This is a genomic window from Atlantibacter sp. MEI4A-1023, assembly GCF_056155425.1.
Genome location: NZ_CM149568.1, coordinates 2590798 through 2817718, shown reverse-complemented (window position 1 = coordinate 2817718; position 226921 = coordinate 2590798). Strand labels below are relative to the sequence as shown.

Sequence of the window (226921 nt, the reverse complement as noted above, 5' to 3'; positions counted from 1 at the left end):
CACGGCCCGTCTTCCGTGTTTGCCGGCTCCTACGGCTGGCGTTCAAGCGGCGTGCTGCACAAAGCGCAGACCCTGCTGCAACGCTATATGAGCATGGCAGGCGGTTATACCGGCCATACCGGCGATTACTCAACCGGCGCGGCGCAGGTGATCATGCCGCACGTGGTAGGTTCCGTAGAAGTGTACGAACAGCAGACCGTCTGGCCGGTAGTGCTGGAGCACAGCCAGGTGGTGGTGCTGTGGGGCCTTAACCCGCTCAACACCCTGAAAATCGCCTGGACCAGTACCGACGAACAGGGCCTGGAGTACTTCAACAAGCTGAAAGCGTCCGGTAAAACCGTTATCGCCATCGACCCGATTCGTTCCGAAACCATCGAGTTCTTCGGTGACAAAGCCCAGTGGATTGCGCCGAATATGGGTACCGACGTGGCGATGATGCTCGGTATCGCGAACGTGCTGGTGGAAAAAGGCCTGCACGACAAAGCCTTCCTGGAAAAATACACCACCGGCTACAGCGAGTTCGAAGCCTATCTGACCGGTAAAAACGACAACACGCCGAAAACCCCGGCCTGGGCCGAGAAGATTTGCGGCGTTCCGGCGAAGCAAATGGAAATCCTGGCGGACATTTTCGCCAAAAACAGAACCATGCTGATGGGCGGCTGGGGCATTCAGCGCCAGCAGTACGGCGAACAGCGCCACTGGATGCTGGTGACGCTGGCGGCGATGCTTGGCCAGATTGGTACCGAAGGCGGCGGTTTCGGCTTCTCTTACCATTACTCCAACGGCGGCAACCCGACCCGCAGCGGCGGCGTGCTGTCAGCGATTTCCGCGAAGATCGCGGGCGGCTCTTCCGCAGGCAACGACTGGGCGACCTCCGATGCCGTTGAGGCTTTCCCGGTAGCGCGTATCGTTGAAGCGCTGGAAAACCCCGGCGGCAAATACCAGCATAACGGTAAAGAGCAAACCTTCCCGGATCTGCGCATGATTTGGTGGGCCGGCGGCGGTAACTTTACTCATCACCAGGACACCAACCGCCTGGTGAAAGCCTGGCAAAAACCGGAAATGATCGTCATTTCCGAGTGCTACTGGACGGCGGCGGCCAAACATGCCGATATCGTTCTGCCGATCACCACTTCGTTCGAACGTAACGACCTGACCATGACCGGCGACTACAGTAACCAGCACCTGGTGCCGATGAAGCAGGTTATCGAACCGCAGTTCGAAGCGCGTAATGACTTTGATGTGTTCGCGGATATGGCGGAGCTGCTGAAGCCTGGCGGTAAAGCGGCCTACACTGAAGGCAAGAGCGAAATGGACTGGCTGCGTGAATTCTACGACGTAGCGCAGAAAGGCGCGCGTCAGCAGCGTGTCAACATGCCGCAGTTCACCGCATTCTGGGAAGCCAACAAGCTGATCGAAATGCGCAAAAACCCGAAAGAAGAAGCTTTTGTACGCTATGCCGATTTCCGTAAAGATCCGGTGATGAACCCGCTGGGCACGCCGAGCGGCAAAATCGAGATCTACTCAAAAACCATCGAAGGCTTTAACTATAAGGATTGCCCGGCGCATCCGACCTGGCTGGAGCCGGACGAGTGGGCAGGCAATGCGAAAGAGGGCGAACTGCAACTGCTGACCGCGCACCCGGCGCACCGTTTGCACAGCCAGCTCAACTACGCCTCGCTGCGTAAAGAGTATGCGGTAGCGAACCGCGAGCCGATCTACATCCATCCAGAAGATGCCAAAAAACGTGGCATTGCGGATGGTGATTTGGTGCGCGTCTGGAACTCTCGCGGTCAGGTGTTGACCGGCGCGAAAGTCACCGATGGCATTAAGCAGGGCGTGGTGTGTATCCATGAAGGCGCATGGCCGGATCTGGATTATGCAGGCACCGGGATTTGTAAAAATGGCGGGGCCAACGTGCTCACCAAAGACATCCCGACCTCGCGTCTGGCGAACGGCTGCGCGGGCAACACCGCGCTGGTCATGGCGGAGAAATACACCGGGCCAGCGCTTGAGCTGACCGCATTTACCCCGCCGCTGGGCGCGTAAGCGCGTAACGAAAAAGGGCGGAAACCGAGGTTTCCGCCCTTTTTTTATCCCGCTTCCGGCAACATTCCGGCGGCGATCAACGCCTGAATAACAATAATCCCGATGCCGCAGGCGAAAATCAGCGCCAGCAGCGGCGTACCGCCCATCACCCGATATCCTGCCTCGCTGTGCTGTTGACGGCTTTTCCACACCAGCAGCGACGGTATAATCAGCGCCAGGATCGCCAGCGCGACCCCGGCATAGCCGAGCGCCATGACAAACCCTTGCGGATAAAACAGCGCGAACACCAGCGGTGGCGCGAAGGTGATCAACCCGCTCTGGACGCGTCCGGAGGCTTTGCGGCTGCGCTGGAACAGGTCGCTCAGATAATCGAACAGCCCTAACGACACGCCCAGAAACGACGTCGCCAGTGCCAGGTCAGCAAACAGATGCACTGCCAACTCTACGTGCGGGCTGGCGACCACTTCACGCACCGCCTGTAACAGACCGTTTAACCCGCTGTGGCTGGCGATAAGCCCGCTGAAGGTAGCGGAGTCAATTGCGCCCAGCGTCGCCAGTTGCCAGAAGATATAGGCAACCAGCGGGATAGCGCTGCCGGTGATAAACACCAGCCGCAGCTTGCGCAAATCGCCATTTAAGTAGCTGACAACGCTCGGCACGCTGCCGTGAAAGCCAAACGAGGTAAAAATCACCGGAATAGCCGACAGCGCCAGGCCTTTCTCCAGCGGCATCGTCAGCAGGTTGGCCTGGTGAATATGCGGCATCATCAGCGCCAGCATCACCACCAGCAGAATGATTTTGGCGCTGAACAGCAGGCGGTTAAACATATCCACCATATGGGTGCCGATACAAACAATACCACCCGCCACCAGGGTAAACATCAGTACGCCGCTGGCGGGGGTAATGGTCGTCGACAGCCACTGCGACAGGCTGGACGCCAGCAGTTCGCCCGCGCCACTAATATAGGCGGCGGTCAGCGCATACATCAAAAACAGCATACTGAAGCCGGTCAACCACTGCCCATATTTGCCAAGATAGCGGCGCGCCAGCGAGCCGAGGCCGGTGTCGGCTGGCACATGTTGATACACTTCCACTAACAACAGCGCGGTGTAGCACATCAGCGCCCACAAACCGACCAGTAAGATAAACGTTACACCAAAACCCACGCCCGCCGCGGCCAGGGGCATCGCCAGCATTCCGGCGCCAATGGTGGTGCCTGCGACGATGAATGTACTGCCAAGAGTGCGATTCTTCACGCTTCCCTCTAAGAGAAATGAATTCCATACTGAATTGTGCGGCGCAGGGTAAGTGAAATAAAGAGTCTCGTCAAATTTGGATTACGGGTGTCGTAACGTTAACTTTACAATATAAAGATGCATTGATAATACCGTTTCTTGCGGCGCAACAAGATCCGCCCAACGACAGATGCGTATCATGCTTTTTTTATCGGAGAGAAAATGATGACATCCATACACGGTCATGAAGTACTGAATATGATGCTGGCGGACGGCCAGTCCTGGACAACGGAGCGCCTGGTCGCGGCGATTGAAGAGAAGTTCGGGCAAGCAGCGCGCTTTTATACCTGTTCTGCGGAAGGCATGACGGCAGCGCAATTAGTGGATTTTCTGGCGGCGCGCGGAAAATTTATTCCGGCAGAGGAAGGGTTCGTGACCCATAAAAGTAAAATCTGCAATCATTAAAAAAGCGGGCGCAAAGGCCCGCTTAATTATTTAAGCCTGCGCATCCAGCGTAGCAAGTTCTTTATCAACGAAATAGAGACCTTCGTTGCTTTTACCCACCAGACGCAATTTATCAATCACCGATTTAAACAGTTTTTCTTCTTCATGCTGTTCGGCGACATACCATTGCAGGAAATTAAAGGTCGGATAATCCTGGCTTGTCATGGCGGTGTGCGCCAGTTCATTAATCTGACGGGTAATTAACTGCTCATGTTCATAAGTGGCGTTAAATAACTCGTCGAGAGAGGCATATTCTGCGAACGGGCTGGCGATCGGCTTGATTTGCGGCAGGCTGCCGGTATCGGTCAGGTAATCGAACAGGCGCTGCATATGGCCCATCTCTTCCTGGGCGTGACGACGTAAAAATGCCGCTGCGCCTTCAAAGCTGTGGTAGCTGCACCAGGCGCTCATTTGTTGATAGAGCAGGGATGAAAATAATTCCAGATTCATTTGCTCATTTAATTTTTCAAACATTTCAGGTTTAAGCATACTTGCTCCGAATCAAAGGGCAGGGCGTCATTTGTGGCTACTATAATTTGTTATTAATTCATTTGCAAAAAGTAACGCAAAAGAAATTAATAAGTAAAAATGCAAATGGTAATTAAAATCATTAAGCGAAATGGCCATGCCAATAAATAAAATCCGAACACTAAGTCAAATTGTCAGGAAATAATAAACCCGTAAGCAAATGAAAAAACAGCCGCGATAGCGACTGTTTTTTAAATATTAATAAATCGGCTGTGAGGCAGGCAACGCCACGCCCTGGCACTGATAATTCAGCGTAACGCTTTCGTTCAAACACTGAGTGCCGCTGATTACGCTACAGGTGTAAATGGGCTCGCCATAGCGTACCGCGCGATCGTAGCCCCAGTTCTGGCACTGTTTGGTGGCGGTAGACAGCGCCAGATAATCATCGACTTTAGCCCGTTGCAGCGCAGGGACGTCAAAACCCAGTTGCACCAGCCCCATCATTTGATTGCCGCCGGTTACCTCAGGATTTTTGGTGATAGTGCAGCCTGCGAGGCTCACAAAAAGTAGTGCCGCTAGCGGTCGAAACATGGCGATTCCCATCAGAGTGACATACCGCCATCATCGCACAGTGGTCATCATTCAATGGGTTAAATAGCGCCCGTTGCCGTGCGTATCTGTGCTTATGGCATAGCCTGAGCAGATGAAAATGTGAACGCAGTATAAATTTATAAAACATTTTTTCATTTATTCTGAAAGTGTGTTTGCCAGATGCTTATGTGCCGCTATCATAAGCAACTTAAGACATGAGCTGGAGAAAACCGATGAAAATTGCACTGATGATGGAAAACAGCCAGGCGGCGAAGAACCCCATCATTCTCAATGAACTGAACGCGGTGGCCGATGAGAAAGGGTATTCGGTCTATAACGTAGGGATGAACGGCGAAAACGATCACCATCTGACGTATATCCACCTGGGCATTATGGCCAGCATCCTGCTGAACGCCAAAGCGGTGGATTTCGTGGTGACCGGTTGCGGCACTGGCCAGGGCGCGCTGATGTCGTTGAACATTCATCCGGGCGTGGTATGCGGCTACTGCATCGATCCGGCGGACGCATTCCTGTTCTCCCAGATCAATAACGGTAACGCGCTGGCGCTGCCGTTCGCGAAAGGTTTCGGCTGGGGCGCAGAACTGAACGTGCGCTTCATTTTCGAAAAAGCCTTTACCGGCCGCAAAGGTGAAGGGTATCCGCCGGAGCGTAAAGAGCCGCAGGTTCGCAACGCCGGCATTCTGAACCAGGTGAAAGCGGCGGTCGTAAAAGAGAATTACCTCGATACGCTGCGCGCGATTGACCCGGAACTGGTGAAAACCGCCGTTTCCGGCGAGCGCTTCCAGCAGTGCCTGTTCGAAAATGGCCAGGATGAAGAAATCGTTGCTTTCGTGCGCGAGATCCTGGGCTAATCGCCATACGGCGTCGTCCTGCGACGCCGTTTATTTACGTCTTCGATGAGACCTGGCTACCGGCCTTCGCCGATAACCGCAGCGTATCCGCCATGCCTGCCAGGCAGATCAGGGCGATAAACACAAACGCCAGCCGAAAGCCGATCCCCGCCGTTGCTGTCATATCCAGCCATTGCGCCAGTTTATCTCCCAGCCGAATGCTGATTGCCCCGAGGGTGATCCCTAATCCCACCGCCAGCTGCGATGCGGTACTGAACAACGTATTGGCATAGCTCATCTCTTTGGGCGGGACATCCGCGAAGGCGAGGGTACTGACGCCGGTGAACTGAATCGAACGGAACACACCGCCGAGATACAAAATCAGCAGGATCAGCCAAACCGGGGTATGCGGCGTGAGGAGCGCGCAGGCCAGTAAAGAGAGCACATTCAGCAGGCCGTTAATCAGCAGCAGCTTCTTAAACCCCAGCCAGCGTATCAGCGGCGTGGTGGCGGGTTTGATGGTGAGATTCCCGACAAAAACTGCCAGGACCAGCAGCCCGGAATGAAACGCGTCCATTCCAAACCCGACCTGGAACATCAGCGGCAGCATAAACGGCACCGCGCTGATTGAGGCGCGAAACAGCGAGCCGCCATACATCGTGACGGCGAAGGTCTTTATCTTAAGCGAATCCAAGCAGATCATCGGCCACGCGCTACGGCGAAAATGATGCAGGGAATAGCCCAGCGCCGCGATGCCGATCGCCATTAACACAAGAGCTAACCCCACGTCCGGCTGCTGCGCGCCGAGCATTTCCATCCCATACACCAGGCTTATCATCGCCACGCCGGTGCTGATAAAACCCACACCGTCAAATGGCCGCCGTTCACTATCCGTAAGCGCTGGAATTAGCCGCCACGCCAGTGCCATGGCCACCAACCCCAGCGGAAGATTGATATAGAAAATCCAGCGCCAGTCGGCATAGCTGGTAATAAATCCGCCAAGCGGCGGCCCAATAATTGGCGCAACTAGCGCGGGCCACGTCAGGGTGGCAATCGCTTTGATTAACTGATTTTTGGGCGTGGTACGCAACACCGCCAGTCTGCCCACTGGCACCATTAGCGCGCCGCCTATCCCCTGAATCACCCGCATCGCCACGAAGGCTTCCAGGCTTTGCACCATCCCGCAGAGGACAGATGATAAGGTAAATATCGCCAGCGCCAGAGTGAAGACCGAACGCGCCCCGAACCGGTCAGCAATCCAACCGCTGGCAGGGATAAACACCGCGAGCGTCAATAAATAGGCGCTGATACCGATATTGAGATCCACCGCCTCAACGCCAAAGGTGCGTGCCATTTCCGGCAAGGCGGTCGCAATCACCGTACCGTCGAGAAACTCCATAAAAAAAGCGCCTGCAACCAGCAGCGCCGTGGGAGAAAGGCCGCGTTGCGACGAGGAGACTTGAGCCATTATTTCCTTACCTGATTAAAAAAATTCTATAAAATTTACTGTTTATTTTGTTATCGTAATGTAATGATTTTTAAAAGGCTAAATGCAAAAAACGTGTTTCGGCGATCGGTTTTTTATGTGATGTTAATCACAAAATAGTTGATTTTTGTGACCGTGGTCATATGATTGAGCCATTACGAGATCACCTGCACATAACAAACGAATAACAATGGAGCACACCATGAAACTGCGCGCTATCCTGAAAAGCATGTTCAAAAACTACTGCAGCACTTTCAAAGACGTCCCGCCGGGCGCAATGTTCTAAGTTCTGCATCAAAACCTGCTTCGGCAGGTTTTTTTTTCGCCCTGCTTCGGGTATTCACGCGAGTGATTGATTAACCATACCCGTAGTGAAACGTCTTTTCACTTTCTTTGTTTATCCCCCGATCTTTCTTCGCTATCCTCTCAGCGTCCTTTCATATCAATCCCGTAGCATGCGCAGGCTCGCGTTTTGATGCGTTTGCCGTTACGCTGCGCTGCTTAACTAAGGAGAAGAACATGTCGCAATCATTAACCCCGGAAGACGAACTGGTCTCTGATATTGTCGCCTGCCAGTTGGTCATCAAACAGATCCTCGACGTGATTGACGTTATCGCGCCGGTCGAAGTGCGTGAAAAAATGGCCAGCCAACTGAAATCGATCAATGTGGGGGCGAGTGCCGCTGCTGACCCTGTGACGGTGCGCGCGGTGCAAAAGGCCATCGCACTGATTGAGCTGAAATTTACGCCGCAGAATGAAACACACTGATCCTTGATGAAATAACAAAAAGCTCGCAGTCCAGTTGCGGGCTTTTTTTATTTGCGCAGAAAACAGGACACCGGGCGTTAATTAGTTACAACATACTTTTCAGCGTACGTGGTAGCCACGCTGCGGCACCGGCGTTTTATCGTTCTGGCAGCCCTGCAAAGCCATTTGTTGCTTCGCTTATCCCGTTTTTTTGTACCAGGCTTATAAACCAAATTATCTGCCAGAGAATGTGGAGCACTATGAAAGAGCAAAATCGTACTATCGGCATCGCGCCTTATGGAGGGTCCGCAGGCGGGTGGGGCGCGTTAAAGGCGGTTGCTGACGCCATACGCGGCCAAATGTCGATGAAGCAGGACGTGATTGCCCTGTTCAAAGTTAACCAGCCGCAGGGGTTTGACTGCCCGGGTTGCGCCTGGCCCGATCCGCAACATGCCTCCTCGTTTGAGTTTTGTGAAAACGGTGCCAAAGCCGTTTCCTGGGAGGCGACCAGTAAACGTACTACGCCGGAATTTTTTGCCGCACATACCGTGAGTGAGCTGTGGGAACGTAACGCGTTTGAGCTGGAAGGGGAAGGGCGGCTGACGCACCCGATGAAATACGATCCGGCAACCGATACTTATCAGCCTATCGAGTGGCAAACCGCTTTTCGCGAAATCGGCGAGCATTTACGCAGCTACGAAGACCCCGACAGCGTGGAGTTTTATACTTCCGGGCGCGCTTCCAATGAAGCGGCTTTCCTGTGGCAACTGTTCGCCCGCGAATACGGCACCAACAACTTCCCGGACTGCTCGAACATGTGTCACGAACCGACCAGCGTCGGCCTGCCGGAATCTATTGGCGTCGGCAAAGGCACCGTTGAGCTGGAAGATTTTAACCACTGCGATTTAGTACTTTGCATCGGCCACAACCCGGGTACTAACCATCCGCGTATGCTCGGCACGCTGCGTGAAGTCTCAAAACGCGGTGCGACGATTGTCGCCATCAACCCGCTGCGCGAGCGTGGCCTCGAGCGCTTCACGTCACCGCAAAGCCCCATTGAGATGCTTTCATTAAGCTCTACCGAGCTGGCTTCGACCTATTATAAAGTGCGCGTAGGCGGCGACGCGGCGATGCTGAAAGGCGTGATGAAGATATTGCTGTCGATGCATGAAGAGCGTCTGAATAACGGCCAGCCGGGCGTGCTGGATGAAGCCTTCATCCGCGAGCACACCGAGGGTTTTGAGGCACTAAAAGCTGACCTCGATGCCACCGAATGGGATCATATTCTTAAGGTTTCCGGCATGGAGCGTAAGGAGATTCAACACGTGGCTCGCCTCTACGCCAGCGCTCAACGCACCATTGTCTGCTACGGCATGGGGATCACCCAGCATCAGTACGGCACCCAGAACGTCCAGCAAATCGCCAATCTGCTGCTGCTGCGCGGCAATATCGGCAAAAAAGGCGCGGGCATCTGTCCGCTGCGCGGGCACTCCAATGTCCAGGGCGACCGCACCGTGGGGATCACGGAAATCCCGTCTCAGGAATTGCTCGACAGCATCGAACGCGTGTTTGGCTTTAAGCCGCCGCAGAAACACGGTCACGGCGCGGTTGCGGCTATTCAGGCGATGCGCGACGGTAAGGCTAAGGCGCTGCTCTGCCTGGGCGGTAACCTGGCGGAAGCGATATCCGACCCGCAGGTGACATTCCCGGCAATGCGCAATCTCGATCTGGTGGTGCATATGGCTACCAAACTCAACCGTTCTCATCTGCTGCTGGGCAAGCATAACTATCTGCTGCCGGTGCTGGGCCGCACAGAGATTGACGAGCAGGCTTCTGGCGCGCAAAGCATTACGGTAGAGGATTCGATGTCGATGGTGCACGCCTCACGCGGCTCCCTGAAACCCGCTTCGCCGCATCTGTTGTCAGAGCCAGCGATGGTAGCGGGCATTGCCAAAGCGACGCTTCCTGACAGCGTGGTCAACTGGGACCGGCTGGTGGGGGATTACAGTTTTATCCGCGAGAAGATCGAGGCGGTATTCCCGGCGTTTGCCGATTATAACGAGCGGGTGAAAAAGCCGGGCGGTTTTCGGCTTTATAACGCCGCTTCTGAGCGCGTCTGGAACACGCCATCCGGTAAAGCACAGTTCAAGGTGATGCAGGGAATTAACGAGGATCCGCGTTCGCTGAAATGTCACGATCTGGTGCTTACCACGCTGCGCAGTCATGATCAGTACAACACCACGTTGTATGGATTGAACGATCGCTATCGCGGCGTGACGGGGCGCCGCGACGTGCTGTTCATCAATCCTGATGAGGCGGAAAAACGGCAGCTAAGGGTGGGCGATCAGGTCAACATTGTGGCCCTCGATCCTGAAGGCAACCCTACGGCGCGACGGATGCATAATCTGACGATCGTGGTGATTGATATGGCACCCGGGTCGGTCGGTGCCTATTACCCGGAAGCTAACGTGCTGGTGCCGCTGGACAGCCACGATACCCAGAGCGGTATCCCGGCGTACAAGAGCATTCCCATTGCGATGGAGCGTGTGGAGGTGCCGGTGGAAACGTCGGGGGCGCGACGGTAGAGGGGCAGAAGTCGAACCCCGGTCGGGGCTTCTCATCCCCCCGGCACGGAGCGGATAAGAAAAAGGCCCGTACTGCGTACGGGCCTTTTTCAGGAATATGGCGGTGAGGGGGGGATTCGAACCCCCGATACGTTGCCGTATACACACTTTCCAGGCGTGCTCCTTCAGCCACTCGGACACCTCACCATATTGTTTTTGCTGCCCCACTGCGTGGTGCAACGGGGCGCTACTATAGGGAGTCAGGCTAAAACGGTCAAGCGGTATTTGTTCTTTATTGCGCGTTCGGTTAAGGGTTGAACATCTTCCTTGTGCCCGAATAAAAATGACTTACCCGCCGCATCAGCCCAATAAAAAAGCGCGTACTCGACGCGCTTATAAGAAGGCTAGATTACATCCGCTCGACGGTCTGAATACCCAGGGTATCAAGACCAATCTTCAGCGTCTTCGCCGTCAGCAGCGCCAGTTTCAGGCGGCTCTGACGTACGCCTTCAGTTTCAGCGGTCAGGACAGGGCAGTGCTCGTAGAAGCCAGAGAACAGACCCGCCACATCGTACAGATAGGCGCACATCACGTGCGGCGTCCCTTCACGCGCCACGGTGTTTAGCGTCTCTTCAAACTGCAACAGACGCGCCGCCAGCGCCGCTTCACGCTCTTCGGTGATGTTCACCGGCGCGGTCAGCATGCTCTCTTCAATACCTGATTTACGGAAAATCGACAGCACGCGGGTATAGGCGTACTGCATATACGGCGCGGTATTGCCTTCAAACGCCAGCATATTGTCCCAGTCGAAAATATAATCAGTGGTGCGGTTTTTCGAGAGATCAGCATATTTCACCGCGCCAATCCCTACGGCGTTCGCCAGGCTTTCCAGCTCATCGGCAGGCATATCCGGGTTCTTCTCTGCCACCAGACGACGCGCGCGCTCCAGCGCTTCATCCAGCAGATCGGACAGCTTAACGGTGCCGCCCGCGCGGGTTTTGAAGGGTTTACCGTCTTTGCCCAACATCATGCCGAACATATGGTGTTCCAGCGGCACGGAATCTGGCACGTAGCCCGCTTTGCGCACAATGGTCCACGCCTGCATCAAATGCTGGTGCTGGCGCGAGTCGATGTAATACAGCACGCGGTCGGCATGCAGCGTTTCATAACGGTATTTAGCGCAGGCAATATCGGTTGTGGTGTACAGGAAGCCGCCATCCTTTTTCTGGATGATCACGCCCATCGGCTCGCCTTCTTTATTCTTGTACTCGTCGAGGAACACCACCGTTGCGCCTTCGCTTTCCACTGCCAGCCCTTTGGCTTTCAGGTCGGCAACGATGCCCGCCAGCATCGGGTTGTACAGGCTTTCACCCATCACGTCGTCACGGGTTAACGTCACGTTCAGGCGCTCATAGGTGATCTGGTTCTGGGTCATGGTGATATCGACCAGCTTGCGCCACATCTCACGGCAGTATTCGTCGCCGCCCTGCAGTTTCACCACATAGTTACGGGCGCGTTCCGCAAAAGCTTCGTCTTCATCGTAGTGTTTTTTGGCTTCGCGGTAGAACCCTTCCAGATCCGCCAGTGCCATTTCACCGGCGTTTTCGTTCTGCTGTTTTTCCAGATAGGCAATCAGCATCCCGAACTGGGTGCCCCAGTCGCCAACGTGGTTAGCGCGAATGACGTTATGGCCGAGGAATTCCAGGGTACGCACCGCCGCATCACCGATGATGGTGGAGCGCAGATGGCCGACGTGCATCTCTTTCGCCACGTTCGGCGCGGAGTAGTCCACCACAATAGTTTGCGCCGCCACTTTCGGCACGCCGATACGCTCACTCAGCACCGCGCTATCCACCAGGCCCGACAGATACGCCGGGTCGAGGAAGATATTGATAAAACCGGGCCCGGCGATTTCAACTTTATGAGCAATCCCGGCGAGATCGAGATGGGTCAGCACAAGCTCTGCTAATTGTCGCGGCGGCATGCCCAGTTTTTTAGCAACGGACATCACGCCATTAGCCTGATAGTCGCCGAACTGTGCTTTGGCCGACTGGCGAACCTGAGGTTCACAATCGGCAGGTGCGCCTGCGGCAATCATTGCCTGACTGACTTTATCGGAAAGAAGAGCCTGAATATTCACCGGAATACCTTACGTTAAACACGCGGTCCGCAGCGGAACCGCGTCATGTCTATGGAAAAATAAGGCGGAAGTATACTGCATTTGGATTGCAGCGTCAGCAATGGCGCGGTGCGGCTGAAAAGCTGGTTAAAACTTGGTAGAGCAGCCGCTTCAGGGTAGATTAATGGCGATGTAGCCAAAACCGGAAATCGAGATGCAAGACTGGCAATCAATTGAAGAATTACAGGATATCGTGGCGGATTTGCCGCGTTTTACCGACGCGTTAACCGGGCTGGCCGCGCGCCTGGGCCTCGACATCGCGCCGCTGGATGCGGACCATATTTCCCTACGCTGCCATCAAAACGCCACCGCCGAGCGCTGGCGTAAAGGTTTTGAGCAGTGCGGCACGCTGCTGTCGGAAAAAATCATTAATGGTCGGCCCATCTGTCTGTTTAAACTCGCCCAGCCTATCAGCGTGGCGCACTGGGCCTTCAGCGTGGTTGAGCTGCCGTGGCCGGGAGAGAAGCGCTACCCGCATGAAGGCTGGGAGCATATTGAAATCGTGCTGCCGGGCGAGCCGGAAACGCTCAACGCCCGCGCCGTGGCGCTGCTGAGCGACGAGGGTCTGAGCCAAAAAGGGATCGCGGTAAAAACCAGCTCCCCGAAAGGCGAACGCGAGCGCTTGCCGAATCCGACGCTCGCGGTGACTGACGGCTCCGTTACCATCAAGTTCCATCCCTGGTCGATTGAAGCCATCGTCGCCAGCGAGCAGGAATAAACTACCCTGCGGCGACGGCGCGCTGAAGCCGCGCTATCGCTTCATCCAGCGTAGCGTCGCTACAGCCGAAGTTAATGCGCACAAATCGATCGTCGCCAAAATCCTTACCGGACGAAAAGGCCAGACCATGACGCAGGAAGTGGTTCCATGGATTGCCCTGGCCCAATGCGCTGGCATCGACCCATGCCAGATAGGTCGCCTCTGGCGGTATCACGCTCAGGCCGGGTAGTGCATTCACTGCCGCGCACAGCCGGTCGCGCTGTTTACGCAAATGTTCAATCAATGCCAGACGCCACGGCTCGCCATCGCGCCATGCCGCAGTCGCAGCGGCGATCGCCAGCACATCCACCGCAGGAACAATCCCCAGGCGCGCTACCTCGAAACGGCGACGCAGTTGCGGGTTGGGAATAATCGCCAGCGATGCGCCCAGACCGGCGATATTCCACGTTTTGGACGGGGAAATAAATGTGACGGAGCGTTGCGCCGCGCGTGCATCAAGGCTGGCAAAGGGAATATGTTCCAGGCCCGGTTCCAGCACCAGCTCGCCGTGGATCTCATCGGAGCAGACAATCAAATCGTGACGCTCCGCGAATTCCAGTTGCGCCAGCAGCTCTTCGCGACGGTACACCGTACCGCCGGGGTTCTGCGGGTTGCACAGCATCAGCAACGTTTCATTGCCTTGTAAGCTGGCCTGCGCCGCCTCCATGTCCATCACCCAGCGGCCGCGCGCCAGCACCAGAGGGATCGGCTGCTGCTGGCGGCCTGCCAACTGCGCCGCCTTATAAAACGGTGGATAAACAGGTGAGGGCGCCAGAGAACGTTGGTGCGATTCAGTGAACGCCCGCACCGCCAGATTCAACCCGCTTACCACGCCGGGCAGCGGTATCAGCCATTCGGGTTTGACGTCCCACTGGTAGCGCGCTTTCAGATGGGCGATCGCCACGCGATAGAGTTCATCGGGTGCCGTTCCATAGCCGAAGATCCCGTGGGCCACCCTGTGCTGGAGCGCCTCAATTACGCAGGGCGCGGTGGGATAGTCCATATCCGCCACCCACATCGGCAACACGTTCTCAGCGTATTTATTCCATTTGACGCTATCGCTGTGACGGCGGTCCGATTGTTGGTTGAAATTGAATGCCATGATACGTTGCCCTGATTTATCGGTTCCTTCAGACTAGCATTCGGCAAGGATGACACAACGGTTTTCACAGTTCTTAGGGGATTCAATGGCTTTACTGGAAATTTGCTGTTACTCGCTGGAATGCGCGGTAACGGCGCAATCCGCTGGTGCGGATCGAATTGAATTATGCAGCGCGCCCGCAGAGGGCGGTTTAACACCTTCAGCGGGCACGTTAAAGGCCGTACGCGCAACGGTATCAATCCCGGTGCATCCGATTGTGCGTCCACGCGGCGGCGACTTCTGCTACAGCGCCAGCGAGTTCGCCATCATGCTGGAGGACATCGCGCTGATCCGCGAGTTAGGTTATCCCGGCCTGGTGACGGGTATCCTCACCGAAGATGGCGAGGTGGATATGCCGAGAATGCGGCAAATCATGGACGCGGCGCAGGGCATGGCGGTCACGTTTCATCGCGCCTTTGATATGTGCGCTAACCCGTTCAATGCAATGGATAAACTGGCGGAGTTGGGCGTGGCGCGGGTGCTGACATCGGGCCAACAGGCCAGTGCAGAAAAAGGTATTTCAAAAATTGCGGAACTAATCGCGCACTCTGATGCTCCAATCATTATGGCCGGTGCAGGCGTCAGGCTTAGCAATCTGGACACGTTTATCGCGCAGGGCGTTAGCGAGCTTCACAGCTCAGCGGGGAAGAAAGTCCCGTCTGCCATGCGCTATCGCAATCCGGGGGTATCGATGTCTGCCGACGCTGACGCCGATGAATATTCCCGCTATTGCGTGGAGGGTGAGGCCGTCGCCGCGATGAAAGCGGCTCTGGCCACCGCCTCGTAATGAAACCGTTTTTTTACCGCGCATCATGTCGCCCAATATGATGTTTGCTCGTACCAGGCCCCGGCATTTTGCTGGGGCTTTTTTTATGCCCGGAAGCGAAACGGCAAACAACAACTCAATGACTTTGCGTTAAATAAATGTGGCGTGAAATGAATGTGTTGAATAACAAATAACGCACCAGACAGGCGTGAATATTATTTCTCATTGAATGCTGGTTCGCGGGTTTATTGCGCTTCGCTTAAGCGCGATATATTTTGTGATAAGATTACATTTTGCGTAAAGTTTACCGCACCGTATGGCGAAAACTTATTTTTACGCTACCGGAAAATATTTCTGAAAGGTAAATAAATAATTCAAATAAAATCCATGTGTGAATGGCCTCAAGGCTGCGGAGAGGGAGCGGCTCGCGTAAGTGAAGGTAATGGGCTGTTAATAATGATGATGTTCATTATGCGCAGGCGCCTTAATTTATGTCAAAAAATTCTGCTATGAAACATTTGTATGAATTAATGATGTTTGACGCTTTTATTTGTTTCGTTTAAGCCTGGCGCGTTAAACAAAAAAATTAATCTTTACGCCATTTATTTTATTGTCAGGATTGGCGTTCTGTTAAAGCATGGGCCAAAATTAAACACCGGGCGGAAATAGCGTTTAATAAACACCTGTGCCCTGCCGGTTATTTTCTTTGTTGTTTTACATTTAATGAGCCTTATCTCAAGGTGCAGGATGGCTATGCCTTTTTATAGCCGATGTCGACCCGATACCCTGAGATAACCCTCCCAACGATTCCTTACGTAAGCGGCTTTTAGCTGTTAAGAGAGGGAGATGGTGCTGTTCAGCAGTTTCTGGCAGGCGGGTTATGAAGGTGCCGATCATGTTAATCGGCTGGGCGTGCCGCTTTCGATGAATGAGGCCACCGGGCATCTGGAGAAGGCGGCGGAGGATTACGGCAGGCTTAAGCGCTTCGATGTTGCCACGGTGCGGGAAAGCGTGGGCTGGCGGTTAGCAGATCGCCAGGGCGGCTACGATTTTTCCTCGGTGGCGAAACGCATGATCGCCGCCCGCGAGCACCGTGTTCAGGTGTGCTGGACCATTTGCCATTACGGCTGGCCGACGGAGTTATCGATCCTGGATGCCGATTTCGTGCCGCGCTTTGCCCAGTTTTGCGGCGCGCTGGCACGGTTTCTCAAGCCCTGGTATCGCGATGCGCCGGTCTATTCGCCAGTGAATGAGATCTCGTTTACCAGTTGGGCGCTGTCGGTGGGATTTATCCCCTCAACGGAACCGACTGGCGAGGAAACCGGCCACGCCTGTAAACGCCAGTTGGTGCGCGCGGCCATTGCCGCCTGCGATGCCATCTGGCAGGCCGACAGCCGGGCGCGAATTTTACACTGCGATCCGATTATTCATCCACTGCCGAACCCGCTGGATGACGAGTCGCAACGGCTTGCCGTCGCAGAGACCCATGCCCAGTACCAGGCGTGGGACATGCTGTGCGGAAGGGAAGCGCCGGAATTAGGCGGCGCAGCGCGCTATCTCGATATCATTGGCGCGAATTATTACCACAACAACCAGTGGCAGGTTGATAACAGGCAACCTCTGCCGTGGCATTTAGGCGATGCGCGGCGAAAGCCGCTTTTTGAAATGCTTGCAGAACTACATCAGCGATACCGACGGCCGTTGCTGTTGGCTGAAACCAGCCACGTTGGCAGTGGGCGCGGGGCCTGGATAAATCACATTGCAACGGAAGTGGCGCATGCGCAGCTAACGGGCGCGGATATTCGCGGCATATGCGTCTATCCAATCCTCGACCGTCCCGACTGGGAGGATGCGCAGGTCTGGCATCGCAGCGGTTTGTGGGAACCGCTGCATGAGGGTGCCGATCCCCTGTTGCGAAAAATTGATTTCCCCTACGCGCGAGCATTTCGCCGCGCGCAACGTTCTCTTGCACATTTTCAAGACCAGCATCGCTTGCGACAGGCTGGTAAGGGGCAAATAGTGAATACAAAGACGCTGGTAGTTTTTAGTCATTTACGTTGGGATTTTGTCTGGCAACGACCACAGCACCTGTTAACGCGCCTCGCGCAATTTTATCCCGTGGTATTTATTGAAGAACCGGTTTTTGAAGAGGGGGCGGCCGGGTTACACCGCTCTACGCCTGCACCGAACGTCACGGTCATTCGCCCCCATAGCCCCGTGCATGCGCCGGGTTTCCATGATGAACAAATCGCGCAATTGCAGCCTTTAATGACGACCCTCAGCAGTGAATTTCCCGAACCGATTATCTGGTTTTATACCCCGATGGCGCTGCCGCTGGCGGAGCCTTTTCACCCTGCGCTGATGATCTACGACTGCATGGATGAACTCTCGGCGTTTAAAAACGCGCCGCGCCAGCTGTTGCAGCGCGAATCGGCGCTGCTCACCCGCGCCGATCTGGTGTTTACCGGCGGGCCGAGCCTGTACGCGGCTAAACAGCATCGCCATGATAATGTCTGGTGCTTCCCGAGCAGCGTTGACGCCGCCCATTTCGAACAGGCGCTGGATCGGCAAAACGCGCATCCGTTGCAGGATGAGGTGCCGCATCCCCGGCTGGGCTATTACGGCGTTATCGACGAGCGTATCGACTGTGAGCTGATTGCCGCCGTGGCGGACGCCAACCCGCAGTGGCAAGTCGTGATGGTGGGGCCAGTGGTGAAAATCGACCCGGCCAGCCTGCCGCAACGCGCCAATATTCACTATTTCGGTCAGCAGCCGTATCAGGCGCTGCCGCAATTTTTAGCCGGGTGGGATGTCTGCCTGATGCCGTTCGCGCTCAACGCGTCTACTCGCTATATCAGCCCGACCAAGGTGCTGGAGTACATGGCGGCGTCGTTGCCCATCGTCAGTACCGCCATCACCGACGTAAAAGTACCCTATGGCGATATTGTGTTTGTGGCCGATGATAATGCGGCCTTCGTCCGTGGCTGCCAGCAGGCGCTGGCGCTCAGCGAAAGCAACCGCCAGGACCAGACGCAGCGGATGAAATCAATCATTAACGCCACCTCCTGGGATTCGACGGTCGAGGCCATGCACAAACTGATGGCAGAGGCATTGCGGGTAACCGAAACCCCTGCCCAGGCGACTATCGAAACCCAACTAGCGCGTTCTACCCCGGCGGTCAGCCGCATTGCTGGCACCACCAAACAGGATGCGCACTTTGCCCGCTGCCTGATCCTCGGCGCGGGGCCGACCGGCCTGAGCGCCGCGCTGCACATTGGTAAAGAGTCGGTCCTGCTGGAGAAAAACCCTGCCGTCGGCGGCTGGTGCCGCTCGGTTGAAGACAAAGGTTTTACCTTCGATTACGCGGGCCACATTATGTTTTCCGCCGATCCGTACGTGCTGGAAATGTATGAATTACTGCTGAAGGACAACCTGCACTGGCAGAACCGCGAGGCCTGGATATACAGCCAGAACACCTATACCCGCTACCCGTTCCAGGGCGCGCTGTATGGCTTGCCCGCGCCGGTGATTAAAGAGTGCATCCTCGGCGCGGTGGAGGCGCAATACAACGCCGCTAACCGCCTGCAACCCGCGAATGCGCCAGCGTTAAAAATGGAGGATTGCTGCGGTGACGGCGCGGTTCCTCAGGACGACTGCACACTAACCGCCAGGGACAAACGCGCCGCCAACTTCGAACAGTTTATTTATCAGACCTGGGGGGCCGGGATCGCCAAATACTTCGCCGTTCCCTACAACCAAAAACTGTGGAAAGTGCCGCTATCTGAAATGGAGACCTCATGGCTTGGCGGGCGAGTTCCGCTGCCGGATATCGGGCAGATTATTGATGGCGCGTTAGCGCCCAGCACCAAACCCGTTGGGCCCAACGCCCGCTTTGGCTACCCGTTGCGCGGCGGCTTCCAGGCGCTGATGTCCGGTTTCCTGCCGTTGCTGAAAGGCAAACTGGAAACCAACGCTAAAATCATCAAGCTGCTGCCGCGCGAGCATATCGCGGTGCTGGCCGATGGGCGGCGCTACCGCTATGAACAGCTGATCAGCACCATGCCGCTGCCGGTTCTGGTTAATATGCTGGGCGGGGAAGTGCCGGAGGACGTGCTTAGCGCCGCCAAAGGGTTGCGCCACACCTCGGTGCGCTGCGTCAACCTGGGCGTCGGGCGTAGCGATCTCACCGAGAAGCACTGGGTTTACTACCCGGAAGAGACCATTTTTCACCGCATCTTCGTGCAGGGTAACGCCAGCCCGCATTGTAATCCGCCGGGCGGTTGCGGCCTGACCTGTGAAATTACCTATTCCCAGGATGTACCGCTGCCGCTGGATGGCCAGGCGCTGATCGACCGCTGCATCGAAGAGTGCATCAACGTGGGAATGATTAACCCGGACGATGAAATTCTCACCGCCAATCTGGTGGATATTCCGTACGCTTATGTGATTTACGACCATGCGCGGGCGGCAAACGTCGAAACGGTGCGCCAGTGGCTGCTGAAATATGACGTTATCCTGGCAGGCAGGTACAGCGAGTGGGAGTACTACAACTCGGATCACGCCTTCCTGGCAGGGAAAAAGGCGGCGGAGAAAGTGGCGTCGCGCCTGAAACGCGTCGGCGCAGGGATGTAAAACCGGGGCCGCCGGGATAACCGGCGGCTTCAGGTTTAGGGCTTGCGCGCTACCAGCACCGCGCGCAGCGGGGCAGGGTAGCCTTCAACAGTTTTGCTGTGGTCGTCCGGCGATAAGAATGCTTCCAGCGAATCGGTGGTCATCCAGTCAGTACGGCGCTGTTCTTCCAGCGAGGTGACGCAACTATCGACAATGCGGACATCCACGAAGCCGCATTTCTCCAGCCAGTTTTTCAGCGCCAGCGCAGACGGAATAAAGTAAACGTTGCGCATCTGCGCGTAGCGATCGCCCGGCACCAGCACGGTATTTTCATCACCTTCCACCACCAGGGTTTCCAGCACCAGTTCGCCTTCAGAGACCAGCTGATCTTTCAATTGCCAAAGATGATCCAGCGGCGAGCGGCGGTGATACAGCACGCCCATCGAGAACACGGTGTCAAAGGCTTTTAGCGCCGGAAGCTGTTCAATGCCCAGCGGCAGCAGATACGCGCGTTGGTCATCGCCCAGCAGTTTGCGCACCGCTTCGAACTGGCACAGGAACAACTGCATCGGGTCAATGCCCACCGCCAGATGCGCGCCCGCGCCGATCATTCGCCACAGGTGGTAGCCGCTGCCGCAGCCGACGTCGAGGATGGTGCGGCCTTCCAGCGGCGACAGATGCGGCAACACGCGGTCCCACTTCCAGTCGGAGCGCCATTCGGTGTCGATATCCACGCCGTACAGCGAAAACGGCCCTTTGCGCCACGGCATCAGATTGCGCAGCAGGGTTTCGATACGCTGGCGGTGCCCGTCGCTTAACGGCTGTTCCGCCTGCGCGGTAACGCTGTGCAGCAGATCGAGGTGATGCGGCGTCAGGGTGGGCAGGTGTTCAACGCTGCTGTGCCAGAGTTTAAACTGGCCGTGCAGGGACTCGCGCTGCCACTGGGCGATTTGCGCCGGCAGCGTTTCAAGCCACGGTGCCAGCGGCGTACAGGCGATACGCTGGTAAAATTTACCGAAATCAATCATGGCTACCCCCGGCCTTCAGTGCCACCAGCGAGCCGAAGTTAAAGCACTGGAACCACAGTTCGCAGTGCTCAAAACCGGCCAGATGCAGGCGCGCTTTGTGGGTTTCCACCGAATCGGTGAGCATCACGTTTTCCAGCATGCTGCGCTTCTGGCTAATTTCCAGCTCGCTGTAGCCGTTGGCGCGTTTAAAGTCGTGGTGCATGTTGAACAGCAGATCGCCCACTTCACTGTCTTCAAAACTGAATTTTTCCGACAGCACCAGCGCGCCGCCGGGGATCAACCCCTGGTAGATTTTGTTCAGCAGCGTCTGGCGATCGACCGGATTCAGGAACTGGAGGGTGAAGTTAAGCACCACCATCGAGGCGTTTTCGATGGTGATATTCTGGATATCGTCCTCGACCACCACCACCGGCGTCTGGGCTTTAAAAGCGTCGATATGGCGGCGGCAGCGCTCGACCATCGCGGCGGAGTTGTCCACGGCGATAATCTGGCAGCCCTCGTGGGAAATATTGCGGCGCACCGACAGCGTCGCCGCGCCCAGCGAGCAGCCCAAATCGTAAACCTGGGTATTCGGCTTCACGAAGCGGCCCGCCAGCATACCGATCATCGAGATAATATTTGAATAGCCAGGGACCGAACGCTGGATCATGTCGGGGAAGACTTCAGCCACGCGTTCATCGAAGGTCCAGTCGCCGAGTTTTGCCACCGGCGCAGAGAAAAGGGTGTCGCGGTCAGACATACAAAAATTCCGGGAATAACGAAAGGCGCGTATTTTGCGCTAATGAATCGAGAAAACCAACTCCCACGGCATATACCAGACGTTGGCCAGCACCATCAGCAACATCGAAACCCAGGTGGCGCTGGCCCCGGACCGCCGCCAGCGAATCAGGCGGTGATGATAGCCGTAGTAGTGCAGCAGGCGTCCGATAATCATCAAAATGCCGCAGACGTGAACCATCCAGGTTTCCGCGCCGTTCATCTCCATAAACAGCAGCAGGAGCAGCGCCACGGGGATATTTTCTACCGCGTTGCCGTGAATGCGAATCACACTTTGCAGTTCACTAAAGCCGCCGTCGCCCCAGGAAACGCGGTATTGCATGCGCATCCGTACTACATCCAAAGAAAACTTAAGCAGTAACAAGGCTCCCAACACGGCATACAGCGCGCTGACCATACAAACTCCCTTTAGAACCAAAAATGGCTTTACGTATCATAGCCTGGAGTCACGGGAACTCTCCACCGCCTAAAGGAGTGAGTTTTGATGGGGGATAGCGGGTTCGCTGCCCAGCCCGCTAAACGCGCGTTGCATTTTCGGCCACAGCGTGTGCACCAGTTCCGGGGCCTGGGCGATATCCGGGGTATGCAAAAACAGGTACGGCGTGGTGGTTTGCTGCCAGTCGGCGAGTTTGCCCAGCCACACCTCAAAAAACTCGGCGTTACGGGCCATATCGTCGCTGCCGATAAACCGCACCATCGGGTGCGCTGCCGTCACCAGCGCATGTACCGGCACCTTTGGTTTTTTACGCTGGGCGTCGATGATTTCCTGGGTGCCAGGGATCGCCGAATGCACCGGGCGGCTGTCCAGCATGACCCGGTTGACGCCGCGCTGATGCAGCCCGCGATTCAGCGTCTGCTCCGCGTCGCCTTTGGCGAAAAACGCCGGATGGCGCACTTCCACGCCGTAGGTGAATTCACCGGGCAGCCCGTCGAGAAACGCCCACAGCGCCGGGAGATCCTGCGGGCCAAACGCCGCCGGAAGCTGTAGCCAGTACTGCCCGATGCGCCCGGCAAGCGGCGCTAAACGGGTGAAAAATTCCTGCTTCAAATCCTCGCACTGGCGCAGCGCGGCCTGGTGGGAAATGGTCGCCGGGAATTTAAAACAGAAGCGGAAATCATCGGTAGTCTGGGCATACCAGCGGTCGACAAGCTCCGCTTTAGGCAGCGCGTACAGCGTAGTATTGCCTTCCACGCAGTTAAAGTGGCGGGCGTAATCCTCCAGCGTACTGATACCAAGCCGCCCCCATTTGGGGTGCGACCACTGCGGCAGGCCGATATACATCATAAGGCGGCGATAATCTCCTCCACCGAACGCACGCGGGCGATGCGGGGGAAAATATGGGTGAAACTGTTCTGATGCTGCCCGGCGCTGGCGGCGCTACAGGCGTCCTCCGCCAGCACCAGCGCGAAGCCGAGCTCCCAGGCGTTGCGCGCGGTGGACTCCACGCCGATGTTGGTGGAAATCCCGCACAGCACGATAGTGTCAATGCCGCGGCGGCGCAGCTGTAATTCCAGATCCGTACCGTAAAACGCGCCCCACTGACGTTTGGTGACTTCAATATCGCTGTCACGTTTACCTAATGCCATCGGATAGTGCCACCACTCCTGCGGCAGCGCCTGGGCGGGCGCGGCGGCATCTACCGGCTGTTTTAGCGCCTCGGCGAAATCCGCCGACCAGCCGACGCGCACCATCACCACCGGCGCGCCTTTGGCGCGAAAGTGCTCTGCCAGCCGTGCGCTGCGGGCGACCACCTCGTCGGCACTGTGCGGGCCGCCTGCGAACGGCAGAATGCCTTCCTGCAAATCGATAATCACTAAAGCGGTGGAGGCGGTGTTTAACGTCAACATAGTCATCTCTTCATTATGGGAAATTTTTGTTACCTTACCTGCACCTGGCAGGCGATCCGGCCTCAATTTTTGTTAATTTTTGTGAGAATCGGCCATTTGGCGCATAGCAATCGCGCGACCATGCGGGTTCGGGCTTATCGAACTGCGGAAATTCCAGTATAATAGCCGCCTTTTTTCATCCAGTGTAAAGCTGCGACAGTGGTGCCTGCGGGGCAGGTGACAAACGGCCTGCGGCAAAATTAAGGGATATCTCATGCGTACAGAATATTGCGGGCAGCTCAATAAGTCCCATGTGGGACAAGAAGTGACGCTGTGTGGTTGGGTTAATCGTCGTCGCGATCTCGGGAGCCTTATTTTTATCGATATGCGTGACCGTGAAGGCATTGTTCAGGTGTTCTTTGATCCCGACCGCGATGCGGCGTTCAAGCTGGCTTCCGAGTTGCGTAATGAGTTCTGCATTCAAATCAAAGGCCTGGTGCGCGCGCGCGATGAACGCAATATTAACCGCGACATGGCGACCGGCGAAGTGGAAGTGTTCGCCACCGAACTGAACATCATTAACCGCGCCGAGCCGCTGCCGCTGGACTCCAACCAGGTGAACACCGAAGAAGCGCGTCTCAAATACCGCTACCTGGATTTGCGTCGTCCGGAAATGGCTCAGCGCCTGAAAACTCGCGCGAAAATTACCAGCTTCGTGCGCCGCTTTATGGACGACCACGGTTTCCTCGATATCGAAACCCCGATGCTCACCAAAGCCACGCCGGAAGGCGCGCGCGACTATCTGGTGCCGTCTCGCGTTCATAAAGGCAAATTCTACGCGCTGCCGCAGTCGCCTCAGCTGTTCAAACAGCTGCTGATGATGTCCGGCTTTGACCGCTACTATCAAATTGTGAAGTGCTTCCGCGACGAAGATTTGCGTGCAGACCGTCAGCCTGAATTTACCCAGATCGATGTGGAAACCTCGTTCATGACCGCACCGCAGGTGCGTGAAGTGATGGAACAACTGGTTCACGATCTGTGGCTCGACGTGAAAGGCGTTGACCTGGGCGCATTCCCGGTCATGACCTTTGCCGAAGCCGAGCGCCGTTACGGTTCCGATAAACCGGATCTGCGTAACCCGATGGAGCTGGTGGACGTCGCCGATCTGGTGAAAGACGTGGAATTCAGCGTATTTGCTGGCCCGGCGAACGATGCCAAAGGCCGCGTGGCGGCCCTGCGCGTACCGGGCGGCGCTGAGCTGACCCGTAAGCAGATCGATGAGTACGGCAAATTCGTCACCATCTACGGCGCGAAAGGCCTGGCGTACATCAAAGTTAACCAGCGCAGCGCCGGTATCGACGGCATTAACAGCCCGATCGCCAAATTCCTCAATGCCGACATCATTAACGTGATCCTTGAACGCACCGGCGCACAGGACGGCGACATGATTTTCTTCGGCGCGGATAACAAAAAAATCGTTGCCGATGCGCTGGGCGCGCTGCGTCTCAAACTCGGCAAAGACCTGAAAATCACCGACGAAAGCGCCTGGGCGCCGCTGTGGGTGATCGACTTCCCGATGTTTGAAGAAGACGGCGAAGGCGGCCTGACCGCGATGCACCACCCGTTCACCTCTCCGAAAGACATGACCGCCGCCGAGCTGAAAGCCGCGCCGGAAAATGCCGTGGCCAACGCCTACGATATGGTGATTAACGGTTACGAAGTGGGCGGTGGTTCCGTCCGTATTTACAGCGGCGAAATGCAGCAGACCGTGTTCGGCATCCTGGGCATTAACGAACAGGAACAGCGCGAGAAATTCGGCTTCCTGCTCGACGCCCTGAAATTCGGTACGCCGCCGCACGCGGGCCTGGCGTTTGGTCTGGATCGTCTGACCATGCTGCTGACCGGCACCGACAACATTCGCGACGTGATTGCCTTCCCGAAAACCACCGCTGCGGCATGCCTGATGACTGAAGCGCCAAGCTTCGCCAACCAGGCGGCGCTGGAAGAGCTGGGTATCGCCGTCGTGAAGAAGGAAGAGAAAAACTAATATGGCCTATAAGCGTCCCGTTTCTGTCCTGGTAGTGATTTTTGCGAGAGATACGAAGCGGGTGCTGATGTTGCAGCGGCGCGATGACCCGGATTTTTGGCAGTCGGTTACCGGCAGCATAGAAGAAGGGGAAACCGCGCCGCAGGCCGCCGCGCGTGAAGTAAAGGAAGAGGTCTCGATTGACGTTGCCGCTGAGCAACTGACCTTGATGGACTGTCAACGCACGGTGGAGTTTGAAATTTTTAGTCATTTACGTCATCGCTACGCGCCGGGAATCATGCGAAATACTGAATCCTGGTTTTGCCTGGCGCTTCCGGGCGAGCGGGAGATTGTGTTCACCGAACACTTAACCTACCGCTGGGTAGATGCGGCGCAAGCCGCCGCGCTTACCAAATCGTGGAGCAACCGGCAAGCGATTGAAGAATTTATTATTAACGCGGCCTGACAAGGCGCGCTCTTTGAGGAAAAATTTATGGCAGGTCACAGTAAATGGGCCAACACCAAACACCGCAAAGCGGCACAGGATGCCAAACGCGGTAAGATTTTCACCAAAATTATTCGTGAGCTGGTCACCGCTGCGCGCTTAGGCGGCGGCGATGCAGGTTCCAACCCACGTCTGCGTGCGGCGATCGATAAAGCGCTGTCGAACAACATGACCCGTGACACCCTGAACCGTGCCATCGCACGTGGCGTGGGCGGCGATGACGACGCGAACATGGAAACCATCATTTATGAAGGTTACGGTCCTGGCGGCACGGCGGTGATGGTGGAATGCCTGTCCGATAACCGCAACCGCACCGTGGCGGAAGTTCGCCACGCCTTCAGCAAATGCGGCGGCAACCTGGGTACCGACGGTTCCGTGGCCTATCTGTTCAGCAAGAAAGGGGTGATCTCTTTCGAAGCGGGCGATGAAGACGCCATCATGGAAGCGGCGCTGGAAGCGGGGGCGGAAGACGTGGTGACTTTCGACGACGGCGCGATTGACGTGTATACCGCGTGGGAAGAGATGGGCGCAGTGCGTGATGCGCTGGAAGCTGCTGGCCTCAAAGCCGACAACGCCGAAGTCTCCATGATCCCGTCAACCAAAGCCGATATGGATGCGGAAACCGCGCCGAAACTGCTGCGTCTGATCGACATGCTGGAAGACTGCGACGATGTGCAGGAGGTTTACCACAATGGTGAGATCTCCGACGAAGTCGCTGCCACTCTGTGATACCCGTCATCTTTCAGTCCGCAGGTGCGTTGGCTCTCCTCGCTCACCCCAGTCGCGTAGTTAATCTAGGCTCGTGGGGATTCGCTGCGTGGCCGCGTGACTCAGCCTTCGGCTTCGCCCCTTCGGGGTCAGCGCAAGCGCTGTTCAAACCCCTACGGGCTTTGTCCTGCGAACTGAAATATTTAGGGTATCAAACGTTTATAACCGGAGGCGCGTGATGGCGATTATTCTCGGGATTGATCCGGGGTCACGCGTTACCGGCTATGGGGTGATCCGCCAGGTCGGCAGGCAGCTAAGCTATTTAGGCAGCGGCTGCATCCGCACCAAAGTGGACGATTTACCCTCGCGTCTGAAACTCATCTACGCGGGGGTATGCGAAATCATCACCCAGTTCCAGCCGGACTATTTCGCTATCGAGCAGGTCTTTATGGCGAAAAACGCCGACTCAGCGCTGAAGCTCGGCCAGGCGCGCGGCGTGGCGATTGTCGCGGCGGTTAACCACGATTTGCCGGTCTTTGAATACGCGGCCCGTCAGGTTAAACAGACGGTAGTCGGCATCGGTAGCGCCGAGAAAAGCCAGGTGCAGCATATGGTGCGCACCCTGCTGAAACTGCCTGCTAACCCGCAGGCGGATGCGGCGGATGCGCTGGCCATCGCCATCACCCATTGCCACATCAGCCAGAACGCGACCCAGATGAGCGAGTCGCGGCTTAATCTGGCAAGAGGGCGGTTAAGATAAATCAGGCTGGATATCTATCCAGCCTTTTTTATATGATAGCCTTATCTTCCTCACGCGCCCCTCGCGTGAATCTCAGGAAACATTGTTAGCCGCTAACCGCAGGAGCGTATTGTGATAGGCAGACTCAGAGGCATCGTTCTGGAAAAACAACCCCCGCTGGTGTTACTGGAGGCGGGCGGTGTCGGTTATGAAGTGCATATGCCGATGACCTGCTTTTATGAGCTCCCGGAAACGGGCCAGGAAGCGGTCGTCTTCACCCATTTTGTGGTGCGTGAAGACGCGCAGCTGCTGTTCGGCTTTAATAATAAGCAGGAGCGCACGCTGTTCCGCGAATTAATCAAGGTGAACGGCGTCGGCCCGAAACTGGCGCTGGCAATCCTCTCCGGCATGTCGGCGCAGCAGTTTGTGAATGCCGTCGAACGCGAAGAGCCCGCCGCGCTGGTGAAACTGCCGGGTATCGGCAAGAAAACCGCCGAGCGTCTGGTGGTGGAAATGAAAGATCGCTTTAAAGGCCTGCATGGCGACCTGTTTACCCCGGCAGCCGATCTGGTGCTCACCTCGCCTGCCAGCCCGGCGAAAGACGACGCCGAAGCCGAAGCCGTTGCCGCGCTGGTGGCGTTGGGTTATAAACCGCAGGAAGCGAGCCGTATGGTAAGCAAACTGGCGCGTCCTGATGCGGACAGCGAAACCCTTATCCGCGAAGCATTACGCGCGGCATTGTGAGGTAACGGATGATAGAAGCAGACCGCCTGGTTTCCGCTGCGAACATAACCCAGGAAGAGATCATAGACCGGGCCATCCGCCCGAAGCTGCTGGAAGAGTATATCGGCCAGCCGCAGGTACGTTCGCAGATGGAGATCTTCATCCAGGCGGCCAGGCTGCGCGGCGATGCGCTGGATCACTTGCTGATTTTTGGCCCGCCGGGGTTAGGTAAAACCACTCTGGCCGGTATCGTCGCCAATGAGCTGGGCGTGAATCTGCGCACCACCTCCGGGCCGGTGCTGGAAAAGGCGGGCGATCTCGCCGCCATGTTGACCAACCTCGAACCGCACGACGTGCTATTTATTGACGAGATCCATCGCCTGTCGCCGGTAGTGGAAGAGGTGCTGTATCCGGCAATGGAAGATTACCAGCTGGATATCATGATTGGCGAAGGTCCCGCGGCGCGCTCAATCAAAATCGATCTGCCGCCCTTTACCCTGATTGGCGCGACCACGCGCGCCGGGTCGTTGACCTCGCCGCTGCGCGACCGTTTTGGCATTGTTCAGCGCCTGGAGTTTTATCAGGTGGCAGATTTGCAGCACATCGTCAATCGCAGCGCCCAGCATATGGGCCTCGATATGAGCCACGAAGGCGCGCTGGAAGTGGCTAAACGCGCGCGCGGTACGCCGCGTATCGCCAACCGTCTGCTGCGCCGGGTGCGGGATTTCGCTGAAGTGCGTCACAACGGGGTCATTTCCCAGGATGTGGCATCCCAGGCGCTGGATATGCTTAACGTTGATGCCGAAGGCTTTGACTATATGGACCGCAAGCTGCTACTGGCGATTATCGATAAGTTTTTCGGCGGGCCGGTGGGGCTGGATAACCTGGCGGCAGCCATCGGCGAAGAGCGTGAAACCATTGAGGACGTGCTGGAGCCGTTCCTGATCCAGCAGGGCTTTTTACAGCGCACGCCGCGAGGCCGTATGGCGACGGTGCGCGCCTGGCAGCATTTCGGGATCACCCCTCCGGCGATGCCGTGAGGTAAGTAAAAAGGGCGGAAATCTCCGCCCTTTTTATTACGCCGCGCTTTTCTTCATCATGGTGAGAATAAACATTAGCGCCGCTGCTAACACCACCGACGGGCCTGCGGGCGTGTCGTAAAACGCCGAGAAGGTCAGCCCGCCAGTTACGGCGATCATGCCGATAACCACAGCAATACCCGCCATCTGCTCCGGGGTACGGGCAAAACGCCGCGCTGTAGCCGCCGGAATAATCAGCAGCGACGTGATAATCAGCGCGCCGACAAACTTCATCGCCACGCCAATTGTTAACGCTGTCACCAGCATGAGCAGCATTTTTACGCGCTGGAGCTTAACGCCATCGACAAAAGCCAGATCCGGGCTGATGGTCATCGCCAGCAGGCTACGCCATTGCCACGCCAGCACCGCAATCACAATCGCCACGCCGATAGCGATAGACAGGATATCCGCCGGAGTCACTGACAGCAGATCGCCAAACAGATAGGCCATCAAATCTACGCGGATATTGGACATCAGGCTGACCACCACCAGACCCAGCGACAGGGCGCTGTGGGCCATAATCCCGAGCAACGTATCGATCGCCAGGTGCGGACGTTTTTCCAGAATCACCAGACCCACCGCCAGCAGCAGCGTTACGGCAATCACGGCGTAAAACGGATTGACGTTCAATAGCAGGCCAAAAGCGACGCCTAACAGCGAGGCGTGGGCGAGGGTATCGCCGAAATAAGACATACGACTCCAGACCACAAACGAGCCGAGCGGGCCAGCGGCGCACGCCAGCAGCATCCCGGCAAACCAGCCGGGCAATAATAATTCAATCATGAGTGACCGTTTCCCCGACGCAGGACAATCCGACCCTGGAGGTCGTGGCGATGATTATGGTGGTGACGATAGATACCCAACTGTTCCGCGCCGCGCGGGCCGAACATCGAAATAAACTCCGGGTGCATCGACACCACTTCCGGCGTGCCGGAGCAGCAGATATGGTGATTCAGGCACAGCACATCGTCGGTTTTCGCCATCACCAGATGTAAATCGTGGGAGACCATCAGCACCGCGCAGTCCAGTTCGCAGCGCAGTTTGTCGATTAAATCGTACAGCGCAACCTGGCCGTTAACGTCCACGCCCTGGGTAGGTTCATCCAGCACCAGCAGTTGCGGCTGATTGAGCAGCGCGCGCGCCAGCAGGACCCGCTGGTTTTCGCCACCGGACAGTTTTTGCATCGGCGCGTCGATCAGGTGCCCGGCCTGTACGCGTTTCAGCGCCGGCAGAATATCCTGCTTGCGCGCGCCAGGGCGCAGCCGCATAAAGCGGCTTACCGTCAGCGGCAGGGTGGCATCAAGATGCAGCTTTTGCGGCACATAGCCGATGCGCAGGTTATGGTCGCGCTTGATGACGCCTTCGTCAGGTGCTACCAGCCCCAGCACCACGCGTACCAGCGTGGATTTTCCTGCACCATTCGGGCCGAGCAGCGTCAGGATGCGGCCCGGTTTCAGGCCGAGCGACACGTCAGACAGCACGCGGCGCTGCCCAAACGAGACGGAGATATTTTCCAGTGTTACTAAATTCGTCATGAGAAATTAAGCGTTGCAGAAGTTATCGAATGTTATAATATCACATTCCCGAGCCGATTAACGACGGATAGTTAAATAATGTTACATAAAAAGACGTTTCTTTGCGCTGCTCTTTCGGCAGCGGTATGGGGTGGAATAGTGGCAAATGCGCAGGCGGCGGTGGTTGCTTCGCTTAAACCCCTCGGATTTATTGCCTCAGCTATCGCCGATGGCGTAACTGATACAGAAGTATTACTTCCTGATGGCGCATCCGAGCATGATTACGCACTGCGCCCGTCTGATGTAAAACGCTTACAAAACGCGGACTTAGTGGTGTGGGTCGGCCCCGAGATGGAAGCCTTCATGCAAAAGCAGGTGAGCCAGTTTCCTGAGCAGAAAAAGGTCGCTCTGGCTGAATTATCTGACGTGAAACCGCTGCTCATGAAGGGGGAAGATCATGACCACGATGAGGAGCACGGGCACGATCACGGTGCTGAAAACAGTGACCACGATCACCATCACGGTGAATACAACATGCATATCTGGCTCTCACCTGAGATCGCGCGGGCTTCAGCGGTTGCAATCCATGGAAAATTAGTGGAACTTATGCCGCAAAGTAAGGCCAAACTAGACGCCAATCTGCAGCACTTTGAGGCACAATTAGCCCAAACCGATAAGCAGGTTCGCGATGAGCTGGCACCGTTGAAAGGGAAGGGGTATTTCGTTTTTCATGACGCCTACGGCTACTATGAAAAACACTACGGTCTTACGCCCCTCGGTCACTTTACCGTTAACCCTGAAATCCAGCCTGGTGCGCAGCGTTTACATGAAATCAGAACACAGTTGGTTGAGCAAAAAGCGACCTGCGTTTTTGCTGAGCCACAATTCAGGCCAGCGGTAATCGAAGCCGTTGCCAGGGGGACGTCTGTTCGTATGGGAACACTCGACCCGCTGGGAACCGATGTGAAATTGGGCAAGGATAGCTATAGCGGCTTCCTGACCCAGTTGGCAAACCAGTATGCGAGCTGCCTGAAAGGAGATTAACGAGGAAGTGAATACGTGCAACAGATAGCCCGCTCTGTCGCCCTGGCATTTAACAACTTGCCACGCCCCCATCGCGTGATGTTGGGGTCACTAACTTTTCTTACACTTGCGGTCGCCGTCTGGCGACCGTACATCTATCACCCCGAAGCCGCCCCGATTGTTAAAACCATTGAGCTTGAAAAAAGCGAAGTGCGTTCATTATTGCCGGAAGCAAGTGAGCCTATCGATCAGGCCGCACCGGAAGAAGACGACGCCATCCCGCAGGATGAGCTGGATGACAAAACCGCAGGCGAAACTGGCGTTCACGAATATGTGGTGTCGACCGGCGATACGCTCAGCAGCGTACTGAACCAGTACGGCATTGAAATGGGTGATATCAGCACCCTGGCGAACGTCGATAAAGACCTGCGTAATTTGAAAATCGGTCAGCAAATTTCCTGGACCTTAACCCCGGAAGGCGAACTGCAACGCCTGACCTGGGAAATGTCGCGCCGTGAAACCCGCACTTACGACCGCGTCGACGGCGGGTTCAAAATGAGCAGCGAAATCGCTGAAGGTGACTGGGTCAACAATGTGCTGAAAGGCACCGTGGGCGGCAGCTTTGTCGCCAGCGCCAAAGACGCCGGTTTAACCAGCAGCGAAATCAGCGCCGTGATCAAAGCCATGCAGTGGCAGATGGACTTCCGCAAGCTGAAAAAAGGCGATGAGTTCTCAGTGCTGATGTCGCGCGAAATGCTCGACGGCAAACGCGAGCAGAGCCAGCTATTGGGCGTGCGTTTGCGCTCCAGCGGTAAAGATTACTACGCGGTGCGCGCAGAAGACGGTAAGTTCTACGACCGCAACGGCTCCGGGCTGGCGAAAGGCTTTATGCGTTTCCCGACGGTGAAACAGTTCCGCGTTTCTTCGAACTTCAACCCGCGCCGCCTCAACCCGGTTACCGGCCGCGTTGCGCCGCATAAAGGCGTCGACTTTGCGATGCCGCAGGGTACGCCAGTACTGGCAGTCGGTGACGGCGAAGTCGTGGTGGCTAAACGCAGCGGCGCGGCAGGTTATTACGTTGCCGTGCGTCATGGTCGTACTTACACCACGCGCTATATGCACCTCAAAAAGCTGCTGGTGAAACCGGGCCAGAAAGTGAAACGCGGCGATCGTATCGCGCTGTCGGGCAATACTGGCCGTTCCACCGGTCCGCATCTGCACTTTGAAATGTGGATCAACCAGCAGGCGGTAAACCCGCTGACGGCTAAACTACCGCGCTCTGAGGGCCTGACCGGTAAAGACCGTTCGGATTACCTCGCGCAGGTCAAAGAAGTGGTGCCTCAGCTGCGTTTTGATTAATCCCGCCGTTTAAGACAAAGCCGACATCCCTTACGGGCGTCGGCTTTTCTTTTGTCTCACGCGCCATCAGACGCTAAAATAACGGATTATTTTGCCCATTCTGTTGGGCGCCAGACGGAAAAGGGCATGGAAAAAAAATCTGTTAACGAATTTATCCCCGAGTTTAAGAACGAATTTTTGCTTCCCCGCTATTGGGGTGCATGGCTGGGTGTCGCCGCGATTTCCGCGATGGCGCTAACGCCGTCGTCGATTCGCGATCCTTTACTGGCGAAGCTGGGCCGTATTGGTGGGCGTTTTGGCAAAAGCGCTCGCCGTCGCGCACGCATCAATCTGCTTTACTGCTTCCCTGAATATTCTGAAGAAAAACGTGAAGCCATCATTAATGGGATGTTTGAAACCGCGCCGCAGGCGATGGTGATGATGGCCGAACTGGCGTTACGCGATCCTAAAAAAGTGCTGTCGCGCGTCAACTGGCACGGTGCGGAAATCCTTGAGACGTTTCGCGAAAACAATGAAAACGTGATTTTCCTGGTGCCGCATGGCTGGGGAGTTGATATCCCGGCCATGCTGCTGGCCTCCCAGGGGCAGAAGATGTCAGCCATGTTCCACAATCAGAAAAACCAACTGATCGATTACTTCTGGAACCGCGCGCGCCGTCGTTTTGACGGTAGCCGTATCCATGCCCGTAATGACGGCATCAAGCCCTTTATTACTTCCATCCGTAAAGGATACTGGGGTTATTATCTGCCCGACCAGGACCACGGCGCGGAGCACAGCGAATTTGTCGATTTCTTCGCGACGTATAAAGCGACGTTGCCCGCCATCGGGCGCATGATGAAAGTGTGCCGCGCGCGCGTGGTGCCGCTGTTCCCGGTCTATAACGCCAAAACCCACTGTCTCGACGTGTATATCCGCCCGCCGATGGATGATTTAAACGATGCGGACGATCGCACCATCGCAAGACGCATGAACGAGGAAGTGGAGATTTTTGTTCGCCCGCATCCCGAGCAGTACACCTGGATTTTGAAGCTGCTGAAAACGCGTAAAGAAGGGGAGATTGAACCTTATAAGCGCAAGGATTTGTGGCCGAAGAAATAGCAGTGTTGAAACCCGATCCCGGCCACGGATACGGCCGGGATATCCTCTGTCACACATGATGGCGGTCTGATAATAACGCGGTAGTTTGTTAAATAGCCAACCCGCTTATTTGCGCTTAACCCGACATTTCAGTATTTTGCTGGTCGATCCTTTTATTCGCCTCGCCGCTTTCATTCAGCGCTTTGCTGGCTGCTTTTTCAGCATGCGCTGCGCTATAGGCTGCCAAATGACCAATCACAATGGCATAAATACTCATCAGTGAAACCCAGAGAATACTGTCTTTCCACCATATCAGTGTGGGTATCGTTAATGCGGCCCATACCAGCGCTAGCGTAAGATGAAATTTTGCCATTTTCCCGGCAGTCAGTTTTACTCTCATATTCTTTTCCTGCTACAACACGTGCCCATATTAATTATTATCTGCAAATCAATCGATTACGATTAAACCTTCAATGTTGGCGTTCCTTATTGGTTATTTATTCTACAGCGTCGTGGCCAGCTATAAGCGTAGTAGAGAATGTTCAAAGCAACAGATTTATTTTTGTTACACGATGTACAGTTACAGGAAGCGTTATTATCAGCTGAAGACCGCAGGCAGGATTAAATAATGAACATGTGAAAAACAGGCGGGCGGGTGATTATTTCATCGCTGAGATGACAGATAAAAGAAGATATATTCTCAGATGTGGGTATCTGAGGAAATTCTGTATTTTATTTTGGACAATTCATTACCAGACGCTCCGGCATAATGACTGTTCATGCCGGAGCGTTGGCTATTACAAAACCTGTTTCAGTAACGCCTCAAGGCTATTCTGATCGGCAGCAAATAACCGGATACCTTCAGCGAGTTTTTCAACCGCCATTGCATCCTGATTATGCTGCCAGAAAAACTCCGCTTCGCTCATTGCTGCCGGTTTCGGCTGAATCTCGCCGTGATAAGCCAGCGGGGCAGGCACAGCCGCGTCGCTTTCCCCTAGCTTCGCCAGCAATGATGGTGACACGGTCAACCGATCGCATCCATTGAGCGCCAGCACTTGCTCCGGGGTACGGAAGCTGGCACCCATCACTACCGTCTGGTAGCCGTGCTGTTTATAAAACTGATAGATATTGCGTACTGACTCTACGCCGGGATCGTTATCCGGGGTAAACACCGTGTCCTGCTGGTTTTTCTTGTACCAGTCGTAGATGCGGCCAACAAACGGCGAAATCAAAAACACCCCGGCATCGGCGCAGGCTCTGGCCTGGGCGAAAGAGAACAACAGCGTCAGGTTACAGTGAATGCCCTCTTTTTCCAGCACCCCGGCGGCGCGGATGCCCTGCCAGGTGGCGGCCAGTTTGATCAACACGCGATCTTTGCCGACGCCTTTCTCTTCATATAACGCGATAAGCTGGCGCGCTTTGTTAATGCTGGCCTCGGTATCATAAGAGAGGCGGGCGTCTACCTCGGTTGAGATGCGCCCGGGGATGCTTTTTAAAATCAGCGCCCCGATGCTGACTGCCAGATAATCGGCAATGGCGGAGGGTTGAACATCGCTGCCGCTGGCGCGTGATTTCACCGTTGCCACCGCATCTTCCACCAGCTTTTGATATTGCGGAAGCTGCGCCGCTTTATAGATCAGCGACGGATTGGTCGTGGCGTCCTGCGGTTGATAACGGGTAATGCTATCGATATCCCCGCTGTCAGCAACAATAACCGTCCGCTGCTTTAATTGCTCAAGCTGATTCATAATGGTTCCTGTTAATCACATTTATAAATAAGGAGGGGCCCGCTCCTTATTTTTAAAACACCAGGTTTATTTCGCCTGAGCCACCCGCGAGGTTAGCCCCGGCATATTAAAGCACTCGGCTTCATTCTGAATCATGTCTTTAATTTTATTGATCACATAACGCTCTGGTTCGATACCGAAGGAGTTAAGGTTGGCAAACATTGTTTGCATCTCTTTTACCACGTCAGGTTTTTCATAATTATAATGGCCGCTGAGTTCGAGGATTTCTTTCAGCAATTCCGGCTCACTAAAGATTTGTTCTTCCGTTTTATTTTTATGTTCGTCGGTCATCCATTTTTCCCATTTGTGGCTGAGCACGCACTCGCGGGTCAAAACGGTTTTTAAATTAGATGCCGATTTAATAAGACCTTTTGCCGCCAGATCTTTTTCCACTTCCGCCAGCTTGAGATAGGCGCGGGTTTCGATGGTGCCGTAAGCCGGGGCGACGTTCATGGCAGTAATGCCCAGGCCCGGGTGCTTCAGCAGAATTTCATCCGGCAGGTAATCGCCGTTATGTTCTTTCAGGCCCACGCCGTGGCGGGTACTGATGGCGGAGAGTTCCGCTGACTGCTTGTCGTTAAAATGACCGACGTTTTGGGTCAGGCGGGTCAGGGTACCCGTCTGGCCGACAATAAACAGCGGCTGCGGCAGGCCTTCAGCAGACAGGCGTTTGTTCAGCTCAACGATAAACCCTTCGTAGGCGCTGACATCGGTCAGGCCGCCGTTGGTTTCTTCCGTACCGACCTCATAGAAGAACTCTTTCAGGTTGTTGGCCTTACGGTACGCTTCGCAGAAGCGGATCAGTTCAACGGTGCGGCTAAGTACCAGTTCGATATCAATCACTTTGCCGACAACGTACGGGTCTTTGGTCGGGTCGATGTGCAACAGGTCGAACCCGGCATCCATATCCACCTGGTAAGAGCGGCGCGCCAGTTCCATCGCCTGCGCTTCCGGAATGTGGTCTTTACGCTCCTTATCGCGCTGCCACGGACCGCCGTGGTCACGGCACAGGAAATAATCGCCGTCGAAGCCGACTTTTTCCGCCATAGCTTTCAGATCGGCGGCAAAACGGAACTGATCCCAGTTATTGACGTAACCCGCACCGAATTCGTCGGCGTCCACCTGGTTGCGGCTGGCAATAAACATCAGCGGCAGGTCTTTTTCTTTGCCTAATTCAAAACAGGCCTGAATAAGCGCAGGCGACATCGGGCCAATGCCTAACATCGTGGATTTACCCCCCTTCACAATATAATCCACGTACTGCTTCATTGTATTTTTCATGATAACTCCTTAGACGTTTTTGATATCTGAAGTGACAGGTTTTTTAACGGCCTCTTTTTTCACGGCCTCGTTAACATTTGGACGCAGCACGTGCAGGCAAATCGCTGTGACAATCACGCCGATAGCCATATCGATGACGTACCACATTGGGGCTTTATTGACGCCCGCCAGCACAATGAGCCCGCCGTGGGGAACCATGCATTCCACGCCGTGCAGCATCGCCAGGCCGGCTCCCACAGCGCTGCCGATGATGATTGAAGGGAGAACGGTTTTAAGGTTCTTAACAGCAAACGGGATCGCGCCTTCGGTTATGCCGATAAAACCCATAAAGGCGGCGGAGGAGCCCATTCTTTTTTCGTCTTCCGCCCATTTCCGGTGTGAAATATAAGTAGAGAGCGCAATACCCAGCGGCGGAATAGCACAGGCGATACGGTATGCGCCGTTCGGGCCATAAATTCCTTCAGCCATTAACGCCAGGGTGAACGCGGTAGCGGTTTTATTCACCGGGCCACCCATATCAAAGGCCGCCATCGCGCCAAGGATCAGCCCCAGCACCAGCCCGCTGCCGCCCTGCATATTGGAGAGCATCGCCACCAGCCATTTCATGGCCACGCCGATTGGGCCAATCAGCACGTACAAATACAGCATGCCAACCAGGCAGGTAGAGACGATAGGGATAATCAGGATCGGCATTACCGGCATCAGCGCTTTGCCGACTTTCCAGGTTTTGATCCATTTGGCGACATAACCGCTCAGGATACCGAGCAGCATGGCGCCGAGAAACCCGGTCACTACGCGATCGTCGCCCAGCGGGGTGCTGGCCATAAACCCGGTAATCAGACCCGGCGTCAGGCCCGGTTTACCGGCAATGGAGTAGGCGATATAGGCGGCGAGCACCGGGATCATCATCGCTAAACCCGCGCTACCGATGGCGCCGAGATTCAGTAAGAACGGATTGGTGACGACAATCCCTTTACCCGGCACGGCTTCACCGCCCACCAGTGACAGCGATAAACAGATCCCGCCAACCACCACCACCGGCATCATATAAGAGACGCCGGTACTGAATGCCTTCACTAATTCGTCTTTTATGGCTTTCATATTATTCGACATGATTTATTCCTCGGTTCCCGGTTATTTTCGCGCAGGCGAGGCCGTACGCAGGCCTCGCACCTGAATGCGAAAATAACGGGTTCACAGAAACCTATTGAACGTTGTGCTGCACGATTTTTTGCAGGAAATAAACGCAGTTTATTCCCGTTAATTATTGTGCAAGCTGTTCTGCTTTATTAATAATCGCCGCCGGATCGCGGATCACTTCAGCCGGATTTAAAGAAATCACCCGACCGGCGTCCTCCATTTCTTCAAAGCGCTCCACGCCTTCGATACCAATCGCAACCGCCAGAATAACCACATCGGCTTCAGCGATTTCGTCCTCGCTTAATTCGTTCTCAATCCCCATACCGCCCTGGGTTTCAACCTTGACTTCATAGCCACGCTTTTTGCATTCCTGCTCGATAGCTTCCTGCGCCATATACGTATGGGCAACACCGGTAATACAGGCTGCAACGCCGACAATTTTCATAATTAACTCCTGAATTTTATTTGGCTGATAATTGTTTTTTAAACATTTAATGTTTGAGTCATCAGGTTGTAGAGTACCGTGACGTTTTCGGCAGTTTTTATTTCATTGCGAAAATCCTCTTTCATTAATTTCCTAGCCAGGGTGGAGAAATATTTCATATGCTCATTGGGATCGGCGGATTTACCCACCGTCAGCATAAATACCGTCTCCACCTGCTGGTCGCCCCAGATAATGGGTTTGGCGAGCGTCGCCATACTGATAGTGGAATAATCAATATGGTCGGATTTGGTATGCGGGATGGCAAAGCCATATCCCACGGCGGTAGAAAATGAATCTTCCCTGGCCCAGATATCGTCACACAGCCGATCGCGATTATCGGTCCGGTGATGCAGCCAGAGATTATCGGTCATCCGCTTAATCACCTCGTTTTTATCGCTGGCGTCGAGACCGTAGAGAATAAACTCCGGGGCCAGAATCGGTTTCTTGCCTGCCAGCTTCACGTCAGGCGTTTGAAGCGCGGCTTTCACCTGAGCTGAGGATTTCAGCGCTACCGTGTCCTGGGCCAGTTGCTGGCATTTGGTAAAGTCCAGTTCCCGCAGCGCATGTTTCACGCCGGGGATAGCGGTGCCGCTCATGCTGAGTTCGTCAAAGCCCATGCCGGTAAACAGCGGCAGAAAGTTTTTGCTGGCACCCAGTTCGCCGCAGATACCGATCCATTTTCCGGCGCGGTGCACCTCATCGGCGGCAAAACGCATCGCGCGTAAAAATGACGGCGCGTAGTTGTCGTACACCGCTGCAACCTGAGAATTCCCCCGGTCGGCGGCAAAGAAGTACTGGGTCAGGTCGTTGCTGCCGACGCTAAAAAAGTCAGCGTATTCGGCGATTTCCGGGACGGCGAAGATCACCGACGGGACTTCCAGCATTACGCCCAGCGCGATAGCGTCGTCAAAGGCGATTTCTTCAGCGCGCATCGCCTGCTTAACGCTTTCCAGCACCCCGCGACACCAGATCACCTCATCCGCGTGAGCAATCATCGGGATCATGATTTTGGCATTTCCGGCGGCGGAGGCGGTCAGAATCGCTTTTAACTGCATGGCAAACAGATCGCGATAGTGCGGATAGGTACGCACCGCGCGAAAGCCCAAAAACGGGTTCTCCTCTTCACCGATACTCAGATAGTCAACCGGCTTGTCGCCGCCAATATCAAAGGTGCGGAAGATAACCGGTTTGCCGTCGGCGCATTCCATGACGCGGGTATACAGCTCCGCCAGCTCCTGATAATCCGGCGGCGTTTCCCGGTCCATAAACGACATCTCGGTGCGGAACAGCCCGATGCCTTCCGCGCCGTTGCGAAACGCCGCTTCGGCTTCCGCCAGGCTGGCAATATTGGCGGCAATCTCAACGCGGTGCCCGTCGCAGGTGGTGGCGGGTTCATTCACATTAGCCAACATTTGCTGGCGCATGTTTTCCTGCACTGCGATTTCATTGCGGTAATAGCGCAGCACCTGCTCATCCGGGGCGGTGATTAAAATCCCCGGATTGCCGTCGATGATCATCTCCTGCTGCGGGTTCAGCGTCAGGCTTAAAAAATCGATATCCGTCAGGGTGGGGATGCCCAGCGAACGAGCGAGGATCGCCGTATGGGAGGTTTTACCGGTGGAGGAGAGCACCATGCCCGCCAGCCACTGTTTATTAATACCGAGGAATTGACTCGGCGTCAGGCTGTCGGCCAGAATTATCGACGGCTCATTCAGGTCGAGGTTATTCTGCGCTAACGCCTCCACACGATAAATTGTGGATAACAGTTGGGTGGTAATATCCAGCACATCAAGTGTGCGCTCTTTCATATATTTACTGGAGGAGCGGTTGAGCACGGCGCAGAAATCCATCGCTGCCAGAATAATAGCCGACCAGGCATTATGCTGTTTTTCAATATATCCGCTAATCGCGCTTTGATACGCCGCATCGGTAATAATAGAAAGATGCGCCTGGATAATATCGTGCTCAACGCCCTGTTTTAATTCCAGCGCCGTCTGCTTTTCACCCTTCAGTGCTTCCAGCCCATCAACAACGGCAATTTTTTCTTGCGCAGCATTCGTGATTTTCCCTGGGTTGCGCGCCAGTAACTCTTCAAATGTCAGGCTGTGGATCGCCACCGGTTTGGCGATGGCTACGCCGCCGCTGATGCGTGTGCCCTGAATAAAACTCAGCGTTGTTTCCCGCAGCGAGCGCGGCAGGTAGTCGGTGGGCGCGCCGGTTTCTGGCTCTGGCGCAGCTTCAAAAGAGGGCAGTTTTTTAAATAATGCCGTGAGCTGAATGACCGCCTCACGCGCATCTTCGCCATCAACGGTAATTTCGCACACATCATTTAATAACGTATCGGTGGCGACAATCGAGAGCGCGCTTTTTGCGCTGCCTTCCAGCCCGGTACGATTATTTTTCCAGCGCACGTTGGCCTGAAAAGAATTACACAGGCGCTCGATATGTCCTGCTGGCCGGGCGTGAATGCCATCCCTGAGTTCACACTGATACGTTATTATCTCTGACATAATCACTCCCAAAATCTTTAATAGAAGGCGAGTTAATTTTATTGAGCAGGCAGGCTGTCCTGCATTTCATGTTTATATCCTTTATCGTTCTTGTGAATGTTTGAATAGAAAAAAAGTGACCTTTGCTTGAAAAAACGCGCCGCGCCATTAATTTGTGATCGCTATCATGTAATTGTTTTGCTATGGCGCTGGATGACGAAATTACTATTAATGCTGCTTTATTGATGTTTATTATCCGGCCACGTCTGGGATACAAAATAAATAACGCTATTTTTGTATCCTGGTGGTGAGCATTATGCAGTTTCACGGATTGCTATTTGATTTAGACGGAACCCTGGTTAACTCGCTGGATTTTGTCGAACAATCCTGGCGCACATGGGCCAATCACCACGGGCTGGATGCGCAGGCGGTTCGTGATTATCTGCACGGTAAACCGGCGGTCAGCACGCTACGCCATTTTATGCCCGACGCCAGCGACGCGGCGGTACACGATGAATTCCTGATGCTGGAAGCCTACGAAGCCCGTCATGCGGTGGGAATGACCCCCGTTGCCGGAGCGGTGGACTTTCTTAACCAGCTCAATGCGCAGGCAGTGCCCTGGGGGATTGTCACCTCGGGCTCGCTGAAAGTGGCTTCTGCCCGCATTCGCCATGCCGGGCTGCCGTTTCCCACCGCGCTGGTCACCAGCGAGGATATCCGGCACGGCAAACCCCATCCCGAACCCTTTTTACTGGGCGCGCAAAAACTGAAATTGCCTGCGTCCGACTGCATCGCTTTTGAAGATTCTTACGCGGGCCTGGTGTCGGCCCGGGAAGCGGGTTGCGCCGTGATCGATGTGCTCACCGCGCAGTCGGTGGCACACAACATCGACACGCGCGCCACGCTCAGCCATTACCGGGGCCTCGCCATCGTGGCCGGGCGCGGGGCTGATTTCTTTCTCAAGATTTAGCAACGGAGTTTTTTATGCCTTCCAGAAAAACCCTGGCGAATGCCATTCGTTTTCTCAGTATCGACGCGGTGCAACGCGCCAAATCCGGTCACCCGGGCGCCCCGATGGGCATGGCTGACATTGCCGAAGTCCTGTGGCGTGATTTCCTGAACCATAACCCGAACAACCCGGCCTGGGCTGACCGCGACCGCTTCGTGCTGTCCAACGGCCACGGCTCAATGCTGATTTACAGCCTGCTGCACCTCACCGGCTATGACCTGCCGATTGACGAGCTGAAAAACTTCCGCCAGTTGCACTCAAAAACCCCGGGCCACCCGGAAGTGGGCTACACCGCCGGTGTGGAAACCACCACCGGTCCGCTGGGCCAGGGCATCGCTAATGCCGTAGGCATGGCTATCGCCGAGAAAACCCTGGCGGCGCAGTTCAACCGTCCGGGCCACGACATTGTCGACCACTTTACTTACGCCTTTATGGGCGACGGCTGCATGATGGAAGGCATCTCCCACGAGGTGTGCTCCCTGGCCGGTACCCTGAAGCTCGGCAAGCTGGTGGCGTTCTATGACGACAACGGCATTTCCATTGACGGCCACGTGGAAGGCTGGTTTACCGACGATACCGCAAAACGCTTTGAAGCCTACGGCTGGCACGTGGTGCGCGGCGTGGATGGTCATGATGCGGACGCGATCAAACGCGCCGTGGAAGAGGCCCGCGCCGTAACCGACAAGCCGTCCCTGCTGATGTGCAAAACCGTTATCGGCTTCGGTTCACCGAACAAAGCCGGTACGCATGACTCCCACGGTGCCCCGCTGGGCGACGCAGAAGTGGCGCTGACCCGCGAAGCGCTTGGCTGGAAACACGCTGCCTTTGAAATCCCGTCTGACATCTATGCCCAGTGGGATGCGAAAGAAGCCGGAGCCGCGAAAGAATCCGCATGGAATGAGAAATTCGCGGCCTACGCGAAAGCCTTCCCGGAGCAGGCGGCGGAGTTTACCCGGCGGGTAAAGGGCGAACTGCCCGAGGATTTCGACAGCAAGGCCCAGGCGTGGATTGAGCGCTTACAGGCCAAACCGGCGAAAATCGCCAGCCGTAAAGCATCCCAGAACGCCATCGAAGCCTTTGGCCCGCTGCTGCCTGAATTCCTCGGCGGCTCTGCTGACCTGGCCCCGTCCAACCTGACGATCTGGTCCGGCTCGAAAGCGATCAACGAAGACACTGCCGGTAACTATATCCACTACGGCGTGCGCGAATTCGGTATGACCGCTATCGCCAACGGTATCGCCCTGCACGGCGGCTTCCTGCCATACACCTCCACCTTCCTGATGTTTGTGGAATACGCCCGTAACGCGGTGCGTATGGCGGCCCTGATGAAACAGCGCCAGGTGATGGTTTATACCCATGACTCCATCGGCCTGGGCGAAGACGGCCCGACCCACCAGCCGGTGGAGCAGATAGCATCGCTGCGCCTGACGCCGAACCTCAGCACCTGGCGGCCCTGCGACCAGGTTGAATCCGCAGTGGCATGGAAATACGCCGTGGCGCGTCAGGACGGCCCGACGGCGCTGATTTTTTCGCGCCAGAATCTGACCCAGCAGGAACGCACCTGGCAGCAAATCCAGGATATCTCACGCGGGGGCTATGTGCTCAGGGACTGCAACGGCCAGCCGCAGCTGATCCTGATCGCCACCGGCTCGGAAGTGGAACTGGCAGTAGAGGCCTGGGAACAGTTGGCAGAACAAGGCGTGAACGTTCGGGTGGTGTCGATGCCGTCTACCGACGCGTTCGACCAGCAGGACGCCGCCTGGCGCGAATCGGTGCTGCCGCAGGCCGTTACCGCGCGGGTGGCGGTTGAGGCGGGTATCACCGACTACTGGTACAAATACGTCGGCCTGAACGGCGCGGTTGTCGGTATGCATAGCTACGGTGAGTCTGCGCCAGCGGAACAACTTTATGAGGCGTTCGGTCTCACCGTGGACGCGGTGATCCAGCAGGCTAACGTGCTGCTGGCCTGACGTTTACGGCCCCTCTCATTTGGGGCCGGTTTAACCCTGGAGGACTTAACATGTACCGCGTTGATCTGCATATGCACACCGTTGCCAGCACCCATGCCTACAGTACGGTTCAGGAATATATTGCCGCCGCTGCCCGCAAAAACCTCCGCCTGATTGCCATCACCGATCACGGCCCGGAAATGGTCGATGCGCCGCATGCGTTTCACTTTACCAATCAGCGCATTCTGCCGCGCGTGGTGGAAGGCGTCGGGATTTTGCGCGGCATTGAGGCCAATATCAAAGCCAACGGCGAAACCGACTGTAGTGACAAAATGCGCGCCGCGCTGGATCTCATCATCGCCGGGTTCCATAAACAGGTGTTTGCGCCCGCCGATATCGTGGCCCATACCGATGCACTGATCGCCGTTATCGCCAGCGGCAAGGTGCATATCATTAGCCATCCGGGCAATCCCGAATACCCGATTGATATACCGGCGGTCGTTGAAGCGGCAAAAACCTATAACGTGGCGCTGGAGGTCAATAACGCCTCGTTTATGCATTCAAGAAAGGGGAGTGAGGCCAACTGCCGGAAAATCGTCGAGGCCGTGCGCGACAGCGGCGGGATGCTCTCGCTGGGCACCGACGCCCACAGCGCCTTTTCGCTGGGTGACTTTAGCGCCTGCTGGCATTTGCTGGAAGAGACGGACTTCCCCGAGGCGCAAATCCTCAATGCCTCGCCGCGACGCGTACTGGAATTTCTTGAACAGCACGGCGGCGCGAGGATCGAGGAAATTTACGCACTTACAGGTCGATAACGGTGCCGCGCGGCAGGTTTAACGACTTGCGAATCGCCGAAATGACCTCCGTGGGTTTCAGCAATAGCGAGTTAATGCACACGTTTAACACCCGGCAACCTTCAAAGCGCGACGGGTTGTCGATAGTGATGTCCGAGGCGATGATCACCAGCTCGGTATGAATAATATCTTTCTCGGTGATGGGATTCTTCAGCCCCAGCACGCCCTGAGTCTCAATCTTGATCGAGAAACGGTAGGCTTTCGCCAGCTTTTCCAACTGCTCGGCGGCCATATAAGTGTGCGCCACACCGGTCGCGCAGGCGGTGACCGCCACGATTTGCAGGTTGCGATCGCTGGAGAAGGGCTGCACGTCTTCTTTTGTTATACGGGCCATTATTGGCTAGCTCCCTTGTTCTTACGCCGGTATTCAAGCGGCGTACAATCATTAATATCCCGGAACACCTTGCAGAAATAGTTGGTATCGGTGAAACCGCATTTCTCTGATATCTCATTGATTTTCAGGTTGGTATTGGTCAGCAGTGTTTTTGAACGCGAAATCCGGACTAACTTCAGGTACTCGTTAAATTTACTCTCTGATTCGCGGGAAAACAGCCGCGACAAATAACCGGGGGAAATATTAAAGGTCTCCGCAACGCTCTCCCGGTTGATCTCCATGTGGTAATGCGTGTCGAGATGGCTTTTGATCTCATCCAGCAGCGAGAAGGTGCCCTTGTGATCGTTCATCCCCTCGGTGATCTGGTACAGCAGATCGTTGAGCAGCGCATAAACAATATGGGCAAACGTTTCGCCGGTTTGATCCTGCGCCCATGCCAGCGATTCCGCCAGTTCCAGCAGCCGGTCACGCACCGTACTGCTGGAGTTTTGCAGGTTAAACTTTTCCACTTCTTTAAAGCGGGTGCCGTCCCAGTTGCTGATGCTGAAACCGACATCCTGTTTCCAGAAAACGATCGACATACAAATCACCGGGCTTTCCCACTGGGGTGAGTTCCAACTGTTGGCGGGGATATAGGTAATTGTTCCCACCGGCCGGGTGCATTTAATCACCCGGTCAGTGCCTTTGGGCAGCAGCATCGTCAGTGCGCCTTTCACCACCAGCTCAATGCGCGGAACGTGGAGGTGATAGGCCATCGCTGGCGGCTGCGCGTTGCCGCTGGCCACCAGCACACTCTCCGTGGTGGAGCACTGGGTGCTGAACTCGCTTAAAATCGACTGGATAAATGCGCCCATTCGCTGACTGCTCCCGTTACTCTTGTGGTTTGATCACGGTTTTCAGCACCTTCACCATTACCGCAGTGGTAACGGTACCGGCGATCACCGAGACGATGTAGCCAAAATGGTTGCCCACCACCGGCAGCACGATAAGCCCGCCCCAGGGCGCGGCATTGGTGGCACCGAACCACAGCGACAGCACCGCCGCCACCGCGCTGCCGGTCATGATCGCCGGGATAACCCGTACCGGGTCAGCGGCGGCAAACGGGATAGCGCCCTCGGTGATACCCATCACGCCCATAATTACCGCCGGTTTCCCGGCTTCACGCTCAACGTCATTAAAAATGCCTTTGAATAAAAAGGTCGCCAGCGCCAGCCCCAGCGGCGGCGTGCAGTCGGCTGCCGCCACGGCCGCCATCAGTTGTGGGTTGGTGGAAATCAGGGCGACGGCAAAAAAGAAGGCGGTTTTGTTGAGTGGGCCGCCCATATCGACGGCGATCATGCAGCCTAAAATGGTGCCGAGAATGATAAACGACGCCCCCTGCATGTTGCCCAGCCACGCGCTCAGCCACTTCATCAGCCCGGCAACCGGGTCGCCGATAATGTAGTAAACCGCCATTCCGGTGATAAAGGTCCCGACCAGCGGAATAATAAAAATCGGCAGCATCATCCTGAGAAAGCCCGGAACGTTTAACCGCGCGATCAGGCTCAGCAGCAGCCAGACAATCAACCCGGCAATGATGCCAGCCAGCATCCCGCCTAAGAACCCGGCACCCATCTGGTACGCCATCAGACCGCCAATTGCGCCGGGGGCAAGGCCGGGTTTATCCACCATCGACCAGGCGATAAACCCGGCGAGGATGGGAATAAACAACGTCAGCCCGGCGAGGCCGATTTGCGACATCGCCTTCAGGAAGCCGCTGTCGGGAATGGCGGCATGGTCGTTAAACATCACTGCCAGCGCCAGCAGCACGCCGCCCGCCACCACAAAGGGGATCATGTATGACACGCCGGTCATAAAATGTCGTTTGGTGTTTTTTAATTGTTTTAACATTTCCGCCTCGTTACCGGTGTCAGCACGCTAGAGCGCCAGCGCGTTAAAAATTAGCTGGTACAGCGCGGCTGGCGTTGCGGCCTTCTGGATCTGCGCAACGAATTCATCATCCATCAGTAGCCGCGCAAGGGTAGAAAAGTACTTCATATGTTCGTTGCGCGCCGCAGACCGGCTGATGGTCAGCATAAATACCGTGTCCACCTGCACACCGCCCCAGGCCACCGGCTGGTTGAGGGTGGCGACGCTGATGGTGGAGGCGTTAATGGCGTCGGTTTGCGCATGAGGAATAGCAAACCCGGAGCCGACGACGGTGGGGAAGGGCACTTCCCTGGCCCAGATATCCTGGCAAAGCGCATCCCGCGAATCGGTACGCTGGAGCAGCCACAAATTGTCCACCATCTTTTTAATCACTTCGTTTTTATCCTGCGCGTCCAGACCCCACTGGATAACGTCCGGCGTAATTAATGCGCGATCGGTGAGCGGCTGGCGCGTTTGCCGTAGCACCTCAGCCTCATGGCGGTAATAGCGCAGGACTTTTTCACTCGCGCTGGCGATCAAAATCCCCGGTTCGCCATCCAGCACCATGTCGCGCGGCGCGGTAAAATCGATCGCTGAAAAATCGATATCCGCCAGCGTCGGGATGCCCATCGAACGCGCCAGGATCGCGGTGTGCGAGGTTTTACCGGTTGATGCCAGCACCAGCCCCGCGAGGTGTTGTTTATCGATGGCGATAAACTGGCTGGGCGTCAGGGTGGTAGCGAACAGGATCGACGGCTGGGTCAGCGCCAGATGTGGCTGCATCAACGATGGCGCACCGTACAGGGCGCTCAGCAGTTGGGTGGCAATATCCAGAATATCCAGCGTTCGCTCCTGGATATAGTGGCTGGCGGAGCGCTCAAACACAGCGCTGAAATCCCGCGCGGCGGAAATAATCGCCGACCACCCGTTCATGCGGTTATCGATATGGTCGACCATCGCGTCCCAAAATGCGCGGTCGGTAATGTACGCCAGGTGGGCTTCCGTCAGGTCGCGCTCAATGCCGTGGGTGGTGTCCAGCGCCGCTTCCAGTTCCCTGCGCAGCGCGTTCAACCCCTCGCTTAGCCGCCGCTTTTCGTTATCTGGCGTATCGAGATCGCCAGGATTGCGCGCCATCAGCTCATCAAACGTCAAGCCCTGCATCACCACGGGCCTGGCGATGGCGATACCGGCGCTGACGCGGGTGCCTTGCAGGTAGTCGGGGTGCAGCTCCTGTAAACAGCGGGGGAGAACACCGGTCATGGGGGCGCTGGCGGGTTCCAGAACGGCGGCGAAAACGGGCAGGTTTTTTAGCAGTTCGAAAAGCTGGGCTGCGGCGGCCGGCGCGTCGGGTCCTTTAAGCGTTATCCGGCAGTTATCGCCCGGTAAGGTATCGGTGGCCACCAGCGACAGTGCGCTTTTGGCACTGCCATCCAGCCCGGAACGGCGGTTATGCCAGCGGATATCGGCCTGAAATGCGTTGCACAAACGCGCGATATGCCCGGCAGGCCTGGCGTGGATGCCCTCGCTGAGTTCGCATTGCCAGGTTATCTCCATATTACTTGACTCCTGAAGCCCGCCGGGGCTGTTGATCATAGGCGTTGCCTCTATCTTTCATGGTTCCGTTCAGAGTTTGTATAGCAAAAAAGAGGCCTTTTCTTAAAAATAGTGACCTGATTGTGAATTTGTGACATTTGTCATATTCATGTCATAACGATGATATTCACAGGCCGTTGTTTTCACGGCATTTTGACAGGCGCCCCGCAGGAATGAGATTTGCGATATGGGTCACAAATTTTAAGTGTAATAAGCAATGAGGCCGACAACCCGCTGAAATAAAAAAAGGCTTCCTTTTCAGGAAGCCCTTACGTTTAGCGAAGGGTTTGATTATTCAACCGTCAGGATTCGTGTGGTATTGGTGCTGCCGATGGTGCCCATCACATCGCCCTGGGTAACGATAACCAGGTCGCCGGAAACCAGATAGCCTTTATCACGCAGCAGAGTGACCGCATCGTGCGCCGCCGCCACGCCTTCGTTTTCACTGTCGAAGTACACCGGGGTTACGCCGCGGTACAGCGCCGTCAGGTTCAGGGTGTGCTCATGGCGAGACATGGCGAAAATTGGCAGACCGGAGCTGATGCGCGAGGTCATCAGCGCGGTACGGCCAGATTCGGTCATGGTCAGGATTGCGGTCACGCCTTTCAGGTGGTTCGCCGCGTACATGGCGGACATGGCGATCGCTTCTTCGACATTATCGAACTGTACATCCAGACGGTGTTTGGAGACGTTGATACTCGGGATTTTTTCTGCGCCGAGGCACACGCGTGCCATCGCCGCCACGGTTTCCGCCGGGTACTGGCCTGCTGCGGTTTCCGCAGACAGCATCACCGCATCGGTGCCATCGAGCACGGCGTTTGCCACGTCCATCACTTCCGCACGGGTCGGCATCGGGTTCGTGATCATCGACTCCATCATCTGGGTGGCGGTGATCACCGCGCGGTTCAGCTTACGGGCGCGGCGGATCAGGGTTTTCTGGATACCCACCAGCTCCGGGTCGCCGATTTCCACGCCCAGGTCGCCACGGGCAACCATCACCACGTCAGAAGCGTTGATGATATCGTCCATCGCGTCCAGATCGCATACCGCTTCCGCACGTTCCACTTTGGCGACGATTTTCGCGTTACAGCCCGCGTCACGTGCTAAGCGGCGCGCATAGTTCAGGTCTTCGCCGCAGCGCGGGAAGGAGACCGCCAGATAATCCACGCCGATCTGCGCGGCAGTGAGGATATCGGCTTTGTCTTTTTCAGTCAGCGCTTCAGCCGACAGGCCGCCGCCGAGTTTGTTGATGCCTTTGTTGTTGGACAGCGGGCCGCCAACGGTGACTTCGGTAAACACTTTCATGCCCTGGACTTCCAGGACTTTTAACTGCACGCGACCGTCGTCGAGCAGCAGGATGTCGCCCGGCACCACGTCAGCGGGCAGGCCTTTGTAGTCAATACCGACTTTTTCTTTATCGCCTTCACCTTTACCCAGGTTGGCGTCGAGCAAGAATTTGTCGCCGATATTGAGGAAAACTTTGCCTTCTTTGAAGGTCGATACACGAATTTTAGGGCCCTGGAGGTCACCCAGGATGGCGACATGACGACCCAGTTTGGCCGCGATTTCGCGGACTTTGTCTGCACGTAATTTGTGGTCTTCAGGAGTGCCGTGGGAGAAATTCATTCGTACAACGTTAGCGCCGGCGGTAATCACCTTTTCCAGGTTATTGTCACGATCCGTTGCCGGGCCTAACGTGGTAACGATTTTGGTTCTGCGAAGCCGTCTGGACATGTAATACTCCGTTGACTGAAACAACTTTGGTGTTGCGTGAACATAAACTCGGCAGGCGGGCACGCCAGCTGGCGCAGCCAAAACCATAGCCGAATGGTTTTATAAGTACAGCTTTCTTATCTCAACAAGGCTATTTGTTGTCAGGAACGTACAGTTCCTTATCAAACCGCGATTCCTTCAACGCTTCCTTGACTCGCTTCAAGTTATCCCTGAATTTCGCCCCGCGCCGCAACGTGAAACCGGTTGCAAGCACGTCAATCAACGTCAACTGGGCCAAACGGGATACCATCGGCATGTAAATATCCGTATCTTCTGGAACATCCAGCAATAATGCAAGTGTCGCTTCCCGGGCAAGGGGCGTTCCGGCGGAGGTAATCGCTAACACCATGGCATCGTTTTCACGCGCCAGCTGCGCCAGTTCCACCAGATTTTTAGTGCGCCCGGTGTGGGAAATCAGCACCACCACATCGTCGGCGCTACAATTCATACAGCTCATGCGTTGTACCACGATGTCATCGGAATAGATCACCGGTACATTGAAGCGGAAAAATTTGTTCATGGCGTCGTGAGCCACCGCCGCTGACGAACCGAGCCCAAAAAAGGCAATGCGTTTTGCCTGGGTGAGTAGGTCTACTGCGCGATTGACCGCGTTCATATCCAGCGATTGGCGCACGTGATCGAGGCTCGCCATGGCAGATTCGAAAATTTTCGCGGTATAGGCTTCAACGCTATCATCTTCATCGACGTTGCGGTTCACATACGGGGTGCCGTTTGCCAGACTTTGCGCCAGATGGAGTTTAAAATCGGGGAAACCTTTGGTGTCAAGGCTACGGCAGAAACGGTTGACCGTCGGCTCGCTTACGCCGGCAATGTTCGCCAGACGGGCGATACTGAGGTGAATGGCCCGCGAGGGAGAGGTGAGGATCACTTCAGCGACTTTGCGTTCAGATTTGCTTAATTGTTCCAGTTGCGACTGGATTTTTTCCAGCATATTCATGATTTATCATTAACTCATGGAAAAAAGCGATTTCTAAAAGTGATGAAACCGGAAAGCGAATTAGCAAGAATATACTCCTGAGCACTCACGGGAAGAGACAAATGACCAAAAATGTCGTTGTTTTTTTTCATACCTTGATCCGTGTCTGATTTTGTTAAGCGGTTTCATTATGTAAAAACAGAGCAGGATGCTGGCACCATACGGAAAAAGCGGCACGCCAAAACCCGGTATAGTGGCGTTAATGCAGAAAGGTTTCAGAAACCCATTAAAAGCAGTAGAGTGCGGTGTAAGAAAATTACAGATAACCTGGCTCAGAACCAGGATCATTCAAACGAGGAGAATGACATGGCGGTAACGCAAACAGCCCAGGCATGTGACCTGGTCATTTTCGGCGCAAAGGGCGACCTCGCGCGTCGAAAACTGCTGCCTTCCCTGTACCAGCTGGAAAAAGCAGGCCAAATCCACCCTGACACTCGCATTCTTGGTGTTGGCCGCGCGGACTGGGATAAAGAGACCTATACCAAAATCGTTCGTGAAGCGTTAGAAACCTTCATGAAAGAGAAGATCAACGAAGGACTCTGGGACAAACTCAGCAGCCGCCTCGACTTCTGCAATCTCGACGTCAATGATACCGCCGCGTTTACCCGTCTCGGCAAACTGCTTGACCAGCAAAACCGCGTCACCATTAACTACTTTGCCATGCCGCCAAGCACCTTCGGCGCAATCTGCAAAGGGCTGGGCGAAGCCAGGCTCAACGCCAAACCGGCGCGTGTAGTAATGGAAAAACCGCTCGGCACCTCGCTGGAAACCTCCCGCGAAATTAATGACCAGGTGGGCGAGTATTTTGAAGAGTGCCAGGTTTACCGTATCGACCACTATCTGGGTAAAGAGACGGTGCTCAACCTGCTGGCGCTGCGCTTCGCCAACTCCCTGTTCGCCAATAACTGGGATAACCGCACCATCGATCACGTGGAAATCACCGTGGCGGAAGAGGTAGGCATTGAAGGACGCTGGGGGTATTTCGACCAGGCGGGCCAGATGCGCGATATGATCCAGAACCACCTGCTGCAAATCCTGTGCATGATCGCCATGTCGCCGCCGTCCGACCTGACTGCGGACCATATCCGCGATGAGAAAGTGAAAGTGCTGCAATCCCTGCGCCGCATCGACCGCAGCAATGTCCGTGAAAAAACCGTGCGCGGGCAGTACACCGCAGGCTTTGCCCAGGGCCAGAAAGTGCCGGGTTACCTGGAAGAAGAGGGCGCCAACAAATCCAGCAGCACCGAGACCTTCGTGGCTATCCGCGTGGACATCGACAACTGGCGTTGGGCGGGCGTGCCGTTCTATCTGCGTACCGGCAAGCGCTTACCGACCAAATGTTCTGAAGTCGTTGTTTACTTCAAAAACCCGGCGCTGAACCTGTTCAAAGACTCCTGGCAGGATCTCCCGCAGAACAAACTGACCATTCGTCTGCAACCGGATGAGGGCGTGGATATTCAGATCCTCAATAAAGTGCCGGGCCTGGATCACAAGCACAACCTGCAAACCACCAAGCTGGACCTGAGCTACTCCGAAACTTTCAACGAGTCGCATCTGGCGGACGCCTACGAGCGCCTGTTGCTGGAAACCATGCGTGGTATCCAGGCGCTGTTCGTGCGCCGCGATGAAGTGGAAGAGGCGTGGAAATGGGTCGACTCCATTACCGAAGCCTGGGCTGCCGATAACGACGCGCCGAAACCGTATCAGGCAGGCACCTGGGGCCCGGTGGCATCGGTGGCGATGATCACCCGCGATGGCCGCTCCTGGAATGAGTTCGAATAACCGGGAACCCTCATCCTTAAGGGTTATTTTACCGGTAACATGATCTGCGGCATCAGGTTTATACTTTTTTGCATTTTAACGCCCCGTGCGGATTCACCCACGGGGCTTTTTTATTTACACTGACTGAAACGATTATGCCCTTGCCGGGCCTGTCCCCCGTTAATCAGCCGTAACGGAAAGGTGAATAAATCAGGCCCCCTATGCAAATAAATGATGAGGACCGTTATGAATCCAGAAATGTTACGGGTAACAAATCGCATTGTCGCGCGCTCGAAAGCCACCCGCGAGGCCTACCTCTCCCGCATCGAGGCAGCGAAGTCCAAAACCGTGCATCGCGCCGAGTTAGCCTGCGGCAACCTGGCCCACGGCTTCGCCGCCTGCCAGCCGGAAGATAAAGCCGCGCTCAAGAGTATGCTGCGTAACAATATCGGCATCATCACGTCCTACAACGATATGCTTTCCGCCCATCAGCCGTACGAGACCTATCCCGACCAAATCCGCAAAGCGCTGCACACGGTTAATGCCGTCGGCCAGGTGGCGGGCGGCGTTCCGGCCATGTGCGATGGGGTCACTCAGGGGCAGGACGGGATGGAGCTTTCCCTGCTGAGCCGCGAAGTGATCGCCATGTCCGCTGCCGTGGGCCTGTCGCACAATATGTTCGACGGCGCACTGTTCCTCGGCGTGTGCGATAAAATCGTCCCGGGGCTGGCGATGGCGGCGCTGTCGTTTGGTCATCTGCCGTCGGTGTTTGTGCCGTCTGGCCCGATGGCGAGCGGGCTGCCTAATAAAGAAAAAGTGCGCATCCGCCAGCTTTACGCTGAAGGAAAAGTCGATCGCATGGCGTTGCTGGAGTCGGAAGCGGCGTCGTATCACGCGCCGGGCACCTGTACGTTTTACGGCACCGCCAACACAAACCAGATGGTGGTGGAATTTATGGGCATGCAATTGCCGGGTTCTTCCTTCGTTCAACCAGATGCGCCGCTGCGTGAAGCGTTGACCGCGGCGGCGGCCCGCCAGGTGACGCGCCTGACCGGTAACGGCAATAGCTGGATGCCGCTTGGTAAAATGATCGACGAAAAAGTGGTGGTTAACGGTATTGTCGCGCTACTGGCGACCGGCGGCTCGACCAACCACACCATGCACCTGGTGGCGATGGCGCGCGCGGCAGGCATTATCATTAACTGGGATGATTTCTCCGATCTCTCCGCCGTGGTGCCGCTGCTGGCGCGTTTATATCCCAACGGTCCGGCGGACATCAACCACTTCCAGGCGGCGGGCGGTGTACCGGTGCTGATGCGCGAACTGCTGAAAGGCGGCTTACTGCACGAAGATGTGGAAACCGTGGTGGGCCACGGCTTAAAACGCTATACCCTCGAACCCTGGCTGAACAATGGCGAACTGCAATGGCGCGACGGCGCAGCGGCGTCGCTGGATAGCGACGTGATTGCCAGCATCGACAAACCGTTCTCCGCCCACGGCGGCACCAAAGTGCTGAGCGGCAACCTGGGCCGCGCGGTGATGAAAACCTCCGCCGTCCCGCAGGAATACCAGATTATCGAAGCGCCAGCGGTGGTGTTTGAGAGCCAGCATGACGTGTTGCCGGCGTTCGAAGCGGGCCTTCTGGATAAAGATTGCGTAGTAGTGGTGCGCCATCAGGGGCCAAAAGCTAACGGGATGCCAGAATTACATAAACTTATGCCTCCGCTTGGTGTATTATTGGACCGCCGTTTCAAAATTGCGTTAGTGACCGATGGCCGCCTCTCCGGCGCGTCCGGCAAAGTGCCTTCTGCCATCCATGTCACGCCAGAAGCTTACGACGGCGGCTTGCTGGCGAAAGTACGCAATGGCGACCCGATCCGCGTAAATGGACAAACGGGCGAGCTGACGCTACTGGTCGATGAAGCGGAACTGGCCCAACGCGCGCCGTTCCAGCCGGACCTTAGCCCGCAACGCGTGGGCACCGGCCGTGAGATGTTCGGCGCATTGCGCGAGAATTTGTCCGGCGCCGAGCAGGGCGCAACCTGTATTCGTTTTTAAAGGCTTCACTGAATTCACTATGGCGAGAGAGATGCTCTGATGAAAAGCTGGAAAACTAGTGCTGAACAGATCCTGAAATCCGGTCCGGTTGTGCCGGTAATTGTGATTAACAAACTGGAACATGCCGTACCGCTGGCAAAAGCGCTGATCGCAGGTGGTGTGCGCGTGCTGGAAGTGACCCTGCGTACCCCGTGCGCTATGGATGCTATCCGCGCCATCGCCAAAGAAGTGCCGGACGCAATCATCGGCGCGGGCACCGTGATCAACGCGGCTCAACTGGCGGACGTGACCGAAGCGGGCGCGCAGTTCGCCATCAGCCCGGGTCTGACCGAGCCGTTGCTGAAAGCCGCAACCGAAGGCTCCATCCCGTTGATCCCGGGTATCAGCACCGTTTCTGAACTGATGCTGGGTATGGATTACGGCCTGAAAGAGTTCAAATTCTTCCCGGCAGAAGCCAACGGCGGCACCAAAGCGCTACAGGCCATTGCTGGCCCGTTCTCCCAGGTGCGTTTCTGCCCGACCGGCGGCATCACCCCGGCTAACTATCGTGATTACCTGGCACTGAAAAGCGTGCTGTGCATCGGCGGCTCCTGGCTGGTACCGGCAGACGCGATGGAAGCGGGCGACTGGGATCGCATCACTAAACTGGCGCGCGAAGCAGTAGAAGGCGCGCAGCAGTAAGCGGTTGACGTGAAGAGAAGGCAGGCGCAAGCCTGCCTTTTTTGTTTTAGCCTTCTACCTGCACCGCCGACGCTGCGGCTGTAGCGCGTTCGATGGCGGTTTCAACATCTTCTGCGCAGGCCAGCGCCACGCCCAGACGGCGCGATCCCTGAATATCCGGCTTGCCAAATAACCGTACCTGCACCCCGGCCCCCACGGCGGCGTCAATATTGCTAAAACGCACGTTATTGCTGGTCAGCTGCGGCAGGATCACCGCCGATGCGGCAGGGCCGTACTGACGAATGCCGCCCACGGGCAAGCCTAAAAACGCGCGCACATGCAGGGCGAACTCTGACAGATCCTGACTGATCAGCGTCACCATGCCGGTATCGTGCGGGCGGGGCGACACTTCGCTAAATACCACCTCATCGCCGCAGACAAACAGCTCGACCCCGAACAGGCCATAGCCGCCTAATGCCAGCACCACTTTTTTCGCCACGTCCTGGGCGCGCTTCAGCGCCAGTTCGCTCATCTGCTGCGGCTGCCAGGATTCGCGATAATCGCCGTCTTGCTGGCGATGGCCCACCGGTGCGCAGAAGTGCACGCCGTCCACGGCGCTCACGGTCAGCAGGGTGATTTCAAAATCAAAATTCACCACACCTTCGACGATCACTTTTCCAGCCCCGGCGCGGCCACCCTGTTGGGCGTACTGCCATGCGTCTGCCAGCTGTTCCCGCTGGCGAATAAAGCTTTGGCCCTTGCCGGAGGAGCTCATCACCGGCTTGACAATGCACGGCAGGCCGATCTCGTCCACCGCCGCCAGGAAATCGCTTTCGCTATCGGCAAAGCGGTAGGCCGACGTCGGCAGACCCAGCTCTTCTGCCGCCAGGCGGCGAATGCCTTCACGGTTCATGGTGAGTTTAGCGGCGCGGGCGCAGGGTACAACGCGCTGGCCCTGCTGCTCTAATTCAATCAGCGTATCGGTGGCGATAGCTTCGATTTCCGGCACGATGAAGTCAGGCTTTTCCTGCTCGACCAGCGCTTTCAACGCCGCGCCATCCAGCATGTTTATTGCGTAACTGCGATGGGCGACATGCATGGCCGGGGCGTTGGGATATCTGTCTACGGCGATCACTTCAAGACCGAGCCTCTGGCATTCAATCGCCACTTCTTTGCCTAATTCCCCTGAGCCGAGCAGCATCACGCGGGTGGCTGCCGGGCGAAGCGCGGTTCCTACTGTCAACATAACGAGATTCCTGGACCAAAAAAGAGGCCGCCAGTATATACGAAAACGATTGCGCAGGCAGGTGCGCGATTTTGATTTTTCTTTCAGGCTCTGATATACTGTATGCATATCCAGTTAAAGAGGCATCATGATGGCTGTTGAAATTCACTACGTTGTGGTCAGGGAAGGGAAAGAGAAAATGTCTTTTGCCAACAAAAAAGAAGCCGACGCATACGACAAAATGCTCGACTTAGCACAGACCCTTGAGTCCTGGCTGCAAAGCGCGCCGGTAAACCTTGAGGAAACCCAGCTTGAGCCGCTGTCACTGTGGCTGGCTGAACACAAAGATACCCTGGCGCAGGTTCTGCGTACCGGGCAAATGCCGCAGGAAGGCGCAACCGACGTAAAGCCGGACGCCGACCCGAAAGTGGAAGCGATCGCCAGCGGGCGTAAATCGAAAGCGGCATAAGCCCGTCGGTTCAGCTGCACTTTTCACCGGGACACGCGCCATCATCCCTTGCGCTTCGGTTGTTTTGTACCAGGCTTTCTGTGGTATTAACAACGGAGGGCATCTGATGAAAAAAGGGCTACTGGCGCTGGTGGCGCTATTTTCCGTGGGGCTGCATGCCGCGCCCCAGGAATCTCGCAATGTGAAGTTTACCGGCTGTGAAGGGTTGGATGCGCAAGGTATTTCAGCCAGCGTGAAACGCGACTATCTCCAGAACCGCATTGCCCGCTGGGCAGACGACCAGGAAAAACTCGGCCAGGCCGATCCGGTCGCCTGGGTCAATCCTGAAGCCGTGAAAGGCGGCGATGATAAATGGACCGTCCCCCTGACGGTACGCGGCATGCGAGCCGACATTCATTACACTGTGCAAGTTGATTGCAAAAAACAGACGGCAGAATACCGTCCTTAATCACGCGCAAGGGCCTGGCCCTTGCCGTTTATTTTCCTTTCCTTAGCCTGTCCCCACACTTCTTGACATCCCCTCGCTTACGCTCACAAGTGAGACTTTTACTGTGGGAGTACATATGGCGAACTGGCTTAAACATCTCCAGTCACTGCTGGGGGAACAGGGTAAAGGGTTATCGCAGGGGCAAGGGTTATCGAAACTGCTTAGCCCTGGCGCGTTGGGTGGCCTGGCAGGGCTGCTGGTAGCAAATAAATCCTCACGCAAGCTGCTGGCGAAATTCGGTGGCGGCGCGCTGCTCGCTGGCGGCGGCGCGGTAGCCGGCACGGTATTATGGAATAAATACCAAGACCGTATCCGGGCAGCCCACCAGGATCAACCCCAGTACGGTCAACAGGCGTCGCCCATTGATAAGCGAACCGAACGGTTAATTCTGGCGCTGGTGTTCGCCGCGAAAAGCGATGGACACATTGACGACGAGGAGCGTCAGGCGATTGACCAACATCTGCGCGATGCCGGTATCGAAGACGAAGGCCGCGCATTCGTTGAACAGGCCCTCGATCAACCCCTCGATCCGGCGCGTCTTGCCGAGGGGATCCAGAACGAAGAAGAGGCGCTGGAGCTCTATTTCCTCAGCTGTGCCGCCATCAACGCCGATCACTTTATGGAGCGCAGCTACCTGAACGCGCTGGGTGATGCGCTGGGCATTCCCGACGATGTTCGCGCCGACGTGGAGCGCGATATCGCGGTCAGCAAACGGGACGTTTCACCAGGATAACGCCTGGTTTGGTGGCGTTACGCTTGCAAGGCGCGGGGTTTTTGCCAACCTTATAAGGGTGTTAACCTAAAAGTTGAGCGTTATGCCACCAAAAGCAAAAGCAGTACCCCACACCATGACCCTGCATGGCGATACGCGTACCGATAATTATTACTGGCTGCGCGATGATGACCGGTCCGATTCTGAAGTGCTTGAGTATCTCCACCAGGAGAACGATTACGGGCGGCGGGTCATGGCCAGCCAGCAGGCACTGGAAGAACAGTTACTCAAAGAGATGATTGCGCGCATTCCGCAGCGCGATGCGTCTGCGCCTTACGTTAAAAATGGCTATCGCTACCGCCAGTTTTACGATGTGGGGTGTGAGTATCCGATTTATCAGCGCCAGTCGGTGATGTCATCAGAACGGGACCCCTGGGACGTGTTGCTGGATGCCAATCAGCGTGCGTCGCACAGCGAGTTTTATACCCTGGGTGCGCTGGCAATTACCCCGGATAACACCACGATGGTGCTGGCGGAAGATTACCTGTCCCGTCGCCAGTACGGCCTGCGCTTTCGCAATCTGGAAACCGGCAACTGGTATCCGGAGCTGATTGAGCATGTCGCGCCTGAAGTCGCCTGGGCCAACGATTCCCGCACCCTTTATTACGTCAAAAAGCACGCCAAAACGTTACTCCCGTATCAGGTGTGGCGGCATACCGTGGGCTCGCCTTCCAGCGAAGATGAGTTGATCTACGAAGAACGTGATGAAACGTTCTATGTCAGCCTGTACAAAACAACTTCACAGCATTTCATCAATATTTTTCTCTCCAGCGCGACCACCAGCGAAGTGTGGCTACTGGACGCGGAGTTGGCAGACGCGGAGCCCAGTTGTTTCCTGAGGCGGCGTAAAGACCACGAGTATTCCGTGGATCACTATCAGCACCGTTTCTACATGCGTTCCAACCGTGACGGTAAAAACTTCGGGCTGTATCGCAGTACGGTCCGCAAGGAGGAAAAATGGGAAACGCTGATCCCCGCGCGCGAGCACATTATGCTGGAGGGCTTTACACTATTCACCGACTGGCTGGTAGTGGAGGAGCGCCAGCGCGGCCTGACCAGCCTGCGGCAAATCAACCGTAAAACCCGCGAAGTAACCGGTATCGCGTTCGACGACCCGGCTTATGTGACCTGGCTTGCTTATAACCCGGAACCGGAAACGGCGAAATTACGCTACGGCTACTCCTCCATGACCACGCCGGATACGTTATTCGAACTGGATATGGATACCGGCGAGCGGCGGGTGCTGAAACAAACGGAAATCGACGGTTTTGATTCAGCCGATTACCGCAGCGAGCATTTATGGATCAAGGCGCGCGATGGGGTAGAAGTCCCGGTATCGCTGGTTTATCACAAAAAACACTTCCAGCGCGGCGCCAATCCGCTGCTGGTGTACGGCTATGGTTCGTACGGCAGCTGCATGGATGCCGATTTCAGCTCCAGCCGCCTGAGCCTGCTCGATCGCGGCTTCGTCTACGCTATCGCCCATATTCGAGGCGGCGGCGAACTGGGACAGCAGTGGTATGAGGCCGGTAAGTTTTTGAATAAGAAAAATACCTTTAACGATTATATCGACGTGTGCGAAGCGCTGCTTGCGCAGGGTTATGGCGATCCGCGCTACTTATTCGGCATGGGCGGCAGCGCTGGCGGCATGTTGATTGGCGCGGCGATAAATATGCGCCCGGACCTGTTCCACGGCGCTATCGCCCAGGTGCCGTTTGTTGATGTGGTCACTACCATGCTGGACGAGTCGATCCCGCTGACCACCGGGGAATTTGAGGAGTGGGGCAATCCGCAGGACGAAACCTACTACCACTATATGAAGAGCTACAGCCCTTACGACCAGGTCACGCATCAGAAGTACCCGCATTTGCTGGTCACTACCGGGCTGCATGATTCCCAGGTTCAGTACTGGGAGCCGGCGAAATGGGTCGCAAAACTGCGGGAATATAAAACCGATGACAGCCTGCTGCTGTTGTGTACCGAGATGGATTCCGGCCACGGCGGGAAATCAGGACGATTCAAATCCTACGAAGGCGTGGCGCTGGAATTTTCATTTTTAATTGGGTTAACGCAGGGGACGCTGGGCGCGAAAGCGGGGCATTAATCCTCCCCGAGGTAGTGTTTCAGCGTCAGGCGCAGTTGCGGGGTCATCTCTTTGATATTCTTGAGCATCCAGCGCAGATAGCCGGGATCGCGCTCAGCAATATCGCTTACTGACTCGCCGCGGTATTTGCCAAACTTAAACGTGGTCATCAGGGTCGGGCGACCGGTAATGGTGACCATTTCCTCTGGCGTCCAGTGAGTTTCCTGCATGATATCCAGCAATAACGCGGCAGTGATGTAGCAATCATACAGCGCGCGGTGATGGTGCAAATCGGGCGGCGTATCAACCTCTAAGCGGCGCGCTTTATACAGCCCCATATTGCTGTATTTAATGCCGGGCCAGTTCCACAGACGGCGCGCCATCTTCATGGTGCAAATCCACTCGCCGCCCATGTCAGGCAGCATCCGGCTATCAAAATCGGCATTGTGGGCAACGTAAAACGCGCTGCCGAGGTAGTTGGGCAACACGAATTCCAGTTCCGGTTTATCCGCGACCATCGCTTCAGTAATACGATGGATTGCCATGGCCTGATGGCTGATAGGACGATCCGGGCGCACCAGGTCGCTCATCGGGTTAACGATTTGGCCGTCAACAATATCCACCGAAGCGATTTCCACCACTCCGCCCTGTAACCCGCAGGTTTCCGTATCGATCACTCGCAGCATGTCAGACTCTCTTAACTAAAGTGCTAGCGTAATGGAATGACCTCGCCGTGCCAACCGTTGTCTTTGCGGCGGGCGACAACCAGCAGTTCTCCCGCTTCAGCGCGGACGACAAGCTGGCCTTGTTCATCCCAGCAGGCGCTGCGGCCCACGGCAGGTTGGTTATCGGGGGCGCCTGCTGGGTTTACCTGCAATACGGCGATATGATTTTCAAAGGCGCAATACTGCATATCCACCACCTCAGCGTTCCACGAGAGTTCGGAAATGAAGTGCCCGCACATATACAAGCTGGCTTCTTTGCGCGTCCACACATCTTCAGGTTGCGAATGGTTTATGGCAAGGGCGATCCGTTGTGAACCGGTGCCGATGATCCTGTCGTGCAGTATCGGTAAACCCTGTATTTCGCGCAGAGGTTGCGTATGGGGTGGCAGGCACAGCTGGCGCGTTCCATCAGGCAGGAAAATCAAACCTGCGGATAACGTCCCCTCCGGCGTGGCCAGAGACAACCCGGCGATAATCGTCATCCTGTGTCGTTGTGCCGCCAGACAAATAGGCTCGAAAAGCGGCAAATCGGCGCGTACCGGTGACGAATCAGGTGAAGGAAACCCGGTCAGGGAAAACTCCGGGAACAGTAAAACGTCGATCCGTTCACTGGCGGCGGTGGTAATAAACTTCAGATGGTGTGAAACATTCGCGGCTACGTTATCAGGATGCGGCGCGTATTGCGCGGCGGCAACATTCCATGTTGGCATAATGGCTCCCTTGTAGATGAATTCGCTATATTTTGCGCAATCACTCGCGGAATGTAGTGACTGGCGCAGAAATATTAGCATTTACATTGTAAGGAAGCGTAACGGACCGTAAGGCTTATTTCGATTTTGGTTCCCAGGGCATCCGGGACAGATTTACGGAGGCCAGACGATGCGCGATCAGACGCTCGCGAAAATAGCCGCGTAACGCTTCAGGCTGCTCGCGCTCGACGGCTTCGGCAATGATCGGCATGTTATAGCGCTCTTTAAACGCCACGCCCGCCGCAGCCAAATCAACGTTCACTTTATCCATTTCTTCCTGGGGAAGTTGAGCAAGATTGTGCTTCATAGACGACTCCTGTTGTAACTGGCGGAAAGGTACTTGCTCATCGCCTGGATGACAAGTGTTTCTGTGTCGTGACGTGCCATGCTGACTCGACTTGAGGGGGCTGCGAGGTTATTCTTTGCGCCACAGACATAACGAAAAGGAATGATTTATATGGCTTTCACCGCATCTCGTCTTCTTTGCGCCCTTACCGTTACTGCGTCACTGGTCGCCGCGCCTGCTGTCTGGGCCCATGCGCATCTTAAGCACCAGTATCCGGCGGCGGATGCCGTCATGGATTCCGCGCCACAGGCGTTGACGCTGAATTTTTCGGAAGGGATCGAACCGGCATTCAGTGGCATTACCCTGACTGGGCCGGAAAAGCAAAAGCTGGAAACCGGCAAAGCCAAACTGGCGGCAGAGGACAATAAACAGCTGATTGTGCCGTTAAGCGCCCAGTTACCTGCGGGGCAATATCAGGTCGACTGGCATGTCGTGTCGGTGGATGGGCATAAAACCAAAGGCAGCTACCATTTTAGCGTGAAATAACATGCTGGTTGCCACCTGGGTTACGCTGCGGTTCATTCATTTTGCGGCGTTAATACTGGCGCTGGGTTGCGCAATCAGCACCTGTTGGCTGGCTCCCGGCGCGTTTAAGCCCGTGCTGGCGCGGCGGGTTTGGCGAGGGTGGCGCGTTGCGCTGGTCGCCAGCCTGGTGAGCGCGACGTTAATGCTCGGCATCCAGGGCGGAATGATGGCGGGGGGCTGGGCGGATGTGGTTTCGCCCGCTATCTGGCAGGCGGTATTAACCACGCAGTTTGGCGGCGTCTGGCTATGGCAAATCATTCTCAGCGTCATCTCGCTGGTGGTGTTACTGCTCAGGCCTTACCGGGTTGGCGCACTGCTGATGGTGCTGCTAATCGGCCAGGTTGTCCTGCTGGCGGGGGTAGGGCACGCGGTGATGGCGGAAGGCGCGCGCGGCGCGCTCCAGCAAATTAACCACGCCATCCACCTGCTTTCCGCCGCCTGGTGGATGGGGGGCTTGCTGCCATTATTAGTGTGCATGCGGCTGGCGCAGAAGCCGCGCTGGCGGGAGGGTGCAATTCTCGCCATGATGCGTTTTTCGCGCTATGGTCACCTTGCCGTCGCGTTAGCGATCCTCACGGGGATCGTCAACACGCTGCTGATTGCCGGTTGGCCCTGGCCTGTAGAGACCCGATATCTGATCATGCTGTGGGTGAAAGCCGCCTTAGTGGCAATGATGGTGGCGATTGCGTTGTATAACCGCTACGCGCTGGTGCCGCGCTTTAGCCAGACAGCGGGCACGGCGCAACGGCGGTTTATCACCCTGACCAAAATAGAATGGATCCTGAGCTTACTAGTGGTGGCCTGCGTCAGCCTGTTCGCAACCTGGGAGCCTGTTTAACCGTGATTTTGTATGCGAGTTTACGATGAGAAAAACAGTACTTTCACTGCTATTACTGGCCTGCGCGGGAACGGCTGCCGCTGCGCCGCAGATTATTACGGTAAGCCGTTTCGAGATGGGCAAAGATAACTGGGCGTTTAACCGCGAAGAGGTGATGCTGACTTGCCGTCCGGGCAACGCGCTGTTCGTGATTAATCCTGCCACGCTGATGCAATACCCGATCAATGACGAAGCGATGGCGCAGGTCAAAGTCGGCAAAACTACGGGGCAGCCAATTAGCGTGATCCAGGTAGACGACCCGGCAAAACCTGGCGAGAAAAAGAGCCTGGCACCGTTTATCGAGAAAGCCAAAACGCTCTGTTAACCGCAACCGGGCATAAAAAAACCGCAGATCCGTGGAACACGGGCTGCGGGTTTTTATTAAGTGATTACGTTACGTGAGGAATTTTTTTGGGCCACTTTTGTCGCGGACTGGAAAACCTGACATCGTAATCTATTCTTAAAGGGCAAGGCGATTTCAGCCTGCATTAATGCCAACTTTTAGCGCACGGCTCTCTCCCAAGAGCCATTTCCCTGGACCGAATACAGGAATCGTATTCGGTCTTTTTTTATCCCTTTGATTCATAAGCCTGTCGCGATGCCGCCTCAGTCCGTGGCAAATTTCGCCGCCTGTGAATGCCATAAACCATACCACAGACAACCCCGGCAGCGTCCAGAGCTTTTTTGTCCTGTTTAAGAATCTGTAAGTTAAATGCTACCAGTAAGTTTCTAAAGAGTGATGGGCTGGCTCCGCCAGCAAATAATCTGGAATCTGGATCAAATAACGAAAATTTGGCTTAGCGGTCAGCTTGATCGGAATTATCTGATGGGCTAGAGTGCGATTTATCCCTTACAGAGCTAACGCCATACTGATGAGCGCCGGAGATAAGCGCCGGAAGGGACATAAAAAAGCCTGCAAAAAGCAGGCTTTTTTATGTTTTGAGAGTGTCCATACGCCAGATGGGTGCTTATAAGTTCCGGTAACCGTCAAAAACGCTTCATAAAATGGATTTTCTGCCGTTCGGCATCGTCGCCCGTTAGCGCTGTAATCTGGTAACCGTGACGAATCAACAGGATTAACATCGCCGGATAACGGTTCATACTTTTCACGCTTATTTCGCTGCCTCCCTGCGCCATAACCCGCTGCTCAAGCTCTTTAAGCAGAAACGCGCCGATGCCCTGACGGCGAAAAGCGGGCTTGACGCCACCCAGCCAGTAATAAAATTGCCGGGGCGTAACCCAGTATCCTAAGGCGTATCCCGCGTCCTGCTGTTCACATTGCGCCGCCAGCGCGAGGACGTTTTTCCCCTGCGTCCTCCTCTTAATTTCCCCGGCGCTTTCCATCGGAAACAGTTCAGGGATCTGCTGGTGGAGCAGAACAATCTCTTCATCGCTGACAGGGCGTATGCGCATCGAACTTCCTTTCAGACTGCTATGTGTACGCACACTATACTTTAGCTGTTCACAGGAGGAGAGATGTATCAACGTATCGAGGCCAGCGAATGGCGGGCCATCTATATCGTGGGCGATTTACACGGTTGCCTGCGACAGTTTGCCCAGGCATTACGCGAGGCACATTTCGACCCGTGGCAGGATTTGGTGATAAGCGTCGGCGATCTCATCGACCGCGGGGACAACAGTCCGGGCTGCCTGGCATTAACCGAGCGGCGCTGGTTCCGCTGCGTGTTAGGTAATCATGAAGCCATGGCACTGGATGCGCTGGAATCGGGCGATTACGCCTTATGGTATCTCAACGGCGGCAACTGGTTCACCACGCTTAATAGCGCGGCGCGTAAGCGCGTCGAGGCGCAACTGCAACGGCTGCGCGATTTCCCGCTAATTATCGAATTGCAATGCGCCAGCCAGCGAATTGTGGTCGCCCACGCGGATTATCCCGCCGACCAGTATGCCTGGCAGCAGCCGGTGAAGCGCACGCCGGTTCTCTGGAGCCGGGAACGGTTATCGCGGTGTATCAAAGGACGTGATGAGTCAATCAGCGGGGCGGATGCGTTTTACTTTGGGCATACACCGTTAAATGACTGTCTTGATTGCGGGAACCTGCACTATATCGACACCGGCGCCGTTTTCGGCAACCGGCTGACCTTACTGCGGGTCCAGTAGCTAAAAATCGCTGTACTCCTGGGCAGGGGTCCAGAAGCCATCAATAAAATCTTCCACCGGGAAACAGCCGCCATGCCGCAGCCGTTGTTCATCCATCGCGCGCATACACTGTTTTTCAGTATTAAAAACGTCAACGACGATATCGTTACAGCCACCGTCCAGATAACAAACAAATAAAACCAGTGCGAACATCGCATCCCCAATATTAGAACGTTTAGGGTAATTGTAGGGGACAGGGCGCGAAGGGCAAACCAAACGGGGAAGAATAACCCGTCTCAGGCGACGGGCTCATGTCGGGATCAGGCAAAACGCATCACCCAGGCATCAGAATTTTCGTCATAGTGTTTACGATAGAGGACAGAGTGTTCGCCGTTAAGTACCGCCGGAATGCTGGTTTCCGCATCCCATGCATCAAGCTGCATGCACAGGTCCGGGTCAGATTTACATGGGATAGTTAAGGTACGTTCACCCGGTTGCTCGCCGCTCAGTTCCGCATCATCGATCTCAAAGGTGCCGATTTTAACGCTGGTCTTAGTCATAGTGCTCTCCATCATCATTACAGGGCAGGTGGTACGACCAGTAAAGTCGCCATTTTTTAGCCTGGACAAGGAACAGCAAAAGCGCAAGTTTATCGCGATTATTTTTTAGGCTAATTAAATCTCGTCGGCGAAGAGCTTGCCATCGCGCACCAGTTCACGCGGATAGCTGTTCTTTAAGCGCGAGCCGATTTTTTTCGCCAGCCCCAGCGGTTGATCCTGATAAGTCACAATGACTTCGTTCGCCTCAGGCGCGGTTTGCGGATACACATCGCGACCGCGATACCACTCCTGCGCTTCCTGGGCGGTTAACGCGAAACCGTGGGTGTGAACATCACCTAACGCGATCACCGCTTCGTGCTGCCAGCGGTACCCTTTATTGAACGTTTCCGCCAGCTTCAGGCCGATGCGCGAGAATCGCACCTGGCCTATCAGCGGCTCGATGTCCGCCGGGAATAACCAGATTTCTTTATCGCGCAGCCATAAGTGTAGATGCTTATCCCATGTAAGCCCTACGCTTGCGGCAGCGCGTATGACCTCCTGCGCCTCTTTCGGTTTCATGGGCGCGAAGGGGAATTTACCGGTTTTATAGCCTGGCGCAGCGAGTGCAGGAACGGCGGCGGTTTTACGCAATCGCGCCACAAAGAAGCCTTCGCAATCGAAAATTTGCGGGAAAACATGCAAGAAACCTTCAGCGGTTAACGCCTGCTGTGCGCCGGAAAACAGGTCGCCTAACGGCTCAACGCAAACCGCGTCAGGATAGCGTTCCAGTAGCCACTGGCACACCTGTTCATTTTCTTCGCGGTTCAGGGTGCAGGTGGAGTAAATAAGCGCGCCCCCTGGGCGCAGGGCGTGAAACGCGCTGTCAATCAGCTCGCGCTGGGTGGCGGCGATTTCCTGATTGCTGGCGACAGACCAGTTGCGCAGGGCATCGGGATCTTTACGCACCACACCTTCGCCGGAGCAGGGGGCGTCCAGCAGGATCGCATCGAAGCATTCCGGTAGCGCCGCGCCAAATACCCGGCCATCAAAGTGGGTCAGCGCCACGTTCTCGATGCCACAGCGGCTGATGTTCGCTGCCAGCACTTTTACCCGGCTGGCGGCATATTCATTGGCGAGGATCGCGCCCTGATGATTCATTCGCGCGGCGATTTGGGTGGTTTTGGAGCCTGGCGCGGCGGCAACGTCCATTACCCGTGTTACCTCGGGATTATCCGCAAACAGCGCCGCCACTGGCAGCATCGAGCTGGCTTCCTGAATATAAAACAGGCCGCTGAGATGCTCTGCGGTGCTGCCCAGCGGCAGGGCTTCTTCATCGCGCTCGATCCAGAAGCCTTCTTCGCACCACGGAATTGGGCTGAGCTGCCAACCGTAAGGCGATACCAGCGCCAGGAAATCGCTGACGCTAATTTTCAGCGTATTGACGCGAATACTGCGGCGCAGCGGGCACTGGCAGGATGCGATAAAGCTTTCCATGGACAGCGCGGCAGGCATCGCATCGCGCATGACGGTAAGGAATTCGTCGGGAAGATAAACAGAACGGATTTGCGCCACAGACTGGCCCCAGGGGTAAAATTAACGGCGCGCAGTGTAGCATAACTGCCCCGGCATCGCACCGGGGCAGAAGAAGGAGATTAGCGCGGCAGGGCAGTGCCCCATTGACGCCATTCTTTCGGTTCGCTGTCCTGAAGCAGGAAGTGTTTCCCTGCCTGGGCTTTCGGCGACAGCGGTGTGCTCGGCGGGGTGGCAAAGGCAATGCCGCCGCGAATGAACTGGTTAAAGGTCCCGGTTTTCACGACGCCGCCGATGATCCCGAAGTCGAGGCTGTAGCCGGAGGCCAGCCAGAACACCGAGTTATTGCGCACCAGATGCTGGTAGCGCTGGCTAATACGCAGGCCAACCATCACGCGATCTGACAGGTTGCCCAGCACCATACCGGTGACAATACCCACTTCCATACCGCGGAACAGCACCGGCGTCCCAATCGCCAGTGAACCGGCATCCGGCACTTCCAGTACGATGCTCAGGCCGTCGAGGTAGCGGGAATCGGTAATCGTCGCTTCCTGCAGTTCAAAGTCACGGCGCGGATTCCCTTTACCCGGTTCGACGTTGATATAGGGCTGGAGAATGGTGTCCAGATGTTCCACCCCGGCGGCGGAGATCTGCGGGGTGATCACCGAGAAGCGGGTGCCGTTACGTGCAAAGGTCTTCACGTATTCCGGGTAGAGCACGGCGGTGGCCTGCACTTCGTTGCGTTCGGTGATCAGCTTCAGTGATTGTATCTGGCCAATATCAATCCCGAGGTAGCGGATCGGCATCCCTTCCGCCAGTTTACCGGCGTCAAACGCGTGCAGCGTCACCTGGCTGCCCACAGCGCGGGCCGCGGTTTCTGACGGGAACAGGGTGCGCTTGTTGCCTTTGTCCGTGTTAGCCGACGCGCCGCTCAGGTTATCGAAGCTGATTGCGCCTTTTAACGCCCGCGACAGCGGCGAGGCCTGCACGGTCAGCCCGCTGCCGTTAAGCTGCACTTTCGCGCCGCCTTCAGCCCAGAACACACTGTTTTTGGTCACCAGGTTTTGATACTGCGGCTTGATATGTACGTCGATGTCAAACGCGTTGGCGCGCGGGCGCACCGAAATCACTTCGCCCACTTCGAACTTGCGATACAGCACCACCGAGCCGGCCTGGATATCCGGCAGGCTATCCGCGCTGAGCGTCATGGTGGTGGTCGGCAGGTCGCTCAGGCTGTTTTCCACCGCTTTTTCCAGGTTGGCAAACAGCGGGTAACTCTCTTTCAGCTCGCCTTTACTGCCCGGCAACACGCGGATGCCGCCGCTGATCCACTCACCGGCGCTGGCACCTAAAAATTCCACGCCGTCCAGCCCGACTTTCACGTCAATACGGCTGTTGACCACAAATTTGCTGTCGCCCTTCACCAGTTCGCGATATTGCGGATCGATAGCCACCGCGAAGTTAATACCTTTGGCGGTTAAGCTGCGTTCAAGCACCTGGCCGATTTTAATGCCGTGGAGGATCACCGGCTGCCCGGCATCGATGCCGTAGCTTTCCGGCGCGGTTAGCGCCACCGTGACAACGCCCGGTTGCTGCAACGGGGTTTTATCCCCCGGCAGGATCACAAAGTGGTTGCGCGGTTTGCCTTCTCCCGGCACCAGTTCAAAGGTGCTGCCGGTCAACAGACTGCTGATGCTGGGGTTATCAAGCGAAATTTTCGGGTTGCGCAGCTCAATGCGCGTGCCCTCACGCAATAAATTCACCACACCCGGGTCGACGGTCATTTCTCCGGTGACGGCGCCGCCGGGGTTGAGATCGAGTTTGGTCAGGGTGCCGACTTCCAGCCCCTGGTACATCAGTTTGGTGGAATCGGCCTTCAGGCCTTCGCCGCTCGGCAGATCCAGCTTCACCAGCACGCCGCGCTGGCTGTGGGCCAGATCTTCGTATAAGCCATATTCGTCCTCCTGATCGGCCTCTTCAGACCCCTGTGGCGAGTCAAAGGCTATCGCCCCGTTGACCAGCGCCGCCAGGCTTTCCAGTTGAACTTGCGCGCCGCTGAGGCTGATGTCGGTTTTCACGCCAGAAACGTTCCAGAACCGGCTGCCTTTTTTCACCAGATGGGTAAAGCGCCGTTCAATCAGCACATCAATCGTTACGCCCTGGGAGTTGTTATTAATGGTGTAGTCATACACCTTGCCCACCGGAATTTTGCGGAAATAGACCAGTGAGCCGGTGTTGAGCGAACCGAGGTCCGGGGCCTTCAGGTGGATCATCAAATCGCCGTTATCCAGCCGATATTTAGGTTGGGTATCCAGCGCGGTAAAGTGATCTTCGGGCTCGCCTTTGCCCGGCATCATGCCGATATAGTTGCCCCCCACCAGCGCATCCAGACCGGAGATCCCGGCCAGCGATGCTTTCGGGGTCACCAGCCAGAACTGCGTATCGGTGCGCAGGGCGTCTTTGAGATCGCTTTTGATGCTGACCGTGACGGCAATTTTGTTCAGGTCCTCGCTCAGGCGAATATCCTGGACCGTGCCAACTTCCACTCCCTGATAGCGCACGGGTGTTCGCCCGGCAACGATGCCGTCGGCGGAAACAAAGTCGATAGTCACGGTAGTGCCTCGTTCCTGGTACGTTGTCCAGATAAGCCATCCGGCGATCATCAGAGCGATAATCGGCAGTAACCAGAACGGGGAAATGCGGCGTTTTGTTTTAATTCGCGCTTCAGTCGTCGAAGCGGGCGTTTCCTGACTCATGTGCGTCCCAAAGTAAGCGGCTGTCCAGCCATTCAACAGCAAGAATAGTCAATATTACCGCTGCGCCGAAATAAAACGCGGCAGGTCCCATAGTAAAAGCCAAAAGCTGATCGCGGTTCACCAGCGACATGGTTAACGCAATCACAAATAAATCCAGCATCGACCAGCGGCCAATCCAGGTCACAAACCGCAGCAGCAGTATCCGGGTGCGCAGCCCCTGTTCGCATTTGAAATGGATGCTGATCAGCAGGGTCAGCATCACCAGTACTTTGACGAACGGCACCGCAATACTGGCGATAAACACAATGGCTGCCACGGCGATATTACTGTTCGCCAGCGAAACGATCCCCGAAAGGATAGTGTCCTCCTGGCGGCTGCCGTTGACATAAATAATAGATATCGGCAGCAAATTCGCCGGAAGGAGAAATACCATCGCTGCAATCAGCGCCGCCCAGGTTTTTTGCAGGCTATGGCGACGGCGCTCGCGCAGCGGAACGTGGCAACGCTGACAGCGGCCGCGTTCATCCGGTTCGCCGGTAAAATGGCAGCCGAGACAGACGCGCAGGCTGGCTTTGGGCGTGCGGGGCGGGCGTGTCGGATAAAATCGATCCCAAAGCTGCTCCACGTTGAGGTGGATCAGCGTCAGTATGCTCAGCACCATCAGCAGGAAAAACGCCACCAGCCCAATGCCAGGTTGCATGTAGGCATAATCGCTGACTTTGATGGACGCCACGCCGATGCCCACCAGGTAAATATCCAGCATTACCCACTCTTTCAGCCTTTCCAGCATCAACAGCACCGGGCGTAAGTTCATGCCGAGGATATTACCGAACCAGAGATAGGCGATAGCCACCACCAGCGTGCCAGGCGCGCCAACGGTACAGAAGAACACCATTGCTGCGGTAACCGGGTCGCCCTGGCTGGCCATCTGCCAGATCCCCTGGAGCAGGCTGGCGTCGATACGGGTGCCGAGCAGGATAATGCGCAACAGCGGTTCGCCATAGGCGAAGGGCATCAGGACGATCATGGTGATCGCCATCGCGCCGAGACGCGTCAATGACCAGTCACGGCCATCGCGCAGTTTTGCATCGCAGCGCGGGCAATACGCGCTTTGCGTTGACTTCACAACCGGCAACAGAAAAAGCGTGTCGCACTGCGGACATCGCTGATAATGTGCCTGCGGCAAAGGCTCTCCCATCGCATGAATCGTGAGCTTTGCGTTGTTTAATGCCGTTCTGGGTTTAAGGGCCATTTAATGGTCAGAGTTATATTTAGATATCTTTATATTAAATCATGAAATGATTCGTCTTGAGCATAAGCGCATTTAATGCTTATTTTAACAAGCAGGTCATTGTATTTATCAGCTAAGTGATTATTAAATGAACAAAACACAATTCTACGCGGACCTTAACCGTGATTTTCAGGCTCTCATGACAGGGGAAACCAGTGCGCTGGCGACGCTTTCCAATACCAGCGCCTTGCTGTTTGAACGATTAGACGGCGTTAACTGGGCGGGATTTTATCTGCTGGAAGGCGACACGCTGGTGCTCGGGCCGTTCCAGGGGAAAATCGCCTGCGTGCGCATCCCGGTCGGTAGAGGCGTATGCGGAACGGCGGTTGCCACTGCCAGTGTGCAACGCGTGGAAGATGTCCATGCCTTTGACGGCCATATCGCCTGCGATTCCGCGAGTAATGCGGAAATCGTATTGCCAATCACCGTTAATCAACAAATCATAGGCGTGCTGGATATCGACAGCACCGTGTTTGGCCGCTTCCAGGCTAAAGACGAGCAGGGTTTACGTGAGCTGGTGGAGCGCCTTGAGACGGTGCTTGCCGGGACGGATTACAGAAAATTATTTGCGACTCGTGCAGGATAAGCAACGGATAACGTGGCAATTGCTGATGGCGTCATTATAATGACGCCTGTTCATGCCTGCGCCACGTTGGCAACGTCCGTTGTAATCAGGAAATTTCATGGAAAATCAACCTAAGTTGAACAGCAGTAAAGAAGTTATTGCCTTTCTGGCCGAGCGTTTTCCCCAGTGCTTTAGCGCTGAAGGCGAAGCGCGTCCGCTGAAAATCGGCATTTTTCAGGATTTGGTCGCGCGCGTAGAAGGGGAGATGAATCTCAGCAAAACCCAACTGCGTTCAGCCCTGCGTCTTTATACCTCAAGCTGGCGTTATCTGTACGGCATCAAGCTTGGCGCGACCCGCGTCGATCTGGATGGCAATCCGTGCGGCGAGCTTGACGAACAGCATGTTGAACATGCGCGTAAACAGCTTGAAGAAGCCAAAGCTCGCGTCCAGGCGCAGCGTGCCGAGCAGCAGGCCAAAAAACGCGAAGCGGCGATTGCCGCTGGCGAGCAGCCTGAAGCCCCGCGCCGTGAGCGCAAACCACGCCCGGCTCCACGTCGCACTGAAAATGCAGAGCGCAAACCGCGTCCGGCAAAACCTGCGGCTAAAGCGCCTCAGGCCGTTCGCGAAGAGCGTCATACCCCGGTATCAGACATTACCGCACTGTCCGTAGGCCAGGCGATTAAAGTCAAAGCGGGGAATAATGCGATGGATGCCACTGTACAAGAAATCACCAAAGATGGCGTCCGTGTACAGTTGACTTCTGGTATGTCGATGCTTGTACGCGCAGAACATTTATTGTTCTGATACGGAGGTCAACCCGGGCATGAACACATTTCTTAAGCTTACCGCTGCGGGCCTGTTATTGTTAGCAGGCCATGCGGTTGCGGTTGAAGACATCACCAAAGCGTCGCAAATTCCGGTATTGAAGGAAGAGACGCAGCACGCGACGGTGAGCGAGCGCGTTACCTCGCGCTTCACCCGTTCTCATTATCGCCAGTTCGATCTGGACGGCACCTTTTCCGCCAAAATCTTCGACCGCTATCTGAATTTGCTGGATTACAGCCATAACGTGCTGCTGGCGAGCGACGTTGAAGAATACGCGAAACAGAAAAATGTACTGGGCGATGAGCTGCGCACCGGCAAGCTCACCGTGTTTTACGATCTGTACAATCTGGCGCAGAAACGCCGCTTCGAGCGCTTTCAGTACGCACTGAAAGTGCTTGAGCGTCCGATGGATTTTACCGGCAACGACACTTACGAGCTCGATCGCAGTAAAGCGCCGTGGCCGAAAACCGAAGCGGAACTCGACAGGTTATGGGACAGCAAAGTCAAGTATGACGAGCTGAGCCTGAAACTGACCGGCAAAACGGATAAAGAGATCCGCGAAACGCTCACCAAGCGTTATAAATTCGCGATTCGCCGCCTGGCGCAAACCAACAGCGAAGACGTGTTCTCGCTGGCGATGACCGCTTTCGCGCACGAAATCGATCCGCATACCAACTACCTTTCACCGCGTAACACCGAGCAGTTCAATACCGAAATGAGCCTGTCTCTGGAAGGGATTGGCGCGGTGCTGCAAATGGATGACGACTACACCGTGATTAACTCCATGGTGGCAGGCGGCCCGGCGGCGAAAAGCAAAGCCATCACGGTGGGCGACCGCATTGTGGGTGTTGGCCAAACGGGCCAGGCGATGCAGGACGTGATCGGCTGGCGTCTTGATGACGTCGTTGCGCTGATCAAAGGCCCGAAAGGCAGCAAGGTACGGCTGGAGATTTTACCTGCGGGTAAAGGCACCAAAACCCGTACCGTGACGCTGACGCGCGAACGTATTCGCCTGGAAGATCGCGCGGTGAAAATGACCGTGAAAACCATCGGCAAGCAGAAAGTCGGCGTGTTGGATATTCCGGGTTTCTACGTGGGCTTAACCGACGATGTCAAAGTCCAGCTCCAGAAACTTGAAAAGCAAAACGTCAGCGCGGTGATTATCGATCTGCGTACCAACGGCGGCGGGGCGCTGACCGAAGCGGTATCGCTTTCTGGTCTGTTTATCCCGAGCGGCCCGGTGGTGCAGGTGCGCGACAACAACGGCAAAGTGCGTGAAGACAGTGATACCGATGGCGTGGTGTATTACAAAGGCCCGCTGGTCGTCATGGTTGACCGCTTTAGCGCCTCCGCGTCGGAAATCTTTGCTGCGGCGATGCAGGATTATGGCCGTGCGCTGATCGTCGGTGAGCCGACATTTGGTAAAGGTACCGTTCAGCAGTTCCGTTCGCTGAACCGCATTTACGATCAGATGCTGCGTCCGGAATGGCCGGCGTTGGGCTCGGTACAGTACACCATTCAAAAATTCTATCGCGTGAATGGCGGCAGTACCCAGCGTAAAGGCGTGACCCCGGATATCATCATGCCGACCGGCAATGAAGAGACCGAAACCGGCGAGAAGTTTGAAGATAATGCGCTGCCCTGGGATAGCGTCGATGCGGCAACCTACGTTAAATCCGGCGACCTTACGCCGTTTGGCCCGGAATTGCTGAAAGCTCACGATGAGCGCATCGCCAAAGATCCTGAGTTCCAGTACATCATCAAGGATATCGCTCGCTATAACGCCCTTAAGGATAAGCGTAACTTCATCTCTTTAAACCTGCTGCAGCGTGAAAAAGAGAACGATGAAGACGATGCGACTCGCCTGGCGCGCATTAACGACCGTTATAAGCGTGAAGGTAAACCGCCAATCAAGAAACTGGACGACCTGCCGAAGGATTATCAGGAGCCCGATCCGTATCTTGATGAAACCGTCCATATCGCGCTGGACCTGGCGAAACTGGATAAAGCGAAACCCGCTGAACAGCCCGCCGCCAGTAAGTAATTCCCCAACAGGCACAAGCAATTGTGCCTGTTTTTTTACCTGTCTCTGTTTCCCGTAAGAAGAATGCGACAAAATGTAAAGTTACGTATTTTTAGTAACTTGCCCTGCTTTCATGCTTGAAAACAGGGCATTTAGCCATACGATGTGAGTAATCGCATAACGCGACTGGTCAATTGAGGTTAAAAGAAAATTATGATGCGTATCGCGCTTTTCCTGTTAACGAACCTGGCGGTCATGGTGGTGTTCGGCCTGGTGCTCAGCCTGACAGGGATCCAGTCCAGCAGCGTTCAGGGCCTGCTGATTATGGCGCTGTTATTTGGTTTTGGTGGATCGTTTGTTTCACTGCTGATGTCGAAGTGGATGGCGTTGCGTTCTGTGGGCGGGGAAGTGATTGAACAACCCCGTAATGCGACCGAGCGTTGGCTGATGGATACCGTGGCGCAGCAGTCACGCCTGGCCGGTATCGCGATGCCGCAGGTAGCGATTTATCACGCTCCGGACATTAACGCCTTTGCGACCGGCGCGCGCCGCGATGCCTCGCTGGTAGCGGTAAGCACCGGTCTGTTGCAGAACATGAGTCGTGATGAAGCCGAAGCGGTTATTGCCCATGAAATTAGCCATATCGCCAACGGCGATATGGTGACGATGACGCTGATCCAGGGTGTGGTGAACACCTTTGTTATCTTTATTTCGCGCATCATCGCGCAAATCGCGTCGGGTTTTTTGTCCGGCAACCGTGATGACGGCGAGCAGAGCAACGGCAACCCGCTGATCTATTTCGCGGTCGCCACCGTGCTTGAACTGGTGTTTGGTATTCTGGCGAGCATTATCACCATGTGGTTCTCCCGTTACCGTGAATTCCACGCGGATGCGGGCTCCGCAAAACTGGTGGGCCGTGAGAAAATGATTGCTGCCCTGCAACGCCTGAAAACCAGCTACGAACCGCAGGAAGCCAGCAGTATGATGGCATTTTGCATCAACGGTAAGTCCAAGTCGCTGAGCGAGCTGTTTATGACTCACCCGCCGCTGGATAAACGTATTGAAGCCCTGCGTAGCGGGCAGTATCTGAATTAATCTTTCTGAGAGTAAAAAAGCGTGCCGAGGCACGCTTTTTTTATGCGGCGGATTTACCCGTCGAGATGCGTAACATACTCACCAGCGCGGCCAGCGTTGCCAGTATCCCGGCCAGCATTAAAGAGGCGTGCTCGCCGCTGCCGCTGAAGTGGGTAAACATTAACGCCACCAGCGCCGCCCCGGTGCTCTGGCCCAGCAAACGCGCGGTACCCAGCATCCCGCTGGCCCCGCCGCTGCGGTTGCGCGGCGCGGCGGAGATAATCGTGTGGTTATTCGGCGACTGGAACAGTCCGAATCCGGCACCGCACAGCACCATGCGCCAGATGATATCCAGATCGCTCGGATTCGCCGGTAAATACGCCAGACCAAACAGACCCACCGCCATCACCGCCAGGCCAATGCCGCCCAGCAGCCCGGCGTGAATACGCTCGACCAGATATCCCGACAGCGGCGCAACCACCATTGTTGCCAGCGGCCAGGGCGTCAACAACAGGCCGGTCTGGACTTCGCTTAGCCCCAGGGTGGTTTGCATAAAGAACGGCAGTGACACCAGTGCCAGCATCTGGGCGGTGAAAGAGCAAATCGAGGTGCCGATAGACAGCGAAAACAGCGGAATGCGCAGTAAATCTACCGGCAACAGCGGCACCGGCAAACGCAGCTGACGGCGAACAAATGCCGCGCCAATGATCAGCAACGCCACCAGTTGCGCCGCAAGCAGCCAGTTGAAATTCCCCTGGGCGTAATTTCCCAGCGCGGTGATCAATAAGCCGAAGGTAAGAGCGTTCATCACGGCGCTGGGCAGATCGAAACGCTGCTGGGATTTATGGGTATTGGCGGGCAGATAACGCAGCGCCAGCACCAGCGCCGCCAGGCCGAGCGGGATATTGATTAAGAACAGCCAGTGCCAGGTGGCCACGGATAAAATCGCGGCGGCAATGGTTGGCCCCGCAGCGGCGGAAGCGGCGACGATCAGCGAGTTGATCCCCATACCGCGGCCCAGGTGGCGCTGCGGGTAAATCATACGGATCAGCGCCGTGTTGACGCTCATCAACGCCGCACCGCCAAAACCTTGCAGAATGCGCATCACCGTAAGCATTTCCAGCGTTCGCGAGAGCGCGCACAGCAGCGAAGCGAGGGTAAACACCACCAGGCCGTACTGGTAAATGCGGCGATAGCCGAACATATCGCCCAGAAAAGAGAGCGTCAGCAGTGAGGCAACAATGGCGATTTGATAAGCGTTAATAATCCAGATACTGCTCGCGGGCGAGGCGTTTAATTCATGGGCGATGGTAGGGAGCGCCACGTTAGCGATAGTGCCGTCAAGCACCGCCATCATGATCCCAATAGCGATAGTAAGAATTGCGCCGTAGCGCTGGGGGATGGGTAAACCATCAGAAACCGTTTTTTCCATTAACTGTGCCGCTCAAAAAGAAAGTCAGGAGCCGTAAACCGATTACTTTAGCCTGAAAACCCGCCTCAGGGATAATTAAGTGTTGCGTCGCAGATTTATAATGCCAGCTCATAGATACATTGCGGCGGCGGGGTCAGCTCCTTATAATAAAAACCGGTTCTAATTTTTATAAAACAAGTGCGATCTGAGGTGATCAATGGCAATCGCAGATTTGGATAAACAGCCTGATTCTGTTTCATCTGTGTTGAAAGTTTTCGGTATTTTGCAGGCGCTGGGTGAAGAACGTGAAATTGGCATCACCGAATTATCCCAACGTGTAATGATGTCAAAAAGCACGGTTTACCGCTTTTTGCAGACCATGAAATCCTTAGGATACGTGGCCCAGGAAGGGGAGTCCGAAAAATATTCCCTCACGCTGAAACTGTTTGAATTAGGCGCAAAAGCGTTGCAGAACGTCGATCTGATTCGCAGCGCGGATATCCAGATGCGCGAACTGTCTAACCTGACAAAAGAGACAATTCACCTCGGCGCGCTGGATGAAGACAGTATCGTCTACATCCACAAAATCGACTCGATGTACAATTTGCGTATGTATTCCCGCGTGGGCCGCCGCAATCCGCTGTACAGCACCGCTATCGGTAAAGTGCTGCTGGCGTGGCGCGATCGTGAAGAAACGAAGCAAATTCTCTCTGAAGTCGAATACAAGCAGAGCACCCCACGCACAGTGACCAGCACCGAGGCGTTATTGCCAGTGCTGGATATGGTTCGCGAGCAGGGTTTCGGCGAAGATAACGAAGAGCAGGAAGAAGGGTTGCGCTGCATTGCAGTGCCCGTGTTTGACCGCTTCGGCTTTGTGATTGCCGGCCTGAGTATTTCCTTCCCAACGCTGCGTTTCTCCGAAGAACGCTTGCATGAATACGTCGCCATGCTGCACGGCGCGGCGCGGAAAATTTCCGAACAACTGGGTTATAACGACTACCCGTTCTGATGATAAACCGCAGCGCTGACTGCGGTTTTTTAATTATCGATAACGGTTTCGCTTTTACGCAGTAGCGGACATTGCGAAATCCCGATAATTCCGCTTTCTGAATGAATAAACTGTGCGGTCACTACCTGTCGGGCCGTCAGGTATTCGCACTGGAGCCCCAAGCCCGCCACGTTGTTATGGCTACCGATTAAAATCCCGTAGCCGCTGAACAACAGGGCCAGCCACAGGATCGCCATGATGGCAATCAACCGGATAATCAAACGCATAGCTCGCTCCTTTTTATCGATCCTCTATGCAGCATGCCAGTTCAGGCGTAATTCTCAATCTGATGAATCTTAATTGCCACAGTTATTAGTAGCGTGATGATTGGTTTAAGATCTGCGTGTTAATCTGACCGGAATATGCGTAAAACTGGAGTCTTCAGTGAAAAAAGTGAAATGGGCACTGCTGGTCATTGCGTTGCTGTTGGGCCTGATTTTATGGGCGCAAATGTTGAATGTGATGTGCGATCAGGATGTTCAATTCTTCAGCGGAATATGCGTGATCAACAAATATATTCCGTGGTAAATGATTTTTAGCAATGCCGATGTGATCGCTGTCGTCTGGTGCTACACTACTGCGCTTTACTGAGGTGGTTTTTATGAATGACATGATCAATTCCGGTGCGCTCAACCTTGCATCGATGGCGTTCTCTTTACTGGTTCTGGTGGTTGGGTTAGTGGTGTGGTTTTTCGTCAATCGCGCCAGCGTTAAGGCGAATGAACAAATTGCTTTACTGGAAGCATTGCTGGAACAGCAGAAGCGCCAGACTGCGTTGCTTCGCCGAATTTGCGAAGCCAATGAACCAGAAGCACAACCCGAAGAAACCCCGGCACAGCCCCAAAAAGACGATGACGATGGCTTTATTCGTCTGGTCGCTGAACGGTAAATTCCCTCCTTTCATTGCCATAGGGTGATGCTGCGTGGTCTGGAAAAATCCCTGGTACGATCCGTCGCAGTCCCATCATCTTGAGGGCGGCTTTCGCAATCTGCATCCTGCGGGTCCTCGCGCCGGAGATTACCAGCGCTGGCAAAAAGAGCGTAAAGCCAACGGCTATCCGCATGCCCCAAAACATGGTTACGCTGGTTTTATCGAGCAGTGGTGGCAACTTGCTGATTTTAATCAGCAAGGGGATGGGGTATGGTGGCTTGGGCATGCCTCGCTACTGTTTTCCCTTCAGGGGCAGCGGGTATTAACGGACCCGGTATTTTTCAAGCGCGCCTCGCCGTTTACTTTTTACGGGCCGCAGCGCAAATCACCGGTGCCGTTTACTCTATCGGCGCTGCCGCCTATTGATACGATCCTGATTTCTCATAATCATTACGATCATCTGGATAGTGCGACGGTGCGTTTTTTACGCCGCCACGCTCCCGACGCGACATGGTTTGTTCCGCTGGGGCTGAAAGCCTGGTTTATACGCCATGGAATAACGCACGTAGTTGAACTCGACTGGTGGCAGGCATACACCCTCGACGGGCTGGTTTATACCGCTATACCGGCGCAGCACTGGAGTATGCGTACTCCGTGGGATCGCAACCGGTCCTTATGGTGCGGCTGGGCTATTGAGAATTCCGGGTTTCGGGCCTGGTTTTGCGGCGATACCGGCTATCACCCGTTCCTTCACGATATTACCCAGCGCCTCGGGCCGATTGATTTCGCCGCCATACCCATTGGTGCGTATGAACCCCGCTGGTTTATGGCCCCGCATCATATGGATCCGAACAGTGCCGTTACTCTGTGGCAACACCTCGACAGACCGCGTGCTGTGCCCATCCACTGGGGTGTTTTCGAACTGGCAGACGAATCGCTGGACAGGCCGCCAGAAGAGTTACTTTCGGCATTAGAGGCAGCCCGTGAGACATCGGGTAAATTCGCGCCGCTAAAAATTGGTCAATATTTGCCCTTTAACGAAGCGTGACATATAAGAAATAATTATTAAGTTATTTCTCGGATGAAAATATATCTTGCGGAAAGTAACAGGAAACTATTTCTACGCTTATCTCATGCATTGTCATTAGCCTGTCATTATTTTGGTGCAATTATTTAACGTATTTTCGTTACGTTTAATTGTAATGTCGATCTGAGTAATGTTGTGATGATTCCCACAGAATGGGCAATAGCCTTTGTGCAGAGCGAGTTAATTGGCTGTCTATCGCAAGATTCTTCTTTTTTATAGTAAATTTTGGCCTGTGACGTGGACGACATACCAGGTTTGAGCTATGTTGAAAAGGTTGTCTGCTCGCTGTGTGGTTGCCGAAGGACCCTGTGCTCAAGGCTTATCATATCAGCGTGTTACGTGTTGCCTCTGGGGCAGCCCGTAGTCACTTATTGATTTGTGCGGCAGATCGATACACGTTTAAAAATGGCTTGCCATTATATACGTTGTGTGTGATAACATTTTTTGGGTCAAACGAGGTATAGTTCTGTTTATGTGTGGCATTATCAGTATAGAAGTCCTGAGTAAACATGTTGTCGTTGAATACTGCTTCTCTGCCGAACCTTTTATTAGTGCCTCATGCAGTAATGTCTCAGTTTTATCTCAATGAAGCCTGCGGGCGAAGAATACAATTTAAGGAATTTGCAAAATGGCAAAGATCAAAGGTCAAGTTAAGTGGTTCAACGAGTCTAAAGGTTTTGGTTTCATTACTCCGGCTGACGGCAGCAAAGATGTGTTCGTACACTTCTCTGCCATCCAAGGTAACGGCTTCAAAACCCTGGCTGAAGGCCAGAACGTAGAGTTCGAAATTCAGGACGGCCAGAAAGGCCCGGCAGCCGTTAACGTTACTGCTATCTGATCGAATTTCTGATGCGGTGCCTTGCGCATCGTTTCTCTAAAAAGCCTCGCTAAGCGGGGCTTTTTTGTTTCTGGCGCTTACCGCTGCGTTGCAAATCAGGCTACACTTGCGCCCTTTAAATTACCCGGAGTTGCTATGTTTACCTGTCCCCTTTGCCACGCCCCGCTGAGCGAAAAGCCTAAAAGTTACCTTTGCCCACAGGGGCACCAGTTCGACAAGGCCAAAGAAGGATATGTAAATTTGCTGCCGGTACAGTTTAAGCATTCAAAACAACCGGGCGATAACGGCGAAATGATGCAGGCACGCCGAGCTTTTCTTGATGCCGGCTACTATCAACCGCTGCGCCAGCGGGTGGCCGAGTTGCTCGAACAACAACTCGCGGCTCAGGCGGATACCGTTCTGGATATTGGCTGTGGGGAAGGGTATTACACTGCGGCGTTTGCTGAGGTTGCCTTAGCGCATGGCGCAAATACCTGTGGGCTGGACGTCTCAAAAGTCGCTATCCGCTACGGTGCGAAACGCTATCCCGACGTGACGTTCTGCGTGGCATCAAGCCATCGTTTGCCGTTCGCAGAGGCTTCCCTGGATGCGGTGATCCGTATTTACGCACCCTGCAAAGCCGAAGAACTGGCGAGAACCGTTAAGCCTGGCGGGAGTGTGATTACCGTCGTTCCCGGACCGCGTCATTTAGTGCAGTTGAAAGGGCTGATCTACGACGAGATTAAATTGCACTCGCCGGAGGGTGAAAGCCTTGAAGGATTTACATTGTCTGAAGAGTTACAGCTTGCTTATGGGATGACGCTGAACGCTGACAACGCCGTGGCGCTATTACAAATGACACCGTTTGCCTGGCGCGCGCGCCCGGAAGTGTGGGCGTCGTTAAATAAAGTAGAATCATTCGAATGCGAAACGGATTTTTGTATTCGCGTCTGGCAGCGCGACAGTTAAGCAAAGTGGCTCCAGAGGATCTGCGCGCCAATCCCCATCAGTACCAGCCCGCCCAGGATCTCAGCGCGCTTGCCCAGTAGCGGGCCAATAAAACGGCCCAGCATAATGCCCAACGTGGACATAATCAGCGTCGCACAGCCAATCGCCAGCGCGGTGTAGATAATATTTGCCTGTAAGAAGGCCAAACCCACGCCGACGGCCATGGCATCGATACTGGTGGCAAACGCAGTGGTAACTAATAACCAGAAGCTGTGGCGGCGCAGCTGCGTCTTTTCTTCTTCCGTTTCGCCGCGAACGCCTTCAACAACCATTCGCACACCCAGGAACATCAGCAGGGCAAAGGCTATCCAGTGATTCCACTCAAGCACAAATTTCGAGGCGAAAAGGCCCAGCGCCCAGCCGATGAGCGGGGTAAGCGTTTCGATTACGCCGAATATCAGGCCGATGCGTAACGCCTGAGAGAATTTAGGTTTATGAAGGGTCGCGCCTTTGCCGATCGATGCGGCGAATGCGTCCATTGACATGCCGAATGCGAGAAGAAGGGTTGCGGAAAGATTCATCAAAGCGTCCTGACCGGGATATCCATATACACAGCCACTGCCCCGGTAATCAGCAGTGAATGTGCCTATGGTCTCGCTTGACTGAGAGGGCTCTCAGTCCGTACGCGCCACGTTGTAACAACGAGTATGTTGACACGTACATTTCCGTAAACAGTGGAAATTAGCTACTCCCCAATGACGGGCGCAACAGTACCATATTCAGGAAATATAAAACAACCCACAAAAGTTGTTATTTTTCAACCTAATTGATAACGATTTTCATTTGACGGAATTAGTAATGAAAAGGTTAATAAATAGTTTTATGTTCTCTGCAAAATAATATAGCCATGGCTATGTTGGTGTTTAAATATCCACCAAAAATATAGACAAGGCTATTGTTTAACCTATTGACTATTAATAAGAAGTTTATAAATTCTTTCGAGATCGTCAATATTCTTTACCCGGATAAGCAGGCGGCGTTGTTCTAATTGCATCACCAGAACCCCGTCTTCCGATAAATTCATTGCCTTAATGCGATTATATTCTATCCATGCGTTGGCGAAGAAAAAGCCAGTAGATTTGAAAATAATCTTTGGCTGTCGCAACCAGAAAAGATAAATAGCCATCAGCGCCAACGCGCCTAATAACCAGGTGGTTAGCGGTGCGCCATGTGAAGCAATATTGTTGTAAATCAGTATGCCGACCAGCCCGACGAAAATCGCGCCGTCGACGCGGCTGCGGCGTAGTAAGGGGATGGTTAACAGTGTTGTGCCTTTGCGTTTTGCCATAATGGCTTCGTCATAGATGGCAAAGGCCAGCAGTACCAGAATAAACAGGATCAGAATCCAGTCCGTCAGTGTCATGCCTACTCCCTAATAAAAAACCGGGAGCAAGCCCCCGGTTATAAACCTCAGGAAAACCGTATCTTACAGCCCAAGCAGCCCGATCGCATAGCCAACGATACCGATCACGAAGAAGCCGACGATAATCCACAGCGGGTTAACTTTTTTACGCAGTAGCCACATACAGGCGAAGGTCAGCAGCAGCGGCACCAGGCCCGGCATCAACTGGTCGAGAATGGTTTGCACCGTGGTAACTTTTTCAGCGCCGGTCTGGTCGGTAATACGCGAGACCACCAGCGGAATATTCACGTGCGTCCACTTGTTGACCAGCGCCCCCATTACAAACAGGCCGAGAATTGACGCCCCCTCGGTCAGTTTTTGCAGGAAGCCGCCACCCATATCCTTAACGATATCGATCCCTTTGCGATAACCGTAAGCCACGCCGTAATAACGGGTTGCAAGGCGCACCGCGTTAAACAGGATAAAGAACAGCAACGGTCCCAGCAGGCTGCCGCTCATGGCGATACCTGCGCCCAGCGCCGCGAATACCGGACGCACCGTACCCCAGAAAATGGGGTCACCGACGCCTGCCAGCGGCCCCATCAGGCCCACTTTGATACCGTTAATCGCGCCATCGTCAATTTCTGCACCGTTGGCGCGCTGCTCTTCCATCGCCAGCGTTACGCCCAGTACCGGCGCTGCAACGTATGGATGGGTGTTGAAGAACTCGAGATGGCGTTTGATCGCCTGACGGCGTGCCTCGTTGTTTTCCGGGTACAGACGTTTGATCGCCGGGATCATTGAGAAACAGAAACCCAGCGCCTGCATACGTTCAAAGTTCCATGAACCCTGAAACAGGTTAGAACGAATGAACACGCCGCGAATGTCGCTTTGAGTCAGTTTCTTCTCACCCGTGGTAGCCGTATTTTTTGTCATATCAACCATGTCGCTCACCTGCTAGTCCAGTTCGTTATCAAGATCGTTAGCGCCAGCGGCCGGTGCAGGCGCGGCGGCGGAACGGTTGTATTTCGGGCTAAGTTGGATGTAGAGGATGGCCATGACGGCGCCAATCACACCCAGGGCGACCAGGTTGAAGTTGGTGAACGCCGCAGTAACGAAGCCGAGATAGAAGAACGGCATCAGGTAGCCGGCACGCATCATGTTGATGACCATTGCATAACCCACGACCACGATCATACCGCCGGCGATGTTCAGACCGCTGGTGACCACTTCAGGGATAGCGTTCAACATATTCTGGACTTCGCTGGTCCCCACGGACACCGCCACGATCACCGCCGGAATAGCGATACGCATGGCCTGAAGGAACAGCGAGGAAACATGGATCCACGACAGGGCAGTGAGATTGCCTTTTTCCGCCGCGCTGTCCGCCGCGTGCTGGAAACCTACGGTGATAGTACGCACGATAATGGTCAGTACCTGGCCTGCCGCTGCCAGCGGAATGGCCAGCGCGATACCGGCACCGATGCTTTGGTGGCCAGCAATAACCAGGATGGTTGAGATAATTGACGCCAGCGCCGCATCAGGGGCAACCGCCGCACCGATGTTCATCCAGCCGAGGGCGATCATTTCCAGGGTACCACCGATAATGATACCGGTCTTCATATCACCCAAAACGGCCCCGACGAGGGTACAGGCGATAAGTGGACGGTGAAACTGAAATTCATCGAGTACCGACTCCATACCCGCGATACACGCAACGATGAACACCAGCACAATCTGAAGAGTGGTAATCTCCATTGTACTTCTCCTATAACATTGACAGACTTAAGTGTGAGAGCTGAAAAACGTCGTTCCTGTTCCGCAGTTACGGTGTCACTTTGCGGAGTAAATCCATCATTTTCAGTTTTTGATCGTTGGAGACTTTGCGGACTTCAAGCTCAATGCCGCGCGCGTTAAGTTTGTTGAAGGCGTCAATGTCTTTGCTATCGACTGACACCGCGTTATTCACCTGCGTTTTACCCTGGCGGAACGCCATGCCGCCAATGTTCACCGACGTGATATTCACGCCGCCTTCCACAACGCGCTCGACGTCGGTCGGGTTGGTGAACAGCAGCATCACGCGTTCCCGGGCGTATTTCGGGTTGTTGTAAACACGGATCATTTTGGCAACGTCAACCACGTGGGCGGTCACGCCGGGAGGGGCAACCTGGGTCAGCAGTGTTTTACGCACTGTGTCCGCCGCCACCTCATCGCTCACTACGATAATGCGCGAAACGTTGGTTTCTTTGGTCCAGCGGGTGGCAACCTGGCCGTGAATCAAACGGTCATCGATACGGGCGAGGCCGATCACCATATAATCGTCCGGCCCCATAGGTTTTGCGGGCGTCGCTGCTTTGGGCGCGACAGGCGCGGCGGCAGGCGTCGCCGTTGGGGCGGCTTTTTCAACCGGTTTTGCCTTCAGCGCCTTAACGCCCTCACGCCCGGTTTCCACGGCCAGCGCGACCAGTTCATCGAATGACGGGTTATCGTCGCGCCCCATTAGGGTTTCGACCAACATCGGAATGTTGACCCCAGCAATCACTTCATGGTGCTCTTTATCGACGACAATGCGGCTGGCAGCATTAAACGGGCTGCCTCCCCATGTATCGACGAGAAACAGCACGCCCTGACGGGTATCGAGTTTCGATAATTGGGCGTTGTATTTTTCGATGAGTGTTTCCGCGTTTTCGCCGGGAACAAAATCAATCCAACCCACATTTTCTTGCTCGCCCAGCAGCATCTCGGCGGTTTTGAGCAGTTGCTCAGCGGCCCAACCGTGAGTGCCTATGACAATAGCAATAGTCACGTGCTACCTCCTTCGTTGTAGTCACACCCTCTTTAACGAGAGCATCGCGAATCATTACTGGCTAACCGAATCGATTCAGATAAGGGGTTTATTGAGACAAATGCCTAATCCGTGATTTATTTTAGATAGTGAAAAAATAATTTATGTGATGAAGATCCGTAATTTAGCTTAAGCCGGCCCGTAAAAAAGGTTGCTAAGAAATATGAACCTTCACTGTGTCAGCAAAATTGCAAATTCTGGTAAATCTTTGCAAAAGGCTGATTCCGTTTGCTAATGTATGCTTCTTATTAATTATCAGGAGTAGCGGGCAGCAGCCCACCGTATGGACCGTCACCGACGTCAATTCACTTCCGCCTGTTCTCAGGCCACTCGTCATTCCGACGCATCACACCTAATGTTAGCTACTGTTTTTGCGCCCGCGAATTGTGCGGTGCCGTTTAGTCATTCCTTCAGCTGGAGCCAGTTATGGAATTATTAATGGACCCCTCGATTTGGGCGGGTTTGCTGACGCTTGTGGTACTGGAAATCGTTCTGGGTATCGACAACCTGGTGTTTATCGCCATCCTCGCAGACAAACTGCCGCCAAAGCAGCGTGACAAAGCCCGTTTAATCGGCTTGTCCCTGGCGCTGATTATGCGTCTGGGGCTGTTGTCGTTGATTTCCTGGATGGTGACGCTGACGCGCCCGCTGTTCAGCGTGATGGATTTCACTTTCTCGGGACGCGACCTGATTATGCTGCTCGGGGGCTTGTTCCTGCTGTTTAAAGCCACGACCGAACTGCACGAGCGGCTGGAGAACAAGCAGCACGATGATGCCCACGGTAAAGGCTATGCCAGCTTCTGGGTGGTCGTGGTACAGATTGTGATCCTTGATGCGGTGTTCTCGCTTGACGCCGTGATCACAGCGGTAGGGATGGTGAACCATCTGCCGGTAATGATGGCAGCGGTAGTGATCGCGATGGCGGTGATGTTACTGGCCTCTAAGCCGTTGACGCGCTTTGTGAACCAGCATCCGACGGTTGTGGTGCTCTGTCTGAGCTTCCTGTTGATGATCGGCCTGAGCCTGGTGGCGGAAGGTTTCGGCTTCCATATTCCGAAAGGCTACCTGTACGCGGCTATCGGTTTCTCGATCCTGATCGAGTTGTTTAACCAGATTGCCCGTCGCAACTTTGTGAAGCATCAGTCGCGTATGCCGCTGCGCGCCAGAACGGCGCAATCGATCCTGAGCCTGATGGGCGGCAATAAAAAAGGTAACGTCCAGCCGGAAACGGAAGGGACCGCGATGGTGCCGATTCCTATGGAATCTTTTGCCCATGAAGAACGCTACATGATTAATGGCGTACTGACCCTGGCATCGCGTTCCCTGCGCAGCATTATGACGCCGCGCGGCGAAATCAGTTGGGTGGATGCCGAGCTGAGCGTGGATGAAATCCGCGAGCAGCTACTGTCATCCCCGCACAGTCTGTTCCCGGTGTGCCGTGGCGAGCTGGATGAAGTCATCGGTATCGTGCGTGCGAAAGAGCTGTTGGTGGCGCTGGAAGAGGGCGTTGACGTGGCGGCGATCGCGGCGCAGTCCCCGGCGATTGTGGTGCCGGAAACCCTGGATCCGATCAACCTGTTGGGCGTGCTGCGCCGCGCCCGCGGCAGCTTTGTTATCGTCACCAACGAGTTTGGCGTGGTGCAAGGCCTGGTAACGCCGTTGGACGTGCTGGAAGCCATCGCGGGTGAATTCCCGGACGCTGACGAAACCCCGGAAATCGTGGCGGATGGCGACGGCTGGCTGGTCAAAGGCGGTACCGACCTGCACGCCTTGCAGCAGCATGTTAACGTTTCTACGCTGGTGAATGACGAAGACGACATTGCCACTGTGGCAGGTCTGGTAATTGCGGTTAACGGCCAAATCCCGCGCGTGGGCGATGTGCTGGAGGTTGCGCCTTTGCGCATCACTATTGTTGAAGCCAACGATTATCGCGTGGACCTGGTTCGGGTCGTGAAAGACGAACCTGAGCACGACGAAGAAGAGTAATCAGCGTAGCGTCAATGCTGACATATGTTGATCGTTGTTGATGGCAGGTGGCGGTAAGTCACCTGCCAGCCAGCGCGGGAAATCAGCGATGGGCATGGGCTTCGCGTATAAATATCCCTGGAGTATCGCCACGCCGTGACGGCGCAAATAGCCTTCCTGCTGTTCGCTTTCCACACCTTCCGCCACCAGATTGATCCGCAGCCGTTTACCCAACGCGATAATAATATCCGTCACCGTGGAGTTCACCGCATCGGTGCCAATGGCGGCGGTAAAGCTTTTATCAATTTTCAGCACATTAGGGTGCAGCCGCTCAAGATAAGCCAGCGAACTTTGCCCGGTGCCGAAATCATCAATCGCTAGTTCCACGCCCATCTGGTGCAGCTCACGCACCACGCGGTAGTCCATATCCGGCAGCGCGTCGCGTTCAGTCAGTTCAAGCATGAGCTGCTGTCTGGGCTGTTTAGCGAACCAGACGCGGCGTAAATCATCAATAATCACCCCGTTATGGAAATGGCTGGCCGCTACGTTAATCCCGACATGAAATTGTTCCGAGGCCGGGAAAAGATGCAGCTGGCGCACGGTTTCCGCCAGCACGTAGCGGGTGAGCGGCGCGATTAAATCCTGCTGCTCGGCGAGAGGAATAAACACGTCCGGGGAGATCCACCCCTGGCGCGGATTGTTCCAGCGCAACAGGATCTCCACGCCGACACAGTGGCGGTCCCGCGCCCGTACCAGCGGCTGGCAAAACACTTCAAACTCCCTGGCGGCGATACCCAGGTTTATTTCCCAGGAAAAACTCATCCGTGTTGCGCTGGCAAGCCAGGTGATATAGCCGATCAGCAGACTGAGCATCAGCGCCAGTGGTAGCTGGGCAGGCAGGCTTTGCAGCGCGACTTTTTCCGGCGACGGGCCGGTGGCGATCACGGCAAACGGGTAACGGCTGGAATGATAGCGATGTTCAACGTGGCCGCGGGTGAGAGGCAGCCGGTTATCGTAGATAGTCTGCCCGACCAGATATTGATTCGCCACGTTGAGCACCGCCTGGGTGATTAACGGTGGGCGCGGCTGGAGCGTCAACCCCGCCAGCAGTTCGATATTCACCACCTGCATCACGCCGCTTTGCCCGTCGAGGCTAGACGGTTCCCACAACAGCAAAATCGGCGAGCCTTTCAGCAGCGACCCGGCGATGGAGAGCGTCATCAGCGGATAAACCGAGGGCAGCTTGGGTTGCAGTTGATTAATCGGGATATCGCGCTGGCCAAAAATACTTGAGCAGTAGAGGGTACCGTCTTTCACCAGGGCGATAGATCGAACCGTTTGCAGTCGCGCCGCCTGTTCGCGCAGCTGATACTGGGTCATATCGCAGGGGATGCCAGGCAATGTCACCAGTGATTTACGCGCCACTTCGATAGGTGCCAGCACCGTCTCCAGAGAAGTAATCGCGCGCTGGCTGTATTCCTGGATTTCCCGTCGGTTGTCGCTGCGCTCGGTGACATAGCGCAGGCCCAGCGTCACGATGAGGGTCAGGATGGCAAGAACTATGCAAAGAATAAATCGTCTGCGCCGATAGTGATAAATAATGCGCTGGGCTGTTTGCATCTCCGTAGCCTCTCAAGACCTCTCCTCAGGGTGGAGAAGTGAACATTGAAAGTGTAGTGGGGATTATTTATGACGAAACCGCGGCAGATAAAAAAAGCGCCGCGAATGCGGCGCTCGGTACTTAGTTACACTGGACTTTAATCGCCAGCCCGCCGCGCGAGGTTTCGCGATATTTGGCGTTCATGTCTTTACCGGTTTCGTACATGGTCTCGATGACTTTATCCAGCGAAACGCGCGGCGCGCTGGTGCGGCGCATCGCCATGCGTGACGCGTTGATCGCCTTAACCGATGCGATGGCGTTACGCTCAATGCACGGCACCTGCACCTGGCCGGCGACCGGGTCGCAGGTCAAACCGAGGTTATGCTCCATGCCGATTTCCGCCGCCACGCAAACCTGTTCCGGGCTGGCGCCGAGAATTTCAGCCAGGCCAGCGGCCGCCATGGAGCAAGCCACACCCACTTCACCCTGGCAACCCACTTCCGCGCCGGAAATTGACGCGTTCATTTTGTACAGCGCGCCAATCGCGCCAGAGGCCAGGAAGTAGCGGATATACACATCCGGCGTTACCGGTTCGATAAAGTGGTCGTAGTAGGCCAGCACCGCCGGAACGATACCGCAGGCACCGTTGGTCGGCGCGGTCACCACGCGGCCACCCGCGGCGTTTTCTTCATTCACCGCCAGCGCGAACATATTGACCCAGTCGATAACCGTCATCGGATCTTTGTTGTTCTTATCGCTGGACACCAGCATTCTGCGCAGCGCGGAAGCGCGACGCGGCACGCGCAGCGGGCCAGGCAGCACGCCTTCGGTATTCATACCGCGATCGATACAGGCCTGCATGGTGCACCAGACGTTGCCGAAATAGTCTTCGATTTCCTGCTTCGTATGCAGCGCCAGCTCGTTTTTCATCACCAGACCGGAGATAGACAAACCGGTGTCATTGCAGTAATCCAGCAGCGACTGGGCGGATTTAAACGGATACGGGACGTTAACGTCGCCGCTGGCGTCTTTGCCGAAATGGGCTTCGTCGACGATAAACCCGCCGCCGATGGAGTAATAAGTATTGCTGTAGATCTCTTTGTCGCCGTGGTACGCAGTGATGCGCATGGCGTTTTCATGCAGCGGCAGGTTATCGCTTTGAAAGCGCATGCCGTTGTCTTTCGGGAAATCCACTTCATGGCGGCCCTGCGCCAGCAGCAGGCGTTCGCGGGTTTCGACATCCCGGATAAACGCCGGAATGCTATCAATATCAACGGTATCAGGTAGATTACCCGCCAGACCCATAATGATCGCGATATCGGTATGGTGGCCTTTGCCGGTAAGAGAAAGCGAGCCGTAAACGTCAACCGCTACGCGGGTCACGTTTTCCAGTAATCCTTTTTCGACCAGATCATCGACGAACTGCTTCCCTGCCTTCATCGGTCCAACGGTATGGGAAGAGGAGGGACCAATGCCCACCTTAAACATGTCGAATATACTAATCACAGTAAAAACTCCTGCCAGGGGCACCCTTTTGGGTGACGATGTTAGAACAACGCTTATTTTAAGAGTTTATTGTTCGGCACAGTTAATTATTCACATGAATAAAACTAATGCCTCAGACAATATTCACTAATAAAGTGTCGCCAGACCCCATAAAAAACAGGGATTATGCTGAAATTATAGTTAAGGTTTCGTACCGATTTGCAGAGCCAGCTCACGAATAATGCCCGCCGTCATGCCCCAGACAAAGTAGTGTTCATACCAGGACAGCCAGACGCGGTGATCGTTACCGCGCCGATGGATATCCAGCGGATGATAACGCCCCAGGCGCAGCGCTTCATCCAGCGGCATTTCAAACACCGCGGAGACTTCCTCTTCGCTGGCGTGATAGGGCAGGTCCGGCGGGATAATCCCCACGACTGGCGTGACCTGGAAGCCGGTGACGCTGTCCACGGTGGGCAGCACGCCGATCACTTCCACCGATTCCGGAGGAATAGCCACCTCTTCCTGGGCTTCGCGCAGCGCGGCGGCAATAAGCGAACTGTCTTCTGGATCGCGCGCGCCGCCGGGGAACGCCACCTGCCCGGCGTGTTTACGCATCCGCGTTGAGCGCTGGGTGAGCAGCAAGCCGGGAACCGGGCGGCGCACAATCGGCACCAGCACGGCGGCCTGGCGTTGATTTATCGAATGGCGGCTAATCTCCGGGCGTAATAACTGAAAACGGGCTAAAAAACTGTCCAGTGTCATCGGCGGATTACTCATGGGACTCCTTTAAAGGTGATTAAGGATACGATTAACTTTATCAAAAGTTTCCTGATATTCCGCCGCTTCCTCACTATCCGCCACAATGCCGCCCCCAGCCGAACAGTACAGCGTGCCGTCCTGCGCGGTGACGGTGCGAATAGTAATGCTGGTGTCCATATTGCCGCACGCGCTGATGTAGCCGATGCTGCCGCACCAGGCGTTACGCCGTTGCGGCTCCAGCTCTTCGATAATTTCCATCGCCCGCACTTTGGGTGCGCCGGTAATCGAGCCGCCGGGGAAACTGGCGCGCAGCAGATCGGTAGCATGAAGATGGGCAGGTAGGGTCGCAGTAATGGTACTCACCAGATGATGCACTGCCGGGAAAGGCTCCACCACGAACAGTTCTGGCACCTTAACGCTGCCCGGCACCGCAACGCGGCCGATATCGTTACGCAGCAGGTCGACAATCATCAGGTTCTCCGCCCGGTCTTTGGGCGACGCGGCCAGTTTTTGCGCCTGCAAGGTATCCTGCCTGGGATCGGCCAGCCGCGGCAGCGTGCCTTTGATGGGGCGCGTCTGGATCTGGTCGCCTTCCAGCAAAATAAAACGCTCCGGGGACAGACTTAAAATCGCCTGCTCCGGCAGACGCAAAAAGGCGCTGAACGGCGCGCGGTTAGCGGCGTTCAACTGCAAAAACGCCTGCCATTCATCCCCCGTGTAGGTAGCCTGAAAGCGTTGCGCCAGATTGACCTGGTAACAGTCGCCGCTGTGCAGATACGCCTGAATCTGGCGGAATTTTGCGCCGTATTCTTCGCGGCTCATACTGGAGGACCAGTCTGACGTGCGCACAAACGGGGCTGATTCCGCGGCCGGCTGCTGCTCAAGCCAGGCAAGACGCGCCTCGGCGTCATCCCAGCTCAACAACGTGAGGGTCTGGCGATGGTGATCGGCGATCAGCGCCCAGTCATAAATACCCACCGCCATATCCGGCGCGCTCACATCCTGCGCGGCTATCACCGGCAGCTTTTCGAAACGTCGTCCGAGATCGTAGCCGAACAGCCCCACCGCGCCACCCTGGAAGGGCAGGTTGGGGTCGTTAACGGGCTGGATATTCAGCGTTTTCAGCGCCGATTTCAGCAGCGCTAACGGGCAATTATCAGAAGTCCTGCTGCTGTCATCGGTGTGGATAACGGTTGACGCTCCCGTCGTTTGCAGCGTGATCTTCGGGTCAGCCACCAGGATATCAAACCGGTTGTGGGCGTGTTCGGCAAAGCCGGAATGCAGCAGCATCGCCCAGGGCTGGTGGTGCAGAGTGGCAAAATGGGTTAACAGCGCATCAGGTTGCCAGGGCAGCGTAACGGTTTTCAGGCCGGAGGAGTGGATTGTTTGCATCGCTAAACTCATCAACACGGGTTGCCTGCGCGCAGTGGTTGGCGCAATCAGAGCAACGTGAAATAATAACCGCCAGCAATGTAACAGGAGTCAACCATGTTTGCAGGATTACCTTCACTCACCCATGAACAGCAGCAACAGGCGGTCGAGCGGATTCAGGAACTGATGGCGCAGGGGTTAAGCAGCGGTGAGGCTATCGCCCAGGTGGCGCAAGAAATCCGCGCGACCCATAAGGGCGACCGTATCGTCGCCCGCTTTGAAGATGAAGACGAGTAAATAAATTCTCTTCAAACTTCAGGTCCTGTAACTAAATGGCGCACATGCGCTGTTTAGTTAATATTTTATCCATTGCACTTTTTGCCAAACACTTCGAGCCGCAAGCGTAGCTTGTGTTAAATGGCCATTGATCACAGTTATGGCAACATGAATAACGTCTTTATCAAGTGGATTAATACTCTCTGTATTAAGAGTGTAACTGTTTATTAGCTCAGCTCTTAAAGTTACTTTAGACTCAATTGAGTACTGTTGAATTCCTGAAGAAAGATTCAACATGTACATGTCATCCTTTGAGTTTTGTGAAAAAAATATTAGGCGACTGAATTTTTTGTAACCCTTGATTAATTGTTGTTCTTTTTAATGTAACATAACAAGTGTTTTTCATTATGTTTTGATTATTGTTTGTATTTATTAATTTTTTATTTAATTATATGATTTATAAGTAATAATCGCTATTTTTATCAAACCAGAGTGGATATGTATAGACTGTACGCAAAGCATATTGTAGGTAGTAATTATTCTATTAAATAATGATTAATTCTCTCATCATAAGTTTAATTTATAAATCGGGTTTTTTTTGGGACTTTATAAAATGGATCGGGATAAGGTAATTTGTAGTGTGTGGTATGCTAATTTATTATATTTATGGCTTTAGGGACGATCATGAACTTTTCCAGACGAAACTTGTTGGCTTTCGGTGGTGCCGGAATGCTGGGGGCAGCAATACCCACAACGCTAAGCCAATTAAAAAAAACAGCGCCAACAGAATGGGTAGTTGGAGAATATGGCGGCGAGTATGGCCCTGGAAAAGATATTGGTACTGCGTTTAATAACACCCTTTTACAAAAAGGGAGCAGGCCGGGACGGGTCATTGTTCCTTATGTTAATGGGGTGATGTACGTCGATAAAAATAGCCTGATAGTTTACGGTGATGTTGAAATAGATTTTTGTAGTAATCATATAAAACTTCAAAATGGTGCCTCGAAGTACCTGTTAAAAAATCAAAAAACGAGTAATGAAATTTCCGGGAAAGTCACGATTAAAAATGCAACCTTTGACGGTAATAAACGAGGCGGACAGACCAGGCGTTATGACCGTGTGGTTAAAGATAAGTTGTATGGCGATATTTATCATTATACAGATAATTATCCTGGCTTTTGCCTGGTTTTCGATAGGCTCGAAACATTAATTATTGATAATGTGAGAATCATCGATCCGGAGGGATGGGGAATTGCGCATTTCCTTTGTGATACGGCACGGTTTTCGAATATTGAAGTCGTGACCCAGAACGGTACGGGCTTAAACGGAGATGGCATAACGGGTGTAGGAACCCGTCATGTGCAGGTCAGCAATCTGCAGGGTTACACTAACGATGATATGATTGGAATTTCAACATCCAGAGCAACGGTCCAGGGTATGATGATTTTTAACCCCCAGGAAGGCAGAGATATAGATAGCGTGGTAATTGAGAATCTGCGCAGCATGCCGAATCAGGACGGGGGGAGTTACGTTGGAGCAGGCTTTTATTTTTCTGATGGGAAATGTATTAAAGATATAAATGTTAACGGCATCGAGGGAAACTTTCAAAAAAATATTGTAAGAATGGGGGATTACTGGTCTGCTTCTGACGCATGTGGTATAGATAACATCACCATTACAAGGGTGCATTCTTCAACCCTCATAGCTCCTGGTTTCGATTTTTATTTATTTTCTGGCGCAGTAAATAAATTCTCATTAATTCAGGCGGAAATTTCCAGGCGTATTGATGCCTCATCATATTATTATAATGGTGAAGAAAATTCCGTTCTCTGTATTGACGGCGGAAAGATAAGTGCTGTGGTTGTTAATGACATAAATTATGTCAGTGAGTTATTAACTGTCGATCCGGAAATCGATAATGGGATCGTGATTTGCCAGAATCAAGGTGAAATCGATCAAATAACGTTCGGCATTCGGATTGTTGCTGACAGAACCAATAATTACTGCCTTTTAAAGAAGCACACTCAATCTGAAGTTATGACAACGCTTAACGTAAATTACCTGATATCAAACGGTGATAAATTAACGTTTCGTCATATTGCAGATCCAAAAAAAATAAAAATTGGCAACGTATTTAATACCAGAGTGAGTGAACCCCTGTCCGGTGAAAGTTCGATCAACAGGATCGGAGGCGATGCCTGGATAGATGGAGCAGTCGACATGTCTCGAGGTTTTGGGCACATTCCGTTATGGTGTGCGCCACAGCGGGCTAAAATAATCAGCTGTTATAATTCTGCCGCCTTGCAAAACAGATACGTCGCGCGTATCAATCCAGACGGCAAGATCGACGTTTTGCAAATACCGCAGACAGTGACATCCGTAAACTTTGACGGCGCGGGCTGGAAATGCTTTTGACCTTCACCAATAAGTCGATTCTCCCTGCGTTTATAGCGAGTACGCGTTGACTCGCTATAAACTTGTCGCGTCACACCGCCGCAATAATCTTAATTTCCACCTTGTATTGCGGCTTCATCAGCTTCGCCTCCACGGTGCAGCGCACCGGTGCATGTCCCGCAGCCACCCAAGCGTCCCAGGCGTCATTCATCTGGGCAAAATCGGCGCGGTCCGCCAGGAAAATGGTCGCGTCGAGAATGCGGGTTTTGTCACTGCCCTGGGCCTGCAACATTTCATCGATTTGCGCCAGAATATCGGCAGTCTGCGCGCGCGCATCGGCATCGGTATTTTCCGGCACGCCGGTGTAGTAGAGGGTTTGATTATAAATCACGGCGTCTGACCAGCGGGCTTCCGGGTTGATGCGAAGGATTGTCATGATTATGTCCTTATGGTTTTCAAAGAGTGCCAGACTGCCATATCGTGAGCGCCGCGTCATCTCTTTGGCTGGCGAAAGGCTCGCGCCCCTGACATAATCACTGGCAATTTATCCAGGGGGTAGTGTGACGGACATCAGTGTGGCTGAAGAAAATGTGACCGACGATTTCGCGACAGAAGGGCAACTGGCGAAAGCGATACCCGGCTTTAAACCGCGTGAACCGCAACGCCTGATGGCCCAGGCCGTGGCGAAAGCGATAGACACGCAAACCCCGCTGGTGGTTGAAGCCGGAACCGGCACCGGAAAAACCTATGCCTATCTTGCGCCCGCCTTGCGCTCTGGAAAGAAAGTCATTATCTCCACGGGGTCAAAGGCCCTTCAGGATCAGCTCTACAGCCGCGATTTGCCCACCGTTGCCCGCGCTCTGGAATACAAAGGCAGGCTGGCGCTGCTTAAAGGGCGTTCAAACTATTTGTGCCTTGAGCGCCTCGAACAACAGGCGCTCGCCGGGGGCGATCTGCCGGTCCAGACCCTGAGCGATGTGATCCTGCTGCGTAGCTGGGCCAACCAAACCTTTGACGGCGACATCAGCACCTGCGCCAGCGTAGCGGAAGACGCCCCGGTCTGGCCGCTGGTTACCAGCACCAACGATAATTGCCTCGGGGCCGACTGCCCGCTGTATAAAGACTGCTTTGTGGTGAAAGCGCGTAAAAACGCCATGGAAGCCGACGTGGTGGTGGTGAACCACCATCTGTTTATGGCGGATATGGTGGTGAAAGAGAGCGGGTTCGCCGAGCTGATCCCGGAAGTGGACGTCACCATTTTCGATGAAGCGCACCAAATCCCGGATATCGCCAGCCAGTATTTTGGCCAGTCCCTTTCCAGCCGCCAGCTTCAGGATCTGGCGAAAGACATTACCATCGCCTATCGCACTGAAGTCAAAGACACCCAGCAGTTACAAAAATGCGCTGACCGGCTGGCCCAGAGCGCCCAGGATTTTCGCCTGCAACTGGGCGAACCGGGCTTTCGCGGTAATCTGCGCGAGCTGCTGGCGGACCCCGCTATCCAGCGGGCGCTGGTGCTGCTCGATGACGCGCTGGAGCTGTGCTACGACGTGGCGAAACTGTCGCTGGGGCGCTCGGCGCTGCTGGATGCGGCGTTTGAACGCGCCACCCTGTATCGCGCCCGTCTGAAGCGGCTGAAAGAGATCAACACGCCGGGCTTCAGCTACTGGTACGAATGTAATTCACGCCATTTCACCCTGGCGCTGACGCCGCTTAACGTGGCGGATAAATTTACCGATGTGATGGCGCAAAAATCCGGCACCTGGGTTTTTACCTCCGCTACGCTGTCGGTGAATGACGATCTGCACCATTTCACCGACCGGTTAGGCATCGGTGAGGCGGAAACCCTGCTGCTGCCCAGCCCGTTTGATTACCAGAAACAGGCGCTGCTTTGCGTACCACGCGGCTTGCCGATGGCGAACCAGCCCGGCGCGGCGCGGCATCTGGCGCGGATGCTTAAACCGATGATCGAAGCCAACAACGGGCGCTGCTTTATGCTCTGCACCTCCCACGCCATGATGCGCGATCTGGCGGAGCAGTTCCGCGCCATGCTGACGCTGCCAGTGTTATTGCAGGGTGAAACCAGCAAGGGCCAGTTATTGCAACAGTTTGTCGAAGCGGGCAACGCCTTACTGGTCGCCACCAGTAGCTTCTGGGAAGGGGTGGACGTGCGTGGCGACACGCTGTCACTGGTGATCATCGATAAACTGCCCTTTACCTCGCCGGACGATCCGCTGCTGAAAGCGCGGATGGAAGACTGCCGCCTGCGCGGCGGCGATCCGTTTGACGAAGTTCAACTGCCGGATGCGGTCATTACCCTGAAGCAGGGCGTCGGGCGCTTGATCCGCGACGTGGACGATCGCGGCGTACTGGTGATTTGCGATAACCGTCTGGTGATGCGCCCGTACGGCGCGGTGTTCCTGGCGAGCCTGCCGCCTGCGCCGCGCACCCGGGATATTACCCGCGCTGCCGCGTTTCTCGCTGCCCCTGTCACAGAGTAATTTGTGCCAGACTATGTTAAGATGCGCGCCATTTTTAAATGACCCCACCTCGCGAGAGTGCGAAAAGATATGCGAATTCTGGCCATAGACACCGCCACCGAAGCCTGTTCCGTAGCGCTACAGGATAACGACACCACCCATGCTCACTTCGAGCTGTGCCAACGTGAGCACACCCAACGAATTTTGCCGCTGGTTCAGTCACTTCTGAACCAGTGCGGCGTTTCTTTGTCTCAGATTGACGCGCTGGCATTTGGTCGCGGGCCGGGTAGTTTTACCGGTGTGCGCATCGGTATTGGTATCGCCCAGGGCCTGGCGCTGGGCGCGGAACTGCCGATGATAGGCGTTTCTACCCTTGCCACTATGGCGCAGGGCGCGTACCGCAAAACCGGCGCGACCCGCGTGCTGGCAGCCATTGACGCGCGCATGGGCGAAGTCTACTGGGCAGAATACCAGCGCGATGAGCAGGGCGTCTGGCACGGCGAAGCGAGCGAAGCGGTATTAAAACCGAAAGCAGTTAACGCCCGGTTGATGGCATTAAGCGGAGAATGGGCGACCGTCGGCACCGGCTGGCAGGCCTGGCCGGAAATGGCTAATGGCAGCAGCGTCACCCTGGTGGACGGCGGCATTCAACTGCCCGCCGCGGAAGATATGCTGCCGCTGGCGGCACAGGCTTTTGAACAACAGAAAACGGTATCGGTCGAACAGGCCGAACCGGTTTATCTGCGCAACGAAGTCGCCTGGAAAAAACTACCAGGCAGAGCGTAATCGCCTGGCGCGGCGCGTCGGGTTAAGGAGTCAAAATGGCGATGCAAAAAACGATGTTTCGCGTATGGCTGGTGGCGGTAGGTGCGCTGGCGCTTTCCGGGTGCGTCACCATTCCTGACGCCATCAAAGGCTCCAGCGAGATGCCCCAGCAGGACCTGGCCGCCGTGATGGACGCGCCGCGCCTGTACGTCGGTCAGGAAGCGCGTTTCGGCGGCAAAGTAGTCAGTATCCAGAACCAGCAGGGCAAAACCCGGCTGGAAATCGCCACCGTGCCGCTCGACAGTGGCGCGAGGCCGGTACTGGGCGAGCCGTCACGCGGGCGCATCTATGCCGATGTGAATGGTTTCCTCGACCCGGTAGACTTCCGGGGGCAACTGGTAACGGTACTGGGGCCGATTACTGGCGCGGTGGACGGCAAAGTTGGCGCAACGCCTTATAAATTTATGACCATGGATGTGACGGGCTATAAGCGCTGGCATATCACCCAGCAAGTAATAATGCCGCCACAGCCTATCGACCCCTGGTTTGGCCCGTACCCGTGGCGCTATGGATATGGTCCCTGGGGCTGGTATAATCCCGGCCCGGCTCAGGTTCAGACCATTGTAACCGAGTAAGCCTTTGTTTTACGGCAATAACAGACAGCGGCAGGTCCGCTGTCTGTTCGTTTTCAGGACATAAGAAAAATAAATAGTGACGCGCTTCGCATCCTTAAATCAGCCTAATTAATAAACTGGTACGCTGAGTTAATATTATGTTAACGACATGTTTTCTTTATTGGGGCTGCGATGACGACGAATACTACTTTCAGAGGTGATGCATTGAAGAAGGTTTGGCTTAACCGTTATCCGGCCGATGTTCCGGCTGAAATTAACCCCGATCGTTATCAATCCCTGGTGGAACTGTTTGAACAGGCCGTAACGCGTTACGCCGATCAGCCCGCATTTATCAATATGGGCGAGGTGATGACCTTCCGTAAGCTGGAAGAGCGCAGCCGCGCTTTCGCCGCCTATCTTCAGGAAGGGCTGGGATTGCAGAAGGGCGATCGCGTCGCGCTGATGATGCCGAACCTGCTGCAATATCCGGTGGCGCTGTTTGGTATTTTGCGTGCCGGCATGATCGTGGTAAACGTTAACCCGCTGTATACCCCGCGCGAACTGGAACACCAGCTAAATGACAGTGGCGCCAGCGCGATTGTGATCGTCTCCAACTTCGCCCACACGCTGGAAAAAGTCGTCGACCGTACCCAGGTCAGGCACGTGATCCTGACCCGCATGGGCGACCAGCTTTCCACCGCAAAGGGCACCCTGGTGAACTTTGTCGTGAAGTACATCAAACGTCTGGTGCCGAAATACCATCTGCCGGATGCGATCTCGTTTCGCAGCGCGTTGCATCATGGCTACCGCATGCAGTATATCAAACCGGAAGTGACAGGCAGCGATCTCGCTTTCCTGCAATACACCGGCGGTACGACCGGCGTCGCCAAGGGTGCGATGCTGACCCACCGCAATATGCTCGCCAACCTTGAGCAGGTGAAAGCCACCTACGGGCCGCTGTTGTTCCAGGGCAAAGAGTTTGTGATCACGCCGCTGCCGCTGTACCACATCTTCGCGCTCACCATGAATTGCCTGCTGTTTATCGAACTCGGCGGCCAGAACCTGCTGATCACCAACCCGCGCGATATTCCGGGGCTGGTAAAAGAGATGGCGAAATATCCGTTCACCGCCATGACTGGCGTAAACACGCTGTTCAACGCGCTGCTGAACAACAAAGAATTCCATCAGCTTGATTTTTCTACGCTCCATCTCTCTGCGGGCGGCGGGATGCCGGTACAACAGGCAGTGGCGGAGCGCTGGGAAAAACTCACCGGGCAATTTTTGCTGGAAGGCTACGGCCTGACCGAGTGTTCGCCGCTGGTGAGCGTTAACCCGCATGATATCGACTACCACAGCGGCAGCATCGGCCTGCCGGTGCCGTCCACCGAAGCGAAGCTTGTCGATGACGAGGGCAATGAAGTGGCCCACGGCGAACCGGGTGAGCTGTGCATTCGCGGGCCGCAGGTGATGTTAGGTTACTGGCAGCGCCCGGACGCCACCGATGAAATCATCAAAGACGGCTGGCTGGCGACTGGTGATATCGCGGTAATGGACGATGAAGGTTTTCTGCGCATCGTGGACCGTAAAAAAGATATGATCCTGGTGTCAGGTTTTAACGTTTATCCTAATGAAATCGAAGACGTGGTCATGCAACATAACGGCGTCAGCGAAGTGGCGGCGGTGGGCGTACCGTCCGGGGCCAGCGGCGAAACCGTGAAAATCTTTGTGGTGAAGAAAGACCCGGCGCTGAACGAAGAGTCGCTGATCACCTTCTGCCGTCGTCATTTGACCGGTTACAAAGTGCCTAAACTGGTAGAATTCCGCGATGAGCTCCCGAAATCCAACGTTGGGAAAATTTTACGACGAGAACTGCGTGACGAAGCACGCAAGCCAGGCAACAATAACGCCTGAGCTCCGAGAAAGTCGCCAAACGCCGGTTAACCGGCGTTTTTTTTGGCGCAAACCAAAGAGAAAGTAATTTGAATTATCAGATGATCACCACCAACGATGCGCTTGCCGCCTGCTGCGAAGCGGCGCGTCGCCACCCGGCGCTGGCGCTGGACACCGAATTCGTTCGCACCCGCACCTATTACCCGCAACTGGGGCTTATCCAGCTGTATGACGGTGAGCAGGTCTCGCTGATTGATCCGCTGACCATCACCGAGTGGTCGCCGTTTAAAGCGCTGTTGCAGGACGTCAACGTCACTAAATTCCTCCATGCCGGCAGCGAAGATCTGGAAGTGTTCCTGAATGCCTTCGGCATGATGCCGGACCCGTTTATTGATACCCAGATTCTGGCGTCATTTTCAGGCCACGCGCTGTCGTGCGGGTTTGCGGCGCTGGTGGAAAGCTTTACCGGTATCGCGCTGGATAAAAGTGAATCCCGGACCGACTGGCTGGCGCGCCCGCTGACGGAGCGCCAGTGCGATTACGCGGCGGCGGACGTGTGGTACTTATTACCTATCGCTAAACAGCTGGTAGAGAAAACCCGCGAATCAGGCTGGCTGGAAGCTGCGCTGGATGAGTGCCGCCTGATGATGGCGCGTCGCAGTGAACAGGCGGATCCGGAAGACGTCTGGCGCGACATCGGTAACGCCTGGCAACTACGCGCCCGTCAGTTGGCGTGTTTAAAACTGCTGGCAGCATGGCGGCTGAAAAAGGCGCGGGAGCGCGATCTGGCGCTGAACTTTGTCGTGCGCGAAGAGCACCTCTGGCAGGTTGCCCGCTATATGCCGACCTCGCTGGGTGAACTCGACAGCCTGGGGTTGTCGGGCAGTGAAATTCGCTTTCATGGCAAAACGTTATTAGCGCTGGTCGCCCAGGCGCAGTCGCTACCGGAATCGGAATTCCCGGAGCCAATCGCTAATCTGGTGGATATGCCCGGTTACCGTAAAGTGTTTAAAGAGATCAAAGCGCTGGTACAGGCAACCAGCGAGGCAAAAGGGGTGAGTGCAGAATTACTTGCTTCGCGCCGCCAAATTAATCAGTTGTTAAACTGGCACTGGCAGCTTAAACCACGAACGACGCCACCAGAATTAATAAGCGGCTGGCGCGGGGAATTATTACGTGAGCAGCTTACTCCCTTATTAAGCAACTATTAACAAAAAACCCTGTGTATATTCACAGGGTTTTTTTTATAACTAATGATCAGTCAAAAAATAAAAGCGACCGCTATTTATAAAGGGAATAGGAGATCTCTCAAACGTTATTTCGATTCTTCCGCTTCCGGTAGCGTCACGTTAAGTTCCAGTACCGAAATATCGTCACCTTTTTGATCCAGTTGCACCGTCACCATTTCTGGATCGATCTGCACATATTTGCAAATCACTTCAAGAATATCGCGCTTGAGCTGCGGCAAATAATGCGGTTCTGAATCACTGCGGCGACGCTCCGCGACAATGATCTGTAAACGTTCTTTCGCGATACTGGCGGTATTCTTTTTACGCGAAAGAAAAAAGTCGAGTAATGCCATAAATCATCCTCCGAACAGGCGTTTGAGGAAACCTTTCTTCTCTTCTTCAATGAAGCGGAAAGGACGTTCTTCTCCAAGCAGACGCTCAATCGTGTCGGCATACGCTTTACCCGCGTCGGATTCCTGATCGAGGATCACCGGCTCGCCCTGGTTGGACGCGCGAAGCACTGACTGATCTTCCGGGATCACGCCTACCAGCGGAATACGCAGAATTTCTAACACATCTTCCATGCTCAGCATGTCGCCACGGCTGACGCGGCCTGGATTGTAACGGGTAAGCAGTAAATGCTCTTTGATCGGCGCTTCGCCGTTTTCGGCACGGCGGGATTTGGACGCCAGAATGCCCAGGATGCGGTCTGAGTCGCGCACCGAGGAGACTTCCGGGTTCGTGGTGATCACCGCTTCGTCGGCGAAATAGAGCGCCATCAGCGCGCCGCTTTCGATGCCGGCCGGGGAGTCACAAACCACAAACTCAAAGTCCATGTTTTTCAGCTCATCGAGGATCTTACCTACGCCGTCGCGGGTCAGCGCGTCTTTATCGCGGGTCTGCGAGGCGGGGAGAATATAGAGATTCTCGGTACGCTTATCTTTAATCAGCGCCTGGTTCAGCGTGGCATCGCCCTGGATGACGTTAACAAAATCGTATACGACACGACGTTCACACCCCATGATCAGGTCAAGGTTACGCAGGCCGATATCGAAATCGATAACAACGGTTTTTCTTCCCTTCTGGGCCAAACCCGTAGCGATGGCCGCGCTGGAGGTGGTCTTCCCAACGCCCCCTTTACCCGAAGTAACAACAATAATGCGTGCCATAAAGGAATTCCTTGTTAAAAGGGCTTAATTTAATGGTTGAATGGTCAAGTCGTTTTCTGCGAGTTGCAGACGTGCCGCCTTGCCAGAAAAAGTGGCTGGGATCTGATCGCTCAGCCAGTAAACCCCCGCAATGGAGACCAGCTCCGCCGCAAGGTTCATGCAAAATATTTGCGCATCCCGATCGCCGCTGGCACCGGCTAACGCGCGTCCGCGCATCATGCCGTAAACGTGGATATTGCCATCAGCGATAAGCTCCGCGCCAGCGCTCACGTGGTTAGTGACTATCAAATCACAATTTGGCGCATAAACTCGCTGCCCGGAACGCACAGGCAGATCGATTAAGCGTGTTTTTGTGATGGGCGTCGCAACAGGTTCGGGAGCGGGGGGCGTAACGGGACGAGCAGGTTTGTCTTTGCCTTCGGTCAGCAGCGCAATGCCGGCCCGGCTGATTTCAGCCTTGAGCGCGTCATCCTTACAGCCGCTAATGCCGACCAGGTGAAGGCCGCTCGCCAGCACGACATCATGTAATGCCTGCCAGTTAACCTTGCCTTCCAGATTAGAAATATTGACCACCACGGGCGCGTTTTTTAAAAAGGCCGGTGCCTGAGCAATTTTATCTTCCAGCGCTTTGCGAATCACCTCAGGGTGCGCATCATGCAAATGAACCACTGATAACGTGAAACTACTGCCTTTAAGCTCAATGGGCGTGTTTGACATCCTGGCCTTACTCAATTCAGTTATAATCCCCACAACGGTGGGATGATATTCCGAAACCCTCAAGGCATGTTATAGTCCCGGCTATATTCAGGCAAGTCACCATCCGGCGAAATCAGAGTAAAAATATGTTTTGTGCTATCTATCGAAGTACCCGACGCGACCAAACTTATCTTTATGTAGAAAAAAAGGACGATTTTTCACGCGTACCGGAAGAATTGCTGCAAGGCTTCGGTCAACCGGCGCTGGCAATGTTATTTCCCCTCGACGGAAGAAAGAAATTAGCCTTCGCCGATCTGGAAAAGGTCAAAAAGGCATTAACCGAACAAGGCTATTATTTGCAAATTCCGCCGCCGCCGGAGGATTTGTTAAAGCAGCACCGTGAATTGCAAAGCAAAAAATAAGTTTCGCAACACGCGCCAATGATTTCCTGGCTACATTAAGCACGATAACCTGTGATCAATGAGCCGGGAAATCCTATGAAATCTGCCGCCAGTGCATTAACACTTTTTAGTTGTCTTTTCGCGGGTTATCTCCACGCCACCCCGCAGTTGCCCGATCCCGCTCCTGCTACCTCGACACCCACCGCCGCCGCCCAACAGGCTCCGGAATCTACCCAGCCCGACGGCTTTAGCGAATTTGTCGAGAAACTTAAACGCGAGGCACGCCAGCAAGGCATTCGTGAATCCACCATTAACCAGGCGTTCGCCACGATGCATTTTGTCGAGCATGTGGTTAAATCCGATCAAAACCAGCCCGAACAAAAGGTGCTGCTGGATGATTACCTTAATCGCGTGATTACCCCTGAAAAAGTTGCTGAAGCGCGAACCCAGATGCGTAACCATCAGCAGATCCTGAGCCGCACCGAGCAGCGCTACGGCATTCAGCCGCAATACCTGGTGGCCCTGTGGGCGCTGGAGAGCCGTTTTGGCAAAGTGCAGGGCGATGAAGACATTTTTTCGGCGCTGGCGAGCCTGGCCTTCGAAGGACGCCGTGAAGCCTTCTTTACTAAGGAATTGATTGCGGCGCTGAAGATGGTGGATGAAGGCCATATCGAAGCCAGTCAGATGAAAGGCTCTTGGGCAGGCGCGATGGGGCAAAACCAGTTTATGCCCAGCTCCTATTTACGCTACGGCGCGGATGGTGACGGCGACGGCAAAATGGATATCTGGAATAACATTGACGATGTGTTTGCCTCCAGCGCCAACTATCTGGCAAGTGAAGGCTGGAAGCGCGGTGGGGAGTGGGGCCGGGAAGTGAAGTTGCCCGCTGATTTCGATACCGCATTAGCCGGGACCAAAACCGCGCAGCGTAAAACGGTTGCCCAGTGGCAAGCTATCGGCGTCCTCTTCCCGCAGAATAGCCGCCAGCCCGATCCGCAGCAAAACGCCTGGATCGTCATCCCTGATGATGGACAAAAGCGCGGTTTCATGGCGTTTCAAAATTTCCGCACGCTGATGACATGGAATCGTTCTTACTATTTTGCTATCAGTATTGGCATGATGGCCGATGCAATCATGCGCAATGACGACAACGCACCGGCCCAAAAATAATCACTACCGCATAACGCAGAGGGAACACCATGTATCAACACCATAACTGGCAAGGGGCGCTGCTGGATTTTCCGGTCAATAAAGTGGTTTGCGTGGGCAGTAACTACAGCAAACATATTCAGGAGATGGGCAGCGCGCCGCCTGACGAACCGGTGCTGTTTATCAAACCAGAAACTGCGCTGTGCGATATTCGCCAGCCGCTGGTGCTGCCCCAGGGGTTGGGATCGGTACACCACGAAGTGGAACTCGCGGTGCTGATTGGCTCAACGCTGCGCCAGGCGACGGAAGATCACGTCAGCAAAGCCATCGCCGGATATGGCGTCGCGCTGGACCTGACGTTGCGCGACGTGCAGTCGAAAATGAAGAAAGGCGGCCACCCGTGGGAGAAAGCCAAAGGTTTTGATAACGCCTGCCCGATTTCTGGATTTATACCGGCAGCGGAATTTGGCTGCGACCCGCAGAATGTGGCACTGGGTCTGAAAGTGAACGGCGAAGTGCGCCAGAACGGCAATACTAAAGACATGATCCATAAAATCATCCCGCTGATTGCCTATATGAGCCGCTACTTTACCCTGCGCGCCGGGGATATCATTCTCACCGGCACACCGGAAGGCGTAGGGCCACTGGCAAGCGGCGACGAAATGGAAATTACCTTTAACGACCGCACCCTGACGACACGCGTCCTGTAACCGTTCTGCCGCCTCGTCCGGGGCGGCAAGACTTGCATCCGGGGCCGATAGTGTTTATAAGGTGCAGCTTACTTTTAGCGGCGGACCCTGGCATGAGCGACACACCTTTCTGGCAACAAAAAACTCTCGATGAAATGAGCGACGCGGAATGGGAATCCCTGTGCGACGGCTGCGGTCAGTGTTGCCTGCATAAGCTGATGGACGAAGACACGGATGAAATTTACTTCACTAACGTCGCCTGCAAGCAGCTCAATATTAAAACCTGCCAGTGCCGCAACTACGAGCGCCGCTTCGAATATGAGCCGGACTGCATCAAACTGACCCGCGACAACTTGCCGACTTTCGAGTGGCTACCGCCGAGCTGCGCCTATCGCCTGCTGGCGGAAGGCAAGGGGCTGCCGGTGTGGCACCCGCTGCGCACCGGATCGAAAGCGGCGATGCACGCCGAGCGAATTTCCGTGCGTCATATCGCGGTGAAAGAGTCGACCGTACGCGACTGGCAGGATCATATCCTCAACAAACCTGACTGGGCGCAGTAATCTTAACGCAAATTCATATTGTGCTAACGAGCCGGACTCTGCTCACAAATTGGTCATTCTCTTTGCCTTGTCTCAGCAAAAAGTCGTAGAGTGAAGGTGTCGCTGCAAAGGCGACACCGTCATCCACTTTACAGAGGAAGGCCTATGTTCCCAGAGTACCGTGATTTAATTCCCCGCCTCAAAGCTGAACATCCGCGTTTCGAATCGCTCGTCGCGAAACATAATGCCCTGGACCAGGAAATAAGCCGCCGTGAAGGCGCGAATGGCAGGGGTTATTGCGAAGAGGTCGCCCGGCTCAAAAAAGAGAAACTGCATCTGAAAGACCAGATCTTTAAGATCCTGCAACAACAGAGCCAGCGGGCGTCAGAACCCTCACACTAAATGTCGGGAACGACATGCAACCGCCTCTTAGCAGGCGGTTTTTTGTTGAATAAAACCGGAAATTTAGTGGTAGAAATGCTGCGGCTACGTTAATCAACTTGATGTTACAGAAAAATCCGCGCATAGTGCGGCCCGTTTATTCAACGGATCGCTTTTCTCTATGACGCTGTATCAAAAAATGTGGGTGTTTTACATCGTGATGGCGAGCCTCGCCGCCGTGGTGACCTTCTTAATTGCCAAAGATCGGGTACGGATTAAGTTGCTGAGCGCGGCGTTAATCGGCGCGACCTGGCCAATGAGTTTCCCCGTTGCGTTGCTGTTTGCACTGTTCTGAACACCAGGCAAAAAAAAGCCCCGAAGCGCTGCTTCAGGGCTGGGTAATAAAACCTTTCTTAGTAGCGACCAAACAGATCGCGTTTGCGCGGTTTAAACGGTTGGGCAATTAATACCAGCAACGCCACGACCAGATAAGCCGCGAAAATTCCCAATAGCCACTGCGGCATCTCCAGCGATAAAAATTCCCATTGACGAACTGAGCAATCGCCACTGGCGACAAACACCTGCGGCAGCCATTTATCCAGTGGTAGCCAGCTCGGGAAACGCGCGGCGAAATCGCAGGTGACGAAGGGGGAAGGGTGCAACTGCATTATCGTATGTTCGTAGGCCAATGCCACACCCTGCCATGCGCTGTAAATCCATACGCCGATCGCCACAAAACGCAGGGGCGTTTTCGGGGCAATCGCGCCAAGAATTCCCGCACCCATAATGCCAAATAATGCACAACGCTCATAAATACATAACACGCACGGCTGCAGTTTCATCACATGCTGAAACCACAGCGCGACCAGTTCCAGCGCGAACGCCGTGATGGCCATCAGAAGCCATGCGCCGCGACCGTGAGAGCACTGGTTTAAATATCGCAACATAATCAAATTCCCTGCTGTATGCGTCGAGAGGGCAGTGTAAACGAATTCGCCTGGCACGCCACTAAGGACAATAAAAATAACAAATTAATCGGACATTCATCATTCAAAAGCGCCTGCCGGAGACGGCGCCTGGTTATTTATTCACTCCGCGCGCCATGATAATCAGGCTGTCGCGATCCAGCCATGCGCGAGCATCCACTCTGTGGCGGGCATCAAGATAAATTCAACGCATGCCAGCCCCGTTAAGGTGAGCACCAGCGTATAAGGCAGTGCCATCCACACCATGCGACCATACGACAGACGAATCAACGGAGCCAGCGCCGAGGTCAGCAGGAACAGAAACGCCGCCTGGCCGTTAGGCGTCGCTACCGACGGTAAATTGGTGCCGGTATTGATCGCTACCGCCAGCAATTCAAACTGTTGGCGATCGATAAGCCCTTGCTGCAGCGCATTTTTGGCCTCGTTAATATATACCGTGCCGACAAAGACGTTATCGGAAATTGCCGACAGCAGCCCGTTAAACAGATAAAACAGCGATAGTTGCGCATGAGGCGCGGCTTCCAGCACAAAAGTGATGATCGGTGAAAACAGCTTCTGGTCAATAATGACTGCGACCACGGCAAAAAATACCGTCAGCAGCGCGGTAAACGGCAGCGCTTCGGTGAAGGCTTTACCGATGGCATGTTCGTCGGTGACGCCGCACAGCGCGGTAGCGAACACAATGACCGACAGGCCGATCAGCCCAACCTCGGCCAAATGCAGGGCCAGAGCCACGATCAGCCAGACGGCGATAATCGCCTGTACCACCAGCTTCATCTTGTCCTGACGGGTGCGATCGCGGGTGCTTTTCTCATCGAATTCCCGTAATACCTGGCGTACCGACTCAGGCAGCGGTTCGCCGTAGCCAAACCAGCGCATTTTCTCGACGATCGCACAGGTCGCCAGGCCGCAAAACAGCACCGGCACGCTCACCGGGGCGACGCGCAGCAAAAAATCGACAAAGTGCCAGTCGGCGGCTTTGGCGATGATCAGATTCTGAGGTTCGCCCACCATCGTCATTACGCCGCCGAGCGCGGTGCCGACGCCGGCATGCATCATCAGGCTGCGTAAAAACGCGCGGAATTTTTCCAGATTGGCGCGGCTTTCGTCTTCGAGCGTCGAGTCATCCTGCAAGTCGCCGTTATCATGGCGGGTACTGGCGTAGCGGTGATAGATGCTGTAAAAGCCCACGGCGACGCTGATCACCACGGCGACCACCGTCAACGCATCCAGGAACGCGGATAAAAACGCGGCGGCGAAACAGAACGCCAGAGACAGCAGCAGTTTAGAGCGAATACCCAGCAGCAGTTTAGTGAAAATCAGCAACAGCAGCTGTTTCATAAAGTAGATGCCTGCCACCATAAACATCAGCAGCAGCAGAACCTCAAGGTTAGCGCTTATCTCTTCACGGATATGGCCCGGCGTGGTCATGCCGATCATTACCGCTTCGATAGCCAGCAACCCGCCCGGCAGCAGCGGATAGCACTTCAGCGCCATCGCCAGGGTGAAAATGAATTCAGCCACCAGAAACCAACCGGCGATAAACGGGCTGACAAAAAAGAGAATTGGATTAAGTACCAGAAATGACAAAAGTGTCACTTTATACCAGTCAGGAGACTGACCGAGAAAATTACGGTAAAGGGCGCGTCCGAAAGACATTTCCATGGTCCAGAGTTTACTCCTGCTGAAAAAGGATGGGGGTGCGACGGAAAATCCTAGCGCTCGCGTCTGTTCCAGGCAAGCTAAAACGGGGTTTTAAACGTGCCGGTAATTAATAAAAAGCAAACCGCGATCCCCTTTTTGCCCTGAGACTTCGCTATGTGTCAGGAAATGCGTCTGGTATGATGAGTGAATTTTGTAAAATGCTGTGTATGGGTATCTCACTATGGTTATAAAGGCGCAAAGCCCGGCGGGTTTCGCTGAAGAGTACATCATTGAAAGTATCTGGAATAATCGATTCCCGCCGGGGACGATCCTTCCGGCGGAACGTGAGCTCTCCGAGTTAATCGGCGTTACTCGCACCACGCTGCGTGAAGTGTTGCAGCGTCTGGCCCGCGACGGCTGGTTGACCATTCAACACGGCAAACCCACCAAAGTGAATAACTTCTGGGAAACGTCGGGGCTTAACATTCTCGAAACGCTGGCGCGCCTCGACCACGAAAGCGTTCCGCAGCTGATTGATAATCTGCTGTCGGTACGTACTAATATCGCCACGATTTTTATCCGTACCGCGTTTCGTCAGCATCCTGATAAAGCGCTGGAAGTCCTGGCTACGGCAACGGAAGTGGAAGATCACGCCGATGCGTTTGCCAGTCTCGACTACAACATCTTTCGCGGTTTAGCGTTCGCGTCGGGCAACCCGATTTATGGCCTGATTCTTAACGGAATGAAAGGGCTGTATACCCGCATTGGGCGTCACTATTTCGCTAACCCGGAAGCGCGAAGCCTGGCGTTAGGTTTCTACCATCGCCTGGCGAAAATCTGCGAAGAGGGGCTGCACGACCAGGTATATGAAAGCGTGCGCCGCTACGGTCACGAGAGCGGTGAAATCTGGCACCGCATGCAGAAAGCCATTCCAGGCGGTCTGACCATGACCGGCCGCTAACGGCACCTCATTAAAACAGATGGCCTCGCTAAGCGAGGCCATTTTTTTAGATCTCCTGCTGACCGCTCGCATCGCCATGGCGGGTCACGTCGACCGGCATCCCGGAGCGCAACTTCATGGCGTGGTTCATCACGTCGCCATTGACCGTCGGTTGAGCGCGGAAGCGCTGCGCACCGTCATTCAGGCTGATCGGCAGCGTCTGCGGATCGTCATTGATATCCTTCGACAACGGCTGGTGGACTTCGACAATCTGGCGGCCATCCGGCTCGCTGGAGATTTTCAGCGGCTCGTTAATGATGTTTACCTTCGTCCCCACATCCACCACGCTGAACAGGTGCTTGATATCGTCATCGCGCAGGCGGATACAGCCGGAGCTGACGCGCATCCCGATGCCGAAATCGGCGTTGGTGCCGTGCAGCAAATAAACGCCGCCGTAAGCGGCCAGGCGGATCGCGTGATGCCCCATCGGGTTATCCGGCCCGGCGGGCACGACGGCGGGTAAGGTGATCCCCTGCTTCAGATACCGGGCGCGGATATTGGCGGTCGGCGTCCAGGTCGGATTAGCGCGCTTTTGCGACACGCTGGTTTTCATGGTCGGCGTCAGGGTATCGCCGTCCAGTTGGCCGATGCCAATCGGGTACACCGTCACGCTGTTGGTGCCCGGCGGGAAGTAGTAAAGGCGCAATTCCGCCAGGTTGATCAAAATGCCTTCACGCGGCGCATCGGGCAGCAGCATCTGGCGCGGAATAGTCAGTACGCTGCCTTCGCGCGGCACATACGGGTCGACGCCAGGGTTGGCCTGCATCAGCGCCAGAAACCCGACGTTATATTTTTTAGCGATAGCTTCCAGCGAGCCGCCGCCGGGCTCAACGACATGGAACTGGTTTTCCCCGATCAGGCGGCTGCCTGCAGGCGGTAGCGGGTAGGAATTGGCACGCGTTGGCAGCGCGACGGCAAGCGTGGCGATGACGCTAAACCAGGTTATCCAGCGAAAAATGCGCAATGAAGAAGTCATATTAATAACCCTATGATTGTTAAGGTTTTGTGTTGGGTAGAAGAGGGAAGTATGACCAGTCCCGTCCAGGGAAATCCTGGAGGATTGAAATATTTTGTAAATTATTAATGAAACGGGAAAAAACCCGACGTTGCGCCGGGCTTTTATCGGTTATGCCACCGCGTTTTCCTGCACCTGGGTCATAAACTGCGTGACCCATTCCATGCGGGTTTTACGCTCGCCAAGATCCTGGAAAAACTTCAGCCGCGTCGGGCCATCGAGGCGGAAATGCTGCGGTGATTTTTGCAGCAGACCAATAAGCCATACCGGATCAACATGGTTCTTCTCGGCGAATTCGATCACGCCGCCTTTATCGTGGGCTTCAATCTTACGGATGCCCATTTTCTGCGCCTGCTGACGCAGACGGGCGATATCCAGCAGATTGCGCGCCGCATCCGGCAACAGGCCGAAGCGGTCAATCAGCTCGACTTTGAGTTCATCCAGTTCACCGGGTTTTTTGGCGCTGGCGATCCGCTTATAGAATGACAGCCGCGTATTCACATCAGGAATAAATTCCTCCGGCAGCAGCGATGGCATCCGCAGTTCCACCTCGGTTTGCTGGTTGGTGAGGTCTTCCAGCGAAGGTTCACGCCCTTCCTTCAGCGCATCCACCGCGTTTTCCAGCAGCTCCATATACAGCGAGAAGCCGATAGTTTCCATTTGCCCGCTCTGGCCTTCGCCGAGCAGTTCGCCCGCGCCGCGAATTTCCAGGTCATGGGTCGCCAGCGCAAATCCCGCGCCCAAATCTTCCAGCGACGCGATAGCCTCAAGCCGTTTTTGCGCGTCCGTGGTCATCGCCTTCGGATGCGGCGTTAGCAACCAGGCGTAGGCCTGGTGGTGCGAGCGCCCCACACGACCGCGTAGCTGGTGGAGCTGCGCCAGGCCAAAATGGTCGGCGCGCTCAATAATGATGGTATTGGCGGTAGGGATGTCGATGCCGGTTTCGATAATGGTTGTGCATACCAGCACGTTAAAGCGCTGGTGGTGGAAATCGTTCATCACCCGTTCCAGTTCGCGCTCGCGCATCTGACCGTGACCGATGGCGATACGCGCTTCCGGCACCAGAGTTGCCAACCGATCGGCCGCTTTCTGAATATTTTCCACATCGTTATACAGGTAGTACACCTGGCCGCCGCGCAGGATCTCACGCAGGATGGCCTCGCGCACCACCAGGCTGTCGTATTCGCGCACGAAGGTTTTCACCGCCAGGCGGCGCGCCGGTGGGGTGGCGATAATCGACAGATCGCGCATGCCGCTCATCGCCATATTCAGGGTTCGCGGAATAGGCGTGGCGGTCAGCGTCAGGATATCCACGTCGGCGCGCATCGCTTTGATACGCTCTTTATGGCGCACCCCGAAGCGGTGTTCTTCATCGACAATCAGCAGCCCCAGATCTTTCCACTGCACATCGCTTTGCAACAGCTTGTGGGTGCCGATCAGGATATCAATTTTGCCGTCGGCGGCCTGTTCCAGCACCTGCGCCTGCTCTTTGGCGCTGCGAAAACGCGACAACATCTCAATGCGCACCGGCCAGTTGGCGAAACGGTCGCGGAAGTTATCAAAGTGCTGCTGGGCCAGCAGGGTCGTCGGCACCAGCACCGCCACTTGTTTGTTGTTCTCTACCGCCAGGAAGGCCGCGCGCATTGCCACTTCGGTTTTGCCAAAGCCAACATCGCCGCACACCAGGCGGTCCATCGCCAGTGGCTGGCACATATCGCTCAGCACCGCGTTAATAGCCTGGGCCTGATCCGGCGTGGTTTCAAACGGGAAGCTGTCACAGAACAGTTGATACTGCTCGCGGTCGTGTTTAAACGCGAAACCGGATTTTGCTGCGCGTTGCGAGTAGATATCCAGCAGTTCTGCCGCCACGTCGCGGACTTTCTCCGCCGCTTTCTGCCGCGCGCGGGACCAGGCGTCGCTGCCGAGCTTATGCAGCGGCGCGTTATCTTCCGCCCCCCCGGCGTAGCGGCTAATCAGATGCAGCGACGACACCGGCACGTACAATTTGGCGTCATTGGCGTAGGTCAAAATCAGATATTCGCCGGTGATACCGCCAGCCTCCAGGGTGGTCATGCCGGCATAGCGGCCCACACCGTGTTCCAGATGTACCACCGGCTGCCCGGTATGCAATTCCGCCAGGTTACGGATCAAGGTATCCGGGTTGATGGTGCGACGGTTGTCCTGGCGACGGCGCGCCACGCGCTCGCCCAGCAGATCGCTTTCGCAAATCAACGCCCGCTGGCGGCGGGTATCGATAAAGCCGCGTTCGGCAGATCCTAAAATCACGTAGCGGCCCTGACCGCTGGCTTCATCAAAGCGGTACAGCTTTTTAGGCGCGACTTTAATACGCGCCAGCAGCTCTGACAGGGCTTCGCGGCGGCCTTCACTTTCTACTGAAAACACCACCGGGCCGTCGAAGGATTCGAGAAACTTGCGCAGATCGTCCAGCGGGGCTTTGTTTTGTGCTTTAACCGATAATTCCGGCAGCGGCTGATAGCCAAGATTGGCATTGGCCGCCTTTTCCGGCAGCGCCTCGGTTTTGAGTTGCACACGCGGCCAGTTTTTTAACTCGCTGAACAATTCGTCGGTGCGCAGCCACAGCTGTTCCGGCGGCAATAGCGGCCGCATCGGATCCACGCCGCGGTTTTCAAAACGCGCCACGGTATCGGCCCAGAAGCGCTGGGCACTGGCTTCCAGATCGCCGGTGTTGACCACCAGCGTATTCGCCGGGAAATAGCTGAACAGCGCAGGCAGCGGCTCGCTGAAAAACAGCGGTTGCCAGTATTCGATACCGGCGGGCAGGGTGCCTTTACTCACCTGCTGGTAGATATGCTCGGCGTCGCGCTTGACTTCGAAGCGATCGCGCCAGTGGGTGCGAAACAGCTCAATAGCCGTTTTATCCGTAGGGAACTCATGCGCCGGCAGCAGATTAATGGCCTCGACTTCCTCCAGCGTGCGCTGGGTATCGACGTCGAACAGCCGCAGGCTGTCGATTTCATCATCGAAAAAGTCGAGACGATAAGGCTGGGCGCTGCCCATCGGATAGAGGTCGAGCAGCGCGCCGCGCGTGGCGTATTCGCCATGCTCCATGACCTGATCCACATGGCGATATCCCGCCTGTTCAAGCTGGCTGCGCAGCGCGTCGCGCGACAGTTGCTGGCCCTTTTTCATCACCAGCGCGTGGCCGTGCAGGAAACTGTGGGGGCAAACGCGCTGCATCAGGGTATTGACCGGCAAGATCAATACGCCGCGCTGCATGGCGGGTAACTGGTACAGCGTCGATAAGCGCGAGGAAATAATGTCCTGGTGAGGCGAGAAACTGTCGTAAGGCAGGGTTTCCCAGTCTGCCAGGTTCATCACCATGCTGTCGGTGAATTGACGGATTTCATCGTGCAGCCGCAGGGCATTTTGCATATCAGGGGCAATCAGCACCACCGGTCCGGCATGGCGTTCAGCCATTTCTGCCACTTCCGTGGCACAGGCCGCGCCGGTAAGTTCGCCCAGGAGACGTTGATCGCCCGGTTTGGCGGGCAAGGAATAACGATATTGTTCAGACATAGCGTGTTTTAGCGTTTCTCGTTGTGACCCGCGACCCGGTAAAGTCTGGCGCAAGAATGGGTTATCGCGATGAATGCGGACTGTTCTTATTATCCGCGATTGGTCTGCATTAGCAAAGCGTAACACAAACTCTGTGGTGACATTTTCGTGACATTGTCACTTTCATCACTGAAAATGGCGATGATTTCAGGATAAATCGCAGGGTGAAATAGCCTAAAAAGCGTAATGCTTATACGCCGTCTCGTTTATCAGATTGATTTACTTCTGTTTTTACTGGATGCGGCGCAACAAAAAGACGTTATATTTCATTTACTTGATTCCGGCAGGCTTATATACTCCCGGGTTACTTTGCCAAAGCAATCAGATGGATTTCATGTACCAACCTGTCGCTTTATTTATCGGCCTGCGCTATATGCGAGGCCGCGCAGCAGACCGCTTCGGTCGCTTTGTCTCCTGGCTCTCCACCATTGGCATTACGCTTGGCGTAATGGCGTTGGTCACGGTGCTGTCGGTGATGAACGGCTTCGAGCGCGAACTGCAAAACAACATTCTTGGGTTAATGCCCCAGGCGTTATTAACATCGCCGAAGGGGTCAATCAATCCGCAACAGCTTCCCGCGCAGGATCTCAGGTTACAGGGCGTTAGTCGTACCGCGCCGTTAACGACCGGCGACGTGGTACTGCAAAGCCCGCGTAGCGTGGCGGTAGGCGTCATGCTGGGTATCGATCCGGCGAAAAACGACCCGCTCACGCCATATCTGGTGAACGTGAAGCAAACCGATTTGGCCGCCGGGCAGTACAACGTGATCCTCGGCGAGCAGTTGGCCGGGCAACTGGGCGTTAAGCGCGGCGACCAACTACGCCTGATGGTGCCGTCTGCCAGCCAGTTCACCCCGATGGGGCGCCTGCCCAGCCAGCGCCTGTTTAAGGTGATTGGCACCTTCGCTGCGAACAGCGAAGTGGATGGTTACCAGATGCTGGTGAATATCCAGGACGCCTCGCGTCTGATGCGCTATCCGGCGGGGAATATCACCGGCTGGCGTCTGTGGCTGAACGAGCCGCTGAAAGTGGACGTGCTCAGCCAGCAAACCCTGCCCCAGGGCACCGAGTGGAAAGACTGGCGCGAGCGCAAAGGCGAGTTGTTCCAGGCGGTGCGCATGGAAAAAAATATGATGGGCCTGCTGCTGAGCCTGATCGTTGCCGTCGCCGCGTTTAATATTATTACTTCTCTCGGCCTGATGGTGATGGAGAAACAAGGCGAAGTGGCGATCCTGCAAACCCAGGGGCTGACGCCGCGCCAGATCATGGCGGTGTTTATGGTCCAGGGGGCCAGCGCGGGCGTGATTGGCGCACTGCTGGGTGCCTTACTCGGCGCACTGCTGGCCAGCCAGCTCAATAATTTAATGCCGATTATCGGCGCATTCCTTGATGGCGCGGCGCTGCCAGTCGCTATCGAACCGTTACAAGTGATCGGCATTGCGTTAATCGCGATGGCTATCGCGCTGTTATCCACGCTGTATCCGTCCTGGCGCGCCGCCGCCACACAACCCGCTGAGGCTTTACGTTATGAGTAATTCTGTCCTGTTGCAGTGCGACAACCTGTGCAAACGCTATCAGGAAGGGAACGTGCAGACCGACGTACTGCATAACGTCAGTTTCACGATCCAGAGCGGCGAGATGATGGCGATTGTCGGCAGCTCCGGCTCCGGGAAAAGTACCTTGCTGCATCTGCTCGGCGGGTTAGATACCCCGACCTCCGGCGACGTGATCTTCGATGGCAAAGCCATGAGCGGCATGTCGTCGGCGGCGAAGGCAGAACTGCGCAATCGCGAGCTGGGTTTTATCTACCAGTTCCACCACCTGTTGCCGGACTTCACCGCGCTGGAAAACGTGGCGATGCCGCTGCTGATCGGCAAGAAAAACACCGATGAAACCCAGGCGCGCGCCCTGGAGATGTTGAATGCGGTTGGGCTGGGGCATCGCAGTAATCACCGTCCTTCCGAGCTTTCCGGTGGCGAGCGCCAGCGCGTGGCGATTGCCCGCGCGCTGGTTAACAAGCCGCGCCTGGTGATGGCCGACGAACCCACCGGCAACCTGGACGCCCGTAATGCCGACAGCATTTTCGCTCTACTGGGCGAGCTAAACCAGCAGCAGGGCACCGCGTTTCTGGTAGTGACTCACGATCTGCAACTGGCCCGCCGGATGACCCGCCAACTGGAAATGCGCGACGGGCATCTCAGCAGTGAGCTGACCCTGATGGGAGCGCAGTAATGGCAAGTCCACTTTCCTTACTGATCGGCCTGCGCTTCAGCCGGGGGCGGCGGCGCAGTGGCATGGTGTCGCTGATTTCCATTATCTCCACGCTCGGCATTGCACTGGGCGTGGCGGTGCTGATCATGGGCCTGAGCGCCATGAACGGCTTCGAGCGCGAGCTGAACAACCGCATTCTGGCCGTCGTGCCGCACGGTGAAATCGAACCGGTGGATCAGCCGTGGAAAGGCTGGCCTGAAGTGCTGGCGCGGGTTGAGAAAGTGCCCGGCATCGAAGCCGCCGCGCCGTATATTAATTTCACCGGCCTGATTGAAAGCGGGGTTAACCTGCGGGCCATTCAGGTGAAGGGCGTTGATCCCGAGCAGGAAACGCACCTCAGCGCCTTGCCGAAGTATGTGCAGAACAACGCCTGGCAAAACTTTAAAGCCGGGCAGCAGCAGATCATTATCGGCAAGGGCGTGGCCGACGCGCTGAAAGTGAAGCAGGGCGACTGGATCTCAATCATGATCCCCAACTCGGACGGCGAAAATAAACTGCTGCAACCGAAGCGGGTGCGCCTGCAAATCGCCGGAATTTTGCAGCTCAGCGGCCAGCTCGATCACAGTCTTGCGATGGTGCCGATGCAGGATGCCCAGCAGTATCTGGACATGGGCGACAGCGTCACGGGCATCGCCATCAAAGTGAACGACGTGTTTAACGCCAATAAACTGGTGCGCGATGCGGGTGAAGTGACCAACGCCTATGTGTATATCAAAAGCTGGATTGGCACCTACGGCTACATGTATCGCGACATTCAGATGATCCGCGCCATTATGTATCTGGCGATGGTGCTGGTGATTGGCGTGGCCTGTTTCAATATCGTTTCCACGCTGGTGATGGCGGTGAAAGATAAGAGCAGCGATATCGCGGTGCTGCGTACGCTGGGCGCGAAAGACGGGCTGATCCGCGCCATTTTCGTGTGGTACGGTTTGCTGGCCGGGCTGGTGGGCAGCGTCAGCGGCGTGGTGGTCGGTGTGCTGGCTTCATGGCAGCTTACCAATATCATCGCGTGGATTGAGAAAATCATTGGCCACCATTTCCTGTCCGGCGATATTTATTTTATCGACTTCCTGCCATCAGAACTTCACATCATGGATGTGGTATATGTGTTGATTACCGCACTGGTGCTGAGCCTGCTGGCGAGCTGGTATCCGGCGCGGCGTGCCAGCCGCATCGACCCGGCGCGGGTGCTGAGCGGGCAATAATCACAGGGGGCAGGGATGTACTACGGTTTTGATATTGGCGGCAGCAAAATCGCGCTGGGCGTCTATGACGCGGCGCGGCAGTTGCAGTTTGAAAAACGCGTCGCCACGCCCCACGACAGCTACCCGGCGTTTCTGGCGGCAGTCGCCGGGCTGGTGAACGAGGCCGACGCGCAGTTCGGCGTGCAGGGCCATGTCGGCATCGGCATCCCCGGCATGCCAGAAACTGACGAGGGGTTGCTGTACGCCGCGAATCTGCCTGCGGCTTCCGGACACCCGGTGCGCGCCGATTTAAGCCGCCTGTTGGGGCGCGATGTGCGCATCGACAACGACGCTAACTGCTTTGCGCTGTCAGAAGCCTGGGATGACGAGTTTCGTCAATATCCGGTGGTCATGGGGCTGATCCTCGGCACCGGCGTCGGCGGCGGACTGATTATCGATGGCAAAGCGGTGACCGGGCGCAATTATATTACCGGCGAATTTGGCCACACCCGGCTGCCCATCGATGCGGTGGCGCTACTGGGCTGGGACATCCCTGTTAAACGCTGTGGCTGCGGTCAACACGGTTGCGCAGAGACCTTTCTTTCCGGGCGCGGCTTTGCATGGCTGTATCATCACTTCTACCATGAATCACTGGAGGCCCCGGAAATTATCGCCCGCTGGCATTCCGGTGATGACAATGCGCGTGCCCATGTCGAACGCTTTGTCGGCCTGCTGGCAATCTGCCTCGGCAACTGGCTGACGGTTGTCGATGCGCATTTAGTGGTGATTGGCGGCGGATTATCGAATTTTTCGTACCTGACCGAGGCGCTGGGCGCACGTTTGCCCCGCTCGCTCCTTCCCGTCGCCCGGACGCCGCGCATCGAAGCGGCAAGGCACGGGGATGCCGGAGGAATGCGCGGCGCTGCGTTCCTCCATCTAACGGACTAACTTTTTCTGAGGTTGCTATGCTATCGCGTCGTCAGCACCGTTTACTGCGGTTTAAAAGAAACAAGCGTCGGCTGCGCGAGCGGTTGCGTCAGCGGTTATTTTTCCAGAATGGAGTACCCGAAGCGATGGATAAACCAAGAGTCGTGGTGTTAACCGGCGCGGGGATCTCGGCGGAATCCGGGATACGTACATTTCGCGCCACGGATGGATTATGGGAAGAGCATCGCGTAGAAGACGTGGCGACGCCGGAAGGCTTCGCCCGCGATCCGCAACTGGTGCAGGCGTTTTACAACGCACGCCGCCGCCAGTTGCAGCAGCCCGATATCAAACCCAACGCCGCCCATCTGGCACTGGCGGAGCTGGAGAAGGTGCTGGGCGACCGGTTTCTGTTGATCACCCAGAATATCGATAATCTCCATGAGCGGGCGGGCAACCACAACATTATCCATATGCACGGCGAACTGCTGAAAGTCCGTTGTTCGCAAAGCGGGCAAATACTGGAGTGGACCCAGGACGTGACCGGCAATGACAAATGCCACTGCTGCCAGTTCCCTGCGCCGCTGCGCCCGCACGTGGTATGGTTTGGCGAAATGCCGCTGGGCATGGATGACATCTACCAGGCGCTGGCGATGGCGGATGTGTTTATCGCCATTGGCACCTCCGGGCACGTTTATCCGGCGGCGGGATTCGTTCACGAGGCGCGTTTACATGGCGCGCATACCGTAGAGCTCAATCTGGAGCCAAGCCAGGTCGGCAGCGAATTCGAAGAGAAGCACTACGGGCTGGCGAGTGAAGTGGTGCCGGAGTTTGTCGAGCGGTTGCTGAAAGGATTATGAACCAGCGGCCATATGGCCGCTCGATTATTTAGCTGAAATAAACGGGACGCTACCGCCGGGGATCATGGTTACAGGAAGTTTCCCGTCCCAGCGTTCGGCGGTGGTCAAATCCACCAGACCCGGATTATCGCGTAGCGCCTGGCCGCGCAATCGAATCGCTTCTGCCTCTGCCGCACCTTTTAAACGAATGGTTTCCGCTTCTGCTTTGGCTGCTGCCAGTTTACTTTGCGCCTGCGCTTCAGCCTGCGTCACTGCGATTTGCGCCTGAATTTTTTCTGTTTCCAGATTCTGCTTACGGGTGGCGATAGCGACTTCTGCTTTCATACGGTCTTCGATTGATTTTTCGTAGGCTTCTGAAAAATCGATATTCTCAATTTGGACGCTGTCTATCACCACCGGCCCAACCACGGCTTTTTTCATGGCGTTTTGCATATCCTGAACCAGTTTTGTACGGTCCTGAACCGCGCTAATTGCAGTATATTGGCCAAAAACGTTTTCTAACTGCGTCGGCAGTTGGCGCACAATCAGGCGATCTTTTAATGCATCGACGGTGTTATAGGTGGTATAGACCTGATCGACATCGGATGGCTGCACGTGGAAGTTAACAGACACAGTCATGCGCGCCGGTTGCTGGTCTCGGCTATATGCCTGCACCCCTTCATAGACAACGGCCTGATTGCGGGTCGAAATTCGCTCGACTCGCTCGATAAACGGTAGTTTAAAGCCCAACCCAGGCTCGGCGATTTTGACAATTTTACCGTAGCGTAATAAGACCCCACGCTCACCTTCGTTAATAGTGTAATAAGAGAGAAATACCAGCAGTAAAATTAACAATACACCTAAAATATAACTTATTTTTATTGTAAGTGTTGGGGGTATCTTTTTTGTCAATATCTTTTCCATCGCGCCCTCGGTAATTTTCTTGATAAAATCATTGCGGCATTATAGTGGCTTTCACGGTCTTCAACTCTAATTGGATTCCTAATCACTTAGACAAGTTGATGCATCTACAATGTTTTCTGGGGGATAATTGATGTTACTACGTAAAATGAATGCCATACATCGAGGTTACAATGAAAAAGCAAATATGTTACGCAATTATGCCATTATTGATTGCTTCCTCAATATCCGTGGCCAATGCTGCCACGGAAGATAACGAAAGATTAGCGATACAACAGCCCATTATTGAAATGGTATATAAAAAACAATGGAATAAACTCGATCAAATATTTAAAGAATATAATACGGGCTTCCCTGCCACCAGTAACGGCACCCAAAAAATTGTTGTCGCCTATGGTGCAATTTATGAAACCTATGGTCAAGGTGGGGAAAACCTTGAAGAAATTGCGCAAGAATGGTTAAAGGCAAACCCCGATTCCACAGCAGCTGTCATTGTTGAGGCGATGAGTTATGACGGCAAAGCAACATTTGTACGTGGAGAGGGTTATTCCAATACCGTGGATGAGGATGCCTGGCCCAAATATCAGAAAATTAATGAAGAAAAAAAAGCCTGGTTATTAAAACATAAAGAAGTGGCTGCTAAAGAAGCTTCGTGGTACCAGGATATGATACTAACGGCGCGAAACTTAAATGATAAAGCATTAATAATGCAGATGCTGGAAGAAGGAAGTAATACTTTCCCGGATTATCAGAATATATATATTCAAGCTGTAGAAGCGTTATTGCCAAAATGGGGCGGTTTGCCGGAAGATATTGAAAAAGTAGCCAGAATAGCTGTCAAAAAAACGTCTGATAAATATGGTAAATCTTATTACGCCTACCTTTGGTATAACGCGTTGCAATTCCAGCCGGAAATGATGGGTTTATTATATGAACATAAATTAATTTCCTGGGATGATATGAAAGCGGGCTGGCACGATCGCTATAAAAAATATCCGGGCGATCATATCGCTAATGAGTATATGACCACCGCATGTTTAGCGTCAGATAAAGCGGCGTATCAGGAAGGTTCCGCGTGGGTTAAAAGTAATTCTGGTCACCATCCCCGGCAGGCCTGGTTAAATAATATGAGTTACGTTAAATGCGACAATTATTTTGAAAGTAAAAAATAATTTACTTTCAAGCAATGCGGCGGGTGCTGAAGATGACCCAGGCGCTGAAGGGGGAAAGGGGCAAATGACCACAGGCGGGAGACAAGGTACCCGTAACTATACAATGCCACTAAGATGCTTTTTATCATCTTTTTAAATACCCTGGTTGTGGTAGCCATTGTGATGAAAGATATCTGGCCGGGGGAAGCGGTGGGAGAACGTTTGTTCACCTGTTACATGGCAGTGCTCGGCGGCTGCGTGCTGGTTTATCTTTTGCTGGTGGGGGCAGAGCTGGGTCTTTGGTAAATGATCAGGCGGAGCAGAGCGCTCCGCCTGGTAAGCGCTTAACGGCCCGCTTTCAGTTTCTGGTAATACTCTTCATAGATCGCGCTGGCGTCGCCGACATCGTTCTGCCATTCGCCTTTATCAATCGTCGCCTGATCCGGGTACAGGGATTTATCACCAGACACCGCTTTACTTAGCAGCTTTCGCGCTTCGAGGTTAGGCGTCGGGTAACCGATGGTTTCCGCAACCTGTTTTGCCACGTCCGGGCGCAGCAGGAAATTAATCAGCTGCATCGCGCCATCAACGTTTTTGGCATTAGACGGAATCGACAGGCTGTCCATCCAGAAAATCCCGCCTTCTTCCGGCCAGACGATCTCCAGCGGTGTACCCGCCTGACGCGCCACCCATGCTGAGCCGTTCCATACCATACCCAGATTCACTTCACCTTCCATATACGGGTTAGCCGGGTTATCGGAGTTGAACGCCGCCACGTTAGGCATCAGTTTCTGCAATTCGTGGTAAGCCTGTTCGATCTCTTTCGGATCGGTGGTGTTGCCAGACAGACCCAGCTTCAGCAGCGCCATCTGGAACACTTCGCGGGCATCGTCGGTTAGCAGCAGGCTGCCTTTATATTCCGGTTTCCATAGATCCGCCCAGCGAGTCACGGTTTTCGGATCGATGCTTTCGCTGTTAACGCCAATCGCCGTCGCGCCCCAGATATACGGGATGGAGTAATCGTTGTTAGGGTCGAACGGCTTATTAAGCATCGCCGGATCGAGGTTGTGGAAGTTGGTCAGTTTGCTTTTGTCGATCTTCTGGATCATGCCTTCTTTGCGCATTTTGTCGACAAAATAGGTGGACGGCACCACCAGATCGTACGCGCCTTCTTTATAGGTTTTCAGCTTGGCGTACATGGTTTCGTTCGACTCGTAAGTCGAATAGATAACTTTGATGCCGGTCTCTTTGGTGAACTGCTCCAGCAGGCCAGGCGGCACATACTCGGTCCAGTTATAGAAATAGACGGTTTTGCTGTCGTCCGCGTGTGCGGCGCTCATTCCCAGGGCTAATGCACCGGCGGCAAGCAGGTGGCGTGACCATTTTTTCACTCTTACGTCTCCTGTTTTATTTAGCCTGACGAACGAGCCAGACTTTTCGTTTTATCACGTGCGATCAGTTGGCTGGTGATCACCAGCACCAGCGACAACACCAGCAGAATGGTGGCCAGCGCATTAACTTCCGGAGAAACGCCGACTTTAACCATGGAGTAGATTTTCAACGGCAAAATTTCATAGCTCGGCCCGGTCACGAACGACGATACCACCACGTCATCCATCGACAGGGTAAAGCTCAGCACCCATCCTGCGGCGACGGCAGGCATCGCCAGCGGCAGAATGATTTTGCGCAGGATGGTGATTTCCCCGGCACCCAGATCCCGGGCGGCTTCCAGCATCCGCACGTCAAACCCTTTCAGGCGCGAATAGACCGTGACCACCACGAAGGGTAAACAAAAGGTGATATGGGAAAACAGCAGCGACCAGAAGCCGAGCTGGATGCCGAGCAGCATAAACAGCACCAGCAATGAAATCGCCATCACGATATCCGGCGACATCATCACCACAAACAGCATCCCGCTGACGAACGGCTTGCCGCTGAACCGATAGCGGTAGAGCGCCACGGCGGTCAGGGAGCCGATCAGCGTGGCGAAGGTCGCAGAGAAGATCGCCATGGTTAGGGAGTGTTTCGCCGCCTGCAACAGGCTGTCGTTATTCATCAGCAGGCTATACCAGTGGGTGGTAAAGCCCTGCCAGTTGATCCCGAAGCGCGCGCTGTTAAACGAGTTGACGATCAGAATGATGATCGGGATATACAGATAAGCGTAGATGGCAGTCATAAAGCCGCCGCGAAGGAGACGACCGATCATTCCAGATCTCCTTTCTTATTCAGTAACCGCGCGGCGCGCCAGTAAACCAGCAGCATCATGCCCATCACTACTGTCAGGGTAACGCTGGTGGCCGAGCCGAACGGCCAATCGCGGATATTCAGGAACTGGCTCTTAATTACGTTGCCGATCAGCAGGTTTTTCGCGCCACCCATCAGGTCGGAGACGTAAAACAGCCCCATCGCCGGCAGCATCACCAGCAAACAGCCAGCGATAATGCCCGGCATGGTCAGCGGCAAAATAATGCGGATAAAGGTCTGAAGCTTGCTGGCACCGAGATCCCGCGCCGCTTCCAGCAGTGGTTTGTCGAGCTTCTCAATGCTGGAGTAGAGCGGCATCACCATGAACGGCAGCAAGATATACACCAGCCCGATGATCACCGCGCCTGGGGTGTACATAATGCGCACCGGTGTATCGATGACCCCCAGCCACAGCAGGAATTCATTGAGGTAACCCTTAGTACTGAGAAAAATCTTTAAGCCGTAGATACGGATTAATGAATTGGTCCAGAAAGGGACTATCAATAAAAACAGCAGCAGCGGGCGCACTTTTTCCGGCAGGCGCGCCAGGAACCAGGCGAACGGATAGCCGAGCGCCAGACAGGCGACCGTGGCGATCAGCGCCATGTTCAGCGAGTGTAGCAGTACCTGGAAGTAAAGCGGGTCGAGCAGACGCGCGTAATTATCCAGCGTAAAGACCAGGCTCACGAAATTAGCATCGTCGCGGGTCAAAAAGCTGGTGCCGATGATCATCAGGTTGGGCAGGAAAACGAACACCAGCAGCCAGCCGACGATAGTGGCGATCACCACATTCTGGAACTTACGCGCGCTCATCATCAGCCAGCACGACCTCCCAGCTCTCAACCCAGTTCACCGCCATTTTCTGGTCCAGCGAGTGGTCAAAGTCCGGGTCATCTTCGTTGAAGAATTCGCTGACCATCACCATTTTGCCGTTTTCCAGCTCGACCACCGACTCCAGCGTCATGCCTTTATAGTTGCGCTCGCGCACAAAACCGATCAGCCCTTCGGCTTCACGGGCGTCGTTAATCTCTTCGACGCGCAAATCTTCCGGGCGCAGCAGTACGTTTAACTGTTGGCCCGCGACCACCGGGAAGTTCACGTAAATAAAGCATTCACGCCCTTCAACCCTGGCGCGCACGCGCTGGTCATCCACCCGTTCAATCACCGTGGCGTCGAAAATATTGATCTCGCCGATAAAGCTGGCGACAAACAGGTTCTTCGGCTCCTCGTAGATTTCGCGCGGCGTACCGTCCTGCTCGATGCGCCCGTCGCGCATCACCACGATGCGATCGGACATGGTCAGCGCCTCTTCCTGATCGTGGGTGACGAACACAAAGGTAATGCCAAGCTTACGCTGTAGCGCTTTGAGTTCGTTCTGCATCTGTTTACGGAGTTTGTAATCCAGCGCAGAGAGCGATTCGTCCAGCAACAGCAGGCGCGGTTTGTTGACCACGGCGCGGGCAATGGCGACGCGCTGCTGCTGGCCGCCGGAGAGTTGGTGCGGTTTACGGGTGGCGAAACTGTCGAGTTGCACCATCTTTAGCGCATCCATGACCCTGGGGGTAATGTCGTCTGAGGGTGTTTTTTGCATTCGCAGGCCAAACGCCACATTTTCAAACACGGTCATGTGCGGGAAAAGGGCATAGCTCTGGAAAACGGTATTGACGTGACGATGCTCAGCAGGAACGTCGGTAATTTCCTGGCCATCAAGAATAATCTGGCCGGAATCCACCGTTTCCAGGCCAGCAATCAGGCGCAGGACGGTGGTTTTACCGCAGCCCGACGGGCCGAGCAGTGTGAGAAATTCACCATTGTTGATGGTCAGGGATAAGTCACTGATGACATTTTTACCATCAAAACCTTTCTGAATTCCCGCCAGTTGAACCAGCGGCGAAAGCGAACGGGATTGTTTATTCAATTTTTTACGCTGTCCCATAACTAACGCATCGGCAAACAGCGCCGGATGCGGGGTTTGTGATTTACCACCTGGGCTGACACATAAATTAATAAGGGCAGGCATTCTACGGCAAAGCATTGAAATCGCCAATGCTTCATGCGTATTCATAGCCCTGCTTACATGGATTTACACTACGCTTTGACAAGGGTTTTGCCATAACGCTGACAAATTGTAACCCAAACCCGCGAGAAGGCTTTTTTTCGCCCCCGAAAGGCTAAAAGTGATGTGGCGCAATATTTGTATTTTCGGGCTTATTGATAATGTTGTCACAAAAATGAGGGTGACTGCATGGATAAATTACTTGAACGTTTTTTGCACTATGTCTCACTGGACACGCAATCTAAAGCGGGCGTCCGCCAGGTACCAAGTACCGAAGGGCAGTGGAAACTGCTGCGTATTCTGAAGACGCAAATGGAAGAATTGGGGCTGGTGAATGTCACTCTCAGCGAGCATGGCACCGTCATGGGTACCCTGCCGTCCAACGTCGATAAAGTCGTGCCGGCAATTGGCTTTATCTCCCATGTTGATACCTCGCCGGATTTCAGCGGCAAGAACGTGAATCCGCAAATCCTCGAAAACTATCGCGGCGGCGATATCGCGCTGGGCATCGGTGATGAAGTTTTGTCGCCGGTGATGTTCCCGGTGCTGCATCAACTGCTGGGCCAGACGCTGATCACCACCGATGGCAAAACGCTGCTTGGTGCAGACGATAAAGCGGGCGTGGCGGAAATCATGACCGCGATGGCGGTGTTGAAAGGTAAAAACATTCCCCATGGCGATATCCGCGTAGCGTTCACCCCCGATGAGGAAGTGGGCAAGGGCGCGAAGTTCTTTGATGTTGAACAGTTTAACGCCCAGTGGGCCTATACCGTGGACGGGGGCGGCGTAGGCGAACTGGAGTTTGAGAACTTTAATGCCGCGTCGGTCACCATCAAAATTGTCGGCAACAACGTGCATCCCGGCACCGCCAAAGGCGTGATGGTCAATGCGCTGTCGCTGGCGGCGCGAATTCACGCCGAAGTGCCTGCTGACGAAAGCCCGGAAATGACCGAGGGCCAGGAAGGCTTTTACCATCTGCACAGCATGAAGGGCAGCGTGGATAAAGCGGAAATGCATTACATCATTCGCGATTTCGACCGCAGCACCTTTGAAGCGCGTAAACGCAAGATGATGGAGATCGCCAAAAAGGTCGGTAAAGGGCTGCACCCGGACTGCTATATCGAACTGGTGATTGAAGACAGCTACTACAATATGCGCGATAAAGTGGCGGAACACCCTCATATCATTGAGATTGCCCAGCAGGCAATGCAGGACTGCGATATCGAACCGCTGATGAAGCCTATTCGCGGCGGTACTGACGGCGCGCAGCTGTCGTTTAAAGGATTGCCGTGCCCGAATCTGTTTACCGGCGGGTATAACTACCACGGTAAACATGAGTTCGTGACGCTTGAAGGCATGGAGAAAGCGGTGGCGGTGATTGTGCGTATCGCTGAACTCACCGCTCAGCGTTAATCTTATTGAGGCTTCCTTATTTCAGGGAAGCCTTTTTACTCTTCTCACTTTTATATTTGAACATTCCCCTTGTTTACTGGAAGCCGCAATTCAGGTGTACCTTTTTGGACATTTTCATATCCGGTCGGGCGGATTATTATTGTTCGCACTTAAGGAGTGAACACAAACGGACGACAACTTACTAACCGACTCATTATTTATAAAGTGAAGACCAATATGAAAAAGCTGATTATTTCCCTTGCTGTAATCTCTGCCATTAACACCGGTGCTGCGTTCGCCAGCGATGGTGTGATTAATTTTACCGGTGAAATTGTTGACACCTCTTGCCAGGTTGATACCTCATCGAAAGATATGACAGTGAATTTGGGCAAAGTAAATAAATCCTCTTTCAACCAGGCCGGTGATGAAGAAAGTGCCACCAAATTTACCATTAAATTAACTGGCTGCCCGACCACCCAGACAGGCACCAATCAGGCATCCATTAAGTTTGAAGGTGAAAGTATTTCCGGCGATGATACGATTCTGGCCCTGAATAATGCCGCAGGCGCTGCCACCGGCGTGGGCGTGGAAATTAAAGACTGGACCGATACTCCGGTTTCAATGAGAACCGCGCCGACGGCATTCCTGCCGATGGATGCCTCTGGCGCTATCTCATTAAATTATACTGCTTATTATCGAGCCACTGCGGATTCTGTCACATCCGGTGCGGCAAATGCGGCAACCAGCTTTACCGTAGTCTATAACTAAAATACTGCTAATTGCAGCGCGAAGGTTAAACCGGGGAATTCCCGGTTTAACTATTGGCTTTTATCAGTCAAAGGTGCGCGAATGAACGTATTGTCATTAATGAAAGTATTGCCCGTTTTATTATTAACGGTCATATCAAACTGCTATGCCGGTATTGTACTTGGCGGCACCCGGCTTATTTTCCATGGAGATAAAAAGGAATCATCGCTCAGCGTTAATAACCCTGATAATGTTCCGTATTTAATTCAGTCATGGATTGAATCTGAAAGCGGTGGCTCTGCCAAAAACGCGTTTTTGGTCACGCCGCCGCTGTTCCGGCTGGACGGCGGCCAGAAAAATCTCCTGCGCATTGAGAACATTTCGCCGCAGTCTCAGGATAAAGAAACGTTGTTTTGGCTGAATGTTAAGGCTATTCCCTCAACCACCAAACAGCAAAATGCGCTAAAGATAGCCATCAAAAACCGCATAAAAATGATTTATCGGCCCGCAGGGTTAACGTCTCAGAGCCCGGAGGAGCAGGCAGAAAAATTACGCTGGCAACGCAGCGGGGGAAAACTCACGGTCAATAATCCCACGCCGTTTTATATGAATTTTATGTATGTCCGCCTCAACGGGCAGCCGGTACAGACGGCGACCTACGTGGCACCGAACTCAACCGCCAGCTTTACACTCCCCGCGAAGGCCAGCGGCAACGAAATGAGTTGGGCATTAATTACCGATTACGGCGCCAGCGGTAAAGAGCACCGAACTTCGTTCTGATTGTTTTGTTTCCATAACAATACACGGAGGCTGGGATGCTGAATCTGCCATACCTGAGGGGCAAGCGCTGGTTTTACGTGGCGGGATTTTTCTGCCTGGCCAGTGGGCTACTTCATGCTGAAGAATACTTCGATCCCGATCTTGTCGAGGTGGCCGCGCCTGAACAAACCGTCAGCGATCTATCCAACTTCAATGCCGGGTCGCAAGCACCCGGTGTTTACCATGTCGATCTCTACGTTAATGGAGAGATGCGCGAATCTCGTGATGTCACTTTTCGTACCGATAAAAAATCAGGGGACAAAGTGGGTTTAGAGCCTTGCCTGAGCCGGGCAGAGCTGGACAGCTACGGCATCGACGTCGCCAGATTTTCCGATCTCAAAGACGATGCCGAGGGCTGCGCCGATCTGCGGGTCATTCCTGAAGCGCAGGCGCGGTTCGCCTTTAACGACCAGCGGCTGACGCTCAGCGTGCCTCAGCAGGCGCTTAGCGAACGGGCGCGGGGATACATCCCCCCTGAGCGCTGGGATGAAGGCATCAATACCCTGATGCTTAATTACAATTATTCCGGCGTGAATTACCTCTCGGCGAATGACAGCGTGGGGAGCCGCAGTGACTATGTGAACCTGCGGCCTGGCGCAAACGTCGGGCCATGGCGGGTGCGTAACTACACCACCTGGTATCGCGACGGCAAAGGCCAGGACACCTGGAATACCGTTTATACCTATGTCCAGCGCGCCATTGTTCCCCTCAAAAGCGTCCTGCTGGTGGGAGATGGCGTCGCCCCCTCGGATGTATTCGATAGCATCCCGTTTCGTGGCATGCAGTTAACCTCTGATGAAGATATGTATCCAGAAAGCGTGCGCGGCTATGCGCCAGTGGTGCGCGGTATCGCCCGTACCAACGCTGACGTAGTGATCAGGCAAAACAGCTATGTGATTTACCGAACCTCCGTGGCACCCGGTGCGTTTGAAATCACCGATCTTTATCCAACCGGCAGTAGCGGCGATCTGAATGTCACCGTCCAGGAAAGCGACGGCAGCGAACAAAATTTTACCGTGCCGTTTGCCTCTTTGCCGGTATTGCAGCGCGAAGGGCGCGCGAAATATAACCTGGCTGGCGGTCAATACCGCACCTATGACAGCGCGGTGGAGAACAGGCAGTTTTATCAGGCAACGCTGATTTACGGTTTACCCTGGCAATTAACGCTGTATGGCGGGGGAGAGTACGCGCCTTCTCGCTATCGTGCGGGAGCACTGGGGCTGGGCATTAACTTTGGCGCAATGGGGGCTTTATCAGGCGACATCACTGCGGCGCAAGCCACGGTGAAAGCGGTCGATGAAAAGAGCGGCAAGGCCGCGCGGTTGCGTTACAACAAATCGGTTACCGCAACCAACACCACCCTTGCGCTGGCGGCGTATCGCTATCTGGATGAGAGCTATTACACCTTGCAGGAAACGCTGGATTCCTGGACCCGGGACGAAGATGTTGATTTACCCGAACGGCGTAAAAATCGTTTTGAAACCACCCTGAGCCAGGGATTATGGGAAAACGCCGGAGCATTGACGTTCAGCTTCGTCACGGAAGATTACTGGGACAGCAGCCAAAAATCGCGCTCGCTCTCCGTGAGCTACAACAATAACTGGCGCGGCATCAATTACGGACTGAGCTACAGCGATAACCAAAATACTTCTTCGTCGGCGCAATCAACGGGAACGGCCACGCAACGGCGCGACCGGCTGCTGTTTTTTAATCTCAGTATTCCTCTCGACCGCTGGCTTAAAAACACCTGGACAAGCTACAGCGGCAGTTTCTCCAATAATGGCGGTGCCACCCACAGCGTCGGGCTCAACGGCTCGCTGCTCAAAGACAACAATTTCAGCTGGAGCGTTCAGGAATCCCGTAACAGCGATGAAGATGCGTTAAGCGGCAGCCTGAGCACCAGCTACAAAGGGACTTACGGCGAAGTCACCGCCGGATACGGGCATGACAGCGATCAGAAACGGCTTAACTACGGCCTAAAGGGCGCGATTGTCGGGCACCGGGATGGCGTCACGCTTTCTCAGGCGTTGGGTGAGACGGCGGTACTGGTGAAAGCGCCGGGTGCCAGCGGCGTCAGTATTCAAAATCAGCCGGGCATCACCACGGATTATCGCGGTTACACCCTGGTGCCTTACGTCACGCCCTATCGCGAAAACACCATCACGCTGGACAACACTACTTTTGGCAACGATGTCGATGTCGATCTGGCTGCGCGAACCGTGGTGCCGACGCGCGGCGCGATCGCCCGCGCGTCTTTTAATACCAGTATCGGTCAGCGGGCATTAATTACCTTGCTGTTGCCCGATGGCAAACCTGTCCCCTTTGGCTCCAGCGTTGCGCAACACGATCAACCGGACGCCAGCGCCGGCATTGTTGGCGAAGACGGCGAGGTGTACCTACGTGGTTTACCTGCTTCAGGGCAATTGCTGGCTAGCTGGGGCAGCGGCGAAGCGGATTCCTGCGTTGCCGATTTTACACTGAGCCAATCCAGGGCGAAGACGGGCCTGATAATGATGACAGCAGCGTGCCGACCGGCAACAGCGCACGCCGCAGGGGGGAATGATGAAAACCAGTAAATCTGGCGAGCTAAGCCTGGTACTCCTGCTGCTATGGGTCTTCTCACCTTCGCTTAGCGCCGCGTATTTCAGTAGCGCAACGGTTCTTGACGCCGCTTACCGATTAAGCAGTTTTACTATCCCCATCACAGCAGGTGCGACGACTGAATGGGCAGATAGCGGTGTGATGCCTTATAACGTAGTGTCAGATGGCGTGGAGGGCAGTTATGTAAGCCTGTCTATGGGTGGGTATGTGTTAGGTGATGGCGTGACCTGGATAACCACCAATAATGGGATCGGCGTGCAATTTAAACTGACGGATGTGAATGGCTGCCTGCCTGAATTACTGACGCCACCCTATAAATACGTTCTGCCAGCCACCACCTCCTGCCTTTCCAGTTCGTTGCGCCTAAGTTATCGGCTGGTGCGGTTAGCGGATTTTGTTCCGGCAGGGGAAATCATGATGCCCAATGTCCAGGTGCTGTTTGATAATCACCCTGACTCACCTGTCGCGAATTTTGCTCCGATGTATTACAGCGGATTAACCGATCAACCGATCGTTACGCCCTGCGATATCGACGTGCCGTCAGTGGTGCGTTTAGACGATCTCCCGAGCGCAAATTTGCAAACTGGCACCATGAATGTAAAGCCCGTGCCCTTAACCTTTACCAACTGCCCTGGAGCCATCAGTAATATTCGCTATCAATTTACCAGCGCTTATGGCCCCCACGATACGGTTTACGGCACGATAAATACTCGCCCCGGCTCGGCGGCGGGTATTTATTTCCAACTGCTGCGCTCTGCCAGCGAACCCTATCAGGTGTCAACTTTTTACGATCTGGAGGGATACAACGGCAGCGGTAATTACACGGTTCCTTTTAACGTTGCCTATTATGCGGATCTCCCCTCACAGGTGACGCTGGGCGATGTGGAAGGACAGGTCACCCTGGTGGTCAATTATCAATAAGTCCCTTTGGGGAACACATATGAAAAGTTCTGTTTTGATAAAGCTGATATTACTGGCGTCCTTAACTGCCCACCCTGCCGCGGCTGAAAAAACGGATTTCAAAATTATCCGGCTTCAGGGGCGGGTGGTCGCATCGCCCTGCGTGGTGGAGCAGCAAAGTATTAATGTTAATCTCGGCGACAATATAAAAATGAGCGATCTGGCTACTGCCGGCTCTTTTACGTCCTGGGTCGCCTTTTCTATACGAATCTATAACTGCCCTCAGCAAACGTCGCTGTCGACCATTACCTTCAACGGCACGGCAGATAATTCAAACCCGGACTTTCGTTACCAGAATAGCGGAACCGCCACCGGGGTCGCGGTTGAATTATTGGCAGAAGATGGGACGCCGCTCGGTAATGGTAAGTCGTTAACCAGCGCCATTACCAATCAGGAATATACCTGGAACCTGCGCACGCGTGCATGGACCGAGTCCGGCAGCGTCCGACCGGGAACCGTTTCCGCCGTAATAAGCGCCACGCTGACATACCAGTAGCGATAAGAGAGCACAGCTATGTATCAATTTATCCGCGCTTTTTTGTTTCTGTTCGGATTTGCTTTGCCGGTGAGCGCCGCAGACGTGACTCTCAATATTGCCGGAAATATCGTCAATACGCCCTGTACGGTAGCGGGCGGCGCGACGACCAATGTCGATTTGGGTCGCTACGAAGAGGTGATTTCACACAGCGATGATTACGCTTATCCGGTAAAATATTTTACGCTCGACCTCATCAATTGCCCGATAGCCTGGGATACCGTGAAGCTGCAACTGGAAGGCGACTGGGACGCGGTCAATGCGGTTTTAAAAAATAGCGGCACGGCGCAAAATGTGGGAATTAAAATTTCAATCCTTAATAGCGATAGCGCGTGGATTTCTGCCGGTGACTGCATCACCAATGATAATTGCCTGTGGCCCATCAATAAAGAAACCGGGGAAGTTCATATCCAGTTTTCAGCGCAGCCTTATAATTTCGATGGTGGTATTACTGCGGGTTCGGTCTCCGGACAGTTGGCTTTTACCATCACCTATCAATAACTAATATTTTTCCGGGAGTTTTTTAGCATTAATTAAAATGCCGCGTTGCGTATCGATATAATCTCCCTCTTTCAAATCCCGGAGGATACGCATGACGTTGCTGCGCGACAGTTTAGTCTGCTTGATGATATAGCTGGCAAGCGGTAACTGCTTGCGGACATTTTCCGGTAACTGCATAAGTTCTAAAATAATATTGCGAATGATGGTGTAGGAATCATGCCCGGTCAATCGGTTATCCCGGGAGATGATATTGGAAAACTGGTAGGAAATAATTTGCATCAAAGATAGCCACATATGATGCTGATTTACCAGTTCAAACGCCAACGGAATCGGAATACAGCCAAAATGGCTTTCGACGTCGGCGCGATAAGAGTAATGATGAAGCGGATGAAAATGGTTAACAATGCCAAAAATAGATTTCTGCGTCGTGTGTGCGAGATACAAATTATCTTCATCGCGAATGAGCGAAATACGCCCCTCACGGAATAAAAATATAAAGCCGATCATCTCCTGATAGGTAATGAGTTGGCCTTTTTCAAGGGTAAATAAATTGGCGCAAGGCTCAAAAATGGTAAACAGCGATTCGACAGCCGCATCGGGGCGAGCATTCGCAGCAGATTCTGACGTAATAAATGAAGGATCGTTCATCGTGTTGCCCTGGACGGCATAACCATGAAAGAAGTGTAGTCGAAGCGGTAAAAAACACCCGTTGAACCAGGCTCTGCGCCAGCTTGCGCAGAGCCTCTGGCTACTTAGTCTGAAAAGTACCAGTAGCCGCTGTTGACCAGCGCAGCCAGCATCGCCAGGAATGACGGATCTTCCAGGGCATCGCCCAGTTTATCGGCATTCACTACAATGTTATTTGCCAGCGCATTTAACGCCGGGCGGTGAGGGCTGTTGATCTTCTCGCCGTTAACAAACACCTCTTCGCCGATGCGCAGTACGCGCAGCCCGCCGAGGCGCACCAGCGAATCACCCTGTTTGAGCGCGTCATACACTTCGTCCGGCTGGTACGGCGGTTCTGCCGGGGCCACGTCCAGCTCATGGCGCGACTGGGTGATGAACTCGCCAAACCACTGGTTAAAATGTTCCGGCTGGTTAATCAGATCCAGCATCATACCGCGCAGCTTATCCAGCTCCTGCGGCTGGATATCCGCCGGATACTGGCGCGCAGGCACATCCGGGTCGGTATAGCGCTGGCTGCCGAGTTCGCGTTGCAGCACATAATCGGCGAAACCGCTGATCAGCTCACGGCCACTCGGGGCGCGGAACCCCACCGAATAATTCATGGAGTTTTCCAGCGAATAGCCTTCATGCGGGAATCCCGGCGGGATATACAGAATGTCGCCCGGTTCCAGTTCTTCATCAATGATCGCCTCGAACGGATCGACCTGTAGCAAATCTGGGTGCGGACAGTGCTGTTTCAGCGGCGTTTTCTCGCCTACGCGCCAGCGGCGACGGCCCACGCCCTGAATAATAAACACATCATACTGGTCGAGATGCGGGCCAACGCCGCCGCCCGGTACTGAGAAGGAGATCATTAAATCATCGGTGCGCCAGTCGGGCAGGGCGCGGAACGGGCGCATCAGCGCCGCGGTGGGTTCATGCCAGTGGTTGACGGCCTGCACCAGCAGCGACCAGTTGCTTTCGCCCAAGTGATCGTAGCTTTCAAAAGGACCGTGGCTGACCTGCCATTTCCCGTCAAGATGGCTGACCAGCCGGCTATCCACTTCGTTTTCCATGGCCAGACCCGCCAGTTCGTCCGGGGAGAGGGGGTCGATAAAGTTTTTAAAGCCGCGTTTCAACACCACCGGACGCTTTTGCCAGTGATGCTGAATGAAATCGGGCCAGTTTAAATCAAGTTGATAGTCCATATTGTTTTCCGTCGGCATAGAACCTTAGCGGATTATAACGGACGGCATCACCTCTGCATGGCCTTTATGACGTTTTTTGCGAGTTACTGCCGCTCTCCGCGCTGTTTATATCCTGACGGGCAAAAATCACCTCCATGCGCGCGCCGCCGAGCAGGCTTTCGCCGGGGATAATCTGGCCGCCGTACTGCTCAACGATCTCTCGCGCCACCGACAACCCTACGCCCTGGCCGGGCCGTAATGTATCCACACGCTGCCCGCGATCGAATATCAGCGAGCGCTTGCTGAGCGGGATGCCCGGACCGTCGTCATCCACATACAGATGCAGCGTGTCATCGGTTTGCCGGGTGGTGATTTCGACAAACTCCAGGCAGTATTTGCAGGCGTTATCCAGCACGTTGCCCATGACTTCCATAAAGTCATTCTGTTCGCCCATAAACATGGTTTCCGGGGAGATATCCAGCGTGATGGTGACGCCTTTACGTTGATACACCTTATTTAACGCCGAGGTGAGATTATCCAGCAGCGGGGCCACAGAGTGCAGCTCGCGGCTCATCAGCACGTTGCCGCCGCGCATGCTGGCGCGGTGCAGGTAATAGCCGATCTGCTGGGAAATCCGGCTGATCTGTTCAAGCATCACCGGCTCCGCCTGGCTAACGGTCATTTTGTCGGTACGCAAAGACCGCAAGGTGCTTTGCAGCACCGCCAGCGGCGTTTTCAGGCTATGGGTGAGATCGGTCAGCGTGGTGCGGTATTTGTCATAACGCTCACGCTCGCTGGTCAGCAGGCGGTTGAGGTTGGTGACCAGGCTGGTCAGTTCGCGGGTAGTCGCCGGGTTGAGATGCTCGCGGTGATGCTCTTCCAGCTCGCGTACCTCACGCGCCAGCGACTGGATGGGCCGCAGGCTCCACCATGCCGCCAGCCACAGCAGCGGGATCACCAGCAGCAGGTTGGCGATCAGTACATAGATAAACCAGCTCCACACCATATACGAACGCTTGAGTTCGATGGGAATGGTGTCGACCACCACTATGGTCAGCGCAGGCATCAGTTCGGTGGCGGGATACTGGTTCACCGCCACCGAGTGGGTCATTTCATAATTAGTCTCGTCGTCACGAAAATCGCGCAGCTGTTTCTGGAGGGTTGAATTGGTGCCCAGCAGCGCGCTACTGGCCGAAAAATCGGTTTCCAGTTCATGAAAGCCGTTCGCGGCGAGCCATTCCGGTTGAATAGCCTTCACTAACAGCGGCACATCGCGCTGCGCCCACAGCAGATGGCCGCGTTCATCATAAATCAGGGCCATCGTTGGGCTTTGCAGATTGAGGTTTTCCGGGATCTCGACGTTAATCTTGCCGTTTTCCCACTTCGCCAGGGTGTAGAACAGATTGCTTTCGCCGCGCAGCAGCCGGAAAGTGGTTTTATCAAAACTGACGCTATAGCCCACCAGCGCCACCATGCCGTAGGCCAGCGACAGCACCAGTACTACGGCGGCGGTCGCCAGCAGAAAGCGTACCCGTAGTGACAGCGGGAAAATGTGCCTCAGCAGTTTATTCATGGACGCAGGTCGAAGCGGTAACCCTGGCCGCGCACTGTGGTGATCACATCCACCGGATGCTCGGCGAGGATTTTCTTACGCAGGCGGCCCATCAGCACATCAATAGTGTGGCTCTCGCGCAGCTCCGCATCGGGGTAAAGTTGCAGCATCAGCGAGTCCTTGCTCACCACTTTACCGTTATTGCGGATCAGGGTTTCCATAATGGTGTATTCAAAGGCCGTGAGTTTCACCGGCGCGTCATTGATAGAAAATTCCCGGCGTGACAGGTCAAGCTGGAAAGGCGGCATGGAGATTACCTGCGAGGCCAGGCCGCTGTTGCGTCGTAACAGCACCTGTATGCGCGCCACCACCTCTTCGATATGAAAAGGCTTGGTCACGTAATCGTCCGCGCCCGCACCCAGCACTTCTACTTTATCCTGCCAGCCTTCACGCGCCGTCAGCACCAGCACCGGGATGGTGACGTCATGCCCGCGCCAGCGGCGGATCATCGACAGCCCGTCTTCATCCGGCAGGCCGAGATCGACAATAGCGATATCCGGCATGTGCTCATTAAGGAAATAATCGGCTTCTTTCGCGTCTTCTGCGGCATCCACCTGATGCCCCAGTTCCGATAGCTGCACCTTAAGATGGTGACGCAGCAGGGCATTATCCTCGACAACCAGTACGCGCATGTTCAATCCTCATCAGGAAACTGTTTCATAGTGTAACGCTAATTATCGGTAGCGGGTGTTAAACCAGGTTTAAACACCCTGATTGCTAACGATTAATTGAACGAGCCATGCGGCTGTAGGTATGGCGAACGCCGCGAATGGCGACGCTATAGGTAAAAATATTCTCCGGCAGCGCCAGTCCGGCATAGCCGGTATCGCCAATATGATGAATATCGGCACCGGCCATCTTACTCATTAGCGCCATTTGACGAATAGTTTCACGATCGGCCCCTTCCTGTGACGTGCCGATGGCGGTCATTGCCAGCGCGCCGCGCTGGTGGGTGAAGTCAATCAGCGCGGCGACGCGCTCCACGGTCATGCCCGGAATGGTGCCCGGCGCGGGGACCAGCACTACGTCAGCGCCGTTATCGACAAACAGCGCGATATCCTGCTCGGTCAGCAGGGCGCTGCCGCTTTCCCGCACAATGCCCGCGCCGTGCATTTTACCGGTGATCAGCACCAGCTTATCGCCGATCGCCTGGCGAATGAGATTGAGCGATTCGGCAATCGCCTGATTGCTGACGCCGTTATTGGGGTTACCGGTCAGTACCACAATCCGTGCGCCCATTTCATACAGATTGCGGGCGTTATCGGCAGTCGCCGCGCGGCCCGGCGTCATCTGCCAGAATTCATCATGCTGACTGGCATGGGCGGGATCGACCGCCTCCAGGTTTACGCCGATCACCCGCCCGGTTAAGCGCTGTAGCTCGCGCAATGTTTCCTGCGGTTCAATGCCGGCTGGCAGGCCGTTAATCACCGGCGCGCTAACATCAAACAGATTGAGCAGCAAAATATCCGCCCCTTGGCTGGCGGCGAGTTCGGCATTGGTGATGTTGTTTAACAGTGGGGGGATCGCGCCGATACATTCGCTGACCAGGATACGGCCTTCACTGGCACGGATGGCGTAAATCAGATCGTCTTTTTCAATGTTCGCCAGTTCCGAGGCGCTGCAATCAAGATAACGTTTCATCATTTTCTCCTGTGGTTTTGTGTACGCTAACCCAGGTACGAATGGCAGGCAAAAAAAACGCCGCCCGAAGGCGGCGTAACTCGCAAATTTTTTGACAAGGCTTACTTCAGCTCATCAACCATATTGACCGCGCGGCCAATATAGTTTGCTGGCGTCATGCCTTTCAGGCGGGTTTTCTCGTCTTCCGGCAGATCCAGGCTGTCGATAAACTGTTTCATGCCTTCGGCGTCCACGCGCTTGCCGCGCGTCAGCTCTTTGAGTTTCTCGTACGGCTTTTCGATGCCATAGCGGCGCATCACGGTCTGGATCGGCTCCGCCAGGACTTCCCAGTTGTGATCCAGTTCGTCCAGCAGGCGATCGGCGTTCACTTCCAGTTTGCTCACGCCTTTCAGGGTGGACTGGTAAGCGATCAGCGCATAGCCAATACCCACGCCCAGGTTGCGCAGCACGGTGGAATCGGTGAGATCGCGCTGCCAGCGGGAAACCGGCAGTTTGCTCGCCAGGTGCTGCAATACCGCGTTGGACAGCCCCAGGTTGCCTTCGGAGTTTTCGAAGTCAATCGGGTTCACTTTATGCGGCATGGTGGACGAGCCGATTTCACCGGCGATGGTTTTCTGTTTGAAGTGGTTCAGGGCAATGTAGCCCCACACATCGCGGTCGAAGTCGATCAGGATGGTGTTGAAACGCGCCACGCAGTCAAACAGTTCCGCGATGTAGTCGTGCGGTTCAATCTGGGTGGTGTACGGATTCCACTGAATGCCCAGCGAGGTGACAAATTCTTCGCTGAACAGATGCCAGTCCACTTCCGGGTAGGCAGCGATGTGGGCGTTGTAGTTGCCGACCGCACCATTGATTTTGCCGAGGATTTCCACCTGCTCAAGCTGGCGGTACTGGCGCTCCATACGGTACGCCACGTTTGCCATCTCTTTACCCATAGTCGAAGGGGTTGCCGGCTGGCCGTGGGTACGGGACAGCAGCGGCAGATCGCGATATTCGTGCGCCAGCGCTTTAACGGCGTCAATCACCTGGCGCCAGTACGGCAGCAGGACGTCCTGGCGCGCGGTTTGCAGCATCAGCGCATGCGACAGGTTGTTAATGTCTTCAGAGGTGCAGGCGAAGTGAATAAACTCGGACACGGCATGCAGCGCCGGGACGTCCGCCACTTTCTCTTTCAGGAAATATTCCACCGCTTTCACATCGTGATTGGTGGTGCGTTCGATAGTTTTGATGCGCGCAGCATCGGCTTCAGTAAACTGCGCCACGATCGCATTAAGGAAATCGTTTGCGTCTGCGTCAAAAGCAGGAACTTCCTTGATCGCTGCGTGCGCGGCCAATTTTTGCAGCCAACGTACTTCGACCTGTACGCGGAATTTCAGCAAACCGAACTCGCTGAAAATAGCGCGCAGAGCGCTGACTTTATCGCCATAACGTCCATCAATCGGAGATACGGCGGTCAGGGAGGATAATTCCATCAGTGACTCCTGGGAGGTTAACAATGAGCAAGAATTTGTTTCGCCTGATGAGTCAGACGATTACGGGAAAACATTAATTGCAGGCGGCCGCCGCCAACCTGATGCCACAATACGGCGGCGCGAATACCGGCCAGCAGCGCGGCGCGAACTTTGGCCTGCACCTGCGGGCTTTGTAACACGGCAGGGGAGCCGGTGACCTGAATACGCGGGCCCAGCGGGCTAACCACGTCGACATAAATGCCCGCCATGGCGCTTAACAGGGTTTCCGATTCGAGATCGAAATGCTCAAGCTGGCGTTGCAGGCTGTCGATACGGTCGCCGAGGGATTGCAGCGCCCCTTTGGCGGAATTGAGTTTGCGCTCCAGCACCATCAGGCTCAGGGTATAACGCGTCAGCTCGGCGTTAAGCCCCTGGCGGTTATTGGCATTCAACACGCCCAGCAGGGTTTCCAGACCCAGCTTCAGATTCGCTTCGCTGCCGCCAAATACGCCCAGCGTGGAATCCGGGTTCAGGTCGATAACGCTGTTCAGCGACACGTGCATGGCGTCGCTGTCGCAGTGCCCCTGGTGTGCCAGTTGCTGCACCAGGCGCGCCGACTGGCAGACGCCTGCCAGCGCCAGGGTGATGTCGTAATAGTTCTTCGCCACGTTAAACCACTCCTTGTATACCCTGTGTCTTCAATATGGCAGCGTTATCGGCTGCACCCGTTTAAACCGGCAACGGCAAGCGTTGCTCAATGATACCGCCGCCGAGGCAGATTTCGCCCTGGTAAAACACCGCCGACTGGCCTGGCGTGACCGCCGCGACCGGCTCGTCGAAACGCACTTCAATACGGTCATCGTCCAGCGGAACGAGAGTGCAGGGGATGTCGGTTTGGCGGTAACGGGTTTTCACCGTACAGCGCACGGTCTCACGAACCGGCTCGCGGTCCACCCAGTGCAGTTGCTGGGCAATCAAACCGATCGACATCAGACGCGGATGGTCGTGCCCCTGGGCCACCACCAGAATATTGTTGGCGACGTCTTTGTCGACCACGTACCACGGGTCTTCGCTGCCTTCTTTGGTGCCGCCGATGCCTAAGCCTTTACGCTGGCCCAGGGTGTGGTACATCAGACCCTGGTGTTCGCCAATCTCATCGCCGTCTACGGTCACGATTTTACCCGGCTGGGCAGGAAGATAGCGGCCCAAAAACTCGCGGAATTTGCGCTCGCCAATAAAACAGATGCCGGTGGAGTCTTTTTTCTTCGCGGTGATCAGATCAAGCTCTTCGGCGATGCGGCGCACTTCCGGTTTTTCCAGTTCACCCACCGGGAACAGGCTCTGGGCGATTTGCTCGTGGCCCAGGGTATACAGGAAGTAGCTCTGGTCTTTATTGCCGTCGACGCCGCGCAGCAAACGGCTTTTGCCGTCGATATCGGCGCGGCGCACGTAATGCCCGGTGGCGATGTAATCCGCACCCAGGTCTTCGGCGGCAAATTCCAGGAAGGCTTTAAATTTGATTTCTTTATTGCACAGGATATCCGGGTTCGGCGTGCGGCCCGCTTTGTATTCGGCAAGGAAGTGTTCGAACACGTTATCCCAGTATTCTGCGGCGAAATTCACGGTATGCAGCACAATGCCGAGCTTATCGCACACGGCCTGGGCATCCGCTAAATCGGCGGCTGCGGTGCAGTACTCCTCGCCGTCGTCCTCTTCCCAGTTCTTCATGAACAGGCCTTCTACGTGATATCCCTGCTTAAGCAGCAGGTAAGCAGAAACTGAGGAATCGACACCGCCGGACATCCCGACGATCACTTTTTTTGGGCTTTCAGACATGGAAGTACTCACGACAAAAATCTAAGGCGGCGTATTCTAGCACGCAGTTGCGGCTTAGGCATCCCTTGTAAACGGCCAGTTAAAATCACCGACCACCTCAAGCGGATAACGTACGCCGGTCTGGTAGCTGCGAATGCTCTCCGCCACCAGCGGCGAGCGCAGATGCGTGGCGTTGAGGATTTCCCCGGCGCTGACCCAGACGCAGCGTTCAATATCGCTGTCATGGGGCGTGGTGGGTAACTGCTCATCGAGGTCGATGGCGAACAGGAAACGCAGGAACGGCGTCTTGTCCGGCGCGATCCACTGATGTAGGCGGATAAACGTTTGCGGCTGCGCGCTGATGCCGGTCTCTTCCCATAGCTCGCGCGCTGCGGCTTCTACCAGGGTTTCATCGGCCTCCAGGTGCCCGGCAGGCTGGTTCCACGTCACTTTGCCGTTAACGGTCTCTTCAACCACTAAAAATTTACCCTGTGCCTGGACGACGCAGGCTACCGTGACATGCGGTTTAAACATCAGGACTCCTTAAGCGGGATGGCGCGCCAATCACCGTTAGCAAGATTATCAAGGGTGTACTCGCCCATAGCATAGCGAATCAGGCGCAGAGTCGGGTGCCCAACGTGCGCAGTCATGCGGCGTACCTGGCGGTTGCGTCCTTCATAAAGGGTAATTTTCAACCAGCAGGTGGGGATCGATTTACGCTCACGGATCGGCGGGTTACGCGGCCACAACCACTCTGGCTCTTCGACCCGCTCGACGCCAGCGGGCAGCGTGGGTCCGTCGTTCAGCGCCACGCCGTGGCGCAGCGCGTCCAGAGACGCCGCGTCCGGTTCGCCTTCTATTTGCACGTAATAAATTTTCCCGGTGCGCTTGCCGGGCTGAGTCAGCTGCGCCTGCAACGCGCCATCATTGGTCAGCACCAGCAAGCCTTCGCTGTCGCGGTCGAGACGACCTGCGGCGTAGACGCCCTTTACCGGAATATAATCCTTCAGCGTGCTGCGGCCGGCTTCATCGGTAAACTGCGGCAGCACATCGTAAGGTTTGTTAAACAGGATCAACTGCTTCGGCCCGGTGGGTTTCGGTTTGCGTGGAGCCTTACGCGGGCTGAATCGGTCAGGCTGGTGATTTCTTAAAGAGGATTTAGAATCGCTATAGTATTTCATGGTAAATTCCAAATAAGGCTATACGCAGAGGGTAGCACAGTGTCGGATTGCATTGGATATTTAAGGTACTCGTCAGAGGTTCAGGGTTCAGGCTCGTCAGTGCAGCGTCAGCGCGGTCTCATCAATGCCTGGGTTAGTGAGCAGCGGGAGAGGCACGGAAAAGATTACACCGTTGTGTGGTATCAGGATTTGGGCATTTCGGGTTGGGATGGTTCGAACCGTGACAAAGGTGCTCTTGGTCGTCTTATTGGTGATATTGAAGCGGGGGTGTTCCCTCCCGATACACCGATGTAAGTATCCCGCATAATCGTACCATTCACATTTAGAGATCCTCCGGCATAATCAATCTGCCAACGAAGGAGATCGCTATGCGTAAAGCCCGTTTTACTGAGCATCAGATCATCGCTGTGATTAAGTCGGTTGAAGCCGGACGAACCGTTAAAGATGTCTGCCGGGAGGCCGGTATCTCTGAGGCCACTTACTACAACTGGAAGTCCAGATACGGCGGCATGGAGGCTTCTGATATTAAAAAGATCAAGGATCTTGAGGACGAGAACCGGCGTCTCAAACAGATGTTTGCCGACCTGAGCCTTGAGAACCGGGCGCTGAAAGACGTTATCGAAAAAAAGTTTTAAAACCAGCCTTTAAGCGTGAGCTGGTCACTCATCTGATAACGACATTTGGACTCAGTATCCGTCAGGCCTGCCGGAGTCTGAACCTGAGCAGAACGGTTTACCATTACCGTCCGGATACCACGCGTGACGAACCCGTTATTGTCGCGTTGCAGGCAGTGGCCGAGCGATACCCACGATACGGTTTTCCGAAACTTTTTCAGGTTCTGATTCAGGTTCTGAGGCGGCAGGGACACCCGTGGAATCACAAAAGGATCCATCGTATTTACTGTCTGCTGAAACTGTATTTTCGCCGTAAGGGCAAACAGCGGTTGCCGGTGCGTAATCCCTCGCCACTGGCCACGCCAAAAGCGCTGAACCAGAGCTGGTCTGTCGACTTTATGCATGATGCACTGGTCTGTGGCCGTCGTTTTCGCACGTTCAATGTCGTTGATGACTTTAACCGTGAGGCGTTGTCGATTGAAATCGATCTGAATCTGCCAGCTCTGCGCGTGGTCCGTGTGCTCGACAGGATCGCGGCAAACCGTGGTTATCCGGTCATGCTACGCATGGATAATGGTCCGGAATTTATCTCACTTTCACTGGCTGAATGGGCAGAGAAACATGCAGTAAAACTGGAGTTTATCCAGCCGGGTAAGCCGACGCAGAACGCTTTTATTGAGCGCTTTAACCGGACATACCGTACAGAAATACTCGATTTTTATCTGTTCAGAACGCTGAACGAAGTGCGGGAAATCACGAAAAGATGGGTGTCAGAATATAACTGTGAACGCCCGCATGAATCACTGAACAATATGACGCCGGAAGAATATCGACAGCACCATTATTTGGCCGGGATCTCAAAAAATGCATGGAACTAAAACGGGTCTATTTACAGTAAGAGGAGCGTAAGCCCCTTTTTCATTCCCGCTAATCGTACAACCATTTTCCAGCCTTTGCAGACTCGATAATCATTGCCACGCTCAACGGTTTTATCTCCGGTTCTGGTGACGGTCGTTTTTGCCAAAAGGGGTATTCATATTCGAAATAGTTTCTGCCATCAAAGTTAGAGTGTTCAATGTCGAAATGTTCGAATAAATCTGATAGAAAATCATGTGCATCTTCTGGCGCAAACTCGAAATCCTCAAGTAAAGTCCATTCCTTTGTAATCTGTTTCAATTCCGGTCTGAACCAGCGTTTTTTAATCGGGTAGCGCTGCATAATATACCCGATAACCTCTGCTTCAATATCCCTGGACATTAGAAGGAAGTCCACTGTATACGGTCAGAAGGTCTTGCAATCAGGTTGTATTTATCGCGTGTATGTTTAGCGACAAGCTGAACCGTAATAATCAATTCAGCGTAACCCACAAAAGGAACCCAGCGGCCTAGAAAGGTTGCAATCTTATTTGTCGGAACCATCTTGAGCTTTGACAGTTTACCCATAGGGGCGCTAGGTCTTAGCCCAAAAGGAAAACGGGCATCTTTAAGAATCTTCCTTGAAACTATTGATGCAATGCTTGTTCCTGGTGTATTGGTGGCTGCTGAGAGCTTACCGGAAACGGGAATGAATGGTTGCCCTATAAGAACCATGCTCACACCTTCCGTTGTCATCCCTAGCGCATCTGCAAGCTGTTCAATAAATATCAGGTCGAACAGTTCACCAGGTGTCACATTAGGGTGTCCGTGGTAGAAGTATGTTCCATTCCTTTCTTCTGTAGTGTCCATTTCTCAACACTCCATTGTTAAGCAGCAGGGCGCTCATTCCATGAATCAGAGAAAATTATATTACCGTCATTATGCTTCCACGTGATTTTCTCATAGCGCATTTCAACAGATTCCAGGTGATTGTTATTGTTATCACCAGGTGAAGCCATTGAAGGCGATACTGAGACAATACGCACACCCTCTAACAGGATGTTGAAATACTCTGCTTCCTGACCAGCGTCATTAATCTTATAGAATTTGAACTCTGCTTTTTGCAGAGACTGACCAGTTGCAACAGCCTTGTAAAGGTACGGGCTGGAATAGTCGAACTCTTTCACGATTAAGAGCGGGGAGTGAATGCGCTTACCTGTGGGCTTTCCGGTGAGGTTGTCCGTAGGTGTCGAAAGGTTGTGATGGAAGCCCTTAAACTCGATGCTGAACTCCCTGTTCTGAACGTCACAGCCACCTTTGATAAGTGCGCCGCCGTCATCGTATAACCACATGTTGCCAGGTATAGCCATTCTCATAATCTCCATATATTTAGTGGTGGATTTAGGGATAGGTTAGCGCAACAAATAAACAGACTCAAATCATACCGTTAACGAAACTAATCGAATGCAAGTGAATTATTCATTTAATAAATATACAAATCAAATTCATGTGTTTTATGAATTATTCCCTGCCGGCCACATGCGAGTGGCTGCACACAGTCTTATTCAGTGTCTGGTGAGATGAATGCATGGATTCGTTGCAGTGCTTACTAGAGCCACCAAACTTATAAAGGTGGTGGCTATAAAAATCTATTCTTTAAAATCAGGGTTGGGTTGTTGCTGAATTCTCCAGAGCGGTAGCGCTTTACCTTTATAATCTCTTGGGATGGTAATTCCAAAAACTTCTGGCTCATGTCTAGTGTCAATAGCGGTCACAGTCTGCTCTCGAATTGTCTGCTCATTAAAAGCTGAATCGCCACGGGTTTAACAGACACCTCGGATTCATTTTGGAGTGCTCCCGAGTCCGTAGACAAATCTGCCCTATATTTCATTTACCGTTCCCTGCTGACGGTCTGCGAACATGTTCACTTGACTGTATGCACCAGTAGCTGCAATGGCGTAATCTTCTGCAAACTTAATTGTAAGCGCATCATCAGAAAGTTCACTGTACGCTTCTTTGGCAATCCTCAGTGCAACCTTTTCATATAGGGCGGGGGATAGTTCTGCTTTGTCAGCAAAGTAGGCGCAACGTAACGCATCATCTAAACCGTGTGGAAATTGTGATTCGAGTTGGTGAGCAGATGCAGAACTTGCCAGCAGTACCTGAGCTATCACGGAAAAGCGTTTCATGTGAACCTCAGAGAATGTTGAAGCCATAAATTACTCGTTGAAGCGTGGCGCATCCATGACTTTTGATAACTTTCCCAAACGTGGAAACGACTGGTTAGTTGCTGAATCGAGGAATGTCAAATTTTGACCAAATCTTACCCTGTTAGTTAACTCTGGCAGGGTTTTTTGTTGGGTAGAATCTGGTATAACTAATTGATGTCAGATTGGTTTCTCGAAAATGAAGAAAATACTATGAATCATCTATAAGAAGTTTTCGGCATAGTGTTTTCAGATGTGGCAGATTCACGCATTATAACGGAATCATAAGGGCATAGCATGGGACAAAACATTCAGGTAGTATTGACCCGCCTATTACAAATCATTAACAAAAATGCGTATCCACCCTAAGCGCTCGAAGGAGAGGTGAATGGAAAGCAAAGTAGTTGTTCCAGCCGAAGGTAAAAAGATCACGGTAGAAAACGGCAAACTGTCTGTGCCTAACAATCCGATTATCCCGTTCATTGAAGGTGATGGCATCGGTGTTGACGTGACTCCGGCTATGCTGAAAGTGGTTGATGCCGCTGTTGAGAAAGCCTACAAAGGCGAGCGAAAAATTTCCTGGATGGAAATCTACACCGGTGAGAAATCCACCCAGCTTTATGGCCAGGACGTCTGGCTGCCGAAAGAAACTCTCGATCTTATCCGCGACTACCGCGTGGCGATCAAAGGCCCTCTGACCACGCCTGTTGGCGGCGGCATCCGTTCTCTGAACGTGGCCCTGCGTCAGGAGCTGGATCTGTATGTGTGTCTGCGCCCGGTGCGTTACTACCAGGGCACTCCGAGCCCGGTGAAACACCCGGAACTGACCGACATGGTGATCTTCCGTGAAAACTCTGAAGACATCTATGCCGGTATTGAGTGGAAAGCCGACAGCGCTGAAGCGGATAAAGTGATCAAATTCCTGCGTGATGAAATGGGCGTGAAGAAAATTCGCTTCCCGGAACATTGCGGTATCGGCATCAAGCCGTGCTCTGAAGAAGGCACCAAACGTCTGGTTCGCGCGGCTATCGAATACGCGATCACCAACGAGCGTGAATCCGTGACGCTGGTTCACAAAGGCAACATCATGAAGTTCACTGAAGGCGCGTTTAAAGACTGGGGCTACCAGCTGGCGCGTGAAGAGTTCGGCGGTGAACTGATCGACGGCGGCCCGTGGGTGAAGATCAAGAACCCGAACACCGGCAGAGACATTATCGTTAAAGACGTGATCGCCGATGCGTTCCTCCAGCAGATCCTGCTGCGTCCGGCTGAGTACGATGTCATTGCCTGTATGAACCTGAACGGCGACTACATTTCCGACGCCCTGGCAGCACAGGTTGGCGGTATCGGTATTGCACCGGGTGCCAACATCGGCGATGAGTGCGCCCTGTTCGAAGCAACCCACGGCACCGCGCCGAAATACGCAGGCCAGGATAAAGTGAACCCAGGTTCTATCATCCTGTCCGCTGAAATGATGCTGCGTCATATGGAATGGTTCGAAGCCGCAGACCTGATCGTTAAAGGCATGGAAGGCGCGATTAACGCCAAGACCGTAACCTACGATTTCGAACGTCTGATGGAAGGCGCTAAGCTGCTGAAATGCTCAGAGTTTGGCGACGCGATCATCGCGAACATGTAATCCGCTAACACTGAGACTAAAACGGGAGCCTGAGTGCTCCCGTTTTTTATTCATCGCCTTCAATCGGGTAACCCGCCCGGCGAATGGCTTCCTTGCAGTCATTTACCCCCGCCGCATAGCCCGCTTCGATTTCGCATACCGGGCTGGCGCTACAAACCGGCAGGCGGATCTGCGCCTTCAGTTGCTGCGCCAGCAGGGCAATCTGTCGCCTGGCCTGCAACAGTGCTTTTGCCATACTGGCGGACTCTTCCTGCGTTCCGCCTTCACCCGCCGCCAGCGCCATTAACCGTTCCTGCGTTATGTTATTCATCTCCGATCACCTTTATTGCTATTTATCATTGAGAGTAAGGATAGCGGCAGAGTAGAGTGGTTGAGATACCACATAAGGGGTTGTTTGCGATGGCGATTTACTTTTTCTACTCGAAAGCGGGCAAGGTCGTTGCAGTTCAGAAGGACGCATCCGCCCACGCGGGCTGGCTGAAGCAGGGTTATCAAAAAGAGTTTGAAGAAGTGGAGGCGGCAACCTCGCAAGCCGCACTAAAACGCTTTCATGATATTCGCGCTGAACAGGATAAAAATATTTGGGCTTTTGCCACTGGCCCGATATTTTTAAGTTTAATTGTGCTAGTGGTGTATATATTTTTTACATAAACGAAATTATTGGTATTTAATAAATTCCTGGATTGATTGCTTCCCAGTAAATATGCATTTAAGATGTATCTTAAAAGCAGTGAGGCAATAAAAGGATCGGCCTGTGAATATCGAAAAGATGAAAAGCCAGCATAACGAGATTATTCAAAAAATAAATCAACTCCGCGAGTATAGCCGTAGGGGGATCACGGATAACGCACAGGAAATTGCGCAAACCGTGGTAAGTATGAGTTCGGTAATCAAAGTGCATTTATCGGCGGAAGATCAGTTTTTATATCCTTACCTGGAAAAGGTTGAAAACCAAAAGCTGAAAAAAATGAGCCTAAAATTCCAGCGTGAAATGGCTGATATTGTCGTGGAATATGAGATGTTTTCCCGCCGCTGGAATACGGCGAGTAAAATAACGGGTCATGATGAGGATTTTCGCCGCGACGCCAATACGGTGCTGCGCAAAGTACATGAACGGATGCAGCGCGAAAATACCCAGTTTTACCCGCTGGTTGAGCAGGTATAGCGGCCTGTTAATCACGCTGCAACACAAACAAAACGGGAACCTCGCGCTCCCGTGTAATGGCGTATTATTACCCTCCCGCCACGCGGCTACAGGGCTATTCGGCCACCAGCCACATATCCGATTCGTCGAACATCTCTTCCAGCATACGGTTTAGCTTTTCGCGATCGTTTTTGCTGGCATCGCTGTTAAGCCCGTTCGCCTGCATAGGTTTAACCTTCACTTCCGCATCGGGAAAAATTCTGTGTACGCGGCGCGTTAACTCCGCGAGGATGATCTCTTGCGCGCCAGGCAAGCCCGCCACATTGCGCTTGTCGTAAACCAGTTCGACGAACATAACTACCTCAAGATTACTGTGTGTTTGTACAGTATGTTAGCCGTTAAAACGGGCGGTGACAACAGGGCTGAACGCAAAATTATGCGAGGAAAACCGCACACTATTCTTTATTTAAGCACCCTGAAATCACGTCTTTCATTTCACAGGGGTTTTGATTTCTTTATGATATTATGTGAAATGGAATTAAAGGATGTGAGAATATATTTTTTTGGTAACTCATTATTAATGCAGCAATATATTCTTTCGCTAAAAATTAAAAAAATTTAATTTAAGTGTATATATTGAGTGGGCTTTCAGGTTAATCCTAATTGTGAATGCTAATGAAAAATTTAACTCAGGATCGGCTAGTGAGTCCGATTAAGCAGTGCTATTCTCGGATAATCACACAAGTCATAAGGGAATAAGAATGAACAGCGATAATGATTTTCCTGTGTTTCCCGTCATCGGCTGGCAGGTTGGGCCTAAATCGGATCAAAACGTCTTAGTCTTTAAAATAGGCTATTGCACCTCTTCCTATAATCTGAACGCAACCACATTTGATTCGCCTTTTTTCTCCATGACGCCTTCAATGGCCAAAAGCCTGATTTATGATTTACAGCGTTATGTCGCACATTGTGAAGACAGTGAATTCCAGAAGATCGCCATTTAACCTGGCGTCATACGGGAAGGCGCTTTGCTTCCCGTTCGTCGATAAATCCCTTCCTTTGTAAAAGCCTCTGCTGCGCTCCCTGAAGAAAGGCGCATTGTGGCTTTCCGCTTTGCGGCTTACTTCATTTCTTTTAAAACGTCTGCCAGGACCCGCGCATGGTTCTGTTCGCTATTTTTCGCGCCATAGAGCAGGGTGACTTTGCCGTTGCGGGCGCGGTCAGAGACTTTTCGTAGTTCATCCTGTTGCGCAGATAACTCTTCACGGTATTGGCGAGTGAATTCGTTGAAATCGATGGCCTCGCTGTGAAACGCTTTGCGTAGCGCGGTGGACGGAGCCAGAGTCTTGTTCCACTCATCATGGCGCAAATCGCTTTTTTTAAGCCCTCTGGGCCATAACCGATCCACCAGAATCCGGTAACCGTCGTCCTTATGGGCCTCGTCATAAACACGTTTACAGATAATCATAAACTCTCCTTTTCCGGGTGATGGCCTGCGCCCACCGTTCCTCACGCTATATTACGGCGCTTTTGACGCCGGGCACAGTTCCGGCAACCGTAATAATCAGGTGTTGTAAAATCAATAAGCTATCTGTAGTGTGAGGATCCTTGTGTGGTTCTCTTCCTCCTTGCACAGGATTTCTTATGGACACTTTCCCTCTTTCTACTCCCCTCAGGATCGCGCTGGTCGGCGATTACAATGCTTCGGTTTTGGCGCATAAAGCGATCCCGCTGGCGATTGACGATGCCGCCGCCGTGCTGAACCTTGATGTTGATTATGACTGGTTGCACACCACAGAAATCAAAAGTAGTGAAGACCTGGTGGGGTACGACGCAATTTGGGTAGTGCCTGCCAGCCCGTACCAAAACGAAGACGGCGCGCTGCTTACCATTCGCTACGCCCGCGAAAACAGTATTCCGTTCCTGGGTACCTGCGGCGGTTTTCAGCATGCCATCGTGGAATATGCGCGGAATGTGATGGGGTGGGAAGATGCCGCCCATGCGGAGACGGCACAGCAGGGCAGAAGGGTGATTGCCCCTTTAACGTGCCCGCTGGTGGAAAAAACCGACGCTATCGAACTGCGCCCGAACACCCTGATTGCCAAAGCCTATGGCAAAACCGAGATCGTCGAAGGTTATCACTGCAATTATGGTGTATCAGACGCGTTTGCTCAGGCGCTGGCCGATCAGCCACTGAAAGTAACCGGATGGGATGATGACGGCGCTATCCGGGCCGTGGAACTGGTTACCCATCCCTTCTTTGTCGCGACGCTGTTTCAACATGAACGTGCAGCGTTGGTCGGTAAACCTGCGCCGCTGGTTCAGGCATTATTGTTCGCCGCCAAACCGTAAATTAATGCGGGGTGATTTCACCTTCACGGCCCGCCAGCGCGCCCGTTATGGCCATGGCAACTGAGATTAGCGCCACGGCCAGTAGCGGCAGACCCCATCCGCCGCTCAGGTCATGCGCTTTACCCATCGCTGGCGGACCACAGGCCGCTAATAAATAGCCTACCGATTGCGCCATCCCGGAAAGCGCTGCCGCCTGGTGCGCTGAAACGGAACGCAGGCCGATAAACGTCAGCCCCAAAATCATGGTGGCGCCAGAACCAAGCCCAAAAATAACCACCCACAGGCTGGCGTATCCGGGGCTCAGCCACAGACCCAGCGCGCTTAATGCGCACATCAGACACACCAGTACCGCAATCCCCCGGTGATCGTTAAGACGATATAACAAGAGTGGAATGAGGAGCCCCGGTGCGGCAGTAGCCAGTTGCAACAGGCCGTGCAATGAACCGGCGTGGGCTTCGCTGTAGCCGTGGCTGATAAGAATCGACGGCAGCCAGCCAATGATCACGTAATAGACCAGCGAGTTAAGCCCTAAAAACAGCGTCACCTGCCATGCGCGCGACGACCGCCACAGGGATTGTTGACGCAAGGCGCCTGAGCCGGTCACGTTGGCTGAGACGCGGCGGCGGCACTGCGTTAACCACACCAGCAGGGCGAGCAGCGGGAAAATCATGACGCTCAACAACGCGCCGCGCCAGCCGAATCCGGCATCAGCCACGAGCACCACCAGCGCGGAGCCCAGCGCCGCCGCGGTCCCCATTGTCAGTGAATACGCCCCGGTAAGGCGCGCTACCTGGCCGGGAAAATCACGCTTAATCAATCCCGGCAACAGTACATTACCCAGCGCGATAGCGCAGCCGATAATGGCTGTGCCGGTAAACAGCCAGACGCTGCCTTCGAGCGAACGTACTGCAATGCCGAAACACATCAGCAGCATCGCGCCTGCCAGGCTGCGCTCCATGCCGTAGCGCCGGGCAATGCCGGCAACCAGCGGCGAAACGACCGCAAACGCCAGTAGCGGCAGGGTGGTTAACAGCCCGGTCTGGGCCGTAGTGAGCGCGTAACTGGCGCGGATCATATCCAGCAGCGGCGCCGCGCCGGTAAAGGTAACGCGCAGGGTGGCGGCAATGATTAGCAGGCCGCTTATCATCAGCAGCGTCTGGCCGCGTGATGGGGTGGAAATCGTCATAGTCATCTCTTTGTGCCTGAGTGGGCGTAAAGGTTAACGGGTATAACAACCGAATGAATCAAGCTAGAATGCCAGATTATCGCTAAATTCGGACAACATCATGGAGCAGCCCTTAAGCCTTGACGGTTATCACCCTGACGAACACGACGATGACGCCGTGGCCTTTCAGGTACGGGTTACCGCGCATGAGCAAGAAATTCCGCTTCATCATCATCGTAAAGGGCAGCTAATCCTGGCGTTGCACGGCGGCATAACCTGCGAGGTGGCCGCGGCAATGTGGATGGTGCCACCGCAATACGCCGTCTGGATCCCGGGCTCCATGCCGCATCATAACCGCGCCACGGCCAATGCCCGGCTGTGTTTTTTGTTTATTGAGCCGGGCGCGCTGGCGATGCCCGAGCAGTGCTGCACGCTAAAAGTCACGCCGTTTATCCGCGAATTGATCTTAAAACTGGCGGAGTCTCAGACCCGTAACCCCCGGCGCGATCGGCTGGTGCAGGTGTTATTTGACGAATTGCCGGGCTTACCCGTCGAGCCGCTGCGGCTGCCGGTTTCTGCGCATCCTAAAATCCGCATGATGGTGGATTTTATGGCCGCGCATCCCCAGCAAAACCGCACGCTTGCCAAGTGGGCATCGCAATTAGCCATGAGCGAACGTAATTTATCGCGCCTGATCGTCAAAGAAACCGGCCTGAATTACCGGCGCTGGCGTCACCAGCTACAGCTTATTCAGGCGCTGCACATGCTGGTGGATGGCAAGAACGTTCAACAGGTGGCGCAGGGGCTGGGTTACGACTCCACAACCGCGTTTATCACCATGTTCAAAAAGGGGTTGGGCCAAACCCCGGGCCGTTATCTCGATGCGCTGTAACCGCGTTATTGTTTACCGATAATCAACGAAACCAGCCCGGCGGCGATAAGCGGCCCTACCGGTACGCCGCGAAACAACGCCACGCCCAGCACGGTGCCAACCAGTAACCCGGCAACCAGCGTCGGCTGGCTGCTCATCAGCGTGACGCCGCGACCGCCGAGCCACGAGACAAACACGCCCACCGCAATCGCCACCAGCGATTTCCAGTTGAGAAACGAATGGAATAAGGTTGAGGGCGGCAGCGTGCCGCTGGCGATGGGAGCCATTACGCCGATGGTTAAAATAATGATCCCGATGGTCAGCCCCTGTTTTTCAATCCACGGAAAGAACTGATTCAGCGGGGTGACGCGCACGATAATCAAGACCAGGATAGAAACCGCCACCGTGGTGTTATGGCTGACAAACCCCAGCGCGGCCAGCGCCAGCAGAATAAGCAACGTCATGTCGAACATCTAAAACTCCTTGCCAGAAAGAAGGGGGATTGCGACGGTTTTTATTTTTATGGGTTTGGACTCGCCGTTATCACGGTCGGTGAAAATCAATCAGCGTCGGGGCGGCGATCCGCAAATAATCCTGGGTATTCATGATAATTGAATGGGTTAGCAGCCCGGCGTTAAAGGCGATTTCATCAAAGCGCTCGAACAGCACCGGATCGGCGACCAGTCTTAGCTCGGAATGGAAACTGAACGGCGGGATAGCGCCAAATTCGCAGCCGGTGAGTTTATCGACTTCCGCCGGGCTGGCCAGTGACGCCCGCAACCCGCCAAGCGCGACGGCGAGTTTGGTTAAATCCGCTTGTTTATCGGCGGCGATAATCGCGAGGACGTGCTGGCGCATCCCGTTACCTTTCACGTGGCAGACCAGCGCTTTTGCCCCCTGGCCCAGCGCCGTTCCGCGAATTTCCGACACCGCCTCGCATTTACCGACTGCTTCATGCTCCATGACCCGAAACGTCGCGTTTTGGTGATCCAGCAGGGCGACGAGCTGCTGATGAACGGTATGGCCTTTGGTCTGTGTCATCTTCAATCCTTAAGATATAAAACAGCCTTATAGTTGCGCGGTTTACGATACTGACGACACAGTGACTTTGCAACGCTGAAACCACAAACCAGCAAGAGGAATCCGATTCTCCTGGTCAGTTCGTTCCCGCTTTGCCAGGCTTACAGAGCACTATTCAACAGGAGGAATAACCATGGGTTTATTTGATTTTGTCAAAGACGCAGGTGAGAAACTCTGGGACACCCTGAAAGGGGACGACCATGACCAGGGCAGTAAGGTCGAGGAGCATCTTAAAAAAACCGGCGTGCCGGGTGCGGATAAAGTCAACGTCAAGGTAGAAAACGGCAAGGCGGTGGTAAGCGGTGACGGTCTGACCCAGGAGCAGAAAGAAAAAATCCAGGTCGCGGTGGGTAACGTCAAAGGGATCGCAAGCGTAGAAAATAACGCGACCGCCAACGATGCGCGTGAAGAGGCAACCTATTACACGGTAAAATCTGGCGATAATCTGAGCGCCATTTCTAAACAGGTCTATGGCGACCCGAATAAATACACTGTGATTTTCGAAGCAAACAAACCGATGCTCAGCCATCCTGACAAAATCTATCCCGGCCAGGTACTGATCATTCCGAAGCAGTAAAACAACAGGCAAACCCATGCGGATGGGTTTGCCTGGTCATTCTCATTAGAAAGCGTAACGCACTTTCAGGCTGACGCTTTGGCTGGTGAAGTCAGAACGCTGCTGCGCGTCATACTGTACGGTGCCGTCTAATACCTGAGTAAATTTCGCCGTCACGCCCACACCCGCCGTGGCTATCCACGGGCTCTGCTCCATGCCGCGATAGGTGAAAGGCGTGTCCGGGCTGCCAACGAAATGCGCCCGGGTTGTCGAGCGGTCATTAATCGTGTCATACCCCACGCCTGCCTGGGCATGTACGTTAACCACGTCGGAAAGCTGTAGCCCAACTTTGGCTTTGGTGGACACAATCAGCGCATCCAGGGTGTTGCCGTTAACATCCAGGCTGGCGTCATCCGCACCGCTTTCACGGTATCCCTTGTCCTTCACGCGATAATAATCAGTGCGCAGTACCGGCGTCAGCGACCATTTCCCCGCCGGGTAGAAGGTACTTTGCAGGCCGAGCCCCGCCTGGAAGGTGTGGCTGTCGTAATCGGAACGCACCACGCCGCTGTAGGTTTGCTCTTCGGTAGCCGGATTGGTGAAGGAAAGATAGCGGTTGCCTTCGGTTTTATTACGCCCCAGCCCGGTTTGCCAGGTGAGGGCGGTATTGGGAGTGAAATCGAAACCGCCGTAGGCCAGCAGGTTCCAGCTTTCAATTTGCGCATCATGGCGAACGTCGCTGGCGTCGTCATTGACGTCGGTACGGCTAACGCCAAAGGCCAGGCCCGCGCGGATTTGCTCGTGAAGCGGCACATCGGTCCCGATGGCGATACCGCGGGTATCGGCCTGATAACCCGTTACGCCATCGCGCTGCGTCTGGTGATCCCAACGCCCCACCGGGCGGATCCACAGGTATTTCTCAGGATTGAACTCATTGTACTGGCCGAAGGTGCGAATGGCGTCCTGGCGCGAGCCGACGATATCCCCGAAAGCCTGCAAATTATTGAGTTCGATATACGGCATGCTGCCAAACATCAGCGGTGATAGCTGGTTCACGGTACGCGTCATTTGCGCGGCGGTGGCCGAGGAGGTGATGGCGCACAGCGCGCTGGTTAACGCTGTACCGCATTGCAGGGTGCTGCTGGCGCTGCCATCCCCCGCGCTGGCGTTGTTGTTTGCAATAAGCGTATCGAGCGTCGAGGCGATGCCCGTCAGCGCGGTTGACCCGGTCTGCACCACCGCCGCACTGGTGTTGTCGATGCCGGTATCGATAATCCGCAGCGAGTAACGGGTGTCGGTGAGCTCCTGGGTAAACTGATAGCGCGTGGAGTCATCAACCACCGCGACTGGCGTACCGACGATATTAGCCGCGCTCACCACATCGCTTAACACATCGCCATTAGCGAAGCTGGTGCTGCCACGGGTCATCACGACCGTATTGCCGTTGAGTACGGCGGTGCCGGAAGCCTGAAGTTGGCCGTAGTTGCTGGTGTTATCCGCCTGCAACGCCAAAATGCCGCTGCTGGACTGTGCGTAATCGCGCACCTGTGAGGGTTGATTGCTGTTTAACAAATCGAACAACCCGCTGTTGCTCATGCTGACGCCCGGCGCGTTCACCCTGCCGATGATAATGCCTTGGTTATCAATGCCACTGACAACCGTGCTGGTGGGGCTAACAGAAACAGCATCGCCCTCAATCGAGCCGATAATGCCCTGGTTAGTGAGTTGGGTAATGCTGCTGTTGTCGTCCGCCACAATACCGCCAAGCCCACCGACGATAATGCCGCTGTTCTGAATACGCTGCGCGGCGGCATCGTCCCCAAGGTAGATGCCGTAGATTTCGCTGCTGATAATGCCCTGGTTATCGATGGTCGCGGTGGTATCGCCTGTCAGGGCGATACCGCTGCCCCCTTCCGTTAACAGTTGCCCGCCAGCGTTGTTGATAAGGGTGGCATTGGCAGAATCCGCCAGATTAATAGCATCGCTGTTTTCGCCTGTGGTACTGATGATGCCGCTGTTGGTAATGCTGTTATTAATCCCGTTCTCATCGAAAATACCGTGCGCTTCCGGTCCTGAGGTGGTAATCAGCCCCTCGTTTCCGACAAACACGCCGCCGCCCGAGCCAATCAGAATGCCATTCCCCAGACTGCTTTCTGTGGTTATCGTCCCCCGGTTAGCGATAAGGCTATCGCGCAATTCCGTCACGTGAATAGCGTTGGACTGGCTGGATAGCGCAGTGATTGAACCCTGGTTGTCCAGCAGCACGCCGGAGGTTGATGAAATATAAATCCCGTCATTGTAAAAGCCGCTGGTCTCGATAGAGCCCTGGCTGGTTAATTTTCCGTTCAGGGAGCGGAAATCCACCGCCGGGATTTCAGGTGTGGCGGAGGTCACCTGGCTTGTCGCGTCCAGTATCAGGGTAAGGCGATCGTTAACCGTATAATTCAGATTACTGGTCTCCGTTCCGCTACAGGTTACGGTGATGTCTGCGGCGGATGCCGGATCACAGACGGCATACGCAGCCGACGGCATTAATACGCCAAGGCCACTCGTCACGCCGGTAATGAGTAATAGACTGCGCCAGGGACTTCTCATATTTGCCACTCCTGATAATAAATTTTGTTGATTTTAAAAACGATGACGATGCGTTTCATATGAAATACATCTTCAATGCATAATGAATGCTGTCCTGACGGTTAGGGTCGGGAGGTGTGGGAATGGACGGAACAATACCAGGAATATTTATTTTATTTGTATTAATTATCAAGAATTTTCTTTGGATTAAAGTGGGTTAATAAGGGTGTATAATTTCAACCTTATGAAAGATATATAAAATATCACCAATTTATTTTTCCATAGCACGTTCAGGTGAAAACCGTAGCGCGCTTATTAATAAGTGAGTAACCCTAGCGCGAGAAGGGGAATGCAATGTGATGATTTTATTACAGGCGTAATTAATCAACGCAGCAAAACTGGCAGCGAAATAATAAGCCCGGAAGGCAAAAAATCAGCCAGATTGACTGGCTGATTTTATATTAACTGTGGGATTCGGCATTCTGCTTGTGAAACAGTTCGCGGAAGACCGGATAAATATCATCCTGATCGCGAATATGCTGCATAGCGAAATTATCAAATCGCGCCTGTAAGTTTTCATATTCCCGCCACAGCGTCTGGTGCGCGCGACGGGTGATTTCGATATAGCTGTAATACCGTACTACCGGCAGAATTTTCTTCGCCAGAATTTCATGGCACAGCGGGGAGTCATCGGCCCAGTTATCGCCATCGGACGCCTGAGCGGCATAAATGTTCCACTGCGCCGGGTCATAACGTTCCTGAACCACTTCATCCATCAATTTCAGGGCGCTGGAAACGATGGTCCCACCGGTTTCCTGGGAGTAGAAGAATTCATGCTCGTCCACTTCCTTCGCCTGGGTATGGTGACGGATATAGACCACTTCAACGTTTTTATAGGTCCGGCTGAGGAACAGATACAGCAGGATATAAAAGCGTTTCGCCATGTCTTTGGTGGCCTGGTCCATCGAGCCGGAAACGTCCATCAGACAGAACATCACCGCCTGGCTGGAAGGCTCAGGGCGTTTTTCGTAATTCTTGTAGCGTAAATCAAAGGTGTCGATAAACGGCACGCGTTCAATTTTGGCGCGCAGCTCGGCGATTTCGCGGCGCAGCCGCTCCTCTTCCAGTAGCTGTGCCGGTTCGCTTTTAGCAACGATATCCAGATTCGCTTCCAGCTCATGCAGCGCGCGCCGCTTACCGGCGGTCATAGCGGTACGCCGCGCCAGCGAGTTTTGCAATGAACGCACCACACTGATATTGGCCGGAACGCCGTTGGCGGTGTAGCCCGCGCGGTGGGTTTTGTATTCGTTTAGCTGCCGGTGCTGGTTTTTCTTCAGGTTCGGCAGCGCCAGGTCTTCAAACAGCAGGTCGAGATATTCATCTTTAGAGATCTGGAACACGAATTCATCCTGGCCTTCGCCGTCCGGGCTCGCCTGGCCTTGTCCACTGCCGCCGCCACTGCCGCCGCCCTGTGGACGCTCAATACGGTCGTTTTGCACAAAGTGGTCGTTGCCGGGATGTACGCGATGGCGCAGGCCGCCGCGCCCCTGATGAAACATCGGTTCGTTGATATCTTCCGTTGGGATGGAGACCGACTCGCCGCTCTCCACGTCGGTTACCGAACGCTTATTGATGGCCTCGGAAATCGACTGCTTGATTTGCGATTTATAACGGCGCAAGAAGCGCTGGCGGTTCACCGTGCTCTTGTTTTTGCCGTTCAGTCGCCGGTCAATGAAATAGGCCATATTTCCCCCAGACTGCATAGATGCCGCGCAGAAAAGGCCGCAGGCGAACCTGCGGCGTCAGCGTTGTCGTTATGAGGATTTCCGTACCCGCAGATACCATTCGCACAGCAGGCGCACCTGTTTGCGGGTGTATCCTTTTTCCATCATGCGATCGACAAAATCGTCGTGCTTTTTCTGCTCGTCGGTTGAAGTCTTGGCGTTAAACGAAATGACCGGCAGCAGCTCCTCGGTATTCGAGAACATTTTCTTCTCGATCACGGTGCGCAGCTTCTCGTAACTGGTCCAGTTCGGATTGCGGCCGCTATTATGCGCACGGGCGCGCAGCACGAAGTTGACGATTTCGTTACGGAAATCTTTCGGGTTGCTGATGCCCGCCGGTTTTTCAATTTTCTCCAGTTCCGCGTTCAGGGATTCACGGTCAAAGAGCTGTCCGGTATCCGGATCGCGGTATTCCTGGTCCTGAATCCAGAAGTCAGCATAGGTGACATAACGGTCGAAAATGTTCTGCCCGTATTCCGAGTAGGATTCGAGGTACGCCGTCTGGATCTCTTTGCCAATGAACTCCGCGTATTTCGGGATAAGATAGCCTTTGAGGTGCTCCAGATAACGCTCCGCCTGATCCTGCGGGAACTGCTCGCGCTCGATCTGCTGTTCCAGTACGTAGAACAGGTGAACCGGGTTCGCCGCCACTTCAGCGTGGTCAAAGTTGAACACACGGGAGAGGATTTTGAACGCGAAACGAGTCGACAGCCCGTTCATCCCTTCGTCCACCCCGGCATAGTCGCGGTATTCCTGATAGGACTTCGCTTTCGGGTCAGTGTCTTTCAGGCTTTCCCCGTCGTACACGCGCATTTTCGAGTAAATGCTCGAGTTTTCCGGCTCTTTCAGACGCGACAGAATCGAGAAGCGGGCCAGGGTTTCCAGGGTGCCCGGTGCACACGGCGCGTGGGTCAGCTCACTGTGGTTAAGCAGTTTTTCGTAAATCTTGATCTCTTCGGAGATCCGCAAGCAATAAGGCACTTTGACGATATACACACGGTCAAGGAACGCCTCGTTGTTTTTGTTGTTGCGGAACTGCACCCACTCAGATTCGTTGGAGTGTGCCAGAATAATACCGTTGAACGGCAGGGCGGAAATGCCTTCGGTACCGTTGTAGTTACCTTCCTGAGTCGCGGTCAGTAACGGATGCAGCACTTTAATCGGTGCTTTAAACATCTCGACGAATTCCATGATGCCCTGGTTGGCGCGGCACAGCGCGCCGGAATAACCATAGGCGTCCGGGTCGTTTTGCGCGTGGTGCTCCAGCTTACGGATATCCACTTTACCCACCAGCGCGGAGATGTCCTGGTTGTTCTCATCGCCCGGTTCTGTTTTGGCGATGGCGATTTGCGCCAGAATCGACGGCCACACTTTGACGACTTTGAATTTAGTGATATCGCCACCGAACTCATTCAGCCGTTTTGCCGCCCACGGCGACATAATGGTGCCGAGATACCGGTTCGGGATGCCGTATTCTTTCTCCAGAATCTGGGCATCCTCACGCGGGTTAAACAGGCAAAGCGGATGGTCGTTAACCGGGCTGCGTTCGCCGTTGGCGCTCAGTACATAAATCGGTACGCGCTGCATCAGAGACTTCAGGCGCTCGGCAAGTGAAGATTTACCGCCGCCCACTGGGCCCAGCAAATAGAGGATCTGTTTCTTCTCTTCCAGACCCTGAGCCGCGTGTTTCAGATAAGAGACGATCTGCTCTATGGCTTCTTCCATCCCATAGAATTCTTCAAACGCCGGATAACGGGATATCACCCGATTCGAAAAGAGACGGGAAAGCCGAGGCTCCTGGGCAGTGTCCACCATCACTGGCTCACCAATGGCCGTCAATAGCCGCTCTGCCGCGTTAGCATAGGCACTGCGATCTTGCTTACAGACAGCAAGAAACTCCTGCAGTGTGAACTCTTCGTCCTTGGCAGCTTCATAACGCTGGCGATAGTGATCGAATATATTCATGGCATGCCGTCCTTTCGTTTTTTAGCACAGGATAAGGGCCGTTCATATGAGTAGTAGAGGCCCCCGGAAGACATTTCTGATACAGCAACCCTTATGCCAACTCTTGCGTGAACGCGCGTTGCACTGCGCTACTGCGGTCAGGGTATTTGCCTTCTCAAAATTAAGCGTAGATGGCATTTAGAAAACTTGCTGAAGCAAATTGCGAATTTCAATGACATATCAATCACTCATCCTTAATTTCCTGTTTTTTACATAAGGCATTTGTCGGCCTGTCATGGCGACGCCAAAAAAATGCAAACCTTACGTCATGTTACTGCGCCAGGGTAAATGATTTGCTTTGTAAGACTTAAGTAAAAAATTTGGGGTGATGGTTAAAGGCGGTTACACTTCGTGGCGCTGATTATTTGATTAAGGAAGAAATGGACTGTGACCAAATTCAAACTTCTTGCATTGGGAATGGCGTTGGCCTCTGCTGCATCGGTTGTTCACGCCGAAGGGCCCTGGACGCTGGGCGCGGGTGCGGGCTATGTAGAAGGCCCGTATAAGCAATACGACAACAATGTTATACCGATCCCGGTGATCGGCTATGAAGGCGAAAATGTCTGGGTCCGTGCATTAGGCGCTGGTTATTACCTGTGGAATGATGAGTCTGACAAATTGTCTGTGATGGCTTATTACTCCCCGCAGTATTTCAAACCGAAAAACAGCGACAACAACCAACTGCGCCAGCTTGATAAACGTAAAGCGACCCTGATGGCGGGTCTTTCTTACGTGCATCACACCCAGTACGGTTTCCTGCGTACCGCGCTGACCGGGGATACCCTGGATAACAGCAACGGTGTGTTGTGGGATCTGGCATGGCTGTACCGCTACACCAACGGGGCATTGACCCTGACGCCGGGCATTGGCGCGCAGTGGGCCAGCGATAACCACAATGAATATTACTATGGTGTCAGCAAGGCTGAGTCGCGCCGCAGCGGGCTGAAAACCTATGATGCGGACAGCGGCTGGAACCCATACCTGGAGCTGACGGTGAACTACAAGCTGACCGACAGTTGGAATGTGTACGGCACCGGTCGTTACACCCGCCTGGACAGCGAAGTCACCGACAGCCCGATGGTCGGGCAAAACTGGAGCGGTGTGTTCTCCACCGGGATCACCTACAGTTTTTAAAGGTGGGATTCGTGCATACTTACGGGGCGCTTGCGCCCCGTTTGTCTTACTGTGGTGCAAACCTTTAATGAGAGGAGGAAACCATGGCTAACCTTACGCATTTTTTTTCTCATTCCACGCCAATTCCGGCAATCGGTCAGGGCACCTGGTATATGGGTGAAGATCCCGCCCGACGCCGCCAGGAAGTCGCTGCTCTGCAACGGGGCATCGACCTGGGGCTGACGCTTATCGATACCGCAGAAATGTACGCGGAGGGGGGCGCGGAAAAAGTGGTCGGCGAGGCGATTCGTGGCCGGCGCGATGAGGTCTATCTGGTCTCAAAAGTGTATCCCTGGAACGCGGGCGGTCAAAAAGCCCAGGCGGCGTGCGAAGCCAGCCTGAAACGCCTCGGTACCGATTATCTCGATCTCTATTTGCTGCACTGGCGCGGCAACATTCCCTTCGAAGACACCATCGCTGCTATGGAGTCATTGATGGCGCAGGGCAAAATTGGCCGCTGGGGCGTCTCGAACCTGGACGTTGACGATATGCAAACCCTGTGGACGCTGAAAGGTGGTCAGGAGTGCGCAACCAATCAGGTGCTGTACCATCTCGGCTCGCGGGGTATCGAATACGATTTGCTGCCGTGGTGCGCCGAGCGCCATATGCCGGTCATGGCCTACTGCCCGCTGGCTCAGGCCGGGCGGCTGCGTGACGATCTGATGAATAACGTCGTCGTGAATACCCTCGCGCAGGAGAAAGGCGTGACGGCGGCCCAGGTGCTGCTGGCGTGGGTTATCCGTCGTCCAGGCGTGCTCGCCATTCCGAAGGCCTCAGACATTAAGCATGTGGAGGAAAATGCCGCTGCGCTGGAGGTGAAATTGACGGCGCAGGATATCGAAAAACTTGACGGGGCATACCCGCCACCGAACAGGAAAATGCCGCTGGATGTGGTGTAAAGCCGCTCCCCTTACCGCAAGGCAAGGGGAGGGCGTTCAGCTTACGCTTTTTTAGCGACGCGCAGGGTTTGCGCCAGGCGAGACGGCTTCTCTTCGCTGGCTTTTTGCGCCACGGTCGCGCAGGCGGTTTCAACGCAGACAAAAGTTTTGTAACCGTCGTCCGGCATATCCGCCATCGCTTTAGACAGCGCCGGGCCTGGGTTCCAGCCCACCACGTTGCAGTGGTGATGATGGACAACGTCGATAGTGCGTTTCAGCGCGCCGTCATGGATCACGCTGCACGCTTCCGGGTTCAGATACACGCGGTCGGTACGGTCCGGGAAGGTTTGCACGCCGTCAGCCAGCACGCCTTCTTTGGCATCGTTCACTTTATCAATGAAGCGATCGCCCAGACCGCTCACTTTCACCGCGCTAATATCACCCACGTTGAAGTAGGTATGCAGCGCGGACCAGGTTTCAAACTCGCCGTGCGCTTCCAGTTCCATCTCGCAGGTTGCGCCCAGTTTAAAGCGCGCGTACAGGGTGAAATCATGCGGCCAGTACTGCTTAGACACGTCGCTGCTCTGCAATTCAAAGGTAACGACCACGCCGTTTTCGTCTTCATTATGGGCTTGCAGCGTCCAGGGCAGGTTACGGGCGAAACCGTGAGCCGGCAGATCTTTTTGCGCTGCCGGGCCAAACCACGGCCAGCAAATCGGCACGCCGCCGCGGATCGCCACGCCTTTGCTGAACGGCGTATTGTCGCTCAGCCATAGCACTTCTTCTTCGCCAGCCGGTTTCCATGAGAGCAGATGCGCGCCCTGTAACGTCAACGATGCGCGGGCCTTCGGATGCTCAATCACCACAACATCCAGCTCGTCCATTCTGCGTAAAGAAATCGCCGGGGTGATTTGCTCTACAACCGGCAGATCGAAAATGCGATTTATCATGTCCATCATCCTCTGTTCAGACCAAAAAAAAAGGGCGACCATCGTCGCCCTCTAAGGATTAATCGTTCATCTCAACTTATTTGGAGATATGAGCGATCAGGTCCAGTACTTTATTGGAGTAGCCAGTTTCGTTGTCGTACCAGGAAACCAGTTTCACGAAGTTGTCGTTCAGTGCGATACCGGCTTTGGCATCGAACACGGAAGTGCAGATTTCGCCGTTGAAATCGGTAGAAACAACGTCATCTTCGGTGTAGCCCAGAACGCCTTTCATTTCGCCTTCAGAAGCTGCTTTGATGGCTTTCTTGATGTCTTCGTAAGAAGCGGCTTTTTCCAGACGAACGGTCAGGTCAACTACGGATACGTTCGGAGTCGGAACGCGGAACGCCATACCCGTCAGTTTGCCGTTCAGTTCCGGCAGAACTTTACCTACTGCTTTAGCCGCACCGGTAGAGGACGGGATGATGTTCTGAGCTGCGCCACGGCCGCCGCGCCAGTCTTTGTGAGACGGGCCGTCAACGGTTTTCTGAGTAGCGGTGGTCGCGTGAACGGTAGTCATCAGGCCTTCGATGATGCCGAAGTTGTCGTTGATAACTTTAGCCAGCGGAGCCAGGCAGTTGGTGGTGCAGGAAGCGTTGGAAACGATGTCCTGGCCAGCGTATTTTTCAAAGTTAGCACCTTTAACGAACATCGGGGTGTCATCTTTGGACGGGCCAGTCAGAACCACTTTTTTCGCGCCAGCGGTGATGTGTTTACGTGCGGTTTCGTCGGTCAGGAAGATACCGGTTGCTTCAGCAACAACGTCAACACCGACTTCGTTCCATTTCAGGTTAGCCGGATCTTTTTCAGCGGTAACACGGATTTTTTTGCCGTTAACGACCAGGTGACCGTCTTTCACTTCAACGGTGCCGTCGAAACGACCGTGAGTGGAGTCATATTTCAGCATGTAAGCCATGTACTCAGCGTCTAACAGATCGTTGATTGCAACGATTTCGATGTCAGAACGAGTTTGAGCAGCACGGAAAACAATGCGACCGATACGGCCAAAACCGTTGATACCTACTTTGATAGTCATATATTCCACCAGCTATTTGTTAGTGAATAAAAGGTTGGTTGTAAAATTACAAAAACCTTACGCAGCGTCAAGCGGAATCGTGTCAATCATTGCGACAAATCAATCTGGTGAACAACCTTTGCGCGAATAACACGTCAAACATTTCCTTTTGTGCTGCCATCCCACATGGGGACGCCGCGGGACATTTTAAAGAACAGTGAGATGAAAATTGTGATGTGAGTCACAAACAACCCGCTGCCGTTTACCTGGCACTAAGTTTAGATCAAAAGTTAGCACCGTACTGTTAATGTTTTGTTAGAATCTGGCAGATAATGTGATCTGTTTAACCCTGCCGAGATGTGAACTTATGGCTAACAACAACTCCCCGGAAGATCTGAAGAAAACGCTGACCGACGTTCAGTTTTACGTTACTCAGCAACATGGCACCGAAGCGCCATTTACCGGGCGTTTGCTGCATAATAAGCGCGAGGGCGTTTACCATTGCCTGGTGTGCGATGCGGCGCTGTTTAACTCGCAAACCAAGTATGATTCGGGCTGCGGCTGGCCGAGCTTTTTCGAACCGGTGAGCGAGAACGCGATCCGCTATTTGAATGATTACTCACACGGTATGCAGCGCACCGAAATTCGCTGCGGCAACTGTGATGCGCATTTAGGCCACGTTTTCCCGGACGGCCCGAAGCCCACCGGCGAACGTTACTGCGTGAATTCCGCCTCGCTGAGCTTCACCGATGATGAGAACGGCGCACAAACAAAGGGCTGAAAAATCGATTCAGCAAACTATTCCAGTGGAGCAGTGCGAAAATGAACATTGATGACCTGATTAACAGCATGACGCCGGAAGTGTATCAGCGGCTGGTCACCGCCGTGGAGCTGGGCAAATGGCCCGATGGCGTGGCGTTAACCGACGAGCAAAAAGCCAACAGTATGCAACTGGTGATGCTGTGGCAGACGCGCCACAATCACAACCCGGACCATATGTCGATTGGCACCGACGGCCAGATTGTGATGAAAAGTAAGCAGCAGTTCAAAGAAGAGTTCGGCCTTGTCCCGCCGACCATCGCGAAGATGCGCCCCGAGTAAAAAAATGGCCCCGTTGCGGGGCCCGTTATCAGGACTGCGTTTCCAGCCAGTCGTCCAGTGTATACAGCGTCGCGCCTTCCGCCGCCATTTCCATAAACGCATGGGCGCTGTCCTGCGGAGCCAGATTCACCCCACGGCAGCCGTCAGTGATCACATTGACCGTGTAACCCAGCTTCAGCGCGTCCAGCACCGTAAACTTCACGCAGTAATCCGTCGCCAGGCCCATAATCACCAGTTCTTTGATGCCGTGATGGCGCAGCCACTCATCCAGGGCGGTTTTCTGGCGATGCTCGTTATCAAAAAACGCGCTATAGCTGTCGATCAGCGGGTTCTCACCTTTATGAAACACCGCGTCGATGGCCTTCTGGTTGAGCAGCGGATGCAGTTCCGCACCCTCGGTCAACTGTACACAGTGATCCGGCCACCAGGTTTGCGGAAAACCGTCCAGTTCGCCCTGGGTAAAAGGCTCAGCGTTATGCTGGCTGGCGAAACTGCCGTGATCCGCCGGGTGCCAGTCCTGGCTGGCTACAATCGCGTCGCCGCGTGTACGGCTCCAGTCGATTAGGCGATTGGCGATATCCACTGTGCTATCGCCTTCCGCGACCGCCAGCGCGCCCCCGGCGCAAAAATCGTTCTGTAAATCCACCAGCAGCAGTGCGCGTTGGGTCATTATGGTGACGTTATTCATCAGGCGTGAGTTCTCCCCGCAGGTTCTGCATCATCGCTTCCCGAATGGCCGATGCGCTTAATCCCTGGCTTAATAAAAAATGTAATTTGGTCAGCGTCGCTTCAACGGTCATATCAAAACCGCCAATTACCCCCGCCTGAGCCAGCGCGTTGCCGGTGGCGTAGCCGCCCATATTCACTTTCCCGGACATACACTGGGTAAGATTGACCACCACAATGCCGCGCTCGCTGGCGTCGTGCAGTTCTTTTAAAAACTCCTGGTTTTGCGGCGCGTTGCCGACGCCGTAAGAACGCAGGATCAGCGCTTTTACCGGCTGGCGCAGGAAGTTGCGCACCACATCGGCGGAAATCCCCGGATAGATGGTCACCACGCCAATCGGCTGCGGCGTAATCGGGTGGACAACCAGCGGCCCATCCCCGTGCGGCGCGGCAGGCGTGTTCAGCTTGCGAATATGGATGCCTGCTTCCAGCAGCGGCGACAGGTTAGGGGAGGCGAAAGCGTTAAAACCGTCGGCGTGGGCTTTGGTGGTGCGGTTACCGCGATACAGACAATTATTGAAGAACAGCGTTACTTCACTGATGGGATAGTTCGCCGCCACGTACAGCGCGTTCAGCAGGTTGATTTGCCCGTCAGAACGCAGCTCCGCCAGCGGGATTTGCGAACCGGTAACGATCACCGGCTTGCTGAGATTCTCCAGCATAAACGACAGCGCCGAAGCGGTGAACGCCATAGTGTCGGTGCCGTGAAGGATCACAAAACCGTCGTACTGGTCGTAATTGTCTTTGATGTCATCGGCGATGTGCTGCCAGTCTTCCGGCGTCATATCGGATGAGTCCATCAGCGGCTGATATTCATGGATAGTGAAGTCGGGCATTTCCGGGCGATGGAACTCGGGCATCAGCGCCAGCTGGCGTTGCAGGTGTCCGGAGACGGGAATGTAGCCCTGTTCAGAACGCTGCATACCGATCGTACCGCCGGTATAGGCAACGTAAATGGATTTCTTGGACATGGTCTTGAGTTCGTTAAGGATAAACACGCGAAGTATATACGATGCGCGCTCAGGATAGGACGCGAAAAAAAGCCCGGCAGCGCCGGGCTTGTTGAGTTTAGCGAACGTCGCCGCAGGTTAAACAGAACGCGTAGCGGTGGCGCGGGTCGTTAAACGCCGCCAGTTTATCGGTTTCGGTTTTCACCGCGCTGGCTGCCTGCACCACCGGCGCAGGGAGATAGGCCTGCAACGCCTCAGGCAGCATGGCGCGCACCGAGCCGGTCATGCTGGCGAACACGGTATCCATAAAGGTCGGTTCGTCCTGATAGAAATCCGCATGCCACTGCTTCAGTTTCGCCAGCTCCGCCGCTTTGTGTAGCGCATCGTCAAAGTCACCCAGGCTGTCCACCAGACCGTTAGCTTTCGCGTCCTGACCGGTCCACACGTGGCCCTGGGCGATGCTGTCGATCTGCTGCGGCGTCTTGTTGCGCGACTGGGCCACCAGGGAGATAAAGCGCTGATAGCCATTTTCGATAGTCAACTGCATCAACTGCTGCACTTCCTGCGGCAGCGCTTTGGTCACTGACACATCGGCCAGCGCTGACGTTGCCACGCCGTCGGTATGCACGCCGATGGCACTCAGGCTGTCTTCCACGGTGTTGATAACCCCGAAGATGCCGATGGAGCCGGTGAGCGTGCTGGGGTTCGCCATAATGTAATTGGCTGGTGTGGAGATCCAGTAACCGCCGGATGCCGCCATACCGCCCATGGAAACCACTACCGGTTTGCCCGCTGCTTTCGCCGCCGCCAGCTCTTCACGAATCACTTCCGATGCCGAAACGCTGCCGCCAGGGCTGTTGACCCGCAGTACAATTGCTTTTACTTTCGGATCCAGACGCGCTTCGCGGATCTGCGAGGCGGTGGTGTCGCCGCCGACGTTGCCCGGCGTTTCTTCACCGTCCATGATCGCGCCATTAGCGAACACCACGGCAATCGCATCACCCTGTTCCGAACGCTTATTCAACTGATAATCGTAGAAGCTAGTGGCGCTGTAGTTCTTGTCCTTTTTGCTCCAGCCGAACTGTTTGGTCAGCGCTTTTTCCACGTCGGCGCTCGAACCCAGTGCATCCACCAGTTTATTGTCGAGGGCGTACTTCGCGGTATCGCCGCCGTTCTGCTGCAAGCCTGCCAGCAGCGCCGCCGCGCCCGGGAATACCTGGTTCGGCTGGATCTGGCGGTTCGCCGCGATAGTCGCCAGATAGTTCTGCCACAGCTCGCCAATCCAGCGGCTGTCGGCGTCGCGGGCTTCCGGCGACATATCGTCACGGATAAACGGCTCCACCGCCGATTTATAAGTGCCGACGCGGAACACGTGCGTAGTGACCTTCAGCTTATCCAGCAACGACTTGTAATACAGGCCGTTGGTGGCGAAACCGTGTAAATCCACGGTGCCCTGAGGGGACAGCCAGATTTTATTGGCGAAACTCGCCAGGTAATATTGGCCCTGGCTGTAGCTGTCGCCGGTGGCAACCACCGGTTTACCGCTGTCGCGGAACTCGCGCAACGCCTTGCCGATATACTGCATCGACGGCTGGTCGGCACCCGCGAAATCACGCAAATCAAGCACGATGCCGGTAATGTTGCGGTCATCCTTCGCCTGGCGGATGGCGTCGACGATATCGAACAGCGAGTTCTCCTGAAGCCTGTCGGAGGACGCGCCAAACAGCTGGCGGCCAATCACGCCGAGCTTATTGCTCACCGAGGGTTTATCCACCACTACGCCGCTGATATCCAGCAGCAGCGCGCCGCGCGACGGTTCGGCAGGGGAGTTGCTCATTTGCAGCCAAATCCCGACGCCCACCATCACCAGTAAAATAAAGAACAGATTGAGCACCAGTTCCCTGATGAAATTAAGCAGACGCCACGTCCACTTGAAAAAACCGGCAAAAATACGCCAAAGGGTGCGCATGTATTCTCCCTGAAGGTGATTAACAAGATCTCGGTTCGCACTATGCGTAACGCATAGCAAGAAGGGTATCCTAAATTTTGAGTTCGCGCTTGTCAGCAGCAATCAGCCGCTAAGCTGTAACAAACTAAGGCCTTGTGTTAATTTCTTGTTTATAAATCACTGATGGAGCCGGAAATGGATGCATTAGAACTGTTAGTTAATCGCCGAAGCGCTTCCCGTCTGGTCGAACCCGCCCCGCAGGGGGAGCAGCGCGAAAATATCATTCGCGCCGGAATGCGCGCGCCGGATCACGGCACGCTACAGCCGTGGCGTTTCTTTATGATTGAAGGCGAAGGCCGCGAGCGCTTCAGCCAGTTGCTCGAAAAGGCGGCACGGGATAGCGGGCTCGACGATAAAGCCATCGAGAAAGCGCGCAGCGGCCCGTTCCGCGCGCCGCTGATTATCACTGTGGTGGCAAAATGCGAAGAGCACCATAAAGTCCCGCAGTGGGAGCAGCTACTTTCTGCCGGATGCGCGGTGATGGCGATGCAAATGGCAGCGCTGGCCCAGGGATATAATGGCATCTGGCGCAGCGGCCCGATGACCGACAACCCGCAGGTGCGTGAAGCCTTCGACTGCCGCGAGCAGGATAAAATCGTCGGTTTCCTGTATCTGGGAACGCCGCAGTTAAAAGCGTCAACCACCACCAGTATCCCCGACACCTCGCCTTTCGTCCGCCACTTTTGACCAATCTGTCTGGATTGTGAGCGAAAGCCTCGCAATTCAGACGGAGCTACTTACCTCCTGATACTTCTGGCGCTACCATATACCCGTCATACTTCATGCTACAGGCGCATTGGCTTCCTTACTCGCCTCAGTCACTTATTTATGTAAGCTCCTGAGTCTTGTAACATGAATTATTTAGGGTATAGACAGCCTGTATGACATGAAGCGTCAACTATCGACAGGAGATGTCCATGAAAGAAGCCATTCGCTTAACCCAGTACAGCCACGGTGCAGGATGCGGCTGTAAAATTTCCCCGAAAGTGCTGGAAACCATTTTGCATAGCAACCAGGCCAAATTTGTTGACCCGCAATTACTGGTGGGCAACGAAACCCGCGACGACGCGGCGGTGTACGATTTGGGGAATGGCACCTGCGTGATTAGCACCACCGACTTCTTTATGCCGATTGTTGACGACCCGTTCGATTTTGGCCGTATCGCCGCCACTAACGCCATCAGCGATATCTTTGCGATGGGCGGTAAGCCGATTATGGCCATCGCCATTCTGGGCTGGCCGGTGGATAAACTGGCCCCGGAAATCGCCGCCCAGGTGATTGAAGGCGGTCGCCACGCCTGCCAGCAGGCGGGCATCGCGCTGGCGGGTGGGCACTCCATCGACGCGCCGGAGCCGATCTTCGGGCTGGCGGTCACCGGCGTGGTGCCGACTGAACGCGTTAAGCGCAACAGCACCGCCACGGCGGGCTGCAAACTCTATCTCACCAAACCGCTGGGTATCGGTGTGCTAACTACCGCCGGGAAAAAGAACCTGCTGCGCGAAGAGCACGCCGGGCTGGCGACGGAAGTGATGTGCCAGATGAACAAAGCCGGCGCAGATTTCGCGGAAATCGATGGCGTAAAAGCCATGACCGACGTCACCGGCTTCGGCCTGCTGGGCCACCTGAGCGAAGTCTGCCAGGGCGCAGGGCTCCAGGCGGAAATCTGGTATCAGGACGTGCCGAAGCTGCCGGGCGTAGAAGAGTACATCGCCAAAGGCTGTGCGCCGGGCGGTTGCAGCCGCAACTTCGCCAGCTACGGCCATTTGATGGGTGACATGCCGCCGCACTGGCGCGATCTGCTGTGCGATCCGCAAACCTCCGGTGGTCTGCTGCTGGCGGTAGAGCCGGGTTGCGAAAGGGACGTGGCTGAAGTCGCTGCCCGCCACGGCATCACCCTGACCGCGATTGGCGAACTGAAAACCGCACGCGGTGGCCGCCCGATGATTGAGATCCGCTAACACAATGCGGTTATTTATTGCCGAAAAACCCAGCCTCGCCCGCGCGATTGCCGATGTGCTGCCAAAGCCCCATCGACGCGGCGATGGCTTTATCGCCTGCGGTAACGATCAGGTGGTGACCTGGTGTGTGGGCCACCTTCTCGAGCAGGCGCAGCCGGATGTGTATGACAGCCGCTACGCCCGCTGGAACCTGGCTGATTTGCCCATCGTCCCGCAGAAATGGCAGCTCCAGCCGCGCCCGTCGGTGGCGAAACAGCTCAACGTGATCAAAAAGCTGCTCGGCGACGCCAGCGAAGTGGTTCACGCCGGTGACCCGGATCGCGAAGGGCAACTGCTGGTGGATGAAGTGCTGGATTATCTGGCGCTCTCCCCGGAGAAACGTAAGCAGGTGCAGCGCTGCCTGATCAACGATCTCAACCCCCAGGCGGTAGAGCGGGCGATTTCCCGTTTACGTTCTAACAACGAGTTTGTGCCGCTGTGCGTCTCAGCGCTGGCCCGCGCCCGCGCCGACTGGCTGTACGGCATCAACATGACCCGTGCCTGGACGCTGCTGGGCCGTAACGCGGGCTATCAGGGCGTGCTGTCTGTGGGCCGGGTACAGACCCCGGTTCTTGGGCTGGTGGTGCGGCGTGACGAAGAGATCGAAAACTTCGTCGCTAAAGATTATTTCGAAGTCAAAGCGCATATCGTCACCCCAAAAGATGAGCGCTATGTGGCGGTATGGCAACCCAGCGAAGCCTGCGAGCCGCACCAGGATGAAGAGGGGCGCTTGCTCAACCGGGCGCTGGCCGAACATGTGGTAAAGCGCATCGCAGGCCAGCCGGCGCACGTCACGTCCTGGGCTGATAAACGCGAAAGCGAACCCGCGCCGCTGCCGTTTTCGCTGTCAGCGCTGCAAATCGACGCCGCCAAACGCTTCGGCCTGAGCGCCCAGAACGTGCTGGATATCTGCCAGAAGCTGTATGAAACCCATAAGCTGATTACTTATCCGCGTTCTGATAGCCGCTATCTGCCAGAGGAACACTTTGCCGGACGCCACGCGGTGATTAACGCCATCAGCGTCCACGCAAAAGATTTACTGCCGCAGCCGGCGGTGGATACCGAAATCCGTAACCGCTGCTGGGACGATAAAAAGGTCGATGCCCACCACGCCATTATCCCCACGGCGCGTAGCTCTAACGTGTCGCTGTCCCAGGATGAAGCGAAGGTGTACAACCTGATCGCCCGCCAGTATCTGATGCAGTTCTGCGCCGATGCGGTGTTTCGCAAATGCACCATCGAGCTGGATATCGCCGGCGGCAAGTTTATCGCCAAAGCGCGTTTCCTGGCGGAAGCGGGCTGGCGTACGCTGCTGGGCGCGAAAGAGCGTGATGAAGATAACGACGGCACGCCGCTGCCGGTGGTGGCGAAAGGCGACCGGCTGCTGTGCGAACACGGCGAAGTGGTGGAGCGGCAAACCCAGCCGCCGCGCCATTTCACCGATGCCACGCTGCTTTCGGCCATGACCGGTATCGCGCGCTTTGTGCAGGATAAAGATCTCAAGAAGATCCTGCGCGCTACCGATGGATTAGGCACCGAAGCGACGCGCGCCGGGATTATCGAACTGCTGTTCAAACGCAGCTTCCTGGTGAAAAAGGGCCGCTACATTCACTCTACCGAAGCAGGACGTGCGTTAATTCACTCGCTGCCCGAACAGGCCGCCAGACCGGATATGACTGCCCACTGGGAGTCGGTGTTGACGCAAATCAGCGAAAAACAGCGCCGCTACCAGGACTTTATGGAGCCGCTGGTGCAAACCCTGTATTCGCTTATCGATCAGGCGCGGGTAACGCCGGTCCGCCAGTTCCGTGGACTGATTGCGCCCCAGGCCAAAGGTGAGGGGAAACCCCGCTACGCCAAACGCAAAAAGAAACCGGACGCGCCTTCTTCCCAAAATGCGGCAGGTTAATTTTACCGTGACCGGACATCGGTATACTGGCGCGGAAAATTATCACCACATGGAGTGAACAGATGGATAACGAAGCAAAGATACTGCAACTGATGACACAGGCCGGTAAACCGGTTTCGGCGGGCGAGGTTGAAAAGCTGTGCGATCTGGAACGCAAGGTCATTGATAAGGCATTTAAGAGCATGAAAGAGCAGGGGAAGATAGTTTCCCCGGTTCGCTGCAAATGGCAGCCAGCCTGATCGTTAAACTGCCGCCTGCGTAATGCAGGCGGCATTGTTGTTTAAATCACGCCCTGAGCGAACATCGCGTCGGCCACTTTCACAAACCCGGCGATATTCGCGCCGCGCACGTAGTTAACCTGCTTATCCTGCTCGCCCCACGCCACGCAGGCCTGGTGAATGTCCAGCATGATGTGGTGCAGACGGGCATCCACTTTCTCCGCCTTCCAACCCATCCGCGCGGCGTTTTGCGCCATTTCCAGCCCCGACGTTGCCACACCGCCTGCGTTGGCGGCTTTGCCTGGCGCAAACAGCACGCCCGCTTCGAGGAACAGATCGGTGGCTTCGATGGTGGTTGGCATATTCGCGCCTTCGGCTACCACTTTCACGCCGTTGGCGATCAGGGTACGGGCAGCATCGGTATCCAGTTCGTTCTGGGTGGCGCACGGCAGGGCGATATCCACCGGCACGCCCCACGGCTGCTTGCCTTCCAGATAGGTCAGACCAAACTCGCGGGCGTAATCGGCAACGCGGCCATCGCGGCTGGCTTTGATCTCACACAGGCGGTCGAGTTTTTCCTGGGTGAAACCGGCTTCGTCCACCACGGTGCCGTTGGAGTCCGATGCGGTGATCACGCGCGCGCCAAACGCCATCGCTTTCTCAATCGCGTATTGCGCCACGTTACCGGAGCCGGACACCGCCACGCGCATCCCTTCCATGCCCAGGCCGTGCTGTTTCAGCATCGCATCGACAAAATAAATTAATCCGTAACCGGTGGCTTCCGGGCGAATCAGGCTGCCGCCGAACGACAGCCCTTTGCCGGTAAACACGCAGGCGGTGTTGTTGGAGAGCTTTTTCATCATCCCCGCCATATAACCCACTTCGCGACCGCCCACGCCGATATCCCCCGCTGGCACATCGGTGTCCGCGCCAAGATGGCGGTACAGTTCGGTCATCAGCGCCTGGCAGAAACGCATGATTTCGCCATCGCTTTTGCCTTTCGGATCGAAATCGCTACCGCCCTTGCCGCCGCCCATAGGCAGCGTCGTCAGGGCATTTTTAAAAGTTTGCTCGAAGCCGAGGAACTTAAGGATCGACAGGTTCACCGTCGGGTGAAAACGCATCCCACCCTTGAACGGGCCGATAGCCGAGTTGAACTGCACGCGCCACGCGCGGTTAACCTGCACCTGGTTGCGATCGTCCACCCACACCACGCGGAACTGAATCACACGCTCCGGCTCTACCAGGCGCTCCAGCAGCGCGTTGTTGCGATAGCGCGGGTTCTGTTCAATGAACGGCCACAGCGTGGTCATGACTTCCCGAACGGCCTGTGCAAATTCAACCTGGTGCGGATCGCGCGCGGCAACGGTATTGAGAAACTGCGCCAATGATAAAGTCTGTCCCATAAACCATAAGCTCCTGCTATGAAGATTGATTTTATTTGTAATATTCATGCATAAAAATGCAGCACAAAAGACTATACCATCGACGGTTGGCCTTAAATCAAGCAAAAATTTAACCGCGAGCGGGATTTTTTTCAGCCTGCCATTAGAAAAAATGATGACAAAAAACACGGCTTTTCGGTGAACGAGGCGCAGAGCCAGCGGCTATATTATGAGTAATATCGCGGAGTTAACCGGGTGCTTAACAAGGAGCAAAACATGAAACGGCTATTAGCGGCGGCTTTCATACTGACCATAGCGCTACCAGCAGCGGCGGAGCGTTATCGCCCGGATGTGGATGTCAACGTGCCTGCCGAGGTGTTCAGCTCCGGCGGCCAGCGGACGCAGCCCTGCAATCAGTGCTGCGTTTATCAGGATCAAAACTACTCTGAAGGGGCGGTGATTAAAGCAGAAGGCGTGTTGTTGCAGTGCCAGCGGGATGACAAAACCATCAGTACCCATCCGCTGGTGTGGCGGCGTGTGAAGCCATAAACGCGTTTAACAGCGGAATATCCGCCGGGGCCAGCGGGTAATCGCTGGCCTGCTCAGGCATACACCACACCAGCGCGCTGTGGCTCAGTTGCTGTAACTCTCCCTGCCAGTCCGGCACATGCCAGGCGTGGAGATGGATCATCCGCCCGCTGACCGGCCAACTGTAGCTTGCTACGTAACCGGCGGGTACGGCCTCAATCGCCAGCTCTTCACGCAGTTCACGCACCAGCGCCTCACGCTGGCTTTCACCGGCTTCGACTTTCCCGCCGGGGAATTCCCACAGGCCAGGCTGGTCGCCTTCAGGCGGGCGCTGGGCCAGCAGGATTTTCCCGTCGCGCTCCAGAATGGCGGCCACCACATCGATTTCTTTCATCGCTGACTCAGCCCTCCCCAACCCTTAAAACTTGAAGGTCGCCCACACCGGCGCATGATCGGACGGTTTTTCCATGCTGCGGATATCGTAGTCGATGCCGGTTTCCACGCAGCGCTGGGCCAGCGGGTGGCTTGCCAGCAGCAGGTCGATACGCAGGCCGCGGTTGTCATCAAAGCCGCGCGAGCGGTAATCGAACCACGAGAAACGATCCTGGGTTTCCGGGTTGGCGTGGCGGAAGGTGTCCACCAGGCCCCAGTTGAGCAGGCGGCCCAGCCATTCGCGCTCTTCCGGCAGGAAAGAACACTTACCGGTGCGCAACCAGCGTTTACGGCTGTCTTCGCCGATACCGATATCCAGATCCGTTGGGCTGATATTCATATCGCCCATAATCAACACCGGATTCTCTTTGGTTAACTCCGTTTCCAGCACCTGTTGCAGGTTCTGGTAAAACTTCTCTTTGGCCGGGAATTTGGTCGGATGGTCGCGGCTTTCGCCCTGGGGGAAGTAACCGTTGATCACCGTCAGATTGCCGAGCGGCGACGGCACTTCGGCAATAATAATGCGGCGCTGGGCTTCTTCATCGTCATCCGGGAAGCCGCGGCGCACCGCTATCGGCGTCTCTTTAGTCAGCAGTGCCACGCCGTAATGGCCCTTCTGGCCGTGGTAAAACACGTTGTAGCCCAGCTTCGCCACCTCTTCGAGGGGGAACATATCGTCATGGACTTTGGTTTCCTGCAAACCGATGACATCGGGCTGGTGTTTTTCAACAATCGCTTCAAGTTGATGAGGGCGGGCGCGCAGGCCGTTGATATTAAAAGAGACGAATTTCATAGTCGCTGCCATTACAAGAGCCAATAAGTGGCTGGATGGTAGCAGAAATCGAGGCCGCATGCCTGCTGTTGTATTAGACCGCTTTTACGGCACCGAAAGCACCAAAATGGCGCAGATTGCCCTGTAAAAGCGCTCGATGCCTGAGCAAATCCCCTCTGCGATCACAAATCCAGAATTATATTTTACCAATGAATAATCCTTCGGCAAATCGTGGCGCGCAGGCCGCTTTATAGATAATTATTCACTATTTATGCAGTTTAAGTGAATAATGCTGGTTTTTAAGTTGTTGATATTACTTCTTTAATCCCTCGTTATGCATTTTTACCGCTGGCTGGCACGAAGTCTGCAATCTACATTCAGGGTGCAAACACATCATATTTATTAACATTTAAACAACCATTAATTTACCAGTGAGGTCGCTATGTCTTCGTCAATCACCCGCCAGAATTTCGATGAATGGATGCTTCCGGTTTACGCGCCGGCACCTTTTGTTCCGGTTCGGGCAGAGCGATCCACATTGTGGGATCAGCAGGGCAAATCCTATATCGATTTCGCCGGAGGCATTGCGGTAAACGCCCTGGGCCACGCCCATCCTGAACTGCGCAAAGCGCTGGAAGAGCAGGCCGGTAAGCTGTGGCACACCGGTAATGGCTACACCAACGAACCGATTCTGCGTCTCGCGAAACAGCTGATCGACGCCACCTTCGCTGACCGGGTGTTCTTCTGTAACTCCGGGGCCGAGGCCAATGAAGCGGCGCTCAAGCTGGCGCGTAAATATGCCCACGATAACTATGGCCCACAAAAAAGCGGCATCGTTGCCTTCAAAAATGCCTTCCACGGGCGCACCTTATTTACCGTGACCGCAGGCGGTCAGCCTGCCTATTCGCAGGACTTCACGCCGCTGCCGCCGGACATATCCCATGCGGTGTATAACGATTTGCAATCCGCCGCCGCGCTGATTGATGACAACACCTGCGCCGTGATCGTCGAACCGATCCAAGGCGAAGGCGGCGTTGTACCCGGAGAGCCAGCGTTCCTGAAAGGGCTGCGCGAACTGTGCGACCGTCATAATGCGCTGCTGATTTTTGACGAAGTGCAAACCGGCGTAGGCCGTACCGGCTCGCTGTACGCTTATATGCACTACGGCGTGACCCCGGACGTCCTTTCCACCGCCAAAGCGCTCGGCGGCGGCTTCCCGATAGGCGCGATGCTGACCCGCGAGCATTTTTCACGTTCAATGACCGTGGGCACCCACGGCACCACCTACGGCGGCAACCCGCTGGCGGGCGCGGTAGCCGGGAAAGTGCTGGACATCGTCAACACCCCTGAGGTGCTGAACGGCGTAAAACAGCGTCACGACGCCATTGTTGAGCAAATCGACGCCATCAACCGCAAGCATGGCCTGTTTAAAGCCGTGCGCGGCGTTGGATTGCTGATTGGCTGCGTGTTGAGCGACGACTATGCCGGGCGCGCCAAAGAGATTTCTCAACTGGCGGCGGAAGAGGGCGCGATGGTGCTGATCGCCGGGGCCAACGTGGTGCGTTTTGCGCCGTCGCTGATTATCAGCAATGACGAAATCAGCACTGGCCTGGAGCGCTTTGCCCGCGCCTGCGAGCGCCTGATTGCGAAGACGCCATCATGATGGTGATCCGCCCCATTGAGCGCAATGACCTGGGGCCATTGCTGAAACTGGCCGGGAAAACCGGCGGCGGGTTGACCTCGCTGCCAGAGGACGAAGCCACCCTGAGCGCGCGCATCGAGCGCTCCCTCGCCACCTGGCAGGGCACCTTGCCTAAGGGCGACCAGGGCTATGTCTTCGTGCTGGAGGAATCGACGACCGGCAACGTGGTGGGCATCTGCGCCATAGAAGTGGCGGTGGGCCTCAACGATCCCTGGTATAACTATCGGGTGGGTACGCTGGTGCACGCTTCCAAAGAGCTCAACGTCTACAATGCGCTGCCGACGCTGTTTTTAAGTAACGACCATACCGGCAGCAGCGAACTGTGCTCGCTGTTTCTCGACCCGGAGTGGCGCAAAGAGGGCAACGGCTACTTGCTCTCCAAATCGCGCTTTATGTTTATGGCCGCGTTTCGCGATCGCTTTAACGACAAAGTGGTGGCCGAGATGCGCGGCGTGATTGATGAACACGGCTACTCGCCGTTCTGGGAAAGCCTCGGCCAGCGCTTTTTCTCAATGGCGTTCAGCCGCGCCGATTATCTGTGCGGCACCGGGCAAAAAGCCTTTATTGCCGAACTGATGCCGAAACACCCGATCTATACCCATTTTCTGACCCCGGAAGCCCAGGCGGTGATCGGCCAGGTGCATCCGCACACCGCGCCTGCCCGCGCAGTACTGGAAAAAGAAGGCTTTCGCTATCGCGACTACATCGACATTTTCGACGGCGGCCCGACGCTGGAGTGCGATATCGACCGGGTGCGGGCGATCCGCAAAAGCCGGCTGGTTGAGGTGGCGGAAGGCCAGCCTGCGGTGGGTGACGATTTACCCGCCTGCATGGTCTCCAACGAAAAATATGACATGTTCCGCGTGATGCTGATCCGCGCTAACCCTGATACACCGCGCCTGGTGCTGGATGCCGCCACCCTGGACGCCCTGAAATGCCAGCCCGGCGATACCGTGCGGCTGGTGCGTTTATGCGCTGAGGAGAAAAAATGATGAGTCTGTGGATTGATGGCGAGTGGATCGAAGGCCAGGGCGAAACGCTGGAAAAACATAACCCGGTGACGGGCGAGCGGCTGTGGCAGGGCGTCGCCGCCAGCGCTGAACAGATCCAGCAGGCCTGCTACGCGGCGCGTAACGCTTTTCCTGACTGGGCGCGCCAGCCGTTTAGCACCCGCCAGGCGATTGTCGAGCGCTTTGCCGGGCTGCTGGAAAGCCATAAAAGCGAACTCACCGACATCATTAGCCGGGAAACCGGCAAGCCGCGCTGGGAAGCCGCCACAGAAATCACGGCGATGATTAACAAAATCGCCATTTCGGTGAAAGCGTACCACTTACGTACTGGCGAGCAGGTGACGCCAATGGCGGACGGCGCGGCCTCGCTGCGCCATCGCCCGCACGGCGTGCTGGCGGTATTCGGTCCGTATAACTTCCCCGGACATCTGCCGAATGGACATATCGTACCGGGGCTGCTGGCGGGTAATACCCTGGTTTTCAAGCCCAGCGAGCTGACGCCGATGATTGCCGAGCGGGTGGCCCAGCTCTGGCAGGAAGCGGGGTTGCCCAGGGGCGTACTCAACCTGGTGCAGGGGGCGCGGGAAACTGGCCAGGCGCTGGCGGCGTCCCCGGATATTGACGGGCTGCTGTTTACCGGCAGCGCACACACTGGCTACCAGTTGCACCGCCAGCTTGCCGGACAGCCGGAAAAAATTCTGGCGCTGGAGATGGGCGGCAATAACCCGCTGATTGTGGAAGATCCGGCGGATATCGACGGGGCGGTGCATTTAACCATTCAGTCGGCGTTTGTCACCGCCGGGCAGCGCTGCACCTGTGCTCGCCGTCTGTTGGTCAAACGCGGCGAACAGGGCGATGCATTCCTGGCCCGCTTAACAGAAGTGGCATCGCGTATTCGTCCGGCAGAATGGGATGCCGAACCACAGCCGTTTATGGGCGGGCTGATTTCACCCCAGGCGGCAGAGCGGGTATTAACTGCCTGGCAAGCGCACCTGGCGCGCGGCGGTAAAGCGCTGCTCACGCCTGAACTGCTACGGCCCGGCACTTCGCTACTGACGCCGGGTATCGTCGAGCTGACCGGCGTGGCGGATGTGCCGGATGAAGAAGTGTTTGGCCCGCTGCTGTGCGTGTATCGCTACGATGATTTCGACGAGGCTATCGCGCTGGCTAACTGCACCCGCTACGGGCTGGCGAGCGGGCTGATATCCCCGCAGCGCGAGCATTTTGACCAGCTACTGCTGGAAGCGCGCGCCGGGATCGTCAACTGGAATAAACCGCTGACCGGGGCCGCCAGCACCGCGCCGTTCGGCGGCGTGGGAGCATCGGGCAATCATCGCCCCAGCGCGTGGTACGCGGCGGATTACTGCGCGTGGCCGATGGCAACGCTGGAAAGCCCGACATTTTCCCTGCCGGACACGCTCAGTCCGGGGCTGGATTTTGGTCGTGAGGAGCAGGCATGAACGCACGCGAGGTTAATTTCGACGGACTGGTGGGCCAGACCCACCATTACGCCGGGCTATCGTTTGGTAACGAAGCCTCTACCAAACACCGTTTTCAGGTTTCCAACCCGAAACTGGCGGCGAAGCAGGGGCTGTTAAAGATGAAAGCGCTGGCGGATATGGGCTATCCGCAGGGCGTCATCCCGCCCCAGGAGCGCCCGAATATCGGCTTGCTGCGCCAGCTTGGCTTTGACGGCACCGACCAGCAGGTGGTGGAAAAGGCCTGGAGGCTGGCCCCGGAACTGCTGTCCGCCGCCTGTTCCGCCTCGTCAATGTGGGTCGCCAATGCCGCAACGGTGTGCCCGTCTGCGGATGCGCTCGACGGGCGGGTGCATCTCACCGTTGCCAACCTGAATAATAAACTCCATCGCGCCAGCGAGGCGGTGATCACCGAGCGGGTGCTGAAGGCAATATTCAATGATCCGCGCCGCTTCAGCGTACACGATGCGCTGCCGCAGGTGGCGATGCTGGGCGATGAGGGCGCGGCGAACCACAACCGTTTATCTCATGATTATGGCGATCCGGGCGTTCAGCTGTTCGTCTATGGCCGCAATGCCATCGGCGGGCAAACGCCCGAGCGCTATCCGGCGCGCCAGACGTTGCAGGCGTCTCAGGCCGTGGCGCGCCTCAACCAAGTCAACCCGGAGCAGGTGGTGTTTGCCCAGCAAAACCCGGCGGTGATCGACCAGGGGGTATTCCATAACGACGTGATTGCGGTCACCAACCGCCAGGTGTTGTTCGCCCATGAGTCGGCGTTTGTCAATCAGACGGGGTTATACCAGACTCTGGCACAGAAACTGGACGGGTTTCAGGCCATCGAAGTGCCTGCCGATCGCGTCAGCGTGGCGGACGCGGTGGAAACCTATCTGTTCAACAGCCAACTGCTCAGCCGCGAGCAGGGCGATATGCTGCTGGTGCTACCCCAGGAGTCCCGCGAGCACGCGGGCGTCTGGCACTATCTGACCGAACTGGTGGGATCGCCAGATAACCCCATCAACGAACTCAAAGTTTTCGACCTGCGGGAAAGTATGGCCAACGGCGGCGGCCCGGCTTGCCTGCGTCTGCGGGTCGTGCTCACCGACGCAGAGCGGGCAGCGGTCAACCCCGGCGTAATGATGAATGACGCGCTTTTTACTACCCTTAACCAGTGGGTCGACAAACATTATCGTGACCGGTTAACCCAGAGCGACCTTATCGATCCGCAACTGTTACGTGAAGGGCGCGAGGCGCTCGATGAATTAACGCAGATATTAAAGCTGGGGCCGGTGTATCCGTTCCAGCGTTAAGGTGAAGTTATGCAGGAGTTTTTGGCGTTTACGCTGGCAGGGGAAACGCCTGCCAGGCGGGGTGGAGAAACGGCGCGCTTTCGCTGGACGTGGTGGGACGAAGGGGTCGTAGAGCTGGTGCCGCTTCAGGCAACGCTACCGGCGCTGGTGCTGTCGGCAGGTATTCACGGCAATGAGACCGCCCCGGTGGAAATGCTCGATGCCCTGATGGAAGAATTGCATCACGGCGATATTGCCCTTGCGCGCCCGCTGCTGGTGATTTTAGGTAATCCGGCAGCCTTACGCGCGGGTAAGCGCTATCTCACGGACGATATGAACCGCATGTTCAGCGGCCGCTGGCAGCACTTCCCGGAAAGCGGCGAAACCCGCCGCGCCTGCGTGCTTGAGCACTGCGTGGAGCGCTTTCTGACCTGCGCCGGGCCCGCCTGGCATCTGGATATGCATACCGCCATCCGCAGTTCATACCACCCGCGCTTCGGCGTTTTTCCGGCACGTAAAACGCCTTACGATAAACATTTTTTAGACTGGATGACCGACGCCGGATTGCAGGCGCTGGTTTTTCATCGCACCCCCGGCGGGACCTTTACCCATTTCAGTAGCGATCATTTTGACGCGCAAAGCTGCACGCTGGAATTGGGCAAAGCGCAGCCGTTCGGGCAAAACGATCTCTCCCAGTTTGACGTCACTAAAGCCGCCTTGCGGGCGTTACTGGCGGGTGAACCGACCGAACACCTCAACGCCGGGCCGCTGCGCTATGAAGTGGCTCAGCAGATCACCCGGAAAAGCGAGGCGTTTGTGCTGCATATGTCAGCCCAGACCCAGAACTTTACCGCCTTTGCGCAAGGCACCGTGCTGGCGGAGGATGGCGCGACGGTATACAAAGTGGAAAACGACACTGAATATGTCCTGTTCCCGAATCCCAATGTGGCGCTCGGCCTGCGGGCCGGGTTAATGCTCAAAGAGATAACCTGACGGGATTATTTCTACCGGTGCGAATACCTGGTACGCACCGGTTTAGCCTTAAGCGTTTTATAATTATCTACGGCTCATCAATTTATCCAGATTTCTCCTGGCAAGCGCTTTATTTATCGGCGGGCAAAACGTATACTCTCTGCACATTTCCTGCTTTATCATAATGTTGTATTATTTTTTTGCCGCTCTCCTTGTTTTTTTCATATTTCCTCCATAATTGATCGATTATTGTTTTTTACACTTTCAATGCTTTACCCAGACTCTGAATACTTGACGTTGCAACACGTACACTTATTCTCGTCAACACGGCAAACGTGCCGAAAAATAAACTGAAATAAAGGATAGTGATATGCGTAAATTAACTGCGATTGTAATGGCTACCACTCTGGCGCTGGGCGCAGCGAATCTGGCGCATGCGGCAGAAACCGCAACCACTGCCACCGCGCCGGATGCAACCACCCTGCAGCCGCACCATAAAGGCGTCCGTGGTCCGCACCATGACATGATGTTTAAAGATCTCAACCTGACTGATGCGCAGAAACAGCAAATCCGCGAAATCATGAAAGCGCAGCGCGATAAAATGAAACGCCCGTCGCTTGACGACCGCCGCGCCATGCATTCGCTGATTGCTTCCGATACCTTTGACCGCGCCAAAGCGGAAGAGGCGGTGAACAAGATGGCGGAACAGCACAAAGAGATGATGCTGTCGCGTATGGAAACCCAGAACAAAATCTACAACATCCTGACGCCGGAACAGAAAAAACAGTTTAATGCCAATTTTGAGAAGCGTCTGACAGAACGTCCGGCCAAAGCGGGTAAGATGCCAGAGGCTGCCGAATAATAACGTAGCCAATCCACACAAGACCGCCGGTGTTGTCCATAGCGCAATTGCGTTGCTCTGGACAGTACCGGCGGTTTTACTTTTCCCGTCACGACTTCCCTTTGACCCTCTTCCTTCCGACCGCGTGTAGTGATAACTTCACATGTCTAATCAGAACGTTACCCCAATATCCTTATAACGTGAACGTGCAGTCCTGAAGCCCGCGCGTTTATTGCCGATAACAAGGGGGTGACATTTTTTTGCGTGCGTGACGTTCGGTCTTTTAGCTCGCTCAGGAGTGGTGATGGAGTATTTCGATTTACAAAAAATGCAGGTGAATCTCTGGCGAAACGGCGCAGGGGAAACCCGGGAAATTTGCTGCTTTCCGCCCGCGACCCGGGATTTTAACTGGCGCGCCAGTATCGCTTCACTCTCCGCTAACGGCGAATTCACCCAAATCCCGCAGGTGGAGCGCACCGTCACGCTGCTGGAAGGCGGCGAGCTGACCTTAGACGGCGGCAATGCCTTTCGCCATACGCTGAAACACTACCAACCGTTCAGTTTTTCTGGCGAACAGTCGGTCCGCGCCGAGCTGAGCGACGGACGTATGTCGATGGACTTCAATATTATTACCCATCGCGATCGCTGCCGTGCCCAGGTGCGCGTCGCCGATCGTACCTTCACGACATTTGCGCCACGCGGCGGCATTATCTACGTGCTGAGCGGCGCGTGGCAACTGGGCGATAAGCTGCTTACCAGCGATCAGGGTGCGTGGTGGGAAGCTGGACGCCACACGCTGCGGTTGTTGAAAGCGGAAGGGCGCTTACTGTTCAGCGAAATTACCTATTTATGATCTAGCAGATCGATAATGTCATGTTCGGCGCGGATCAGCGGACGGCATAAAATTTTGTAGCCGTCGTGGTCGAAGCCCGGCGATGCCCGGGTTAACCGCGCCGCATCGTCAAGATTATCCACCGTACCCAGCCACACCCAGTTATCGATAATCAGATACTGGACCATCTCATCAGTTTGCTCTTTCACCGCCACCGGCCCGCGCCACGGCCAGCACACCACCTGGAGGTGGGACAGCGATTCCAGCAGGCGGGCGTTATGATCGTCCACCGGCTCCAGGCCGCAGCAGGCGCCGGCGCAGCGTTTCAGCGCCGCGCGGAAACAGGCGCGACCGGCGCTGAGCTTTTCCAGCCCCAGCAGACCGTGACACAGCCGCTGCTCATCGGCGATGCTTTTTAGCTTTTCCAGCGCTGCCCGGCGATTGGCGAACAGGCCATACAGGTGCGGGGTATGGGAAAAATCAACTTCTTTGGCGTACACCACATCGGGGCGGGAACCGCTGAGCAGCAGGGAACAGAGCTGGCGATTGCGCCGCAACCGCTTATTAAACAGCGGCTGCTGGGCTTTGATCATCTGCGCTTCGAGCAACAGCGCCCCCAGTTCGCCCGCCGTGCGGGTAAAAGTGATGTGCCGCGCCTGGCGCAGCATCGCCGCTTCGCCGGGGGTACGCAGATGCGACATCACCCTGGCGCGCAGGTTGATGCTTTTGCCGATATACAGCGGCAGGGTTTCGCTTTCGCCATGAAAAATATACACGCCAGGCGCGCGGGGCAATTCAGCCAGCGACGGGCGTAAATGTTCGGGATATTGATAAATCGCCTCGGCTTCAAAGTCGAGGCGCGGGCTCATGCTGCGTCGGACCACATATAACTCCTGATACTGGTTGCCTGTCCAGTATAACAAGGGATTATGGGTTGAAAAAGCAGCAATTTACCTTAACGCCGCGTGGCGAGCCAACAAAGCAGCGATCCGGCCACCACCATCGCCACCCCTTGCCAGAAACTGATACCCGGCGTTAGGCCCAGCCACAGGCTGGCCAGCAGCGCGGAAGAGACTGGCGTGAAGTACGACGCGGTCGCCAGCAACGTCATGTTTCCATGAGAAATCCCGTGGTTCCAGGCCGAATAGGCCACGGCGGTAGACAGTCCCATAAAACAGAGTTGCAGAGTACCGGAAAGGGTAAAGGCGATCGGCCCTTCACTGGACAACGCATAGTGGACCCACAGCGCCAGCGCGGTGGCGCAGAAAAACAGCGTGACGCCGCTTTTGCCATTGCTCCAGCGGCGGGTGAGATTGCAGTACAGCGCCCAGGTGATCGCCGCCGCAAACGCCAGGCTATAGGCCAGCGGGTTATCGAGGATGTTGCGCCACATCATGACTGGCGACCAGTCGCCATTGCCCTTCATCACCTGCGCCACGCCGCCGATGGCTAACAGCAGTCCGGGCCAGATAAGCCAGGTGCTGCGCTGGTTATTCAGCCACAGCGCGAACAGCACCGTTAAGCTCGGCCACAGGTAGTTAATCATTCCCAGTTCCAGCGACTGGTTGCGGTTATGGGCAAAACCGATAGACAACGCCAGGCACATTTCATACGCCACAAACAGCCCGCCACCGACCAGCATATAGCGCAGCGGTAAACCGTCGAGGCGCGGGCGCCCCTGGGCCAGCCACAAACAGCTGGCGCTGAGGGTGTAAATCAGGGCAGGACCGCCCACCGCACCGAAATGTTCGGCGATGCTGCGAAACAGGCCGACGGAAGTGCTCCAGAGTAAAATCGCGATCAGGCCAATCAGCGTGGCGCGTGCTACAGGGGTTTGCATAGTCAATCCGTGAAAAAGGCGGCAACGCCGCCTGATAAAAGGTGAACCTTACGCACTACGGCTGACGTTATTTTTTCCAGAAGTCGTCAAACACGGTAATTGGCGGGCGACGCTTGTGCTCGGTTTTAAGATACCAGCCTTCGATAGTTTTGCTGATGCTCTCATCAAGGGTTTTGCCTTCCAGATAGTCATCAATATTTTCGTAGGTGACGCCCAATGCCACTTCATCCGGCAGAGAAGGGCGATCGTCTTCCAGATCCGCCGTTGGCAGTTTGGTATAGAGATGCTCCGGGCAACCCAGTTCGCGCAACAGCAGTTTGCCCTGGCGTTTATTGAGGCGGAACAGTGGGTTAATGTCGGTTCCGCCGTCGCCGTATTTGGTGAAAAAGCCGGTAACTGCTTCCGCCGCATGGTCGGTGCCAATAACCACGCCTTTGCTCATCCCGGCGATGCTGTACTGCGCTTTCATACGCTCGCGTGCTTTTTCGTTACCGCGTACAAAGTCGCTTAGCTCAATGCCCGCGTCGCGCAATGCCTGTTCGCTGGCCAACACGGCCGCTTTGATGTTCACGGTTAATACTTGATCCGGCTGGATAAACGCCAGCGCGTCCTGGCAATCCTGCTCGTCGAACTGTACGCCGTAAGGCAGACGGACGGCGATAAACTGATAGCTGGCATCGCCGGTTTCGTCGCGCAGTTCGGTTATGGCAAGCTGGCTGAGCTTCCCGGCCAGGGTGGAATCCTGACCCCCGCTGATGCCCAATACCAGGGACTTGATAAACGGATGCGCCTGTAGATAGGCTTTAAGGAAATCCACGCTGCGGCGAATTTCCTGCTGAACGTCAATGTGCGGGTTTACGCCGAGTGCCTGAATAATTTCTTGTTGTAGAGCCATTTACCCCTCCGATCACAGCCTGTCTGATTTGAATTCATATCGGTAAAGTTTAATCCTTAAAACTAACCTGATGTGCCGGAAACGACAAGGCGCACGGCGGTTTCCTCGCCCGAATGGCGCAAATTAAGGCGATTTGCCGCTAAAGGAGAATCGTCCTAAAAAATGCCGTTACGCTCTAACGACTTGAAAAAGGTTAATTTCTCTTCCAGGCTTACTTCACACGCAGAAACAAGAGGAAGACATAATGAATAACAAGTTTGCAGGATTACTGGGTGCGGCGGCTGTCATGACAATGCTGGCAGGTTGTACGGCGTATGACCGTACTAAAGACCAAATTACTCAGCCCGTGGTAAAAGACGTCAAGAAAGGCATGAGCCGTGAACAGGTTCGCCAGCTTGCCGGCCAGCCATCTTCTGAAGTGAGCATGATCCACGCTCGCGGTACTTGCCAGACCTACATTCTGGGTCAGCGCGACGGCAAAGCGGAAACCTACTTTGTGGCGCTGGATGACACCGGCCACGTGATCAACTCCGGCTACCAGACCTGTGCCGAATACGACACCGATCCACAGGCGCCGAAAGCGAAACAGTAAGTTTTGCGTCCCGCATAAAAAAACCTGCTTCGGCAGGTTTTTTTATGTCTCTACACCAGCCATGAACGCCACGGCGCTCATGCCGTGGCGCCGTATTTATGCCGGGATAGCCGGGATTTTGTTGGTCCGTGACCACACCCGATGCTTCTGTAACAGCGTCAGCAGCGTCTCCACCGCATAGCCCTGCGCATCATCGCCTTCAATAATTCCTTCTTCGCCCTGGGCATCCACCCCCAACACCGATTTAAACTGGCGGGCATCACCCAACAGCGTAATCGGCTTCAGGTGCTTATACGCTTCGAGCAGGTAGTAGCGCACATCGCCGCGATCGAGCAGGCCGCTGACCGTGCCGCCGGGGACGATGACCGCGTCGACCGTCAGCGACGGCACACCCTCGAAGGTGCCCATTACGGTGATTTGCGAACCGTCATCCGCCGTGACTTCACCCATGCGTGAATAGAGCAGTTTGCTGTGCACGCCCTGGCGCTTCAGGCCCTGCATGATTGCCAGTAAGTCCGCAGCGCACACACGGTCGTTAAGCAGGATCGCCACCACGCGGCCTTTCACGCTGCCACTCGGCACCGCGTACAGGCTGAGCGCCGCGTCTTTCTTCAGGCCGTTGACATCCTTCGGCGGGGCGGTGTGGATCTGCTCGTCGGTGAGGGTGATCCCCAGGTTCTCCGCCACCGCGCTGGCGAGAGAAACATCGATATGGCAAAGCTGGTCCACCACCCGCTCGCGAATGTAAGCGCGGGCGACCTTGCCCAGCTCGAAGCTGAAGGCATCGATAATATGCTGCTGTTCAACCGGCGTCTGGCTCTGCCAGAACAGGCGCGGATGGGAATAATATTCGCCGAACGATGGGCTGCGCTCGCGGATTTTATGGCCCTCGACACGCTCCTGCCAGGATTCAAATCCCCCGCGTTTCGGGCCAGGAGGCGTCTCGCGCGGCCAGTTGTCGTTGATGGAGTTCGGCTCGTAGTTCGCCGGGTTGGTGTCGATATCCATGCGGTGCATGCCGTCGCGCTGGAAGTTGTGGTACGGGCAAACCGGGCGGTTAATCGGAATTTCGTGGAAGTTAGGCCCGCCGAGGCGGCTGATTTGGGTATCGGTGTAGGAGAACAAACGCCCCTGCAACAGCGGGTCGTTAGTGAAGTCCAGACCGGGGACGATATGGCCCGGATGGAACGCCGCCTGTTCGTTCTCGGCGAAGAAGTTGTCCGGGTTGCGGTTGAGCACCATCTTGCCCACCAGTTGCACCGGCACCAGCTCTTCGGGAATGAGTTTGGTCGGATCGAGCAGGTCGAAATCGAATTTGAATTCGTCTTCTTCCGGGATCAATTGCAGGCCCAGCTCATATTCCGGGAAATCGCCCGCTTCAATCGCTTCCCACAGCTCGCGGCGGTGGAAATCGCCGTCACGGCCAATCAGCTTCTGCGACTCATCCCATACCAGCGAGGCTTTGCCGGCGACCGGCTTCCAGTGGAAGCGCACGAAGGTGGCTTTGCCTTCGGCGTTGATCAACCGGAAGGTATGGATGCCGAAGCCTTCCATGGTGCGATAGCTGCGCGGGATACCGCGATCCGACATCGCCCAGATCACGTTATGCAGGGTTTCCGGTTGCAGGGAAACGTAGTCCCAGAAGGTGTCGTGGGCACTGGCACCCTGCGGAATAGCCCAGTGCGGCTCGGGTTTGACCGCATGCACAAAGTCCGGGAATTTGTGGGCGTCCTGAATAAAGAACACCGGCGTGTTATTGCCCACCAGATCGAAAATCCCTTCTTCGGTGTAAAACTTGGTGGCGAAACCACGGATATCACGCACCGTATCCCCCGAGCCTGCGCCGCCTTGCACGGTTGAGAAGCGCACAAACACCGGGGTGATTTTCTCCGGATCGCTCAGAAAATCTGCTTTGGTAAGATCTTTCAGGCTTTTATAGGGCTGGAAATAGCCGTGAGCCGCCGAGCCGCGCGCGTGGACGATACGCTCCGGGATGCGCTCATGGTCGAAGTGGGTGATCTTTTCGCGCAGGATGAAGTCTTCTAACAGCGTCGGGCCACGCGTGCCGGCGCGCAGCGAGTTTTGATCGTTGGCGATGCGCACGCCCTGATTGGTGGTGAGCGGGAAATCTTCGCTGCCTTTACGGAAATTATCGAGCGCATTGAGTTTTTCATTTGAGGTGTCCGGGGCTTTCAGGCTGCCGGGGGCGGTAGGGTATTCGCCGGGTGCGCTGTGTTGCGGGGCCGGGCGGTGCGAACCGTCTTCGGGAGCCAAAGAATCCATTCCGGGTTGTGATTCACTGGCGTCGTGGATCGGCGCCTGGTGTGAGGGCTTATCGTTATGCGACATTTAACTCGTCTCCTGATTTCATTGCTGAAAATGGGGTCGTTGTTAGGTAAAAACCCTTCTAACTATAGAACAATGCCGACGCGCTGCTTTTCAGGGCCAGAGGTCGGGCTGCAGGGAGGCGTGAGATCCGTTATCATAGAGGCACGAATCTGATTGTTTGATATTGATTGCTGCTGATGAAACCTTTACGCCAACAAAATCGTCGTGTTATCACGTATACGCCACGGATTGAACCTGCACCGCCGGAACACGCGGTACGCATGGAAGGATTCAAAGACGTCTGGATGCTGCGGGGAAAATATGTCGCCTTCGTGCTGGTGAATGACGGCTTTTTGCGCTCCCCGACCTTCACGATCCCGGAGTCTGCGCAGCGCTGGGCGTCACAGATTAAGCAAGATCTCGTTTAGCTTCTGGCTATTTCTGAAATAAAAAAAAACCGCATTTTTCAATGCGGTTTTTTTGCTTTTGAAGGGCGATTAACGGTGCGCGAGTTCGGCTTCTTCGTCGCTGTTCAGGATCGCTTTATCAGTTTGCTTCAGCCACTGGCTGGTCAGCGTACCGGCAGTCATGGAACCGCTCACGTTCAGCGCGGTACGGCCCATGTCGATCAGCGGCTCAACGGAAATCAGCAGCGCCACCAGGGTCACCGGCAGGCCCATTGCGGGCAGCACGATCAGCGCGGCGAAGGTTGCGCCGCCGCCCACACCCGCTACGCCTGCGGAGCTTACGGTCACAATGCCCACCAGAGTGGCAATCCACATCGGGTCCAGCGGGTTAATACCCACGGTCGGCGCCACCATCACCGCCAGCATCGCCGGGTAGAGACCCGCACAGCCGTTCTGGCCGATAGTCGCGCCAAAGGAGGCCGCGAAGCTGGCGATAGATTCCGGCACGCCCAGACGACGGGTTTGCGCTTCGACGTTCAGCGGAATAGACGCGGCGCTGGAACGGCTGGTGAAGGCGAAAGTCAGTACTGGCCAGACTTTGCGGAAGTACTTCAGCGGGCTCACGCCGTTCACTGCCAGCAGCAGACCATGCACCACAAACATGATGCCCAGACCCAGGTACGAGGCGACCACGAAGCTGCCCAGCTTGATGATGTCCTGCAGGTTAGAGCTGGCAACCACTTTGGTCATCAGCGCCATTACGCCGTACGGAGTTAACTGCATCACCAGGCGAACCAGCTTCATCACCCAGCTTTGCAGGGTATCGATAGCGGTCAGCACGCGCTCGCCTTTCGGCGCATCGTCTTTCAGCAGTTTCAGTGCCGCCACGCCGAGGAACGCCGCGAAAATGACCACGCTGATAATGGAGGTCGGGTTCGCGCCGGTGAGATCGGCAAATGGGTTTTTCGGAATAAACGACAGCAGCAGCTGCGGCACGCTCAGATCGGCCACTTTACCGGCGTAGTTAGTTTCAATGGCGCTCAGACGGGCGGTTTCCGCCGTGCCCTGCACCAGGCCTTCTGCGGTCAGGCCGAACAGGTTAGTCACCAGCACCCCCACCAGCGCCGCGATAAGCGTGGTGAACAGCAGCGTGCCGATAGTCAACAGACTGATTTTACCGAGCTGGGAGGCGTTATGCAGGCGGGCGACCGCGCTCAGAATGGAGGCGAACACCAGCGGCATCACAATCATTTGCAGCAGTTGCACATAGCCATTGCCGACCACGTTAAACCACTGGATAGAGGTTTTCAGGACCGGGCTATCTGCGCCGTAAATCGCATGCAGAACGCAGCCGAAGACCACGCCGATCACCAGACCCACTAATACTTTTTTTGCCAGACTCCACTGCCGGTGGCGGGTTTGCGCCAGCAACAGCAAGAGGATAACGAACACCACAATGTTCGCTATTAATGGAAAATTCATCCCCGTTCTCCTGTTTCACTGACAGGCTCGAAGTGGCCCGTCTTTATGGCGCAAAGGGTAACAGAAGACGCGGGGGGTTCTTATAATCAAATGGAATTGATTATATCCAAAAGTGGTTTTCTGCTGGTTTAACGCTCGGTCTGGTGATGAATAAAGCGATCGAACTGATTTTGCAGTGAATTGATCATCTGGGATGACCAGCGGATAGCGCTATTCTCTGGCAGGCCCTGGGGCATCCACACGGCATAAACAAAGAACGCCATGCACAGCACCCGCTCAAGCTGGTTGCCTTTTTGCGGCATCAGGATCGGCAGACGGAAGCGCCAGCGACAGGGCCACAGCAGCGGAACGCCCGCCGGGGTTAGCATATCCGCCAGAATATGGCTGAGATAACCCAATACCATACCCTGAATAGCGTCTGCCGGAATAATCCAGCTATCGGGGACTTTGAGATAGAACAGCGTCAGGGCGATAAACACCGCCAGCAGGCTGTGGGTAAAGCCCCGGTGACCAAAGGCGCGGGCGACGGGTTTAGAGATCCACTTTAGCCGCTGGCCAAGCAGCGATTTGGGGTGATCGATATCCGGCAGCAGACAGGTCAAAATTGCCGACGGAACAATATGCCACCAGTCCCCCTGCGCCAGCACAGGGGTGAGTTCGGCGTTTTTGGCAAACACCGCACACGCAATGGAGAAAAAAAGGTGGCCTTCCGCCGTCATGTTAAAAACCCAGAAAAAAGCTGACTGTCAATTCATCCAGTATAGGGTTTTTATACAGTAGACGGAAGCGGTGACGGTGTAACTCTTTGTCACCGGATTTTCATCGCGTTAGCGTGCCAGCCAGCCGCCATCCACGGCGATGGTGTAGCCATTGATATAGGCCGAGGCGTCGGAGGCTAAAAATACCGCCGGGCCCTGCAAATCTGCCGGTTCGCCCCAGCGCGCGGCGGGGATGCGATCGAGGATTTCCTGGTTGCGGGCAGCGTCTTCTCGCAGTTGCTGGGTATTGTTGGTCGCCATATAACCCGGTGCGATGGCGTTGACGTTGATGTTGTGTGCTGCCCACTCATTGGCCAGCAGCCGGGTTAACCCCAACACGCCGCTTTTCGAGGCGGTATAAGAGGGAACGCGGATGCCGCCCTGGAAGGAGAGCATCGAGGCGATATTAATGATTTTTCCGCCGCCGCCCTGGGCGATAAACTGCCGGGCCACGGCCTGCGATAAAAAGAATACCGATTTAAGATTCAGGTTCATGACGTCGTCCCAGTCTTGCTCGGTGAAATTCAGCGCGTCTTCCCGACGGATAGTACCGGCGTTGTTGACCAGAATATCCACCCGGCCCATGCGTTCTACAGCGGTCTGTACAATGGCATCGATATTATCCTGACGGCTTAAGTCAGCCTGAATGGCGGTAAAACGTCGTCCCAGCGCCGTGACTTTTTGCTCGGTATCGTGCGGAATTTTGCGGTTGACGCCGACGATATCGCAGCCCGCCTGGGCAAGCCCTAGCGTCATTCCCTGGCCCAGCCCGGTGTCACAACCCGTCACAATCGCGACTTTACCCGCAAGGTTAAATGCATCAAGAATCATAATGTCCTCGTTATCTACTGAATGTTATTGAGAAGATCATAGGCAGGGAAAATAAAATAACCAAGATAAAATAAAACAATGTTTCAAAAATATGATGAGGGTATAAAAAAGACGGCCTGAGCCGTCTTTAGAGCGGGAAATTACCCCCGAAGATGGGTAAGGGTGAGCTGTTCCAGCGAGTCGAGTTTAGCGTCAGCGAGGACCCAGCGCGGGTCGGCACGATTTTCTGCTGCGGGCACCACAATTGAACGCATCCGCGCGGCTTTGGTGGCAATCATCCCGTTGACGGAGTCTTCCAGGGTGACGCAGCACAGCGGATCGACGCCTAGTTTGGCGGCGGCGTCCAGATAAACCTGCGGGTGCGGCTTACTGTACGGCAGTTTTTCCGCCGATGAGACGGCATCAAACTGGTCGCGTAAACCCAGTATCGACAGCACGCTTTCCAGCATTCGCAGCGGAGATGCCGACGCCAGACCCACTTTTAGCCCCTGCGCTTTGCATATCGCCACCGCCTCGGGTACACCAGGGAGTGCAGGGCGTTGCTCTTCGATCAGGGTAATCGCCCGGGTGATGATGCGATCGGTCACTTCCGCCTTTGAAGGGCCATTCCAGGGCTGGTGGATAAACCAGAGATCCACCACCAAATCGATGCGTAAACCTAATGTATCAGGCAGTTCATGGCGGCGGGTGACATCCACGCCAAGTGTCGCCATGATTTCCAGCTCCGCTTTATCCCATAGCGGTTCTGAATCAATCAGCAGGCCATCCATATCGAAAATCGCGGCGAGGATCGGGCGCGAATCAGGCATCGGTAATCACTCCTGTGGTTAACATGTTGTGTTATCAATAGCCTGAAAATCAGCTTATCGCTACCGCTTTGTGAATTTCGCAGTAAACTTCAGGCGGAGAATCTGTTGAGCAGGTAGACTTGTTTTCGAGAATGTAGCGTCTTAAAAGGGGAAAGAATGACGTACCAACAAGCTGGACGCATTGCTGTTATAAAACGCCTTGCCGGGTGGATTATCTTTATACCCGCAGTTATTTCAACGCTGATTTCAGTACTGAAATTTATGTATGAGCACAGCGAAAAGCAGCCGGGCATCAATGCCGTGATGCTGGATTTCGCCCATATCATGATTGATATGATGCGCTTTAATACGCCGTTCCTGAATTTTTTCTGGTACAACTCGCCGCTGCCTGACTTCCAGCACCAGGCGAATGTCACGTTCTGGATTATCTTTATCTTCATTTTCGTCGGGCTGGCGCTACAGGCGTCCGGCGCACGGATGAGCCGCCAGGCGCGCTTCCTGCGCGAAGGTATTCAGGACCAGTTGATTCTGGAACAGGCGAAAGGGGCCGACGGCCTGACTAAAGCACAGCTAGAAGATCGCATCGTTGTGCCTCGCCATACTATTTTTCTCCAGATATTCCCGCTGTATATCCTGCCGGTCATTGTGATTATTGCCGGGTATTTCTTCTTTAAGCTGTTGGGCTTTATGTAAAAAAACGCTCCCGGGCGGGAGCGTTGTCGTTAAGCCGCCAGTATCCTTTCCAGCGCTTTTTGCGCCGCCACCAGATGATTACCGCCAAACAAAATGGCGCGGTTTAACAGGGTATAGAGCTGGTACAGCGGCTGGCGCTGGAGAAAGCCTGCGGGTAAGGGGGAAACAGACTGGTAGCCATCGTAAATTTGCGGCGCCTGGTCAGGGTGCAGCGGCAGCATCGCCAGATCGCATTCGCGGTCGCCCCAGTAGCAGGCCGGGTCGAAGATATAAGGCCCGTCCGGCCCCAATGCGCAGTTCCCGGACCACAAGTCACCGTGTAATAACGACGGCTGAGGCTGGTGGGAGGCTAACTGTGCGGCTACCACATCCACGATCAAATCAATATCGCCAAACTCCAGGCCTTTTTCGGCCGCCAGCTCCAGCTGCCAGCCAATGCGCTGTTCGGCGAAAAACGTCGACCATTTGCGCTGCCAGGCGTTAGGTTGTGGCGTCGTGGACAGGTCGTTGTCAAAATCAAGGCCGAACTGCGGTTGGTCGCTCCACTGGTGGAGACGCGCCAACTGCTGGCCCAGCAGGAAGGCATTATGGGCGTCAAGCGGGCGTGGTTCGAGGTATTCCAGCAAGACAAAGCTGTAATCCCTGTCGCTGCCGACACCCCACACATCAGGTACGCGGACGGTTTGACTACGGGCAAGCAGGGCGAGTTGGTCAGCCTCTGCGGTGAAAATCGGCAACAGCTCGCGATCGTCACACTTAACGAACACGTCATGTGTACCGTAACGCACCCGCCACGCGGCGTGGATTTCTCCGCCGGGTAATTCAGTGCGCTGCGTGAGTTCCTGCTCGCCGAACTGCTCTGCTAACAGACGACTGATGGCTTGCCACATAATGTCTCTCCCCAGGTTGCCTGATATTTCATTACCTTAGCGCATTACTACCGGTTAAAAACAGGAACTGGCGCACATCCCGACGCGACAACCTGCCTTTACATCAGGAATCATCCGCCAGCCAGGCTTCCCAGGTGGTGATATCCACTTCCGGTTTCTGGCCAAGGGCCGATTCGCCTAATCCTTCCGCCAGCTCTCTGACGTCCTGCTCATCTTGCGCGGTGATCAGACCAAAGGTATTGATGCCAAGCTCATGCACTTTGCCCTCGTCATCGCTCATGGTGAGCGTAAAACCGCCACGGGTCAGGTGGTTATTGAGCTCATTGATGTCAGTCAGATTTTCCTCATGAAAACGGAACGTGACAACGTAACGCTTAATATCTCCGCTAGCCATTATTCACCTCTTTGTAATAGCTGAAGAATTCAGCATAGCCGATGCGCTATGCGACTGCGCAAAAAATGACCGCGCTGAGACTAACCTTGCAAATACTGATAAATCTTCTCGGTATTCTCATGGGAACAGAGCCGGGTTCCCTGATTCAGCGTGGCGGCACTCCCGGCAGCAACGCCGTAGCGCACCATATCCAGCAACGACGCCTGTTGAGCCAGCTTGAGCGTCATTGCGCCGACCATGCTGTCGCCCGCACCGACGGTACTCTGGCTTTTAACCGGCGGCGGCACCACCTGGACGCAATCCGTTTCATCCACGCCCAGCGCGCCCTGCGGGCCGAGAGACACCACCACACGTCTGGCTTTACCGCTGCGCACCAGCTCTTGCGCCGCCTGGCGCACATCATCAGGTTGCGTTAAATCCCGCCCGACTAGCGCCGCCAGCTCTTTCTGGTTGGGTTTCACCAGTTCAATGCCGCCGATATCCAGCGCGGCGGCCAGCGCTTCGCCGGAGCTGTCGATGATGCATCGCAGGCCGTTTTGCTGGGCGCGCTTTATCAACTGAGTAAAGTCAGCGAGATCGACGCCCGGCGGCAGGCTGCCGCTGATTACCAGCAGCGAACCGGATTCCAGCGCCAGCACTTTTTCCTCAAGCTGGCGGAATTCATCCTGAGACAAATGCGCGCCGGGCATCACAAACCGGTATTGTTCGCCGCTGGCTTCGACATGCACGTGCAGATTCTGGCGCGTCCAGTCCTGTGACGGGATGGTATCGACGTTGACGTTTTCTTCCTCAAGCAGGGCAGTGAGATGCTCGCCGGTCGCACCGCCGGCAGGGAATAACGCCGTGGCGTTGCCGCCTAAGTGGCTGATTGCCCGGGCGACATTAATTCCGCCGCCGCCGGGTTCAAATACCGGGGTGGTGCAGCGTAATTTCCCTTCAGGGTAGATTTGCGGCGTGACCGTCGCGCTGTCCAGCGACGGGGCGAGCGTCAGGGTAAATACCGGAACCATATGACCTCCTTTTGAATGGGCTGACCTAATCGTAGCACTCATGGCGTGATGAAGTGTCAATTAACACTATGATTTTTAATATGAATAGCACTTAAGGGTGACACTTTATCCTTATGAATTAAAAGCGATTTTCAGATCTCTCTTATACAAAAAATGATTCAGGAACTCATTGCTATGTCATTCTTGGCTTTTTATAATTTGTTACCTTTCCCGCGGACCGGTTCGTTGATCCCGTGGAGAGTTTCCGGGACCGTGATGGTCTCTTTTTTTGTTGTGCGGACCTTAAAAATTAAATGAAGCTTTTAAAGACAGTACCCGCAGTGGTTATGCTGGCGGGGAGCGCGTTGTTCAGTCATTTCGCAACCGCTGATGATTCCGTTTTTACTGTCATGGATGATCCTTCCAGTGCGAAAAAGCCTTTCGAAGGCTATCTCAACGGTGGTTATCTGGCGCAGTCTGGCAATACCACCAGCTCCTCTCTGACCGCCGATAGCGCGCTGACCTGGTACGGCAGCACCACCGCGTGGTCTTTATGGGGGAATGCCAGCAACAACTCTTCCAATGACGAGCGTTCTTCAGAGAAGTATGCGCTTGGTGGCCGTAGCCGCTATAACATGACTGACACCGACTATTTATTTGGTCAGGGCAGCTGGCTGACGGACCGCTACAATGGTTATCACGAGCGTGATGTGGTCACCGCCGGTTACGGTCGCCAGTTCCTGAACGGGCCGGTACACAGCCTGCGTTTTGAATTCGGTCCGGGTGTGCGTTACGACGAATACACCGATGGCACTGACAAAACTCAGGCGCTGGGCTATGCCTCTGGCGCGTATGCGTGGCAGTTCACCGACAATGCGAAATTCACCCAGGGTGTTTCCGTGTTCGGCGCGGACGATACCACCGTGAACTCTGAAACCGCACTGAACGTCGCGATTAACGAACACTTTGGATTAAAAGTGGCTTACAACGTCACCTGGAACTCCAATCCGCCGTCAACCGCACCCGATCACACCGATACCCGCACGTCTGTTACGCTGGGCTATAAAATGTGATTATCCAGGCCGGTATTTTCCGGCCTGTTTTTTCCCTCCTGATTATTTCAATCTGGTCAAAATAATCCTGACCGATGCCGTTTTTTTGTGATTAACCGTCGTGGTTATGGCTTATTCTTGCGGCTTGAATCGATAGAGACTTTAACCCCTTGCAGATGATGTGTAATATTGCAAGCGGTGTTATCAACTGGCGGGCCGAGGTGTTTGCAGCGTTTCGTACGCCGTAAGGACCATATTTCGCAGAGTGCAGCGGGAATCAGCCCATAACCTGTTGATAATGATTAAATATTACTGTTTCGTATGTGATCTTTCGTGTGGGTCACCACTGCGAATAAGGACAAAAAATGCCCGTTATTACTCTTCCTGATGGCAGTCAACGCCATTATGACCACGCTGTAAGCCCCATGGATGTTGCCCTGGACATTGGTCCGGGTCTCGCAAAAGCCTGTATCGCAGGCCGCGTTAATGGTGAATTAGTCGATGCCAGCGACCTGATTGAACAGGATTCGCAATTGGCTATTATCACCGCAAAGGATGACGAAGGACTGGAGATTATTCGCCACTCCTGCGCGCACTTACTGGGTCATGCTATTAAACAACTCTGGCCGAATACCAAAATGGCAATCGGTCCGGTGGTGGATAATGGCTTCTACTATGACGTTGATCTGGAAAACACCCTGACCCAGGAAGATCTCGACGCCCTTGAAAAGCGCATGCACGCGCTGGCAGAGAAAAATTACGACGTCATCAAGAAAAAGGTCAGCTGGCATGAAGCCCGTGAAACCTTTGTGAACCGTGGCGAAAGCTATAAGGTTTCCATTCTTGACGAAAACATTGCCCATGATGATAAGCCTGGCTTGTATCATCATGAAGAATACGTAGATATGTGCCGTGGCCCGCACGTGCCGAACATGCGTTTCTGCCATCACTTCAAATTAATGAAAACGGCAGGGGCCTACTGGCGCGGTGACAGCAACAACAAGATGTTGCAGCGTATCTACGGTACCGCCTGGGCGGATAAAAAAGCCCTGAACGCCTATTTGCAGCGTTTAGAAGAAGCCGCGAAGCGCGATCACCGTAAAATCGGCAAGCAGCTCGACCTGTATCACATGCAGGAAGAAGCGCCGGGCATGGTGTTCTGGCACAACGACGGCTGGACTATTTTCCGTGAACTGGAAGTGTTTGTTCGTTCCAAACTGAAAGAGTACCAGTACCAGGAAGTGAAAGGTCCGTTCATGATGGACCGCGTCCTGTGGGAAAAAACAGGCCACTGGGAAAACTACAAAGATGCGATGTTCACCACCTCATCCGAGAACCGTGAATACTGCATCAAACCGATGAACTGCCCGGGCCACATTCAGATCTTCAACCAGGGCCTGAAATCCTACCGCGATCTGCCGCTGCGTATGGCGGAGTTCGGTAGCTGCCACCGTAACGAGCCGTCGGGCGCGCTGCATGGCCTGATGCGCGTGCGCGGTTTTACCCAGGACGATGCCCACATTTTCTGTACTGAAGAGCAGGTGCGTGACGAAGTCAACGGCTGTATTCGCCTGGTTTACGACATGTACAGCACCTTCGGTTTCGAGAAAATTGTGGTGAAACTATCGACGCGCCCGGAAAAACGTATCGGTAGCGATGAGATGTGGGATCGCGCTGAGGCGGACCTGGCGGTAGCGCTGGAAGAAAACGGTATTCCATTTGAATATCAGCTCGGCGAAGGCGCGTTTTACGGCCCGAAAATCGAGTTTACGCTGTACGATTGCCTCGACCGCGCCTGGCAATGTGGTACAGTTCAGCTAGACTTCTCGCTGCCACAGCGTCTTGGTGCGTCGTATGTTGCTGAAAACAATGACCGTCAGGTGCCGGTGATGATCCACCGCGCGATTCTGGGCTCCATGGAACGCTTCATCGGTATTCTGACTGAAGAGTTCGCCGGTTTCTTCCCGACATGGCTGGCTCCGGTGCAGGTGGTGGTGATGAATATCACCGATTCGCAGTCCGAATACGTTAACGAATTGACCCGTAAACTACAAAATGCGGGCATTCGAGTAAAAGCGGACTTGAGAAACGAGAAGATTGGCTTTAAAATCCGCGAGCACACTTTACGTCGTGTCCCGTATATGTTGGTCTGTGGTGATAAAGAAGTGGAAGCAGGCAAAGTTGCCGTTCGCACTCGCCGCGGGAAAGACCTGGGAAGCCTGGACGTAAGTGAAGTGATTGAGAAGCTGCAACACGAGATTCGCAGCCGCAGTCTTCAACAACTGGAGGAATAAGGTATTAAAGGCGGAAAACGAGTTCAAACGGCACGTCCGAATCGTATCAATGGCGAGATTCGCGCCCAGGAAGTTCGCTTAACCGGTCTGGAAGGTGAGCCACTGGGTATTGTGAGTCTGAGAGAAGCGATCGAAAAAGCTGAAGAAGCTGGAGTAGATTTAGTTGAAATCAGCCCTAACGCCGAACCGCCAGTTTGTCGTATTATGGACTACGGCAAGTTCCTTTATGAAAAGAGTAAATCTTCTAAGGAACAGAAGAAAAAGCAGAAAGTTATCCAGGTCAAGGAAATTAAATTCCGTCCTGGTACTGACGAAGGCGACTATCAGGTAAAACTCCGCAGCCTGATTCGCTTTCTCGAAGAAGGCGATAAGGCCAAAATCACGCTGCGTTTCCGCGGTCGTGAGATGGCCCACCAACAGATCGGTATGGAAGTGCTTAATCGCGTGAAAGAAGATCTGAATGAACTGGCCGTAGTCGAATCCTTCCCAACGAAGATCGAAGGCCGCCAGATGATTATGGTGCTCGCTCCTAAGAAGAAACAGTAAGGCCTTCAAGTAGCAACGTCTGTGGAGCCTTAGGGCTTCACAGATTTTGTTCGCCCTACGTTTCGTTTAATCAACAATGCGAAGTGGAAGTTATTAAAATGCCAAAAATTAAGACCGTACGCGGTGCTGCTAAGCGCTTCAAAAAAACCGGTAAAGGTGGTTTTAAGCACAAGCACGCTAACCTGCGTCATATTCTGACCAAAAAAGCTACCAAGCGTAAACGTCACCTGCGCCCGAAAGCCATGGTTTCCAAAGGCGATCTGGGTCTGGTCATCGCGTGCCTGCCGTACGCATAAGCCGTTTAACTTTTAACTTTTTTACAGAATAGAAACAGGAGAGCACTATGGCTCGCGTAAAACGTGGTGTAATTGCACGTGCACGTCACAAGAAAATTTTGAAACAAGCTAAAGGCTACTACGGTGCGCGTTCACGCGTATACCGCGTTGCCTTCCAGGCTGTTATCAAAGCTGGTCAGTATGCTTACCGTGACCGTCGTCAACGTAAGCGTCAGTTCCGTCAACTGTGGATTGCGCGTATCAACGCAGCAGCACGTCAGAACGGTATCTCTTACAGCAAATTCATCAACGGCCTGAAAAAAGCCTCTGTTGAAATCGACCGTAAGATTCTGGCTGATATCGCCGTATTCGACAAAGTGGCATTCTCTGCCTTGGTTGAAAAAGCGAAAGCAGCTCTGGCGTAAGCCAGTTTGAAGGAGGGAGCTTGCTCCCTCTTTTGCTTTCCGGCCTTCGTTTTATTGACATTTCAACCTGATAGCCTTTCAATAGACGGATTAGTTTCAAGAAATAAGGTAACTGCAAGCATGAACGCTGCTATTTTCCGCTTCTTTTTTTACTTTAGCACCTGATCTCAGGGGGCTTGCGCGTAAGAAAGAAACGGAAAATAAACGCCAAAAGCCTCCATCGTGGAGGCTTTTTTTTTGGTCGACAGAACAATCACTACTCAGGCGTATGCGCCACTATTATGAGGAAAACCATGCCACATCTCGCAGAGCTGGTTGCCAGTGCAAAGGCAGCTATAGACCAGGCCTCCGATGTTGCCGCGTTAGATAACGTACGCGTCGAATATCTGGGCAAGAAAGGGCACCTGACCCTTCAAATGACCACCCTGCGTGAACTGCCGCCAGAAGAGCGTCCGGCAGCAGGCGCGGAGATTAACGAAGCCAAAGAGCAGGTACAACAGGCGCTGAACGCCCGTAAATCCGATCTCGAAAGCGCCGCGCTAAATGCCCGCCTCGCCGAGGAAACCATTGATGTTTCTCTGCCGGGCCGTCGCATCGAAAACGGCGGCTTGCATCCGGTGACCCGCACTATCGATCGTATTGAAAGCTTCTTCGGCGAACTGGGCTTTACCGTGGCAACGGGCCCGGAAATCGAAGACGATTATCACAACTTCGACGCGCTGAACATTCCGGGCCACCACCCGGCGCGCGCCGACCACGATACTTTCTGGTTTGACGCCACTCGTCTGCTGCGTACCCAGACCTCCGGCGTGCAGATCCGCACCATGGAAAACCAGCAGCCGCCTATCCGCATCATCGCGCCGGGCCGCGTCTACCGTAACGATTACGACCAGACCCACACCCCGATGTTCCATCAGATGGAAGGCCTGATCGTTGATAAAAATATCAGCTTCACCAACCTGAAGGGCACGCTGCACAATTTCCTGGAAAACTTCTTTGAAGAGGATTTGCAGATCCGCTTCCGTCCATCCTATTTCCCGTTTACCGAACCGTCTGCTGAAGTGGATGTGATGGGTAAAAACGGTAAGTGGCTGGAAGTGCTGGGCTGCGGCATGGTGCACCCGAACGTACTGCGTAACGTCGGCATCGACCCGGAAGTCTATTCTGGCTTCGCCTTCGGTATGGGCATGGAGCGTCTGACCATGTTGCGTTACGGCGTCACCGATTTGCGCGCCTTCTTCGAAAACGATTTACGTTTCCTCAAACAGTTTAAATAAGGGCAGGACTATCCAATGAAATTCAGTGAACTCTGGTTACGTGAATGGGTAAATCCCGCCATTGATAGCGACGCGCTGTCCGGGCAAATCACTATGGCTGGCCTCGAAGTTGACGGCGTAGAAGCGGTTGCTGGCGCATTTAACGGCGTAGTGGTGGGTGAAGTGGTGGAATGCGGCCAGCACCCTAACGCCGACAAACTGCGCGTGACGAAAGTCAACGTGGGCGGCGAGCGCCTGCTGGATATCGTCTGCGGCGCGCCAAACTGCCGTCAGGGCCTGAAAGTGGCCGTGGCAACCGTGGGCGCGGTGCTGCCGGGCGATTTCAAAATCAAAGCGGCAAAACTGCGCGGTGAACCGTCAGAAGGCATGCTGTGCTCGTTCTCCGAGCTGGGCATTTCCGACGATCACAGCGGCATTATCGAACTGCCTGCGGATGCGCCGATTGGCACCGATATCCGCGACTACCTGAAGCTTGACGATAACACCATTGAAATCAGCGTCACGCCTAACCGCGCCGACTGCCTGGGTATTATCGGCGTCGCCCGCGATGTGGCGGTGCTCAACAAAGCGCCGCTTAATGAACCGGAAATCGCGCCAGTCGCCGCAACCATCAACGATACGCTGCCGATTACCGTTGACGCGCCGCAGGCCTGCCCGCGCTACCTGGGCCGCGTGGTCAAAGGTATCAACGTTAAAGCGCCGACCCCGCTGTGGATGAAAGAGAAACTGCGCCGCTGCGGCATCCGTTCCATTGATGCGGTAGTGGACGTCACCAACTACGTGCTGCTCGAACTGGGCCAGCCGATGCATGCGTTTGATAAAGATCGCCTTGAAGGCGGCATCGTGGTGCGTATGGCGAAGCCGGGCGAAACCCTGGTACTGCTGGACGGCAGCGAAGCGACGCTCGATGAAGACACCGTAGTGATTGCCGATCATCACAAAGCGCTGGCGATGGGCGGCATCTTTGGCGGCGAGCACTCCGGCGTTAACGACGAAACCCAGAACGTGCTGCTGGAATGCGCATTCTTCAGCCCGCTGTCGATTACCGGCCGCGCGCGCCGTCACGGCTTGCACACCGATGCCTCCCACCGCTATGAGCGTGGCGTTGATCCTGCGTTACAACACAAAGCCATCGAGCGTGCAACCCGTCTGCTGATTGACATCTGCGGCGGCGAAGCGGGCCCGGTGATTGATGTCACCAATGCATCGCACCTGCCGGCCCGCGCCAGCATCACGCTGCGCCGCAGCAAGCTGGACCGCCTGATTGGTCATCACATCCCTGATGAGCAGGTAACCGATATCCTGCGCCGCCTGGGCTGCGATGTGACCGAAGGCGAAGGCCAGTGGCAGGCGGTTGCGCCGAGCTGGCGTTTCGATATGGAAATCGAAGAGGACCTGGTGGAAGAAGTGGCGCGTATTTACGGCTACGACAACATCCCTGACGAGCCGGTGCAGGCGGGTCTGGTGATGGGTCACCACCGTGAGGCCAACCTGTCTCTCAAGCGCGTAAAAACCCTGCTTAACGACAAAGGCTACCAGGAAGTGATCACCTACAGCTTTGTTGACCCGAAACTGCAACAGAGGGTGCATCCGGGCGAAGAAGCTCTGATCCTGCCGAACCCCATCGCCAGCGATATGTCGGCAATGCGCCTGTCGCTGTGGACCGGTCTGCTGGGCACCGTGGTGTACAACCAGAACCGCCAACAAAGCCGCGTACGTATCTTCGAAACCGGTCTGCGTTTTGTGCCGGATACCCAGGCTCCGCTGGGCATTCGTCAGGATGTGATGCTGGCGGGCGCGATCTGCGGCAACCGCGTGGAAGAGCACTGGGATCAGGCGAAAACCGGCGTCGATTTCTACGACATTAAAGGCGATCTGGAATCCGTTCTGGAACTTACCGGTAAACTTTCTGAAATTGAATTTAAAGCAGAAACCAACCCGGCGCTGCATCCTGGCCAAAGTGCTGCTATATATTTAAAGGGCGAACGCATTGGTTTCATTGGCGTTATTCACCCGGAACTGGAACGTAAGTTCGATCTCAATGGCCGTACGCTGGTGTTTGAGCTGCTGTGGGACAAGGTTTCTGACCGTGTCGTACCGCAAGCTCAGGAAATTTCACGCTTCCCGGCGAACCGCCGTGATATCGCGGTTGTGGTGGCAGAAAACGTTCCCGCAGCGGAAATTTTAGCCGAATGTAAGAAAGTTGGCGCAAATCAGATAGTTGGCGTAAACTTATTTGACGTGTACCGTGGCAAGGGTGTTGAACAGGGCTTTAAGAGCCTTGCCATCAGCCTGATCCTTCAGGATACCAGCCGTACACTCGAAGAAGAGGAGATTGCCGCTACCGTTGCCAGATGCGTAGAGGCACTAAAAGAGCGATTCCAGGCATCATTGAGGGATTGAACCTATGGCGCTTACTAAAGCTGAAATGTCAGAATATCTGTTTGATAAGCTTGGACTTAGCAAACGGGATGCCAAAGAACTGGTTGAACTGTTTTTCGAAGAGATCCGTCGTGCTCTGGAAAATGGCGAACAGGTTAAACTTTCCGGGTTCGGGAATTTCGATCTGCGCGATAAAAACCAGCGTCCCGGGCGTAACCCAAAAACTGGTGAGGATATTCCCATTACGGCTCGTCGTGTGGTGACCTTCAGACCCGGTCAAAAGCTGAAAAGCCGGGTTGAAAACGCCTCGCCGAAAGAAGAGTAATCTGACGTAATTAAAAAGGCCGCATTGCGCGGCCTTTTTTCTTTGCCTGCCCGTCAGGTCACCGTAGAATCAAACCTCTCTGTAAGCTATTCATTTCATTTATGCATTCATTGATACAGGCACAACGCCGACGGGAACGGACCTGGTTAACCACGCTGACGCTGCTGCTGCTGGCGGGGGCGCTGATAAGCCTGTGCGCAGGCGACATGTGGATCGGCCCCGGCGACTGGTTTTCACCAACGGGTCAACTGTTCGTGTGGCAAATTCGCCTGCCGCGCACCCTGGCGGTAATGGCGGTGGGCGGTTCACTGGCGCTGTGCGGCGCTATCCTTCAGGCATTGTTTGAAAACCCGCTGGCGGAACCGGGCCTGCTCGGCGTTTCGAATGGCGCGGGTGTCGGGCTTATCGCCGCGATTTTATTGGGGCAGGGCGTACTGCCGGGCTGGGCGCTAAGCCTGTGCGCTATCGCGGGCGCACTGTTGATCACGCTTATCCTGCTGCGCTTCGCCAGACGCCATCTGTCCAACAGCCGGTTGCTGCTGGCGGGCGTGGCGCTGGGCATCATCTGTAGCGCTCTGATGACATGGGCGGTTTATTTCAGTACCAGCCTCGATTTACGCCAGTTGATGTACTGGATGATGGGCGGTTTCGGCGGCGTTGACTGGCGTCAGGGCTGGCTGATGCTGGCGCTGATCCCGGTGATGGTATGGGTTTGCCGCCAGTCGCATCCGCTCAACGTGCTGGCGCTGGGGGAAATGTCTGCCCGGCAGTTGGGGCTGCCGGTCTGGCTGTGGCGCAACCTGCTGGTTCTCGCCACCGGTTGGCTGGTGGGGATCAGCGTCGCGCTGGCGGGGTCGATTGGTTTTATCGGTCTGGTTATCCCGCATGTGCTGCGGCTTTGCGGCCTGACGGATTACCGGGTGCTGTTGCCCGCCTGCATGGCTGCCGGGGCGGCGGTGCTGTTACTGGCGGACGTTATCGCGCGGCTGGCGCTGTCGTCGGCGGAGCTGCCCATCGGTGTCGTTACCGCTTCTCTCGGCGCGCCGGTATTTATCTGGCTATTATTAAAAGCCCGGTAAAAAACATCACACCATTATAATGAGGTTGCTATGCATAATGACATTTTGAACACTGACGTGATTACCATTGACGGCGTGAGCACCACTCTGGAACCCTGGCGCGGCAACGTGCTGTTGATCGTCAATGTGGCCTCTAAATGCGGCCTGACGCCGCAGTATGAGCAACTGGAGAACATTCACAAGGCCTGGCGCGATCGGGGCTTCTCGGTGCTCGGATTTCCCTGTAACCAGTTCCTCGGCCAGGAGCCCGGCAGCGAGGATGAGATCAAAACCTTCTGCAGCACCACTTACGGCGTGACTTTCCCGATGTTCAGTAAAATCGACGTTAACGGCGAAAACCGTCATCCGCTGTACCAGAAACTGATTGACGCCGCACCGACCGCTGTCGCGCCGGAAGCCAGCGGCTTTTATGAGCGCATGGCGAGCAAGGGCCGCGCGCCGCTATACCCGGACGATATCCTGTGGAATTTTGAAAAATTCCTTGTGGGGCGTGACGGCCAGGTCGTCCAGCGTTTCTCGCCGGATATGACGCCGGAAGATCCCATTGTGATGGAAGCGATTAAACTGGCGCTGGCGAAGTAATGACCGTACTGATGTCGCTGGAGGCGGTGCAGGAGCCGGGCAGAATCGGCCCGGTTACCGCTGAAATCCGCAAAGGGGAATGGTTGCACCTGGTCGGCCCGAACGGTGCCGGAAAAAGCACGCTGCTCGCCGGGCTGGCAGGGATGCGCCAGCCTGCCGGGGCCATCTCTTTTCTGGGAACGCCGCTAAACCAGTGGCAGGGCGAGGCGCTGGCGAGACACCGCGCCTGGCTTACCCAGCAGCAAACGCCGCCTTTCGCCATGCCGGTGTGGCACTATCTGGCGTTGCACCGTCACGGCGCGACCGACGACGCGTTGCTCAATGAGATCACCGATGCGCTGTGGCTGACCAGTAAGCTTACCCGGCCCGTCAACCAGCTCTCCGGCGGTGAATGGCAGCGCGTACGCCTGGCGGCCGTGATCTTGCAAATTCACCCGCGCACGAACCCGCACGGCGCGCTATTGCTGCTGGACGAACCCATGAACAGCCTGGACGTGGCACAGCAGGCGGCGCTGGATAAATTATTGCAGCAGCTGTGCGTGCAGGGCGTCAGCGTAGTCATGAGCAGCCACGACCTGAATCACACCCTGCGACGTGCCCATCGCGTCTGGTTGCTGCAAAATGGAAAAATGATTGCCCAGGGCGTGAGCGGCGATGTCATGACGCCTGGGCACCTTAATCGCGTTTATGGTATTGATTTCCGTCGCTTAGAGATTGACGGGCATACCATGCTGATCTGCCCCTGAGTTAGCGGAACGCGTCTTGCCACGGCTGGCGGCTCACGCTAAATTACCTTCCGGGAATAAAGGCTAGAGGATGTGCCTGAAAAATGCGGATGTGGATCATTGTAATCGCAACATTACTACTGGCGGGCTGTGGGCATCACCATGCACCGCCGCCAAACGCGCGGCTTTCGGATTCCATTACCGTGATTGCCGAACTTAACGATCAGCTCCGTACATGGCACGGCACCCCATACCGCTATGGCGGAATGAACCGCCACGGTGTGGATTGCTCCGCCTTTGTTTTACTCACCTTCCGTGATCGTTTTGCACTACGTTTACCCCGCCAAACCAGTGAACAGGCCGAAGTGGGCACCCGCATCGATAAAGACGAATTGTTGCCGGGGGATCTGGTGTTCTTTAAAACCGGCTCCGGTGAAAATGGCTTACATGTCGGCATCTATGATACAGACAATCAATTTATCCATGCTTCCACCAGCCAGGGCGTGATTAAATCATCGCTGGATAATGTGTACTGGAATAAGAAATTCTGGCAAGCCAGACGCATCTAGTCGTGAAGCAGGAAATAAGCATTAACGCTTATTTTATGGTTGTTAGCAGACAAATCAGATTAATCCATATCGCAAACGGATGAGTTTGCCGCCATCTATTATCAAGATACAAATATTGGTAGTTATAGTTATGTATACGCTGTAACGTTAAATTAAATATATTTACGCAACGTTAACTTTATTTTGATTACCAGGCTATCTTAGTTACACGGGTGCCTGAAAGTACACTGAATGCAACAACGAACACAGCCAACATGTTTCTTTTATTCGACTACGCGCAGGCGTATTCAGCATAACCCTGCGAGCGGAGGGATGCCGTTTAATACCCAGTTAATGGGACAGGTAAAATGATTATTTCACTCGATAAAGATTATCAGTCAACCCTGCTATTCCAGCCGATCAGGAAGGTCAACGGCGCGTTACTGGGGGTAGAGGTAATAGCCAACTTTTCATCGCGCGAGGGCGATATCCGTATTCCAACCGATCTGGTTATTCCTCGCATTAGTGACGATGAACAGTTAATACTATTTTATGAGAAACTCTCACTGCTGGAACAATTCCGCAGCCATTTTATAAACCATGGACTATGTGCATGGATAAATATAAATGACGTTCACGTCGCGGCTATTTTGAACAATGAAAAACTGGCGGTGAGACTGGCGCAGCTTCCTTTTCTTGAATTCACCATCAGTGAGAATTATCCCGCGTTAAATGAGGGGAAAGATAATCTCGCTTTACTGGCGTTTTCTCGCCGCTATGCTCTGGTACTGGCAAATTTTGGCGCAGGCGCGGCGACCACCCGTTCTATATTCGACCGCCTTTTCAAACGTATCATCATGGATAAGTTTTTTATTCATAAACGCATCGGCGAGCGATCGTTTGAGCCATTTATGAAAGCGATCGTCGATCAGGTATCGCCGTTTTGCCACACCATGATTATTGCCGGTATTGACACCGACAGTGCGCGCCAGAAAGCGATTGCGCTGCGCTTCCACGCCATGCAGGGCAATCTGTGGCCAGTGATGGAGCCTCAGGCACTGCTGTTTCTGTTGCGCAATCACCAATAACCCTCAGGTTAACCCGTGTTTAAACTTTTCATCAGGCACTACACTGGTAGCAGGAGGCCTGATGAAAAATCCAAAATTTATTACTACCTGGCGTGACGAGTTACCCGGTTTTTACAGCGAACTCTCACCGACGCCACTCACCAATGCGCGCCTGTTCTGGCATAACCCGCCGCTGGCGCAATCGCTGGAACTGCCCGACTCCCTGTTTGATTACCAGGACAGTGCGGGCGTGTGGGGCGGAGAAACCTTGCTGCCCGGCATGTCGCCACTGGCGCAGGTTTACAGCGGCCACCAGTTCGGCGTCTGGGCGGGGCAACTCGGCGACGGGCGCGGCATTTTGCTCGGCGAGCAGCAGCTTAGCGATGGGCAGCGGTTCGACTGGCATCTTAAAGGCGCGGGTCTGACGCCGTATTCCCGTATGGGCGATGGGCGGGCGGTGATCCGCTCCACGCTGCGAGAGTGCCTGGCCAGTGAAGCCATGCACTATCTCGGTATCCCCACCACCCGTGCATTAAGCATCGTCACCAGCGATACGCCGGTCTACCGGGAAACCACCGAACGCGGCGCTATGCTGATGCGCATCGCCGAAAGCCACGTGCGCTTTGGCCATTTCGAACATTTCTATTACCGCCGCGAGCCGGAACGGGTGCAGCAACTGGCGGAGTACGTGATACGCCACCATTTCCCGGAACTGGTTGACGAGCCTGACCGGTTGGCGCTGTTTCTCGAACAGGTAATAACTCGCACCGCGTCGCTGATTGCGCGCTGGCAGGCGGTAGGCTTTAGCCACGGCGTCATGAACACCGACAACATGTCGATCCTCGGCCTGACCATCGATTATGGTCCGTATGGCTTTATGGATGACTGGCAGCCGCGCTTTATCTGCAATCATTCCGATTACCAGGGGCGCTACGCCTTCGATAACCAACCGGCCGTTGGCCTGTGGAACCTGCAACGGCTTGCGCAAACTTTCGCGCCGTTCGTCAGCGCCGAACGGTTAAATGCGCTACTGGACAATTATCAGGAGGTACTACTGCGCGAGTACGGGGCGCTGATGCGCGCGAAACTGGGGCTGATGACCCAGCAGCGCGGTGATAATGAACTGTTGAACGCGCTACTGGATCTGATGCAGCGTGAAGGCAGCGATTTCACCCGCACCTTCCGCATGTTGGGTGACACTGAACAGCTTTCCGCCGCCTCGCCGTTGCGCGATGAATTTATCGATCGCGCCGCGTTTGATGGCTGGTTTGGCCGCTATCGTGAACGCCTGCAGCAGGAAGAGGTGGCCGATGATGTGCGTCAGGCAGCGATGAAAGCGGTCAACCCGGCGATTGTGTTGCGCAACTACTTAGCGCAGCGCGCAATCGACGCCGCAGAGCAGGGTGACGCCAGCGAAATGCAGCGCCTGAGTGACGCGCTGCGCCAGCCGTTCGCCGATCGCAATGACGAGTACAGCCGTCGCCCGCCAGACTGGGGGAAACGGCTGGAGGTGAGCTGTTCCAGCTGATCGCGGGTGCAGAAACACCTACAGCGCAGGGTATCTTCTTTTAGCACCTGCCTGGGATAACCTGAATGGCGTGCATTGAGTGTTATTTGGTCAGAAGGAGTTTTCCGGCCTGAGTTTGTCGCAACAGGTAGTGTTGGCCATCATGCACGATCACGATGCGCCCGTCCGATCCGAGCAGGGTTTTGCTGTCGATCTGACGTGGCGCAGTGGTGTTGTCAGCGGCGTTTTTCGGCGACTCGCCGAAGCCAGGGGCTTTATCAATCTGCATCATGCTGTTTAAAAATGACAAAAAAGATAACAATAAGAATTATTATCAGTAATCAGCGGCGGAGCGGCAAGGGCTATTTATGAGGAAATGGCGAACAAATCAAGTTGTTGCCGAAAATACGGGTTAAAAAATGCCCTCGGGCGAGGGCATTTAACGTCATCAGAAGCGGCTTTCCACCGCGTCGTTAAGCATCGCCAGCAGGGTTTCAGTGTCGTCCCAGCCCAGGCACGGGTCGGTAATGGACTGGCCGTAAACCAGCGGCTTACCGGTTGTTATCGGCTGGTTGCCTTCCTCGATAAAACTTTCCACCATCACGCCAGCGATGGCGCGTGAACCACCGCGGATTTGAGCACAAATCTCTTCACAGACGTCCAGTTGGCGGCGGTGCTGCTTCTGGCAGTTGCCGTGGCTGAAGTCCACCACCAGATGCTCCGGCAGGTCGAACTGGCGCAGCGCGTCGCAGGCGGCATTCAGATCGTCGGCGTGATAGTTAGGCTGTTTCCCGCCGCGCATAATGATATGACCATAAGGGTTGCCGCTGGTCTGGTAGATGGTCATCTGGCCGTGTTTATCCGGCGACAGGAACATATGGCTGGCGCGGGCAGCGCGAATGGCATCCACCGCGATGCGGGTATTGCCGTCGGTGCCGTTCTTGAAACCGACCGGGCAGGAGAGCGCCGAGGCCATTTCACGATGGATCTGGCTTTCGGTAGTGCGTGCGCCAATTGCGCCCCAACTGATCACATCGGCAATAAACTGGCCGATCACCATATCAAGAAACTCGGTAGCGGTAGGGACGCCCAGCTCGTTCACGCGCAGCAACAGGCGGCGCGCCTGCTCAATACCGTGATTAACGCGATAGCTGCCGTTGAGATCGGGGTCAGAAATCAGGCCCTTCCAGCCCACTACGGTGCGCGGCTTTTCAAAATAAGTCCGCATCACGATTTCCAGCCGCGAGTGGTACTTTTCACGCAGCTCCTGCAATCGCGCCGCGTAATCCATGGCGGCATCAACATCATGAATTGAGCAGGGGCCGATAATCACCAGCAGGCGCTTATCATCGCCATTTAAAATTTTCTCAATGCGACGGCGTGAGGCAGTAACGTGTTCAGCGACGCCGACAGAAACAGGGTAGCGCTGAGCGAGTTCGGCTGGCGTCACCAGCGAATCGATCCGCGCCGTGCGGAGTTCGTCAGTTTTATTCATGGGTGTCTCAAAATTTTGTGCTTCAACGGCTTCAGTACCGGGAAGTGATGGGCATCACAATAAACCAATCCTGATTGATTTCAAGATAAGCGGCTGCGATGGGCCACAATGCGCGACACCCTAACACAGAAAAACGCGTAATTGTACTAGTAAATTAGTACATGCGGCGATTGAGCCCCATGATATCCAACAGTTTTGTCGCCAGCTCTTCCACGGAATAGTTAGTACTGTTGAGATACGGGATCTGATGCTTACGGTACAACGCTTCCACTTCCGCGACCTCCATTCGGCACTGGCGCATCGAGGCGTAGCGGCTATTTTCGCGGCGCTCCTCGCGAATGGCGGCCAGGCGTTCCGGGTTAATCGTCAGGCCAAACAGCTTGTGCTGGAGCGGCTTTAACGCCACGGGAAGATTCAGGTTATCCATATCGTCGGCAATAAAGGGGTAGTTGGCGGCGCGGATGCCGAACTGCATCGCCAGATAAAGGCTGGTTGGGGTTTTACCGCAGCGTGATACGCCCAGCAGAATCACCTGCGCCTGATCGAGGTTGCGCATCGAAATGCCGTCGTCATGGGCGAGGGTGTAATCAATTGCCGCGATACGCGCATCGTATTTATTCAGGTTAGCGGCGTTGAGCCCGTGGGTACGGTGGGCGATCGGCGTCGGATCAAGCTTCATTTCCTGCTGCAATGGGGCCACCAGCGCCTGGACAATATCCTGGCAGAAGCCTTCGCTTTGCAAAATAATGGCGCGAATATCCGGCATCACAATCGAATAAAACACCAGCGGACGCACGCCGGTTTGCTGATATATCGCGTCGATCTGCTCTTTCACCGCTTTAGCACGGCTTTCATTTTCGACGAACGGCAGGGTGATGCTGTTAATGGACACCGGGAACTGCGACATCACCGCATGGCCCAGCACTTCGGCGGTAATTGCCGTTCCGTCTGAAATATAAAAAACGTGGCGATCGACACTGCTGTCCATAAATAACGTCCTGATGAAATTGGGAATATCCTTAAAGGATAATTTAAATCTCGCCATTCAGACATAGCGATCCTCTCATTTTTTAAAAATGAAATGGTGTTTTTATTTATTATGAAAAGCGGATTTCATTTTACGATATTTCCTTTTAAACCATGGGTATATTAATGACCTGTTTCTAATCAATAAGTTAGATTTTTGAGCGTTTGCACATTGCGTTGAACATTTTTTATTTTGCTTGAACGATTCACCGTTTTTCCCAACCAGCTAAATATGCCAGGCTTAATGCGTCGTCAGATATTTATTTACCCCTATCAAATATCACAAAAGGATTGTTTCGATGTCCAACAATGGCTCGTCACCGCTAGTGCTTTGGTATAACCAACTCGGCATGAATGATGTAGACAGAGTTGGGGGCAAAAATGCCTCCCTGGGTGAAATGATTACCAACCTGTCCGGCGTGGGTGTTTCCGTGCCAAACGGGTTTGCTACTACCGCTGATGCGTTTAATCAGTTCCTCGACCAAAGCGGCGTCAATCAGCGCATTTATGAGCTGCTGGATAAAACCGACATCGATGATGTATCCGAACTGGCCAAAGCCGGCGCGCAGATCCGTCAATGGGTGATTGATACCCCATTCCAGCCTGAACTTGAGCAGGCAATTTGTGATGCTTATAACCAGCTTTCCGCGGATGACGCCGACGCGTCTTTCGCCGTGCGCTCCTCCGCCACGGCAGAAGACATGCCGGACGCGTCGTTTGCCGGTCAGCAGGAAACCTTCCTGAACGTACAGGGCATTGATGCGGTGATGGTGGCGGTGAAGCATGTTTTCGCCTCGCTGTTTAACGACCGTGCCATTTCCTATCGCGTGCACCAGGGTTACGACCATCGCGGCGTGGCGCTCTCGGCGGGGGTTCAGCGCATGGTGCGTTCCGACCTGGCCGCGTCAGGCGTGTTGTTCTCCATCGACACCGAATCTGGCTTTGACCAGGTGGTGTTTATCACCGGGGCCTGGGGCCTTGGTGAAATGGTGGTGCAGGGTGCGGTGAACCCGGATGAATTCTATGTTCACAAACCGACCCTGGAAGCGGGCCGCCCGGCGATTGTACGCCGCACGATGGGCTCGAAAAAAATCCGCATGACCTATGCCGCGACCCAGGAGCATGGCAAGCAGGTACAAATTGAAGACGTGCCGCAGGAGCAGCGCGACCGTTTCTGTATCACTAATGACGAGGTGCAGGAGCTGGCGAAGCAGGCAGTGCTGATTGAGAAACACTATGGCCGTCCGATGGATATCGAATGGGCCAAAGATGGCCATACCGGCAAGCTGTTTATCGTCCAGGCGCGCCCGGAGACCGTGCGTTCCCGTGGTCAGGTGATGGAGCGGTATACCCTGAACGCCCACGGCAACATCATTGCTGAAGGCCGCGCTATCGGCCACCGTATCGGTTCTGGCGCAGTGAAAGTGATCCACGACATCAGCGAGATGAACCGCATCCAGCCGGGTGACGTGCTGGTCACTGATATGACCGACCCGGACTGGGAACCGATCATGAAAAAGGCGGCGGCCATTGTAACCAACCGTGGCGGGCGCACCTGCCACGCGGCGATTATCGCCCGTGAACTGGGCATCCCGGCGGTTGTTGGCTGCGGCGATGCTACCGAGCGCATGAAAGACGATCAGAACGTGACCGTCTCCTGTGCCGAAGGGGATACCGGCTACGTCTACGCCGAGCTGCTCGACTTCAGCGTGAAGAGTTCCAGCGTCGACACCATGCCGGATCTGCCGCTGAAAGTGATGATGAACGTTGGCAACCCGGACCGCGCGTTTGACTTCGCCTGCCTTCCAAACGAAGGTGTCGGCCTGGCGCGTCTCGAATTTATCATCAACCGCATGATCGGCGTGCACCCGCGCGCGCTGCTGGAGTTTGACCAGCAGGAGCCTGCGCTGCAAAAAGAGATCAAGGAGATGATGAAGGGTTACGATTCGCCGGTAGAGTTTTACATCGGTCGTTTGACCGAAGGCATCGCGACGCTGGGCGCAGCATTCTACCCGAAACGCGTGATCGTGCGGATGTCCGACTTTAAATCCAATGAATACGCCAACCTGGTGGGCGGCGAGCGTTATGAGCCGCATGAAGAGAACCCGATGCTCGGCTTCCGCGGTGCCGGACGCTATGTCTCCGACAGCTTCCGCGACTGCTTCGCGCTGGAATGTGAAGCCGTTAAGCGCGTGCGTAACGAGATGGGTCTGACCAACGTGGAAGTGATGGTGCCGTTCGTGCGTACCGTTGACCAGGCTAAAGCGGTGGTGGAAGAACTGGAACATCAGGGACTGAAGCGTGGCGAGAACGGGCTGAAAGTCATCATGATGTGCGAGATCCCGTCCAACGCCCTGCTGGCGGAGCAGTTCCTCGAGTACTTCGACGGCTTCTCCATCGGCTCAAACGATATGACTCAGTTGGCGCTCGGGCTGGACCGCGATTCCGGCGTGGTATCCGAACTGTTCGACGAGCGTAACGAGGCGGTGAAAGCGCTGCTGTCTATGGCGATCCGCGCCGCGAAGAAACAGGGCAAATACGTGGGTATTTGCGGTCAGGGCCCGTCTGACCATGAAGACTTTGCCGCCTGGCTGATGGAAGAGGGCATCGACAGCCTGTCCCTGAATCCGGATACGGTGGTGCAGACCTGGCTCAGCCTGGCTGAACTGCGTAAATAACCCCCGGAAAATCTTACAGGCGGCTGATTCAGCCGCCTTTTTTGTCTCTGCGTTTTACTGCCGTCTGGGTTTTCTGTTGAAATCCTTAATTAATTACCCCCCGAATACTCAAATTTTACGCAAAAAAAAGCCCTTCGTGGGAGAAGGGCAAAGACTACACACAGCAATTCATTGTTTCACTCAGGGGATTTCCATGCTTATAAATCAACGCGTTGATTCATAACCGTGATTTGATTGTAGGTAGACCCACTTCCAGCGTCGATCAGATTCGTCCCAATCGTTAACCAAAGGTAAATTATTTGCGACACAGAATGTTAAGCGGCATCAGGGCCAAAGGCATTTATCAGTAAAAACGCAGCGGGAAATGATTAGATTTACTAAAGTATCGGGCGAATGGCTTCGCCCGACAGGGTTATTTATCAAGAGGGTCGGTTTGCTGTTCCAGCGAATTTATCGCTTCGCGGGTAGACTGCTGCGGCGTGGGCGCTTCCTGAACCCAGACCGAGAACAGCCGCCAGGAAACCGCCAGCAGCACCGGGCCGATAAACAGGCCGATCATGCCGAACGCGATAAGCCCGCCAATCACGCCGGAGAGAATCAAAATCATCGGCAAGTCTGCGCCCATGCGAATCAACATCGGGCGGATCACGTTATCCATCAGCCCCACCACGCAACTCCACACCAGCAGCACCGTGCCCCAGGTGGTATCGCCGGTCCAGTAGAGCCAGATAATCGATGGGATCAGCACCACCAACGGCCCCAACTGCACCAGGCAACTCAGCACCATCACCACCGTTAATACGGCGGCGTAGGGCACACCGGTGATCGCCAGACCTATCCCGCCTAACACCGCCTGCACCAGCGCCGTGACCACGACGCCCAGCGCCACCGCGCGGATTGCCTGGCCCGCCAGCAGCACCGCCGCATCGCCGCGTTTTGCCGCCAGCCGAATCGCAAAGTGGCGAATGCCATACGCCACCTGTTCACCGCGCCAGTACAGCAGGGCGCTGAACAGCAGCATGAGCGCGCAGTGCATCACCAGCCGCCCGACGTGCGCCGCCTGGCCGATAAACCAGGTGGTGGTACTGCCGATATAAGGCCGTACCTTCGCCATGATGGCGCTACCGCCGCTCTCCAGCAGATTGTGCCAGCCGGCATACAGCTTTGTACCGATCAGGGGAATGCTGTTCAGCCAGTTAAGTTCCGGCATTCCGGTCTGGCCTTTGGATACCCAGTCAACCAGCGGACCGCTGTTGTCCACCAGGCTGTTGACCAGCAATGCGATGGGAATAACAAACAGCAGGATCAGCAGCAGGGTCATCACCAGCACTGCCAGCGAGCGGCGGCCCCAAAGAATACGCTGGAGACGAATCAACACCGGCCAGGTGGCGATCACCACCGTTCCTGCCCAGGCGAAGCCCAGAATAAACGGCTGAACAATCCACAGGCAGGCAATAATCATGACCGACAAAAACAGCACGGACAGCAGCGTTTGCGGCACGTCCATGGGTTGACGAGAATTAATCATATCGACCTTCACAATGTGATGCGCCAAACCGACGGCGCGAAAAGTTGCATTCATTTGATGCTGATAAATGATGAGTGATTTCAGGCGGTTTTACGAGCCTAAAACCGCCGTTAAATCTCGTGGGCGAGTCCGAAAAAGTGTGATACAAACGTGGTGTCATCACGCAAACGATAACTTCCAATGATGACAACGAGGCTTGATTTAGCAGGCTCGCAACTCACAACTTCTCGATCTGGCAGGTTTAAGGCTAATGATCCCACAAATTTCTCAGGCGCCAGGGCTGGTTCAGCTGGTCGTCAACTTTTTGCAGGCACTGGAGCAACACGGGTTTACCGGCGATACCGCCACAAGCTACGCCGATCGGTTAACGATGGCGACTGACAACAGTATTTACCAGCTTTTGCCCGATGCGGTGATCTTCCCGCGATCGACGGCGGATGTGGCGCTGATTGCCCGGCTGGCGGATGAAGCGCGTTTTGCGTCGCTGGTGTTTACCCCGCGCGGCGGCGGCACCGGTACCAACGGCCAGGCGCTGAATAGCGGCATCATCGTTGATATGTCGCGCTATATGAACCGCATCATGGAGATTAACCCGGAAGAAGGCTGGGTGCGGGTGGAAGCGGGCGTCATTAAAGACCAGCTTAACCAGTACCTCAAACCCTACGGCTATTTCTTCGCACCGGAACTCTCCACCAGTAACCGTGCCACTCTGGGCGGCATGATCAATACCGATGCCTCCGGCCAGGGGTCGCTGGTGTACGGTAAAACGTCCGATCACGTTTTAGGCGTGCGCGCGGTGCTGCTGGGCGGCGACATTCTCGACACCCATGAGATGTCCTCTACCCTGGCGGAAGAGATGGGCCGCGAGCCGGGGCCCATTGGCCGCATCTATAAAACCGTGGTGGAGCGCTGCCGCGAACAGCGCCCGCTGATCCTGGCCAAATTCCCGAAACTCAACCGCTTCCTGACCGGCTATGACCTGAAAAACGTCTATAGTGATGATATGAGCCGCTTCAACCTGACGCGCATTCTCACCGGTTCAGAAGGCACCCTGGCGTTTATTACCGAGGCGCGGTTAGATATCACGCCGTTGCCCAAAGTGCGCCAGCTGGTAAACGTCAAATATGACTCGTTCGACTCCGCGCTGCGTAACGCGCCGTTTATGGTGCAGGCCCAGGCGCTGTCGGTAGAAACTGTCGACTCCAAAGTGCTTAACCTGGCGCGGGAAGATATCGTCTGGCATTCGGTGAAAGAGCTGATCACCGATGTGCCCGATAAGGATCTGCTGGGTCTGAACATTGTTGAATTCGCCGGGGACGATGAAGCCCTTATCGAAAGCCAGGTGGCAGGGCTGTGCGCGCGTCTGGATGAACTGATGGCGCGCGGAGAGGGCGGGGTGATTGGCTGGCAGGTGTGCGCCGATTTAGTAGGCGTAGAGCGAATCTACGCGATGCGTAAAAAAGCGGTAGGGCTGCTGGGTAACGCAAAGGGGGTGGCAAAGCCGATCCCGTTTGCCGAAGACACCTGCGTGCCGCCGGAAAACCTGGCAGATTACATTGTTGAATTTCGCGCCTTGCTGGACAGCCACGGTCTGAGCTACGGCATGTTCGGGCATGTGGACGCGGGCGTGCTGCACGTGCGCCCGGCGCTGGACATGTGTGACCCGCACCAGGAAGTGCTGATGAAACGCATCTCCGACGAGGTGGTGGCGCTGACCGCGAAATACGGCGGCCTGCTGTGGGGTGAGCACGGGAAAGGCTTCCGCGCCGAGTACAGCCCGGCATTTTTCGGCGACGAGCTTTATCACGAACTGCGCGTCATCAAAGCGGTCTTTGACCCGAACAACCGCCTTAATCCGGGCAAAATCTGCCCGCCTGCGGGCATGGATGCCCCCATGAAAAAGGTCGATGACGTCAAGCGCGGCACCTTCGACCGGCAAATTCCCATCGCGGTACGCAGCGCCTGGCGCGGGGCGATGGAGTGCAACGGCAACGGCCTGTGCTTTAACTTCGACGTGAAAAGTCCGATGTGCCCGTCGATGAAAATCACCAGCAACCGCATCCACTCCCCGAAAGGGCGCGCCACGCTGGTGCGTGAATGGTTGCGGCTGCTGGAAGATCGCGGCGTTGACCCGATCAAGCTGGAAAAAAGCCTGCCGGAAAAACGCGCCAGCCTGCGTACCCTGATTGAGCGCACCCGTAACACCTGGCATGCGCAGAAAGGCGAGTATGACTTTTCACATGAAGTGAAAGAGGCGATGTCCGGCTGCCTGGCCTGTAAAGCCTGTTCAACCCAGTGCCCGATTAAAATCGATGTGCCGGAGTTCCGCTCGCGCTTTTTACAGTTGTACCACACCCGCTATCTGCGCCCGGTGCGCGACCATTTTGTGGCAACCGTGGAAAGCTACGCGCCGCTGATGGCCCGCGCGCCGAAAGTCTTTAACTTCTTTATGAGCCAGCCGTGGGTGAAAGATCTGTCGGCGAAGCATATCGGCATGGTCGATTTGCCGCTGCTTTCCACGCCGACGCTGCAACAGCAGTTGGTGGGCCATCGCAGCGCCAACATGACGCTGGAAGATCTCGAAAGGCTGAGCGTTGCCGAGCGCGACCGTACCGTACTGGTGGTGCAGGACCCGTTCACCAGCTACTACGACGCGCAGGTGGTGGCGGATTTTGTCCGGCTGATTGAGAAGCTGGGCTTTAATCCAGTGGTGCTGCCGTTCTCGCCTAACGGCAAGGCGCAGCATATTAAAGGCTTCCTGGATCGCTTCGCCCGTACCGCGCGCAAAACATCCGAATTTCTTAACCGCGTAGCGCAACTGGGCATGCCGATGGTGGGCGTCGATCCGGCGCTGGTGCTGTGCTACCGCGACGAATACCGCCAGGCAATCGGCGAAGAACGCGGCGATTTCAACGTGCTGCTGGTGCATGAATGGCTGCTGCGGGTGTTTGAAAATAACGTGGCGAAGCCGGTGGTCGGGGAATCCTGGTATCTGTTCGGCCACTGTACCGAAGTCACCGCACTGCCCGGCGCGACCGGGCAGTGGGCAGCGCTGTTCGCCCATCTCGGCGCGAAGCTGGAAAACGTCAGCGTCGGTTGTTGCGGCATGGCGGGCACCTACGGCCACGAAATTAACAACCACGCCAACTCGCTGGGGATTTACGAGCTGTCGTGGCATCAGGCGATGCAGCGCCTGCCGCGCAATCGCTGCCTGGCGACCGGGTACTCGTGCCGCAGCCAGGTGAAGCGCATCGAAGGCAACGGCGTGCGTCACCCTTTACAGGCAATGCTGGAGATACTGGGATGATCTGGAAACGCAGCGCGACGCTGGAGGCCCTGAACGCGATGGGGCACGACAATATGGTGGGGCTGTTGGATATTACCTTCAGCCATATCGGCGACGATTCGCTGGAAGCCACCATGCCGGTGGACAGCCGCACCCGCCAGCCGTTTGGGCTGCTGCACGGCGGCGCATCGGTGGTACTGGCGGAAACTCTCGGCTCGGTGGCAGGGTATCTGTGCACCGAAGGCGAACAGCGGGTGGTGGGGCTGGAAGTCAACGC

General features: G+C 55.0%; 224 protein-coding genes, 1 tRNA gene, 1 other RNA gene, 1 riboswitch and 1 other annotated feature (2 of these 228 running past the window's edge). Of the genes, 118 read left to right on the top strand and 108 right to left on the bottom strand.

Annotated features, from left to right (window positions below; genetic code table 11):
* On the top strand, nt 1-2049 hold the 3' portion of the coding sequence (locus tag ACVV26_RS13580; RefSeq protein ID WP_474797614.1) for a molybdopterin guanine dinucleotide-containing S/N-oxide reductase. 399 nt of this gene lie to the left of the window's left edge; only the last 2049 of its 2448 coding nucleotides appear in the window; its start codon lies beyond the left edge, outside the window; its stop codon occupies nt 2047-2049.
* A 44-nt stretch (nt 2050-2093) separates the two neighbouring features.
* On the opposite strand, the gene tyrP is transcribed toward ACVV26_RS13580, so the two are convergent.
* Nucleotides 2094-3305 (bottom strand): tyrosine transporter TyrP, encoded by a 1212-nt coding sequence (tyrP, locus tag ACVV26_RS13575; RefSeq protein ID WP_474797612.1) that lies wholly within the window; start codon nt 3303-3305, stop codon nt 2094-2096.
* A 204-nt stretch (nt 3306-3509) separates the two neighbouring features.
* On the opposite strand from tyrP, the gene ACVV26_RS13570 reads away from it, so the two are divergent.
* Nucleotides 3510-3749 carry a YecH family metal-binding protein gene (locus ACVV26_RS13570; RefSeq protein WP_474801852.1) on the top strand — a complete coding sequence of 80 codons (240 nt, stop codon included), beginning with the start codon at nt 3510-3512 and terminating at the stop codon, nt 3747-3749.
* Between the two features lie 30 nt (nt 3750-3779).
* On the opposite strand, the gene ftnA is transcribed toward ACVV26_RS13570, so the two are convergent.
* Together ftnA and yecR are read right to left on the bottom strand one after the other, a co-directional pair.
* The gene (gene ftnA / locus ACVV26_RS13565) at nt 3780-4277 is read right to left on the bottom strand and encodes a non-heme ferritin (protein WP_474797610.1); all 498 of its coding nucleotides are present in this window, start codon (nt 4275-4277) and stop codon (nt 3780-3782) included.
* 237 nt (nt 4278-4514) lie between these two features.
* Entirely contained in the window at nt 4515-4847 is a 333-nt protein-coding gene (gene yecR, locus ACVV26_RS13560; RefSeq protein ID WP_474797608.1) for a YecR family lipoprotein, read from the bottom strand.
* A 233-nt stretch (nt 4848-5080) separates the two neighbouring features.
* On the opposite strand from yecR, the gene ACVV26_RS13555 reads away from it, so the two are divergent.
* A complete protein-coding gene (locus ACVV26_RS13555; RefSeq protein ID WP_474797606.1) occupies nt 5081-5719 on the top strand; it encodes an RpiB/LacA/LacB family sugar-phosphate isomerase in 639 nt (212 codons plus the stop codon).
* A gap of 34 nt (nt 5720-5753) precedes the next feature.
* On the opposite strand, the gene ACVV26_RS13550 is transcribed toward ACVV26_RS13555, so the two are convergent.
* Nucleotides 5754-7166, bottom strand: coding sequence for an MFS transporter (locus ACVV26_RS13550; RefSeq protein WP_474797604.1), 1413 nt, complete (start codon nt 7164-7166; stop codon nt 5754-5756).
* Nucleotides 7167-7386: 220 nt separating this feature from the next.
* On the opposite strand from ACVV26_RS13550, the gene azuC reads away from it, so the two are divergent.
* The 3 genes from azuC to ACVV26_RS13535 all read left to right on the top strand — a co-directional run bounded on the left by azuC (nt 7387) and on the right by ACVV26_RS13535 (nt 10516).
* The gene (gene azuC / locus ACVV26_RS13545; protein ID WP_085949471.1) at nt 7387-7470 is read left to right on the top strand and encodes a stress response protein AzuC; all 84 of its coding nucleotides are present in this window, start codon (nt 7387-7389) and stop codon (nt 7468-7470) included.
* 233 nt (nt 7471-7703) lie between these two features.
* On the top strand, nt 7704-7952 hold the full coding sequence (locus ACVV26_RS13540) for a DUF2766 family protein (protein ID WP_312985310.1): 249 nt from the start codon (nt 7704-7706) through the stop codon (nt 7950-7952).
* 239 nt (nt 7953-8191) lie between these two features.
* Nucleotides 8192-10516, top strand: a complete 2325-nt coding sequence (locus ACVV26_RS13535) for an FdhF/YdeP family oxidoreductase (RefSeq protein ID WP_474797602.1) — start codon at nt 8192-8194, stop codon at nt 10514-10516.
* Nucleotides 10517-10614: 98 nt separating this feature from the next.
* Here the strand turns inward: ACVV26_RS13535 and ACVV26_RS13530 are convergent.
* Together ACVV26_RS13530 and argS are read right to left on the bottom strand one after the other, a co-directional pair.
* Nucleotides 10615-10702: transfer RNA gene (locus ACVV26_RS13530), tRNA-Ser, on the bottom strand.
* Nucleotides 10703-10904: 202 nt separating this feature from the next.
* Nucleotides 10905-12635 (bottom strand): arginine--tRNA ligase, encoded by a 1731-nt coding sequence (gene argS / locus ACVV26_RS13525; RefSeq protein WP_474797600.1) that lies wholly within the window; start codon nt 12633-12635, stop codon nt 10905-10907.
* A gap of 193 nt (nt 12636-12828) precedes the next feature.
* Here argS and ACVV26_RS13520 point away from each other — a divergent pair, with 193 nt between their 5' ends.
* Entirely contained in the window at nt 12829-13392 is a 564-nt protein-coding gene (locus tag ACVV26_RS13520) for a VOC family protein (RefSeq protein ID WP_474797598.1), read from the top strand.
* Between the two features lies 1 nt (nt 13393).
* On the opposite strand, the gene ACVV26_RS13515 is transcribed toward ACVV26_RS13520, so the two are convergent.
* Nucleotides 13394-14533: a MalY/PatB family protein gene (locus ACVV26_RS13515; protein WP_474797596.1), complete on the bottom strand. Its 1140-nt coding sequence runs from the start codon at nt 14531-14533 to the stop codon at nt 13394-13396.
* A gap of 85 nt (nt 14534-14618) precedes the next feature.
* Between ACVV26_RS13515 and cutC the strand changes: the two genes are divergently transcribed.
* Together cutC and ACVV26_RS13505 are read left to right on the top strand one after the other, a co-directional pair.
* On the top strand, nt 14619-15359 hold the full coding sequence (gene cutC, locus ACVV26_RS13510) for a copper homeostasis protein CutC (RefSeq protein ID WP_474797594.1): 741 nt from the start codon (nt 14619-14621) through the stop codon (nt 15357-15359).
* Between the two features lie 825 nt (nt 15360-16184).
* Nucleotides 16185-19970, top strand: coding sequence for an NAD(P)-binding protein (locus ACVV26_RS13505; protein ID WP_474797592.1), 3786 nt, complete (start codon nt 16185-16187; stop codon nt 19968-19970).
* A gap of 35 nt (nt 19971-20005) precedes the next feature.
* Here ACVV26_RS13505 and cmoB read toward each other — a convergent pair whose 3' ends face one another.
* From cmoB to ACVV26_RS13480, 5 genes are all read right to left on the bottom strand, one after another.
* Nucleotides 20006-20977, bottom strand: coding sequence for a tRNA 5-methoxyuridine(34)/uridine 5-oxyacetic acid(34) synthase CmoB (cmoB, locus tag ACVV26_RS13500; RefSeq protein WP_474797590.1), 972 nt, complete (start codon nt 20975-20977; stop codon nt 20006-20008).
* Nucleotides 20970-21716, bottom strand: coding sequence for a carboxy-S-adenosyl-L-methionine synthase CmoA (gene cmoA / locus ACVV26_RS13495; RefSeq protein ID WP_474797588.1), 747 nt, complete (start codon nt 21714-21716; stop codon nt 20970-20972). Before cmoA ends, cmoB begins: the two co-directional genes overlap by 8 nt.
* A 39-nt stretch (nt 21717-21755) precedes the next feature.
* Complete coding sequence (locus ACVV26_RS13490) at nt 21756-22151, bottom strand: MAPEG family protein (RefSeq protein WP_474797586.1); 396 nt, start codon at nt 22149-22151, stop codon at nt 21756-21758.
* Nucleotides 22152-22220: 69 nt separating this feature from the next.
* Nucleotides 22221-23039: a DUF72 domain-containing protein gene (locus ACVV26_RS13485; RefSeq protein WP_474797584.1), complete on the bottom strand. Its 819-nt coding sequence runs from the start codon at nt 23037-23039 to the stop codon at nt 22221-22223.
* Nucleotides 23036-23602: a hydrolase gene (locus ACVV26_RS13480; protein ID WP_474797582.1), complete on the bottom strand. Its 567-nt coding sequence runs from the start codon at nt 23600-23602 to the stop codon at nt 23036-23038. The genes ACVV26_RS13485 and ACVV26_RS13480 overlap by 4 nt, the downstream gene beginning before the upstream one ends.
* A 253-nt stretch (nt 23603-23855) precedes the next feature.
* Here ACVV26_RS13480 and aspS point away from each other — a divergent pair, with 253 nt between their 5' ends.
* The 6 genes from aspS (at nt 23856) to ruvB (ending at nt 29322) form a co-directional block, all read left to right on the top strand.
* Nucleotides 23856-25628, top strand: a complete 1773-nt coding sequence (aspS, locus tag ACVV26_RS13475; RefSeq protein ID WP_474797580.1) for an aspartate--tRNA ligase — start codon at nt 23856-23858, stop codon at nt 25626-25628.
* 1 nt (nt 25629) lies between these two features.
* Nucleotides 25630-26073 carry a dihydroneopterin triphosphate diphosphatase gene (gene nudB / locus ACVV26_RS13470; protein ID WP_474797578.1) on the top strand — a complete coding sequence of 148 codons (444 nt, stop codon included), beginning with the start codon at nt 25630-25632 and terminating at the stop codon, nt 26071-26073.
* Nucleotides 26074-26100: 27 nt separating this feature from the next.
* Nucleotides 26101-26841, top strand: a complete 741-nt coding sequence (locus tag ACVV26_RS13465; RefSeq protein ID WP_002462916.1) for a YebC/PmpR family DNA-binding transcriptional regulator — start codon at nt 26101-26103, stop codon at nt 26839-26841.
* 217 nt (nt 26842-27058) lie between these two features.
* Nucleotides 27059-27580: a crossover junction endodeoxyribonuclease RuvC gene (ruvC, locus tag ACVV26_RS13460; RefSeq protein WP_312985340.1), complete on the top strand. Its 522-nt coding sequence runs from the start codon at nt 27059-27061 to the stop codon at nt 27578-27580.
* Nucleotides 27581-27691: 111 nt separating this feature from the next.
* On the top strand, nt 27692-28303 hold the full coding sequence (ruvA, locus tag ACVV26_RS13455; RefSeq protein ID WP_125291908.1) for a Holliday junction branch migration protein RuvA: 612 nt from the start codon (nt 27692-27694) through the stop codon (nt 28301-28303).
* Between the two features lie 8 nt (nt 28304-28311).
* Entirely contained in the window at nt 28312-29322 is a 1011-nt protein-coding gene (gene ruvB / locus ACVV26_RS13450; RefSeq protein ID WP_474797576.1) for a Holliday junction branch migration DNA helicase RuvB, read from the top strand.
* 36 nt (nt 29323-29358) lie between these two features.
* Here the strand turns inward: ruvB and znuB are convergent, their stop codons facing one another.
* Together znuB and znuC are read right to left on the bottom strand one after the other, a co-directional pair.
* Entirely contained in the window at nt 29359-30144 is a 786-nt protein-coding gene (gene znuB, locus ACVV26_RS13445; RefSeq protein ID WP_474797574.1) for a zinc ABC transporter permease subunit ZnuB, read from the bottom strand.
* Nucleotides 30141-30896, bottom strand: coding sequence for a zinc ABC transporter ATP-binding protein ZnuC (gene znuC / locus ACVV26_RS13440; RefSeq protein WP_474797572.1), 756 nt, complete (start codon nt 30894-30896; stop codon nt 30141-30143). Before znuC ends, znuB begins: the two co-directional genes overlap by 4 nt.
* A 78-nt stretch (nt 30897-30974) precedes the next feature.
* Between znuC and znuA the strand changes: the two genes are divergently transcribed.
* The 3 genes from znuA to lpxM all read left to right on the top strand — a co-directional run bounded on the left by znuA (nt 30975) and on the right by lpxM (nt 34355).
* A complete protein-coding gene (znuA, locus tag ACVV26_RS13435; protein WP_474797570.1) occupies nt 30975-31919 on the top strand; it encodes a zinc ABC transporter substrate-binding protein ZnuA in 945 nt (314 codons plus the stop codon).
* Nucleotides 31920-31934: 15 nt separating this feature from the next.
* A complete protein-coding gene (gene mepM / locus ACVV26_RS13430) occupies nt 31935-33257 on the top strand; it encodes a murein DD-endopeptidase MepM (RefSeq protein WP_312985350.1) in 1323 nt (440 codons plus the stop codon).
* A gap of 126 nt (nt 33258-33383) precedes the next feature.
* Entirely contained in the window at nt 33384-34355 is a 972-nt protein-coding gene (gene lpxM / locus ACVV26_RS13425; RefSeq protein ID WP_474797567.1) for a lauroyl-Kdo(2)-lipid IV(A) myristoyltransferase, read from the top strand.
* 115 nt (nt 34356-34470) lie between these two features.
* Here lpxM and ACVV26_RS13420 read toward each other — a convergent pair whose 3' ends face one another.
* From ACVV26_RS13420 to ptsP, 6 genes are all read right to left on the bottom strand, one after another.
* Nucleotides 34471-34734, bottom strand: a complete 264-nt coding sequence (locus ACVV26_RS13420) for a monooxygenase (RefSeq protein ID WP_312985354.1) — start codon at nt 34732-34734, stop codon at nt 34471-34473.
* Nucleotides 34735-35131: 397 nt separating this feature from the next.
* Nucleotides 35132-36082: a transaldolase gene (tal, locus tag ACVV26_RS13415; RefSeq protein WP_474797565.1), complete on the bottom strand. Its 951-nt coding sequence runs from the start codon at nt 36080-36082 to the stop codon at nt 35132-35134.
* A gap of 66 nt (nt 36083-36148) precedes the next feature.
* A complete protein-coding gene (locus ACVV26_RS13410) occupies nt 36149-37402 on the bottom strand; it encodes a class II D-tagatose-bisphosphate aldolase non-catalytic subunit (RefSeq protein ID WP_474797563.1) in 1254 nt (417 codons plus the stop codon).
* 9 nt (nt 37403-37411) lie between these two features.
* Nucleotides 37412-38515: a PTS fructose transporter subunit IIC gene (locus tag ACVV26_RS13405; protein ID WP_474797561.1), complete on the bottom strand. Its 1104-nt coding sequence runs from the start codon at nt 38513-38515 to the stop codon at nt 37412-37414.
* Nucleotides 38516-38666: 151 nt separating this feature from the next.
* Entirely contained in the window at nt 38667-38987 is a 321-nt protein-coding gene (locus tag ACVV26_RS13400) for a PTS fructose transporter subunit IIB (RefSeq protein ID WP_312985361.1), read from the bottom strand.
* A gap of 38 nt (nt 38988-39025) precedes the next feature.
* Nucleotides 39026-41536: a phosphoenolpyruvate--protein phosphotransferase gene (ptsP, locus tag ACVV26_RS13395; RefSeq protein ID WP_474797559.1), complete on the bottom strand. Its 2511-nt coding sequence runs from the start codon at nt 41534-41536 to the stop codon at nt 39026-39028.
* 295 nt (nt 41537-41831) lie between these two features.
* On the opposite strand from ptsP, the gene ACVV26_RS13390 reads away from it, so the two are divergent.
* The 3 genes from ACVV26_RS13390 to ACVV26_RS13380 are packed head-to-tail and all read left to right on the top strand — an operon-like array spanning nt 41832 to nt 45288.
* Complete coding sequence (locus ACVV26_RS13390) at nt 41832-42485, top strand: HAD-IA family hydrolase (protein WP_474797557.1); 654 nt, start codon at nt 41832-41834, stop codon at nt 42483-42485.
* Between the two features lie 14 nt (nt 42486-42499).
* On the top strand, nt 42500-44494 hold the full coding sequence (gene tkt / locus ACVV26_RS13385) for a transketolase (RefSeq protein WP_474797555.1): 1995 nt from the start codon (nt 42500-42502) through the stop codon (nt 44492-44494).
* Between the two features lie 50 nt (nt 44495-44544).
* Nucleotides 44545-45288: a phosphatase gene (locus ACVV26_RS13380; RefSeq protein WP_474797553.1), complete on the top strand. Its 744-nt coding sequence runs from the start codon at nt 44545-44547 to the stop codon at nt 45286-45288.
* Here the strand turns inward: ACVV26_RS13380 and ACVV26_RS13375 are convergent.
* The 6 genes from ACVV26_RS13375 to ACVV26_RS13350 all read right to left on the bottom strand — a co-directional run bounded on the left by ACVV26_RS13375 (nt 45275) and on the right by ACVV26_RS13350 (nt 51893).
* Nucleotides 45275-45661 carry a PTS fructose transporter subunit IIB gene (locus ACVV26_RS13375; protein ID WP_312985720.1) on the bottom strand — a complete coding sequence of 129 codons (387 nt, stop codon included), beginning with the start codon at nt 45659-45661 and terminating at the stop codon, nt 45275-45277. The genes ACVV26_RS13380 and ACVV26_RS13375 overlap by 14 nt on opposite strands.
* A complete protein-coding gene (locus ACVV26_RS13370; protein ID WP_474797551.1) occupies nt 45661-46515 on the bottom strand; it encodes a helix-turn-helix domain-containing protein in 855 nt (284 codons plus the stop codon). Before ACVV26_RS13370 ends, ACVV26_RS13375 begins: the two co-directional genes overlap by 1 nt.
* Nucleotides 46516-46531: 16 nt before the next feature.
* On the bottom strand, nt 46532-47551 hold the full coding sequence (locus ACVV26_RS13365; RefSeq protein WP_312985724.1) for a PTS fructose transporter subunit IIC: 1020 nt from the start codon (nt 47549-47551) through the stop codon (nt 46532-46534).
* 27 nt (nt 47552-47578) lie between these two features.
* Nucleotides 47579-49123, bottom strand: coding sequence for a PTS sugar transporter subunit IIA (locus tag ACVV26_RS13360; protein WP_474797549.1), 1545 nt, complete (start codon nt 49121-49123; stop codon nt 47579-47581).
* A gap of 330 nt (nt 49124-49453) precedes the next feature.
* Nucleotides 49454-50896 carry a pyruvate kinase gene (gene pyk, locus ACVV26_RS13355; protein WP_125291916.1) on the bottom strand — a complete coding sequence of 481 codons (1443 nt, stop codon included), beginning with the start codon at nt 50894-50896 and terminating at the stop codon, nt 49454-49456.
* A 130-nt stretch (nt 50897-51026) separates the two neighbouring features.
* A complete protein-coding gene (locus ACVV26_RS13350) occupies nt 51027-51893 on the bottom strand; it encodes a MurR/RpiR family transcriptional regulator (protein WP_474797547.1) in 867 nt (288 codons plus the stop codon).
* A 345-nt stretch (nt 51894-52238) separates the two neighbouring features.
* Between ACVV26_RS13350 and zwf the strand changes: the two genes are divergently transcribed.
* From zwf to ACVV26_RS13335, 3 genes are all read left to right on the top strand, one after another.
* A complete protein-coding gene (gene zwf, locus ACVV26_RS13345) occupies nt 52239-53714 on the top strand; it encodes a glucose-6-phosphate dehydrogenase (protein WP_474797545.1) in 1476 nt (491 codons plus the stop codon).
* Between the two features lie 225 nt (nt 53715-53939).
* Nucleotides 53940-55751, top strand: a complete 1812-nt coding sequence (edd, locus tag ACVV26_RS13340; protein WP_474797543.1) for a phosphogluconate dehydratase — start codon at nt 53940-53942, stop codon at nt 55749-55751.
* A gap of 39 nt (nt 55752-55790) precedes the next feature.
* Nucleotides 55791-56432 (top strand): bifunctional 4-hydroxy-2-oxoglutarate aldolase/2-dehydro-3-deoxy-phosphogluconate aldolase, encoded by a 642-nt coding sequence (locus ACVV26_RS13335; protein WP_474797541.1) that lies wholly within the window; start codon nt 55791-55793, stop codon nt 56430-56432.
* Nucleotides 56433-56478: 46 nt separating this feature from the next.
* On the opposite strand, the gene purT is transcribed toward ACVV26_RS13335, so the two are convergent.
* Nucleotides 56479-57657, bottom strand: a complete 1179-nt coding sequence (gene purT, locus ACVV26_RS13330; RefSeq protein ID WP_474797538.1) for a formate-dependent phosphoribosylglycinamide formyltransferase — start codon at nt 57655-57657, stop codon at nt 56479-56481.
* A gap of 130 nt (nt 57658-57787) precedes the next feature.
* Between purT and ACVV26_RS13325 the strand changes: the two genes are divergently transcribed.
* The 4 genes from ACVV26_RS13325 to ptrB all read left to right on the top strand — a co-directional run bounded on the left by ACVV26_RS13325 (nt 57788) and on the right by ptrB (nt 61468).
* A complete protein-coding gene (locus ACVV26_RS13325) occupies nt 57788-58105 on the top strand; it encodes a YebG family protein (RefSeq protein ID WP_312985773.1) in 318 nt (105 codons plus the stop codon).
* A 103-nt stretch (nt 58106-58208) separates the two neighbouring features.
* Nucleotides 58209-58553 (top strand): protein YebF, encoded by a 345-nt coding sequence (gene yebF / locus ACVV26_RS13320; protein WP_312985775.1) that lies wholly within the window; start codon nt 58209-58211, stop codon nt 58551-58553.
* 115 nt (nt 58554-58668) lie between these two features.
* The gene (locus ACVV26_RS13315) at nt 58669-59325 is read left to right on the top strand and encodes a tellurite resistance TerB family protein (protein WP_474797536.1); all 657 of its coding nucleotides are present in this window, start codon (nt 58669-58671) and stop codon (nt 59323-59325) included.
* Nucleotides 59326-59407: 82 nt separating this feature from the next.
* Nucleotides 59408-61468, top strand: coding sequence for an oligopeptidase B (ptrB, locus tag ACVV26_RS13310; RefSeq protein WP_474797534.1), 2061 nt, complete (start codon nt 59408-59410; stop codon nt 61466-61468).
* Here the strand turns inward: ptrB and exoX are convergent.
* The 3 genes from exoX to ACVV26_RS13295 form a co-directional block, all read right to left on the bottom strand.
* Nucleotides 61465-62133 (bottom strand): exodeoxyribonuclease X, encoded by a 669-nt coding sequence (exoX, locus tag ACVV26_RS13305; RefSeq protein WP_474797532.1) that lies wholly within the window; start codon nt 62131-62133, stop codon nt 61465-61467. The two genes, ptrB and exoX, sit on opposite strands and share 4 nt — an antisense overlap.
* A gap of 23 nt (nt 62134-62156) precedes the next feature.
* On the bottom strand, nt 62157-62882 hold the full coding sequence (locus ACVV26_RS13300) for a carbon-nitrogen hydrolase family protein (RefSeq protein ID WP_474797530.1): 726 nt from the start codon (nt 62880-62882) through the stop codon (nt 62157-62159).
* Between the two features lie 115 nt (nt 62883-62997).
* Nucleotides 62998-63228, bottom strand: coding sequence for a DNA polymerase III subunit theta (locus tag ACVV26_RS13295; protein ID WP_312985745.1), 231 nt, complete (start codon nt 63226-63228; stop codon nt 62998-63000).
* A 150-nt stretch (nt 63229-63378) separates the two neighbouring features.
* Between ACVV26_RS13295 and yobA the strand changes: the two genes are divergently transcribed.
* The 3 genes from yobA to ACVV26_RS13280 are packed head-to-tail and all read left to right on the top strand — an operon-like array spanning nt 63379 to nt 64994.
* Complete coding sequence (gene yobA / locus ACVV26_RS13290) at nt 63379-63753, top strand: CopC domain-containing protein YobA (RefSeq protein WP_474797528.1); 375 nt, start codon at nt 63379-63381, stop codon at nt 63751-63753.
* Nucleotide 63754: 1 nt separating this feature from the next.
* Nucleotides 63755-64630 (top strand): copper homeostasis membrane protein CopD, encoded by an 876-nt coding sequence (gene copD / locus ACVV26_RS13285; protein WP_474797526.1) that lies wholly within the window; start codon nt 63755-63757, stop codon nt 64628-64630.
* Between the two features lie 25 nt (nt 64631-64655).
* Nucleotides 64656-64994, top strand: coding sequence for a YebY family protein (locus ACVV26_RS13280; protein WP_474797524.1), 339 nt, complete (start codon nt 64656-64658; stop codon nt 64992-64994).
* A 662-nt stretch (nt 64995-65656) separates the two neighbouring features.
* On the opposite strand, the gene ACVV26_RS13275 is transcribed toward ACVV26_RS13280, so the two are convergent.
* The gene (locus ACVV26_RS13275; RefSeq protein ID WP_474797521.1) at nt 65657-66082 is read right to left on the bottom strand and encodes a GNAT family N-acetyltransferase; all 426 of its coding nucleotides are present in this window, start codon (nt 66080-66082) and stop codon (nt 65657-65659) included.
* A gap of 63 nt (nt 66083-66145) precedes the next feature.
* Between ACVV26_RS13275 and ACVV26_RS13270 the strand changes: the two genes are divergently transcribed.
* On the top strand, nt 66146-66790 hold the full coding sequence (locus ACVV26_RS13270) for a metallophosphoesterase (RefSeq protein ID WP_474797519.1): 645 nt from the start codon (nt 66146-66148) through the stop codon (nt 66788-66790).
* On the opposite strand, the gene ACVV26_RS13265 is transcribed toward ACVV26_RS13270, so the two are convergent.
* The 5 genes from ACVV26_RS13265 to yebS all read right to left on the bottom strand — a co-directional run bounded on the left by ACVV26_RS13265 (nt 66791) and on the right by yebS (nt 72846).
* On the bottom strand, nt 66791-66982 hold the full coding sequence (locus tag ACVV26_RS13265) for a YdfD/YebW family protein (protein ID WP_474797517.1): 192 nt from the start codon (nt 66980-66982) through the stop codon (nt 66791-66793).
* A 107-nt stretch (nt 66983-67089) separates the two neighbouring features.
* Nucleotides 67090-67329: a YebV family protein gene (locus tag ACVV26_RS13260; protein WP_125291932.1), complete on the bottom strand. Its 240-nt coding sequence runs from the start codon at nt 67327-67329 to the stop codon at nt 67090-67092.
* Nucleotides 67330-67443: 114 nt separating this feature from the next.
* Nucleotides 67444-68832: a 16S rRNA (cytosine(1407)-C(5))-methyltransferase RsmF gene (rsmF, locus tag ACVV26_RS13255; protein WP_474801850.1), complete on the bottom strand. Its 1389-nt coding sequence runs from the start codon at nt 68830-68832 to the stop codon at nt 67444-67446.
* Nucleotides 68833-68960: 128 nt separating this feature from the next.
* Complete coding sequence (locus tag ACVV26_RS13250) at nt 68961-71594, bottom strand: PqiB family protein (RefSeq protein WP_474797515.1); 2634 nt, start codon at nt 71592-71594, stop codon at nt 68961-68963.
* Nucleotides 71563-72846, bottom strand: coding sequence for a membrane integrity lipid transport subunit YebS (gene yebS, locus ACVV26_RS13245; protein WP_474797513.1), 1284 nt, complete (start codon nt 72844-72846; stop codon nt 71563-71565). Before yebS ends, ACVV26_RS13250 begins: the two co-directional genes overlap by 32 nt.
* A gap of 127 nt (nt 72847-72973) precedes the next feature.
* On the opposite strand from yebS, the gene ACVV26_RS13240 reads away from it, so the two are divergent.
* The 4 genes from ACVV26_RS13240 to htpX all read left to right on the top strand — a co-directional run bounded on the left by ACVV26_RS13240 (nt 72974) and on the right by htpX (nt 77394).
* Complete coding sequence (locus ACVV26_RS13240; protein WP_474797511.1) at nt 72974-73471, top strand: GAF domain-containing protein; 498 nt, start codon at nt 72974-72976, stop codon at nt 73469-73471.
* A 97-nt stretch (nt 73472-73568) separates the two neighbouring features.
* Nucleotides 73569-74255 (top strand): RNA chaperone ProQ, encoded by a 687-nt coding sequence (gene proQ, locus ACVV26_RS13235; protein ID WP_312985767.1) that lies wholly within the window; start codon nt 73569-73571, stop codon nt 74253-74255.
* Nucleotides 74256-74274: 19 nt separating this feature from the next.
* The gene (gene prc / locus ACVV26_RS13230) at nt 74275-76320 is read left to right on the top strand and encodes a carboxy terminal-processing peptidase (protein WP_474797509.1); all 2046 of its coding nucleotides are present in this window, start codon (nt 74275-74277) and stop codon (nt 76318-76320) included.
* A gap of 192 nt (nt 76321-76512) precedes the next feature.
* Complete coding sequence (gene htpX / locus ACVV26_RS13225; protein WP_474797507.1) at nt 76513-77394, top strand: protease HtpX; 882 nt, start codon at nt 76513-76515, stop codon at nt 77392-77394.
* A gap of 40 nt (nt 77395-77434) precedes the next feature.
* Here the strand turns inward: htpX and ACVV26_RS13220 are convergent, their stop codons facing one another.
* Nucleotides 77435-78805, bottom strand: coding sequence for an MFS transporter (locus ACVV26_RS13220; RefSeq protein WP_474797505.1), 1371 nt, complete (start codon nt 78803-78805; stop codon nt 77435-77437).
* A 196-nt stretch (nt 78806-79001) separates the two neighbouring features.
* Between ACVV26_RS13220 and kdgR the strand changes: the two genes are divergently transcribed.
* A complete protein-coding gene (gene kdgR, locus ACVV26_RS13215; protein ID WP_312985144.1) occupies nt 79002-79793 on the top strand; it encodes a DNA-binding transcriptional regulator KdgR in 792 nt (263 codons plus the stop codon).
* Nucleotides 79794-79822: 29 nt separating this feature from the next.
* On the opposite strand, the gene ACVV26_RS13210 is transcribed toward kdgR, so the two are convergent.
* The gene (locus tag ACVV26_RS13210; RefSeq protein ID WP_312985142.1) at nt 79823-80059 is read right to left on the bottom strand and encodes a YobH family protein; all 237 of its coding nucleotides are present in this window, start codon (nt 80057-80059) and stop codon (nt 79823-79825) included.
* A gap of 178 nt (nt 80060-80237) precedes the next feature.
* Between ACVV26_RS13210 and mgrB the strand changes: the two genes are divergently transcribed.
* The 6 genes from mgrB (at nt 80238) to rlmA (ending at nt 83576) form a co-directional block, all read left to right on the top strand.
* Nucleotides 80238-80360: a PhoP/PhoQ regulatory lipoprotein MgrB gene (gene mgrB / locus ACVV26_RS13205; protein WP_474801848.1), complete on the top strand. Its 123-nt coding sequence runs from the start codon at nt 80238-80240 to the stop codon at nt 80358-80360.
* 73 nt (nt 80361-80433) lie between these two features.
* Complete coding sequence (locus tag ACVV26_RS13200) at nt 80434-80721, top strand: YebO family protein (protein ID WP_474797503.1); 288 nt, start codon at nt 80434-80436, stop codon at nt 80719-80721.
* A gap of 34 nt (nt 80722-80755) precedes the next feature.
* Nucleotides 80756-81751, top strand: coding sequence for an MBL fold metallo-hydrolase (locus ACVV26_RS13195; RefSeq protein WP_474797501.1), 996 nt, complete (start codon nt 80756-80758; stop codon nt 81749-81751).
* A gap of 511 nt (nt 81752-82262) precedes the next feature.
* Complete coding sequence (locus ACVV26_RS13190) at nt 82263-82379, top strand: DUF2627 domain-containing protein (protein WP_312985137.1); 117 nt, start codon at nt 82263-82265, stop codon at nt 82377-82379.
* A gap of 39 nt (nt 82380-82418) precedes the next feature.
* On the top strand, nt 82419-82628 hold the full coding sequence (gene cspE, locus ACVV26_RS13185) for a transcription antiterminator/RNA stability regulator CspE (protein ID WP_001062678.1): 210 nt from the start codon (nt 82419-82421) through the stop codon (nt 82626-82628).
* A 135-nt stretch (nt 82629-82763) separates the two neighbouring features.
* Nucleotides 82764-83576: a 23S rRNA (guanine(745)-N(1))-methyltransferase gene (rlmA, locus tag ACVV26_RS13180; RefSeq protein ID WP_474797499.1), complete on the top strand. Its 813-nt coding sequence runs from the start codon at nt 82764-82766 to the stop codon at nt 83574-83576.
* Here rlmA and mntP read toward each other — a convergent pair.
* The 5 genes from mntP to manX all read right to left on the bottom strand — a co-directional run bounded on the left by mntP (nt 83573) and on the right by manX (nt 87763).
* On the bottom strand, nt 83573-84136 hold the full coding sequence (gene mntP / locus ACVV26_RS13175) for a manganese efflux pump MntP (protein WP_312985133.1): 564 nt from the start codon (nt 84134-84136) through the stop codon (nt 83573-83575). The two genes, rlmA and mntP, sit on opposite strands and share 4 nt — an antisense overlap.
* A gap of 1 nt (nt 84137) precedes the next feature.
* Nucleotides 84138-84321: riboswitch (yybP-ykoY riboswitch) on the bottom strand.
* 198 nt (nt 84322-84519) lie between these two features.
* The gene (locus ACVV26_RS13170; RefSeq protein ID WP_474797497.1) at nt 84520-84978 is read right to left on the bottom strand and encodes a DUF986 family protein; all 459 of its coding nucleotides are present in this window, start codon (nt 84976-84978) and stop codon (nt 84520-84522) included.
* Between the two features lie 63 nt (nt 84979-85041).
* On the bottom strand, nt 85042-85902 hold the full coding sequence (locus tag ACVV26_RS13165) for a PTS mannose transporter subunit IID (protein ID WP_312985130.1): 861 nt from the start codon (nt 85900-85902) through the stop codon (nt 85042-85044).
* A 12-nt stretch (nt 85903-85914) separates the two neighbouring features.
* The gene (locus ACVV26_RS13160) at nt 85915-86715 is read right to left on the bottom strand and encodes a PTS mannose/fructose/sorbose transporter subunit IIC (protein WP_125291950.1); all 801 of its coding nucleotides are present in this window, start codon (nt 86713-86715) and stop codon (nt 85915-85917) included.
* Between the two features lie 67 nt (nt 86716-86782).
* A complete protein-coding gene (manX, locus tag ACVV26_RS13155; RefSeq protein WP_474797495.1) occupies nt 86783-87763 on the bottom strand; it encodes a PTS mannose transporter subunit IIAB in 981 nt (326 codons plus the stop codon).
* A gap of 465 nt (nt 87764-88228) precedes the next feature.
* Between manX and yoaE the strand changes: the two genes are divergently transcribed.
* A complete protein-coding gene (gene yoaE / locus ACVV26_RS13150) occupies nt 88229-89788 on the top strand; it encodes a CNNM family cation transport protein YoaE (RefSeq protein WP_474797493.1) in 1560 nt (519 codons plus the stop codon).
* Here the strand turns inward: yoaE and ACVV26_RS13145 are convergent, their stop codons facing one another.
* From ACVV26_RS13145 to pabB, 4 genes are all read right to left on the bottom strand, one after another.
* Nucleotides 89789-91387, bottom strand: coding sequence for an EAL domain-containing protein (locus ACVV26_RS13145; RefSeq protein WP_474797491.1), 1599 nt, complete (start codon nt 91385-91387; stop codon nt 89789-89791).
* A 121-nt stretch (nt 91388-91508) separates the two neighbouring features.
* Nucleotides 91509-92873, bottom strand: a complete 1365-nt coding sequence (gene sdaA / locus ACVV26_RS13140) for an L-serine ammonia-lyase (protein ID WP_474797489.1) — start codon at nt 92871-92873, stop codon at nt 91509-91511.
* 180 nt (nt 92874-93053) lie between these two features.
* A complete protein-coding gene (locus ACVV26_RS13135; RefSeq protein ID WP_474797487.1) occupies nt 93054-93632 on the bottom strand; it encodes a CoA pyrophosphatase in 579 nt (192 codons plus the stop codon).
* Nucleotides 93633-93641: 9 nt separating this feature from the next.
* Nucleotides 93642-95006: an aminodeoxychorismate synthase component 1 gene (pabB, locus tag ACVV26_RS13130; protein ID WP_474797485.1), complete on the bottom strand. Its 1365-nt coding sequence runs from the start codon at nt 95004-95006 to the stop codon at nt 93642-93644.
* A 96-nt stretch (nt 95007-95102) separates the two neighbouring features.
* Here pabB and ACVV26_RS13125 point away from each other — a divergent pair, with 96 nt between their 5' ends.
* Nucleotides 95103-95282 carry a YoaH family protein gene (locus ACVV26_RS13125; RefSeq protein ID WP_474797483.1) on the top strand — a complete coding sequence of 60 codons (180 nt, stop codon included), beginning with the start codon at nt 95103-95105 and terminating at the stop codon, nt 95280-95282.
* A 57-nt stretch (nt 95283-95339) separates the two neighbouring features.
* Here ACVV26_RS13125 and ACVV26_RS13120 read toward each other — a convergent pair whose 3' ends face one another.
* Nucleotides 95340-95558, bottom strand: coding sequence for a hypothetical protein (locus ACVV26_RS13120; RefSeq protein WP_474797481.1), 219 nt, complete (start codon nt 95556-95558; stop codon nt 95340-95342).
* A 387-nt stretch (nt 95559-95945) separates the two neighbouring features.
* On the opposite strand from ACVV26_RS13120, the gene ACVV26_RS13115 reads away from it, so the two are divergent.
* Nucleotides 95946-97676 carry a hypothetical protein gene (locus ACVV26_RS13115; RefSeq protein ID WP_474797479.1) on the top strand — a complete coding sequence of 577 codons (1731 nt, stop codon included), beginning with the start codon at nt 95946-95948 and terminating at the stop codon, nt 97674-97676.
* A gap of 70 nt (nt 97677-97746) precedes the next feature.
* Here the strand turns inward: ACVV26_RS13115 and ACVV26_RS13110 are convergent, their stop codons facing one another.
* The gene (locus tag ACVV26_RS13110) at nt 97747-98091 is read right to left on the bottom strand and encodes a RidA family protein (protein ID WP_474797477.1); all 345 of its coding nucleotides are present in this window, start codon (nt 98089-98091) and stop codon (nt 97747-97749) included.
* A 154-nt stretch (nt 98092-98245) separates the two neighbouring features.
* Here ACVV26_RS13110 and yoaA point away from each other — a divergent pair, with 154 nt between their 5' ends.
* The 5 genes from yoaA (at nt 98246) to rnd (ending at nt 104615) form a co-directional block, all read left to right on the top strand.
* Nucleotides 98246-100156, top strand: a complete 1911-nt coding sequence (gene yoaA / locus ACVV26_RS13105) for a DNA repair helicase YoaA (protein ID WP_474801846.1) — start codon at nt 98246-98248, stop codon at nt 100154-100156.
* Nucleotides 100157-100225: 69 nt separating this feature from the next.
* Nucleotides 100226-100921: a tRNA (adenosine(37)-N6)-threonylcarbamoyltransferase complex dimerization subunit type 1 TsaB gene (gene tsaB / locus ACVV26_RS13100; RefSeq protein ID WP_474797475.1), complete on the top strand. Its 696-nt coding sequence runs from the start codon at nt 100226-100228 to the stop codon at nt 100919-100921.
* 35 nt (nt 100922-100956) lie between these two features.
* Nucleotides 100957-101535 carry a Slp family lipoprotein gene (locus ACVV26_RS13095; protein WP_474797473.1) on the top strand — a complete coding sequence of 193 codons (579 nt, stop codon included), beginning with the start codon at nt 100957-100959 and terminating at the stop codon, nt 101533-101535.
* 204 nt (nt 101536-101739) lie between these two features.
* Complete coding sequence (gene fadD / locus ACVV26_RS13090) at nt 101740-103425, top strand: long-chain-fatty-acid--CoA ligase FadD (protein WP_312985113.1); 1686 nt, start codon at nt 101740-101742, stop codon at nt 103423-103425.
* A gap of 80 nt (nt 103426-103505) precedes the next feature.
* Nucleotides 103506-104615, top strand: coding sequence for a ribonuclease D (gene rnd, locus ACVV26_RS13085; RefSeq protein WP_474801845.1), 1110 nt, complete (start codon nt 103506-103508; stop codon nt 104613-104615).
* A gap of 104 nt (nt 104616-104719) precedes the next feature.
* On the opposite strand, the gene minE is transcribed toward rnd, so the two are convergent.
* From minE to minC, 3 genes are read right to left on the bottom strand one after another with little or no spacing between them, the layout of a single operon-like run.
* Complete coding sequence (minE, locus tag ACVV26_RS13080; protein ID WP_002462836.1) at nt 104720-104986, bottom strand: cell division topological specificity factor MinE; 267 nt, start codon at nt 104984-104986, stop codon at nt 104720-104722.
* 3 nt (nt 104987-104989) lie between these two features.
* The gene (gene minD / locus ACVV26_RS13075) at nt 104990-105802 is read right to left on the bottom strand and encodes a septum site-determining protein MinD (protein WP_474797471.1); all 813 of its coding nucleotides are present in this window, start codon (nt 105800-105802) and stop codon (nt 104990-104992) included.
* A gap of 24 nt (nt 105803-105826) precedes the next feature.
* Nucleotides 105827-106519 (bottom strand): septum site-determining protein MinC, encoded by a 693-nt coding sequence (gene minC, locus ACVV26_RS13070; protein WP_312985149.1) that lies wholly within the window; start codon nt 106517-106519, stop codon nt 105827-105829.
* A gap of 125 nt (nt 106520-106644) precedes the next feature.
* On the opposite strand from minC, the gene ACVV26_RS13065 reads away from it, so the two are divergent.
* From ACVV26_RS13065 to ACVV26_RS13040, 6 genes are all read left to right on the top strand, one after another.
* Entirely contained in the window at nt 106645-106920 is a 276-nt protein-coding gene (locus ACVV26_RS13065; protein WP_474797469.1) for a YcgL domain-containing protein, read from the top strand.
* A gap of 75 nt (nt 106921-106995) precedes the next feature.
* Nucleotides 106996-108069 (top strand): lytic murein transglycosylase, encoded by a 1074-nt coding sequence (locus tag ACVV26_RS13060; RefSeq protein WP_474797467.1) that lies wholly within the window; start codon nt 106996-106998, stop codon nt 108067-108069.
* 29 nt (nt 108070-108098) lie between these two features.
* Nucleotides 108099-108758, top strand: a complete 660-nt coding sequence (locus ACVV26_RS13055) for a fumarylacetoacetate hydrolase family protein (RefSeq protein WP_474797465.1) — start codon at nt 108099-108101, stop codon at nt 108756-108758.
* A 92-nt stretch (nt 108759-108850) separates the two neighbouring features.
* On the top strand, nt 108851-109297 hold the full coding sequence (ycgN, locus tag ACVV26_RS13050; RefSeq protein WP_312985102.1) for a cysteine cluster protein YcgN: 447 nt from the start codon (nt 108851-108853) through the stop codon (nt 109295-109297).
* A gap of 144 nt (nt 109298-109441) precedes the next feature.
* Entirely contained in the window at nt 109442-109678 is a 237-nt protein-coding gene (locus ACVV26_RS13045) for an HP1242/YdcH family protein (protein ID WP_474797463.1), read from the top strand.
* A 160-nt stretch (nt 109679-109838) separates the two neighbouring features.
* A complete protein-coding gene (locus tag ACVV26_RS13040; protein ID WP_474797461.1) occupies nt 109839-110012 on the top strand; it encodes a GhoT/OrtT family toxin in 174 nt (57 codons plus the stop codon).
* Nucleotides 110013-110070: 58 nt separating this feature from the next.
* Here ACVV26_RS13040 and dsbB read toward each other — a convergent pair whose 3' ends face one another.
* Nucleotides 110071-110604 carry a disulfide bond formation protein DsbB gene (dsbB, locus tag ACVV26_RS13035; RefSeq protein ID WP_474797459.1) on the bottom strand — a complete coding sequence of 178 codons (534 nt, stop codon included), beginning with the start codon at nt 110602-110604 and terminating at the stop codon, nt 110071-110073.
* 162 nt (nt 110605-110766) lie between these two features.
* Complete coding sequence (gene nhaB, locus ACVV26_RS13030) at nt 110767-112308, bottom strand: sodium/proton antiporter NhaB (protein WP_474797457.1); 1542 nt, start codon at nt 112306-112308, stop codon at nt 110767-110769.
* A gap of 220 nt (nt 112309-112528) precedes the next feature.
* On the opposite strand from nhaB, the gene fadR reads away from it, so the two are divergent.
* Nucleotides 112529-113248 (top strand): fatty acid metabolism transcriptional regulator FadR, encoded by a 720-nt coding sequence (fadR, locus tag ACVV26_RS13025; protein WP_125291976.1) that lies wholly within the window; start codon nt 112529-112531, stop codon nt 113246-113248.
* Between the two features lie 46 nt (nt 113249-113294).
* Here fadR and ldtC read toward each other — a convergent pair whose 3' ends face one another.
* Both ldtC and mfd read right to left on the bottom strand, forming a co-directional pair.
* Nucleotides 113295-114263 (bottom strand): L,D-transpeptidase LdtC, encoded by a 969-nt coding sequence (gene ldtC, locus ACVV26_RS13020; protein WP_474797455.1) that lies wholly within the window; start codon nt 114261-114263, stop codon nt 113295-113297.
* Nucleotides 114264-114413: 150 nt separating this feature from the next.
* The gene (mfd, locus tag ACVV26_RS13015; RefSeq protein WP_474797453.1) at nt 114414-117860 is read right to left on the bottom strand and encodes a transcription-repair coupling factor; all 3447 of its coding nucleotides are present in this window, start codon (nt 117858-117860) and stop codon (nt 114414-114416) included.
* 373 nt (nt 117861-118233) lie between these two features.
* Between mfd and lolC the strand changes: the two genes are divergently transcribed.
* Genes lolC through cobB form a run of 5 tightly spaced genes read left to right on the top strand, consistent with a single transcriptional unit; the run spans nt 118234 to nt 123137 of the window.
* Nucleotides 118234-119433 carry a lipoprotein-releasing ABC transporter permease subunit LolC gene (gene lolC, locus ACVV26_RS13010; RefSeq protein WP_474797451.1) on the top strand — a complete coding sequence of 400 codons (1200 nt, stop codon included), beginning with the start codon at nt 118234-118236 and terminating at the stop codon, nt 119431-119433.
* Nucleotides 119426-120130 carry a lipoprotein-releasing ABC transporter ATP-binding protein LolD gene (lolD, locus tag ACVV26_RS13005; RefSeq protein WP_474797449.1) on the top strand — a complete coding sequence of 235 codons (705 nt, stop codon included), beginning with the start codon at nt 119426-119428 and terminating at the stop codon, nt 120128-120130. The genes lolC and lolD overlap by 8 nt, the downstream gene beginning before the upstream one ends.
* Complete coding sequence (lolE, locus tag ACVV26_RS13000) at nt 120130-121374, top strand: lipoprotein-releasing ABC transporter permease subunit LolE (RefSeq protein ID WP_474797447.1); 1245 nt, start codon at nt 120130-120132, stop codon at nt 121372-121374. The genes lolD and lolE overlap by 1 nt, the downstream gene beginning before the upstream one ends.
* 15 nt (nt 121375-121389) lie before the next feature.
* The gene (gene nagK / locus ACVV26_RS12995) at nt 121390-122301 is read left to right on the top strand and encodes an N-acetylglucosamine kinase (protein WP_474797445.1); all 912 of its coding nucleotides are present in this window, start codon (nt 121390-121392) and stop codon (nt 122299-122301) included.
* Nucleotides 122302-122318: 17 nt separating this feature from the next.
* Nucleotides 122319-123137 (top strand): Sir2 family NAD+-dependent deacetylase, encoded by an 819-nt coding sequence (cobB, locus tag ACVV26_RS12990; RefSeq protein ID WP_474797443.1) that lies wholly within the window; start codon nt 122319-122321, stop codon nt 123135-123137.
* Between the two features lie 24 nt (nt 123138-123161).
* Here the strand turns inward: cobB and ACVV26_RS12985 are convergent, their stop codons facing one another.
* Nucleotides 123162-124040, bottom strand: a complete 879-nt coding sequence (locus ACVV26_RS12985; protein WP_474797441.1) for a prohibitin family protein — start codon at nt 124038-124040, stop codon at nt 123162-123164.
* Nucleotides 124041-124210: 170 nt separating this feature from the next.
* Between ACVV26_RS12985 and ACVV26_RS12980 the strand changes: the two genes are divergently transcribed.
* A complete protein-coding gene (locus ACVV26_RS12980; protein WP_474797439.1) occupies nt 124211-125209 on the top strand; it encodes a DUF4034 domain-containing protein in 999 nt (332 codons plus the stop codon).
* A gap of 114 nt (nt 125210-125323) precedes the next feature.
* Nucleotides 125324-125494 carry a hypothetical protein gene (locus ACVV26_RS12975; RefSeq protein ID WP_474797437.1) on the top strand — a complete coding sequence of 57 codons (171 nt, stop codon included), beginning with the start codon at nt 125324-125326 and terminating at the stop codon, nt 125492-125494.
* 38 nt (nt 125495-125532) lie between these two features.
* Here the strand turns inward: ACVV26_RS12975 and potD are convergent, their stop codons facing one another.
* From potD to potA, 4 genes are read right to left on the bottom strand one after another with little or no spacing between them, the layout of a single operon-like run.
* Entirely contained in the window at nt 125533-126579 is a 1047-nt protein-coding gene (potD, locus tag ACVV26_RS12970; protein ID WP_474797435.1) for a spermidine/putrescine ABC transporter substrate-binding protein PotD, read from the bottom strand.
* A gap of 20 nt (nt 126580-126599) precedes the next feature.
* Nucleotides 126600-127394, bottom strand: coding sequence for a spermidine/putrescine ABC transporter permease PotC (gene potC, locus ACVV26_RS12965; RefSeq protein WP_313084469.1), 795 nt, complete (start codon nt 127392-127394; stop codon nt 126600-126602).
* A complete protein-coding gene (potB, locus tag ACVV26_RS12960; RefSeq protein ID WP_312985073.1) occupies nt 127391-128248 on the bottom strand; it encodes a spermidine/putrescine ABC transporter permease PotB in 858 nt (285 codons plus the stop codon). Before potB ends, potC begins: the two co-directional genes overlap by 4 nt.
* Complete coding sequence (potA, locus tag ACVV26_RS12955) at nt 128232-129368, bottom strand: spermidine/putrescine ABC transporter ATP-binding protein PotA (protein ID WP_474797433.1); 1137 nt, start codon at nt 129366-129368, stop codon at nt 128232-128234. Before potA ends, potB begins: the two co-directional genes overlap by 17 nt.
* A gap of 309 nt (nt 129369-129677) precedes the next feature.
* Here potA and pepT point away from each other — a divergent pair, with 309 nt between their 5' ends.
* From pepT to ACVV26_RS12920, 7 genes are all read left to right on the top strand, one after another.
* Nucleotides 129678-130901 (top strand): peptidase T, encoded by a 1224-nt coding sequence (pepT, locus tag ACVV26_RS12950; RefSeq protein ID WP_474797431.1) that lies wholly within the window; start codon nt 129678-129680, stop codon nt 130899-130901.
* A 216-nt stretch (nt 130902-131117) separates the two neighbouring features.
* Nucleotides 131118-131648, top strand: a complete 531-nt coding sequence (locus tag ACVV26_RS12945; RefSeq protein WP_474797429.1) for a fimbrial protein — start codon at nt 131118-131120, stop codon at nt 131646-131648.
* Between the two features lie 81 nt (nt 131649-131729).
* A complete protein-coding gene (locus ACVV26_RS12940; protein ID WP_474797427.1) occupies nt 131730-132407 on the top strand; it encodes a fimbrial biogenesis chaperone in 678 nt (225 codons plus the stop codon).
* A 35-nt stretch (nt 132408-132442) separates the two neighbouring features.
* A complete protein-coding gene (locus ACVV26_RS12935) occupies nt 132443-135022 on the top strand; it encodes a fimbria/pilus outer membrane usher protein (RefSeq protein WP_474797425.1) in 2580 nt (859 codons plus the stop codon).
* On the top strand, nt 135009-135968 hold the full coding sequence (locus ACVV26_RS12930; protein WP_474797423.1) for a fimbrial protein: 960 nt from the start codon (nt 135009-135011) through the stop codon (nt 135966-135968). The genes ACVV26_RS12935 and ACVV26_RS12930 overlap by 14 nt, the downstream gene beginning before the upstream one ends.
* A gap of 19 nt (nt 135969-135987) precedes the next feature.
* The gene (locus ACVV26_RS12925; protein WP_474797421.1) at nt 135988-136503 is read left to right on the top strand and encodes a fimbrial protein; all 516 of its coding nucleotides are present in this window, start codon (nt 135988-135990) and stop codon (nt 136501-136503) included.
* 18 nt (nt 136504-136521) lie between these two features.
* Nucleotides 136522-137043 (top strand): fimbrial protein, encoded by a 522-nt coding sequence (locus tag ACVV26_RS12920; protein ID WP_474797419.1) that lies wholly within the window; start codon nt 136522-136524, stop codon nt 137041-137043.
* On the opposite strand, the gene ACVV26_RS12915 is transcribed toward ACVV26_RS12920, so the two are convergent.
* From ACVV26_RS12915 to rluE, 10 genes are all read right to left on the bottom strand, one after another.
* Nucleotides 137044-137691 (bottom strand): helix-turn-helix domain-containing protein, encoded by a 648-nt coding sequence (locus ACVV26_RS12915; protein WP_474797417.1) that lies wholly within the window; start codon nt 137689-137691, stop codon nt 137044-137046.
* 104 nt (nt 137692-137795) lie between these two features.
* Nucleotides 137796-138917: a ribosomal protein uL16 3-hydroxylase gene (locus ACVV26_RS12910; protein WP_474797415.1), complete on the bottom strand. Its 1122-nt coding sequence runs from the start codon at nt 138915-138917 to the stop codon at nt 137796-137798.
* A 64-nt stretch (nt 138918-138981) separates the two neighbouring features.
* Nucleotides 138982-140469 carry a two-component system sensor histidine kinase PhoQ gene (gene phoQ / locus ACVV26_RS12905; RefSeq protein ID WP_474797413.1) on the bottom strand — a complete coding sequence of 496 codons (1488 nt, stop codon included), beginning with the start codon at nt 140467-140469 and terminating at the stop codon, nt 138982-138984.
* A complete protein-coding gene (phoP, locus tag ACVV26_RS12900) occupies nt 140466-141140 on the bottom strand; it encodes a two-component system response regulator PhoP (protein ID WP_312985055.1) in 675 nt (224 codons plus the stop codon). Before phoP ends, phoQ begins: the two co-directional genes overlap by 4 nt.
* 85 nt (nt 141141-141225) lie before the next feature.
* Nucleotides 141226-142149 carry a DUF7916 family protein gene (locus ACVV26_RS12895; protein WP_474801843.1) on the bottom strand — a complete coding sequence of 308 codons (924 nt, stop codon included), beginning with the start codon at nt 142147-142149 and terminating at the stop codon, nt 141226-141228.
* Between the two features lie 101 nt (nt 142150-142250).
* Nucleotides 142251-143621, bottom strand: a complete 1371-nt coding sequence (gene purB / locus ACVV26_RS12890) for an adenylosuccinate lyase (protein ID WP_474797411.1) — start codon at nt 143619-143621, stop codon at nt 142251-142253.
* Between the two features lie 17 nt (nt 143622-143638).
* A complete protein-coding gene (hflD, locus tag ACVV26_RS12885) occupies nt 143639-144268 on the bottom strand; it encodes a high frequency lysogenization protein HflD (protein ID WP_474797409.1) in 630 nt (209 codons plus the stop codon).
* A gap of 61 nt (nt 144269-144329) precedes the next feature.
* Entirely contained in the window at nt 144330-145436 is a 1107-nt protein-coding gene (gene mnmA / locus ACVV26_RS12880) for a tRNA 2-thiouridine(34) synthase MnmA (RefSeq protein ID WP_474797407.1), read from the bottom strand.
* Between the two features lie 54 nt (nt 145437-145490).
* Nucleotides 145491-145949 (bottom strand): NUDIX hydrolase, encoded by a 459-nt coding sequence (locus ACVV26_RS12875; protein ID WP_474797406.1) that lies wholly within the window; start codon nt 145947-145949, stop codon nt 145491-145493.
* Nucleotides 145949-146596, bottom strand: a complete 648-nt coding sequence (rluE, locus tag ACVV26_RS12870; protein WP_474797405.1) for a 23S rRNA pseudouridine(2457) synthase RluE — start codon at nt 146594-146596, stop codon at nt 145949-145951. The genes ACVV26_RS12875 and rluE overlap by 1 nt, the downstream gene beginning before the upstream one ends.
* Nucleotides 146597-146635: 39 nt before the next feature.
* Here rluE and ACVV26_RS12865 point away from each other — a divergent pair, with 39 nt between their 5' ends.
* Together ACVV26_RS12865 and ACVV26_RS12860 are read left to right on the top strand one after the other, a co-directional pair.
* The gene (locus tag ACVV26_RS12865; RefSeq protein WP_474797403.1) at nt 146636-146890 is read left to right on the top strand and encodes a recombinase family protein; all 255 of its coding nucleotides are present in this window, start codon (nt 146636-146638) and stop codon (nt 146888-146890) included.
* Between the two features lie 74 nt (nt 146891-146964).
* Nucleotides 146965-148088 (top strand): IS3 family transposase gene (locus ACVV26_RS12860; protein WP_474797402.1). Its coding sequence is split into 2 segments (ribosomal slippage): nt 146965-147226 and nt 147226-148088, totalling 1125 coding nucleotides; the frame shifts between segments, so codons are not numbered across the junction.
* A 49-nt stretch (nt 148089-148137) separates the two neighbouring features.
* Here ACVV26_RS12860 and ACVV26_RS12855 read toward each other — a convergent pair.
* The 4 genes from ACVV26_RS12855 to ACVV26_RS12840 form a co-directional block, all read right to left on the bottom strand.
* Complete coding sequence (locus tag ACVV26_RS12855; RefSeq protein WP_474797401.1) at nt 148138-148467, bottom strand: DUF1493 family protein; 330 nt, start codon at nt 148465-148467, stop codon at nt 148138-148140.
* A complete protein-coding gene (locus tag ACVV26_RS12850) occupies nt 148467-148934 on the bottom strand; it encodes an STM2901 family protein (protein ID WP_474797399.1) in 468 nt (155 codons plus the stop codon). The genes ACVV26_RS12855 and ACVV26_RS12850 overlap by 1 nt, the downstream gene beginning before the upstream one ends.
* A gap of 17 nt (nt 148935-148951) precedes the next feature.
* Nucleotides 148952-149434: an Hcp family type VI secretion system effector gene (locus ACVV26_RS12845; RefSeq protein ID WP_474797398.1), complete on the bottom strand. Its 483-nt coding sequence runs from the start codon at nt 149432-149434 to the stop codon at nt 148952-148954.
* Nucleotides 149435-149944: 510 nt separating this feature from the next.
* On the bottom strand, nt 149945-150280 hold the full coding sequence (locus tag ACVV26_RS12840; protein ID WP_474797397.1) for a hypothetical protein: 336 nt from the start codon (nt 150278-150280) through the stop codon (nt 149945-149947).
* A 379-nt stretch (nt 150281-150659) separates the two neighbouring features.
* On the opposite strand from ACVV26_RS12840, the gene icd reads away from it, so the two are divergent.
* Complete coding sequence (gene icd / locus ACVV26_RS12835; protein ID WP_474797396.1) at nt 150660-151910, top strand: NADP-dependent isocitrate dehydrogenase; 1251 nt, start codon at nt 150660-150662, stop codon at nt 151908-151910.
* 46 nt (nt 151911-151956) lie between these two features.
* Here icd and ACVV26_RS12830 read toward each other — a convergent pair whose 3' ends face one another.
* Nucleotides 151957-152220: a hypothetical protein gene (locus tag ACVV26_RS12830; protein ID WP_474797395.1), complete on the bottom strand. Its 264-nt coding sequence runs from the start codon at nt 152218-152220 to the stop codon at nt 151957-151959.
* 89 nt (nt 152221-152309) lie between these two features.
* On the opposite strand from ACVV26_RS12830, the gene ACVV26_RS12825 reads away from it, so the two are divergent.
* Together ACVV26_RS12825 and ACVV26_RS12820 are read left to right on the top strand one after the other, a co-directional pair.
* Nucleotides 152310-152561, top strand: a complete 252-nt coding sequence (locus ACVV26_RS12825) for a hypothetical protein (protein ID WP_474797394.1) — start codon at nt 152310-152312, stop codon at nt 152559-152561.
* Between the two features lie 103 nt (nt 152562-152664).
* Complete coding sequence (locus ACVV26_RS12820; protein ID WP_474797393.1) at nt 152665-153075, top strand: hemerythrin domain-containing protein; 411 nt, start codon at nt 152665-152667, stop codon at nt 153073-153075.
* A 94-nt stretch (nt 153076-153169) separates the two neighbouring features.
* On the opposite strand, the gene ACVV26_RS12815 is transcribed toward ACVV26_RS12820, so the two are convergent.
* Complete coding sequence (locus tag ACVV26_RS12815) at nt 153170-153409, bottom strand: DinI family protein (protein WP_312982550.1); 240 nt, start codon at nt 153407-153409, stop codon at nt 153170-153172.
* A 406-nt stretch (nt 153410-153815) separates the two neighbouring features.
* Between ACVV26_RS12815 and ACVV26_RS12810 the strand changes: the two genes are divergently transcribed.
* Entirely contained in the window at nt 153816-154058 is a 243-nt protein-coding gene (locus ACVV26_RS12810) for a hypothetical protein (protein WP_312982549.1), read from the top strand.
* Between the two features lie 116 nt (nt 154059-154174).
* On the opposite strand, the gene ACVV26_RS12805 is transcribed toward ACVV26_RS12810, so the two are convergent.
* Nucleotides 154175-154522, bottom strand: coding sequence for a DUF488 domain-containing protein (locus ACVV26_RS12805; RefSeq protein WP_474797392.1), 348 nt, complete (start codon nt 154520-154522; stop codon nt 154175-154177).
* Nucleotides 154523-154698: 176 nt separating this feature from the next.
* Between ACVV26_RS12805 and ACVV26_RS12800 the strand changes: the two genes are divergently transcribed.
* A complete protein-coding gene (locus tag ACVV26_RS12800) occupies nt 154699-155406 on the top strand; it encodes a CTP synthase C-terminal region-related (seleno)protein (protein WP_474797390.1) in 708 nt (235 codons plus the stop codon).
* Between the two features lies 1 nt (nt 155407).
* Here ACVV26_RS12800 and ACVV26_RS12795 read toward each other — a convergent pair whose 3' ends face one another.
* Nucleotides 155408-156592, bottom strand: coding sequence for a CynX/NimT family MFS transporter (locus ACVV26_RS12795; RefSeq protein ID WP_474797389.1), 1185 nt, complete (start codon nt 156590-156592; stop codon nt 155408-155410).
* 100 nt (nt 156593-156692) lie between these two features.
* Here ACVV26_RS12795 and ACVV26_RS12790 point away from each other — a divergent pair, with 100 nt between their 5' ends.
* The gene (locus tag ACVV26_RS12790) at nt 156693-157463 is read left to right on the top strand and encodes an AraC family transcriptional regulator (RefSeq protein ID WP_474797388.1); all 771 of its coding nucleotides are present in this window, start codon (nt 156693-156695) and stop codon (nt 157461-157463) included.
* 5 nt (nt 157464-157468) lie between these two features.
* On the opposite strand, the gene ACVV26_RS12785 is transcribed toward ACVV26_RS12790, so the two are convergent.
* Together ACVV26_RS12785 and ACVV26_RS12780 are read right to left on the bottom strand one after the other, a co-directional pair.
* Nucleotides 157469-157915 (bottom strand): DUF441 domain-containing protein, encoded by a 447-nt coding sequence (locus ACVV26_RS12785; RefSeq protein ID WP_474797386.1) that lies wholly within the window; start codon nt 157913-157915, stop codon nt 157469-157471.
* A gap of 70 nt (nt 157916-157985) precedes the next feature.
* Nucleotides 157986-158483, bottom strand: coding sequence for a YbaK/prolyl-tRNA synthetase associated domain-containing protein (locus ACVV26_RS12780; protein ID WP_474797385.1), 498 nt, complete (start codon nt 158481-158483; stop codon nt 157986-157988).
* Between the two features lie 172 nt (nt 158484-158655).
* On the opposite strand from ACVV26_RS12780, the gene lysM reads away from it, so the two are divergent.
* Nucleotides 158656-159099, top strand: a complete 444-nt coding sequence (gene lysM / locus ACVV26_RS12775; protein WP_474797384.1) for a peptidoglycan-binding protein LysM — start codon at nt 158656-158658, stop codon at nt 159097-159099.
* Between the two features lie 45 nt (nt 159100-159144).
* On the opposite strand, the gene ACVV26_RS12770 is transcribed toward lysM, so the two are convergent.
* The 3 genes from ACVV26_RS12770 to yeaG form a co-directional block, all read right to left on the bottom strand.
* The gene (locus ACVV26_RS12770; RefSeq protein ID WP_474797382.1) at nt 159145-161673 is read right to left on the bottom strand and encodes an autotransporter outer membrane beta-barrel domain-containing protein; all 2529 of its coding nucleotides are present in this window, start codon (nt 161671-161673) and stop codon (nt 159145-159147) included.
* A gap of 440 nt (nt 161674-162113) precedes the next feature.
* Nucleotides 162114-163415, bottom strand: coding sequence for a YeaH/YhbH family protein (locus ACVV26_RS12765; protein ID WP_474797380.1), 1302 nt, complete (start codon nt 163413-163415; stop codon nt 162114-162116).
* 51 nt (nt 163416-163466) lie between these two features.
* Nucleotides 163467-165401: a protein kinase YeaG gene (gene yeaG, locus ACVV26_RS12760; RefSeq protein ID WP_474797378.1), complete on the bottom strand. Its 1935-nt coding sequence runs from the start codon at nt 165399-165401 to the stop codon at nt 163467-163469.
* A gap of 426 nt (nt 165402-165827) precedes the next feature.
* Here yeaG and ACVV26_RS12755 point away from each other — a divergent pair, with 426 nt between their 5' ends.
* Nucleotides 165828-166574: a MipA/OmpV family protein gene (locus ACVV26_RS12755; RefSeq protein ID WP_312982529.1), complete on the top strand. Its 747-nt coding sequence runs from the start codon at nt 165828-165830 to the stop codon at nt 166572-166574.
* Nucleotides 166575-166657: 83 nt separating this feature from the next.
* A complete protein-coding gene (locus ACVV26_RS12750; protein ID WP_474797376.1) occupies nt 166658-167512 on the top strand; it encodes an aldo/keto reductase in 855 nt (284 codons plus the stop codon).
* 41 nt (nt 167513-167553) lie between these two features.
* Here ACVV26_RS12750 and ACVV26_RS12745 read toward each other — a convergent pair whose 3' ends face one another.
* Both ACVV26_RS12745 and gapA read right to left on the bottom strand, forming a co-directional pair.
* Nucleotides 167554-168441 (bottom strand): D-hexose-6-phosphate mutarotase, encoded by an 888-nt coding sequence (locus ACVV26_RS12745; protein ID WP_474797374.1) that lies wholly within the window; start codon nt 168439-168441, stop codon nt 167554-167556.
* Between the two features lie 76 nt (nt 168442-168517).
* Entirely contained in the window at nt 168518-169513 is a 996-nt protein-coding gene (gene gapA / locus ACVV26_RS12740; RefSeq protein ID WP_125292022.1) for a glyceraldehyde-3-phosphate dehydrogenase, read from the bottom strand.
* A 346-nt stretch (nt 169514-169859) separates the two neighbouring features.
* On the opposite strand from gapA, the gene msrB reads away from it, so the two are divergent.
* Together msrB and ACVV26_RS12730 are read left to right on the top strand one after the other, a co-directional pair.
* Entirely contained in the window at nt 169860-170273 is a 414-nt protein-coding gene (msrB, locus tag ACVV26_RS12735) for a peptide-methionine (R)-S-oxide reductase MsrB (RefSeq protein ID WP_125292023.1), read from the top strand.
* Between the two features lie 41 nt (nt 170274-170314).
* Nucleotides 170315-170593, top strand: a complete 279-nt coding sequence (locus tag ACVV26_RS12730) for a YeaC family protein (protein ID WP_474797372.1) — start codon at nt 170315-170317, stop codon at nt 170591-170593.
* Nucleotides 170594-170621: 28 nt separating this feature from the next.
* On the opposite strand, the gene pncA is transcribed toward ACVV26_RS12730, so the two are convergent.
* From pncA to sppA, 3 genes are all read right to left on the bottom strand, one after another.
* Entirely contained in the window at nt 170622-171263 is a 642-nt protein-coding gene (gene pncA, locus ACVV26_RS12725; protein ID WP_474801841.1) for a bifunctional nicotinamidase/pyrazinamidase, read from the bottom strand.
* A 10-nt stretch (nt 171264-171273) separates the two neighbouring features.
* Entirely contained in the window at nt 171274-172290 is a 1017-nt protein-coding gene (ansA, locus tag ACVV26_RS12720; RefSeq protein WP_312982522.1) for an asparaginase, read from the bottom strand.
* Nucleotides 172291-172387: 97 nt separating this feature from the next.
* The gene (gene sppA, locus ACVV26_RS12715) at nt 172388-174238 is read right to left on the bottom strand and encodes a signal peptide peptidase SppA (protein WP_474797370.1); all 1851 of its coding nucleotides are present in this window, start codon (nt 174236-174238) and stop codon (nt 172388-172390) included.
* A gap of 174 nt (nt 174239-174412) precedes the next feature.
* On the opposite strand from sppA, the gene ACVV26_RS12710 reads away from it, so the two are divergent.
* The 4 genes from ACVV26_RS12710 to ACVV26_RS12695 all read left to right on the top strand — a co-directional run bounded on the left by ACVV26_RS12710 (nt 174413) and on the right by ACVV26_RS12695 (nt 178422).
* The gene (locus tag ACVV26_RS12710) at nt 174413-174964 is read left to right on the top strand and encodes an NAD(P)H nitroreductase (protein WP_474797368.1); all 552 of its coding nucleotides are present in this window, start codon (nt 174413-174415) and stop codon (nt 174962-174964) included.
* Nucleotides 174965-175194: 230 nt separating this feature from the next.
* Complete coding sequence (selD, locus tag ACVV26_RS12705) at nt 175195-176235, top strand: selenide, water dikinase SelD (protein WP_474797366.1); 1041 nt, start codon at nt 175195-175197, stop codon at nt 176233-176235.
* A gap of 4 nt (nt 176236-176239) precedes the next feature.
* Nucleotides 176240-178183, top strand: a complete 1944-nt coding sequence (locus tag ACVV26_RS12700; protein ID WP_474797364.1) for a DNA topoisomerase III — start codon at nt 176240-176242, stop codon at nt 178181-178183.
* A 62-nt stretch (nt 178184-178245) separates the two neighbouring features.
* Complete coding sequence (locus ACVV26_RS12695) at nt 178246-178422, top strand: transcriptional regulator (protein WP_474797362.1); 177 nt, start codon at nt 178246-178248, stop codon at nt 178420-178422.
* A gap of 41 nt (nt 178423-178463) precedes the next feature.
* Here ACVV26_RS12695 and gdhA read toward each other — a convergent pair whose 3' ends face one another.
* Complete coding sequence (gene gdhA, locus ACVV26_RS12690) at nt 178464-179807, bottom strand: NADP-specific glutamate dehydrogenase (protein WP_125292030.1); 1344 nt, start codon at nt 179805-179807, stop codon at nt 178464-178466.
* Nucleotides 179808-180062: 255 nt separating this feature from the next.
* Here gdhA and ACVV26_RS12685 point away from each other — a divergent pair, with 255 nt between their 5' ends.
* A complete protein-coding gene (locus tag ACVV26_RS12685) occupies nt 180063-180335 on the top strand; it encodes a YnjH family protein (RefSeq protein ID WP_474797360.1) in 273 nt (90 codons plus the stop codon).
* Here ACVV26_RS12685 and ACVV26_RS12680 read toward each other — a convergent pair.
* The gene (locus ACVV26_RS12680) at nt 180295-180708 is read right to left on the bottom strand and encodes a pyrimidine (deoxy)nucleoside triphosphate diphosphatase (protein WP_474797358.1); all 414 of its coding nucleotides are present in this window, start codon (nt 180706-180708) and stop codon (nt 180295-180297) included. The genes ACVV26_RS12685 and ACVV26_RS12680 overlap by 41 nt on opposite strands.
* A 24-nt stretch (nt 180709-180732) precedes the next feature.
* Nucleotides 180733-181539 (bottom strand): exodeoxyribonuclease III, encoded by an 807-nt coding sequence (gene xthA / locus ACVV26_RS12675; protein WP_312982510.1) that lies wholly within the window; start codon nt 181537-181539, stop codon nt 180733-180735.
* Nucleotides 181540-181960: 421 nt separating this feature from the next.
* On the opposite strand from xthA, the gene ACVV26_RS12670 reads away from it, so the two are divergent.
* The 7 genes from ACVV26_RS12670 to ves all read left to right on the top strand — a co-directional run bounded on the left by ACVV26_RS12670 (nt 181961) and on the right by ves (nt 189660).
* The gene (locus tag ACVV26_RS12670) at nt 181961-183181 is read left to right on the top strand and encodes an aspartate aminotransferase family protein (protein ID WP_474797356.1); all 1221 of its coding nucleotides are present in this window, start codon (nt 181961-181963) and stop codon (nt 183179-183181) included.
* Nucleotides 183178-184212, top strand: a complete 1035-nt coding sequence (astA, locus tag ACVV26_RS12665) for an arginine N-succinyltransferase (RefSeq protein ID WP_312982506.1) — start codon at nt 183178-183180, stop codon at nt 184210-184212. The genes ACVV26_RS12670 and astA overlap by 4 nt, the downstream gene beginning before the upstream one ends.
* A complete protein-coding gene (astD, locus tag ACVV26_RS12660; RefSeq protein WP_474801839.1) occupies nt 184212-185690 on the top strand; it encodes a succinylglutamate-semialdehyde dehydrogenase in 1479 nt (492 codons plus the stop codon). The genes astA and astD overlap by 1 nt, the downstream gene beginning before the upstream one ends.
* Nucleotides 185687-187015: an N-succinylarginine dihydrolase gene (gene astB, locus ACVV26_RS12655; RefSeq protein ID WP_474797355.1), complete on the top strand. Its 1329-nt coding sequence runs from the start codon at nt 185687-185689 to the stop codon at nt 187013-187015. The genes astD and astB overlap by 4 nt, the downstream gene beginning before the upstream one ends.
* A gap of 9 nt (nt 187016-187024) precedes the next feature.
* The gene (astE, locus tag ACVV26_RS12650) at nt 187025-187987 is read left to right on the top strand and encodes a succinylglutamate desuccinylase (protein WP_474797354.1); all 963 of its coding nucleotides are present in this window, start codon (nt 187025-187027) and stop codon (nt 187985-187987) included.
* Between the two features lie 349 nt (nt 187988-188336).
* Nucleotides 188337-188828, top strand: coding sequence for an ATP-independent periplasmic protein-refolding chaperone Spy (gene spy / locus ACVV26_RS12645; RefSeq protein WP_312982501.1), 492 nt, complete (start codon nt 188337-188339; stop codon nt 188826-188828).
* A gap of 283 nt (nt 188829-189111) precedes the next feature.
* Complete coding sequence (ves, locus tag ACVV26_RS12640) at nt 189112-189660, top strand: environmental stress-induced protein Ves (RefSeq protein ID WP_474797353.1); 549 nt, start codon at nt 189112-189114, stop codon at nt 189658-189660.
* Here ves and cho read toward each other — a convergent pair.
* From cho to nadE, 3 genes are all read right to left on the bottom strand, one after another.
* A complete protein-coding gene (gene cho / locus ACVV26_RS12635) occupies nt 189651-190523 on the bottom strand; it encodes an excinuclease Cho (protein WP_474797352.1) in 873 nt (290 codons plus the stop codon). The two genes, ves and cho, sit on opposite strands and share 10 nt — an antisense overlap.
* Before the next feature lie 71 nt (nt 190524-190594).
* Nucleotides 190595-191479, bottom strand: a complete 885-nt coding sequence (gene yddG / locus ACVV26_RS12630; protein WP_474797351.1) for an aromatic amino acid DMT transporter YddG — start codon at nt 191477-191479, stop codon at nt 190595-190597.
* A 67-nt stretch (nt 191480-191546) separates the two neighbouring features.
* Nucleotides 191547-192374, bottom strand: coding sequence for an NAD(+) synthase (gene nadE / locus ACVV26_RS12625; protein WP_474797350.1), 828 nt, complete (start codon nt 192372-192374; stop codon nt 191547-191549).
* Nucleotides 192375-192618: 244 nt separating this feature from the next.
* On the opposite strand from nadE, the gene osmE reads away from it, so the two are divergent.
* A complete protein-coding gene (gene osmE / locus ACVV26_RS12620; RefSeq protein WP_312982492.1) occupies nt 192619-192966 on the top strand; it encodes an osmotically-inducible lipoprotein OsmE in 348 nt (115 codons plus the stop codon).
* Between the two features lie 96 nt (nt 192967-193062).
* On the opposite strand, the gene katE is transcribed toward osmE, so the two are convergent.
* A complete protein-coding gene (gene katE, locus ACVV26_RS12615) occupies nt 193063-195315 on the bottom strand; it encodes a catalase HPII (RefSeq protein WP_474797349.1) in 2253 nt (750 codons plus the stop codon).
* 176 nt (nt 195316-195491) lie between these two features.
* Here katE and cedA point away from each other — a divergent pair, with 176 nt between their 5' ends.
* Nucleotides 195492-195722 carry a cell division activator CedA gene (gene cedA / locus ACVV26_RS12610; RefSeq protein ID WP_312982489.1) on the top strand — a complete coding sequence of 77 codons (231 nt, stop codon included), beginning with the start codon at nt 195492-195494 and terminating at the stop codon, nt 195720-195722.
* Between the two features lie 69 nt (nt 195723-195791).
* On the opposite strand, the gene ACVV26_RS12605 is transcribed toward cedA, so the two are convergent.
* The 4 genes from ACVV26_RS12605 to hxpB form a co-directional block, all read right to left on the bottom strand.
* Nucleotides 195792-197183, bottom strand: a complete 1392-nt coding sequence (locus ACVV26_RS12605; protein ID WP_474797348.1) for an L-cystine transporter — start codon at nt 197181-197183, stop codon at nt 195792-195794.
* A gap of 128 nt (nt 197184-197311) precedes the next feature.
* On the bottom strand, nt 197312-197902 hold the full coding sequence (locus ACVV26_RS12600; protein WP_183168752.1) for a metal-dependent hydrolase: 591 nt from the start codon (nt 197900-197902) through the stop codon (nt 197312-197314).
* 108 nt (nt 197903-198010) lie between these two features.
* Nucleotides 198011-198772, bottom strand: a complete 762-nt coding sequence (gene kduD / locus ACVV26_RS12595; RefSeq protein ID WP_474797347.1) for a 2-dehydro-3-deoxy-D-gluconate 5-dehydrogenase KduD — start codon at nt 198770-198772, stop codon at nt 198011-198013.
* Nucleotides 198773-198912: 140 nt separating this feature from the next.
* On the bottom strand, nt 198913-199581 hold the full coding sequence (hxpB, locus tag ACVV26_RS12590; protein ID WP_474797345.1) for a hexitol phosphatase HxpB: 669 nt from the start codon (nt 199579-199581) through the stop codon (nt 198913-198915).
* 156 nt (nt 199582-199737) lie between these two features.
* Here hxpB and ACVV26_RS12585 point away from each other — a divergent pair, with 156 nt between their 5' ends.
* Nucleotides 199738-200274 (top strand): YniB family protein, encoded by a 537-nt coding sequence (locus tag ACVV26_RS12585; protein ID WP_474797344.1) that lies wholly within the window; start codon nt 199738-199740, stop codon nt 200272-200274.
* A gap of 29 nt (nt 200275-200303) precedes the next feature.
* Here ACVV26_RS12585 and ACVV26_RS12580 read toward each other — a convergent pair whose 3' ends face one another.
* From ACVV26_RS12580 to pfkB, 3 genes are all read right to left on the bottom strand, one after another.
* The gene (locus ACVV26_RS12580; RefSeq protein WP_474797343.1) at nt 200304-201164 is read right to left on the bottom strand and encodes a fructosamine kinase family protein; all 861 of its coding nucleotides are present in this window, start codon (nt 201162-201164) and stop codon (nt 200304-200306) included.
* Nucleotides 201165-201267: 103 nt separating this feature from the next.
* Complete coding sequence (gene ghoS, locus ACVV26_RS12575) at nt 201268-201558, bottom strand: type V toxin-antitoxin system endoribonuclease antitoxin GhoS (protein WP_474797342.1); 291 nt, start codon at nt 201556-201558, stop codon at nt 201268-201270.
* Nucleotides 201559-201638: 80 nt separating this feature from the next.
* Nucleotides 201639-202568 (bottom strand): 6-phosphofructokinase II, encoded by a 930-nt coding sequence (gene pfkB, locus ACVV26_RS12570; RefSeq protein ID WP_474797341.1) that lies wholly within the window; start codon nt 202566-202568, stop codon nt 201639-201641.
* 293 nt (nt 202569-202861) lie between these two features.
* Between pfkB and ACVV26_RS12565 the strand changes: the two genes are divergently transcribed.
* The 15 genes from ACVV26_RS12565 (at nt 202862) to selO (ending at nt 216652) form a co-directional block, all read left to right on the top strand.
* Nucleotides 202862-203620, top strand: coding sequence for a DUF481 domain-containing protein (locus ACVV26_RS12565; RefSeq protein ID WP_474797340.1), 759 nt, complete (start codon nt 202862-202864; stop codon nt 203618-203620).
* A 344-nt stretch (nt 203621-203964) separates the two neighbouring features.
* Nucleotides 203965-205893, top strand: a complete 1929-nt coding sequence (gene thrS / locus ACVV26_RS12560) for a threonine--tRNA ligase (RefSeq protein WP_312982474.1) — start codon at nt 203965-203967, stop codon at nt 205891-205893.
* Nucleotides 205894-205896: 3 nt separating this feature from the next.
* Nucleotides 205897-206439: a translation initiation factor IF-3 gene (gene infC, locus ACVV26_RS12555; RefSeq protein WP_312982575.1), complete on the top strand. Its 543-nt coding sequence runs from the start codon at nt 205897-205899 to the stop codon at nt 206437-206439.
* Between the two features lie 98 nt (nt 206440-206537).
* Nucleotides 206538-206735, top strand: a complete 198-nt coding sequence (rpmI, locus tag ACVV26_RS12550) for a 50S ribosomal protein L35 (protein WP_001124225.1) — start codon at nt 206538-206540, stop codon at nt 206733-206735.
* Nucleotides 206736-206782: 47 nt separating this feature from the next.
* The gene (rplT, locus tag ACVV26_RS12545; RefSeq protein ID WP_000124849.1) at nt 206783-207139 is read left to right on the top strand and encodes a 50S ribosomal protein L20; all 357 of its coding nucleotides are present in this window, start codon (nt 206783-206785) and stop codon (nt 207137-207139) included.
* A 115-nt stretch (nt 207140-207254) separates the two neighbouring features.
* Nucleotides 207255-207378, top strand: a sequence feature (Phe leader region).
* Nucleotides 207260-207304: a pheST operon leader peptide PheM gene (gene pheM, locus ACVV26_RS12540; protein WP_001386830.1), complete on the top strand. Its 45-nt coding sequence runs from the start codon at nt 207260-207262 to the stop codon at nt 207302-207304. Its footprint overlaps the feature before it by 45 nt.
* Before the next feature lie 54 nt (nt 207379-207432).
* Complete coding sequence (pheS, locus tag ACVV26_RS12535) at nt 207433-208416, top strand: phenylalanine--tRNA ligase subunit alpha (RefSeq protein WP_474797339.1); 984 nt, start codon at nt 207433-207435, stop codon at nt 208414-208416.
* 15 nt (nt 208417-208431) lie between these two features.
* Nucleotides 208432-210819: a phenylalanine--tRNA ligase subunit beta gene (pheT, locus tag ACVV26_RS12530; RefSeq protein WP_474797338.1), complete on the top strand. Its 2388-nt coding sequence runs from the start codon at nt 208432-208434 to the stop codon at nt 210817-210819.
* Nucleotides 210820-210823: 4 nt separating this feature from the next.
* On the top strand, nt 210824-211123 hold the full coding sequence (gene ihfA / locus ACVV26_RS12525) for an integration host factor subunit alpha (protein ID WP_001229266.1): 300 nt from the start codon (nt 210824-210826) through the stop codon (nt 211121-211123).
* 101 nt (nt 211124-211224) lie between these two features.
* Entirely contained in the window at nt 211225-212202 is a 978-nt protein-coding gene (gene btuC / locus ACVV26_RS12520; protein WP_474797337.1) for a vitamin B12 ABC transporter permease BtuC, read from the top strand.
* Between the two features lie 30 nt (nt 212203-212232).
* Nucleotides 212233-212784 carry a glutathione peroxidase gene (locus ACVV26_RS12515; protein WP_474797335.1) on the top strand — a complete coding sequence of 184 codons (552 nt, stop codon included), beginning with the start codon at nt 212233-212235 and terminating at the stop codon, nt 212782-212784.
* Nucleotides 212784-213530 (top strand): vitamin B12 ABC transporter ATP-binding protein BtuD, encoded by a 747-nt coding sequence (btuD, locus tag ACVV26_RS12510; protein ID WP_474797334.1) that lies wholly within the window; start codon nt 212784-212786, stop codon nt 213528-213530. The genes ACVV26_RS12515 and btuD overlap by 1 nt, the downstream gene beginning before the upstream one ends.
* Before the next feature lie 83 nt (nt 213531-213613).
* Entirely contained in the window at nt 213614-214078 is a 465-nt protein-coding gene (locus ACVV26_RS12505) for an NlpC/P60 family protein (RefSeq protein ID WP_474797333.1), read from the top strand.
* A 347-nt stretch (nt 214079-214425) separates the two neighbouring features.
* The gene (locus tag ACVV26_RS12500; RefSeq protein ID WP_474797332.1) at nt 214426-215145 is read left to right on the top strand and encodes an EAL domain-containing protein; all 720 of its coding nucleotides are present in this window, start codon (nt 214426-214428) and stop codon (nt 215143-215145) included.
* Between the two features lie 61 nt (nt 215146-215206).
* Nucleotides 215207-216652, top strand: a complete 1446-nt coding sequence (gene selO / locus ACVV26_RS12495) for a protein adenylyltransferase SelO (protein ID WP_474797331.1) — start codon at nt 215207-215209, stop codon at nt 216650-216652.
* A gap of 82 nt (nt 216653-216734) precedes the next feature.
* Here the strand turns inward: selO and hemP are convergent, their stop codons facing one another.
* From hemP to ppsR, 3 genes are all read right to left on the bottom strand, one after another.
* Entirely contained in the window at nt 216735-216920 is a 186-nt protein-coding gene (gene hemP, locus ACVV26_RS12490; protein ID WP_474801837.1) for a hemin uptake protein HemP, read from the bottom strand.
* 159 nt (nt 216921-217079) lie between these two features.
* Complete coding sequence (locus ACVV26_RS12485) at nt 217080-218126, bottom strand: 3-deoxy-7-phosphoheptulonate synthase (RefSeq protein WP_474797330.1); 1047 nt, start codon at nt 218124-218126, stop codon at nt 217080-217082.
* 154 nt (nt 218127-218280) lie between these two features.
* A complete protein-coding gene (ppsR, locus tag ACVV26_RS12480) occupies nt 218281-219114 on the bottom strand; it encodes a posphoenolpyruvate synthetase regulatory kinase/phosphorylase PpsR (RefSeq protein ID WP_312982455.1) in 834 nt (277 codons plus the stop codon).
* Nucleotides 219115-219451: 337 nt separating this feature from the next.
* On the opposite strand from ppsR, the gene ppsA reads away from it, so the two are divergent.
* Nucleotides 219452-221830: a phosphoenolpyruvate synthase gene (ppsA, locus tag ACVV26_RS12475; RefSeq protein ID WP_474797329.1), complete on the top strand. Its 2379-nt coding sequence runs from the start codon at nt 219452-219454 to the stop codon at nt 221828-221830.
* Nucleotides 221831-221949: 119 nt separating this feature from the next.
* Here ppsA and rprA read toward each other — a convergent pair.
* Both rprA and ydiK read right to left on the bottom strand, forming a co-directional pair.
* Nucleotides 221950-222057, bottom strand: an RNA gene (rprA, locus tag ACVV26_RS12470) — antisense sRNA RprA.
* Nucleotides 222058-222242: 185 nt separating this feature from the next.
* Complete coding sequence (gene ydiK, locus ACVV26_RS12465) at nt 222243-223358, bottom strand: AI-2E family transporter YdiK (RefSeq protein WP_474797328.1); 1116 nt, start codon at nt 223356-223358, stop codon at nt 222243-222245.
* Between the two features lie 250 nt (nt 223359-223608).
* On the opposite strand from ydiK, the gene ydiJ reads away from it, so the two are divergent.
* Nucleotides 223609-226665 (top strand): D-2-hydroxyglutarate dehydrogenase YdiJ, encoded by a 3057-nt coding sequence (gene ydiJ / locus ACVV26_RS12460; protein WP_474797327.1) that lies wholly within the window; start codon nt 223609-223611, stop codon nt 226663-226665.
* Nucleotides 226662-226921: the 5' portion of a 1,4-dihydroxy-2-naphthoyl-CoA hydrolase gene (menI, locus tag ACVV26_RS12455; protein ID WP_125293468.1), read on the top strand. 151 nt of this gene lie beyond the right edge of the window; 260 of the gene's 411 nt are visible here — the first part of the coding sequence; it begins with the start codon at nt 226662-226664; the stop codon falls past the right edge of the window. Before ydiJ ends, menI begins: the two co-directional genes overlap by 4 nt.

What these genes read in the sequence shown, in the direction of transcription:
- ACVV26_RS13570 (WP_474801852.1), top strand. Translation starts at nt 3,510, where the DNA reads ATGACATCCATACACGGTCATGAAGTACTGAATATGATGCTGGCGGAC.
- ftnA (WP_474797610.1), bottom strand. Translation starts at nt 4,277, where the DNA reads ATGCTTAAACCTGAAATGTTTGAAAAATTAAATGAGCAAATGAATCTG.
- yecR (WP_474797608.1), bottom strand. Translation starts at nt 4,847, where the DNA reads ATGTTTCGACCGCTAGCGGCACTACTTTTTGTGAGCCTCGCAGGCTGC.
- ACVV26_RS13555 (WP_474797606.1), top strand. Translation starts at nt 5,081, where the DNA reads ATGAAAATTGCACTGATGATGGAAAACAGCCAGGCGGCGAAGAACCCC.
- ACVV26_RS13550 (WP_474797604.1), bottom strand. Translation starts at nt 7,166, where the DNA reads ATGGCTCAAGTCTCCTCGTCGCAACGCGGCCTTTCTCCCACGGCGCTG.
- azuC (WP_085949471.1), top strand. Translation starts at nt 7,387, where the DNA reads ATGAAACTGCGCGCTATCCTGAAAAGCATGTTCAAAAACTACTGCAGC.
- ACVV26_RS13540 (WP_312985310.1), top strand. Translation starts at nt 7,704, where the DNA reads ATGTCGCAATCATTAACCCCGGAAGACGAACTGGTCTCTGATATTGTC.
- ACVV26_RS13535 (WP_474797602.1), top strand. Translation starts at nt 8,192, where the DNA reads ATGAAAGAGCAAAATCGTACTATCGGCATCGCGCCTTATGGAGGGTCC.
- ACVV26_RS13520 (WP_474797598.1), top strand. Translation starts at nt 12,829, where the DNA reads ATGCAAGACTGGCAATCAATTGAAGAATTACAGGATATCGTGGCGGAT.
- ACVV26_RS13515 (WP_474797596.1), bottom strand. Translation starts at nt 14,533, where the DNA reads ATGGCATTCAATTTCAACCAACAATCGGACCGCCGTCACAGCGATAGC.
- cutC (WP_474797594.1), top strand. Translation starts at nt 14,619, where the DNA reads ATGGCTTTACTGGAAATTTGCTGTTACTCGCTGGAATGCGCGGTAACG.
- ACVV26_RS13505 (WP_474797592.1), top strand. Translation starts at nt 16,185, where the DNA reads ATGGTGCTGTTCAGCAGTTTCTGGCAGGCGGGTTATGAAGGTGCCGAT.
- cmoB (WP_474797590.1), bottom strand. Translation starts at nt 20,977, where the DNA reads ATGATTGATTTCGGTAAATTTTACCAGCGTATCGCCTGTACGCCGCTG.
- cmoA (WP_474797588.1), bottom strand. Translation starts at nt 21,716, where the DNA reads ATGTCTGACCGCGACACCCTTTTCTCTGCGCCGGTGGCAAAACTCGGC.
- ACVV26_RS13490 (WP_474797586.1), bottom strand. Translation starts at nt 22,151, where the DNA reads ATGGTCAGCGCGCTGTATGCCGTGTTGGGAGCCTTGTTACTGCTTAAG.
- ACVV26_RS13485 (WP_474797584.1), bottom strand. Translation starts at nt 23,039, where the DNA reads ATGATGTATATCGGCCTGCCGCAGTGGTCGCACCCCAAATGGGGGCGG.
- ACVV26_RS13480 (WP_474797582.1), bottom strand. Translation starts at nt 23,602, where the DNA reads ATGTTGACGTTAAACACCGCCTCCACCGCTTTAGTGATTATCGATTTG.
- aspS (WP_474797580.1), top strand. Translation starts at nt 23,856, where the DNA reads ATGCGTACAGAATATTGCGGGCAGCTCAATAAGTCCCATGTGGGACAA.
- nudB (WP_474797578.1), top strand. Translation starts at nt 25,630, where the DNA reads ATGGCCTATAAGCGTCCCGTTTCTGTCCTGGTAGTGATTTTTGCGAGA.
- ACVV26_RS13465 (WP_002462916.1), top strand. Translation starts at nt 26,101, where the DNA reads ATGGCAGGTCACAGTAAATGGGCCAACACCAAACACCGCAAAGCGGCA.
- ruvC (WP_312985340.1), top strand. Translation starts at nt 27,059, where the DNA reads ATGGCGATTATTCTCGGGATTGATCCGGGGTCACGCGTTACCGGCTAT.
- ruvB (WP_474797576.1), top strand. Translation starts at nt 28,312, where the DNA reads ATGATAGAAGCAGACCGCCTGGTTTCCGCTGCGAACATAACCCAGGAA.
- znuB (WP_474797574.1), bottom strand. Translation starts at nt 30,144, where the DNA reads ATGATTGAATTATTATTGCCCGGCTGGTTTGCCGGGATGCTGCTGGCG.
- znuC (WP_474797572.1), bottom strand. Translation starts at nt 30,896, where the DNA reads ATGACGAATTTAGTAACACTGGAAAATATCTCCGTCTCGTTTGGGCAG.
- znuA (WP_474797570.1), top strand. Translation starts at nt 30,975, where the DNA reads ATGTTACATAAAAAGACGTTTCTTTGCGCTGCTCTTTCGGCAGCGGTA.
- lpxM (WP_474797567.1), top strand. Translation starts at nt 33,384, where the DNA reads ATGGAAAAAAAATCTGTTAACGAATTTATCCCCGAGTTTAAGAACGAA.
- ACVV26_RS13420 (WP_312985354.1), bottom strand. Translation starts at nt 34,734, where the DNA reads ATGAGAGTAAAACTGACTGCCGGGAAAATGGCAAAATTTCATCTTACG.
- tal (WP_474797565.1), bottom strand. Translation starts at nt 36,082, where the DNA reads ATGAATCAGCTTGAGCAATTAAAGCAGCGGACGGTTATTGTTGCTGAC.
- ACVV26_RS13410 (WP_474797563.1), bottom strand. Translation starts at nt 37,402, where the DNA reads ATGAAAAATACAATGAAGCAGTACGTGGATTATATTGTGAAGGGGGGT.
- ACVV26_RS13405 (WP_474797561.1), bottom strand. Translation starts at nt 38,515, where the DNA reads ATGTCGAATAATATGAAAGCCATAAAAGACGAATTAGTGAAGGCATTC.
- ACVV26_RS13400 (WP_312985361.1), bottom strand. Translation starts at nt 38,987, where the DNA reads ATGAAAATTGTCGGCGTTGCAGCCTGTATTACCGGTGTTGCCCATACG.
- ptsP (WP_474797559.1), bottom strand. Translation starts at nt 41,536, where the DNA reads ATGTCAGAGATAATAACGTATCAGTGTGAACTCAGGGATGGCATTCAC.
- ACVV26_RS13390 (WP_474797557.1), top strand. Translation starts at nt 41,832, where the DNA reads ATGCAGTTTCACGGATTGCTATTTGATTTAGACGGAACCCTGGTTAAC.
- tkt (WP_474797555.1), top strand. Translation starts at nt 42,500, where the DNA reads ATGCCTTCCAGAAAAACCCTGGCGAATGCCATTCGTTTTCTCAGTATC.
- ACVV26_RS13380 (WP_474797553.1), top strand. Translation starts at nt 44,545, where the DNA reads ATGTACCGCGTTGATCTGCATATGCACACCGTTGCCAGCACCCATGCC.
- ACVV26_RS13375 (WP_312985720.1), bottom strand. Translation starts at nt 45,661, where the DNA reads ATGGCCCGTATAACAAAAGAAGACGTGCAGCCCTTCTCCAGCGATCGC.
- ACVV26_RS13370 (WP_474797551.1), bottom strand. Translation starts at nt 46,515, where the DNA reads ATGGGCGCATTTATCCAGTCGATTTTAAGCGAGTTCAGCACCCAGTGC.
- ACVV26_RS13365 (WP_312985724.1), bottom strand. Translation starts at nt 47,551, where the DNA reads ATGTTAAAACAATTAAAAAACACCAAACGACATTTTATGACCGGCGTG.
- ACVV26_RS13360 (WP_474797549.1), bottom strand. Translation starts at nt 49,123, where the DNA reads ATGGAGATAACCTGGCAATGCGAACTCAGCGAGGGCATCCACGCCAGG.
- pyk (WP_125291916.1), bottom strand. Translation starts at nt 50,896, where the DNA reads ATGTCCAGACGGCTTCGCAGAACCAAAATCGTTACCACGTTAGGCCCG.
- ACVV26_RS13350 (WP_474797547.1), bottom strand. Translation starts at nt 51,893, where the DNA reads ATGAATATGCTGGAAAAAATCCAGTCGCAACTGGAACAATTAAGCAAA.
- zwf (WP_474797545.1), top strand. Translation starts at nt 52,239, where the DNA reads ATGGCGGTAACGCAAACAGCCCAGGCATGTGACCTGGTCATTTTCGGC.
- edd (WP_474797543.1), top strand. Translation starts at nt 53,940, where the DNA reads ATGAATCCAGAAATGTTACGGGTAACAAATCGCATTGTCGCGCGCTCG.
- ACVV26_RS13335 (WP_474797541.1), top strand. Translation starts at nt 55,791, where the DNA reads ATGAAAAGCTGGAAAACTAGTGCTGAACAGATCCTGAAATCCGGTCCG.
- purT (WP_474797538.1), bottom strand. Translation starts at nt 57,657, where the DNA reads ATGTTGACAGTAGGAACCGCGCTTCGCCCGGCAGCCACCCGCGTGATG.
- ACVV26_RS13325 (WP_312985773.1), top strand. Translation starts at nt 57,788, where the DNA reads ATGGCTGTTGAAATTCACTACGTTGTGGTCAGGGAAGGGAAAGAGAAA.
- ACVV26_RS13315 (WP_474797536.1), top strand. Translation starts at nt 58,669, where the DNA reads ATGGCGAACTGGCTTAAACATCTCCAGTCACTGCTGGGGGAACAGGGT.
- ptrB (WP_474797534.1), top strand. Translation starts at nt 59,408, where the DNA reads ATGCCACCAAAAGCAAAAGCAGTACCCCACACCATGACCCTGCATGGC.
- exoX (WP_474797532.1), bottom strand. Translation starts at nt 62,133, where the DNA reads ATGCTGCGAGTGATCGATACGGAAACCTGCGGGTTACAGGGCGGAGTG.
- ACVV26_RS13300 (WP_474797530.1), bottom strand. Translation starts at nt 62,882, where the DNA reads ATGCCAACATGGAATGTTGCCGCCGCGCAATACGCGCCGCATCCTGAT.
- ACVV26_RS13295 (WP_312985745.1), bottom strand. Translation starts at nt 63,228, where the DNA reads ATGAAGCACAATCTTGCTCAACTTCCCCAGGAAGAAATGGATAAAGTG.
- yobA (WP_474797528.1), top strand. Translation starts at nt 63,379, where the DNA reads ATGGCTTTCACCGCATCTCGTCTTCTTTGCGCCCTTACCGTTACTGCG.
- copD (WP_474797526.1), top strand. Translation starts at nt 63,755, where the DNA reads ATGCTGGTTGCCACCTGGGTTACGCTGCGGTTCATTCATTTTGCGGCG.
- ACVV26_RS13280 (WP_474797524.1), top strand. Translation starts at nt 64,656, where the DNA reads ATGAGAAAAACAGTACTTTCACTGCTATTACTGGCCTGCGCGGGAACG.
- ACVV26_RS13275 (WP_474797521.1), bottom strand. Translation starts at nt 66,082, where the DNA reads ATGCGCATACGCCCTGTCAGCGATGAAGAGATTGTTCTGCTCCACCAG.
- ACVV26_RS13270 (WP_474797519.1), top strand. Translation starts at nt 66,146, where the DNA reads ATGTATCAACGTATCGAGGCCAGCGAATGGCGGGCCATCTATATCGTG.
- ACVV26_RS13265 (WP_474797517.1), bottom strand. Translation starts at nt 66,982, where the DNA reads ATGTTCGCACTGGTTTTATTTGTTTGTTATCTGGACGGTGGCTGTAAC.
- ACVV26_RS13260 (WP_125291932.1), bottom strand. Translation starts at nt 67,329, where the DNA reads ATGACTAAGACCAGCGTTAAAATCGGCACCTTTGAGATCGATGATGCG.
- rsmF (WP_474801850.1), bottom strand. Translation starts at nt 68,832, where the DNA reads ATGCGCGATGCGATGCCTGCCGCGCTGTCCATGGAAAGCTTTATCGCA.
- ACVV26_RS13250 (WP_474797515.1), bottom strand. Translation starts at nt 71,594, where the DNA reads ATGAGTCAGGAAACGCCCGCTTCGACGACTGAAGCGCGAATTAAAACA.
- yebS (WP_474797513.1), bottom strand. Translation starts at nt 72,846, where the DNA reads ATGGCCCTTAAACCCAGAACGGCATTAAACAACGCAAAGCTCACGATT.
- ACVV26_RS13240 (WP_474797511.1), top strand. Translation starts at nt 72,974, where the DNA reads ATGAACAAAACACAATTCTACGCGGACCTTAACCGTGATTTTCAGGCT.
- proQ (WP_312985767.1), top strand. Translation starts at nt 73,569, where the DNA reads ATGGAAAATCAACCTAAGTTGAACAGCAGTAAAGAAGTTATTGCCTTT.
- prc (WP_474797509.1), top strand. Translation starts at nt 74,275, where the DNA reads ATGAACACATTTCTTAAGCTTACCGCTGCGGGCCTGTTATTGTTAGCA.
- htpX (WP_474797507.1), top strand. Translation starts at nt 76,513, where the DNA reads ATGATGCGTATCGCGCTTTTCCTGTTAACGAACCTGGCGGTCATGGTG.
- ACVV26_RS13220 (WP_474797505.1), bottom strand. Translation starts at nt 78,805, where the DNA reads ATGGAAAAAACGGTTTCTGATGGTTTACCCATCCCCCAGCGCTACGGC.
- kdgR (WP_312985144.1), top strand. Translation starts at nt 79,002, where the DNA reads ATGGCAATCGCAGATTTGGATAAACAGCCTGATTCTGTTTCATCTGTG.
- ACVV26_RS13210 (WP_312985142.1), bottom strand. Translation starts at nt 80,059, where the DNA reads ATGCGTTTGATTATCCGGTTGATTGCCATCATGGCGATCCTGTGGCTG.
- ACVV26_RS13200 (WP_474797503.1), top strand. Translation starts at nt 80,434, where the DNA reads ATGAATGACATGATCAATTCCGGTGCGCTCAACCTTGCATCGATGGCG.
- ACVV26_RS13190 (WP_312985137.1), top strand. Translation starts at nt 82,263, where the DNA reads ATGTGTGGCATTATCAGTATAGAAGTCCTGAGTAAACATGTTGTCGTT.
- cspE (WP_001062678.1), top strand. Translation starts at nt 82,419, where the DNA reads ATGGCAAAGATCAAAGGTCAAGTTAAGTGGTTCAACGAGTCTAAAGGT.
- rlmA (WP_474797499.1), top strand. Translation starts at nt 82,764, where the DNA reads ATGTTTACCTGTCCCCTTTGCCACGCCCCGCTGAGCGAAAAGCCTAAA.
- mntP (WP_312985133.1), bottom strand. Translation starts at nt 84,136, where the DNA reads ATGAATCTTTCCGCAACCCTTCTTCTCGCATTCGGCATGTCAATGGAC.
- ACVV26_RS13170 (WP_474797497.1), bottom strand. Translation starts at nt 84,978, where the DNA reads ATGACACTGACGGACTGGATTCTGATCCTGTTTATTCTGGTACTGCTG.
- ACVV26_RS13165 (WP_312985130.1), bottom strand. Translation starts at nt 85,902, where the DNA reads ATGGTTGATATGACAAAAAATACGGCTACCACGGGTGAGAAGAAACTG.
- ACVV26_RS13160 (WP_125291950.1), bottom strand. Translation starts at nt 86,715, where the DNA reads ATGGAGATTACCACTCTTCAGATTGTGCTGGTGTTCATCGTTGCGTGT.
- yoaE (WP_474797493.1), top strand. Translation starts at nt 88,229, where the DNA reads ATGGAATTATTAATGGACCCCTCGATTTGGGCGGGTTTGCTGACGCTT.
- ACVV26_RS13145 (WP_474797491.1), bottom strand. Translation starts at nt 91,387, where the DNA reads ATGCAAACAGCCCAGCGCATTATTTATCACTATCGGCGCAGACGATTT.
- ACVV26_RS13135 (WP_474797487.1), bottom strand. Translation starts at nt 93,632, where the DNA reads ATGAGTAATCCGCCGATGACACTGGACAGTTTTTTAGCCCGTTTTCAG.
- pabB (WP_474797485.1), bottom strand. Translation starts at nt 95,006, where the DNA reads ATGCAAACAATCCACTCCTCCGGCCTGAAAACCGTTACGCTGCCCTGG.
- ACVV26_RS13125 (WP_474797483.1), top strand. Translation starts at nt 95,103, where the DNA reads ATGTTTGCAGGATTACCTTCACTCACCCATGAACAGCAGCAACAGGCG.
- ACVV26_RS13120 (WP_474797481.1), bottom strand. Translation starts at nt 95,558, where the DNA reads ATGTTGAATCTTTCTTCAGGAATTCAACAGTACTCAATTGAGTCTAAA.
- ACVV26_RS13115 (WP_474797479.1), top strand. Translation starts at nt 95,946, where the DNA reads ATGAACTTTTCCAGACGAAACTTGTTGGCTTTCGGTGGTGCCGGAATG.
- ACVV26_RS13110 (WP_474797477.1), bottom strand. Translation starts at nt 98,091, where the DNA reads ATGACAATCCTTCGCATCAACCCGGAAGCCCGCTGGTCAGACGCCGTG.
- tsaB (WP_474797475.1), top strand. Translation starts at nt 100,226, where the DNA reads ATGCGAATTCTGGCCATAGACACCGCCACCGAAGCCTGTTCCGTAGCG.
- ACVV26_RS13095 (WP_474797473.1), top strand. Translation starts at nt 100,957, where the DNA reads ATGGCGATGCAAAAAACGATGTTTCGCGTATGGCTGGTGGCGGTAGGT.
- rnd (WP_474801845.1), top strand. Translation starts at nt 103,506, where the DNA reads ATGATCACCACCAACGATGCGCTTGCCGCCTGCTGCGAAGCGGCGCGT.
- minE (WP_002462836.1), bottom strand. Translation starts at nt 104,986, where the DNA reads ATGGCATTACTCGACTTTTTTCTTTCGCGTAAAAAGAATACCGCCAGT.
- minD (WP_474797471.1), bottom strand. Translation starts at nt 105,802, where the DNA reads ATGGCACGCATTATTGTTGTTACTTCGGGTAAAGGGGGCGTTGGGAAG.
- minC (WP_312985149.1), bottom strand. Translation starts at nt 106,519, where the DNA reads ATGTCAAACACGCCCATTGAGCTTAAAGGCAGTAGTTTCACGTTATCA.
- ACVV26_RS13065 (WP_474797469.1), top strand. Translation starts at nt 106,645, where the DNA reads ATGTTTTGTGCTATCTATCGAAGTACCCGACGCGACCAAACTTATCTT.
- ACVV26_RS13060 (WP_474797467.1), top strand. Translation starts at nt 106,996, where the DNA reads ATGAAATCTGCCGCCAGTGCATTAACACTTTTTAGTTGTCTTTTCGCG.
- ACVV26_RS13055 (WP_474797465.1), top strand. Translation starts at nt 108,099, where the DNA reads ATGTATCAACACCATAACTGGCAAGGGGCGCTGCTGGATTTTCCGGTC.
- ycgN (WP_312985102.1), top strand. Translation starts at nt 108,851, where the DNA reads ATGAGCGACACACCTTTCTGGCAACAAAAAACTCTCGATGAAATGAGC.
- ACVV26_RS13045 (WP_474797463.1), top strand. Translation starts at nt 109,442, where the DNA reads ATGTTCCCAGAGTACCGTGATTTAATTCCCCGCCTCAAAGCTGAACAT.
- ACVV26_RS13040 (WP_474797461.1), top strand. Translation starts at nt 109,839, where the DNA reads ATGACGCTGTATCAAAAAATGTGGGTGTTTTACATCGTGATGGCGAGC.
- dsbB (WP_474797459.1), bottom strand. Translation starts at nt 110,604, where the DNA reads ATGTTGCGATATTTAAACCAGTGCTCTCACGGTCGCGGCGCATGGCTT.
- nhaB (WP_474797457.1), bottom strand. Translation starts at nt 112,308, where the DNA reads ATGGAAATGTCTTTCGGACGCGCCCTTTACCGTAATTTTCTCGGTCAG.
- fadR (WP_125291976.1), top strand. Translation starts at nt 112,529, where the DNA reads ATGGTTATAAAGGCGCAAAGCCCGGCGGGTTTCGCTGAAGAGTACATC.
- ldtC (WP_474797455.1), bottom strand. Translation starts at nt 114,263, where the DNA reads ATGACTTCTTCATTGCGCATTTTTCGCTGGATAACCTGGTTTAGCGTC.
- mfd (WP_474797453.1), bottom strand. Translation starts at nt 117,860, where the DNA reads ATGTCTGAACAATATCGTTATTCCTTGCCCGCCAAACCGGGCGATCAA.
- lolC (WP_474797451.1), top strand. Translation starts at nt 118,234, where the DNA reads ATGTACCAACCTGTCGCTTTATTTATCGGCCTGCGCTATATGCGAGGC.
- lolD (WP_474797449.1), top strand. Translation starts at nt 119,426, where the DNA reads ATGAGTAATTCTGTCCTGTTGCAGTGCGACAACCTGTGCAAACGCTAT.
- lolE (WP_474797447.1), top strand. Translation starts at nt 120,130, where the DNA reads ATGGCAAGTCCACTTTCCTTACTGATCGGCCTGCGCTTCAGCCGGGGG.
- nagK (WP_474797445.1), top strand. Translation starts at nt 121,390, where the DNA reads ATGTACTACGGTTTTGATATTGGCGGCAGCAAAATCGCGCTGGGCGTC.
- cobB (WP_474797443.1), top strand. Translation starts at nt 122,319, where the DNA reads ATGCTATCGCGTCGTCAGCACCGTTTACTGCGGTTTAAAAGAAACAAG.
- ACVV26_RS12985 (WP_474797441.1), bottom strand. Translation starts at nt 124,040, where the DNA reads ATGGAAAAGATATTGACAAAAAAGATACCCCCAACACTTACAATAAAA.
- ACVV26_RS12980 (WP_474797439.1), top strand. Translation starts at nt 124,211, where the DNA reads ATGAAAAAGCAAATATGTTACGCAATTATGCCATTATTGATTGCTTCC.
- ACVV26_RS12975 (WP_474797437.1), top strand. Translation starts at nt 125,324, where the DNA reads ATGCTTTTTATCATCTTTTTAAATACCCTGGTTGTGGTAGCCATTGTG.
- potC (WP_313084469.1), bottom strand. Translation starts at nt 127,394, where the DNA reads ATGATCGGTCGTCTCCTTCGCGGCGGCTTTATGACTGCCATCTACGCT.
- potB (WP_312985073.1), bottom strand. Translation starts at nt 128,248, where the DNA reads ATGATGAGCGCGCGTAAGTTCCAGAATGTGGTGATCGCCACTATCGTC.
- potA (WP_474797433.1), bottom strand. Translation starts at nt 129,368, where the DNA reads ATGGGACAGCGTAAAAAATTGAATAAACAATCCCGTTCGCTTTCGCCG.
- pepT (WP_474797431.1), top strand. Translation starts at nt 129,678, where the DNA reads ATGGATAAATTACTTGAACGTTTTTTGCACTATGTCTCACTGGACACG.
- ACVV26_RS12945 (WP_474797429.1), top strand. Translation starts at nt 131,118, where the DNA reads ATGAAAAAGCTGATTATTTCCCTTGCTGTAATCTCTGCCATTAACACC.
- ACVV26_RS12940 (WP_474797427.1), top strand. Translation starts at nt 131,730, where the DNA reads ATGAACGTATTGTCATTAATGAAAGTATTGCCCGTTTTATTATTAACG.
- ACVV26_RS12935 (WP_474797425.1), top strand. Translation starts at nt 132,443, where the DNA reads ATGCTGAATCTGCCATACCTGAGGGGCAAGCGCTGGTTTTACGTGGCG.
- ACVV26_RS12930 (WP_474797423.1), top strand. Translation starts at nt 135,009, where the DNA reads ATGAAAACCAGTAAATCTGGCGAGCTAAGCCTGGTACTCCTGCTGCTA.
- ACVV26_RS12925 (WP_474797421.1), top strand. Translation starts at nt 135,988, where the DNA reads ATGAAAAGTTCTGTTTTGATAAAGCTGATATTACTGGCGTCCTTAACT.
- ACVV26_RS12920 (WP_474797419.1), top strand. Translation starts at nt 136,522, where the DNA reads ATGTATCAATTTATCCGCGCTTTTTTGTTTCTGTTCGGATTTGCTTTG.
- ACVV26_RS12915 (WP_474797417.1), bottom strand. Translation starts at nt 137,691, where the DNA reads ATGAACGATCCTTCATTTATTACGTCAGAATCTGCTGCGAATGCTCGC.
- ACVV26_RS12910 (WP_474797415.1), bottom strand. Translation starts at nt 138,917, where the DNA reads ATGGACTATCAACTTGATTTAAACTGGCCCGATTTCATTCAGCATCAC.
- phoQ (WP_474797413.1), bottom strand. Translation starts at nt 140,469, where the DNA reads ATGAATAAACTGCTGAGGCACATTTTCCCGCTGTCACTACGGGTACGC.
- phoP (WP_312985055.1), bottom strand. Translation starts at nt 141,140, where the DNA reads ATGCGCGTACTGGTTGTCGAGGATAATGCCCTGCTGCGTCACCATCTT.
- ACVV26_RS12895 (WP_474801843.1), bottom strand. Translation starts at nt 142,149, where the DNA reads ATGAAACGTTATCTTGATTGCAGCGCCTCGGAACTGGCGAACATTGAA.
- purB (WP_474797411.1), bottom strand. Translation starts at nt 143,621, where the DNA reads ATGGAATTATCCTCCCTGACCGCCGTATCTCCGATTGATGGACGTTAT.
- mnmA (WP_474797407.1), bottom strand. Translation starts at nt 145,436, where the DNA reads ATGTCTGAAAGCCCAAAAAAAGTGATCGTCGGGATGTCCGGCGGTGTC.
- ACVV26_RS12875 (WP_474797406.1), bottom strand. Translation starts at nt 145,949, where the DNA reads ATGTTTAAACCGCATGTCACGGTAGCCTGCGTCGTCCAGGCACAGGGT.
- rluE (WP_474797405.1), bottom strand. Translation starts at nt 146,596, where the DNA reads ATGAAATACTATAGCGATTCTAAATCCTCTTTAAGAAATCACCAGCCT.
- ACVV26_RS12855 (WP_474797401.1), bottom strand. Translation starts at nt 148,467, where the DNA reads ATGTCCAGGGATATTGAAGCAGAGGTTATCGGGTATATTATGCAGCGC.
- ACVV26_RS12850 (WP_474797399.1), bottom strand. Translation starts at nt 148,934, where the DNA reads ATGGACACTACAGAAGAAAGGAATGGAACATACTTCTACCACGGACAC.
- ACVV26_RS12845 (WP_474797398.1), bottom strand. Translation starts at nt 149,434, where the DNA reads ATGGCTATACCTGGCAACATGTGGTTATACGATGACGGCGGCGCACTT.
- ACVV26_RS12840 (WP_474797397.1), bottom strand. Translation starts at nt 150,280, where the DNA reads ATGGCTTCAACATTCTCTGAGGTTCACATGAAACGCTTTTCCGTGATA.
- icd (WP_474797396.1), top strand. Translation starts at nt 150,660, where the DNA reads ATGGAAAGCAAAGTAGTTGTTCCAGCCGAAGGTAAAAAGATCACGGTA.
- ACVV26_RS12830 (WP_474797395.1), bottom strand. Translation starts at nt 152,220, where the DNA reads ATGAATAACATAACGCAGGAACGGTTAATGGCGCTGGCGGCGGGTGAA.
- ACVV26_RS12825 (WP_474797394.1), top strand. Translation starts at nt 152,310, where the DNA reads ATGGCGATTTACTTTTTCTACTCGAAAGCGGGCAAGGTCGTTGCAGTT.
- ACVV26_RS12815 (WP_312982550.1), bottom strand. Translation starts at nt 153,409, where the DNA reads ATGTTCGTCGAACTGGTTTACGACAAGCGCAATGTGGCGGGCTTGCCT.
- ACVV26_RS12810 (WP_312982549.1), top strand. Translation starts at nt 153,816, where the DNA reads ATGAACAGCGATAATGATTTTCCTGTGTTTCCCGTCATCGGCTGGCAG.
- ACVV26_RS12805 (WP_474797392.1), bottom strand. Translation starts at nt 154,522, where the DNA reads ATGATTATCTGTAAACGTGTTTATGACGAGGCCCATAAGGACGACGGT.
- ACVV26_RS12800 (WP_474797390.1), top strand. Translation starts at nt 154,699, where the DNA reads ATGGACACTTTCCCTCTTTCTACTCCCCTCAGGATCGCGCTGGTCGGC.
- ACVV26_RS12795 (WP_474797389.1), bottom strand. Translation starts at nt 156,592, where the DNA reads ATGACGATTTCCACCCCATCACGCGGCCAGACGCTGCTGATGATAAGC.
- ACVV26_RS12790 (WP_474797388.1), top strand. Translation starts at nt 156,693, where the DNA reads ATGGAGCAGCCCTTAAGCCTTGACGGTTATCACCCTGACGAACACGAC.
- ACVV26_RS12785 (WP_474797386.1), bottom strand. Translation starts at nt 157,915, where the DNA reads ATGTTCGACATGACGTTGCTTATTCTGCTGGCGCTGGCCGCGCTGGGG.
- ACVV26_RS12780 (WP_474797385.1), bottom strand. Translation starts at nt 158,483, where the DNA reads ATGACACAGACCAAAGGCCATACCGTTCATCAGCAGCTCGTCGCCCTG.
- lysM (WP_474797384.1), top strand. Translation starts at nt 158,656, where the DNA reads ATGGGTTTATTTGATTTTGTCAAAGACGCAGGTGAGAAACTCTGGGAC.
- ACVV26_RS12770 (WP_474797382.1), bottom strand. Translation starts at nt 161,673, where the DNA reads ATGAGAAGTCCCTGGCGCAGTCTATTACTCATTACCGGCGTGACGAGT.
- ACVV26_RS12765 (WP_474797380.1), bottom strand. Translation starts at nt 163,415, where the DNA reads ATGCAGTCTGGGGGAAATATGGCCTATTTCATTGACCGGCGACTGAAC.
- yeaG (WP_474797378.1), bottom strand. Translation starts at nt 165,401, where the DNA reads ATGAATATATTCGATCACTATCGCCAGCGTTATGAAGCTGCCAAGGAC.
- ACVV26_RS12750 (WP_474797376.1), top strand. Translation starts at nt 166,658, where the DNA reads ATGGCTAACCTTACGCATTTTTTTTCTCATTCCACGCCAATTCCGGCA.
- ACVV26_RS12745 (WP_474797374.1), bottom strand. Translation starts at nt 168,441, where the DNA reads ATGATAAATCGCATTTTCGATCTGCCGGTTGTAGAGCAAATCACCCCG.
- gapA (WP_125292022.1), bottom strand. Translation starts at nt 169,513, where the DNA reads ATGACTATCAAAGTAGGTATCAACGGTTTTGGCCGTATCGGTCGCATT.
- msrB (WP_125292023.1), top strand. Translation starts at nt 169,860, where the DNA reads ATGGCTAACAACAACTCCCCGGAAGATCTGAAGAAAACGCTGACCGAC.
- ACVV26_RS12730 (WP_474797372.1), top strand. Translation starts at nt 170,315, where the DNA reads ATGAACATTGATGACCTGATTAACAGCATGACGCCGGAAGTGTATCAG.
- pncA (WP_474801841.1), bottom strand. Translation starts at nt 171,263, where the DNA reads ATGACCCAACGCGCACTGCTGCTGGTGGATTTACAGAACGATTTTTGC.
- ansA (WP_312982522.1), bottom strand. Translation starts at nt 172,290, where the DNA reads ATGTCCAAGAAATCCATTTACGTTGCCTATACCGGCGGTACGATCGGT.
- sppA (WP_474797370.1), bottom strand. Translation starts at nt 174,238, where the DNA reads ATGCGCACCCTTTGGCGTATTTTTGCCGGTTTTTTCAAGTGGACGTGG.
- ACVV26_RS12710 (WP_474797368.1), top strand. Translation starts at nt 174,413, where the DNA reads ATGGATGCATTAGAACTGTTAGTTAATCGCCGAAGCGCTTCCCGTCTG.
- selD (WP_474797366.1), top strand. Translation starts at nt 175,195, where the DNA reads ATGAAAGAAGCCATTCGCTTAACCCAGTACAGCCACGGTGCAGGATGC.
- ACVV26_RS12700 (WP_474797364.1), top strand. Translation starts at nt 176,240, where the DNA reads ATGCGGTTATTTATTGCCGAAAAACCCAGCCTCGCCCGCGCGATTGCC.
- ACVV26_RS12695 (WP_474797362.1), top strand. Translation starts at nt 178,246, where the DNA reads ATGGATAACGAAGCAAAGATACTGCAACTGATGACACAGGCCGGTAAA.
- gdhA (WP_125292030.1), bottom strand. Translation starts at nt 179,807, where the DNA reads ATGGGACAGACTTTATCATTGGCGCAGTTTCTCAATACCGTTGCCGCG.
- ACVV26_RS12685 (WP_474797360.1), top strand. Translation starts at nt 180,063, where the DNA reads ATGAAACGGCTATTAGCGGCGGCTTTCATACTGACCATAGCGCTACCA.
- ACVV26_RS12680 (WP_474797358.1), bottom strand. Translation starts at nt 180,708, where the DNA reads ATGAAAGAAATCGATGTGGTGGCCGCCATTCTGGAGCGCGACGGGAAA.
- xthA (WP_312982510.1), bottom strand. Translation starts at nt 181,539, where the DNA reads ATGAAATTCGTCTCTTTTAATATCAACGGCCTGCGCGCCCGCCCTCAT.
- ACVV26_RS12670 (WP_474797356.1), top strand. Translation starts at nt 181,961, where the DNA reads ATGTCTTCGTCAATCACCCGCCAGAATTTCGATGAATGGATGCTTCCG.
- astA (WP_312982506.1), top strand. Translation starts at nt 183,178, where the DNA reads ATGATGGTGATCCGCCCCATTGAGCGCAATGACCTGGGGCCATTGCTG.
- astD (WP_474801839.1), top strand. Translation starts at nt 184,212, where the DNA reads ATGAGTCTGTGGATTGATGGCGAGTGGATCGAAGGCCAGGGCGAAACG.
- astB (WP_474797355.1), top strand. Translation starts at nt 185,687, where the DNA reads ATGAACGCACGCGAGGTTAATTTCGACGGACTGGTGGGCCAGACCCAC.
- astE (WP_474797354.1), top strand. Translation starts at nt 187,025, where the DNA reads ATGCAGGAGTTTTTGGCGTTTACGCTGGCAGGGGAAACGCCTGCCAGG.
- spy (WP_312982501.1), top strand. Translation starts at nt 188,337, where the DNA reads ATGCGTAAATTAACTGCGATTGTAATGGCTACCACTCTGGCGCTGGGC.
- ves (WP_474797353.1), top strand. Translation starts at nt 189,112, where the DNA reads ATGGAGTATTTCGATTTACAAAAAATGCAGGTGAATCTCTGGCGAAAC.
- yddG (WP_474797351.1), bottom strand. Translation starts at nt 191,479, where the DNA reads ATGCAAACCCCTGTAGCACGCGCCACGCTGATTGGCCTGATCGCGATT.
- nadE (WP_474797350.1), bottom strand. Translation starts at nt 192,374, where the DNA reads ATGGCTCTACAACAAGAAATTATTCAGGCACTCGGCGTAAACCCGCAC.
- osmE (WP_312982492.1), top strand. Translation starts at nt 192,619, where the DNA reads ATGAATAACAAGTTTGCAGGATTACTGGGTGCGGCGGCTGTCATGACA.
- katE (WP_474797349.1), bottom strand. Translation starts at nt 195,315, where the DNA reads ATGTCGCATAACGATAAGCCCTCACACCAGGCGCCGATCCACGACGCC.
- cedA (WP_312982489.1), top strand. Translation starts at nt 195,492, where the DNA reads ATGAAACCTTTACGCCAACAAAATCGTCGTGTTATCACGTATACGCCA.
- ACVV26_RS12605 (WP_474797348.1), bottom strand. Translation starts at nt 197,183, where the DNA reads ATGAATTTTCCATTAATAGCGAACATTGTGGTGTTCGTTATCCTCTTG.
- ACVV26_RS12600 (WP_183168752.1), bottom strand. Translation starts at nt 197,902, where the DNA reads ATGACGGCGGAAGGCCACCTTTTTTTCTCCATTGCGTGTGCGGTGTTT.
- kduD (WP_474797347.1), bottom strand. Translation starts at nt 198,772, where the DNA reads ATGATTCTTGATGCATTTAACCTTGCGGGTAAAGTCGCGATTGTGACG.
- hxpB (WP_474797345.1), bottom strand. Translation starts at nt 199,581, where the DNA reads ATGCCTGATTCGCGCCCGATCCTCGCCGCGATTTTCGATATGGATGGC.
- ACVV26_RS12585 (WP_474797344.1), top strand. Translation starts at nt 199,738, where the DNA reads ATGACGTACCAACAAGCTGGACGCATTGCTGTTATAAAACGCCTTGCC.
- ACVV26_RS12580 (WP_474797343.1), bottom strand. Translation starts at nt 201,164, where the DNA reads ATGTGGCAAGCCATCAGTCGTCTGTTAGCAGAGCAGTTCGGCGAGCAG.
- ghoS (WP_474797342.1), bottom strand. Translation starts at nt 201,558, where the DNA reads ATGGCTAGCGGAGATATTAAGCGTTACGTTGTCACGTTCCGTTTTCAT.
- pfkB (WP_474797341.1), bottom strand. Translation starts at nt 202,568, where the DNA reads ATGGTTCCGGTATTTACCCTGACGCTCGCCCCGTCGCTGGACAGCGCG.
- ACVV26_RS12565 (WP_474797340.1), top strand. Translation starts at nt 202,862, where the DNA reads ATGAAGCTTTTAAAGACAGTACCCGCAGTGGTTATGCTGGCGGGGAGC.
- thrS (WP_312982474.1), top strand. Translation starts at nt 203,965, where the DNA reads ATGCCCGTTATTACTCTTCCTGATGGCAGTCAACGCCATTATGACCAC.
- rpmI (WP_001124225.1), top strand. Translation starts at nt 206,538, where the DNA reads ATGCCAAAAATTAAGACCGTACGCGGTGCTGCTAAGCGCTTCAAAAAA.
- rplT (WP_000124849.1), top strand. Translation starts at nt 206,783, where the DNA reads ATGGCTCGCGTAAAACGTGGTGTAATTGCACGTGCACGTCACAAGAAA.
- pheS (WP_474797339.1), top strand. Translation starts at nt 207,433, where the DNA reads ATGCCACATCTCGCAGAGCTGGTTGCCAGTGCAAAGGCAGCTATAGAC.
- pheT (WP_474797338.1), top strand. Translation starts at nt 208,432, where the DNA reads ATGAAATTCAGTGAACTCTGGTTACGTGAATGGGTAAATCCCGCCATT.
- ihfA (WP_001229266.1), top strand. Translation starts at nt 210,824, where the DNA reads ATGGCGCTTACTAAAGCTGAAATGTCAGAATATCTGTTTGATAAGCTT.
- btuC (WP_474797337.1), top strand. Translation starts at nt 211,225, where the DNA reads ATGCATTCATTGATACAGGCACAACGCCGACGGGAACGGACCTGGTTA.
- ACVV26_RS12515 (WP_474797335.1), top strand. Translation starts at nt 212,233, where the DNA reads ATGCATAATGACATTTTGAACACTGACGTGATTACCATTGACGGCGTG.
- btuD (WP_474797334.1), top strand. Translation starts at nt 212,784, where the DNA reads ATGACCGTACTGATGTCGCTGGAGGCGGTGCAGGAGCCGGGCAGAATC.
- ACVV26_RS12505 (WP_474797333.1), top strand. Translation starts at nt 213,614, where the DNA reads ATGCGGATGTGGATCATTGTAATCGCAACATTACTACTGGCGGGCTGT.
- ACVV26_RS12500 (WP_474797332.1), top strand. Translation starts at nt 214,426, where the DNA reads ATGATTATTTCACTCGATAAAGATTATCAGTCAACCCTGCTATTCCAG.
- selO (WP_474797331.1), top strand. Translation starts at nt 215,207, where the DNA reads ATGAAAAATCCAAAATTTATTACTACCTGGCGTGACGAGTTACCCGGT.
- hemP (WP_474801837.1), bottom strand. Translation starts at nt 216,920, where the DNA reads ATGCAGATTGATAAAGCCCCTGGCTTCGGCGAGTCGCCGAAAAACGCC.
- ACVV26_RS12485 (WP_474797330.1), bottom strand. Translation starts at nt 218,126, where the DNA reads ATGAATAAAACTGACGAACTCCGCACGGCGCGGATCGATTCGCTGGTG.
- ppsR (WP_312982455.1), bottom strand. Translation starts at nt 219,114, where the DNA reads ATGGACAGCAGTGTCGATCGCCACGTTTTTTATATTTCAGACGGAACG.
- ppsA (WP_474797329.1), top strand. Translation starts at nt 219,452, where the DNA reads ATGTCCAACAATGGCTCGTCACCGCTAGTGCTTTGGTATAACCAACTC.
- ydiK (WP_474797328.1), bottom strand. Translation starts at nt 223,358, where the DNA reads ATGATTAATTCTCGTCAACCCATGGACGTGCCGCAAACGCTGCTGTCC.
- ydiJ (WP_474797327.1), top strand. Translation starts at nt 223,609, where the DNA reads ATGATCCCACAAATTTCTCAGGCGCCAGGGCTGGTTCAGCTGGTCGTC.